Origin of the sequence: Nocardioides aurantiacus (assembly GCF_003752505.1) — a bacterium.
Taxonomy (GTDB): Bacteria; Actinomycetota; Actinomycetes; order Propionibacteriales; family Nocardioidaceae; genus Marmoricola; species Marmoricola aurantiacus.
Genome location: NZ_RKHO01000001.1, coordinates 1135773 through 1364043 on the forward strand (window position 1 = coordinate 1135773; position 228271 = coordinate 1364043).

Sequence of the window (228271 nt, forward strand, 5' to 3'; positions counted from 1 at the left end):
AACGGGTTCTTGACACCCGCGATGGCGGCCGAGGTCTGGGCGATGCTGGGCGCCAGGAGGTAGCCGGAGTAGGCCAGCGAGGGCAGCTGGCCCAGCCCGGACATCTGGCTCTTCGCCTGGCGGGTCGAGTCGATCACCGCGTCCAACCGTTCCACCGGGTCTGCCACGTGGGTGCCCATCGAGGCCATGAGCACGGCGACCTTGTTGCCGCCGCCCTCGTCCCCGTCGTCGCGGATGTTCACCGGCACGAAGGCCACCAGTGGCTTCTCAGGCAGCTCGCCGAGCTCCTCGAGGTAGGCGCGGAGCCCACCGCCGCAGACCGCCATCACGACGTCGTTCAGGGTCCCGCCCGACGCCTTCGCGACGGCCTTGAAGCGAGAGGTGGCGAACTGCTGGGTGGCGAAGCGACGGGTCCGGCTGGTGCGCTGGTTGAAGATCGAGTCGGGCGCGCTCCACCCGCCCTTGAGGTTCTTGTGCTCCTCCCCGCGGCTGGTCTCGAGCTTGATCACGGCCTTGGCCACGCCGGCCGCAGAACCCGCCGCACCGAGCGCACCCTTGGCCACCCCGGTCGCGGTGCCGCTCACGGCACGGACCAGCGACACGGCCTCCTTCGGCGGCTTGGAACGCTTCGGCGGGTCGAGGCTGAAGAAGAACTTCCCCTTGCTCCCCGGGTCCTCCGAGAGCGAGCGCCCCAGCATCTTCACCGCGCTGTAGCCGTCCACGAGGGCGTGGTGCACCTTCGTGTAGAGCGCGAACCGACCCCCCTCGAGACCCTCGATGACGTGCAGCTCCCACGGCGGCCGGGTGAAGTCCAGCTGGTGGCTGTGCAGCCGCGAGACCAGGATCCCGAGCTCGCGCTCGTCGCCCGGGCTGGCGAGCGCGGAGCGGCGTACGTGGAAGTCGAAGTCGAAGTTCTCGTCCTCGACCCACGCCTGTCGCGGGTGCCGCAGCAGGAACGGGTGCGTCAGCTTCTGGTTCCACGGCGGCAGGACCGGCTGGTGGCGCGCCTCGTCCAGGATGTCGCGCAGGTACGTCGGTCCCGCGTCGGCCGGTGGCGTGAACGGCATCAACGACGCGACGTGCATCATCGTCTCCGGTGTCTCGATCCACAGGAACATCGCGTCCTGCGGCGGGACCCTGCGCTTCTTGCTCATGAGGGGATCCTGCCTCACCCGTGCGGTGCGTCACACCAGATCGCATGGTGTGGACGGGGTCAGGTCGCGCGGGCCCAGGCGGCGTACAGCGGGTCGCGGCCCCACCGCCTCGCGGTGCGCAGGTCGGTCGTGACGCCCTCGAGGCCGGCGCGCTCCAGGTAGGCCCGGACGATCTCCACCCGGCCGGCCTCGTCGGTGGCCAGCCACCCGCGCACCGCCTTGGTCGGGAAGCACCGGTTGCTGAAGGTGAGCACCACCAGGCCACCGGGACGCAGCACCCGCGCCGCCTCGCGCAGCACCTCGACCGGGCGGACGAGGTAGTCGATCGAGACGCAGCAGACCACCGAGTCGTACGACGCGTCGGCGAACGGCAGCCGTGGGTCCACGTTGAGGTCCCGGACGACGACCTCGTCGGCCACCGGGTTGGCCTGGAGCTCCAGGGCGTTCATGCCCAGCGCGGTCAGGCCGCCGGTCGGCTGCCGGGACAGGTGCGAGACCCACGACGACATCAGGTCGAGCACGCGGCCGTCGGGCACGCCGAGCTCGTCGTACAGCTCGGCGACCGCGGCGATCGCGCCGTCGTCGATGTGGGTGACGAACCGTGGTGGTGCGTAGAAGTCGGCGTCGTCGCCGGGGTCCTGCCGGTCGAAGAAGCCGGGCGGCCAGGCGTCGTCGGACATGGCTGCAGTCTGTCTCGCACCTCGCAGCCAGGGTGGTCGGAGCCCACCGATGAGTTCGGTCCCCGCCGCCCGTCCGACCTGCTGGGACGACGAGAGGCGAGGTGCGGGATGAAGACGGTCGTGTGGGTGGTGTCGGCGCTGCTGGCGGTGGCCTTCGTGATGGTGGGGACGGGCAAGCTGGTGTCGTCGGGGGCGGACCTCGAGGCGGCGGCGGGCGGCATCCCCGTCGTGCTGTTCCGGATCGCCGGGGTGGCCGAGGTGCTCGGCGCGATCGGGCTGGTGCTGCCGGCCGCGACGCGGATCCGGCCGTGGCTGACGCCGCTGGCCGCCGCGGGCCTCACGCTCACGATGGTGTGCGCGGTCATCGCCGACCTGGTCGTGGGTGGGGGAGCGACGGCGCTGCTCCCGGCCGTGCTGGGCGTGCTCAGCGCGTTCGTCGCCTGGGCCCGTCGGGGGCCGTACGCCGTGGCGCCGCGCGCGTCGTCGGTCCCCGCCACCGCCTAGACCGGCCGGCCACCCGCGCGGCCACCCGCGTGGCCACCCGCACGGTCACCGGCACCGCCACCGGTCGTGCGGGATGCTCGTCGGTGTGGAGCGACGACTGGCCTGGGGTGCGGCGCTGTGGCTGCTGCGCCCGGCGTACGTCGCGCTGGAGCTGGTCGTCGCTGCCGCGACCACCGGCGACTACCGGCTGACCCGCGACACCGTGAGCGACCTCGGTGCGCTGACCTGCGACCCGCGGTTCTGCTCGCCGTGGCACGACCTGATGAACGCCACCTTCGTCGGCACCGGACTGCTGCTCGGGGCCGGGGCGGTGCTGCTCGCACCGCGGCTGGGACGCGTCGTGACGGTGCTGCTGGTCGTGGCCGGGACCAGCTCGGCCGCGGTCGGCCTGGCGCCGGTCGACCAGCACCCCGGGCTGCACTTCCTCGCCGCCGCACCGCTCTTCGTCGCGCAGCCGCTGGCGCTGTGCCTGCTGGGCGTCCGCCTGCGACGCGAGCACCCCCGGATCGCCGGGGCGGTCCTGGCCACGGGCGTGGTGACCGCGGTCGCCGCCCTCGGGTTCGTGCTGGGAGCGCCGGGTGCCGGGGTGCTGGAACGGGTCGCGCTGTGGCCGGTGATCTTCGCGCTCGCGGCGGTGGGGTCTCGAGGGGCGCGAGCGTCGACGGGTCCGGCTCGTCCGGGGCCGGCGGGTGTGCGTGGGACGATGGGGTCGTGAGCGTCACCCCATGAGCGACCCGTCCCGTCCTGTCGCACCCAAGCGGTCGCGACACCTCCTCGACCCTGCTGACCTGCACGCGCACCACCAGCGGTCGCAGGGGTCGATGGAGTCGTTGACGCGGGTGCAGACCTGGGTGATCTCGATCCTGGCCGTCTCCACGATCCTGCACCTGTCGGTGGGTGCGGTGTTCATCGCCTACTTCTCCGACGCCGACCGGCTCGACGCCCGCATCGGTGCCAACGTCATCGCCTCGCTGATCGGGGTCCTGGCCGTGGCCTGCGGGATGCTGATCCACCGCAGGTCGCCGATCTCCCCGTGGCTCGCGCTGGGCCTGCTGCCCGGGATCGTCGGGGCCGTGCTGACCTTCACGCGGGGGTAGTGCGCCGGGGCTCGCCGCTCAAAGGGGGTACGTGGCGACCATGACCTCCACCCCCACCTCCCCCGAGACCGCCGGCCTGCTCGTCCTCGGCAGCGGCCCCGCCGGTGTCCACGCCGCCACCGCCTACGTCCGCGCCGGTGGGTCCGGCCCCGTCGTGCTGCTCTCCGCCGACCGCGACGAGCCCTACCAGCGCCCGCCGCTGTCGAAGTCGGTGCTCGCCGGCGAGGACGCTCCCGAGCCGACCCCCGTGCTCGAGGACGACGAGGACCTCGCGGCGTTCGCGCAGGTCGACCTGCGGCTCGGGACCCGTGTCGCCTCCGTCGACACCGGCAGCCGCCGGGTCGGCACCGACGGCGGCGGCTCGCTGTCCTACGACCGGCTCGTGGTCGCGACCGGCGCCTCCCCGGTGGAGCTCGACGGGGTCGAGGCCGGTGCGCGGGTGTTCCCGCTGCGCACCCTGGAGCACGGCAAGCAGCTCGTCGAGGCGCTCGGCACGGCGTCCTCGGCCGTCGTCGTCGGGTCGGGCTTCATCGGCTGCGAGGCCGCGGCGTCGCTGGCCGGGCGCGGCGTACGCACCACGCTGGTGACGCCGGAGCCCGCGCCCCAGGCGGCGCGGCTCGGCGACTGGGCGGGGGAGCGGATCGCGGCGTGGCTGCGCGACGCCGGGGTGGAGCTGCGCACGGAGCGCGAGGTGACCGCGATCGGCGCGCCCGCGACGGTGCGGCTCGACGACGACTCCGAGGTGGCGGCCGACCTGGTGCTCGTGGCCGTCGGGGTCGCCCCGTCGACCGGGCTGCTGGGCTCGTCGCTGACGACCGAGGACGACCGCGTGCTCGTCGAGGCCTCGATGCAGACCTCCGACGAGCGGGTCTGGGCGGCGGGCGACGTCGCGAAGTCGCAGCACCCGGTCGCGGGTCGGGCGCTGTCGGTCGAGCACTGGTACGACGCGGAGGCGATGGGCCGGACCGCCGGCCGCAACGCCGCGGCGTACGGCACGGGCGCGGAGCGCGAGGAGTGGTCGGAGGTGCCCGGCTTCTGGAGCGACATCGGCGAGCACACCCTGAAGTACTCCGCCTGGGGCGACGGCTACGACCACGCCGAGACCGTCGACCACGGCGAGGGCGCGTTCACGGTCTGGTACGCCGACGCGGCCGGCCGACTGGTCGGCGTCCTCACCCACGAGCGCGACGAGGACTACGAGCGCGGCAGCGAGCTGATGGCCGAGGGCGCGACGCTCGCCCAGGCGACCGGCTCCGGGTCCACCGGCTCCGGCTCGTGAGCGACCTCGAGCGGTTCGTCGCAGCGCAGGACGAGGGCGGCACCTACGACCGGGCTCTGGCCGAGCTGCGTGCCGGCCACAAGACGAGCCACTGGATGTGGTTCGTGCTGCCGCAGGTGTCCGGGCTGGGGCACAGCGCCATGGCCCAGCGGTACGCCGTCGCCGACCTCGCCGAGGCCCGGGCCTACCTCGCCCACCCCGTCCTCGGCGCGCGGCTGCGGGAGTGCTGCGAGGCCCTCGTCGCCCTCCCGCCCGACGCCACGGCGACGGGGGTGCTCGGCGGCATCGACGCCGTCAAGCTGCGCTCCTCGATGACGCTGTTCGTGCGCGCCGACCCCGACGAGCCGCTGTTCGCCGAGGTCCTGACCCGCTACACCGACGGCCCCGACCCCGCCACCGACGCCCGGCTCGGCTGAGGGCTCGGGTGTGGACGGACCGAGAGCCCTGGCCGGGCGCTCGGGTGTCGGTCGGCGACGAGGGTGGCGCGCAGCGAGATGACCGACCCGCGACGCACACCCCGGCGCGACGTCGCGGACCGCGGGCACCCGGGGTTTGCGAGGATGGGGTCATGCGCACGAGCACCTGGGAGGGCCCGCGATGAGCGGGCGGATCACCCGCGGCTTCACGGGCAAGCGGCGGGGGCAGCAGGGCGACCGGCTGCCGCCGGGCCAGTACGACGTCGGCGACGGCTGGCCGACCCTGACCGCCGAGGCCACGCCGACCGTCCGGACCGAGCAGTTCGAGCTGGCCGTCGACGGCCTGGTCGAGCGACCGACGACGTGGTCGTGGGAGGAGCTGCTGGCGCTCCCGCGGTCGACGTACGCCGGCGACATCCACTGCGTCACCACCTGGTCGAAGTTCGACATGACCTGGCGCGGCGTGAGCCTCGACGTGCTGCTCGAGCAGGCCGCCCCGCGAGCCGAGGCGGCGTACGCGCTGGTGCACTCCAGCAGCGGCTACACCACCAACCTGCCGCTCGCCGACCTGCGCGACGGGAAGGCGTGGGTGGCGTGGGAGGCCGACGGGCAGCCGCTGACGCGCGAGCACGGGGGACCCGCGCGGCTGCTGGTGCCGCACCTGTACTTCTGGAAGTCGGCCAAGTGGGTCTCCCGCATCGAGCTGCTCGACCACGACCAGCAGGGGTTCTGGGAGCGCAACGGCTACCACGACCGCGGCGACCCGTGGGTCGAGCAGCGCTACCAGGGCGACTGAGACCGTGAGCGCGATCGACCCGATGGACGCCGTGGCGGCTCGTCCGACCGCCTGGACCGAGGCGCGGGTGGTCGAGGTCGACCGGCCCACCGCCGACACCGTGCGGCTGCGGCTCGAGCCCGACGAGCGGCAGCGGCACCGGCCCGGCCAGCACTACCTGGTGCGGTTGCGCGCGCCCGACGGCTACACCGCCCAGCGCTCCTACAGCCTCGCCTCGGACCCCGACGACGCGCTCCTGGAGCTGCTCGTGGAGAGGCTGCCCGACGGCGAGGTCTCGGAGTTCCTCGCCGAGGTGCTCGAGGTCGGCGACGTGCTGGAGGTGCGGGGGCCGCTCGGGCGCTGGTTCGCCTGGGACACCACCACGCCCGCGCTGTGCCTGGTCGGCGGCACCGGCGTCGTCCCGGCCGTCAGCATGCAGCGCGCCGCCGTCCGCCTCGGTCGGTCGGACCTGCTGCGCGTGGTCGCGGTCGGTCGCGCCCCCGGTCACCTGCCGTACGCCGAGGAGCTGGCCGCCGCCGGCGCCACCCTCGCCTGGACCCGGGCGAACGTCGACGGCCGCCGGGCCGCAGCGCCGACCCGCGCGGAGGTCACGCCGCTGCTCGAGGGCGTCGAGGTCGCGTTCGTGTGCGGGTCGGCGCGGTTCGCGTCGTACGCCGAGACGCTGCTGCAGGAGTGCGGCCTCGCCCCCGACGCGATCCGGGTCGAACGGTTCGGGCCGACGGGCTAGGGCCGTTCTGCCGCGGGTCCCGGCGTCGCGGCCCTACCGTCGGTGGTGCCGTACGACGACACGGGGGACCCGATGCTGCTCGACCACCTCACCCACCGCGCACGCCGCCGGCTCGCGGCCGCGGGCCTGGCGACCGCGCTCGTCCTCGGTGCCGGCTGCTCGGTCGGCAGCACGGGCAGCGACGTCGCCAAGGCCGTCGAGAACACCCTCGAGCTGCGTGGGTGGGACGTCGAGGAGGTCTCCTGCCCCGAGGGCCTGGACGCCGAGGACGACTCGACCACCTGCCAGGTCACCGTCGGTGGCAAGGACTACCCGCTCGAGGTGACCTCCCAGGGCTCGGGCGGCAGCCGCGGCAACGACATCGACTTCGACGCGGGCGACGTCCCGAAGCGGTAGACCGACTCGGGCAGGACGCGGGCAGCCCGGTCGTCGGGTGCGGGCTCGGCGTGACCACCCCTCCGGCCGAGACTGGGCGTGGGACGTGACGCCGGTCACGTGGTCGGGAGGCAGGTCGTGGACACCCAGCTCGGGACGACGATGCGCGCGAGCGTGCTGCGCGGGACCGGCGACCTCGTCGTCGAGGACCGACCGGTGCCGGAGCCCGGCCCCCACCAGGTGCTGGTGCGGGTGGCCTCGGTGGGGGTGTGCGGGTCGGACGTGCACTACTACGAGCACGGCCGGATCGGCAGCTACGTCGTCGAGCAGCCGCTGGTGCTGGGGCACGAGGCGTCGGGCGTCGTGGTCGCGGTGGGGTCCGCGGTCACGCGGCGCCACCTGGGGCAGCGGGTCTCGATCGAGCCGGGGGAGCCCGACCTGGCCTGCCCGCAGTGCCTCGCCGGCCGCTACAACCTGTGCGAGGCGATGAGCTTCCACGCCACCCCGCCGGTCGACGGCTCCTTCGCCGAGGTCGTCGCCGTGCACGAGCTGTTCGCCCACCCGGTGCCGGACAGCGTGAGCGACGACGCCGCCGCGCTCCTGGAGCCGCTCTCGGTCGCGGTCTGGGCCTGCCGCAAGGCCGGGGTCACGGCGGGCTCGCGGGTCCTGGTGACCGGAGCCGGCCCGGTCGGGCTGCTCGTCGTGCAGGTGGCGCGCGCCCAGGGCGCGGCCGACGTCGTGGTCACCGACGTCAACCCCGACCGCCTCGCCGTGGCCGGCGAGCTGGGAGCGACGGCCACGGTGAGGGCGCCCGCGGACGCGCTGCCCGACGGGTTCGCGCCCGACGTGCTGGTCGAGTGCTCCGGCCACGGCCCGGCCCTGCTCGCCGCGCTGCCCGCGCTCGCCCCGGCCGCCCGGGTCGTGCTCGTGGGCATGGGCGGGTCGGACGTGGCGCTGCCGCTGTCGCTGGTCCAGGAGCGGGAGCTCGTGCTCACCGGCGTCTTCCGGTACGCCGACACCTGGCCCACCGCCATCGCCCTCGCCGCCTCCGGACAGGTCGAGCTCGACCGGCTGGTGACAGGTCGCTACGGCCTCGACCAGGTGGCCGAGGCCCTCTCCGCGGCCCGCACCGACCCCGGCACCATCAAGCCGGTGGTGCGGCCGGGCCCCGCCTGAGGACCTGCGCGCCGCGACCCGCCGCGGTGGGGAAGACGTGCGGCTCGCGCCAGCCGCGCTCGACGAACGCCTCGGCGAGCGCGGCCCCCACCCGGTCGACCGACCCCACCGGGACCAGCGCGACCGCCGAGCCGCCGAACCCGCCGCCCGTCATCCGCGCCGCCACCGCTCCCGCGCCCCGCGCGGTGGTCACGGCCAGGTCGAGCTCGGGGCAGGAGATCTCGAGGTCGTCGCGTGCCCCGGCGTGCCCGGCGTCGAGCAGCGGACCGAGCGCGTCCCAGTCGCCCGCCCGCAGGGCGGCGGCCACCGCACCGACCCGCGCGACCTCCTCGGTCACGAAGCGGGCACGCCGGGCCAGCAGGTCGGGCAGCCCCGCGAGACGCTCCGCGAGGCCGGGCAGGGCGACCGCGTCCGCGAGCAGCCGTACGCCGAGCCGGCGGGCCGCCTCCTCGCACTCCGCCCGCCGCTCGCCGTAGCCGCCGACCCGCATGTCGTGGCTGACCCGGGTGTCCACCACCAGCAGCGCCAGCCCGGCGGCGTCGGGCCGGCAGGGGAGCGACTCCCGCGTCGGCCGCCCGCCCGCGAAGTCGACCAGCAGCGCCCGACCCGGGTCGGCCACCAGCGAGACCAGCTGGTCGAGCCGACCGGTCGGCGCCCCGACCATCCCCGACTCCGCCCGGTAGGCCGTCTCCGCCAGCTCCTCGCGCGACAGCCCGAGGCCGAGCACCGCGTCGAGGGCCAGCGCGACCGCGCTCGCGAGCGCCGCCGAGCTCGACAGCCCGGCACCGCTGGGCAGGTCGCTGTCGATGTCGACGTCGACCCCGCGCCGCACGTCGAGCGCCCACAGCACGCCCGCGGCGTACGCCGGCCAGCCGGGGACCGCGCCCGGCACGAGGTCGACCACCGAGCCGTGCCAGGTCCGCCGCCCGCTGCGCACCCGCAGTCGGTCGTCGTCGCGCAGGGTCACCGTGGCCGTCGTACGCCGCTCCAGGGCCAGGGACAGGCAGCGGCCGCCCAGGTAGTCGAGGTGCTCGCCGATCAGGTTGACCCGGCCGGGCGCGGCGGCGGTCGCACTGGCCCCGGCGGTCACGGGCCCACCCTAGGAGGCGGCGCCAGCCGTCGGCGGCGTCCCTTAGGGTGGCCCCACGCGTCTCGTGGACCCAGGAACCCGGTGTGACTCCGGGGCGGTTCCGCCACTGTGAGACCGACCCGACGAGTGCGGGCGGTCCAGCCAGACACTGGCCACGAGACATCCGACCACCGGGGCGAGAACCCCGATTAGGACCTCGAAGTGACCTCTCCGCGCATCGCGCTGCTCTCCACGTCCGACACCGACCTGCTCTCCGCGCGGGCCTCGGGCGCCGACTACGTCTACGCCAACCCCGCGCGGCCCGGCCACCAGTCGATGGCCGAGGTGATCGAGGGCGCCGACCTCGTCGTCGGGCGCATCCTGGGCTCGCCGACCGACCTCTGCTCGGGCTTCGCCCGGATCCGCGACACCGGCATGCCGATGCTGGTGCTGGGCGGCGAGGAGCAGCCCAGCGCGGAGCTGATGGAGCTCTCCACGGTCCCGATGGGCGTGGCGGCCGAGGCCCACCGCTACCTCGCCCAGGGCGGTCCGACCAACCTCGCCCAGCTCCACGCCTTCCTCTCCGACACCGTGCTGCTGACCGGCGAGGGCTTCGAGGCCCCCGCCGAGGTCGCGCCGTGGGGGTGGGCCGAGCGCGGTCCGTCGGTCGAGGCCGTCGAGACCACGGCCGGCGACCTGCCGCGGGTCGGGATCCTCTACTACCGGGCCCACGAGGTCTCGGGCAACACCGCCTTCGCCCACGCGCTGGCGGACGCGGTCGACGCGACCGGCCAGGCGGTCGGCGTCCCGATCTTCTCCTCCTCGCTGCGCACCGCCCCCGACGAGCTGTACGCCGCGCTCGGCACCCTCGACGCGCTCGTCGTGACCGTGCTCGCGGCCGGGGGCAGCAAGCCCGCGACCGCCAGCGCCGGTGGCGACGACGAGGCGTGGGACGTGGAGCGGATGGCCGCGCTCGACATCCCGATCCTGCAGGGCCTGTGCCTGACCAGCAGCCGCGCCGAGTGGGAGGCCAGCGACGACGGGGTCAGCCCGCTCGACTCGGCCACCCAGGTCGCGATCCCGGAGTTCGACGGCCGCATCATCACCGCGCCGTTCTCGTTCAAGGAGATCGACGAGGACGGGCTCCCCCGCTACGTCGCCGACCCCGAGCGTGCCGCCCGCGTGGCCGGCATCGCCGTGGCCCACGCCCGGCTGCGGCACGTGCCCGCGTCCGAGCGCAAGGTGGCGCTGATGCTCTCGGCGTACCCCACCAAGCACTCCCGCGTCGGCAACGCCGTCGGCCTCGACACCCCGGTCTCCACGATCCGGCTGCTGCGCCGGATGCGCGACGCGGGCTACGACCTGGGCGGCCCCGGCGCGATCCCGGGCCTGGACCTCGAGGACGACACCGAGGCCGGCGACGCGCTGATCCACGCCCTGATCGCGGCCGGCGGGCAGGACGAGGAGTGGCTGACCAACGCGCAGCTGACCGACGCCCACGTCCGCATCACGCCCGAGCAGTACGACGCCTGGACCGCCGACCTCGACGCCGGCCTGAAGTCCGACATGGTCGAGGCGTGGGGCCCCGCGCCCGGGCGGTTGTTCGTCAACGACGCCGGCGAGATCGTGCTGGCCACCGTCACCGCCGGCAACGTGGTGCTGCTGATCCAGCCGCCGCGCGGGTTCGGCGAGAACCCCGTCGCGATCTACCACGACCCCGACCTGGCGCCCTCGCACCACTACCTCGCGGCCTACCGCTGGCTGGCGGCGCGCCCGGAGGCGGGCGGGTTCGGCGCCGACGCGGTGGTCCACCTCGGCAAGCACGGCTCGATGGAGTGGCTGCCCGGCAAGAACGCCGCGCTCTCGGCCGCCTGCGCCACCGACGCCGCGATCGGCAACCTGCCGCTGATCTACCCCTTCCTCGTCAACGACCCGGGGGAGGGCGCGCAGGCCAAGCGCCGCGCCCACGCCACGATCGTCGACCACCTGATCCCGCCGATGGCACGCGCGGAGTCCTACGGCGACATCGCCCGGCTGGAGCAGCTGCTCGACGAGCACGCCAACATCGCCGCGATGGACCCGGCCAAGCTGCCGGCCGTCCGCGGCGAGATCTGGCAGCTGATGCACGCCGCCGAGATGCACCGCGACCTCGGTCTGGAGGAGCGGCCCGACGACGAGGAGTTCGACGACTTCATCCTCCACGTCGACGGCTGGCTGTGCGAGATCAAGGACGCCCAGATCCGCGACGGGCTGCACGTGCTCGGCCAGGCGCCCGAGGCCGGGGCCGAGGTCAACCTCGTGCTCGCGATGCTGCGCGCCTCGCAGGTCTTCGGCGGCGACTCCAAGGCGGTCCCGGGGCTGCGCTCCGCGCTCGGCCTCAAGGAGGGCGCCGAGGCGGTCACCGCCGTCGACGAGATCGAGGCCCAGGCGCGCGACCTGGTGCAGCGGCTCGCGGACGCCGACTGGTCGCCCGCGGCGGTCACCGGGCTCCACGACGACCCGCTGGTCCAGGACGTGCTGTCCTTCGCCGCCACGCAGGTGGTGCCGCGGCTGCGGCGCACGACCGACGAGCTGGACGCCGTGCTGCACGCCCTCGACGGCGGCTTCGTGCACGCCGGGCCCTCGGGCTCGCCGCTGCGCGGGCTGGTCAACGTGCTGCCGACCGGCCGCAACTTCTACACCGTCGACCCGCGCGCGGTGCCCTCCCGGCTGGCCTGGGGGACCGGGCAGGCGATGGCCGAGTCGCTGGTGCAGCGCTACCTCGACGACACCGGCGGCTACCCCGAGTCGGTGGGCCTCTCGGTGTGGGGCACCAGCGCGATGCGGACGTCGGGTGACGACGTCGCCGAGGTGCTGGCCCTGCTCGGCGTACGGCCGGAGTGGGACGAGGCCTCGCGGCGGGTCAACGAGCTGAAGGTCGTGCCGCTGGAGGAGCTGGGGCGTCCGCGCATCGACGTGACGGTGCGGATCTCCGGCTTCTTCCGCGACGCCTTCCCGCACGTGGTGGCGATGCTCGACGACGCCGTGCAGCTCGTGGCCGTCCTCGAGGAGCCGGCGGAGGCGAACTTTGTGGCCGCCCACGCCCGCGCCGACCTCGCCGAGCACGGCGACCAGCGCCGCGCGACGACGCGCATCTTCGGCTCCAAGCCGGGCTCCTACGGCGCCGGCATCCTGCAGGTCGTCGAGAACGGCAGCTGGCGCGACGACCAGGACCTCGCCGAGGTCTACACGGCCTGGGGCGGGTTCGCCTACGGCCGCGACCTCGACGGGGCGGCGGCGGCCGACGACATGCGCACCAACTACCGGCGCATCAAGGTGGCGGCGAAGAACATCGACACCCGTGAGCACGACATCGCCGACTCCGACGACTACTTCCAGTACCACGGCGGCATGGTCGCCACCGTCCGTGCGCTGACCGGCAGCTCGCCCGAGGCCTACGTCGGCGACTCGACCACGCCCGACGCGGTGCGCACCCGCACGCTGCAGGAGGAGACCAACCGCGTCTTCCGCTCCCGCGTGGTCAACCCGCGCTGGATCGCCGCGATGCAGCGCCACGGCTACAAGGGCGCCTTCGAGCTCGCCGCGACCGTGGACTACCTGTTCGGCTTCGACGCCACGACCGGCGTGGTCCACGACTGGATGTACGCCGCGCTGGCGCAGGAGTACGTCCTCGACGAGACCAACCAGGCGTTCATGAAGCAGTCCAACCCCTGGGCGCTGCGCGGCATCGTGGAGAAGCTCCACGAGGCCGTCGACCGCGGCCTGTGGGCCGAGCCCGACGCCGACCTGTTGGCGCAGATGCAGCAGGTCTACCTGGATCTCGAGGGCGACCTGGAGGACCGGGAGTCGTGAGTCCCACGACGCGCCCGGGCGCGTCCTCAGGCACACGACCCGGCGCCGGTGGGGTGCGCCGGGTCCGGCTGATCGGGGTCGGGCCGGGCGACCCCGACCAGGTGACGCTCGAGGCGGTGCGGGCGATGCGTGAGGTCGACTTCTTCGTCGTCTCCGACAAGTCCGGCGCCGGCGACGACGACCCCCTGGTGGCGGCCCGCGAGCGGCTGCTCGAGCGTCACCTGGACGGCCCGGCGCGCGTCGTACGCGTGGACGACCCGGTGCGCGAGCGGCGGCCCGACCGGACGGCGAGCGACCAGGAGTACGCCGAGGTCGTGGCCTCCTGGCACGAGGCCCGCGCCGCGGCGTTCGAGCAGGCGCTGCTGGACCACGACGGCGACGCGGGGTTCCTGGTGTGGGGCGACCCGGCGTTCTACGACTCGACCATCCGCGTGCTCGAGCAGGTGCGCGACCGGGGGCGGGTGCCGCTGGCGGTCGAGGTGGTCCCCGGCATCTCCAGCATCCAGCTGCTCGCGGCCCGCCACGCGATCGTGCTCCACGAGGTGGGACAGCCGATGCACGTGACGACCGGACGCCGGCTCGCCGAGGCCGTCGAGTCGGGCCAGGACAACGTCGTGGTGATGCTCAACCGCTCGATGGAGCTGGCCGGCCTGGACGACTGGTGGATCTGGTGGGGCGCCGACCTCGGCACGCCGCACGAGGAGCTGGTCGCGGGTCGGGTCGGTGACGTCCGCGACGAGATCGACGCCGCGCGGCAGCGGGCCAGGGCGGCGGCCGGCTGGGTGATGGACGTGTTCCTGCTGCGCAGGGTCTCGACGGGCTCGACCGACGACCGGGAGGTGGCGCCGTGAGCCGGCCCGACCGCGACGTGATGCTGTGCCGCGACTGCTGCTGCGGCACCGACAAGCACCCCCGCACCGACCACGACGGCCAGCGCGACGCGCTGCTGGCGATGGACGGCGTCGCCGGGGTGCGGGTGCGCGTCGTGGACTGCCTGGACCAGTGCGACCGCAGCAACGTCGTCCTGGTCCGCGACTTCACCGGCGGCCGGCGCCCGGTCGACACCTGGCTCGGCGGGGTGCTCGACCCGAGGGCGACCGAGCGGGTGGTCGACTGGGTCAGCGAGGGCGGCGAGCTGCCACGCGAGCTCGAGCCGCACCGCTTCGGGCAGAACCGCCGGGGGCGGTGAGCAGGTGACGCGCGCCGGTGCGCTGCTGGTCGCGGGCACGACGTCGGACGCCGGCAAGAGCGTCGTCACGACCGGGCTCTGCCGCGCGCTGGTGCGCCGCGGGCTGCGGGTCGCGCCGTTCAAGGCGCAGAACATGTCGAACAACTCGATGGTCACCCGCGACGGCGCCGAGATCGGCCGGGCGCAGTGGGTGCAGGCGCTGGCCGCGCGGGCCGAGCCCGAGGCGGCGATGAACCCCGTGCTGCTCAAGCCCGGCGGGGAGATGCGCAGCCACGTCGTGGTGATGGGCAAGCCGGCGGGGGAGGTGTCCTCGCGCGACTTCGTCGACGGGCGGCGCCACCTGGCGCGGGCGGCGTACGACGCCTTCGACGACCTCGCCGGGCGCGTCGACGTGGTCGTCGCCGAGGGGGCGGGCAGCCCGGCGGAGATCAACCTGCGGGCCAGCGACTACGTCAACCTGGGGCTGGCGCAGCACGCCGGGATGGCGGCGGTCGTGGTGGGCGACATCGACCGGGGTGGCGTGTTCGCGGCGATGCTCGGCACGGTCGCGCTGCTCGAGCCGGCGGACCAGCGGCTGGTGGCGGGGTTCGTGGTCAACAAGTTCCGCGGCGACCGCACCCTGCTCGAGCCCGGGCTGCGGCAGCTCGAGGAGCTGACCGGGCGGCCGGTGCACGGGGTGCTGCCGTGGGACCCCGACCTGTGGCTGGACTCCGAGGACGCGCTCGACCTGACCGGTCGTCGGACGGGGTCGCAGGGCGCGCTGAAGGTGGTCGTCGTACGCCTGCCGCGGATCAGCAACTTCACCGACGTCGACGCCCTCGGGCTCGAGCCCGACCTCGACGTCGTCTTCGCCAGCGACCCGCGCGACGTCGCGGACGCCGACCTCGTGGTGCTGCCCGGCACCCGGGCGACGATCAGCGACCTGGGCTGGCTGCGCTCCCGCGGGCTGGACCGCGCGGTGCTGGCCCACGCCGCGGCGGGAAAGCCGGTGCTCGGCATCTGCGGCGGTTTCCAGATGCTGGGCCGCACGGTCGCCGACCCGACCGGCGTCGAGGGTGCCGCGGGCGCCTCGGTGCAGGGGCTGGGCCTGCTCGACGTGCGCACCGACTTCGCGGCCGAGAAGGTGCTGCGCCTGCCGACGGGGGCGGCGCTGGGCGAGACGACCACGGGCTACGAGATCCACCACGGACGGATCACGCGGGGGGACGCCGAGGAGTTCCTGGGCGGGGCGCGCGCGGGGTCGGTGTTCGGCACGATGTGGCACGGCAGCCTCGAGGGCGACGCGTTCCGGCAGGCGTTCCTGGGCGAGGTCGCGCAGGCGCTGGGCGGCTCACGCGCCCCGTCGACGGTGAGCTTCCCGGCCAGCCGGGAGCGGCGGCTCGACCTGCTCGGCGACCTGGTCGAGGAGCACCTCGACGTGGACGCCCTGCTGGCGCTCGCGCTCGACGGCCCGCCGGCGGGGCTGCGACTCCTGGAGCCGGGGGCGTCGCGATGAGCGTGCTGCTGCTCGGCGGCACGGGGGAGGCCCGCGCGCTGGCCGCGGCGCTCGTCGACCGGGACGTGGCTGTGCTGTCGTCGCTGGCGGGGCGGGTCGCGCGACCGCGGCTGCCGGTGGGGGAGGTGCGGATCGGCGGTTTCGGGGGGACCGCCGGCCTGGTCGCCCACTTGCGCGCCACCGCACCGTCCGTCGTGGTGGACGCGACCCATCCCTTCGCTGCCACCATCTCCGCGCACGCGGCGCAGGCCTGCGCCGAGGTCGGGGTCGCGCTGCTGCGGCTGGCGCGGCCCGGCTGGGAGCCGGCGCCCGGCTGGCACCTGGTCGACTCCCACGAGGAGGCCGCCCGGGCGGCGGCGTCGCTGGGGTCGCGGCCGTTCCTGACCGTGGGGCGGCAGTCGTTGGAGTCCTTCACCGGCCCGCTGGCCTCCGCGGCGGCGCTGGTGCGGGTGGTCGACGAGCCGTCGGTGCCGCTCCCGGACTCCTGGACCCTGCTGCGCGACCGCGGCCCCTACCTCGTCGACGGCGAGCTGGCCCTGCTCCGCGCCCACGCCGCCGACGTGCTGGTGACGAAGGACTCGGGCGGGTCCCACACCCACCCCAAGCTCGATGCCGCGGCGCGGCTGGGCGTCCCCGTGGTCGTCGTACGCCGTCCGGAGGCGCCGGCCGGTGTCGCCACCGTCGCCACGGTGGACGAGGCTGTGGCGTGGGTGCTGTCGACGTCAGGGGTCCGCTCGTGAAGGTGCTGGTGACCGGTGGGGTGCGGTCGGGCAAGTCGCGCCACGCGGAGGAGCTGCTGGTGGGGCAGCCGTCGGTGACCTACGTCGCCCCCGGCCCGACCACCGACGAGGACCCCGACCCCGACTGGGCCGACCGCGTCGCCGCCCACCGCGAGCGCCGCCCGGCGAGCTGGACGACGCGGGAGTCCCGCGACCTCGGCGCTGCCCTGGCCGTCGAGGGCGCCGTGCTCGTCGACTGCCTCGGCACCTGGCTGACCGCGGTGATCGACGAGGCGCAGGCGTGGGAGCAGCCGTCGGCCGACGTCCACGCCCTGGTGTCGGCCCGCCTCACGGTCGCCGTCGCGGCACTGTCGGCGGCCGCCGGACCGGTGGTGCTGGTGACCAACGAGGTCGGCCTGGGCGTCGTGCCCTCCCACCGGTCCGGCCGCCTCTTCCGCGACCTCCTCGGCACCGTCAACCAGACCCTCGGCGCCGCCTGCGACGAGGTCCACCTCGTGGTGGCCGGTCGGGTGCTGGTGCTCTGAGGGGTCGGGGCGGGCGGCCCTGGGCGGGGTCCCCATGTAACGCGGTGTTACTGCACCCGTACACCCGTTCTGGGGCTTGTTCACATGCAACAACCCCGCGTTACATGGGGATCGGGGGCTGGTTGGATGACGGAGTGACGTACTCCCCGGACGAGCGCGAGGGCGTGCCGTGGGCGATGCAGGTCGTGGTGCGGGTCGAGAAGGACCCGGCGCCGGAGCACCTGGCGGTGCTGCGGTCGACGGCGTCGGCGGTCGCGCTGGCGCTGGCCGCGTTCACCGCCCCGGAGGCCGACGACGAGGTGCGGGCCCGGGCCGAGGAGTGGCGGTCGGGCCCCATCCGCAAGGTCGTACGCCGCGCCCGCGGCGCCGGCTGGACCCGCCAGCTCGCCGTCCCCGGGGTGCTGGTGCACGCGGGCGAGGTCGACGTGGCCGTCCACGTGCCCGGCCGTGTCGACGAGGTGGACCCCGAGATCGCCCGGCTCCAGGTGGGCGGGCTGACGCTCGAGGGGGCCGACGCCGGCGTCGAGGCCCCGGTCGACGTCGTGCTCAACCCCCGCGTCGCGATGACCACGGGCAAGGCCGCGGCCCAGGTCGGGCACGCGGCCCAGCTGGTGCTGCAGGCGCTGCCGCCGGAGACCGCCGCGGCGTGGCTGGCCGACGGCGCGCCGGTCACCGTGCGGACCGCGGCCGACGACGAGTGGGAGCGGCTGCTCGCGACCGCGCCGGTCGTGGTGGCCGACGGCGGGTTCACCGAGGTCGCCCCGGGCACCGTCACGGTGGTCGCCACCCACGGGTGGTGAGGCAGTCGTGACGACCCGCCCCCGCGTGCTCCTCGTGCACGGCCTCTGGGCGGGGCCGAGCACCTGGTGGCGGGTCGGGCCGGTGCTCGAGGAGCGCGGCTGGGAGGTCGAGCGGGTGACGCTCGCCGGTCACGGGGGTCGGCCGCTCGGGGCGGTCCGGTCGGTGGCGGACCTGGCCGACGACGTGGTCGAGCACCACGCGGCGGGCGCCCTGGTCGTCGGGCACTCGCTGGGGGCGGTGGTGGCGCTCGAGCTGGCCGCCCGTCCGTCGTACGCCGTGGGGGTGCTGCTCGAGGACCCGCCCGGCCCGGGCCGCACCCGGCGCAGCCGCGAGGACGCCGAGCAGCGCACCCGCGAGGACGCGGCCGCCCGGTCGGACCCGCACGCCGCGGTCTCCGAGCTGCTGCACGGCCATCCGACCTGGACGCGACGTGACGCCCGCACGGTGGTGGAGGGGCGGCTGCGCTCGGACCCGGAGCTGCAGCGGTTCTCGGCACGCCACCTCTCCTGGGACCTGCCGGCCCGCGTGGCCGCCTGCCCGGTGCCGGTCGGGCTGCTCGCGGCGGTGGGTCGCTACTCCGCGCTGGCCGAGCCCGACCGCGGCACGTTGACGAGGTCGCTGGCCCACGTCACCGAGGTGGAGTCCGGCCACCACGTCCACCTCGACGCACCCGAGCGCTGGGTGGCGGCGGTCGACGCCTTCGGGACCTCGCTCGGTCGCGGTGGGCCGCCGCGGTGACGACGTGGCCGTCGGGGGCGCGCAGGAGGCAGCGTCCGCACCCCCCGGGGCTCGTCGGTCAGCGGGTGCACGTCAGGAGATGTGGTCCTCAAGGGTGGCGACGCCCGGCCCGGTCAGCTCCGGCAGCACGACCGGCCGGCCGCTGACGGCCAGCGCCAGCGCCTCGCTGGTGCCGCGGACCTCGGCACCGTCGCCGTGGGCCCAGTCCTGGTCGGTGGCGACCAGCCGCAGCCCGGTCAGCCGGCCCTTCGGAACGAAGCCGGACGCGCGCCGCCCCGAGACCACGAAGTCGAGCACCGGACGCCACCCGGCCGGGTCGGGCCCGACGTCGCGACCGAGCGGCCGGGCGGCGTCGCGCAGGTGGATGGCGCTGTCGGCGAGCGGCCCGTGCGCCCCGACGACGGGCGCGCTGAGGGGGGTGGCGGCGCGCTCGCGCAGGTCGCGGACGAGGTCGGCGGCGGGGCGCCGCGCATCGCGACGGGTGGTGTCGTCGACCATCCGGTGCAGGTCGCCCCGGGCCCGTACGACCTCGCGCAGCAGCCGCCACGGGGAGTGACCGCCCTCCGGCGGCACCAGGTGGGCGAGCACCTCGCGCACCGTCCAACCGGCGCACAGGCTGGGCGTGCGCCACTCGTCGTCGGTGAGACCCTCGAACAGGTCTGCGGCCAGCAGCCGGTTGGCGGTGGCCAGGGCGAAGAGCTCGTCACGGGAGGTGTCCACGCGGCCCACGGTAGGCCCCCGCTCAGGTCGTACGCCGCGCCAGCAGCGTCGAGTCCTCGATGTCGACGCTCTCCCCGTCGCGCTCGACGGTGCGTGGACGCTGCTCGACCACGACGGCCTCGAAGCCCTCGGGCAGGCCCGGCAGCAGCTCGGCGGCCTCCCACATCGCGCGGCGGTGGCTCTCGGTCAGCTGGGTGTGGTGCGCGGACGGCGCGTGGCCGACGACGAGCAGGTGCCCACCGGGCGCCACGGCCTCGGCGAGGCGGCGGGTGACCTCGACCATGCCGTGGTCCGGCGGGTGCAGGAAGTGGGTGGTGACGAGGTCGAACTGCCGGCCCTCCGCGGCGAAGGCACGCGCGTCGACCTGCCACCAGTCGGTGCGGTCGGCGACGCCGGCCTGCTCGGCGTGGCGGGCGGCCCGGGCGAGGCCGTTGGCGGAGAAGTCGGCGCCGGTTACGTGCCAGCCCTGCTGGGCCAGCCAGACCACGTCGCCGCCCTCCCCGCAGCCGACGTCGAGCGCGGTGCCGGGCGTCAGCCGCCCGGCCTCGGTGACCAGCTGGGGGTTGGGCCGGCCGCTCCACATCGCGTCGTCGCCGACGTAGCGTTCCTCCCAGCCCGCGGGCTCGAAGAAGTCCGGCTCGGTGGGGTCCTGGTCGTGCTGCTGGTCGTGCTGGTGGTCGTGCTGGTGCTCGCTCATGGCACCAGGGTGGGCCCACCACCTCCGCGGTGACAAACCGCGTTGCCGTATCAGCAAACAACTCTCACGGCGCCCGCTCGGGCGTACGAACTGCGGGGTGGTCGATCGCCGCACCATGCCACCGGGTCTCACCCGGGCGTCGAGCCTCCGGCGACCTCGTAGTTCCAGACCTCGCTGTGGGTCGAGACCGGCGCCGGGGCGTCACCGCCGGCGCGCTCGACGGCTGAGCGGTGACCCTCGGAGAAGCCGGGGGAGCTGAGCCAGCCCTGGAACGACTCCTCGTCGCGCCACCGGGTGATGACGAGCCACTGCGCGCGCTCGTCGGTGGGGCGGAGCAGCTCGAAGCCCTCGAACCCCTCCGCGCCGTCGACGGCGCCGGCGCGTGCGGCGAAGCGGTGGGCGAGCTCGTCGCCCGAGCCGGCGGGGACGGTGATGGCGTTGATCTTGATGACGGTCACGGGACCAGGGTGCCAGGGGGCGGGTCGGCGGCACCCCGCCACTGCAGGCAGGGCCGTTCCCGGGCGACCGGCGCGGGTCTCGGAGAGGATGTGTCCATGGCCCGGGACCTGGACTACGCCCCCCTGACCGGACGACCGGGACTGCTGCCCCGGCTGCGCGCGGTGCGGGCGAGCAACATCTGGGTCTACAGCATGACCGTGGGCCTGGTCATCCTGCTGCTGCCGCTGACGGTCGTCGTCGGTCTGGTCCCGCTCTACGAGACCGACCCGGGGTTCCAGGTCATGATGTGGGCGGTCGCGGCGCTCGGGGCCTACGCGGTCGGGGCGGTGCTGTGGCAGGTGCGGGGCGAGTCGCTGCTCCCGGCGTTCGCGCAGACGAACCGGCTGGACCTCACCCAGGGAGTGTCGGCGCAGCACTACGCCGGCAGCCGCTTCGCCGACGGGTCGCTGATGGTGCTCCGCAGCGTCCGGATCCGGGAGGCCGGGTTCCTCGAGGTGGGGGACACCTTCTCCGCAGCCACGCCACGACGGTCCTCACCCACGTCGGGCGCCACGGGTGCGCCCGACGTCGAGGTGTTCCTGCGGGTGGGCCTGGCCGGGCGGGTCAGCCAGCGGTCCGAGGGCGTGGACCTGCTCGACGCTCCGCTGCACGAGCGGATCACGAGGTGGGCAGGGACCTACGCCGTGGAGTGCTCCGACCGGGAGGTGACGCTGCACGGCAGCCGGGGACTGGCCGCGCACGACCCCGCACGGGTGCGGGAGGGGTTCGAGCTGGCGCGGGTGCTGCGCGACCGTGCCGACGAGCTCCTGGTCGTCGGTCCGGGCGACGTACCGGCCGCTCCGACCCCCTCGGGCATCCCGGTGCCGGTCCGCGAGCGACGGACCGCATTGGCGGGCAGGCCCATGCGCCCGGCCGTCGTCGTCGTGGCGACGCTCGGGTTCCTGGTCGTGGTGCCGGTGCTCATCGCCGTCGCGATGTCGCTGGTGGAGCAGCTGTCGGGTGCCCCGTGGGTGGCCTCGATCGTGCTGGGTCTCGTCATCGCCGCCGCCGTCGCCGTGGCGGGAGCCCTCGTCCGGGGGGTGACCCGCCCCCGGCGCCCCCGCGACACGCGGTCGTCGGTCGACGCGCCGGAGCCGGCCCCGTGACCGGCCGCCGCGGCGTCGCCGACCTGGACTACGCACCCCTGACCCGGCGTCACGGGCTCGGGGCACGACTGCGGGCGGTGGCGGGCAACAACGTGCTCGTCATCGGCGGCACGGTCGCGGTGCTGATGACCCTCCTCCCCGGAGCCGTCGTGGTCGGGCTGGTGGCGACCGGGTCCGCCGGCGACGACGTGGCCTTCACCGTGTGCATGGCCGTGATCTCGCTCGGCGGTCTGCTCGTGGTCCTCGACGTGCTCGGGAAGGCCGAGGGCGGTGAGGCGCTCGACGCCTTCGCCGAGGCCAACGACCTGGTGGTGCTGCGCTCGAGGACCGCGCTGCACTACGCCAGCGCCTCGTTCGCCGACGGCTCGCACTCGGTCCACCGGGCGGTGCGCACGCGCGGCGACCTCTTCCTCGAGATCGGGGAGCGCTTCCCGGTCGGAGCGCCCCTGGACCCCGGGTCCGAACGCCGTCCGTCGGCCTACCTGCGGGCGCGGCTGGCCGGTCGCGTCCCGCCGCGCGTGTCGTGGACGGGCCTGGTGACCCCGGAGGTCGACGAGCGGCTGACCCGGTGGTCGGGCCCCTACGGCGTCGAGCTGGCCGGCGACGAGCTGACGGTCCTGGGGACCGAGCCGCTCGACGCCCGCGACGCCGGGCGCGTGGAGGAGGGGCTGGACCTCCTGGTGCAGTTGGCCGGACGCGTGGAGGCGTTCGCGGGCCTCGCTGCCGGGAGGCCCGCTGCCGAGCCGGGCCCGCTCGTGACCGCCTCGGGCATCACCATCCCGCCTCCGGAGCGGCCCGGGGAGGACCAGGGCCGCGTACGCCGGCCCCTGGTCGTCGTGGCGTGGACCCTGGCCCTCGTGCTGGGGCTCCCGGTCCTGCTCGCCGTGGTGATGTCCCGTGTGGGTGACTCGCTCCTCGGCAGGCCCGTGCTCGCGACGGCGGTGGTCGGGCTGCTGGTCGGCCTCATGGGCGGAGCGGCGTTCTGGCTGGTCCGCCACGCCGTCACCCCGCGGCGGCGCGGGCGCGACGCGCGCTGAGGGCCAGGTCGGGCCCCGGCGAGCGTCGTCAGCGCCGTCGGGCCAGGGCCCACGACGCTGCGAGGACCGCGGCGCTGAGGTCGACGCGGCGGGCGAGGGCGAGGGCCGGGGTGACGTCGTACGCCGTGGGGGGCCGGCCGCCGCCCATCACCGGGCGGTGCTCGACGCGGGTGCCGTAGGTGTTGGTGCCGCCCAGCCGCAGGCCCAGCGCGCCGGCGAACGACGCCTCGACCGGGCCCGCGTTGGGGCTGGGGTGGCCACCGGCGTCCCGGCGCCAGGCGCGCAGCGCGGCACGCGGGTCGGGTCCGAGGACGGCGGCGAGGACCGCGGTCAGGCGGGAGCCGGGCAGGTTGAGGACGTCGTCGAGGCGGGCGGAGGCCCAGCCGAAGTCGGCGTACCGCTCGCTGCGGTGGCCCACCATGGCGTCCAGGGTGTTGGCGGCGCGGTAGCCCACCAGCCCCGGGACCCCGGCGAGCGCACCGAGGACGAGGGGGGCGACGACGGCGTCGGAGGTGTTCTCGGCGACCGACTCCACGACCGCGCGGGCGACCTCGCCGGCGGTGAGGGTGCGGGTGTCGCGGCCGACGAGGTGGGTCAGCCGCTGCCGTGCCTCGGGCAGCCGGTCGGCCTCGAGGAAGGCGGCGACGGCGCGGCCCTCGCGGTCCAGCGAGGTGCCGCCGAGCACCGCCCAGGTCGCGAGAGCGGTGACAGCGGTGCGGGCGACGGGGTGCGTGCGCGTGGCCCGCACGGCGAGCAGGCCGAGGCCGGTGGCGCCCCCCACCAGCACCAGCGAGTACGCCGCTCCCCGCGGCCGCGAGGGCGCCCACAGCCGGGTCTCGAGCACGCCTGCGACCCGCCCGAACCCCGCCACGGGGTGCCACCGCGCGGGGTCGCCGAGCATCCGGTCGGCGGCGAAGCCGAGGGCCAGGCCCAGAGCACGGGAGGGCGCACGGGAGGGCGCGCGGGAGGGCGCACGGGAGGGCGGCCTCACGGCGCCACGAGCTCGGCGTACGTCGCTCCGGTCGCCACGGCGACGAGCAGGGTGGCCAGCGCCAGCTCGACGGCCGCGCCGAGCACGTCGCCGGTGACGCCCCCGAGGCGTCGGGTGGTGCGCCACACCAGCAGCAGCACGACCGCCACGGCGAGGGCCACCGCGAGCGCCGCGTGCTGCACGCCGACCTGCGACCCGTGCGCGACCGCGGCGACCGCCACCCCCGCGACCAGCCAGGACGCGAGCGCGGCGGGCGGCGACACCGACCGGGTGAACGCCGCACCGAGGCCGTCGGTGCGGGCGCCGGGCACCGGTGACGCGCAGGTGAGCACGAGGGCGCAGCGCGACACGCACACCAGCACGCCGACCAGCCACGGTCCGGCGGGCAGGCCGGCGAGCGAGGCGACCGAGGCGGCCTGCACCCCCAGCACGACCAGGACGGCCACACCACCTGCCGGGCCCGAGGTGCCGCTGTGCATCACCTCCAGCGACCGCTCCCGGTCGTAGGAGGCGGTGAGCCCGTCGGCGGTGTCGGAGAGCCCGTCGAGGTGGAAGCAGCGGGTGCCGAGCGCGAGCACGGCCACCGCCAGGAAGCCGAGGGCGAGCGCGGGGGTGCCCAGGCGCAGGCCGACCCACAGCAGCAGCGCCACGGCCGCACCGAGCGGCAGCACGGCGAGCGGGGCGAGCAGCACCGCGCGGCCCGCCGTACGCCGGTCCACGACCCGGGGCGGCGGCACCCGCAGCACGGTGAGCGTGCCCAGGGCGAGCCGCCAGGCGTCGCTCACGCGGTCACGGCGACGTCACAACGACGTGGCCAGCTCGCGACGACGCTGCCGGGCCAGGGCCCGCTCGTGGTCGATGCCGACGAACCCGGCCAGCGCCACGCCCAGCGCGGCCCACAGCGTGGCCAGGGTGAGGAGCGAGGCGCGGCGGAAGAACCACAGCGTGTCGGCCGGGAAGTCGCCCACCTCGTTGACCGTCGGCATCAGGGTGCCGGCGACCATCACGACGAGGAGGTACGCCGAGACGCCGGCCACCGTGCCGAGGTAGGCCCCCGACGACGCGGCGGTCCGCCGTCCGACCAGCACCGCGACGAACGCGGCGGCGAGGGAGATCGCGACGAAGGAGAAGTAGAGGGCGGTGCGGTCGCCGATGGTCTCGCCGCTGCCGACGGCGGGCGGGGTGGCGGGGTACTTCAGGAAGGGCACGAGGGCGAAGGCCACGAAGCCGACCAGGGCCACGAGACCCGTGGACTGGCGCGGGGTGAGCCGGCCGATGCGGCCCACCGCGAAGGCGGAGGCGAGGCCGACCAGGCCGCCCAGGGCGATGCCCACGGCGAGGTTGCCGGTCAGCAGCCCCAGCGTGGACTGGACGGTGCGGGAGACCACCGCGTCCTCGTCGCCGTGCGAGTGCTCGGCAGGCGTGCCGGGGGCGTGGTCGTGCGGCTCGGTGGCCGAGGCGCCCGCGGAGCTCTCCAGGCCGATGGCGGTCTCGACCTGCGGCTCGCCCACGACGTAGGCGACGGCGAAGGCGGCGAGACCGGCGATCAGTCCGGCGAGGAGCCCGCGGACGAGAAAGGTGCGTGCGGTCATGACGGGTCCGTTCGAGGGGACCGGAGACCGGGCGTGGAGCGATCGCCCGGAGACCGGGACGAGAAGAGGCGCGTGGTCCCGGAGGACCGGGCGATCAGTGGCAGGGGAAGGCCAGCAGGTGCCGGCCGTCGTGCACGAACTCGTGGACCAGCGTGCCGGAGGACAGCGAGAACGCACCCTGCTCGGCGCCGACGAAGAACAGGACCAGGGTCCCGAGCAGGCCGAAGAACAGGGCACAGGGGGCCAGCTCGGCGAGGGGGATCGAGGGGAGCTGGACCTCGACGGCGGGGGATGCGGCGGTGCTCGACATGAGTCCTCCAAGGGATGCGTGCGTCCCTGGTAGATGGGGTGGTGGACGGACTCGAGGGTCTGACTCCACCGCCGCCCGACGATCGTGATGACCGTCTGGAGGAGGTGTCACAGTAGCGCGACTGTGCCGGATTCCCACCGGCTTCCTCGTGCCCGCGCGCTCACCCTAGGGCATCAGGAGGCCCCGTGGGGGAGCGCGTCCAGCGCGGCGAGCAGCTGGGTCGTGTGCGCCTCCGGGCGGACGGCGATCCGCACCCACGCGGGTCCCAGCCCGGGGAAGGTGTCGGCCCGGCGTACGGCGACCCCGGCGGCGCGCAGCGCGGCGTGCACGCCCTCGCCGACCTCGGCCAGGACGAACGACGTCGCGGAGGGCACGTGGGCGATCCCGCGCTCGGCGAGGCCCTTCTCCAGGGCCGTGCGCCACCCCGCGACGGTGTGCGCGCGGCGCTCGGACTCCTCCGCCGCGGCGGGGCTCGCGCAGGCGGTCGTCGCGGCGGCGGCGGTGCTCGAGACCGACCACGGCGTCTGGGCCCGCCGCAGCTCCGCGACGACGTCGGGCGCTCCCAGCAGGTAGCCCGCCCGCACGCCGGGGATGGCCCAGTGCTTGGTCAGGCTGCGGAGCACGACGAGGCCGGCACGGGTCCTCGCCGTCAGCGACTCGCCCTCGCCCGGGACGGTGTCCATGAACGCCTCGTCGACGACGACGAGCCGGTGCGGCCGGAGCAGCTGCTCGACGACGGCGGCGGGGTGCAGCACCCCCGTCGGGTTGGTGGGGTTGCCGACGACCACGAGGTCGGCGTCCTCGGGCACGGCCGCCGGGTCGAGCGCGAACCCGCTCTCCCGGGTGCAGGTCACCGTGGTGACCGCGTGGCCGGCCTGCTCCAGCGCGGCGTGCGGCTCGGTGAACTGCGGGTGCACCACGACCGGGCGGCGCCACGGCCGCAGCCGGGCGACGAGGGTGAACGCCTCGGCCGCGCCGGCGGTGGCGAGCACCTCCTCGGGCGCGCGGCCGTGGCGCGCGGCGACCGCGGCCTCGGCGGCGGTCGGCGAGGGGTAGCGGTCGACCAGCTCGAGGCTCTCGTGGAGGGCGGCGTCCAGCCAGGGCGGCCGCGGGCCGGCGTACACGTTCACGGCGAGGTCCAGCAGCCCCGGCTCCGCCTCGACGTCGCCGTGGTGGCGCAGGGGGTCGGGCAGGAGATCTGGGTTCGGCGGCGGGACCGGGGTCGCGACCGGCTCGACCGAGGAGGTGTCCCGGGTCCCCGAGGAGGTCGCTCCGCGACCGTCCCGGAGGGCGGCGTGGGCGGCGTCGGCGAACCGCTGGGCGAGGTGGGGGTGGCCGGCCCAGTGGGTGTGGAGGTACGACGCGTGGACGCTGTCGCTGGCGAAGCCGGTCGCCTCGCCGTCGATCGCCCAGCCGGCGACCCAGGGGCCCTCGGAGCCGGCCGGCGGGTCGGTGCGGGTGCGGTGGAACTCGTGCCCGGTGACCTCCTCCCCGGCCCGGGTGAGCAGCGAGTCGGTGGTCGCCGTGGCGCGCGGGTAGCGCAACGTCAGCCGCGGCGTCATCGCGGCGGTGGCCGACAGCGCGCCCACCATGGGGGAGTCGTCGACGGTGTCGCAGAGGTAGAGCAGGCCGGCGCACTCCGCGACGGTCGGTACGCCGCGGGCGACCGCCGCGCGCAGGTCCTCGCGCAGCGACGCGTTGGCCGTGAGGGTCTCGGCGTGGACCTCGGGGAAGCCGCCGCCGAGGTAGAGCCCGCTGGTGCCCGCGGGCAGGAAGGCGTCGGTGAGCGGGTCGAAGGCGACGACGTCGCACCCGGCGGCGCGGAGCAGCTCCTCGGTCTCGGTGTAGCGGAAGGTGAAGGCGCGGCCGCCGGCCATCGCGACGACGGGACGCGCGTCCGAGACGGGGGCACAGACCTCGGCGGCCGGGTCCCACGGCGTCTCGTCGAGGTCGGGCGCGGAGGCGGCCAGCTCCATCAACGCCTGCAGGTCGACGCTCTCGGCGACGTGCTCGGCCAGGCGGTCGAGCGCGTGGGCGGCCTCGTCGCGCTCCGCGGCGGGCACCAGTCCGAGGTGGCGCGAGGGGGCCGAGAAGGCGTCGTCGCGGCCGATGGTGCCCAGCACGGGCACGCGGATCGAGCTGCGGACCTCGGCGACCTGGCGGGGCGACCCGGCCTTGTTGAGGATCACGCCGGCGACGGTGATCCGGGGGTCGAAGGTGGACATCCCGTGCACGACCGCGCCGATCGAGCGCGAGGAGCGGGAGATGTCGACGACCAGCACCACCGGCGTACGGGTGAGGTGGGCGACGTGGGCGGTGGAGGAGAACCCCTCGCCGCCCATGCGCCCGTCGAAGAGCCCCATCACGCCCTCGACCACGGCGACGTCGGCGCCGGCGGCGCCGTGCAGCAGCAGCGGGGCGACGCGCTCCTCGCCGACGAGGTGGGGGTCGAGGTTGCGGCCGGGCCGCCCACTGGCGAGGGCGTGGTAGCCCGGGTCGATGTAGTCGGGCCCGACCTTGTGGCCGCTGACCTCGTGGCCGGCACGCGACAGCGCCGCCATCAGCCCGGTCGCGACGGTCGTCTTGCCCTGGCCGGTGGCGGGGGCGGCCACGACGAACCGGGGGAGCCGGGTGCTCACGGCGTCACCACTCGATGCCCTTCTGGCCCTTCTGGCCGCGGTCCATCTGGTGCTTGACCTTGGTCATCTCCGTGACCAGGTCGGCGACCTCGACGAGGCGGGGGTGGGCGCGGCGGCCGGTGACGACGACGTACTGGCGGCCCGGGCGGTTCGCGAGCGTCTCCACGACGTCGTCGACGTCGACCCAGCCCCACTCCATCGGGTAGGTGAACTCGTCGAGCACGAGCAGGTCGTGGCTCTCCTCGGCCAGCCGGCGCTTGACCTCGGCCCAGCCCTCGGCGGCCTCGACGGCGTGGTCGGTCTCCGAGCCCTCCTTGCGCGACCACGACCAGCCGGCGCCCATCTTGTGCCACTCCACGGGCCCGCCCTCGCCGGTCTCCCGGTGCAGCTCGCCGAGCCGCTCCAGCACGGTCTGCTCGCCGATGCGCCACTTGGCGGACTTCACGAACTGGAAGACCCCGACGTTCCAGCCCTGGTTCCAGGCGCGGATGGCGAGGCCGAAGGCGGCGGTCGACTTCCCCTTGCCGTCGCCCGTGTGGACCATCAGCAGCGGCTGCTGGCGGCGCTCGCGCGTGGACAGCCCGTCGTCGGGCACGGTCAGCGGCTTGCCCTGCGGCATCAGGCGGCTCCTTCGGTGGAGGACAGCGGACGGACGGACTGCTGGACGAGCGAGGTGAGCCGGTCGGCGCTGACGTCGGCGACGGGCACGTGCTCGGCGCGCAGGTGCTCGGCGAGCACGCCCGCGAGCCCGAGGCGCATTGCGCCGCTCTCGCAGTCCACGACCAGCGCGTCGACGCCGTCGGCGGCGAGGTGGGCCGCGACCTGGCGCGACCGGGCGACGGCGTCGGCGCCGGAGGTGGCGCGGCCGTCGGTGACCACCACGAGCAGCGGCCGGCGGCGGGGGTCGCGCACCTTCTCCAGGCGCAGCACGCGGGCCGCCTCGAGCAGGCCCTCGGCGAGCGGGGTGCGGCCTCCGGCCGGCAGGTCCTGCAGCCGCGTCGCGGCGATGTCGACCGAGCGGGTCGGCGGCAGCGCGAGGTCGGCGCCGTGGCCGCGGAAGGTGACCAGGCCGACCTTGTCGCGGCGGCGGTAGGCGTCGAGCAGCAGCGAGAGGATCGCGGTCTTGACCTGCTCCATCCGGCGTCGGGCGGCCATCGAGCCCGACGCGTCCACGCAGAACAGCACCAGGTTGGACTCCTGGCCCTCCCGGGTGGCGACACGCAGGTCGTCGCCGCGGAACAGCAGCCGGCCCGACGTACGGCCGCGGAGGACCTGGTGCGGCGCGGCCGCCCGGACGGTCTCGGCGAGGTGGAGGGTGCCGTCCCCGCCGACGCTGCGCCGCGAGCCCGTACGCCGACCCGACTCGGTCACCGCCCGGCTACGCTTGCCCGCCTCGCCCGCACCCGTGCCCCGCACCGTGAACAGCCGGGTGCGGTAGGGCTCGCTCGCCGCATGGACGGTGCCGGGCGGCTGCGGGTCACCCGGTGCGTCGGGCGGGCCGGTCGTCGGGGGAGACGCCTCGGGGTCGGGCCCGTCCTGCTGCGGCGGGACGTCATCGGAACTGTGGTCTCCAGGCCCCGATGATGATGACGTCCCGGGCGGGGGAGCGTCGCCGGGGCCGTCCGTCCCGTCACCGGCGTCGCCGGCAGGGTCGCCGTCCGCGTCGCCGTCAGGGTCGTCGTCCGGGCCCGCGAGGGGGTCCTCGGAGGGGCCCTGCGGCTGCGGGTCCTCGGGCGGCTCCGGGTCGGGCTCGTCGTCGCCGAGGATGCGGTCGAGCAGGTCCTCGTCGAGGCCGGGGGCGTCGAAGGGGTTGCGGCGGCGCCGGTGGGGCAGCGCCAGCCGGGCCGCGGCGCGGATGTCCTGGGTCAGCACCCGGCGGCGGCCGTGCCACGCGGCGTGGGCGACGGCGGTGCGGGCGGTGACGATGTCGGCGCGCATGCCGTCGACCTCGAAGGCGGCGCACACCTCGGCGATCTTGAGCAGTGCCCCGTCGCCGAGCACGACCGCCGCGACCTGCTCCTGCGCGGCGCGGATGCGCTCGGTCAGCGCCCGCTCGTCCTCGTCGTACGCCGCGGCGAACGCGTCGGGGTCGGCGTCGAAGGCCAGCCGGCGGCGTACGACCTCGACGCGGAGCGCCGGGTCGCGCGGCGCCGCCACCTCGACGGTGAGCCCGAACCGGTCGAGCAGCTGCGGGCGCAGCTCGCCCTCCTCGGGGTTCATGGTCCCGACGAGCACGAAGCGCGCGGCGTGCTCGACCGAGACGCCGTCGCGCTCCACGGTCGAGCGGCCCATCGCGGCGGCGTCGAGCAGCAGGTCGACGAGGTGGTCGTGGAGCAGGTTGACCTCGTCGACGTAGAGGATGCCGCGGTGGGCGCGGGCGAGCAGGCCGGGCTCGTACTCCGCCCTGCCCTCCGACAGCGCCCGCTCGAGGTGCAGCGAGCCGAGCACGCGGTCCTCGGTGGCACCCACCGGGAGCTCGACGAGCCGCACCGGTCGGGACTCGACCGGGGCGTCGGCGGCGAACGGCCCGTCGGGCGAGAGCGGCGCGCGGTCGCGCGGGTCGGTCGAGAACCGGTCACCGGCGACGACGTCGATGGCGGGCAGCACCGAGGCGAGGGCACGCACGATCGTCGACTTGGCGGTGCCCTTCTCGCCGCGGACCAGCACCCCGCCCACGTCGGGCGAGATGGTGGTGAGGACGAGGGCGAGCGCCATGTCGTCGGACCCGACGACGGCGCTGAAGGGAAACTGCTGTGGCACGGAGGCTCCCGCTCGTGGCCAGGGGAAAAAGTGGCGCGAGGCCGGTCTTCGGACTTCCCGGTTCCACGTCGTAGGACGCGTCCCGGGTCACCGCAGCGGGCCTGTGCCGGAGTCTCACCGGCTTCCCAGATTCTCCCGTCGGGACGCGGTGGGGCTGGGTCGTGCTGCGTCCGTCGGGGCACCTCGTGCCTGTCGGGCGTCACGATAGCGTCTGCCCTCGTGACCTCCGGAGCCCGACCGCGCGTGACGGTCGTCGGCCTCGGCGCCGACGGCTGGGACGGCCTCCCCGAGCGGCTGCGCGAGGTGGTCCGGTCGGCGCCGGTCCTGTTGGGCGGGCAGCGCCACCTCGACCTGCTGCCGACCGTGGCCGGCCAGGTCCGCGAGCCCTGGCCCTCGCCGCTGCGCGACGGCCTCCCCGCCCTGCTGACCGCCCTGCTCGCCCGCCACGAGCATGCGGTCGCGCTGGCCTCGGGCGACCCGATGCTCTCCGGCATCGGCACCACCCTGGTCGGGTTGCTCGGCGCCGACGCGGTGCGCGTCGAGCCGGCCGTCTCCTCGGTCGCGCTGGCCCGCGCCCGGCTGGGCTGGTCGGTCGAGTCCTCGGAGACGGTGACGCTGGTCGGCCGCGACCCCGACCTGCTGCGGCGCGCGCTCGCGCCCGGCCGCCGGCTGCTGGTGCTCTCCTCCGACGAGCACACGCCGGCCACGGTGGCCGCGCTGCTGGTCGAGCAGGGGTACGCCGGGTCGCGGGTCGTCGTGCTGGGCGACCTCGGCGGCCCCGAGGAGTCGCGACGCGAGGCCACGGCCGGCGCCTGGTCGGGACCCTCGCCCCGGCTGCACGTGCTCGCGCTGGAGCTCGCCGGCCCGGTGGTCGGGTCGTGGACCGCCGGGCTGCCCGACGCGGCGTACGAGCACGACGGGCAGCTGACCAAGCGCGACCTCCGCGCCGCCGCGCTGGCCCGGCTCGCGCCGCAGCCCGGCCAGCTGCTCTGGGACGTCGGTGCCGGCGCCGGGTCGGTCGGCATCGAGTGGGCCCGGGCCCACCCGACCTGCCGCACCGTCGCCGTCGAGGCCCACCCCGAGCGGGCTGCCCGCGTGGCGCGCAACGCCGCCGCGCTCGGGGTCCCGGGCCTTGAGGTCGTCGAGGGCCGTGCCCCGGACGCGCTCGCCGACCTCGAGCCGCCCGACGCGGTCTTCGTCGGCGGGGGAGCGACCCGCCCTGGCGTCCTCGAGGCGTGCCTGGCCGCGCTGCGTCCCGGCGGCCGCCTCGTCGTGCACGGCGTGACGCTGGAGACCGAGACGCTGCTGGCAGGGGCGTACGCCGCCCACGGCGGCGAGCTGACCCGCCACTCGGTCGAGACGGCCGAGCCGATCGGCGGCTTCACCGGCTGGACCCCCGCCCGCGCCGTCGTGCAGTGGGCGCACGTGAAGCCGTCCGAGCCCGACCCCCAGGAGACCCCGTGACCGTCCACTTCGTCGGCGCCGGACCCGGTGCCGCCGACCTGATCACGCTGCGCGCCGCCACGATGCTGGCCGCCGCCGACGTGGTGCTCTACCCCGGCACCTACCTCGACACCGAGGTGCTCGGCCACGCCCGCGCGGACGCGCGGCTGGTCGACACCCAGGACCTCGACCTCGACCAGATCCTGGGTGAGCTCGTGGAGGCCCACCGGGCCGGTCGCGACGTGGTGCGGCTCGTCTCCGGCGACCCCTCGCTCTACTCCGCCGTGGCCGAGCAGGCCCGCCGGCTCGACGCCGCCGGGGTCGCGTGGGACGTCACCCCCGGCGTCCCGGCGTACGCCGCCGCTGCCGCCGCCGTGGGCCGCGAGCTCACCGTCCCGCTGGTCAGCCAGTCGGTCGTGCTGACCCGCGCCCAGGCCCGGTCCACGGCGATGCCCGAGAGCGAGGCGCTGGCCCGGTTCGCCGCGACCAGGGCCACCCTGGCGCTGCACCTCGCGATCACGCGGACCCGCGAGCTGATGGCCGAGCTGGAGGGCGAGTACGGCGCCGACTGCCCCGTCGTGGTCGTCCACCGCGCCAGCCAGCCCGAGGAGCAGGTGCTGCGCGGCACCGTCGCCGACATCGCCGACCAGGTCGAGGCGGCCGGGCTGCGCCAGGCGGCCGTCGTGCTGGTCGGCCGCGCGCTCGACCCGTCGGGCGGCGGCGAGTCGTTCCTCTACGACCCCGCCCGCGACCGGAGCAGCAAGCGCCCCTGACCGCTCAGGACGGCGTCGAGCGGGCCGTCCACACCGCGCCGGACGCGGACCGGCGGGTGCCGGTCGAGCCGATGACCAGCAGGCACTTCATGTCCACCGACGCGGCGTCGAGGTCGGCCAGCGTGGTCACGGTGAGCGACTCCTCGGCGCGACCGACGTCGCGGCCGACCACGACCACGGTGTCGGCCGACCGGTGCTCGAGCAGGATCTTCTGCGCCTCGACGACCTGGTCGGTGCGCGAGCGCGAGGCGGGGTTGTAGATCGCCAGCACCAGGTCGGCGTCGGCCACGGCCCGCAGCCGCTTCTCGATCAGCGACCAGGGCTTGAGCCGGTCCGAGAGGCTCATCACCGCGAAGTCGCCGCCGATCGGGGCGCCCGCCCGCGCGGCCACGGCCTGCACGGCGCTGACGCCGGGCAGGACCCGCACCGCCACCCCGTCGTACGCCGGGTCCTCGGCCGCCTCGTAGACCGCCGCCGCCATCCCGAACACGCCCGCGTCGCCGCCGGAGACCACCGCGACCCGCTCGCCGGCCAGCGCGAGGTCGAGCGCGAGCCGCGACCGGTCGAGCTCGACGGTGTTGCCCGACGCGTGCCGGGTCAGGCCGGCGCGCTGCGGCACCCGGTTGACGTAGGGCGCGTAGCCGACGACGTGGTCCACCCCCGCCAGCGCCTCGGTGACCTCGGGGGTGATCCAGCGGTCGGGTCCGGGGCCGAGCCCGACGACCAGCACCTCGCCGGTCGTGGGGCCGGCCGCCACGGGCGCCGCCACCGGCGTGCGCCGCCCCGCCGGGTCGTCCGACGCGCTGTCGCCGGCGACCACGATGAGGGAGAAGTAGGGCACCGTCGTCGGGTCGACGTCGGCCACCGGCAGCCACCGCTCGGCGGGCATCGAGGCGCGCTCGACGTAGACCGCGTGCTCGAGCCGGCCGGCCTGCGCCAGGGCGGAGCGGACGGCGGGGAAGGTGCGGCCGAGCTTCATGATGATGGCGCCGTCGGTGTCGGCCAGGCGGCGCGCGAGCTCGGCCTCGGGCAGCGTGCCGGGCAGGATCGTCAGCACGTCGGTCTGCCTGACCAGCGGCGCGGCGACCGAGGCGGTGGCGGCGGCGAAGGCCGGCACGCCCGGCACGACCTCGGTCGGGAAGCGGTCGGCGAGCCGGTCGTGCATGTACATGTAGGACCCGTAGAACAGCGGGTCGCCCTCGGCCAGCAGCACCACGGTGCGACCGGCCTCGAGGTGCGCGGCCAGGCGGGCGGCGGACTCCTCGTAGAAGGCGGCGATCGCGCCGGCGTACCCGCCCGGGTGGTCGGTGGCGCCGGTCGTCACCGGGTAGCGCAGCTCCTCCTCGACGACGTCGTCGGGGATCAGGTCGGCGGCGATGCGACGCGCGTTGGACTGCTTGCCGACGCCCGCGTGGTAGGCCACCACGTCGGCCTCGCCGATCAGCCGGGCGGCCTTGAGGGTGACCAGCTCGGGGTCGCCGGGGCCCAGGCCGACGCCGTAGAAGCGCCCGAGGGGCCGGCTGGTCGCCTGGGTGCTCACTCCGCCTCCTGGGCCAGCGCGTTGACGGCCGAGGCGGTCATGGCCGAGCCACCGCGTCGGCCGCGGACGGTCAGGAACGGCACGTCGATGCCGTGGTCGGCGGCCAGCGAGGCCAGCGCGTCCTTGGACTCCGCCGCCCCGATGAAACCGACCGGGCAGCCGACGATCGCGGCCGGCCGGGGCGCCCCGTCGATGAGCATCTCGAGCAGGTGGAACAGTGCGGTGGGGGCGTTGCCGATGGCCACGACCGCGCCCTCGAGGTGCGGCTCCCACAGCGAGACGGCCGCCGCGGAGCGGGTGGTGCCCCAGTCGCGGGCCAGGCTCGGCACGGCCGGGTCGCGCAGCAGGCAGATGACGTCGTTGTCCTTCGGCAGCCGGGCGCGGGTGACGCCGGAGGCGACCATGTGGGCGTCGGCGAGCACCGGCGCGCCGGCCTCGAGGGCGGCCCGGGCGGCGGGCACCAGGTCGGGGTGGAAGACGAGGTCGTGGACGAGGTCGGTCTGGCCGGTCCCGTGCACCATCCGCACCGCCACGGTCGGCGCCCCCTCGGGCAGGCCGTCCAGCGCGGTCTCGCGGCGGATGGTCGCGAAGGAGTCGACGTAGATGGCGGGGCCGGAGTCGACGTAGTCGTAGTGGCGCGGGGGGCGCTTCAGCACGCTCACGCGACCACCTCCCGGCCCGACTCCGCGGGCACGACGACGCCGTGCCACGGCGTCACGACGAGCTCTCGACCCGGCGCCACGAGCCGGTCGACGAGGTCGGCGTCGAGCACCCCGTCGGGCACGGCGACGTGGTCGCCACCGCTCTGCGGACCGTACGCCGCCCGCTCGCTCGCCGCGGGCACCCGCGGGTCGCGCGGGCCTGCCGGGTGCAGCGGGGCGTCGAGCTCCTCGACGTGCCACGGGGCGGTCGGCCCGGTGCCGCGGACGGCGAGGAAGCGCGCCGCCAGGTCGACCAGCAGCCGCGGTGCCTCGGTGAGCGTGACCACGGGCCCCCACGCGTCACCGACGCGCAGCTGGCCGGTGCGCTCGTCGAGCGCGACCAGGCCGAGGTCGGTGCCGCGGTCGACCAGGTCGCCGCGGCCGTCGTCGAGCACCTGCAGGAAACGGCCCGGGAGGTCGGCCAGGGCAGGGTCGGCGCGGAGCAGCTCGTCCAGCTCGTCGGCCACGGGCCGCAGGTCCGCCCGCCCGCCCGCCAGCCCGCTGAACGGCGAGACCATGACGTTGCGCCCCAGCTCGTGGCTGCGCGAGGGCAGCAGACCGGTCGCCTCGACCGCCGCCACGACCTCGTCGGGCAGGGCACCGGTGGTCGGGTCGGACCAGGGCAGGGCGCGCAGCTGCAGGTTGGCCCGGCCGGTGAGGTGCAGCCGGCCGTCGCCGTGGGTCCTCGCCACCGCGGCCAGCCCGGCCAGCGACGCGGCGGGGACGCGTCCACCGACCAGCCGGACCCGGACCAGGGCGCCGTCGTCGGCCGCCCACGGGCGCAGCACGCCGGGGCACAGATCGCGCCGGGAGCGGGTGGAGGTGGGGGTCACCGGGTGGTCCTCGGGGGTCAGGGGCCCGTGCGCGTGGCCCTGTCACGACCCCGCGGCTGTTGCCGCGGAGGCCAGCAGGTCTTCGGACTCGGGTTCCACCGGGGAGGAGCGCCTTCCCGGACCGGTTGGTCCAGTGGCTGTCGTGAGACCTGCTCCGCCCGTCACCCACACCGCTGCGCGTCAGTCCCGGACTCTCACCGGGTTCCCTCGACTGGCACGGGCACGCTACCAACCGTTCGTCCTTCCCGGCACCCGCCGTGGGGGTGGGGTGGACGCGAGTCCTCCGACCGCGGCTCCGCGCCGCCCGCGCAGCGCCGCCCACCACCCGGCCTACACTCCCCGGCCATGAGCCCGTCGACGTGGAACCGGCCGGTGCCGCTCATCGGCGACCGGACCTCGGCGGCCGAGCGGGCCGAGGACGTGGCGGCCTGGGCGTTCCCGGAGCCGGCCCGGCAGGCGTTGCACGACGTGGTCGCCGCGCGGCGCGACATCCGCCGCTACCGGCCCGACCCGGTCGAGCCCGAGGTGCTGCAGCGGGTGCTGGCCGCCGCGCACGCCGCGCCGTCGGTCGGGCACAGCCAGCCGTGGCGGTTCGTGGTGGTCTCGGAGCCGGCGACGCGCGAGCGGGCCGCTCGGATGGCCGACGAGCAGCGGCTGCGCCAGGCCGCCCAGCTCGAGCCCGATGCCGCGCGGCGGCTGCTCGACCTGCAGCTGGAGGGCATCCGCGAGGCGCCGCTGGGCGTGGTGGTGGCCTGCGACCGACGTACGCCGGCCGCCGGGGTGCTGGGCCGCGCCACCTTCCCCGACGCCGACCTGTGGTCGTGCGCCTGCGCGATCCAGAACCTGTGGCTCGCCGCGCGGGCCGAGGGCCTGGGCGTGGGCTGGGTGACGCTGTTCGACCCGGCCGACCTCGAGGGGCTGCTGGGCCTGCCCGACGGCGTCGTGACGCTGGGCTGGCTGTGCCTGGGCTGGCCCGACGAGCGCCCGCCCGCGCCGGGCCTGGAGCGGGCCGGCTGGTCGCGGCGGCAGCCCGTCGCCGACGTCGTGATGGCCGAGCGGTGGACCGAGGCCGACGCCGCCCCCGCACCGCCGCCCTCGCACCTGCGGGCCCCCGGCCGTGCCGAGGTCGTCGAGGTGCGCGACCACGCCGACGCGATGCTCACCCCGCCCGGCTCGCTGGGCCTGCTCGACCGTGCCGTCGACCGGCTCGAGGCCGCCGCCCGGCTGCGCCCCGACCCGCACCCGACGGGTGGTGCGCTTCTCGTGGTCGCCGGCCGGCACCCCGTCACCCGCCACGGCGTCAGTGCCTACGCCGACGCGGTCACCGACGACGTCGTGGCCGCCGCCCGCGCCGGCGAGTCGGCGGGGGCGGCCGCCGCCCGGGCCGCCCACCTCGCCTTCCGCAGCCACGACGCGGGCACCGCCACCGGCGACCTCGTCCACGACGACGCGCTCACCGCTCCCGCCACGGCCGCCCTGGTGACCGACGGGCGTGAGCTCGGCCGGGACCTGGCCCGCGACCACCTGCTCGTGGCGGTCGGCGAGGTCGGCGTCGGCAACACCACGGTGGCCGCCGCGCTGGCCGCGCTGCTCCTCGACCTGGCCCCCGACGACGTGGTCGGGCTGGGCTCGGGGGCCGACTCCGCGATGCTCGAGCGCAAGCGCGGGGTGGTGGCCCGGGCGCTGGCGCGGGCGCGGACGGCCGGGTCGATCGGCGCCCTCGAGGCGCTGGGCGCGGTCGGCGGGCCCGAGGTCGCGGTGCTGGCCGGGGTGGTGCTCGGGGCTGCGGAGGGCGGTGCGGTGACGGTGCTCGACGGGCTCGCCACCAGCGTCGCCGCGGTGGTCGCGACCCGGCTGGAGCCGGGGGTGGCGGCCTACCTGGTGGCCGGCCAGCGCAGCCGCGAGCGCGCCCACGCCCGCGTCCTGGAGCACCTCGGCCTCGAGCCGCTGCTCGACCTGCGGCTGCGCGCGGGCGAGGGCGTCGGAGCGGCGTTGGCGTCCGGCACGCTGCTGAGCGGGTTGGAGCTGCGCCGCGGCACCGGCCGCACCACGGCCCCGTCGGGCCCCGCACACAGCTGAGGCCGCGACCCCGCGTGGTGCGGGGTCGCGGCCTCGGGCCGTGTCAGACGGGGCTCGCGCCCCGGGGCGTCACTTGCCGGCGGTCGCGTTCTTGAACGCGGTGGCGGCCTTGAAGCCGGGGACCGTGGTCGCGGCGATCTTGATCGTCTCGCCCGACTGGGGGTTGCGACCCTCGCGCGCCGAACGGGCGCGGGGCTCGAAGGTGCCCAGCCCGGGGATCTGCAGCTTGTCGCCCCCGGCGACGGTCGAGGTCACGGTGTCGACCAGCGCGGCCAGGGCGCGGTCGGCGTCGGCCTTGCTCAGCTCGGCCTTGTCCGCGATGGCGGCGACCAGCTCGTCCTTCTTCACGTTTGTCTCCTAGCGATGTCCGGTGTGGGCGGCTCTGCCCGCACTCGACCCTAGGTGGTCCGGAGCGGCATCACCACGCCCGGTGGGGCTCCCAGCGTGTCGCGGCGGGGTTCAGCGGGGCTCCCGGGCCCGCGCCAGCACCCCGCCCGGCCCCAGCGCGAGCCGCGCGAAGCGCTCGCCGATCAGCGCGTGGGTGGCGTCGTCGGGGTGCAGGCCGTCCGGCAGCGGCAGCTCGCCGGCGTCGGCCTCGCCGTAGAGCTCCCGGCCGTCGAGGTAGGCCAGGTGGGGGTCCTCACCGGTGCGCTCGGCCACCACCCGCGCGAGGTCCTCGCGGACCCGCTCCAGGGTGAGCCGGGTGGGGTCGCTCGGGTCGCCGCTGGCGCGGAAGGCCACCCGGCCCTCCGCGAAGGCGGCGGCGTCGGGCACCAGCGGACCCGGCGTCTGCTCGTGCAGCGGGCACAGGATCGGCGAGACCAGCAGCAGCGGGGTGTCGGGGTGGCCGTCGCGGACCGTGTCCAGGAAGCCGTGCACGGCCGGGGCGAAGGCACGGCGCCGCACCAGGTCGGCGTTGACGACGTTGATCCCGAGCTTGAGGCTGAGGAGGTCGGCGGGGGCGTCGCGGACGGTGCGGGCGACGAAGGGGTCGAGCAGCGCCCCGCCGCCGAAGCCCAGGTTGACCAGCTCGACCCCGGCCGCGGCGGCGGCCAGCGCCGGCCAGGTGCCGGTGGGGGTCACGGCGTTCGAGCCGTGGCTCACCGAGCTGCCGTGGTGCAGCCAGGTGGGCCGTCCGTGCGTCGGCGCGGGGGTCACGGGGGCGTCGGCGCGCAGCGCCACCAGCTCGGTGGTCTCGTCGTGCGGCAGCCACAGCACGAGGTCCTTCTCGCCCGCCGGGAGGCGGTCGAAGCGCAGCATGGCGACCGGTCCCTCGAGCCGCTCGAAGCGGCCGGTGCCCATGTCGATGCGCAGCGTCCGGCCGCCGGTGGCGGACGCGGTGGCCACGACCCGGCCGTCGAGCACCAGCTCGTGCACGCCGTCGGGCCGGGGCGGCGCACCGACGTACACCCGCTTGGTGGGCAGCACGTCGAGCTCGAGGACGGTGGCGGCCGTGCGCAGCGCCAGCCGTACGCCGGAGGGCTGCGTCTCGGCCATCGCCAGCTGCTCGTCGGGGATCCGGGCCCGGGCTCCGGCGGGCAGCCGGTGGGGGAGCAGCCCGTGCTCGGTGCGCTCGAGGTCCAGGGCGCCGCGCACCAGGTCGGGGACGAGCGGCACGTCGTGGAGCGGGGTGGTCACGGGGTCTCCCGAGGGGTCGGAGGAGTGTCGTCGCTGGGGTGGCGGGGCCGGCTCAGCAGCGCGTCGAGCGCGTCGAGCAGCCAGTCCCAGGTCGCGGCGGGGGCCGGCCGGCTGTGGTCGAAGCCGCCGGCGAGCTCGAGGCTGACGAACCCGTGCAGCAGGCTGCCCAGCAGCCGCACCGCGTGGGTCTCGTCGGGCTCGCCGAGGTCGTAGTCGCGCAGCACCGACCTCATCAGCCGGGAGTGGCGGGGGCCGGCGCTCGCGGCGGCGGTGGCCGGGTCGAGCGGGGTGCGGGTCGCGGCGTACCGCCCGGGGTGGGTGCGGGCGTAGTCGCGGTAGACCGCGGCGAAGGCCCTCACGGCGTCGCGCCCGGCGCGCCCGGCGACGGCGTCGGCGGCCCGGTCGGTCATCTCGGCCAGCGCCAGCAGGGCGATGCCGGTGCGCAGGTCGGCGGCGCCGGCGAGGTGGGAGTAGAGGCTGGCCACGCGCACGTCGAAGCGCCGCGCCAGCTCCGAGGGCGTCACCGCCTCGATCCCGACCTCGTCGGCCAGCTCGGCGCCGGCACGCACCAGCCGCTCGCGGGTCAGGCCGGCGCGGGGCACGACGTCGTCCTCGGGATCACCCCGCCAGCATCGCGTGCCTAAAGACGTTAGGCAAATTGCTAGGTGGTTTCGTGCTCGACCGCGGCCGGCGGGCCGCCCGGTGAGCAGTGGTGCTCGGGCGGGCAGGCCGCGCAGTCCTCGCGCCGTGGCTGCCGGCGCGGCACGGCGACGAACGACAGCAGGCCGGCGACGACGAGCAGGGCCGCGGCGGCGCCCATCACGGTGCCGAACCCGTCGACGACGCGGGCGGGGTCGGTCAGACCGCTGCCCCCGAGCCCGCCGACGAGCGGCACGGCGGCCACGGCGACCAGGCCGGCCGTGCGGGCCGCGGCGTTGTTGACGCCGCTCGCCAGCCCGACCAGGTCGTCGGGTGCGGAGGCGAGCACGGTCGCGGTCAGTGGCGTCACCATCAGGGTCAGGCCGAGGCCGAAGACCGTGGCCGGGGCGAGCACGTCGAGGGCGTAGGACACCTCGGCGTCGATGCGGCCCAGCCAGACCACGCCGACGGCGGCCAGGAGCGGCCCCGCCGTCATCGGCAGCCGGGGGCCGAGGCGGTCCGAGAGCGAGCCGGCGCGCGAGGAGAGCAGCAGCATGCACAGCGTCACCGGCGAGAGCGCGAGGCCGGCGAGCAGCGGCGAGTAGCCCGCCCCCACCTGGACGGCGATGCCGACCGAGAAGAAGACCGCGCCCAGGGCGGCGTACGCCAGGAGGGTGACGGCGTTGGTGACCACGAAGACCCGCGACCCGAGCAGCGCGCCCGGCACCAGCGGCTCCCGCGCGCTGCGCTCGCGCAGCACGAAGCCGACCGCCGCGAGCGCGCCGAGGGCGAGGCCGAGCAGGACGCGTCCGTCGGTGAGGCCGTACGACGCCCAGGCGGTGAGCGCGTAGGAGACCAGGCCCAGCGCCGCGGCCAGCCACAGCGCGCCCGGCCAGTCGAGGTGCCCGGCGGTGCGGCTGGGCGGGACGTCGGGCACGTGGCGCCGGGTCACCACGACCACGATCAGCGCGAGCGGGAGGTTGACCAGGAACGCCCACCGCCAGTCGCCGACGGCGATCAGCCAGCCGCCGACGAAGGGCCCGATGGCGCCCGCGACGCCGGTCAGGCCCGACCACGAGCCGATCGCCCGCGCCCGGTCGCCGGGGGCGAAGCTGTGCTGCAGGATCGCCAGGCTGCCCGGGGTCAGCAGCGCCGCGCCGACGCCCTGGACGGCGCGGCCGGCGATCAGGGTGCCGACGTCGGGCGCCAGCCCGCACGCGCCGGAGGCGACTGCGAAGAGGGTGACGCCCAGCAGGAACACCCGCCGCTGGCCGAAGGTGTCGCCGAGCGCACCGCCCACCAGCACCAGCGCCGCCAGGGCGAGCGCGTAGGCGTTGACGACCCAGGTCAGCGACTGCGAGCCGGCGCCGAGCTCCTCGCCGATGCGGGGGAGCGCCAGGTTGACGACGGTGGCGTCGATGAACGTGAGCGCCGCGCCCAGGACGGTCGCGGCCAGCACCCAGCGGGCGCGGGGCTCACCGGACCGGAGCGCCCCGGTCGGCGGCGGTGTCGGTCCGGGCGTCGTCGAGCCGGGTCGGGTGCTCACGACTCCGCACGGTACGCCGCGGCGGGCGTCGGGCCGGCGGGGCGAGCGCGTGCGCGATCCCGCCGACCACCGCGGCCAGCAGGACGGCGGCGACCACGTCGCTGGGCCGGTGCCAGCGCAGCATCACGGTCGCGGCCCCGGCCACCGCGGCGGCGGCCGTGCCGGCGAGCAGCGCGGTGCCGTTGAGCAGCCGCGGCACGGCCAGCACCAGCCCGGCCGCGAGCCCCGCCACGGCCGCGGTGTGGCCGCTCGGCAGCGAGTTGCCGGCCGCCCCGGCAACCAGCTCGGGCCGGTCGAGCAGCAGCTTGAGCAGCCGCGCCAGCACCGGCGTCGCGCCGACCGTGGCGACGACCGCCAGCGCGCGCCGGGGGCCGTGGACGGCCAGGGCCAGCAGCCCGAGCGCCAGGCCGGCGAGCAGCACGGTCCCGGCCGAGACCAGCGCCAGCAGCTCCGCCGAGGTGCCGCGCCCCGGGAGGGTGTCGGCCGCCCAGACCATCAGCCGGTCGTCGAGGTACTGCCCCTCCGGCGTGAGCACCGCCGCGGCGTACACCCCGGCGAGCGCGAGCGCCGCCACCACCGCGAGCAGCACGCCCCTTCGCACGTCACGGCGCACGTCACGGCCGCGCCCGGTGGGTGCGGGGGAGCGGTCGTGCGTCACGGGGACCTCCTGGGCCGGTCGGGGTCGTCGATCATCCCCGGTCGACCTGAGACGACCCTGTGCGAGGCGGGGCTTGTCTGGCGAACACTCACGATATATCGTCGACATATCAAGAACGTGTCGGTGAGTCCGTGACCGAACCCGGACCCGACACCCCCGACGAAGGAGATCCCCCATGAGACACCCCCTCTTCAGCTCCGATGACGAGCCCGTACGCCGCCAGCGCGGCGGGAGCGGGCGAGGTCGCGGCTACCGCGGCCACGAGGGCTGGGCCGGCCCCTGGGGCGCCGCCCTCGGCGGTCCGCCGCCGTGGGTCGCGCAGATGTTCGGCCCCGACCTGACCGGGATGCACCGCCGCGGCGGTGGCCCCGGTGGCGGTCGCGGGCGGCCGCGCGCCCGTCGGGGCGACGTGCGCTCCGCGATCCTCGACGTGCTGGCCACCTCGCCCGAGGGCATGAACGGCTACCAGGTCATCCAGCAGATCGCCGAGCGCTCCCACCACCAGTGGAAGCCCAGCCCGGGGTCGGTCTACCCGACGATCTCGCAGCTGGAGGACGAGGGCCTCGTCGAGGACGCGCCCTCGGGCCGCAAGGCGCTGCAGCTGACCGCCGAGGGCCGGGCCTACGTCGTCGACCACCCCGAGGAGCTGGCGGCCGTGTGGGCGCCGTTCGTGCCGGAGGAGGACGACCACGAGGCCGTCAACTTCAAGCAGGTGATCGGCCAGACCGTCGGCGCGATCGTGCAGGTCGTCAGCACCGGCACGCCCGACCAGCGGGAGAAGGCGTTGCACATCCTCGCCGAGACGCGGCGCCAGATGTACGGCCTGCTCGCCGAGGGCCCGGACGACCTCGACGAGGACCTCGAGGGCGACCTCGACGCCCCCGACGAGCTCGACGAGCTCGACGAGCTCGACGAGACCCACGACGGCACGGACCCGCGGGAGCGGTGATGGCCGAGCTGCGCATCGGTGACGGCGAGCGCGAGTCCGCGGTGGCGGCCCTGGGGGAGCACTACGCCCAGGGCCGCCTCACCAAGGACGAGTACGACGAGCGCAGCGACGCCGCCTGGACCGCCCGCACCGCCGGCGACCTGCGACCGCTGTTCGCCGACCTGCCCGCCTCCGCGGCGGGACCGGTCGCGCCGCGCCCGGGGCCAGGTGGGGTGGCGACCCCGCCCCCTCGTCGCCAGGTGCCCTGGAAGGCGCTGCTGATCGCCCTGGCGGTGCTCGGCGTGCTCACCAACGGCAAGCTGGTCCTGGTGGCGCTGCTGCTGTGGTTCGTGCTCGCCCGGCACCGCGCGGTGCCGCACCCGCCGTGGGTCCACCGCGGCCCGGCTGCCCCGCCCCCGCCGCCGTGGGGCAGCGGAGGTGGTCACCGCCGCTGATCGCTGCCAGGGTGGGCGAGTCCCGACCGGGACGCGTCCTGCAAGGAGCACCCCGTGGCACAGACGGAAACCACCGACGCCCCCGCCGAGCGCGGGCTGGCGCGCTTCGCCCAACGACTGGCCGGCTGGACCGAGCGCTGGTTCCCCGACGCCTACGTCTTCGCCCTCATCGGCGTCGTCGTGGTCTCGCTGGCGGCGCTGCTCAACGGCACCAGCCCCAAGGGCGTCGCGGAGGCGTTCGGCGGCGGGTTCTGGGACCTGACGGCGTTCACGCTCCAGATGGCCATGGTGGTGCTGACCGGCTACGTCGTGGCGACCTCGCCGCCCGCCGCGAAGCTGATCGATCGCATCGCGCAGGTGCCGAGCACCGCTCGCGGCGCGGTCGCGTTCGTCGCGCTGATCTCGTGCCTGGTCTCGATGCTCAACTGGGGCCTGAGCCTGGTCTTCAGCGGGCTGCTGGCCCGGGCCATCGCCCGCCGACCCGACCTGCGGGCGGACTACCGCGCGCTGGGCGCCGCGGCGTACATGGGGCTCGGCGCCGTCTGGGCCCTCGGCCTGTCCTCCTCGGCCGCCCAGCTGCAGGCCACCGCCGCCTCGCTCCCGCCCGAGCTGCTCGAGATCACCGGTGTGCTCGACTTCGGCGACACCATCCTGACCTGGCAGTCGCTGACGATGGCGCTGATCCTGATCGTGCTGACCGTCGCCATCTCGTGGCTCTCGGCGCCCCAGGGGGCCTCGATCAAGACGGCCGAGGACATGGACATCGACCTCGACGACACGGTGGCGAAGCCGGGTCCGCGCACCCGGCCCGGCGAGTACCTCGAGCGCTCGCCCGTGCTGCCGATGCTGGTCGGCCTGCTGGCGCTGATCTGGCTGGTCTACCAGTTCCTGGACAACCCGTTCCTGACCGTCGTCAGCAACCTCAACACCTACCTGCTGGTCTTCGTGATCCTCGGCCTGGTGCTCCACGGCACGCCGCGCAACTTCCTCGACGCCGTCAGCAAGGCGGTGCCCACCACGGCGGGCGTGCTGGTGCAGTACCCCCTGTACGCCGCCATGGCCGCCGTCCTGACCCGCGCGACCGGCAACGGCGGCCTCACCGTCTCCGAGCACCTCGCCGACCTCTTCACCAACCTCGGCGGGGGCGGCGGCTTCGCGGTCGTGATCGCGATCTACACCGCCCTGCTCGGCCTGCTGGTGCCCTCGGGTGGCGGCAAGTGGCTCGTCGAGGCGCCGTACGTCATGCAGTCGGCCACCGACGTGGGCATGAACCTCGGCTGGACCGTCCAGATCTACAACGCGGCCGAGGCGCTGCCCAACCTGGTCAACCCGTTCTTCATGCTCCCGCTCCTCGCCGTGCTGGGGCTGCGGGCACGCGACCTGGTCGGGTTCACGTTCCTGCAGTTCCTCTTCCACCTGCCGGTGGTGCTGCTGCTGCTCTGGCTGCTCGGCATGACCTTCGAGTTCGAGCCACCCGTCATCCCCTAGGGCCGCCGCCCGGTCGGGCCTTCTCGCAGTGCGGGCACCCGACGTAACCCCCTGCGGGGCCCCTGCGTTGGCGGGGGCGTGGACCACGCACCCCTCGGCTACTCGCACCGCGGCGACCCCGGCCTGCGCGGGCTGCTCGCGCGCTGGTGGTTCGCCCGTCGCAGCGCCCGGGTCCGGGCCGCCCTCCGGCGGCTGCCGTGAGGCGGCTGCGGCGGGGGCAGCCGCCGGTGAGGCGGGCGCGACCGACGAGCGCGCGGCGGGCGCTGCTGACCGGGCTGCTCCGCGGAGTGATCGTGTGGGCGCTGTTCGCGGTCAGCTACGTCGTGCCCACGGTCCTCCTGGCGCCGTCGCTGGGAGTGCGCCTGCTCTGAGGTCCCTCGCGCAAAGAAATCCTTGCAAAGAAGTCTTTGCACACGTACGGTCGCGGCATGGACCAGCTCGACGAAGCCCTCGCCCGCACCCGCCGCGACGACCTCGTGGCCGCCGCCACCCGACCCGTGCGCAGCCCGGTGGCCACCCTCCGCCGCACCCGCGCGGCCCGTCCGCAGCGCACGCCGCGGGCCGACGAGCTGTGAGCGCGTCCCGGCCCGTACGCCGCGTCGACCGGCAGGCCCTCCAGGGACTCGCCCACCCGCTCCGCGTCCAGCTGTACGACGCGCTGGTCTCCGAGGGCGCGGCCACGGCCTCCGAGCTCGGCCGTCGGCTGGGGGAGTCGAGCGGGTCGACGAGCTACCACCTGCGCCAGCTGGAGCGGCACGGGTTCGTGGAGACCGACCCCGCCCGCGGCACCGGCCGCGAGCGCTGGTGGCGGGCCACCGAGGAGGACCTCCGCACCCGCGGTGCCGACTTCGAGGACGACCCCTCCGCCGCCGAGGCCTACCGCATCCTCGACACCGAGTGGGCCCGCTCGCGTCGGGGCCGCCACGAGTCGTGGCGGGCCTCCCGACGGGAGTGGCCGATGCCGTGGCGCGAAGCGGCTGGCGAGTCGACCAGCCACCTCCGCCTCGACGTCGAGGAGACCGCCGAGCTGATGGCCGAGGTGGTCGCACTGATGTCGTCCTGGGCCGAGCGCACCGACGGCCGCGACGGCGACCCGCGCTACCGCTCGGTGGAGGTCCAGGCCAACGTGTTCCCCAACGGGCGGCCGCCGGGGGTGTCGACGGACTAGATGAGCGGCAGCCGCTTCTGCGAGCGCGGCAGGTGCTCGTAGCCGCGGCGCACCGCGTGGGCCAGGTCCTCGGCCGGGTAGGGCCACTGGCCCGCCGCGAGCGCCTCGGACGCGGGTACGCCGCGCGAGGCGAGGTCGCGGATCGTCTCGGCCACCACGCCGATCGACGAGCGCTGCTCGAAGACGAAGTCGCGGTCCACCGGCGACCCGTGCCCCGGCACCACCACCGTGGCCGGGCCGACCAGCTCGAGCGCGAGGTCGAGGCTCAGTGGCCACTCCATCGGCCAGGAGTCCTCGCCCCACACCGGCGTCCCCGACTCCTCGACCAGGTCGCCGGCGACCAGCACGTCGGCGTCCTCGACCCGGGCGAGGAGGTCGCCGTCGGTGTGGCCGCGGCCGGGGTGGACCAGCTCGACGACCCGGTCGCCCAGGTCGATCGCGGTCACCGAGGAGAACGTGCGGTCGGGCGGCGAGACGACCGCGGCTGCGGCCTCCTCGGCCCGCGGCCCGTCGTACGCCGCCACCGAGCGCGGCAGGTGCCCCTCCCAGTCACCCGCCTCGTGGCCGGTCACCACCACACCCTCGCCGGCGGCGCGGGCGGCGGCGTTGCCGAGCACGTGGTCGAGGTGCGCGTGCGTGTTGACCACCTCCACGAGCGGCGCCCGCGTGGCGCGGCGCACGACCTCGAGGACCTCGGCGAAGGAGGCGTCCGAGGTGTGGGTGTCGACGAGCAGCAGGCCGCGCTGGCCCTCGACGGCGGTGACGTTGACGTCCCACCAGGGGTGGCGCACCACCCAGACACGGTCGGCCAGCTCGGTCAGGGTGGGCTCGCCGTGGGGGCGTGGCGTGGCGTCGGACACCCCGCGAGCGTATGACGCGGCGCGTAGACTTGGCACTCGGAAACCCGGAGTGCCAACCTGGCCGCGGAGCCACCCGACGGGTGGACCGGACACGTGGACGGAGGAGCTGTGCAGGAGGACCGTCGGCTCGCCGTGCTGCGCGCCATCGTCGAGGACTACGTCGCCACCCGTGAGCCCGTGGGCAGCAAGGCGCTGGTCGAGCGGCACGCGCTCGGTGTCTCCCCGGCCACCGTCCGCAACGACATGGCCGCGCTGGAGGAGGAGGGGCTGATCGCCCAGCCGCACACCAGCGCGGGCCGGATCCCCACCGACAAGGGCTACCGCTTCTTCGTCGACCGGCTGACCCAGGTCAAGCCGATGTCGGCGGCCGAGAAGCGCGCCATCGCACGCTTCCTCGAGGGTGCCCACGACCTCGACGACGTGATCTCGCGCTCGGTCCGGCTGCTGGCGCAGCTGACCCAGCAGGTCGCGATCGTGCAGTACCCCACGCTCGCCCGCTCCACGGTCCGTCACGTCGAGCTGGTCTCGCTGACCGAGACCCGCGTGCTGCTGGTGCTGATCCTCTCCACCGGTCGGGTCGAGCAGCGCGTGGTCGAGCTGCCCGAGGGCCTGGACGCCGCCGCCCTGGCCGAGCTGCGGGGCAAGATCCTGCGCGCGGCCGTGGGGGAGCGCATCACCGAGGCGGCCACCGCGCTGGGCCGCCTCACCGAGCAGGTCGAGCCCGGCGACCGCACCCCGGTCGCCGTGATCGGCGCCGCGCTGGTCGAGGCGATGAGCAACGAGCGCACCGACGAGCGGGTCGTGGTCGGCGGCACCGCCAACCTGGCCCGCTTCGGCGACGGCTTCGACCGCTCCATCAAGCCGATGCTCGAGGCGCTGGAGGAGCACGTCGTGCTGCTGCAGCTGTTGGGCGAGGCGACCTCCGCCGGCTCGGTGACGGTGCGGATCGGGGCCGAGGGGCCCTACCGCGAGCTCGCCACCACCTCGGTCGTGGCCACCGGCTACGGCCCCGGCGAGGAGGTCGTCGGCTCGCTCGGCGTGGTCGGCCCGACCCGCATGGACTACCCCGGCTCGATGGCGGCGGTGCGCGCGGTCGCGCGCTACGTCTCCACGATCCTCGACCAGGCCTGAGCCCGCCCGACCTCCTTCCCGCCCACCGACTGCTGCCCACCGGCCGCCCACCCCGACACGAAAGAGACTTCGTTGAGCCAGGACCCCTACGAGATCCTCGGCGTCTCCCGCGACGCCGAGGCCGACGAGATCAAGAAGGCCTACCGCCGTCTGGCCCGTCAGCTGCACCCCGACGTGAACCCCGACCCGGCGACCCAGGAGCGGTTCAAGGAGGTCTCCGCGGCCTACGAGGTGCTCGCGGACCCCGAGAAGCGCCGGATGTACGACCTCGGCGGCGACCCCTTCGGTCGCGGCGGTGCCGGGGCCGGCCAGGGCGCGGGCTTCTCCTTCACCGACATCATGGACGCCTTCTTCGGCGGCCAGGCCGGTGGCGCCGGGCAGGGTCGCGGCCCCCGGCCGCGGTCGCGGCGCGGCCAGGACGCCCTGGTGCGGCTCGAGGTCGACCTGGCCGAGGCGGCGTTCGGCGTCTCCCGCGAGCTCAAGGTCGACACGGCCGTGCTCTGCACCGTCTGCGAGGGCAGCGGCGCGGCCCAGGGCTCCACCCCGGTCACCTGCGAGACCTGCCACGGCCGTGGCGAGGTGCAGCAGGTGCAGCGCTCGTTCCTGGGCGAGGTCCGCACGCTGCGGGCCTGCCCGGCCTGCCGCGGCTTCGGCGAGATCATCCCCGAGCCGTGCCGCGAGTGCTCCGGCGACGGCCGGGTCCGGTCGCGTCGCACGCTCACCGTCAAGATCCCGCCGGGCGTCGACACCGGCACCCGCGTGCAGCTCGCCGGTGAGGGAGAGACCGGTCCCGGCGGCGGCCCCGCGGGCGACCTCTACGTCGAGATCCAGGTCGCGCCCCACGAGGTGTTCAGCCGTGACGGCACCGACCTGCGCTGCCACGTCACCGTCCCGATGACGGCCGCCGCGCTCGGCACCACGATCAAGATGCCGCTGCTCCAGGCCGACGTGGCCGAGGCCGACTCCGAGATGGACCTGTGGGTCGACGTCGAGGTCCGTCCCGGCACCCAGTCGGGCCAGGAGCAGGTGCTGCGCGGCCGCGGCATCCCGCACCTGCGCTCGCAGGTGCGCGGCGACCTCGTGATCACGATCGACGTCGAGACCCCCGCGCGCCTCGACGACCGCCAGACCGAGCTGCTCCAGGAGCTGGCCCGGCTGCGTCACGAGGAGTCGCCCGACGGCCGGATCCAGCAGCCCCACAAGGGCATGTTCGGCCGGCTGCGCGACGCCTTCCACCCCCGCTAGGCCGACCGCGTGAGCCTGCCCGTCTTCCTCGGACCGGTCACCGACGCCCGCGTCGGTGACCGGGTCCGGGTCGAGGGCGACGAGGCCCGTCACGCCGTCGTGGTGCGGCGCACGCGCACGGGCGAGCAGGTGGTCCTCACCGACGGCGAGGGCACCGCGGCCACCGGTGAGGTGGTCGAGGCCCAGAAGAACGCGTTCGTGGTCGCGGTGACCGAGGTCCGCCACGAGGACCGCGCCACCCCCCACGTCACCGTCGTCCAGGCCGTCCCCAAGGGCGACCGCGGCGAGCTGGCCGTCGAGGTCCTGACCGAGGTCGGGGTCGACCGCGTGGTCCCCTGGGCCGCCGCACGCTGCGTCGGGGTCTGGCGCGGGGAGCGGGCCGAGAAGTCGCTGGCCAAGTGGCGCGCCACCGCCCGCGAGGCGGGCAAGCAGTCGCGCCGCGCCTGGTTGCCGGAGGTACGCCGCCTCGCCACCACCGCCGACGTCGTCGCCCTGCTCAAGGAGGCCGACCTCGGGGTGGTGCTCCACGAGGCGGCCGACACGGCGTTCGCCGCGCTGCCGGTGGCGAGCGACGGCGTCGACGTGGCGTCGGTCGTCGTGGTCGTGGGCCCCGAGGGCGGCCTGACCGACGAGGAGGTCGCGGCGTTCGCCGCGGTCGCGGGCACCCACGTCGTCACCGTCGGCCGGTCGGTGCTCCGCACCTCGACGGCCGGCGTCGTCGCGGTCGCAGCGCTGCTGTCCCGGACGGGCCGCTGGGCCTAGTCGGGGCCTAGTCGGGGCCGGTCGGGGCCCGGTCGGGGTCCGGTCGGGTCTCGACGCCCGCCAGGAAGTCGACCACCACCGCGAGCGGCATCTCGCACGGCTTGAGCACCCACCCCTCGCCCAGGGCGTAGGCGTTGGTGCTGACCACCGCCGAACCGTCCAGCGCCTCGGCGTACACGCTGGCGCTGCGGCCGCCCGCACGGGTGGTGCGGGTGACCGACCAGCGACGGCCGTCGTACGACGCCTGCGACCAGCCCTCGGGCACCCGGGCCAGCAGTGCGGCCACGGCGTCGGGACCGCTCACCGGACCTGCAGCCGCTTGGTCTCGCGGCTCCCGCCGGCCAGCGAGACCACGAGGATGAAGTCGCCGACGGGGGAGGAGACGTCGAAGTCGTAGGCCGCGACCTCGCCGGGCCGCTCCGCCTCCGCCGTGCCCTCGCGCACCACCACCTCCTCGTCGTCCACCAGCCGCCACGCCAGCCGGCCGTCCTCGGAGCGCGCCCACCCCCGCACCGTGAACGCGCTGCTGACCACGGCACCGTCGGCGGGGCTGTCGACCAGCACCCGGGAGACCGCCCCGTCCTCGGCCACCACGGGGTCGCCGAGCGGGACGCCCCACAGCGCGTCGGCCGGGGCGCCGTCCAGCAGCACCTCGACGGGCAGCCGGCTACGGGTGGCGGTGTCGACCGTCCACACCAGGGCCTGCAGCGCGGTGGCCGCCTGCGCCCGGCCGACGTCGGCGTCGGTGTCGAGCCCGGCGAGGTCCACCGTCACGCGGTCGCTGCCCACGCGGGTGGCCACCCGCGCCTCCACCTCGGGCCACCCCGGGGCGAGGTCGTCGTCGACCACCTGCCGGCTGACCAGCTGCTGGACCGCCACCTGCACGTCGTCGCCGGTCGCGTCCTCGACGAGGTGGCGGTCGGCGAAGAGCAGGGTGCCGCCGCGCGCCACGGCGTACGTCGTCACCGCGAGGTCGCGTGGCTCCTCCTGGCCGCCCGTCGCACCGACGGACCGCGTCTCGTCGACGGCCCCGTCGGTGGGCGGCGCGGGCCGGTCGCGGTCCGCGGCCCAGGAGATGCCCCCGATGACCACGGTCGTCGCCGTGGCGGCGGCCAGCACGCGCGGCACCCACCAGGCGGGGCGCTGCTCGTCGGGCTGCTGCTCAGGGCGCGCGAGCCGGGGGAGCGCGGGCATGGGACCTCCTGCGGCCACGGTACGACGCTCCCGCTGTCCGCGAACGGCCCACGAGGGGTCGTGGCCACCGCGGGCGTCGGTCATAGTGGGGCCATGAGCGCGTCGAGCCCTGTCGAGGACTGCCTGTTCTGCCGCATCGTCGCCGGGGAGGTGCCCGCCGAGGTGGTCCACCGCGGCGACACGACGCTGGCCTTCCGCGACGTCAACCCGCAGGCGCCCACCCACGTGCTCGTCGTGCCGCAGGCCCACCACGCCGACGCGGCCGCGCTCGCCCAGGACGACCCCGCCACCCTGGCCCGGCTCGTCGACGCGGCCCGTGAGGTCGCTGCGGCCGAGGGCCTCGACGACGGCTACCGGCTGGTCTTCAACACCGGCGCCCAGGCCGGCCAGACCGTCTTCCACGTCCATCTGCACCTGCTCGGCGGTCGCGACCTGGGCTGGCCGCCCGGATGACGGTCTCCCGCGGCCGCGCCCAGGACGGACCGGTCCTGGGCTCGGGAGACCGTGGCACCCGCCACCCTCTCCCGAGTCCCACCCGACCTGCCGCCCCGCACGTCGCGGTCGTGGCCGCGCTGGCCGTGCTCGCCCTGCTGCTCGGCGGTTGCGGCTCCACCGGGTCCGGCGGGACGGACGCCCCGGCGCGAGCCGGGCGGTCGGCGGTCACGCCGTCGCCGACCGGGGAGCCGGAGGCCGGCCACTCCGGCCACACCGCCGCCGCTGACGACACCCCACCCCGCCCGCTGCGGGCGGGGGAGCGGCGTGCCGGGCTGCGGATGCCGGCCGCCTACACGCCCTCGGCGCCCTACGGCCGCGGCACGGACGACTACCGCTGCTTCCTGCTCGACCCCCGGCTGGCCTCGGACCAGGTGATCACCGGCTTCGACGTGCGTCCGGGCAACCCCGACGTCGTCCACCACGTGATCCTGTTCCGGGTGCCGGCCGAGCAGGTCGACGCGGCGCAGCGGGAGGACGCGACGACCGAGGGCGAGGGCTGGACCTGCTTCGGGGACACCGGCCTCGGCGGCGGACCCGGCGCCGGCCTCGACGACGCCCCGTGGCTCGGCGCCTGGGCTCCGGGCGGCCGGGAGCAGGTGCACCCCCGCGGGCTCGGCGTCGAGCTCGACCGCGGCTCGCGGATCGTGATGCAGGTCCACTACAACCTGGTCGGCGGCGCCGAGCCGGACCGCAGTGGCGTCGACCTCCGTCTCGCCCCGCGCACGCCGGCCACGACCCTGCTCCACACCCGGCTGCTCCCCGCGCCGGTCGAGCTGCCCTGCCGCCCCGGACGCGACGACGCGGCGCTGTGCGAGCGCGCCACCGCGGTCGCCGACGTCAAGGAGCGCTTCGGTGAGGGTCCCGGGTCGACCGCCGACCTGCTGCACCTGCTGTGCGGCGAGGTGCGACCGGGGCCCGTGCAGACCTGCGACCGGCCGGTGACCCAGCCCGAGACGGTGCGCGGCGTGGCCGGCCACATGCACCTGCTCGGCCGCCAGATCCGGATCGAGGTCAACCCCGGCACGCCCCGGGCGAGGACCCTGCTCGACGTGCCGGTCTGGAACTTCGACGACCAGGGCAGCCGCACCGTCCGTCCCACCCGGCTCGTGCCCGGCGACACCGTCCGCGTCACCTGCCGCCACACCCAGCGGCTGCGCGACCAGCTCCCGTCCTTCGAGGGCGTCACCGAGCGCTACGTCGTCTGGGGCGAGGGCAGCACCGACGAGATGTGCCTCGGCATCCTCCAGGTCACCCGCCCCTGACCGGTCCGGCCGGGAAGGAACCCGGGTGACCGCGTGTTCGGCCTCCCGTAGCATCGAGACGATCATCGCCACCACACCGAAGGGCGGCCCACCGTGGGCCAGCAATGACCGAACCCAGCAACGCCGGCACCACCGGACCCCTGGCCCCGACCGCACCTGACACGGCCCCTGACGCCGCACCGGCCGCCGCACCGGCCGCCGGCGAGGCCGCGACGCGGACGCCGACGACGGTGGTGGTGCCCACCAGCATCAACATGGTCTCCCTCCTCGGGCCGCGCGACGAGCACCTCGCGCAGATGGAGAAGGCCTTCGCCGCCGACGTCCACGTGCGCGGCAACCGGATCACGCTCACCGGCGTGCCCGCCGACGTGGCGCTGGCCCAGCGCGCCCTCGACGAGCTCGTGACCATCGTCCGCACCGGCCAGGGCCTCAGCGCCGAGACCGTGGAGCGCGTGATCGGGATGCTCAAGGCCGAGACGACCGAGCGTCCCGCCGACGTGCTGAGCCTGAACATCCTGTCCAACCGCGGCCGCACGATCCGTCCCAAGACGCTGAACCAGAAGCGCTACGTCGACTCCATCGACAAGCACACGATCGTCTTCGGCATCGGCCCCGCCGGCACGGGCAAGACCTACCTGGCCATGGCCAAGGCGGTCCAGGCGCTGCAGGCCAAGAAGGTCAACCGGATCATCCTCACCCGGCCCGCGGTCGAGGCCGGTGAGCGTCTGGGCTTCCTGCCGGGCACGCTGAGCGAGAAGATCGACCCCTACCTGCGGCCGCTGTACGACGCGCTGCACGACATGCTCGACCCCGAGCTGATCCCCAAGCTGCTGGCCGCCAACACCATCGAGGTCGCCCCGCTGGCCTACATGCGCGGCCGGTCGCTCAACGACGCGTTCATCATCCTCGACGAGGCGCAGAACACCTCGCCGGAGCAGATGAAGATGTTCCTGACCCGGCTCGGCTTCGGCTCCAAGATCGTGGTCACCGGCGACGTCACCCAGGTCGACCTGCCCTCCGGCACCAAGTCGGGCCTGCGCGTGGTCGAGGACATCCTCGACGACGTCGAGGACATCGCCTTCAACCGGCTCACCGCGCACGACGTGGTGCGGCACCGGCTGGTCGGCAAGATCGTGGCGGCCTACGACGACTTCGACGCCCGCCAGGAGGGCGACCACCCCGCGACGGCCCGACCGGCCGAGCGGCGTACGGGGGAGCGCGGGTGAGCATCGAGGTCCAGAACGAGTCGCAGGTCCAGCTCGACGAGCACCGGCTGCAACGGCTGGCCCGCTCCGTCCTCGACCGGATGCGCGTCCACCCGCTCGCCGAGCTCTCGGTGACCGCGGTCGACGAGGCCACCATCGCCGAGCTGAACGCGAAGTGGATGGAGAAGACCGGGCCCACCGACGTGCTGGCCTTCCCGATGGACGAGCTGCGCCCGGGCCTGGTCAACGCCGAGCCCGAGGAGGGCGTCCTCGGCGACCTCGTGCTGTGCCCGGCCGTCGCCGCCCAGCAGGCCGAGGCGGCCGGTCACACCACGCAGGACGAGCTCGACCTGCTCACCGTCCACGGCATCCTGCACCTCCTCGGCTACGACCACGGCGAGCCCGACGAGCACCGCGAGATGTTCGCGCTCCAGGCCCAGCTGCTCGGGGAGTTCCTCGGCCACGAGTCGGACGCGGCGCAGCACGCCGCCCGACAACCGGCGCCCACGCCCGACGACCGCGGCTGAGCGGCCCGATGGACGGTCACGGCCCGGCACTGATCCTCACGGTGGTCGCCCTCGTCGCCCTCGCGGCGGTGCTCGCCAGCACCGAGGCCGCGACGACGTCGTTCTCGCGCGCCCGGGCCCTCGAGCTGGCGCACGAGCAGCGTCCCGGCGCGGTCCACCTGCTGCGGGTCCTCGACGACCCCGCCCGCCACCTCAACGCCCTGCTCTTCCTGCGGCTGCTGAGCGAGACCGCCGCGGTGGTGCTCGCCACCGCGGTCGCGATGAGCCTGCTGGGCCGCAACGACTGGTCCACGGCGCTGGTCGCCACGGTCGTGATGTTCGTGGTCCTCTTCGTCGTCATCGGGGTCGGTCCGCGCACCATCGGCCGGCAGCGCGCCGAGGCGGTCTCCCTGGCCACCGCGGGCGCCGTGCTGGCGCTGTCGCGGGTGCTCGGCCCGCTGCCCCGCCTGCTCATCCTCGTCGGCAACGCCCTCACCCCGGGCAAGGGTTTCTCCGAGGGCCCGTTCGGCTCCGAGGCCGAGCTGCGCGAGATGGTCGACCTCGCGGAGGCGTCGAGCCTGATCGAGTCCGACGAGAGCCGGATGATCCACTCCGTCTTCGAGCTCGGCGACACCTCGGTGCGCGAGGTGATGGTGCCGCGCACCGACGTGGTCTACATCGAGCGGCAGAAGACGCTGCGCCAGGCGATGTCGCTGTTCCTGCGCAGCGGCTACTCCCGGGTGCCGGTCGTGGGGGAGAGCCTCGACGACATCATCGGCTTCGTCTACCTCAAGGACGTCAGCAAGCGGGTCTTCGACCGCAAGGCCGCCGAGAGCACCGAGGACGTCGAGCACCTGATGCGACCCGTGCTCCACGTCCCCGACTCCAAGCCCGCCGACGACCTGCTCCGCGAGATGCAGGCGCAGCGGCGCCACATCGCCGTGGTCGTCGACGAGTACGGCGGCACCGCCGGCATCGTGACCATCGAGGACGTGCTGGAGGAGATCGTCGGCGAGATCACCGACGAGTTCGACGCCGAGGAGACCGGCGTCGAGATCCTGCCCGACGGCGCCCGCCGGGTGCCGGCACGCTTCCCCGTCGACGACCTCGAGGACCTCGTCGGCGTGGCCGTGGAGGACGAGGACGTCGACTCCGTGGGCGGGCTGATGGCCAAGCACCTCGGCGTGGTCCCCATCCCCGGCTCCACGGTCGAGGTCGAGGGTCTGCAGCTGACCGCCGAGGAGGCCAAGGGCCGCCGCAAGAAGATCGGCACGGTGCTGGTGCGGCGCCTCGAGCCGGTCCCGGACCCCGAGGACGACGACGTCCCCGAGGAGCGCTGGTCCCGCTCCGAGCGCCGCGAGCGCGAGCGGGAGGACCGGGGCGACCGCGTCCGCTCCTCGCAGACCTAGACTCCGGCGCGTGGACGACACGGACGGCTGGCAGCCGCTGACCGACGACCTCGCCGACCAGCCCGGCGCGGAGGACCGCAAGCTCGCCGTGCTGGCCAAGGCGACCCGCGCCCGGGCCCGCGCCGCCGAGGGGGCCGCGCTGCGCGACCTCGACGGCCGCACCTACGCCGCCGCGACGGTCGACCTGCCCCACCTGCGGCTCAGCGCCCTGGGGGCCGCGGTCGCGATGGCGGTGGCCAGCGGGGCCGCCGGCCTCGAGGCGGCCGTGCTGCTGACCGGGTCCGACACCGTCGGCGACGACGAGCTCGCGGTGGTCGGCGACCTCGGCGGCGGCGGGGTCCTGGTGCTGCTCGGCGACCCGGCCGGACGGTTGCGGGCGCGGCGTACGACCTGACGCGGCGCGGGGTGGTGCGCCAGACCCCGGTCGCTGGCAGGGTGGGGGTGTCGACGTGCCATGATGGTTGCGATGAGCAACCACCCCAGGAGGTGTCCGGCATGACCGCCCTGCTGCCCCCGGCGTCACGGCGCCCGGCCAGCACCACCGGCCGCGCGGCCCACGCCGCCGCTGTCCGCCGCCTCCAGCAGTCGTACGCCGCCCTCCCGCCCGGATCGCCGGTCCGCCTGGCCAAGCGCACCTCCAACCTGTTCCGCCCGCGCGAGACCGTGGCCGGCTCGGGGCTCGACGTCTCCGGGCTGACCGGGGTGATCGAGGTCGACCCGGGCGCCCGCACCGCCGACGTCCAGGGGATGTGCACCTACGAGGACCTCGTCGACGTCACGCTGGCCCACGGCCTGGTCCCGCTGGTGGTGCCGCAGCTGCGCACCATCACCCTCGGTGGCGCCGTCACCGGTCTCGGCATCGAGTCCACGTCGTTACGCCACGGCCTGCCCCACGAGTCCGTGCTCGAGATGGACGTCTTCACCGGCGCCGGTGAGGTCGTCACGACGAGCCCGACCGAGCACGCCGACCTGTTCACCACCTTCCCCAACTCCTACGGCTCGCTCGGCTACGCCACCCGGCTGCGCATCGAGCTGATGCCGGTCACCTCCCACGTGGCGCTGCGCCACGTGCGGTTCGAGGAGACCGGCCCGCTCGAGCGGGCCATCGCCGAGATCACCGACACCGGCGCCCTCGACGGCGAGCCGGTCGACCTGCTCGACGGCACCTCCTTCGAGCCCGGCCACCACGTGCTCACCGTGGGCCGGTTCGTCGACAGCGACCAGCCGGGCTCGGACTACACCGGCGCCGGGGTCTACTGGCGCTCGGTGGCCGAGCGCACCACCGACCTGATGACGGTCCGCGACTACCTCTGGCGCTGGGACACCGACTGGTTCTGGTGCTCCCGCGCCTTCGGGGCCCAGCACCCGCTCGTGCGCCGGCTGTGGCCGCGCCGGCTGCGCCGCTCCGACACCTACCACCGGCTCGTGGGCCTCGACCAGCGCTTCGGCGTCGTCGACCGGCTCGACGAGCGCGCCGGCCGCCCGGCCCGCGAGCGCGTCGTGCAGGACGTCGAGGTGCCGGTCGAGCGGCTGGGGGAGTTCCTCGACTGGTTCGACGAGGCCGTCGGCATGCGCCCGGTCTGGCTGTGCCCGCTGCGACTGCGCGACTCCGTGCCCGGGACGAACCCGTGGCCGACGTACCCCCTGGAGCCGGGGCGCACCTACGTCAACGTCGGCTTCTGGGGGGCGGTCCCCGTCGGCCCCGAGGCCCCCGACGCGCCGCTCAACCGGGCGATCGAGGCGCGCGTCGCCGAGCTCGACGGCCACAAGTCCCTCTACTCCGAGTCCTTCTACGACCGCGAGACCTTCGACCGTCTCTACGACGGTCCCCACCTGGCTGCGGTGAAGCAGCGCTACGACCCCCACGACCGGCTCACGAGCCTCTACGACAAGGCGGTGCGACGACGATGACGACCCTCAAGGACCTCGGTGGCGCAGCCCTCGGGACCACGGCCCCGAAGCTGACCATCGCGCAGATGTTCGAGACCCTGCTGCTCCGCCCGGCGCCGATCCGGTTCACGGCGTACGACGGCAGCAGCTACGGCCCCGCCGACGCCCCCTTCGGGCTGGACCTCAAGACCGAGCGCGGCCTGGCCTACCTGGTCACCGCCCCCGGTGACCTCGGACTGGCCCGCGCCTACGTCTCCGGCGACCTCGACGTGCACGGCGTCCACCCGGGCGACCCCTACGCCGGCATGGTCACGCTGCTGCGCTCGATGCGCTTCCGTCGGCCCAGCCCCGGCCAGGCGGTGGCCCTGATGCGCTCGATCGGCCTCTCGCAGCTGCTGCCCCCGCCCCCGCCGCCGCAGGAGCACCTGCCGCGCTGGCGCCGGGTGATGGAGGGGCTGCGCCACTCCTCCGAGCGCGACTCCCAGGTGATCTCGCACCACTACGACGTCTCCAACCGGTTCTACGAGATGGTCCTCGGGCCCTCCATGACCTACACCTGCGCGCTGTTCGAGACCGAGGACAGCTCGCTCGAGGAGGCCCAGCGCGCGAAGTACGAGCTCGTCGCCCGCAAGCTCGCGCTGCAGCCGGGCCAGCGGCTGCTCGACGTCGGCTGCGGCTGGGGTGGCATGGTGCGCCACGCCGCCCGCGAGCACGGCGCCCGCGCGCTCGGCGTGACGCTCTCGCGCGAGCAGGCCGAGTGGGCGCAGGAGAAGATCCGCGAGGAGGGTCTGGAGCACCTCGCCGAGGTCCGCCACCTCGACTACCGCGCGGTCCAGGAGACCGGCTTCGACGCGGTCAGCTCGATCGGCCTGACCGAGCACATCGGTGTCGACCAGTACCCCGTCTACTTCGGCTTCCTGCGCGACAAGCTGGTCCCCGGCGGGCGGCTGCTCAACCACTGCATCACCCGCCCGACCAACAGGCCGACGGCGACCGGAGCGTTCATCGACCGCTACGTCTTCCCCGACGGCGAGCTGACCGGCTCGGGCCGCATCATCACCGAGGCCCAGGACGCCGGCCTGGAGGTGCAGCACGAGGAGAACCTCCGGGTCCACTACGCCCACACCCTCGCCGGCTGGTGCCGCAACCTCGAGGCGCACTGGGACGAGGCCGTCGCCGAGGTCGGCGAGGGCACGGCCCGCGTCTGGGGCCTCTACATGGCCGGCTCCCGGATGGGCTTCGAGCGCAACGAGATCCAGCTCCACCAGGTGCTGGCCACGCGCACCGACGAGGAGGGCCGCAGCGGGTTCCCGCTGCGCCCCGACTGGGTGTGAGACCGGCACCGGCGGATAGCCTCCGGGGATGACCTCTGCCCGTACGACGCACCGCGCCGTCGTGCGCTCGCGACGGCAGGTCTCCGAGCACCTGCTCCGGCTCGAGCTCACCACCGACGGGACGCTGGCCTCGACCGGCGTCGCCGACGAGTGGCTGGCCCTGACGGTGCCCGGGCAGTTCCAGACGCGCTACTACACGGTCCGCTCGCTCGAGGGTGACGACCTGGTGCTCGACGTGGTCGTCCACGACGAGGGCCTGGTGACCGGTTGGGCGCAGACCGACTGCGTCGGCGACGAGGTCGGCCTCGGGGCGCCCAAGGGCTCCTTCGAGCTGCCGCCCGACGCCGGCTGGGTGGTGCTGGCCGGTGACCTGACGGCGTTGCCCGCGATGGCCCGGATCGCCTCCTCGGTCGCCGGCTCGCTCCCGCTGACGGTGCACGCCGAGACGCCCGACGGGCCGCTGCCCGACTACCTCGGTGTCGAGGCCACCTGGCACCACGCCGAGCCGGGCAGCAGCGAGCTCGCCCGCACCGTCGCCGGCCTGGACTGGCCCGACGGCCCGGGCTACTTCTGGATGGCCGGGGAGTCCGCGCAGATGCGCGACATCCGGCGTCACGTGCGTCGGGACCTCGGGTGGGACTCCAAGCACCACGAGGTGATGGGCTACTGGAGCGGCAGCCGCGGTCGTCAGGCGCGGCGCGTCGACCCCGGTCCGCTCTACGCCCGCGGCCGCGCGGCTGGCAAGACCGACGAGCAGATCTGGGCCGAGTACGACGAGAGCAGGGACCGAGCATGACCACCCCACCCACCGCACCCCCCGAGGGCGCGGCACCGCACCGGTCGGGGTTCGCCTGCTTCGTCGGCCGCCCCAACGCCGGCAAGTCGACGCTGACCAACGCGATCGTCGGCACCAAGGTGGCGATCACCTCCTCCAAGCCGCAGACCACCCGCACCGTCGTGCGCGGCATCGTGCACCGGCCCGACGCGCAGCTCGTGCTCGTCGACACCCCCGGGCTGCACAAGCCCCGCACGCTGCTGGGCGAGCGGCTCAACGACCTGGTCGTCACCACGTGGGCCGAGGTCGACGTGGTGGCCGTCTGCTTCCCGGCCGACCAGAAGCCGGGTCCCGGCGACCGGTTCCTGGTCGACGAGCTGGCCAAGGTCCGGCGTACGACGAAGTTCGCGATCGCCACCAAGACCGACCTCGTCACGCCCGAGCAGCTCGGCCAGCACCTGCTGGCCATCGACCGCCTCGGTCGCGAGACCGGCACCGAGTGGGCCGAGATCGTGCCCGTCTCGGCCGTCAACGGCGACCAGGTGCAGCTGCTGGCCGACCTGCTGGTGCAGCGGCTGCCCGAGGGGCCGCAGCTCTACCCCGACGGCGACCTGACCGACGCACCCGAGGAGGCGATCGTCGCGGAGCTGATCCGCGAGGCCGCGCTCGAGGGCGTGCGCGACGAGCTGCCGCACTCGATCGCGGTCGTGGTCGAGGAGATGGGCCTGCGCGAGGGTCGCCCCGCGGACAAGCCGCTGCTGGAGATCCACGCCAACCTGTTCGTGGAGCGCTCCTCCCAGAAGGGCATCGTGATCGGCCACAAGGGCTCGCGCCTGAAGGAGGTGGGCACCGCCGCCCGCCACCAGATCACCGCGATGCTCGGCACCCCGGTCTACCTCGACCTGCACGTCAAGATCGCCAAGGACTGGCAGCGCGACCCCAAGCAGCTGCGCCGGCTCGGCTTCTAGAGGCGCCCCCCGGGGCGGGGTGGCGGCGTCGGTGGCGGCCGGTAGCGTCGCCGCGTGACCGCCACGACCGCTCCCACCTGGGAGGAGCTCTACGACGCGCGTGCCCGCGCGCGGTGGGTCGAGGAGCCGGCCAAGCGGGTCAGCGCGCCCGAGCGGACGCCCTTCGAGCGCGACCGGGCACGGGTCGTCCACGCCGCGTCGCTGCGCCGGCTCGCGGCCAAGACGCAGGTGCTCGGGCCCGGCACCGACGACTTCGTCCGCAACCGGCTGACCCACAGCCTCGAGGTGGCCCAGGTCGCGCGCGACCTCGCCCACCCGCTGGGGTGCCACCCCGACCTCGCCGAGACCGCGGCGCTGGCCCACGACCTCGGGCACCCGCCGTTCGGCCACAACGGCGAGACCGTGCTCGACGAGCTCGGCGCCGCGGCCGGCGGCTTCGAGGGCAACGCCCAGACGCTGCGCATCCTGACCCGGCTGGAGGCCAAGTCCTTCGCCGCCGACGGCCGCTCGGTGGGGCTCAACCTGACCCGCGCGACGCTCGACGCCTGCACCAAGTACCCCTGGACCCGCTCCGACGCCCCGACCGACCGCCCCGGCAAGTTCGGCGTCTACGACGACGACCGGGCCGTCTTCGGGTGGCTGCGCGAGGGGGTCGGCGGCGCCCGCCGCGCGGTCGAGGCGCAGGTGATGGACGTCGCCGACGACATCGCCTACTCCGTGCACGACCTCGAGGACGGCGTCGTGCTGGGCGGCATCGACCTGGCGCTGCTCGACGACCCGGGGGAGCGGGCCGCGGTCTTCGCCACGGTGCGCGAGCTCTACCTGCCCGACGTCGACGAGGCGGCGCTCGAGGAGGCCCTGGGGCGGGTGCGCTCGGTCGGCTCGTGGCCCGGCACGGCGTACGACGGGTGCCGGCGGGCGCTGGCGTCGCTGAAGAACCTCACCAGCGACCTCATCGGGGTCTTCTGCGGCGAGGTCCACCGCGCGACCGTCGAGCGGCACGGCCCCGGGCCGCTGGCGCGCCACCGCGCCGACCTGGTGGTGCCCGACGGGACGCTCGCCGAGGTCTCGGTGCTCAAGGGGGTCGCGGCCCACTACGTCATGCGCTCGGCGGCCCGGCTGGGCGTGATGGAGCGTCAGCGCGAGCTGGTCGGCGAGCTCCACGAGGCGCTCGCCCGCCGCGGCGAGGACGCGCTCGACCCGGCGCACGCGGCGGACTTCCGCGACGCGGCCGACGACCACGGCCGCACCCGGGTCCTGCTCGACCAGCTGGCCAGCCTCACCGACGCCTCGGCGGTCGCCTGGCACGCGCGGCTGTGCCGTTGACCCGGGGCACCCGCCCGCTCGCGCGCCGCGCGAGGATGGGGCCATGAGCGATCGTCTGGTCTGGCTGCCCTTCGACCCCGCCGAGCTGGGGGAGCTGCCCGAGGGGCTGCGCTACGAGCACGTCGACCCCGACAGCGACGAGGTGCCGGCGAGCGTCGAGGAGGTGACGTTCGTGGTGATGCACTACCGGTTCAGCAGGTCCGACGGCGAGCTGCTGGCCCGGATGCCGCGCCTGGAGGTCCTGCAGACCCAGACGGCCGGGGTCGAGCACGTCCGCCCCTACCTGCCCGAGGGCGTCACGATGTGCAACGGTCGGGGCATCCACGACACCTCGACCGCCGAGCTCGCCCTGACCCTGACGCTGGCCTCGCTGCGCGGGATCCCCGGGTTCGTCCGTGCGCAGGACCGCGGCGCCTGGGCGGCCGAGCGCCGGGAGTCGCTGGCCGACAAGACGGTGCTGATCGTGGGCTACGGCCAGATCGGTGCCGCCATCGAGGAGCGGGTCCGCGCCTTCGAGGCAGACGTGGTGCGGGTCGCCCGCAGCGCCCGGGACGGCGTCCACCCCATCGGCGACCTGCCCTCGCTGCTGCCGTCCGCGGACGTCGTGATCGTCGTGGTGCCCGGCACCGAGGAGACCGTCGGCCTCTTCGACGCGGCCATGCTGGCCCGGATGCGCGACGGCGCCCTGCTGGTCAACGTCGCCCGCGGCCCCGTCGTCGACACCGACGCGCTCCTCGCCGAGCTCACCAGCGGCCGCCTGCACGCCGGCCTCGACGTCACCGACCCCGAGCCGCTGCCCGAGGGACACCCCCTGTGGGACGCCCCCGGCCTGCTGCTCACCCCGCACGTCGGCGGCGCCAGCAGCGCCATGCAGCCCCGCGCCCGCCGGCTCGTCCGCGAGCAGCTCGAGCGGTACGCCGCCGGCGACGACCTCGCCAACGTGGTGACGGGCGACTACTAGGCGGTTTCTCCCCGGCGCGGTTCCGGAGGGGCCCCGGCTGTTCCAGCGCCCCCGGCGGAGCGCTGGTCGGAGAGCGAGGGTGCGCACGGGGACCGGGCCCGGTCGCGGGTGCTTCTCGGCGTACGTCGCCCCGCGGGCCGCTGCGCCGGAGAGCCTGTCGCTGCGCGGGGGTCGTGGTCCCGGCGCAGTGCCGGTCTCCCAGGCCACCTTGGGAGACCGTCGACCCGACCCGACCCACCCGAGACCCACGACAAGCAAGGACCGACCCGGCACAGCCGGGTCGGTCCTCGCGTCGAGCAGGTCGAGCAGGTGGTGCGTCAGCTCAGGGCAGGTCGCCCTTCGGGCCGGTGTCCTCGCCGGCGCGCAGGCGCTCGGGGTTGAGCTCACCGTCGGCCTTGCTCTCCGAGGCCGCACCCGTGGGGGTGGAGGTGGAGACCACGCCGGTGGGGCCCGAGGTGGAGGAGGACGAGGAGCTGACCTTGTCCTTGGCCGCACCCGAGGCGTCCTTGGCGGCGTCGGCGGCGGAGCTCGCGGTGTCGGCGACCTTCTCCTTCACCAGCGGGGCCTTCTCGCGGGCGAGGTCGGCGGCCTGGTGCGCCTTCTCCTGCACGCGGGGGTCGTTCTTGACCTTCTCGTAGGACTGACGGAGCTGCTCGTAGCGCTCGCGTCCGGCCTTGGCGCCGAGCACGTAGCCGACGCCTCCTGCGGCCAGGACTACCAACTTGCCGATCATGGGGTTCCCTCCTTCTGCTCCCGGTGGGGAGCGTCTGTGGCGGCCGACGCGTCGTCGCGCTGGCCCGCCTCGCGCCGGATCTTGCGCCCGATCGCGGCGTCCTTGTCACGCTGCTTGCGCAGCTTCTTGATGTTGCGGGTGTCGCGCGGGGGCAGCTGCAGGTCCTCCTCGGCGGGCAGACCGGCCTGCAGCTGACGCCCCCGCTCCAGCTCGGAGTCGAGCTCGGCGCCGAAGAGCAGCGCCAGGTTGGTGATCCACACGAACAGCAGCGCCACGATGACCGAGGCGGCTGCGCCGTAGGTCTTGCTGTAGTTGGCGAACGTCGCCAGGTAGAGACCGAAGGCGACCGAGGCGACGATCCAGATGCCGATGGCCGCCGCGGCGCCCACCGAGATCCACTTGAACTTCGGCTGCTGGATGTTGGGGGTGACGTAGTAGAGCAGGCCCACCAGCACCACGACCATGACCAGCACGAGGGGCCACTTCACGATCGCGAAGGTGGTCACGGCCGCGTCGCCGAGGCCCACCACGTTGCCGATCGACTGCAGGATCGGCCCGGAGACCACCAGCAGCACGAGGACCGTCGCGGCGAGGAGGACCGAGACGAAGGTCAGCAGCAGCATCACGGGGCGGAGCTTCCAGAACGGACGCCCCTCCTCGATCTCGTAGATCTTGTTCATCGCCCGGCTGAACGCGCCGACGTAGCCCGAGGCGGACCACAGCGCGGCGACCAGACCGACGACGAGGCCGACGCCGGCGGCGTCGGACTGGGCCACCGAGGTCAGGAACGGCTCGATCGTGCCGAGGATCTGCGAGGACACGAGCGGGCGCAGGATCTTGAGCACGTTGTCGACCGCCGCGGCCGGGTCCGCGAAGACGCCGATCGTCGAGATGAGCGCGATCGCGGCCGGGAAGACGGCCAGCACGGCGTAGTAGGTCAGCGCCGCCGCGAGGTCGGTGCACTGGTCCTCGGTGAACTCGTGCAGCGTCTTGCGCAGCACGAAGCCCCACGACTGCTTGTGCAGGTCGGTGGGCGACTCGGGCTTGTCCTCGTGGGAGGCCCCCTCGGGGGTCGCGGTCGAGACGTCGTCGCTGCTGCGGCGTACGTCGGCCCCGCTCAACGCCGGCTCCGCCAGGCGATGATCAGCAGCGCGAGCAGGACGCCGGCCGCGGCGCCTGCACCGGCACCGAGGAGCGCGGGCTCGGGGGAGCCGTCGTCGGTCGTGGCGCGGTTCTTCACGTCGGCGACCTTGTGCTTGGCCTGGGCCTTGACGTCGAGCTTCTGGGTCAGCTGGTCGACGGTGCCGGCCAGCTGCTCGCGCTGCCGCTCGATGTCGGCCTGGATCTCCTGGGGGGTCTGGCTCATGCGCGCTGTCCCTTCACGGTGGCGATGTCGTCCTTGAGGCCCTGCTGGGCCTTCTCGGGGGCGAGCGGGGTGGCCTGCTGGACCTTGCCCTTGCCGGTGAGGGCGAGGATCCCTGCGATGGCGAAGAGCACGACCGCGACGATCAGGGCGGCGAGCCAGCCGTCGAGCACGAGGCTGAGCGCGAGGACGGCAGTGGCGACGAGGGTGCCGAAGCCGAAGAAGGCGAGCAGCCCGGCGGCGCTGAACATGCCGATGCCGACGCCGACCTTCTTGCCCTTCTGGGCCAGCTCGGCCTGGGCGAGGCGCATCTCGGAGCGGATCAGCTCGGGCACCTGGGTGGTCAGCTGGTTGACCAGGGCGCCCAGCGTGGGGTCGGCTCCCTGGCGGGGGTCGTGGGTCTGGGTGGTGGGCACCGCTGTGGAGCCCGACTGGTCGGTCATGGGTGTCCCGTAGCCCGTTTGCCCCCCGCTCAAACCCCGGACGCCCCCGCCACGGCCGGGGCGGGGTGTCGGCCGGCCCCCGTAGACTCCGCGTCGTGGCAGGGCGGATCAAGGACGAGGACATCGCGGAGGTCCGCGAGAAGACCCGCATCGACGACGTCGTCGCCTCCTACGTCACGCTCCGCAACGCCGGCGGCGGTTCGATGAAGGGTCTGTGCCCCTTCCACGACGAGAAGTCCGCCTCGTTCCACGTCACCCCTTCCCGCGGCTTCTACCACTGCTTCGGCTGCGGTGCCGGTGGCGACGTCATCAACTTCGTGATGGAGATGGACGGCCTCTCCTTCAGCGAGACCGTCGAGCGGCTGGCCGAGAAGGTCGGCATCCAGCTCCGCTACGAGGAGGGTGGCCCGGCCCGCCCCAAGGGTGGCCCGCAGCGGCCCCGGCTGGTGGAGGCCCACAAGGTCACCGCCCAGTGGTACGCCGAGCAGCTCGCCACCCCCGCCGCGCTCCAGGCCCGCCAGTTCCTCGACTCCCGCGGGTTCGATGCCGAGGCGGCCGCCCACTTCGGGGTGGGCTTCTCCCCGCGCGGCGGCGAGGACCTCTACCGCCACCTGCACCAGCTGGGCTTCACCGACGACGAGGTGGTCACCGCCGGGCTGGTCGGCCGGGGGCGCGGCCTCTACGACCGGTTCCGCGGCCGGTTGATGTGGCCGATCCGCGACAGCAGCGGCGACGTGATCGGCTTCGGCGCCCGACGCATCTTCGACGACGACCGCATCGAGGCGAAGTACCTCAACACCCCCGAGACGCCGATCTACAAGAAGAGCCAGGTCCTCTACGGCATCGACCTGGCCCGCCGCGAGATCGCCCGCTCGAGCCAGGCCGTGATCGTCGAGGGCTACACCGACGTGATGGCCTGCCACCTCGCCGGGGTCAAGACGGCCGTGGCGACCTGCGGCACCGCGTTCGGCGACGACCACGCCCGCGTCGTACGCCGGCTGCTGCACGACCACGACGACTTCCGCGGCGAGGTGATCTTCACCTTCGACGGCGACGAGGCCGGTCAGAAGGCCGCGCTGCGCGCCTTCGAGGGTGACCAGGTCTTCGCCGGGCAGACCTACGTCGCCGTCGAGCCGACCGGCATGGACCCCTGCGACCTGCGGCTGAAGTCCGGTGACGCCGAGGTGCGCGAGCTGGTGGCCCGCCGGGTGCCGCTCTACCGCTTCGTGCTGGCCAACGTGGTGCAGCGCTACGACCTGGACCGCGCCGACGGCCGCATCGACGCGATGCGCGAGGCGGCCAAGCTGGTGACGGCGATCCGCGACCGCTCCAAGGTCGACGCCTTCGCCCGCGAGCTGGCCGGCATGCTCGGCATCGAGCCGGCAGACGTGCAGCGCGCCGTGCGCACCGCCGCCTCCCGCGGCTCGGCCCCCGCCGACGTCGCGCCGCGGCAGGCCCAGGCCGACCTGCCCGACCCCCGCGACCCGCGGCTCTACCTCGAGCGCGAGGTCCTCAAGCTCGTGGTGCAGCACCCCACGTCGGTCCGCAGCACCGCCGGCGACGTCGACGGCACCGACTTCACCCACGGCGCCTACCGCGCGCTCTGGGCGGCCGTGAGCGCCGTCGGGGGGCTCGCCGCCGCCGACGCCCAGTGGGCCGCCCGGCTGCGCGACGGCGTCGAGGACGAGCGGCTCAAGACGCTGGTCAGCCAGCTCGCCGTCGAGCCGTTGCGCGCCACCGAGCCCGACGCGGCCTACGTCGCCCAGCACGTCCACCGGCTGCGCGAGCTGACCGCCCAGCGGCGCATCGCCGAGCTCAAGTCCAAGCTGCAGCGCACCAACCCCGTCGAGCACGCCGCCGACTACAACCGGATGTTCGGTGAGCTGGTTGCCCTCGAGCAGCACCGCCGCGGCCTGCGCGAGAAAGCGCTGGAGAGCCAGTGAGCCCGACCTGGCACCTGCCGTGGTCCTCCCGCGACCCCGGGGCCGCCGCGCCGCCCGCCGAGGTGCTCGCCCGGGCCGGCCTGCCCCGGGGCGAGAAGGTGCTGGCCGCGGCCACGACCGCCGACGGCACCTGGCTGCTCGGCACCCGCGAGCGGCTCGTGCTGGTCGAGGAGCGCGGCATGACCTGGTTGGCCTGGGAGCGCGTCGAGGACGCCGCCTGGGACAGCGAGGCCGGTCGGCTGCGCCTGCGCGGGGTCGGCGACTACGGCCGTCGGCGTCCCGAGTGGTCCTGGGAGATGGAGGAGCCGCCGCTGCTCCTGCAGCTGCTGCGCGAGCGCGTGACGGCCAGCATCGTGCTCCAGCGCAAGGTCCCCGTGCGCGCCGGCCAGGGCGTCACCGTCATCGCCCGCCGCAGTCCGGTGGGGGGCCCGGTGGCCTGGATGCACGGCTACGACGCCGGCCTGGACCCCGACGACCCCGAGGTGCAGGCGGTCGCCGACCTGGCCCTCGCGCAGGCCCGGTCCGAGCTCGGCGAGGCCGCCGACGGCACCTCGCTGACCGACCGCGTCGAGCGGCCCGGCCCGATTTAGCGTGCGCGGTCGTGGGTTGCTAGGGTTTGCGGGCGCGATCCCCTGTAGCTCAATTGGCAGAGCATTCGACTGTTAATCGGAGGGTTGTTGGTTCGAGTCCAACCGGGGGAGCACAGCAGCGAAGGCCCTGATCCACTGCGGATCAGGGCCTTCGTCGTACGCCGGGGGAGCCGGCCAGACGACCGGGCTCAGTCGCCCCAGCCCATCGGGAAGACCTCGAAGGGCGCGGCCAGCGCCACCCCGAGCCGCTGTCCGGTGGGCCGGGCCATCCCCTCGAGGAACTCCCGGGCGTCCCAGTCGGCCCAGCCGAGCCCGTCGATGTAGGCGCCGTGGGCCTCCAGCGAGGCCACCCCGGCGTCGAAGGTGTCGGTGGTGTCGACGGCGTGGGTGGACTCCGGCGAGCCGAACGCCCACACCTCGCGGACGCCGCCCCAGGGCTCGAGGTCCCCGCCCTGGCCGGTCAGCTGCTCGCCGAAGACCCAGCGGTTGCCGGCGTCGCGCACCGCGTCGACGACCGCGCGGCCCACCGCGACGTGGTCGGCCTGGTTGAGGTTGCGGCCGCCCCAGGTCTCGCGGAAGTTGCCGGTGACGACGACGTCGGGCCGGTGCCGGCGGACCTGCTCGGCCAGCAGGCGGCGCAGCGGCACGCCGTACTCCAGGACCCCGTCGGGCTGGTGCAGGAAGTCCACGACGTCGACCCCGACGATGCGGCCCGACTCGACCTGCTCGGCCTCGCGGACGGCGCGGCAGTCGCCGGGCGCCAGCGCGTCGATGCCGGCCTCGCCGCTGGTCACCATGGTGTAGCCGACCCACTTGCCCTGCCCGGTCCAGCGGGCGACCGCGGCGGCCGCCCCGAACTCCATGTCGTCGGGGTGGGCCACGATGCACAGCGCCCGCTCCCAGGTCTCGTCGAGGGGCTCCAGGGGTGTGGGACGGTCCATGTCCCGACGCTAGTGGCTGGCTCCGGGTGCGCAAGGGCACAGTCGGTCTGGTAAACGCGGCCCCGGCGGGGCACTACGCTTGGCCGGTGAACGAGAGCATCGAAGCAGTGGACGGCCTGAGGTTCGACGAGCTGGGTCTGGACCCCCGGGTGGAGAAGGTCCTCAAGGACGTCGGTTACGAGAGCCCCTCGGCGATCCAGGCGCAGGCGATCCCCCCGCTCCTCGACGGCCAGCACGTCGTGGGCCTGGCCCAGACCGGCACCGGCAAGACCGCGGCCTTCGCGCTGCCGATCCTCTCGCGCATCGACGTGAGCGAGGCCTCCCCGCAGGTGCTGGTGCTCGCGCCCACCCGTGAGCTGGCGCTGCAGGTCTCCGAGGCGTTCGGCCGCTACGCCGCCCACATCAAGGGCCTGCACGTGCTCCCGGTCTACGGCGGCCAGGGCTACGGCGTCCAGCTGTCCGCGCTGCGTCGGGGCGTGCACGTCGTCGTCGGTACGCCGGGCCGCGTGATGGACCACCTCGAGAAGGGCACCCTCGACCTCAGCGGGCTGCGATTCGTCGTGCTCGACGAGGCCGACGAGATGCTCAACATGGGCTTCGCCGAGGACGTCGAGACGATCTTGGCCCGCACCCCCGAGGGCAAGCAGCTGGCGCTGTTCAGCGCGACGATGCCCTCGCAGATCCGCCGCATCATCAAGCGCTACGCGCCGGGCGCCACCGAGATCACGGTGAAGAGCTCCTCGGGCACCGCCACCAACGTGACGCAGCGCTACCTCAAGGTGCCGCACCCGCGGAAGATCGACGCCCTCACGCGCATCCTCGAGGTCGAGAACTTCGACGGCATGATCATCTTCGTCCGCACCAAGCACGCCACCGAGGAGCTCGCCGAGCGGCTCCGCGCCCGCGGGTTCGCCGCCCAGGCGATCAACGGCGACGTCGCCCAGGTGCAGCGCGAGCGCACCATCGACCAGCTGCGCAAGGGCAAGCTCGACATCCTCGTCGCCACCGACGTCGCGGCCCGTGGCCTGGACGTCGAGCGGATCAGCCACGTCGTCAACTACGACATCCCCACCGACACCGAGTCCTACGTCCACCGCATCGGACGCACGGGTCGCGCCGGGCGCAGCGGCGACGCGATCTCCTTCATCACCCCGCGCGAGAACTACCTGCTGCGCTCGATCGAGAAGGCCAACCGCACCACGCTGGTCCAGATGCAGCTCCCGACCGTGGAGGACGTCAACGCCTTCCGGGTCACCAAGTTCACCCAGGCGATCACGCAGGCGCTCGGCGACAGCCAGCTCGGCGTCTTCCGCGAGCTGGTGGAGTCCTACGCCTCCGAGCACGACGTCCCCGTCGCCGACGTGGCCGCCGCGATCGCGGTCCTCGCCCAGGACGGCGAGCCGCTGTTCGTCGAGGACGTCCCCGAGGTGACCCCCGAGCGCCGCGAGCGTCGCGAGAGCGGCAGCAACCTGGTGCCGTGGAAGATCCAGGTCGGCAAGCGCCACCGCGTCGAGCCGCGCATGATCGTCGGCGCGCTGGCCAACGAGGGCGGCCTGAAGCGCTCGGACTTCGGCCGCATCGACATCAAGCCGGCCTTCACCGTCGTCGAGCTCCCCGCCGACCTGTCGCAGGAGACGCTCGCCAAGCTCTCGGAGACTCGCATCTCCGGGGTGCTCATCGACCTCCAGCCCGACCGCGGCCCCCGGCGCCCCTCCGGCCCGCCCCGCAAGCACGACGGCGCGCCCCACAAGAAGCCGCGCCACAAGGGCTGAGCAGGCAGCGGTTTCCCAAGGTCGCCTGGGAAACCGTCACTGCGCCGGGGTTGCGATCCCGGCCATGCAGCAACAGCTCCGGCCAGGTGGTCGTGCGGGCGTACGACGATGGAGGATCCGAGTCACCAGGTGACTCGGATCCTCCGCTGTCACTCGTCCCCGGCTGCCGTACGCCGCCCGCACCGGCGAACCTCCCAGTGTCACCCCGTCGGCCGCTCGGCGACGGGCCGGGATAGACCGCCTCCCGCCAGGAGGACCGCTGGACGGTACGACGCTGGTCGCCGCACCCGGTGACTGCTCGAATGGCCGCAGCCCAGGTGGGAGTCCGGCCATGCACCACGTCCTACGACCCGCCGGCGTCGTCGCCGGCCTCGTCCTCGTCGCCCTGCTCTGCCTGCCCGCCCCGGCGATCGCCGTAGACGTGTCCAGCCCTCGGTGCGCGGAGGCGGAGAGCCTGACCACGGCGGGCGAGCCACGTGACGCGGCGAAGCTCATCGACGACATCCGGGCGCAGTACAAGGACCCGACACTGTGCGCGGACGAGGCCGCCGACGCTGACGAGGCCATCCGCACCCCTGCTGCTCCCACACCCCTGACCCCCGCATCGTGGTTGGACGCGACCGCCGAGCGCTGGACCGGGTTCGCCGACGGTGCCGGCAAGGACCTGGCCACCCTGGGTGGGGTGGCGGCCGCCGCGATCGCACTGGCGGTGCTGCTCGGTCGGCTGCTGCTGCTGGTGCCGTTCTCGAGCAGCCGGGTCGCCCGGAGCCTCGCCGAGCCCGGTGCACGTGCCCGCACCGGGGTCGACCTCGTCACGGCGTACGTCGTGCTGGCGCTGCTGGCTGCCGTGTCCGTGCCGGAGACGCTCACCGCGCCAACGACGTCGACGTCGGTGACGCTGCTGGTGGCGACCGCGCTCGCGCTGGCGGCAGCGGCGTTGCTGACCTGGGCACTGCTGCTGACCCGACGTCGGGTCCGGATCGAGATCACCGACAAGGGGGCCGAGGCCGAGGCCGGAGCCGCCGCGATCGTGGCCCACGTGCGCGCCATGGGCTCCGGCCCGCCGCGAGGGCTCGAGGTCCCGATCGGCAGCGATGTGCAGACCCTCAGCGGCGCCAACATCACCGCCGGGGTGAAGGGACCGTTCGGCACGCTCGTATCGGTGCTGCAGTCGTTCCTCGCGGTCACGCCCTGGCGGGTGCTGGTCGACCGCGAGAGCGATGACCAGGCCGTGGTGGTGATCAGCCGGCACGGACGCGTCGTGGACACGGCGGTGGTGCGTCACCGTCCCTGGGCCGTTCCGGGACAGGACGGCTCGCCGGCGGTCGACATCAACGTGATGGTCGCCGCCCGTGTGCTGATGACCTTGCTCGACGCAGAGGAGAGCCACGCGGGTCTGTCCGGCGCACGGGACTGGCGCAGCGTCGGCTGGCAGTACGACGGAGCGACGATGCCGCACAGCCCGGAGGAACGGCTCGTCATCTACGCGAAGGCCGGGGCCGCAGACCCCGCGAACGTGGCGGCGCTGCTGAGCTACCGGCTGGAGCGGTATCGCGACTCCGACGATCCGCGGGACCTGCGGCACCTCATCTGCTGGCTCACGCTCCAGGCCGACCGCATGTCCCACAGCAACGACGAGACCGCCCTGGTGGCCCGCATGCGTTTCGCGGCGTACGTGACCATGCTCAACCGCAACACCCTGCCCCACGAGACCGAGGACCCGGTCGACAGGAGGAGCGGCCTGACGACCCTGGCCGACTTGCACTCCTTGCTGACGTCGTCGGTGGAGGCCCTCGAGGACCCCGTGTTCAAGAACCGGCTCCAGTCGTCGGTCGACCTGCTCCAGCCCGCGGCCCGTCACCACCCGAAGCCCGGCGAACCACTGGATCTGCAGCCCGTGACGGCCTACTCGTTGGCTTGCTTCGCGGCGGAGGAGGGAGGAGTCGAGGGGTGGAGGCGCGCAGTTGGGTACCTCGAGTTCGCCGGTCCGTACGCCCTCGAGCACGCGCCGAGAGATCCCAGTCTCAAGGCGCTCCGCGGCAGTCAGGAGTACCGGAAGGCCTTCGGTCCAGCTCCTCGCGAGCTGCTCGAGGTCGAGCCCTTCGCGTCGGTCGCCGATCGGCTCCGTTTCTCCGCCCTCACGACAGCGCCACGCATCGCCGCCTGCGGGGCGCAGCAACTGTCGCTGTCGCTGGCGGTGTCGGGGTCGCAGGCGCGCGAGCTCGTCGGTGCGGCTGAGCTGGCGCTCGACGTGCCAGAGGCGCTCGGCGCCCACCGTGCCGAGCTCGTGACCGCCCTGGTCGCGCACGGGGTGAAGGACGTGAACGACCTCCGCTCGCGCACGCGCCGCGGGCGGGATCACACCACGCGCCGGGCCGTGGAGGCGGCGTACGCCGACCGGGGGGCCGCGCTGCCTCCCCGTGCTGACCTCCGCAGGTGGCTCTACGCCTATCCTGCGTCCTCGAGGGGCGGTAGCTCAGCTGGTTAGAGCAGAGGACTCATAATCCTTCGGCCGTGGGTTCAAGTCCCACCCGCCCTACGAGGCGTTGCTACGCGTCAGACCCGAGCCACCCGCGGCGCGACCTCGGTGCCGAGCAGCTCGATGCCGCGCAGCAGGTCGTCGTGGGCCAGGCGTGGGTTGGTCATCTGCATCGAGAGCCGGTCGACGCCGCCGAGCTGGTCGGCGACGCGGCTGATCTTGTCGGCGAGGGTGTCGGGGTCGCCCATGAAGAAGGCGCCGTCGGGGCCGGAGGTGGCGTCGAACTGGCCGCGGGTGGGGGCGCGGAAGCCGCGCTCGCGGGAGATGGTGCTGAACATCTGGTGCCAGCCGGGGTAGATCGTGTCGGCCGCCTGCTGCACCGACTCGGCGACGTAGCCGAAGACGTGCAGCCCGACCTGGAGCTTCTCGGGCGGGTGGCCCGCCTGGGCGCCGGCGCGGCGGTAGAGCTCGACGAGCGGGGCGAACTGACGCGGCTCGCCGCCGATGATCGCGATCATCAGCGGCAGGCCGAGCAGGCCCGCGCGGGCGAACGACTCCGGGGTTCCGCCGACACCGACCCAGATGGGCAGCGGGTCCTGGAGCGGGCGGGGGTAGACCGTCTGGCGGACCAGCGGCGGCCGGTGCCGACCCGACCAGGTCACCTCATGCTCGTCGCGCAGCCGCAGCAGCAGCTCGAGCTTCTCGGTGAACAGCGAGTCGTAGTCGGCGAGGTCGAGCCCGAACAGCGGGAACGCCTCGGTGAAGGACCCGCGCCCGACCACGAGGTCGATCCGGCCCTTGCTGATCAGGTCGAGGGTCGCGAACTGCTGGAAGACGCGCACCGGGTCGTCGGCGCTGAGCACCTTGACCGCGCTGCCGAGGCGGATGCGGGAGGTGCGGGCCGCGGCGGCGGCCAGGATGATCGGGGGCGCGGAGTCGTAGTACTCGCGGCGGTGGTGCTCGCCGATCCCGAAGGAGTACAGCCCCGACGTCTCGGCGAGGGTGATCTCCTCGAGCAGGTGCTCCATGCGCTCCGCGGGGCCGACCACGTGGCCGGTGGTCGGGTCGGTGACCTCTGCGACGAAGCTGTCGATGCCGATGTGCACGGGTGCCTCTCCAGCGGGTCGGGCGGTCCGCCCCGTCGGAGACGATTCAACCACCCGCTCGCCTAGGCTCCGGAGGCATGGACCTCCAGCTGCGCGACTCCCTCGTCCTCGTCACCGGTGGCAGCAAGGGCATCGGCCTCGCCGTCGCCCAGGTCGCGCTCGAGGAGGGCGCCCGCGTCGCCCTGGTCTCCCGCGGTCAGGACCACCTCGACGCCGCGGCGGCCACCCTGGCCGCCGGCGACCGCGTCACGACGTACGCCGCGGACCTGCAGGACGCGCAGCAGGCGGTCGACGTCGTCGGCCGGGTGGAGCAGCAGGCCGGCCCGATCGAGGTCCTCGTCAGCTCGGCCGGCGCCGCGCGTCGTACGCCGTTCGCGGAGCTCGACGCCGCGGCCTGGCACGCCGCCATGCAGGCGAAGTTCTTCAGCTACGTCCACGTCATCGACCCGGTGGTCAAGCTGATGGCCGAGCGCGGCCGGGGCAGCATCGTCAACGTGATCGGGTTCGGCGGCAAGCGCGCGGCGCCGACCCACCTGGCCGGGGGAGCCGCCAACGCGGCGCTGATGCTGGCCACCGCGGGGCTGGCCCAGGCCTACGGCCCGAGCGGGGTGCGGGTCAACGCCGTCAACCCGGCGGGCACCCTCACCGAGCGCCAGAGCGAGGGCATCAAGGCCACCGCCCGGTTGGAGGGCATCACCGAGGACGAGGCGCTGGCCCGCCAGGTCGGCAGCGCGCCCCTCGGCCGTCTCGCGGACCCCCGGGAGGTCGCCGAGACGGTCGTCTACCTCGCCTCGGCCCGGGCGAGCTACGTCAACGGCGCGATCGTGTCGATGGACGGCGGGGCGACACCGATCGTGGTGTGACGCTCCACCGCCGCGCGGGCGAGCGCCCGGGCGGTGTCCAGGGGCAGCCTGCCATCCCCGGCGAGGGAGCCGCGGGCGCGGGCGGCCAGCGCCCCGTCGTACACCAGGAGGAGCTCGGTCGCGAGCGCCTCCGCATCGGCCGCACCGGTCGCCGCCGCCTGCGCGTGCAGGCGCTCGTGGAGCAGCCGCGTGTCGGCGGCCACCACCTCGTGGGCGGGGTGCGCGGCGTCGACCACCTCGACCGAGGCGGCGAGGAAGGCGCAGCCGCGGGCGCTGCCGGGGGAGCGCTGGAACTCCTCGAGGGCGTCGAGCACCGACAGCGCGCGGGCGGTCGGGTCGTCGCCGCACCGCTCGAGGACGGTGTCCCAGGTGGTCCGCCAGCGCTCGAGGCGTCGGGTGAGGTACGCCGCGACCAGGTGGTCCTTGCTGGGGAAGTGGGCGTAGAGCGTGGCCGGCGCCACGCCCGCCCGGCGCAGCACCGCGTCGACCCCGGTGGCAGCGATGCCGTGCTCGTAGAACAGCTCCTCGGCGGCGTCGAGCAGCCGCTCGCGTGCCGGTGCCCGGGTCTCGGTGGTGGCCATGGGGGGTACTGTAACGATCACTATGATGAAACGAACGTTTCAGTCGGGGCCGACGAGCGTCGTCGCCGCCGGGACCGGGCTGGTCGCGATCACCTACGGCGTCGTCCGCTACGGCTTCGGGCTGCAGCTGCCCGTGCTCGCCCGGGAGTTCTCGCTCTCCTCCGGGGTGGCCGGGCTGGTGGCGGCGGGCAGCTTCGCGGCGTACTGCGTGGCCGCGCTCGCCGCCCAGCGGCTGATCGACCACCGCGGTGCCCGGGTCGTGCTCCGGCTCGCCGCGTTCCTGGCGGCCGCGGGTGCGACGACCGTGGCGCTCGCGTCGACCACCCCCGTGCTCGCCGCCGGGGTGCTCGTGGCCGGGAGCGCGGCCGGGGCGACCTCGCCGGCGATGGTGGTCGCGGTCGCCTCGTCCGTACGCCGCCCGCTCGCCGCCCGCGCGCAGGCGGTCGTCAACGCCGGGACCGGCGTCGGCGTGGCCGTGACCGGGGTCGCCGTGCTGGCCGCGCCGCAGGCCTGGCGCCCGGTGTGGGCGGCGGCCGCCGTGGGCGCGCTGCTCGCCGCCCTGGTCGTCGACCGGCGCACGGCGTGGCCCGGGCCGGTCCCGCCTCCGCCCGACCACGCCCGCGGCGCGAGCCTGCGGCGGGCGTGCGCCGCCGCGGTGGTGGCCGGGCTCGGCAGCGCCGCCTTCTGGACCTTCGGCCGCGACCTCGTCACCACCACGGGCGGCCTCCCGGGGCGCACCACGGCCGCGCTGTGGGTGCTGCTCGGCACCGCCGCCGTGCTCGGGGCGCTGAGCGGGGACGCGGTGCGCGTGCTCGGTCTGCGTCACGCCTGGACGCTGACGGCGGGCCTCAGCGCGCTCGGCACGGCGCTGCTGGCGCTCGCACCGGACCAGGTGGCCGTGGTCGCGCTGGCCGCGGCGCTGTTCGGCGGCGCCTACACCGCGCTCAGCGGCGTCCTCATCGCGTGGGCGGGCGCCGTGCGGCCCGGCACGGCCGGCCAGGCGACGGCGACGCTGTTCGTGGCGCTGACCGGCGGTCAGGCGCTGGGCGCCGCGGCGACCGGCCTGCTGGCCGACCGTGCCGGCGCCCTGGCGGCGTTCTGGGTGTGCGCCGTCGTGCTGCTGGCGGCGGCCGGGATCCGGCCGGTGGGTCAGGCCAGTCCGAGCCGGTCCAGCACCCAGGCGAGCGTGAACGCCCGGCGGGCCCAGGCCTGGTAGCGCCCCGACACCCCGCCGTGGCCGGCCGACATCTCGGTCTTGAGCAGCACGTCGGGCCGCCGGTCGGGCGCGGTCGAGCGCAGCCGGGCGACCCACTTGGCGGGCTCGACGTAGAGCACCCGGGTGTCGTTGAGCGAGGTCTCGGCCAGGATCGGCGGGTAGTCCTGCTCGGTCACGTTGTCGTAGGGCGCGTAGGAGGCGATGTAGTCGTAGACGTCCGCGTCGGCCTCGGGGTTGCCCCACTCGTCGTACTCCGTGACCGTGAGCGGCAGCGTGGCGTCGAGCATCGTGGTCAGGTTGTCCACGAACGGCACCCCGGCCACGATCCCGTCGAACAGCGCCGGTGCCTCGTTGGCCACCACGCCCATCAGCAGCCCGCCGGCGCTCCCGCCCTCGGCGACCAGCCGGCTGGCCCAGCCCTCGGCCCGCAGGTGCTCGCCGCAGGCGACGAAGTCGGTGAAGGTGTTGCGCTTGCGGAGCAACTTGCCGTCGTCATACCAGCGCCGGCCGAGCTCGCCGCCGCCACGGACGTGGGCGATCGCGAACGCCGCGCCCCGGTCGAGCAGGGAGAGCCGCGCCACCGAGAAGTAGGGGTCCATCGAGGCCTCGTAGGAGCCGTAGCCGTAGAGCAGGGTCGGCACCGGCCCGTGCGCCCGCGCGTCGCGACGCACGACCAGCGAGATCGGCACCTGCTCCCCGTCGGGGGCGGTGGCCCACAGCCGGTGCTCCTCGTAGGCGTCGGCGTCGAAGTCGCCCAGCACGGGCGTACGCCGCAGCAGCGTCAGCGACCGCGACGCGACGTCGAAGTCGTAGATCGACGCCGGCACCGCGAGCGAGGCGAAGCCCAGCCGCACCACCGGGGCGTCGAACTCGCGGTTGCCGCGCAGCCCCACGGTGTAGACCTCGCGGTCGAAGGGCACCAGGAAGTCCTCGGCGACGCCGCTGTCGTCGAGCGTCAGCACGCGCAGCCGGGACAGGCCGCCGCTGCGCTGGCTGATGACGAGGTGGCCGGCGAAGGCGTCGACGTCCTCGATGCGGGTGGCCGGGTCGTGCGCGACCAGCGGCTGCCACGCCTGCACCGGCGTCGGGTCGACGGGCGAGGTCGCGACGGCGAAGTCGGGCCCGTCGGCGTTGTGGGTGATCACGAACCGGTCCTCGCCGCCGATGACGGCGTGCTCGAGGCTGTAGTCGAGGTCGTCGCGGCGGGGCAGGAAGACCCGCAGCCCGAGCTCGGGGCGGGTGACGTCGAGGACGGCGTACTCCGCCGTCGTCTTGGAGTGCGACACGACCATGACGAACCGCTCCGAGCGGGTGCGTCCCACCCCGACGGCGAAGCGCTGGTCGGTCTCGTGGTGGACCAGCTCGTCGGCGTCCTGCGCGGTGCCGAGCACGTGGCGCCACACCTTGTCGGCGCGCCAAGAGTCGTCGACGGTGACGTAGTAGAGCGCGTTCCCGGCGGGGTCCCAGGTGACGCTGCCGGCGGTGCCGACCAGCCGGTCGGGCAGCTCCGTCCCGGTGCGCAGGTCCTTGACCCGCACCTCGTAGCGCTCGTCGCCGACGACGTCGGTGGCCCACGCCAGCAGGTGCTCGTCGGGGCTGACGGTGGAGGCGCCGAGGGAGAAGAACTCGTGCCCCTGGGCCAGGGCGTCGAGGTCGAGCAGCACCTGCTCGCCGGGCAGCGCGGGCCGGTCGGGCGCGGTGTCGGCCGGCACGGGCGGGGTCCAGTCGGCCTGGTCCGCGACGGGGACGCGGCAGGAGGCGCCGTACTCCCGGCCCTCGAAGGAGCGGCCGTAGTACCAGTGCGTGCCCCGGCGCACGGGCACCGAGAGGTCGGTCTCCTGGGTGCGGGAGCGGATCTCCTCGACCAGGCTGTCGCGGAGGCCCGCGAGGTGGGCGGTCGCCCGCTCGGTCCAGGCGTTCTCGGCCTCCAGCAGCCCCAGCACCTCGGGGTCGTCCTTGGCGCGCAGCCACTCGAGGTCGTCGTGGCGCTCGCGGCCGTGGATCACGCGGGTCGTGGGGCGGGCGGGGGCCAGCGGCGGCAGGGAGTCAGGCACCCGACGAGCCTAGACAGGCCTCACCCGGCCACGAGCTGCCGGATGACCGCCGCCGGGTTGCCCACGGCCAGCACGCCGGCCGGCAGGTCGCGCGTGACGACCGAGCCGGCGCCCACGACGGTGCCGGCCCCGATGGTGACGCCGGGGAGCACCGTCACGCCGTCCCCGAGCCAGACGTCCGGCCCGATCGTGACCGGCCGGGCGACCCGCCAGCCGTCGCGGCGCTGGCCGGCGTCGAGGGGGAGGGTGACCGTGAGCAGCCGCACGTCGTGGCCGATCCGCACGTCGTCGCCCACCGTCACCGGCGCGGCGTCCTCGACCACCAGCCCACCCGCGACGACCACCCGGTCGCCGAGCCGGAGCTGCTCGCCGAGCCCGACGCGCAGCGGGCCGCGGACCTCCACGTCGGTGCCGACCTGGCCGAGCAGGTCCTCCAGCAGCGAGCGGCGGGTGTCGCGGGCGCTGGCCGGGGTCGCGGCGTACGTCGCCGCCAGGTCGGCCGCGCGGTCCGCGCGGGTGGTGAGGTCGCGGTCCACGGCGTACGGCTCACCGGCGAGCATGCGGTCGTGCATCGTGCGCGGGGAGCCGAGGGTCTCTGCAGGCATGGGGACACGCTAGGCGTGGAACGATGGGTCCATGGACACCGTGCGGCCGATCGAGACCTGGCTCACCGACATGGACGGCGTGCTCGTCCACGAGGAGGACGCGATCGTCGGCGCGAGCGACTTCGTCGAGGCGCTCAAGGCGTCGGGCAAGAAGTTCCTCGTGCTGACCAACAACTCCATCTTCACCCCGCGCGACCTGCGGGCCCGGCTGCTCGGCAGCGGCATCGACGTGCCCGAGGAGTCGATCTGGACCTCGGCGCTGGCCACCGCCGACTTCCTGGCCGACCAGCGGCCCGAGGGCACGGCGTACGTCGTGGGGGAGGCGGGCATGACCAACGCGCTGCACGACATCGGCTACGTCATGACCGAGCGCAGCCCCGACTACGTCGTGCTGGGCGAGACCCGCACCTACTCCTTCGAGGCGATCACCAAGGCGATCCGGCTGATCGAGTCCGGCGCCCGCTTCATCGCCACCAACCCCGACCCGAGCGGTCCCAGCCCCCAGGGCACGCTGCCGGCGACCGGTTCGGTGGCCGCCCTGATCACCCGCGCGACCGGCCGCGAGCCCTACTACATCGGCAAGCCGAACCCGCTGATGATGCGCAGCGCGCTCAACCGGCTCGAGGCCCACTCCGAGACCACGGTGATGGTCGGCGACCGGATGGACACCGACATCATCAGCGGTCTCGAGGCGGGGATCCGCACCGTCCTGGTCACCACCGGCTCGACCCGACCCGACATGATCGACACCTTCCCCTACCGTCCGACCCGCGTCGTCGACTCCGTCGCCGACCTCGTCGAGCTCGCCTCCGCCCACGCCGGCGAGATGTAGCCCGCCCCCGAGCTGCCCGCGAGTTCGGCGAAGTGCGGGGTGGAGGGGGCCCAGGGGTCCTAGAGTCCGACGTCGTGACGACCCCCGCCGAACCCCGGTCCACCGGGTGACGGCCACCCTGCCCGCGCGAGCGCCGGCCCCGCCGGCACCCGCCACGAGCCAGGACGTCGGCGGGGGTGTCGGGCACGACGAGGTCGCCGTCGGGGAGGGTGCGATGCGGGCAGGGAGCGGACGGGTGGTCGCCACCCTCGTGGTCGGGACCGTGGCGTTCCTGCTCATGGGCCTCGTCGGTCGGGCCGCGACCTTCCCCGGGGCGACGCTGAGCCTGGTGTGGCCGGCCGCCGGCGGGGCGGTCCTGGTGCTCGCACTGGTGCCGCGGCGCTGGTGGCCCGCGGCGGGGGCGCTCCTGGCCGCCGCGACCTTCGGCGTCAACGTCCTCACCGGCGTCGACGCGCTGCGCTCGCTGGTCTTCGTGGTCCCCAACGTGGTGCAGGCGTTCGTCGGCGCCGTGCTGCTGCGCTGGTCGGCGCCGACGCTGCTCGTCGGCGGGGGCCGGCAGCCGATGGTGCACCTGCGCGACTTCCTCGCCCTGGCCGGTGCGTGCCTGCTGTCCTCGGTCGCCGCGGTGCTCGCCGGGACGGTCGGCCTGCTGGCGCTGGGGGTCCCTTGGGAGGCGCTCGACGCGCTGCTGTGGTGGGGCCGCAACAGCGCCGGCGCCCTGGTCGTGGTCACGCTGGCCGCCCTGCTCGTGCCGGCGTGGCTGGTCGGCCGGCCCGGGGTCCGCGTCGAGCGCGACGAGCCCCCGACCCGTCCGGTGGAGCTGCTGGCCCTGGTGCTGGTCTCCGCGGGCCTCTACCTCGCGGTGTTCGGCTGGTGGTCCGGCCTGCCGCTCGCGTTCCCGCTGCTGGTGCCGACCGTCTGGGCCGGGACGCGCTTCAGCCCGCGCGTGGTGGCCCTGCACTCGCTCGCGCTGAGCGTCGTGGTCGCGGCCTGCACGCTGGCCGACGTCGGGCCCTTCGCCCAGGCCGACACCCGGGCGGTGCAGGCGCTGGTCTCGCAGGTGTTCATCGGGCTGCTGTTCGGGCTCGGTGTGCTGCTGGCGCTCGGCGCGACGGAGCGGCGGGCGCTGCACCGCGGCCTGGCGGCGGCGCGTGACGCCGCGGCCAACCAGGCCGCGCTGCTGAGCACCGTCATCGACTCGATGCACGAGGGGCTGACGGTGGTCGACGAGCAGGGGACGGTGCTGCTGCAGAACCCCGCGGGCGAGGAGCTGCTGCACCACAGCGTGGGCCCGCGCGAGCGCCTGGCCGAGTCCCCGGCGCGGCTCCGGACCGCCGACGGCCAGCCACTGCCGCCGTCCGAACTGCCCTTCGTGCGGGCGCTGCGCGGCGAGGAGGTGCAGGCCGACGAGGTCCACCTCTCGGTGCCCGAGCGCGGCCCCGACCGGGTGCTCTCGGTGAGCGCCAGGCGGCTGCCGTTCGTGACCGACGACGGTCTGCCGCAGGCCGTGGTGATCTACCACGACGTCACCGCGCAGCGGGCCCAGCGGCACGCGCTGGAGTCCTTCGCCCGGGTGCTGGCCCACGACCTCAAGGGTCCGCTGAGCGTCGTCGAGGGCTGGACGGAGCTCCTCGTCCACCAGGCCGAGGAGGTGCCCAGCGTGCCGTCGGGGGACGTGCTCGCGACCCTCGACCGGGTCACCGGCGCGGCCGCCGGCATGCGCCGCCTGATCCGTGACCTCCTCGAGTCCTCGACCGCCCGCGACCAGCAGCTGCGTCTCGCCGACGTCGACCTGCACGCCCTCGCCGCGTCCGTGGTCGCCGTCCACCTCGACCGCGCCCGCGGGGCCGAGGCGTCGGTCGAGGTGGGGGAGCTGCCCCCGGTGCACGCCGACGAGGCGCTGGTGCGGCAGCTGCTGGACAACCTCGTGGGCAACGCCGTGAAGTACGTCGTCCCGGGCACGCGCGCCGAGGTCGAGGTCCGGGGCCGGCGCCTGGCCGACCTCGTCGAGGTGACCGTGGCCGACCGCGGCATCGGCATCCCCGCGGCCGATCGGGAGGCGGTGTTCACCACGTTCCACCGGGCGGGCGGGTCCAGCGGCTTCGAGGGACACGGGATCGGGCTCTCGGTGTGCCAGACCATCGTCGAGCGGCACGGCGGCACCATCGTGGCGCGCGACCGGGACGACGGCCCGGGCACCGCGTTCGTGCTGACGCTGCCGGCCGCACGCCGCGCGGGCTGAGCCTCGGGCGGGTCCTGCGCCGGTCGGGCCCTAGCGTCCCTCGGCGTGGGCCGCGTCGCGGATCTCGCCGACCAGCTCCTCGATGACGTCCTCGAGGGTGGCCACGCCCACGACCTCGCCCTGCGGGTCGACCACGCGGGCCATGTGGGCGCCGCGGGCCTGGATGGTCTGCAGCGCGCCCACCAGGGTGTCCTCGGTGCGGACGGTCGCGAAGGGGCGGATCCACTTGTCCTCGACGATCCGGGCCCGGCCCTGCGGGTCGGACTGGAGCACGTCCTTGATGTGCAGGTAGCCGACGAGCGCGCCGTCGTCGGCGGCCACCGGGAAGCGGGAGAAGCCCGTGCGGGCGCACACCACCTCCACGTCGGAGGCGCGGGCGCCGCGGCGTACGGTCTCCAGGTCCGCGAGGGGCAGCAGCACGTCGGCGACGGTGCGCGAGGTGAAGCCCAGGGCTCCGGAGAGGCGCTCGTACTCCCGCTCCTCCAGCAGCCCCTCGGCCCGCGACTCGTCGACCATCGCCTCCACCTGCTCGCGGGTGAAGGACGAGCTGACCTCGTCGCGCGGCTCGATGCGCAGCAGCCGGATCAGGCCGTTGGCGATGGCGTTGAACAGCCACACCACGGGCCGCAGCACGGTGATGACGAGCATCATCGGCGGGCCGAACAGCAGCGCGGCCCGCTCGGGCCCGGCGAGCGCGAGGTTCTTGGGCACCATCTCGCCGAGCACGACGTGGAGGTAGACCACCACGACCAGGGCGATCACGAAGGCGACCGGGTGCACCCACGACTCGGGGACGCCGACGGCGTGCGCGAGCGGCTCGAGGAGGTGCGCCAGCGCCGGCTCGGCGACCGCGCCGAGGCCCAGCGAGCACACGGTGATGCCGAGCTGGGCGCCCGCCATGACCAGCGAGACCTTCTCCATCGCCTGGAGGGTCGAGCGCGCCATCCGCGAGCCCTGCTTGGCCCGTGGCTCGATCTGGGTACGCCGCGCGGAGACGAGCGCGAACTCCGCGCCGACGAAGAACGCGTTGGCGAGCAGCAGCGCGACGCCGAGCAGCAGGGCGGCCTGGGTGCTCATCGGGCCACCTCCCCGTCGCTGCGGGAGGACCGGGTGGCCGGGGTGTCGACGGACGTCTGGTCGTCGTCGTCGGGCAGCAGCCGCCGGATCGAGATCCGGTCGACGCGCAGCCCGTCCATCCGCTCCACGCGCAGCACCACGTGCTCCTGCACCGGGGCCTCGTCGTCGTCCTCGGGCACCTCGACCGGCAGCGGCACCAGTGCCCGGTCGCCGCGCTCGGGGATGCGGCCCAGCTCGCGCACCAGGAGGCCCGCGATCGTGTCGTAGTCCTCGTCCTCGGGGAGCTCCAGGCCGGTGGCGGCGGCGACCTCGTCGGGCCGCAGCAGGCCGGAGACGATCCAGGACCCGTCGGGCCGCTGCCGCAGCCGGGAGCCGTAGCGGTCGTGCTCGTCGGCGATGTCGCCCACGATCTCCTCGACGACGTCCTCGAGCGTCACCACGCCCGCCGTCCCGCCGTACTCGTCGGAGACGATCGCCATCTGGAACCCCTCGCCGCGCAGCAGCGAGAGCAGCGGGTCGAGCCGCAGCGACTCGGGCACGACGGTGGCCTCCACCATCACCTCGCGGATCAGGGTGTCGCTGCGCTCCGAGCGCGGGACCGCCACGGCCTGCTTGACGTGGACCGAGCCGACCACGTTGTCCGAGGTGCCCTTGATGACGGGGAACTTCGAGAACCCCGTCGAGCTCGACAGGTCGATGATCTCGCTGACCGGGTCGGTGGCGTCGACGCAGGCCATCTGCACCCGCGGCGTCATGATCTCGCCGGCGGTGCGCGGGCCGAAGGCCACCGAGCGCTCCACCAGGTTGGCCGTCTCGCTGTCCAGGGTGCCCTCGGTGGCGCTGCGCTTGGTCAGCGACGCGAGCTCGTCGACGGAGCGCGCCGAGCGCAGCTCCTCCTGCGGCTCGGCACCCAGCGCGCGGACGATCGCGTTGGCCGAGCCGTTCAGCAGCCGGATCGGGCCACGCATCGCGGTGGTGAAGAACCGCATCGGGACCTGGGTGGCCTTGGCCGTGGCGAGCGGCAGGGCGATGGCGAGGTTCTTGGGCACCAGCTCGCCGAAGATCATCGTCAGGCCGGTGGCCAGCACGAGGCCCGCGGCCACCGCGATCGGCGTCACCGCCGACTCCGGGGTGCCGACCAGCTCCAGCGGTCCGCGGATCAGCTCCGAGATCGCCGGCTCGGCGAGGAAGCCGATCGCCAGGTTGGTCAGCGTGATGCCGACCTGGGCCCCTGAGAGCTGGGTCGAGAGCGACTTCAGCGCGACGCGGACACCCTCGGCGCCCTTGTCGCCCTCGGCGGCCGCCTTCTCCACGCTCGAGCGGTCGACGGTGACGAAGCTGAACTCGGCTGCCACGAAGACGCCGCAGGCCAGCACGAGGCCGGCCGAGACCGCCAGCAGGAGCCATTCCATGCCCCTATTGTGGGGGGTCCCGACCGCGCCGGTGACCGCGCCCGTGCGTGCGGGTCACCCGCCGGAACACGTCGGTACCCCCGGGCGTTGACCAGGTGTCGGGGAGAGGTGGTCGACCGTGCTGAGGTTCACCGGTGCTGCAGCCAGCGATCGCGGTCGGGTGCGCGACCACAACGAGGACTCGGGGTACGCCGGTCCCGGCCTGCTCGTCGTCGCCGACGGCGTCGGGGGAGCGGCCGCCGGAGAGGTCGCCTCGGCGACCGCCGTCTACGTGCTCTCGGCGCTCGCCCTCCAGGGGGCGTACGCCGACCCGCTGGCCGCGCTGCGCAGCGGCGTACGACTGGCGCAGGAGCAGGTGGCCCTCGGTGTCGCCCAGGACGAGCGCCGCGCCGGGATGGCCACGACCCTGACCGCCGTCCTCGGCGACGGTCGTCGGTTCGCGCTGGCCCACCTCGGCGACTCCCGGGCCTACGTCTGGCGGGGGAGCGCCCTGACCCGCGTGACCCGGGACCACACCTACGTCCAGGACCTGGTCGACGACGGTCGGCTGACCCCTGCCGAGGCCCGCGAGCACCCGTGGCGCCACGTGGTGGTGCGCAGCCTGGGCGGCGACCCCGCGGAGACCGGCGACCTGACCTGGCTCGACGTGCGCCGCGGCGACCGGGTGCTGCTGTGCAGCGACGGGCTCACCGACCTCGTCGACGAGGCGGCGATCGCCGCTGTGCTCGCCGCCCACCGCTCCGACGACGCCGCCGTGACCGCCCTGGTGGCGGCGGCCAACGCCGCCGGGGGCCGCGACAACGTCACCTGCGTGCTGGCCACCGTCGTGCCCGGCGTGCCGGCCAGTCCCGAGGGAGTGCTCGTCGGGGCCGGGCGCGACCCGCGCCTGGTGGTCGACGCCGCGGCGGTGCACGTGCGGCGCAGCGCCTGAGTTTCCGCGTTCTGCTGGTCACGGCCGTGCCCATGCGTCACAATGGGCGCACAAGTCCACATCTGCACCGCACGTCATGTGACCTGCCTGCTCGTTCGAGTCCGCTGGGGAAGGCGTACCTCGACGCCGAGCCTGAGGAGGTCCCCGTGAGTGCTGCAGCCAACCGTCCCACCACGCGTGGTGTGCTCTACGTGCACTCCACGCCCTCTGCGCTGTGCCCGCACGTCGAGTGGGCCGTCGGCGGTGTGCTGGGCATCGCCCCCCGCGTCGAGTGGACCCCCCAGCCGGCCCAGGCCGGCCACTACCGCACGGAGTACTCCTGGTCCGGCGACACCGGCACCGCCGCCGCCATCACCTCGGCGCTGCGCGGCTGGAACCACCTGCGCTTCGAGGTCACCGAGGAGGCGACGTCGTCGACCGAGGGCGCGCGCTACTCCGTCACCCCGACGCTCGGCGTCTTCCACGCCGTCACCGGCCTCCACGGCGACGTGATGATCCCCGAGGACCGGCTCAAGGCCGCCGTCGTGAAGGCGGCCCTGGGGGAGACCACGCTCGAGCTCGAGGTCGACAAGCTGCTCGGCAAGGCGTGGGACGCCGAGCTGGAGACCTTCCGGCACGCCGGCGAGGGCGTCGCGGTGCGCTGGCTGCACCACGTCGTCTGAGGCTGCACGCGGAACCTCAGCTCCCCGGCGTACGACGCTCCTGGTGCGCCAGGAAGTCGACGAGGTCGCCGACGTGGACCAGCTCGCGGGTGACCGCGTCGGGCACGCGCACGCCCAGCCGGCGCTCGCAGCCCTCCAGCACCTCGATCATCGACAGCGAGTCGACCCGCAGGTCGTCGACGAACCGGTGCTCGGGCCGCACGTCGCCCGCAGCCGTGCCGGTCACCAGCTCCACCAGCTCCGCCACCTGGCGCAACCGCGTGGGGTCGACCGCGGAGGTCCGCTCCGGGTGGGGCGCGGCCGTCCCGCCGGGCGGACGGCGTCGGCCGGGCCGGGGCGAGGGTCGGAGCGCCGGTCTCGCGGCGGGGCGGGTGAAGCGGGGCGGCACCCGCGGATCGTACCCGTCGAGACGGCTCGCAGTCGTACCCCGATCGGGCCCCTCGCAACCGAGAATCGCCCACCAGGACAGGGGATTCGCCCCTACCGTCCACCTGTCGGCCCCGTCGCGCGGCGACCGACCGGAACCCGACCGTGCGTGGTTGACTCTGCTCGGGAGGCCCGCCGAACCCCAGGAGTGTGCATGACCACGGAGCCCGACGCGGCTTTCGAGCTGCAGCGCGTGACCATCCACGGTCACGAGCGCGCCTTCGTGCGCGCCGGTTCGGGCCCGGCGCTGCTGCTGCTCCACGGGCTCGGCTGCGACCACACGACGTGGTTCCCGGCCATCCGCGACCTCGCGCGCCACTTCACCGTCATCGCACCCGACCTGCTGGGCCACGGCGTGAGCGCCAAGCCCCGGGCCGACTACTCCGTCGGCGGCTACGCCAACGGCATGCGCGACCTGCTGACCGTGCTCGGCGTCGACAAGGTCACCGTGGTCGGCCACAGCTTCGGCGGCGGGGTCGCGATGCAGTTCGCCTACCAGTTCCCCGAGCGCACCGAGCGGATGATCCTGGTCGCCCCCGGCGGCCTGGGCCCCGAGGTGACGCCGCTGATCCGGCTGATCACGCTCCCCGGCTTCCACCAGGCGATGGGCCTGGCCACCCTCCCGGGGGTGCGCCACGTCGGCAAGGCCGGCCTGCGGGCGCTCTCGCGCACCGGCCTGCACGGCACCCGCGACCTGGGCGAGGTCGCCGACATCTACGAGTCGTTCAAGGACCCCCGGGCCCGGGCCGCGATCGCCCACGTGGTGCGCGCCGTGGTCGACATGAAGGGCCAGATCGTCACCATGGTCGACCGTGCCTACCTGACGCAGGCGATGCCGATGCTGGTGGTCTGGGGCACCGACGACATGGTCATCCCGGCCACGCACGCGAACAACGCCGCGCGCACCGCGCCGGGCGCGGTCGTGGAGATCGTGCCCAACGCCGGGCACTTCCCGCACAAGGACCACCCGGAGCGGTTCGTTCGGGTCGTCCAGGAGTTCGTCCGGGCGACCCACCCCGCGTCCTACCACCGCGGGCGCTGGCGCACCCTGCTCCGCAACGGGCCGGCGCTGCCGTCCAACCGGGCCGAGGCCGGCGAGTCGCCGATGACCCCGGTCGCCCAGCTGCCCGGCGCCTGACCCTCCCGACTCGCGGGCGGCCAGGCGCCGGATCGCGGGACCTCAGGCGTCCCCGCCCTCCTGGGCGACGTCGGAGACGGCGGTCGGGTCGTCGATGCGGTACTTCTCGAACGCCTCGGTCACCAGCTCCGGCTTGACCTCGCCGCGCTGGGCCAGGGCCCGCAGGGTGGCCACGACGACGCTCTCGGCGTCGACCTGGAAGTAGCGACGGGCGGCCGGGCGGGTGTCGGCGAAGCCGAACCCGTCGGTGCCGAGCACGTGGTAGTCCTCGGGCACCCAGTGGGCGATCTGCATCGGCACCGCGCGCATGTAGTCGCTGACCGCGACGACGGGGCCGATGGCCCCCTCGAGCTTGGTGGTGACGTAGGCGTCGCGGGCCTTCTCGCCGGGGTGGTTCAGCGACCAGCGCTCGCAGTCGACCGCCTCGCGGGCCAGCTCGTTCCACGAGGTCACCGACCACACGTCGGCGGCCACGCCCCACTCTTCGGCGAGCAGCTGCTGGGCCTTGAGCACCCACGGGAAGCCGATGCCCGAGGCGAGCAGCTGGGCCCGCGGGGCCTCGCGGTCGCCCGAGACCTCGGGGGCGTCGTTGAACTTGTAGATGCCCTTGAGCAGACCCTCGAGGTCGAGGTCCTCGGGCTCCTTGGGCTGGCTCACCGGCTCGTTGTAGACGGTCATGTAGAAGATGACGTCCTCGCCGTGCGGGTGCTCCTCGCTGGAGGTGTACATCCGGCGCAGGCCGTCCTGCATGATGTGCGCGACCTCGTAGGAGGTGGCCGGGTCGTAGTGCACGACGGCCGGGTTGGTCGCCGCGAGCAGCGGCGAGTGGCCGTCGGCGTGCTGCAGGCCCTCACCGGTGAGCGTCGTACGGCCGGCCGTGGCGCCGATGAGGAAGCCGCGGGCCAGCTGGTCGGCCATCGCCCAGATCGAGTCGCCGGTGCGCTGGAACCCGAACATCGAGTAGAAGATGTAGAACGGGATCATCACCTCGCCGTGCGTGGAGTACGACGAGCCGGCGGCCGTGGCCGAGGCCATCGCGCCCGCCTCGGAGATGCCCTCGTGGAGCAGCTGGCCGTCGACGTCCTCGCGCCACTTCAGCAGCAGCTTGCGGTCGACCGACTCGTAGCGCTGGCCGAAGGGGTTGTAGACCTTCGCGCTCGGGAACATCGAGTCCATGCCGAAGGTGCGGTACTCGTCGGGGGCGATCGGCACGATGCGCTTGCCGATCTCCTTGTCCTTCATCCAGTCGCGCAGCAGGCGCACGACGGCCATCGTGGTCGCGACCTTCGACTTGCCCGACCCGGCCTTGAGCTCCTTGTAGCTCTCGTCCCCGGGGACCTTGAGCTCCTTGGCGCGGATCACCCGGCGGGGGATCGAGCCACCGAGCTGGCGGCGCCGCTCGAGCATGTACTGGATCTCGTCGGAGTCCTTGCCCGGGTGGAAGAACGGCGCGGTGCCGTCGGCCTCGTAGGCCGCGGTCAGCTCCTTGTCCGACATCGGCAGGTAGAGCCGGTCGCGGAACTTCTTGAGGTCGTCGAGCTTGAGCTTCTTCATCTGGTGGCTGGCGTTCTTGCCCTCCAGCCCCTCGATGGTCCAGCCCTTGACGGTGTGGGCCAGGATCACGGTCGGCTGGCCGGCGTGCTTGGCGGCGGCCTCGAAGGCGGCGTACACCTTGCGGTAGTCGTGACCACCGCGCGGCAGCTTCTCGATCTGCTTGTCGGTCATGTGCTCGACCATCTTCTTCAGGCGCGGGTCGCGGCCGAAGAAGTGCTCGCGGTTGTAGGCGCCGTCCTCGACCGAGTAGGTCTGGAACTGGCCGTCGGGGGTGCTGTTCATCGCGTTGACGAGCACGCCGTCGACGTCGCGGGCGAGCAGGTCGTCCCACTCGCGGCCCCAGATCACCTTGATGACGTTCCAGCCGGCGCCGCGGAAGTTGGACTCCAGCTCCTGGATGATCTTGCCGTTGCCGCGCACCGGACCGTCGAGCTGCTGCAGGTTGCAGTTGATGACCCAGGTCAGGTTGTCGAGCTCCTCGCGGGCGGCGACGGTGATCGCGCCCAGCGACTCGGGCTCGGCCATCTCGCCGTCGCCGAGGAAGGCCCAGACCGACTGCTGCGAGGTGTCCTTGATGCCGCGGTTCTGCAGGTAGCGGTTGAAGCGCGCCTGGTAGATCGAGTTGATGCCGGTGAGGCCCATCGAGACGGTGGGGAACTCCCAGAAGTCCGGCATCAGGCGCGGGTGGGGGTAGGACGGCAGGCCCTTGCCGATGCCGTGCTGCACCTCCTGGCGGAAGTGGAGCAGCTGCTGCTCGGTCAGCCGGCCCTCGAGGTAGGCGCGGGCGTAGACGCCCGGCGAGCCGTGGCCCTGGATGTAGACCTGGTCGCCGCCACCGGGGTGGTCGTGGCCGCGGAAGAAGTGGTTGAAGCCGACCTCGTAGAGCGAGGCGGAGGACTGGTAGGTCGCGATGTGGCCGCCGACCTCGAGGCCGGGGCGGTTGGCGTCGGAGACGGTGACGGCGGCGTTCCAGCGGATGAACGCGCGGATCCGGCGCTCGATGTCCTCGTCGCCGGGGAACCACGGCTCCCGCTCGGGCGGGATCGTGTTGATGTAGTCGGTGCTGCGCAGCGCCGGCACCCCCACGGAGCCCTCACGGGCCCGCTCCAGGAGCCGCAGCATCACGTAGCGCGCCCGGTCGCGACCGCGGTCGCCGAGCATCGCGTCGAACGAGTCCAGCCAGTCCTGGGTCTCGTCGGGATCGATGTCGGGGAGCTGCGTGGGCAGTCCCTCGTGGATGACGGAGGCGCGGGGTGCGGAGGCCTGCGGGGTGGGGGCCTGGGCCGGCACGACCGTCTGCTCGGCCTGCGAAGAGGTCTTCTCGGAGTCGCTCACAGCCCAATCGTGCCACCGTCGGCGGCACGGGAGAATTTACTGGCGAGTACGCCGTCCCGACCTCACTCCACCGACGGCGGGCCGTCCTTGGTGACGGCGTTCTCCACGGTGCGCTTGATGAGCGCCTCGAGGTCGAGACCGGTCGAGGTCTTGAGCATCGACAGCGTCTCGACGACGTTCTCGGTGACCTGCTTGGGGATCGCGCCTGCGCCGTCGGTGGAGACCACCGTCAGCTGGTCGATCGCGGCGATCGGGGCGGCGACCTCGCGCGCCACCTGGGGCAGCACCTCGATCAGCATCTGCAGCACCGCGGCGTCGTTGTAGTGCGCGAACGCCTCGGCGCGCTTGTCCATCGCCTCGGCCTCGGCCTGGCCGACGGCCAGCGTGGACGCGGCCTGCGCCTCGCCCTCGGCCCGGGTGGCCTCGGCCTCGGCGACACGGCGGGAGCGCTCGGCCTCGCCGCGCTTGAGGCCCTCGATGGCCTCGGCCTCGGCGAGCGCCGTACGCCGTGACTTCTCCGCCTCGCCGGACAGGCGGGCCTCCTCGGCCTTGGCCTGCGCGGCGGCGATGGAGGCGGCCTTGCGGGCCTCGGCACCGGCGATCTCGGCGGTGCGGTTGGCCTCGGCCTCCTGCTCCACCTTGTAGCGCGCGGCGTCGGCGGGCTTGCGCACCTGGGTCTCGAGCTGCCGCTCGGTCAGCGCGGCCTGACGCACCGCGACCTTCTCCTGCTCGAGCAGGATCGCCTGGTCGCGGTCGGCCTGCCGCAGCGGCCCGGCGGCCGCGGCCTGTGCCGAGGCCGCGTCGGTCTCGGCCTTGATCTCGGCCTGCTTCAACGCCAGCGTCCGCTGGGAGATCGCGATCTCCTCCTCGGCCTTGATGCGCGCCTGCTCGGCCGCCTGGCGGGCGTTGGCCTCGGCGATGGACGCGGCCTGGCCGATGCGCGCGGCCTCGGGGCGGCCGAGGTCGGCGAGGTAGCTGCCGTCGTCGGTGACGTCCTGGATCTGGAAGGTGTCGAGGATCAGGCCCTGGCCGGTGAGGGAGTTCTCCGACTCGTCGGCCACGCGCTGCGCGAAGGCGGCGCGGTCGCGGATGATCTGCTCGACCGTCAGCCCGCCGACGATCGAGCGCAGCGCGCCGGCCAGCACCTCCTGGGTGAACGCCTCGACGTCCTGCTGCTGGGAGAGGAACCGCTGCGCGGCCAGCCGGATCTGGTCGGCGTTGCCGCCGACCTTGACGATGGCCACGCCCTCGACGTTGAGCTTGATGCCCTGCCCGGAGACGGCGCCACGGATCTGCACCGAGATCCGCCGGCTCGACAGGTCGAGCGTGGCGAGCTTCTGCACGAACGGGATCACGAAGGTGCCGCCGCCGAGGATGACCTTCTGGCCGGACAGGTCGGTCGACAGCGCGCCGGTCTCGGGGTTGAGCACCGCCTTGCCCTTGCGCCCGGTGACGATGAAGGCCTGGTTGGGCCCGGCCACCTTGTAGCGGCTGGTGACGAGCAGCACGAGCAGGACCAGCAGGGCGACGAAGCCGAGCACGGGGATCAGGTAACCGGGCACGTGGGGCCTTTCCGAGGTGGGCGGTGGTGGGAGCTGGTCAGGGGGCCGTCAGGGGCCGAGCTCGCCCCACACGGGGGCGACGGTGACGGCGGTGGGGGAGAGGACGGCGGTGACGTGGACCGGCGTACCGGCCTCCAGGGGTGCCTCGGCCCGCGCGTTGAGGCGTACGACGTGCCCGCCGACCAGCACCCGGACGGTGCCGTAGCCCTCGGCCGGGACGGCGCTGACGACCTGCCCCTCGCGTCCGAGGACGTCGTCGGCCTCGGGCGTGCCGTCGCTGCCGCCGTCGCGGACCAGACGGGTGAGCCAGGCGGCGAACCAGCCGACGACCACGCCGGCCACGACGCCGACCGGGAGCGAGACGAGCACCGGTGCTCCGGCGGCCTCGGCCGCGGCGCCGCCGAAGCCGAGGGCGGCCAGGAAGCCTCCGGCGACCGCGGTCGAGAAGGCGTCGCCGGCGAGCGCGTCGAGGAGCCCGTCGAGCACGTCGCCGAGCAGCAGCGAGACGGCGAGCACGACCAGCCCGACGACGCCGACGACGAGGTACGCGGTCACCGTGGCCCCCCTGCCGGTGCGTGGTGCCCGGACGATCCGACCGGGCTGGACCCGGATCGTAGTCGCACACGGCATGTCACGACTCGGCTTCGGCGCGCCCGGGAGCGGGCGTGAGGCTTGCGTCCTGCGGGGAGGTCTAGTGGACTACACGCACATCACGCCCGGGAGGACCCGGCGCGTGCCACAGGGGGGACACGGATTTGGAGGCTGCAAGGTGAGCCCGAGCACAGGGGGCGACGTAGCGCTGGGCGACCGGTTGGGTCTGAAGCCCGGCACGGTCGTGCAGGAGCTCGGCTGGGACGAGGACGTCGACGACGACGTACGACGGGCGATCGAGGACGCCATCGACGCCGACATGGTGGACGGCGACCACGGTGACGTCGTGGACGCCGTCGTGCTGTGGTGGCGCGACGACGACGGCGACCTGGTCGACGCGCTCGTGGACTCCCTCACCGACCTCGTGGGCGGCGGCGCGATCTGGCTGCTGTCCCCCAAGGTGGGCCGTCCCGGGGCGGTGGATCCGGCGGATGTCGCCGAATCCGCTCCGATCGCGGGACTTTCCACCACCACGACCGTTGCTGTGGGTAGAGAGTGGACGGGCACCCGTTTGGTGGCGCCCAAGAGCCGCTGACGCACCTACAGGAGGCCCCGCTAGATGCCCTCGTTCGACAAGCTCGGCAAGCAGGCACTACGTCAGACCCGGATGCTCAAGGTGATGGCCACGAGCGGGGTGATCCGGCCCTACGGCCCCCGCAAGCTGCTCGGCATCGCCACCACGCTCCAGAAGCGCGGCATCGGCTTCGCGGGCGGCATGGGGGCGCTCGCCGTCCGCAGCGGTGACGAGATCGGTCTCGTCGACGAGCTCGGCGAGCTGACCTGGCGCGAGGTCGACGAGCGCGCCACCCGGCTGGCCCGGGGGCTGCACGGCGTCGGCGTCTCCGAGGGCGACAGCGTCGCGGTGCTGTGCCGCAACCACCGCTACTTCGTCGACGTCTCGACCGCGCTGTCCAAGCTCGGTGCCGACATCCTCTACCTCAACACCGCCTTCTCCGCCCCGCAGCTCGGCGAGGTGTGCGCGCGGGAGAAGCCGGTCGCGATCGTCTTCGACGACGAGTTCACCGAGCTGGTCGACAAGTCCGAGGTCGACCTCACCCGCGTGGTGGCCTGGCACGACGGCGAGCCCGACGGCTCCAGCACCCTGGTCGAGGACCTGATCGAGGGCGCCGGCACCGACGAGGTCGCCGTGCCCGGGCACACCACCCGCCCGGTGATCCTCACCTCCGGCACCACCGGCACCCCCAAGGGCGCGCCCCGCGACGAGGCCGGCATCGACGGAGCCGTGGCGCTGCTGTCGCGGATGCCCCTGAGGACCGGTGGTCGCACCTACATCGCCGCCCCGCTGTTCCACACCTGGGGCTGGGCCCACCTCAACCTCGCGATGCTGCTCGGCTCCACGCTGGTGCTGCGCCGCAAGTTCGACCCTGCCGAGGCGCTGCAGACGCTGCGCGAGCAGGAGTGCGACGCGATGGTCGTGATCCCGGTGATGATGCAGCGCATCCTCAAGCTGCCCGAGTCCGAGCGCAGCGGCGACTGGTCCTTCCTCAAGGTGGTCGCCGCCTCCGGCTCCGCGCTCCCGGGCGACCTGGCCACGGAGTGGATGGACGCCTTCGGGGAGAACCTCTACAACACCTACGGCTCGACCGAGGTCGCCTGGGCCACCATCGCCCAGCCCCAGGACATGCGTGACGCCCCGGGGACGGCCGGCAAGCCGCCGTACAACACCGTGGTGAAGATCTACGACGAGGACGGCAACCCCGTCGAGCAGGGTGACTCGGGCCGGATCTTCGTCGGCAACACGATGCTCTTCGGCGGCTACACCGGCGACACCGACGAGAAGAAGGACATGGTCGACGGCCTGATGTCGAGCGGCGACGTCGGTCGCTTCGACGACCAGGGCCGGCTCTTCGTGGAGGGTCGCGACGACGAGATGATCGTCTCGGGCGGCGAGAACGTCTTCCCGCAGGAGGTCGAGGACTGCCTCTCGCGCCACGAGGCGGTCTCCGACGTGGCGGCCATCGGCGTCGACGACGACGACTACGGCACGCGGTTGCGCGCCTTCGTGGTGACCAGCGGCGACGTCGACGAGGAGACCCTCAAGGGTCACGTCAAGGAGAACCTCGCCCGCTACAAGGTGCCCCGCGAGATCGTCTTCCTCGACGAGCTGCCCCGCAACGCCACCGGCAAGATCCTCAAGAAGGACCTCAAGGACTACGACGCCGAGGGCAACCCCGGCGCCGGGTCCGGGCAGGACTCCGGGCAGGACTCCGGGGAGGACTCCGGGCAGGACTCCGACGAGGCTCGCGGCGACGACGAGCAGGCCTCCTGAGGGCCCCCGAGCCCGACTGGCACGATGGCCGCATGACCCTGGCCATCGGTGAGCCCGCGCCCGACTTCACCCTGACCGACCAGCACGGCCAGGACGTCACGCTGTCCGAGCACGCCCGCGGCAAGGCGGCGCTGGTCGTGTTCTACCCGTTCGCGTTCAGCGGTGTCTGCACCGGCGAGCTCACCGGCCTGCGCGACCGGCTGGGTGACTTCGAGACGCCGGGCTCGACGCTGCTCGCGATCAGCTGCGACCCGCTGTACGCCCAGAGGGCGCTCGCGGACCGCGACGGGATCTTCTTCCCGCTGCTCAGCGACTTCTGGCCGCACGGCGAGGTGTCCTCGGCGTACGGCGTCCTCGACCAGCGCTCGGGCGGCCCGACCCGCTCGTCCTTCGTGGTCGACCGCGACGGTGTGGTGCGGTGGCACGTACACCACCCCCGCGGTCGCGCGCGTGATCTCGACGAGCACGCCCGGCAACTGGCCGCAGTGGTCTAGTGCTGTGGGACCAGATTCAACCAAGGGCTTGGATGGCGGACTTCCGTCGGGCAAGATTCCTCTTGTCGCGCCGCTGGTGACCCGAGACGCCAGCGGCGCGACTTCTTCGTTCCCGGACGCGTCACGCCTCCGAAGACCCGCTCCACTAGGGTGAGCCCGCGTGCCGGGGCTCCCGGCACCCCAGGGCGTATAGCTCAGCGGTAGAGCCCCTCGCTTACAACGAGGTGGTCGGGGGTTCGATCCCCTCTGCGCCCACCGCGACGTGTCGGTCGGCGGGAGGAGCGGACCTGGTGGACGGGGTGTTCTCCCAGGTGCTGCAGGTCGGCGGCCGCTCGAACTCCCTGGGTCGCACCGCCGAGGTCGTCGATGCCGTCGTCGCCGAGCCAGTACGGCTGCGCGAGCTGCTCGACTGTGTCCACGACCAGGACGCGTGGGTCCGGATGCGGGCGGTCGACGCCGTCGAGAAGGTCTGCCGCGTCGACCCGGGTCGGGTGGCGCCGTACGTCGAGGAGCTGCTGACGACCTGGACCACGAGCGACCAGGCGTCGGTGCAGTGGCACCTCGCCCAGGTGCTCCGGCAGGTCCGCCTGACCCCGGCACAGCAGGAGCGGGCGATCGCCTGGCTGGCCGCGCGGGTCGTCACCACCGACGCCGACTGGATCGTCGCCGTCGAGACGATGCGGACGTTGCTCGTCCTCGTCGACGCGGGCGTCGTTCCCGCCGACGTGGTGGCGGGTCTGGTCGAGGTGCAGCGCGGTCACCACTCCGCCTCGGTGCGCCGCAAGGCGGACCAGTTCCTCGAGCAGCTGCGCCGCACCGGGGGCTGAGGGCCTGCCGCTCGGTCCGAGCGTGCCTGGGACCCGGGCCGAGGGTCCGGGTGGTGGGCGGTCAGGCTCTTCGGGCGTTCGCCGTCAGGGGCGCGCGGGTGACAGGGACGACGGTCGAGTGGTGGCCGGTGGGCGAGGTCCACTCGTAGGTCGCACGGCTGCCGTCGCCGCGGCGCTCGTAGGTCCAGCCGCCGTGGGTCTTGGCGTGGTGGTGGCGCCGGCACAGCGGTGCGAGGTTGGGGGCGGTGGTCTGGGCGGGCGGGCCGCCGTGGGCCGGGTCGAGGTAGGGCTGGATGTGGTCGAGGTCGCAGCGTCGGGAGTCGGTGCGGCAGCCGGGGAACACGCAGTGGGCGTCACGCAGCAGCACCTGCTCGCGCAGCAGCGGTGGCGGGTCGTGGGCGTCGACGGTGCGGGTGTCGGCGAGGTCGACCACGGCCCGCACGCTGACCCGGCCGCCGGCGAGCCGGTGGCGGGCGAGCCAGTCGGCCAGCAGCCCGGTCGAGACCGCGCCGAGGCCTTCGACGGACGCGACGCCGGGCTGATCGGTGAGGTCTGCGGGGGTGAGGTGGACGACGAGGTCGAGCGACCCGGTGCCGCCGGGACTGAGTGCGGCGTCGGGTCGACCGGACATGAGGTCCAGAGCGTGCTGGGGGTCGGCCAGGACACCCACGGCGCGAGCGCGGCGTACGTCCAGAGGGTCGGTGTCACCCAGCTGCTCCAGGTCGGCCACGATCCGGGTCACGCTCTGGTCCAGCAGCTGCGCGTCGGGGGTGTCCAGGGTCATCACGACCTCGGTCGTCGCGGGCGCGGCGCCGTCACGGTGCAGCCACACGCCGCGCTTGGCCAGGGCGTCGTCCTCCTCGGCGACCGCGCGGTCGGGGTCGGCGTGCAGCCGCGCCTCGTGGGCCAGTCGGCGGGCGTCGACCAGCCCGATCCGGTCGGGGACGGCGCAGATCAGCCGGTCGGCGTGCAGGGCTGCGTCCAGGGACAGGTCGTGGGTCTCGCGGGAGATCAGCCGCGCCTGCCACACCCGCGGTCCGGTGAGCAGGGTGGCCTTGCCGAGCAGGGTCCACAGCCGCGGCAGCCGGAACGCGAGCTCGAGGGCGTCGGCGATCAGCTGCTGGGCGTGCAGCGCCGGCACCCCCAGCGCCGCGGCCAGCTCGACCGGCGCCTCCGGTGCCACCAGCGGCGCCCCCTCACCGGCCAGCGGTGTGATGGGGGCGGGGTCGCCGACGAGGCGGAGCTCGCCCCACCCGGCGTGGTCGACCACCCCGTCGGCATCCACCGGCGCCGGGTGCAGCAGCGCCCACTGCAGCGCCAGCCGGAGCTGTCGCAGCTGGGCCTCGTGCTCGTCGGCTCGCGCCTCCCAGGCCGCGTCGATCAGACGCGCCTTCTGGGATCGGGGTGCTGCGGTCATAGGTTCATCGTAGCCGGTCGGACCGACACTAGCGAACATGTGTTCGACGTGTGAAACCGAGGTGAGAGCCCTCTCATCGCGGGCTCACGGCCGCCTCACCGCCGGTGGCCAGAGTCGTCCTCGTCAGCCAGACACCACGACGAGAGGAACCACCATGAAGCTCATCCCCACCACCGTCCTGGCCCTCAGCGGCTTCACCGCCCTGGGCGTCCTGGGCCTGCAGACCGTGGACGCGACCGCCGGCGATCGCACCGAGGCGGCGGCGTACGGCAAGCGCGACAGCGAGGTCGTCGAGCTCGCCCTCGTGGACGACGACACCGACGACGACCGCGACCCCCAGACGCGCGACGGGCAGACGCGCGACGGCCAGACCCGGGACCCGCAGACGCGCGACGTCACCAAGGACACGGTCACCCGTGACCCGCAGACCCGCGACACCACCCGCGACACCACCCGCGACACCGTGACCCGCGACCCGCAGACCCGCGACGTCACCAAGGACACGATCACCCGTGACCCGCAGACCCGCGACACCACCCGCGACACCGTGACCCGCGACCCGCAGACCCGCGACGTCACCAAGGACACGGTCACCCGTGACCCGCAGACCCGCGACACCACCCGCGACACCGTGACCCGCGACCCGCAGACCCGCGACGACCAGACCCGCGACGACCAGACCCGTGACGACGACACGCGCGACGACGACACCCGCGACGACGACACGCGCGACGACGACACCCGCGACTGAGCCGCCGCAGGAGGAGGAGCAGCGATGACGCACGAGGACAGCTGGGACTTCGAGGCGGGGGACCAGGTCACCCCCGAGCTGGGCGTGGTCGAACGGCTCGGTGGTGGCGCCTCGTGCGAGGCCTACCTGTGCTTCGACGAGGTCACCCACGGCCCGGTCGTGGTGAAGGTGCTGCGGCCGGACCGCGTGGGCGAGGCCCGCGCGGCCCGGTCGCTCGAGCGGGAGGCCGAGGCGCTGCGGACGGTCAACCACCCGGTGGTGGTGCGGCTGCTCCGCGACGGACGCGACGACCCCCGCCCGCACCTCGTGCTCGAGGCGGCCGACGGGCCGCGGCTGTCCTCCCTGCTGCGACGGCACGGACCGCTGCAGCCGGAGCAGTACCTCCCGCTGGGCATCGACCTGGCGTCGGCGGCGGCGTACCTGCGCCACGTCGGGCACGTCCACCTCGACGTCAAGCCCGGCAACGTGGTCATGGGCGCGCCCGCGCGCCTGATCGACCTCTCCGCCGCCCGGCCCGTGGCCGAGGCGGCGGCGCTGCTCGACGTGGTCGGCACGGACGCCTACCTGGCTCCCGAGCAGTGCCTGCCGGGCCAGGTGGGTGTGCCGGGGCCGGCGAGCGACGTGTGGGGGATCGGGGCGACGCTGTTCGAGGCCGCGGCGGGCTACCGGCCCTTCGACGAGGGCGACCCTGCGGCGTCCGCGCCGGAGGCGGTGTGGCCGCAGCTCGAGCAGGTGCCGTACGACGTGCCGCGTGCCGTCCCTGCGACGGTGGCAGACGCGCTGCTCGCCTGCCTGGCGAGGCGACCCGAGGACCGGCCCACGCCGGCCGAGCTCTCCGACGCCCTGGCCCCGACGTACGCCGCCCTGCCGAAGGGACGCCTCGCGGGGTTCCGGGTCCGGTGATCAGCCGTCGAAGCGGTAGCCCATGCCGCGCACGGTGCTGATCGCGGCGGCGCCGAACTTGCGACGCAGGTAGCCGACGTAGACGTCGACGACGTTGGACCCGGGGTCGAAGTCGTAGCCCCACACGAACGACAGCAGCTGCTCGCGGGAGAGCACCTGCCCGGGGTTGAGCAGGAAGATCTCGGCCATCTTGAACTCGCGGGCCGAGAGGTCGACGACGCGACCGCCCACGGTCGCCTGCCGGGTGCGCAGGTCGAGGGCCACGCTGCCGACGGCGAGGCGGTCCTCGCGGCCGCCGGACTGGTCGTTGGCCTGACGCAGCCGGAGCCGCACCCGCGCGAGGAGCTCGGCGAAGCGGAACGGCTTGGCCATGTAGTCGTCGGCACCGCCCTCCAGCGCCGACACGGTGTCGGTGACGCTGTCGCGGGCGGTCAGCACGATGACCGGCAGCGCGCTGCCCTGGGCCCGCATCTGGCGCAGCACCTCGAAGCCGTCGATCCCCGGCAGGCCGATGTCGAGCACGACCAGGTCGAAGTCGCCGGTCAGGACGTAGTCGAGTCCGGTGTGGCCGTCGGAGGCCACGGTGGTGGAGAAGCCGTCGGCCGTGAGGCCCTTGGCCAGGAACGAGGAGATGCGGTGCTCGTCCTCGACGATCAGGACACGGGCCACGAGGTGGTTCCTTCCAGGGGGAGGTCGAGGACGAAGCGGGCGCCGCCGCCCGGGGCGTCCTCGACGCGGGCGGTGCCGTGGTGGGCCTCGGTGATGGCGCGCACGATCGACAGGCCGAGACCGAAGCCCTCGTCGCCCTCGGGCACCACGGCCCGGCCGAAGCGGTCGAAGATGCGCGTGCGGTCGGCGAGGTCGACGCCGGGGCCGGTGTCGGCGACGGCCAGGAGCAGCCGGTCGCCGACGACCTCGCCGGACAGCGTCACGGCGTCGCCCGGGCCGGTGTGCTTGACCGCGTTGTCGCACAGCTGGAGCAGCGCCTGGGTGAGCCGCTGCTCGTCGGCGGGCGCCTCGGTGGTCGCGGGCGGCAGCGGGCCGAGACGCCAGTCGCGCCCGGCGAGGCCCGTGGCCTTGCGGTGCACCTGCTCGAGCAGCGCCGCCACGGGGGTGGGACGCAGCCGGGCGAAGTCGGGGCGGTCGGACTTGGCGAGCAGGATCAGCTCGTCGACCAGCCGCGACATCCGGTCGAGCTCGTCGAGCAGCAGCTCGGAGGTCTGCGCGACGTCGTCGGCGTCGTGCGGGTCGACGACCTCGAGGTGACCGCGCAGCACCGTGAGCGGGGTGCGCAGCTCGTGGCCGGCGTCGTCGAGGAACTGGCGCTGCGAGCCGAACCCGTGCTCGAGCCGCGCCAGCATGTCGTTGAAGGTGCTGGTGAGCCGGGCGATGTCGTCGTCGCCGACCACGGGCAGCCGCCGGGAGAGGTCCGTGGCGCCGATCTCCTCCGCCGACGCGTGCAGCGAGCGGAGCGGTCGGAGCAGCCGGCCGGCCTGCAACCAGGCGGCGACGGCGATGAGGACCAGTAGCAGCACCGAGACGGCGGCGTAGGTGCGCATCGTGCTGCGGAGCTCGTCCTCCTCGTCGCTGAGGAAGTTCACGATCACCAGGGCGTCGGGGTCCTCCCCGGCGTCGCGTCCCGAGGCGGTGCTGACCGGCTGCACGGTCACGGAGTAGTCGCCGATGCCGTCCTGCTCGAGGTCGGCGGTGCCGCCGCGGGGGAGCAGGTCCGCGACCGCGGGGGCCAGCGCCGGGTCGGCGACCAGGCGGGCGCCGTACGCGTGGCGGGTGCGCTCCTGGGGCCGGCCCGCCCACCAGCCGACGAGCAGCTCGTCGTCGTCGGGCACGTTGCGCACCAGGTAGGTGCTGAGCAGGGCCTGGGAGGAGGTGAACGCGCGGCCGGTCACCGGGTCGACGCCCTGCTGCTGGAGCCGGACGAGCTCCGCGATCTCCTGGGCGGTGTTCTCGGTCACGATCCGCTGGACCCGCTGCGACTCCAGCGTGTGGACGAGCAGGCCCGCGGCGCCCAGGGCGAAGGCGCTCACCACGGCCACCGACAGCGCGATCCGGGTGCGGACCGACGTACGCCGCAGCAGGGTGCGCAGGCTGCGGCGGGGAGGGGGCTCAGTCGTCGTCCCCGTCGTCGTCGTCACCGTCGTCCTCGTCGTCCCCGTCGTCGTCTGCTCCACCTGCTCCGTCGTCGTCATCATCCACGGGCGCCGGAGCGGGGGTGACCACCCGGACGTCGTCGCGCCGCTCGGCGCGCTCGCGACGGCGCTCCTGCGCGAGCCGCTCGCGCCGCGCCTGGCGCTGCTCGGCGCGCTGGCGCCGCTCCGCCCGGGCGGCCTGGTCGCGCACGTCGTCCCCGGACTCGGTCGTCGGCCCGCCCGGCGGCTCCGTCGCGGAGTCGTCGACGACGATGTCCTGGCGCGGCGCGGGCGGGTCGACCGAGGAGCCGATCCCGCCGGCGGCGTACGCCCCCAGCGGGAGCAGCACCACCAGCACGGCGGCGAGGAGGACCTGGACCGGGCGGCTCATGCGGGGAGCCTGCCGGGCGCAGGTGGCAGCCGCGTGAGAGTCCGATGAGAGAGCTCTCACGAAACCCGCGACCCGCCCGTCAGGACGGACGGGGCGCACTGTCACCCCGTCTGACTAGGGTGGCGGCAATCGTCTCTCGTGAGGGGGGTCACACCCGTGATCGTGCCGTTTTCCGTCTCCGACTTCCTCGACCGTGCGCTGGCGGTCTACGCCGACCGCACCGGCGTCGTCGACGAGCCCGACCAGCCCGCCGAGAGCCTCGGCGAGATCAGCTATGCCCGGATGGGCGAGCTCGCCCGTGCGCAGGCCGCCCGGCTCGACCAGCTCGGCATCGGCGTCGGCGAGCGGGTGGCCTACGTCTCGCACAACAGCGCCCGGCTGCTCACCTCGTTCTTCGGCGTGGCCGGCTACGGCCGGGTGCTGGTGCCGATCAACTTCCGGCTCTCGCCCGACGAGGTCTCCTACATCGTGGAGCACTCCGGCGCGCGGGTGCTCTACGTCGACCCCGAGCTGGTCGACTCGCTGGCCGGGGTGGAGTGCGAGCACACCTTCGTGATCGGCGACGACGAGGCGATGTACGCCGAGGGCGTCGACCCCGAGCCGTGGGAGCACGACGAGGACGCCACCGCGACCATCAACTACACCTCGGGCACGACCGCACGGCCCAAGGGCGTGCAGATCACGCACCGCAACATCTGGACCAACGCCGTCACCTTCGGCCTGCACGCCGGGGTCAGCGACCGCGACGTCTACCTCCACACGCTGCCGATGTTCCACGCCAACGGCTGGGGCTGGCCGTTCGTGGCCACCGGTGCCGGGGCCCGTCACGTCGTGATCCGCAAGATCGACGGTGCCGAGATCCTGCGCCGGGTGGAGCGCCACGGCGTCACCGTGATGTGCGCGGCCCCCGCGGTGGTCGCCGCCGTGCTCGACGCGGCCGAGTCGTGGGAGGGCGAGATCCCCGGGCGCGACACGGTGCGCATCATCGTCGCGGGCGCCCCGCCGCCCACCCGCACCGTGGCGCGGGTCGAGGAGGAGCTGGGCTGGGAGTTCATCCAGATCTACGGCCTCACCGAGACCTCGCCGCTGCTGACGGTCAACCGCACCCGCGAGGAGTGGGACGACCTGTCGGCCGAGGAGCGCGCGGCCAGGCTGGTGCGCGCCGGCCAGCCCGCGCTGGGGTGCACGCTCGCGACCTCGGAGTCGGGCGAGGTGCTGGCCCGCTCCAACGTGGTGCTCGAGGGCTACTGGGAGCAGCCGGAGGAGAGCGCCGCCGCGCTGGCCGACGGCTGGTTCCACACCGGTGACGGCGGCGTCATCGGCGACGACGGCTACCTCACCATCCAGGACCGCAAGAAGGACGTCATCATCACCGGCGGCGAGAACGTCTCCTCGATCGAGGTCGAGGACGCGCTGTTCTCCCACCCCGACGTCGCCGAGGTCGCGGTGATCGGCGTGCCCGACGAGAAGTGGGGCGAGACGATCAAGGCCCTCGTGGTGCGCACCGAGGGCTCCGAGGTCACCGAGCAGGAGCTCATCGACCACGTCAAGAAGCGCGTCGCGCGCTACAAGGCGCCGTCGTCGATCGAGTTCCGCGACGTCCTCGCCCGCACCGCCACCGGCAAGCTCCAGAAGTTCAAGCTGCGCCAGCCCTACTGGGAGGGCCGGGAGCGACAGGTGAACTAGACGCCCGTGGCCACCTACCCACGCATCGAGGTCTCCGTCGACGTCGTGGCCCTCACCGCGGTCGAGCAGGTCCCGCACGTGCTGCTCGTACGCCGCGGCCGGCCGCCCTTCGAGGGTCGCTGGGCGCTGCCCGGGGGCTTCCTCGAGGTCGACGAGGACCTCGCACCCGCGGCCGCCCGCGAGCTGCACGTCGAGACCGGCATCGCGCTGCACCCCGACGAGCTCCGCCAGGTCGGGACCTACGGCGACCCGCACCGCGACCCCCGTCGCCGCATCGTCAGCATCGCCCACCTCGCCGAGGTCGCGACCTTCGTCCACCCCGAGCCCGGCGACGGTGCCGTGCACGCCGCGTGGGTGCCGGTCGCCGAGATGCTGGGCGACGAGGCCGAGCCGATGGCCTTCGACCACGCCGAGATCCTGCGCGACGGCGTGCTCACCAGCCGCTGGTCCCACCTCGCCCGCGAGACGGCCTCGCCCGAGACCGCCGAGGACGCGTGGCGGGCTCCCGAGTCCTGGGGCGAGCGCGGGTAGCCTCCGGCGCATGCCGACCCTGGGTGAGCTCACCGCGCTGCTGGACCGTTGGTACCCGCCGCACCACGCCGACTCCTGGGACGCGGTCGGCCTGGTCTGCGGTGACCCCGCCGAGGACGTACGACGCATCCTGCTGGCCGTCGACCCCGTGCTGGCCGTGGCCGACGAGGCGGTCGCGGTCGGCGCCCAGCTCGTGGTCACCCACCACCCGCTGCTCCTGAAGGGCGTCCACGGCGTCGCGGCCACCGACCCCAAGGGTGCCGTCGTCCACCGCCTGGTGCGGGCCGGGTGCGGGCTGCTCGCCGCGCACACCAACGCCGACAGCCCGGCCCTGGGCGTCTCGGAGTCCCTGGCCCTGGCGCTCGGGCTGGTCGACGTACGCCCGCTCGAGGCCGATGCCGCACCGCCGCTGGACAAGCTCGTGGTCTTCGCGCCTGTCGCCGACGCCGAGCGGCTGCGCTCGGCGCTGGCGGCGGCGGGCGCGGGACGGATCGGCGACTACGAGGCGGCCAGCTTCACCTCGGTGGGCGAGGGTCGGTTCCGGCCGGCCGGCGGCGCCTCGCCGACCATCGGCGCGGTGGGGCGCGACGAGGTGGTCGAGGAGGTGCGGATCGAGGTGGTGCTGCCCCGCTCGGCCCGGGAGCCGGTGGTGGCCGCGATGCTGGCCGCCCACCCCTACGAGGAGCCGGCGTACGACGTGGTCGCGATGGCGCCGCTGGACGAGCCCGACCGGGGCTCCGGACGGGTGGGCCGGCTGCCCGGGCCGGTGTCCCTGCGCGAGTTCGCCGCGCTGGTCGCGCAGGTGCTCCCGGAGACCGCCCACGGGGTCCGGGTGGCCGGTGACCCCGACCAGCGGGTGGAGCACGTCGGGCTGTGCGGCGGCGCGGGGGACTTCCTGCTCGACCGGGCGCGGGCCGAGGGCGTCGACGTCTACCTGACCTCCGACCTGCGCCACCACCCCACCTCGGAGCTGCGCGAGCACGCGGCCCACGGCACCGGCGCGCCCGCCCTGGTCGACGTCGCCCACTGGGCGGCCGAGAGCACGTGGCTGCCGGTGCTCCGGCGGCGGCTGCTCGACGCGCTGGGCGATACGGTGGAGGTCCACCTCAGCTCGGTCCGCACCGACCCGTGGACGTTCCGGGCCTGAGGCCCACGACCCCGTAGGAGACCCACCGGTGAAGGCCGACCCGTCCGTCCAGCTCCACCTCCTCGACGTGCAGGAGCTCGACTCCCGGGCCGACACGTTGCGGCACCGCCTCGGCTCCATCCCCGAGGCCCGGCAGCTCCAGGAGCTGGCCGTGCGCCGCAAGGAGGTCGACGACGCGGCCCGCGACCTGCGCATCGAGGTCGCCGACCTGACCGCGGAGCAGAAGCGCGCCGACGCCGACGTCGAGCAGGTCAAGGCCCGCCGCACGCGCGACCAGGGCATGGTCGACGGCGGCGGCATCAGCGACCCCAAGGCCCTGGAGCGGATGCTGGGCGAGCTGCAGTCGCTGGAGCGCCGGATCACCTCGCTCGAGGACACCGAGATCGAGGTCATGGAGCGGTTGGAGACGGCCGAGAACGCCCTTGCCGAGCGCGAGGCCGAGCTGGCCGAGATCGACGCCCGCGCCGCCGAGCTGCGGGAGACGATGGAGTCCTCGGCGGGCTCGCTGCAGCACGACCTCGAGCAGGTCGAGGCCGAGCGGTACGCCGTGGCGCTGGACGTCCCCGACGACCTGCGTGCCCTCTACGAGAAGCTGCGCGCCAACAAGGGCGGCACGGGCGCGGCCGCGCTGCGGCGCCGCGAGTGCGGGGGCTGCCGGCTCACCCTCAACGCCTCCGACCTCGCGATCATCGCGCGCAAGCCGGCGGACGAGGTCGTGCGGTGCGAGGAGTGCGACCGGATCCTGGTGCGGACCGAGGAGTCCGGCCTGTGAGCAGTGGGTCCACCCCGGCCCCGAGTCGTGGCTGGGGTCCGCCCGCGGAGCCGACGACCCTGGTGCTGGTCCGTCACGGCGTCACCGACCACACCCTCGGCAAGCGGTTCTCCGGCGGCCTGGCCAGCGCGAACCCACCGCTCAACGAGGAGGGTCGCGCCCAGGCGCTGGCCACCGGGGAGTGGCTGGCCCCCCTGGCCCACGACTTCGACGTGGTCGTCAGCTCGCCGGTGCGGCGTACGCGTGAGACGGCCGAGATCGTCGCCGAGCAGCTGCGCCTGGAGATCGAGGTCGAGCACGGCATCGCCGAGATGGAGTTCGGCTCCTGGGACGGGCTCTCCTTCGCCGAGGTCCAGGAACGCTTCCCCGACGACCTGAGCGCCTGGCTCGGCGACCTCGACGCGGCGCCCCACGGCGGGGAGTCGATGCGCACGGTGCAGCAGCGGGTCCTCGAGGGCCGCGACCGGATCCTGGAGAAGTACGCCGGCCGCACGGTCGTCGCGGTCAGCCACGTCACGCCGATCAAGGTGATCGTCGCCGAGGCCATGGGTGCCTCGCTGGAGGGCGTCTACCGCATGGAGCTCGGCCCCGCCTCGGTCACCGTCGTGTCCTACGCCACCACCCCCGACGGCGAGGTCCGTCCCTACCTCCGGCTCTTCAACGGGCGGCCCACGCACGTCTTCGGCTGAGGTCGGTCGGGGCTGCCGAGGCCCTTCAGACCTCCCGCACCACCACGTCGAGCCGGGTGCCGGTGGCCGCGGGCGGGTCGAGCTCGACGTGCCAGCCCAGGTCGCGGAGCGCCTCAGCGAGGCGGGCGGGGGTGGTGGGGGACGCGCCGGCGGTCAGCAGGGCGGCGACGAGGCGGCCCTTGGTGGCCTTGTTGAAGTGGCTGACGACGCTGCGGCGTCCGTCCTGCTCGTGCAGGACCCGGACGGTGGCGACGCGCGGCGCGAGGTCGGGGGTGGGGCGCCAGAACGCGGCGTACGTGCTGGAGCGCAGGTCGACGACGAGACCGCGGCCGGCGGCCTGGAGGACCGCGTCGCCCAGGACCGGACGCCAGAGCGAGGCCACGGGACCCAGCGAGGGCAGCCGGACGCCGCCCGCGAGCCGGTAGGACGGCAACCGGTCGCCGGGGCGGACGAGCCCGAACAGCGACGAGGTGACCGCCACCTGGCGGGTGGCGCGGCGGCGGGCGGCGGCGTCGAGGCCGGCGAGGTCGAGGTGGTCGTAGAGGACGCCGGTGTAGAGCGCGTCGGCGCGGGTGGTGGGGGCGGCGCGGAGATCGGCGTTGCGGCGTACGTCGTCGAGCTGGGTGGGCCCCAGGCCGAGGACCTCGCCGGCCCGCACGGGGTCGTCGGCACACAGGCCGACCAGGGCGTCGAGGACGCGTTCGCGGGTCGGGGTCAGGCCGGGGAAGGAGAGCGCGTCGAGGTCGAGGGGCCTGCCGCGCCGCGGCACCGACTTGCCCTCCGAGGGCGGGAGCAGGATCAGCACCGCGCCAGGGTAGGGGGCGCCTCGTGGCAGCGCGTACGGTGCCCGAGCAAGGTCGTGGACGTCGTCGAGGAGGGGAGCGCCCCATGGGCACTCGGGTGCTGCGGGTCGAACGGGTCGACGGGGTCGAGGACGAGGAGCTGCGACGCGGTCTGGAGGCGATCCGGGTCGAGCAGGAGCTCCCGGACGGGTTCTCCGCGGACGTGCAGCGCGCCGCCGAGGCGGCGGCGAGGGCCCCGCGGCTGCCGGACCTCGACCGCACCGACCTCGAGCTGGTCACCATCGACCCGCCGGGTGCGCGCGACCTCGACCAGGCGATGCACCTCGAGCGCGACGGCGACGGCTACGTCGTGCACTACGCCATCGCCGACGTGATGGCCTTCCTCACCCCCGGCGACCCTGTCGACCTGGAGGCACGCCGCCGCGGCGAGTCGCTCTACGGCGCCGACACCAAGGTGCCGCTGCACCCGCCCGTGCTCAGCGAGGGGGCCGCGTCGCTGCTGCCCGACCAGGTGACGCCGGCGTTCGTGTGGACCCTCGCGCTCGACGCCGCCGGTGCGGTCACCTCCGCCGAGGTCGTGCGCGCGCGGGTGCGCTCGCGCGCCCAGCTCGACTACGCCGCCGTGCAGCAGCAGCTCGAGGGGGCCGACCCCGGGAGCACCCCCGGCCTGCTCCGCACGGTGGGGGAGCTGCGCCTGGCCCAGGAGGCGGCGCGCGGCGGCATCTCGCTGCCGATGCCCTCGCAGGAGCTCGAGCGACGCGAGGACGGCTGGCACCTGGAGTTCCGCCAGATGCTGCCGGTGGAGAGCTGGAACGCGCAGGTCTCGCTGATGACCGGGTTCGCGGCCGCCGAGATGATGATCGGGGCCCGGGTCGGGGTGCTGCGGACGCTGCCCCCGGCGCCGGAGGAGGCCGTGCGCCGGCTGCGTCGTACGGCGCGGGCGCTGGGCGTCGACTGGCCCGCCGACCTGCCCCACCCCGACCTGATCCGCACCCTCGACCCCGCCCGTCCCGACCACGCGGCGCTCGTGGTGGCCGCCACCTCGCTGCTCCGCGGTGCGGGGTACGCCGTGATGGACGGCGCTCTGCCGGAGCAGACCGAGCACGCGGCGCTGGCCTCGCCGTACGCCCACGTGACCGCTCCGCTGCGACGGCTCGTCGACCGCTTCGGCCTCGAGGTGTGCGCTGCACTGACCGCCGGGACGGCCGTGCCCGACTGGGTGCGCGAGGCGCTGCCGCAGCTGCCGGAGCTGATGGCCGACTCGGGGCGTCGCGCGGGCGCCTACGAGCGGTCGGTGCTCGACCTGGTGGAGGCGCTGGCGCTGGAGGGCCGGGTCGGGGCGGAGTTCGCCGGCGTCGTGCTGGAGGCCGAGAAGGACGGCCGCAAGGGCACGGTGATGCTGCGCGACCCCGCCGTCGAGGCCCCGCTGCGCGCCGCCGAGGGCAGCACGCTGCCGGTGGGCGAGGAGGTCACTGCGACGCTGACCGAGGCCGACCCCGTGACGCGGCGGGTGCGCTTCAGCTGCTGAGCGCGCCCCGGTGTGCCGGGAGCGTGATGGTGAAGCTGCTGCCGGCGCCCAGCGCCGAGCGCACCGCGACCTCGCCGCCGTGACGGTGCACGATGCGCTGCACGATGGCCAGGCCCAGGCCGGTGCCGGGCTGGGCCACCGCCTCGGGGTTGGTGGAGCGGAAGAACTCCGAGAACAGCTGCTCCTGGTCGGCCTCGGAGATGCCGATGCCCTCGTCGTGGACGGCGAGCACGACCTGGTCGTCCCGCTCGCCTGGAGCCAGGACGACCCGGATGCCGCGGCCGTCGGGGGTGTACTTCACGGCGTTGCTGACGACGTTGAGCACCACCTTGTCGAGCTCGTCGGCCTCGCCCCGGGCGTGGACCGGCTCGCTCGGGAGGTCGAGGTCGATGCGCAGCTGCTTGGCCTGCGCGGAGAGCGCGGTCATCGCGAGCGCGTCGTGCACCAGCTCGACCAGGTCGACGGGCGTCGGGGCGAGCGGCTTGGCGGTCTCGCCGACCTTGCGGAGCAGCAGCAGGTCCTCGATGACGCGACTCATCCGGCGCGAGGCACGCGAGATGGCGTCGAGGGAGAGCCGGGCCTCGGGCGCGATCGGCAGCGTCTCGGACTCGAGCATCTCCAGGTGACCCCACACCGTGGTCAGCGGGCTCTTCAGCTCGTGGGAGACGGTGGCGATCAGCTGGCTCTTGTAGGTGTCGAGCGCCTGCAGCTCGGTGACCAGCTCGTGCTCGTGCTCGAAGGTGCGGGCGTTGAGCGCGGCCCGGCCGAGGTCGTGGCCGATGTCGAGCAGGGCCGAGGTCTCGACGTCGCTCCAGGGGCGGGTCGGGTCGCTGCGCATCAGCACGATGCTGCCCAGGCACTCGGGTCCGGCGCCGAGCGGCACGAAGACCAGCGAGGCCATGCCCATGCCGCGGAGCAGCTCCACGACGTGGTCGAAGTGCTGCCTCGACATGGGTCCCGGGACGGCGTACGTCTCGCCGACCGTCATCACCTCCTGCTGGTGCCAGCAGAAGTGCGCCGCCTGCTCGGCGAACTCGACGATCGCCTCGGGCAGCGAGTCGCGCAGCTCCTCGGGCAGGAACTCCGCGCCGGAGCGGCCCTCGGCGGTGACGGTCTTGATCCACACCTGCTGGGCCGAGAAGCCGTCGAGCAGGGTACGGCGGCTCTCGTCGAGCAGCCCGTCCAGGCTCAGCTGCGCGCTGGTGGTGCGCACGATCTCCTTGACCGTGTCGGCCATGGCGACCTGCTCCAGGAACGACTCGCGCTCCACGGCCGAGAGCACCGCCCGGCTGGCCAGCCCGGCGAAGCGCTCCAGGACGCGGCGACGCTCGGCGTCCGGGCGGCGGCCGTCGATCGGCTCGTCGATGGCGAGGGTGCCGCGGAGCTCGCCCTGCGCGTCGTACAGGGGGGCGACCAGCATGTCGAGCGGGTGCCACGCGTCGGGGTCGTCGCTGACCTCGACGTCGGGCACGACCCAGCCGCCGGTCAGGTGGTCGCTGCGCTCGTGGGGGACGAACTGCAGCCGGCCCCAGTCGTCGGCGAGCAGCAGCTCGTCGAGCATCGCCTTGGCCGGGATCCGGGTGCCGATCTCCTCCGGCATGCCGGTGTCGATGACCAGCTCGAGGTCGTCACCGCGCCGGATCCGGATCGCGGCGACGGCGAACCCGGCGACCGCGACGACGCCGTCGGCGATCAGCTGCAGGTTCTCCAGCAGGGTGTCGGGGACCCGCAGATCGATCGACCGTGCCCCGAGGTGCGTTCGTGCGTCCGTGCCAGCCATCGGTTCCCCCTCCCTGCACCAGGGTAGGCGGCGGTGGACATCTTGTTGAACATTTGCCCATAAACATTATCAAAACGGTCTGGGCGTCCCGGGTTCCGCAGCGGGGGTCCGTCGTGGCCTATCCTGTCGAGGCGGACGGGCTGGCCGGGCGACCGCGTCGTGCCGGGAGACCGGACACGTCGAGGAAGGTCCGGGCTCCACAGGACGAGGTGGTGGGTAACGCCCACCCGGGGCAACCCGCGGGACAGTGCCACAGAGAGCAGACCGCCACCGCCGGCTCGCCGGCGGGGGCAAGGGTGAAACGGTGGTGCAAGAGACCACCAGCGCGGCGGGTGACCGTCGCGGCTCGGTAAACCCCACCTGGAGCAAGACCGAACAGCGAGTGCTCGAGGGCGGTCCGCCCGAGCTCGCGGGTAGGTCGCTGGAGGCGGTCGGCAACGGCCGCCCGAGATGGATGGTCGCCAACCGTGGGCGTCGCGAGGCCCCACGGCGAACAGAACCCGGCCTACGAGCCAGCCCGTCCGCACCCCGGGTCCTGCGCCGACCTAGCCGACCTGGATCTCCAGCGGGTCACCGCGGCGCAGCGTCTCCACGGCCTCCTGGGCCCAGGCGCGGTCGAACTCCAGCCCGGGGATGGTGTTCAGGGCCAGGTGCAGCGTGGTCACGGCCGTCTCGAGGTCCTCGCCGGCGGTGTGCGCGACCACGTCGTCGACGGTGGTCTTCACCCGGGTGCCGATGTGGTCGAGGAACGACTTCATGCCGTCCTCGCTGGGGTCGAACTGGGTCATGTCGCCTCCTGGTGCTCTGGACGGAGAGGCTAGCCAGCCCGGGTGCGGGTGGTCCCGACGGACGCGACCACCGGTCGGGTGTGGGCTGCCTCACGTCGGCGTGAGGGTGAGGGCGCTCGGCCCGTCTGACGGGGGAAGCGCCGCGGGACACGGCCCGGGCGCCCGGACGACAGGAGCCCGTCGTGACCCGACGCCACCCCACCCGACCTCTCGCCACGCCCCGCCTCTCCCGACGACTCGCGGCCGAGGCGTTCGGCACCTTCGTCCTCGTCCTCGGGGGCTGCGGCGCGGCCGTGCTCGCCGGCGACGCGATCGGCAACGCGGGCATCGCGGCAGCGTTCGGGCTCAGCGTGCTCACGGCCGCCTTCGCGGTGGGCCACGTCTCCGGTGGCCACTTCAACCCGGCCGTGTCGCTCGGTGCCGCGGTCGCGGGCAGGCTGCCGTGGCGCAGCGTCCCGGCGTACGTCGTGACGCAGGTGGTGGCCGCGATCGCCGCCGCCGGCGTCCTGCTCGTCGTCGCCACCGGGCGGCCCGGCTTCGACCTGGCCGAGGGGTTCGCCACCAACGGGTTCGGCGACGCCTCCCCGGCGGGCTACGCCTGGTGGGCCGCCGCGCTGGCCGAGGTGGTCCTGACCGCGCTGTTCGTCTGGACGATCCTCGGTGTCACCGACGCCCGGGCACCGCAGGCCTTCACGCCCCTGGCGATCGGCCTCAGCCTCACCCTGATCCACCTGGTGTCGATCCCCGTCGACAACACCTCGGTCAACCCGGCGCGGTCGATCGGGCCGGCGCTGGTGGCCGGGGGCACGGCGGGGGAGCAGCTGTGGCTGTTCGTGCTGGCGCCGATGGTCGGGGCCGTGCTGGCCGGGCTGACCTACGCCCCGGTCTTCGGGCGGCAGCCGAGCGAGGAGCCGACGGCCGCGGCCGCCACCACCTGACGTGCCGGACCCCGGCCCACCCGTGTCGAGCACGGGTCGGGCCGGGGTCCGGAGCGGGTGCTACTTCTTCTTCTTCTTGTCCTTGGTCTTCTTCGACGTCGTGGACTTCTTGCTGCTCTTGCTTCCCTTCGCGCCCTTCGCGGTCTTCGCGTCCTTGCTCGAGGCGGCGTCCGCCTTCTTCTTCGACGAGCGTGCGATCCGGCGCGGGTCGATGGCCGAGGCGACCGAGCCGGCGGTGTCGGCGGCCTTGGCGGCGGCCTTGCGGGCCCGGGTGGTCTCCTTCTCCAGCAGCGAGAGGGTCTTGGTGATCTGACCGGTCAGCTCCTTGGTGACCCGCTCGGCGGTCTCCCGGGCGATGTGCTCGATGGCCGCGGGGGTGAGCTCGAAACGGCCCGAGGGGTCCGCGGAGTCCGAGGTGGCAGGGGCGGCAGGCGCCTGGCCCACCGCGGACTTCTTGGCCAGCGCCTTCTGGGCGTCGACCTGGCGGCCCCCGGCGGTCGTCGAGCTCGCGGCCGAGGAGGTGCCGGCGGACTTCGTGGCCGGGGCCTTCTTCGCGGCGGACTTCGTGGCCGTGGTCTTGGCCGTGGTCTTGGCCGGGGCCTTCTTCGCGGTCGACTTCGTGGCGGGCGAGGAGGTGGACGTCTTCTTGGCGGGGGCCTTCTTCGCGGCCGTCGACGACTTCGTGGCCGTGGACTTCTTCGCGGCGGGTGTCTTCTTGGCGGCGGTCTTGGTGGTCGTGCTCTTCTTCGCCGGGGTCGACTTCGCAGGGGTCGACTTCGCCGGGGTCGACTTCGCTGGGGTGGAGCCGCCGGACGTCGTGCGACCGCTGGCGTGCCCGGACTCCGACTCGCGGGACGTCGCCGGAGCGCTCGCCGCCTTCGCCGCGTCGGCGGTGCTGGGCGCCGCGGTGCCGGACGTCGCGGTGCCGCCGGAGGTGGACGAGCTCTCGGGGGTGCTGCTGCTGTCGCTGGCGTCGGTCACGGTGAGGGTCCTCCCGTAGGGCGCGGCTCGGACGCCACGCGCTGTCGCTTCAGCATGCCCCATGCGCGGCGGCAGCGCAGGGGTCCTGACCTGCGACCACGCACGACGGTGGTGCGGGCGAGGCGACGCAGCTGTGGGTCAGCCCCGCGGACGACGGCTCGTGGTGGGACTCGGGAGAGGGTGGCAGGTGCCACGGTCTCCCGAGTCCTCCGGGGGAGCCCGGTTCCTCGAGCGACGGTCGCGTGCGACCGTTCCGACCACGAGGCGCCCGTCGGAGGCCACCTGTCCCGCCCGGGGGTCAGACCAGCCGGGTGACCTGGACGTCGACGAACATCCGCGAGGTGCCGGAGCCGGAGAAGATGCCGGACAGCGGCTTGACGTCGCCGTAGTCGCGGCCGGCTGCGGTCACCACGTGGCGGTCGCCGGGCTCGGCGGCGTTGGTCGGGTCGAAGCCGCGCCAGCCGTCGTCCCACCACTCGACCCAGGCGTGCGACTCGCCCTTGGCGGTCACGCCGACCTCGGGGTCGACCTTGGGGTGGAGGTAGCCCGAGACGTAGCGGGCGGGGATGCCGACCGCGCGCAGCGCGCCGATGGCGATGTGGGCCATGTCCTGGCAGACGCCGGTGCGGCGCTCCCACGAGGAGGCGGCGACGGCGTCGACGGTGGTGGAGCCGGAGACGTACTTGACCTCGTCGTGGACGAGCATGCAGAGGTCGCGGGCGGCCTCGCTCGGGCTGGCCGTGCGGCGTACGACGTCCTGGGCGGTCGCCACCAGGTCGGCCGAGGGGGCGACCCGGTCGGGCAGCGTGAGGTAGTCGGTGTGGGCGTCGACCAGTCGCGGCTCGCGCAGCTGCTCCCACGACAGCACCGGGTCGCCCGCGGGAGTCCGGTCGGTCTGCACGGTGGCGGCGGCCGTGACGGTCAGCGACGTGTGGGGGTCGAGGACCTCGAAGGCGGTCACCTGGGAGCCCCAGTAGTCGCGGTAGGTGTAGGTCCACGGCGTCGGCGAGACCTCGACGCGCGAGTGCACGACGATCTGGCCGGGCAGGGTCACCGGGGTCAGGCGGGCCTCGTTGAAGGAGGTGTTGGCCTTGCCGTCGTACTCGAAGCCGGTGGTGTGGACGATGCGCAGCTGCAGGCTCATCGGTCTCCCTCTCCGCAGGTGGGGGCGTACGTCGGGACGGGGGTGCTGCTCATGCCCGCACCCCGTGCCACTCGGTCGCCTCCGCGCCGGCGAAGTAGCGCCGGGTGATCGCGTCGGTCGCCAGCGCGCAGGTGCGCTGGAGGCGCTCCATCTCGCTGGGCAGCTCGGCGACGAAGTCGGACAGCGAGCGGTACTCCAGCTCGGCGCGGGTGCGTCCGAGCAGCCGCTGCGCCTCGTTCTGCACGCCCACGCGGGTGCCGGCGGACTCCAGGCTCTCCAGCGCCCGCTCGGCCTGGGTGAGGCCGAAGACCACCGAGCGGGGGAACAGCCGGTCGAGCAGCAGGAACTCCGCTGCCCCGCGCTCGGTCTCCAGGCCCTTGTAGGTGCGCAGGAACGCCTCGTAGGCACCGCAGGCACGCAGCGAGGTGCCCCACGCCGAGCCCGAGGTGAGCGCCGCCGTGGCGACGAGCCGCGAGGTCATGTCGGCGCGCTCGATCGAGCGGCCCAGGACGAGGAACTGGTAGCCCTCGTCGCGGGTCATCGTGGCCTCACCGATGCCGTTGATCTGGGCGGCGCGGTCGCGGACCCAGCGGAAGGCGACGGGCGGGCGCATCGAGCGGAAGTGGCCCGACGGGATGGCGCGGTAGGTGGTGTTCATCGCCTCCCACATCGAGGTCGACAGCGTCTCGCGCGCCCGTCGGGCGCTCTCGCGGGCCGCGGCCAGGGTGGCGGCGATCGAGGCGCTCGAGGAGGTGTCGTAGGCCAGGACGCGCAGCACCTCGGCGGTGTCGATCGCGGTGGCGGTGTCCTCGGGGTCGACCTCCACCCCCATGATCGAGAGCAGGCTGCGGCAGGTGGTCTCCTCGTCGACGCCCGGGTCCTCGAGGATCAGCTGGGTCTGCACGTCGAGGATGCGGGCGGTGTCCTCGGCCCGCTCGACGTAGCGGCCGATCCAGAACAGTGACTCCGCGATCCGGCTCAGCACGGCTGCTCCTCGATGGTCTCGACCTGTTGCTGCTGCTGGTCCTGCTGGCTGGAGAACGACTCCAGGGCCGGGCCGACGTCCTGCGGGGTGGCGTGGGGGAGCGTCCGCTCGGGCTCGACCCGGATCACCGGGCGGCTCTTGCCGGCCAGCACCCAGGTGTCCTTGGAGCCGCCGCCGCGCGAGGAGTTCACGATCAGCTCGCCCTCGCCGAGGGCGACGCGGGTCAGGCCGCCCGGGAGCACCCACACCCGGTGGCCGTCGTTGACGGCGAAGGGGCGCAGGTCGACGTGGCGGGGACGCATCACGCCGTTGACGTACGTCGGGACGGTGCTCAGCTGGATCACGGGCTGCGCGATCCACGACCGGGGGTCGGCCAGCACCTTCTCCCGCAGCTCGTCGAGCTCGGCGCGGGTGGCGTGGGGGCCGATCACGATGCCCTTGCCGCCCGAGCCGTCGACGGGCTTGAGGACCAGCTCGTCGAGGCGGTCCATGACCTCCTCGCGGTGGTCGGCGTCGCCGAGCCGCCAGGTGTCGACGTTGTTGAGGACCGGCTCCTCGCCGAGGTAGTAGCGCACGAGGTCGGGCAGGTAGGTGTAGACGAGCTTGTCGTCGGCGACGCCGTTGCCGACGGCGTTGGCGATGGTGACGTTGCCGGCCCGGGCGGCGTTGAGCAGCCCCGAGCAGCCGAGCAGCGAGGTGCTGCGGAAGTGCACCGGGTCGAGGAACTCGTCGTCGACGCGGCGGTAGATCACGTGGACCGGCTCCAGGCCCTGGGTGGTGCGCATCATCACGCGGCCGCGGCGGCACTCCAGGTCGCGGCCCTCGACCAGCTCCACGCCCATGGTGCGGGCCAGCAGGGCGTGCTCGAAGTAGGCGCCGTTGAAGACGCCGGGCGTGAGGACCACGACGTTGGGGTCGGTGACACCGGCCGGGGCGGCGGCGCGCAGCGCGGTGAGCAGCTTCTGCGGGTAGCCCGCCACGGGGCGGATCCGGTGCTCGGCGAAGACCTCGGGCAGCGCGGCCGCGATGGCGCGGCGGTTGGTCATCACGTACGAGACGCCGGAGGGCACCCGGACGTTGTCCTCGAGGACGCGGAACTCGCCGTCGTCGTCGCGGATCAGGTCGATGCCGCTGACGTGGACGCGCACGCCGTTGGGCGGCTCGATCCCGGCGGCGGCACGGTGGAAGTGGGAGGAGGTGGTGATGACGCGGCGGGGGATCACCCCGTCGTTGAGCACCTCGCCCGCGTCGTAGACGTCGGCGAGGAACTTCTCGAGCGTGGCCACGCGCTGCTGGACGCCGGCCTCGACCTTGGCCCACTGGTCCATCTCGATCACGCGCGGCAGCACGTCGAGCGGGAAGGCGCGTTCCTCACCGCCGATGTCGAAGGTGACGCCCTGGTCGAGGTAGCTCGACTGCAGCGCCTCCACCCGGGTCTGCAGCTCGGCGGGTCCCATCTCCTGCAGGGACGGCTGGAGCTGGCGGTAGGGGGTGCGCAGGTCGGAGGCGTCGTACATCTCGTCGTACGCCGCCCCCATCCCGCTGGCGTAGTCCTCGAACATCCCGGTCACGGGGGCGACCCTAGCGGCGACGTGTGTCGGCCGTGTGGCGCGTCCGTGCTCGCAGGCTCACGGCTCGGTGAGGATCTCCGCGCCCGTCTCGGTGACCAGCAGGGTGTGCTCGAACTGGGCCGAGGGGCGCCGGTCGCGGGTGACCACGGTCCAGCCGTCGTCCCACATCTCCCACTCGTGGGTGCCCAGGTTGAGCATCGGCTCGATCGTGAAGGTCATGCCGGGGCGGATCAGGTCGTCGTAGTAGGAGTCGTCGAAGTGGGGGACCACCAGTCCACTGTGGAAGTGGGTGCCGATGCCGTGGCCGGTGAACTCGCGGACCACGCCGTAGCCGTGGCGCCTGGCGTAGGACTCGATGACCCGGCCGACGACGTTGATCTGACGACCCGGTCGCACGGCCCTGATCGCCCGGGCGAGCGCCTCGCGGGTGTGCTCGACCAACGTGCGCACCTCCGCGCTCACCCCCGGGGTGAGGAAGGTGGCGTTGGTGTCGCCGTGGACGCCGTCGAGGTAGGCCGTGACGTCGATGTTGACGATGTCGCCGTCCTGCACCTCGTAGCTGTCGGGGATGCCGTGGCAGATGACCTCGTTGACGCTCGAGCACAGCGACTTGGGGAAGCCCTTGTAGCCGAGCGTGGAGGGGTAGGCGCCGTGGTCGCAGAGGAACTCGTGACCGATGCGGTCGAGCTCGTCGGTGGTGACACCGGGGGCCACGTGGGACCCGACGAGCTCGCGTGCCTGCGCGGCCAGGCGGGAGGCTGCCCGCATCCGCTCAATGGTCTCGGCGTCCTTCACCTCGTTGCCGGTGAACGGTCGCGGCTCGGGCCGGTCGACGTACTCCGGGCGGGCGATGGAGTCCGGGACGGGCCGGCGCGGCGAGACCCGTCCGGGGGCTATGGCAGTCACGGCGACGAGTGTAGTTTCGCTGCGCATGAGCCAGTTCTGGTACTGCCTGAAGCACCACGCCGTCGAGGGGCCGGACGGCTGCAAGGCCAAGGACCGCCTCGGTCCCTACGACTCCGAGGCCGAGGCCTCGCGGGCGCTGGACAAGGTCGAGGAGCGCAACGAGGCCTGGGAGGGCTCCGACGAGGACACCGCCGAGGGCGACGCCCGCGCCTGAGGCCCGGTGAGCTCCCGCGCCCGGCTCAGCCGGTGAAGGTGCCGGCCACCGCGCCGGGTGCGGTGCGACCGTCCACGTGCTGGCTGTCGCCGGTGCCGTAGGTCCACCGGAAGCCGTGCGCCCGCCAGATCTTCACCACGGGGTGCGACGCCGAGCGCCAGGCGACCCGGGGGTGGCTGCGCGTGGACCACCACGTGTTCGGCACCCAGCCGGTCGCGGAGCGGTAGGGGTTCTCCCAGGTGTTGAGGTCGATGGCACGACCACGGGCGTGGGGCGACATCACGCCCGGCTTGTTGACCACCCAGCGGCAGTTGAAGGCCGAGGTGTTGTCGGCGCGCATCGAGGCGTGGTCGTCGGCGCCGCGCACGCGGGAGCTCCAGCCGAACCGGTCGACGCGGTACATCCGACGGACGGGCAGCTTCTGGGCGTACATGTCCTTCAGGGCCGCTGCGGCGCGACCGGTGACCGCGGTGGCGAGCACCATCTCGCCGCGGTAGCGGTAGCCGTCGAAGCCCCAGTAGTTGATGCGCAGCAGCCGCAGTCCCGACCGGCCGACCGGGCAGCCGCGGTGCCAGCTGCGACCGACCATGTTGTTCCAGACCGCGTCGGGCAGGCGGGTGATCACGGCGTTCGCCCCCGCACCGCTCGCGCGGGACTGGGCGGCGAGCGGCGCGGGCCGGGGTGCCGCGCTCGGGAGTGCCACGGGCGTGCCGGCGGGGCGGTTGTCGACGGCGTGGACCGACGAGGCCGCCGAGCGCCACCAGGACCCGGCGCTGCCCGAGGCGCGGAACGAGGCGTCGGACCGCGGGGTGATGCTCGCCGACCACCGCCCCGTGGAGCTGGTGCGCAGCGTGCGGTAGGCCGCCCAGCTGCCGTCGGCCCCCCGGCGCTCCAGCACGACGGTCCTCCCGGCGATCGCGGAGCCGTCGGAGGCCAGCCAGCGCCCGGCCAGCGTGAGCGACCGCTCGTCGACGACCGACCCCGGACCGTCGAGCGTCAGCGTGGTCGACAGGACCCGGCCCGTCGCGGTGGCGGTGGTGGAGGTGGAGCCGGCGTACGTCGCGTCGCCCCTCCAGACCACGCGCCACGTGGTGTCGCCGGCCGGCAGCGTGAGGGGCACGGACGCGGTGCCGTCGCTCCCGGTGGTGGCCGTGGCGACCGTCGACCAGGTCGACGTCAGGCGCTGGAGAGCGAGGGCGCGACCGGGGACCCCGGCCTGGGAACCGTCGCGCAGCGTGACCGCGAACCGGGCGGTCAGGCCGGCCTTGCCGGTCGGTGCGGCCAGGCTCGCGGTGGTCGCCGTCGGGGCGGCCGCCAGCGCGGGGGAGACGCCGAGGCCGAGCGCGCCGACGAGCACGCCGACGAGGAGGAGCAGGGCACGGGTGGGACGGGGGTGGTGCACGGCAGCCTCCGAGCGCGGCGGGTGGAGCGGGGTGGTGCGCGTGTGACGCGTGAGCACACGGTAGATCAGGAACTGCCGCTGCGTAGGGTATCGCCGTGGTCAGGCAGCAGCCGCCCCCGTGGGGCTTCGTCGGTATGGGGGCGATGGCCTGCCTGTTGTTCCTCGACCTCGGCACCGCCAACGTCGCGCCGTGGTGGGTCACGGTGCTCTTCGTGCTGCTGTGGCTGGTGCTGTTCGCGGTCGCGCTGCGGTGGTTCGAGCCGCACCCGCGTCGGGTGCTGTGGTTGCCGGCGATCGGGTTCGCGCTGTGGCTGCCGACCATCGTGCTCGGCACCCGCCAGCTCGGCTGGGGCGGCTAGGTCCGGGCTCCCCGCCTCAGGAGGGCGAGACCCGCAGCACCCTGTCGTTGCTGCCGTTGGCCGTGGTGACCAGCAGGTCCCCGCCCGGGAGGGGCGTCACCGAGCGCAGCCGGCCGTAGCTCCTCAGGACCGACGGGGTCGTGGTGCGGACGAGCCTGCCGCTGCTGTCGAAGGTCATGAAGATCATCCGCTGGCCCTTGAGCGCGGCGACGGCGAGGGTGCCGTCGTAGGACCCCCAGCGCGACCCCGAGACCCATGCGGCGCCGGAGGTGGCCACGGTCGGCGAACCGGAACGCCATCGGGCGGCTCGCTGGGCACCGGGGAGCCGGTGGTCGGTCATGGGCTTGCTCTCGTCGTAACCCGGGGTCGGCTGCCAGCCGTGGTCGCCCCGCTCCACCAGGCGGTTGACCTCGTCGTCCCGGGTCGTGCCGTGCTCGACCGACCACAGCGAGTCGTCGCGCCGCTGGGCGAGGCCCTGCACGTTGCGGTGGCCGTAGGAGTAGACGTAGCGCGCCGTGCGGGAGCTGCTGGTGATGAACGGGTTGTCGCGCCACGGCTTGCCCGTCAGGCGGTCCAGCCGCAGGACCTTGCCACCCAGGCTGGTGCGGTCGCGGGGGTTCTTGCCGATCGCGGCGTCACCGGTGCCGACGAGGAGGGTCCCGCCGCGGGTGACCAGCAGGCGGCAGCCGCCGTGACGACCCGAGGTGGCCGGGATGCCGGTGAGGAGCGCGCCGGAGGAGGTCGCTGCGAGGCCGTCGGCCGACAGCGTCCAGGCCATCACCCGCACGTCGTGGCCGCCGCCGCTGCGGAAGCCGCCCTGGCAGGTGTAGAACCGGCGGTTGGAGCTGAACGCGGGGTCGACCTCGAGGCCCATCAGACCGGTCTCGCCGGCGGCCCACACCGTGCTGGAGGCGTAGCTCACGGGCCGCGCCCTGCCGCCCTCGACCAGGAGCAGCCGCTTGGTGGCCCGCTCGGTGACCAGCACCGGGCCGTCGGGCAGGGGGTGGGCGTCCCACGGCAGCGCCAGGCCCGACGCGACCGTGGTCACCGTCAGGGTCGGAGCGGCAGCCGTGGCCGGCGCGGTCGCGCCCAGTCGTGGCGGCAGCAGGGAGGCGGTGAGGGCGGCAGCCACCAGCAGGGCCACGAGGAGCGGTCGGCGCATGCGACGACGGTAGTGCGCGGCACCGACAGCCGCGACGGGCTCAGGCCATGAATCCCAGGGACGCGGGCGTGACGCCGGGGAAGACGGTCGGCAGCGAGCGGTCGGGGAACCGGCGGGCGAGCACCTCGCCGAGGACCTGGCGGTAGTCGGTGGTGACCTTGAGGTCGCCCTCGGCGAGCTCGGCGGCACCGAGCCCGGGCCAGCGGCCGTAGTACGTCCCGCCCCTCACCCCGGCGCCGGCGACGAGCATCATGTTGCCCCAGCCGTGGTCGAAGCCCTGGCTGCCGTTCTCCTGCACCCGGCGGCCGAACTCCGAGATCGTCACGACGGTGACGCGGCTGCGCAGCGGGCCGAGGTCGGTCAGGAACGCGGCGAGCGACCGGGCCAGGCCGTCGATGCTCGACTGCATGCTGCCCCAGGCGGTGGTGCCGTAGCCGGTGTGGTAGTCCCAGGCCCCGGCGTCGATGGCGATCACGTCGGTGCCCAGGTCGGCTCGGATCAGCTTGGCGGCGCTCTTCAGCGGCTTGGCGAAGGGGTCGGCGTTCCAGGCCGTGGGGTAGGCGGTGGTGCTGTCCGCCGTGCCGGCGATGGTGGACCCAGCCGTCCTGGACACGGTCACGGCGTCGGCCGCGCTGCGGGCGAGGGGACCGGTCGCGCCGGACCACGCCGCAGCGAGGCTGTCGTAGCGGCGGGCGGGGGCGCTGGCGTCGAGCCCCGGCAGGGCGAGGCGGGCGAGGTCGCTGGTCGCCATCACCGAGCGCTCGCCGGACAGCGCCGTGGTCGGGTAGCTCAGCCCGAGCTGGACGGCGTCCAGGATCCCGCCGGTGGCCGAGCTGGGCCCCATGCCGATCATCCGGTTGACCCAGCCCGATCGTGCCGCCGAGCCCGGTGCGGCGTCCTCGATCTCCTCGATGGCCGAGAAGTGCGAGCGGTTGGGGGCGGGCAGCCCGACGGCCTGGATCGCCGCGAGCTCGCCCGTGGCCCAGAACGGCTGCAGGGGCGCCATCTTGGGGTGGAGGCCGAACATCGCGTCGGCGCAGACGACCTGGTCCTTGGGCACGGCCGTGGTGGGCCGCACCTTGTAGTAGCCCGGGTCGCCGTGGGGGACCACGACGCCCAGGCCGTCGATGCCGCCGCGCAGGGACAGCACGACGAGGACGTTGCCGCCCTTCGTCCCCGCGTAGCTGGTCTGCATCACGGACTCGCCGAACAGCTGCGTGACGGCCATGGCCCCGCCGAGGCCGAGGGCCCCCTGCAGGACGCGGCGGCGGGAGGCGCCGGCGCGGGCGAGCTCGGTGCAGCAGTCGTCGCCGACGGCGGCGTGGTGCGGGGAGTGGGTCATCGGGATGTCCTCGTGCTCGGTCGTGGGGGTGGGGACGCCACTCAGGGCGCCATGTGGTCCGGGGTGTCGAGCAGCGCCGACGCCAGGACCGGCGCCATCCACCGGGCGACGGGGTGGTCCTTGGTGACCGCGGCCGTGGCCGAGACGTTCACCGCGCGTCGGGCGGCCTCGTGCAGGCGCGCGTCGGCGGGCTTGCCGTGCCAGCGCCGGCACAGGTGGTCGACGTAGTCGGTGAAGGTCGTGGACGCCTTGGGCAGCCACGCGTCGTACGCCATGTAGGTGGCCCCCTTGGGCCACCAGCCGCCGGCCTGGCTGCGGTGCATGTCGTAGGAGTTGAAGACCCGCGACGTGGATGACCAGGCCGTGCTGCGCAGGGGCGCACCGTCGGGTCGGGGCCAGGCGAAGAGGCCTGCTCCGCCGTGGTGCCAGTTGGCGTGCTGCGACCACGCGCCCTCGACCGAGGGGGCGGCGGTCACGTCGACCTGGAGCACCCGCGCGGTGGCGACCATGTCGTCGACGGGCGGCCGCACCTTGGCCCCGGTCGAGGCCGCGAACTCCGGGTGGGCCGAGAGCGCCGTCAGCATCGCGGCGACGGAGGTGTCGTGGGAGAGGTAGGCCTGGGCGAGGGTCTCGACGAGACCGGCCGAGGGGGTGTCGGAGACGAGGTACGTCGCCAGCTTGGTGGCGAGGTTGCGGGCCGTCGCGGGGTGGCGGGCCAGGTGGCGCAGGTAGGCCTCGGTCACCGCGCGCCCGTCGCTGGCGGAGTTGGTGTGGGTGAACCCCAGCACGCTGACCGGACCCGTCGTGTGGGCGGCGGTCTTGTAGTAGTCCTCGAAGCTCTCGCCCCAGTCGACGGTGTAGCCCGAGAGGATCTTCGCGGAGTCCTTGACCATCGCCTCGGTGTAACCGGCCTCGCGTCCCACGGTGTGGATCTCGAGCAGCTCGCGGCCCTGGTTCTCGTTGGGCTTGTCGCGGACGTTCTTCCAGTTGTCGAGGTAGAGCCGCATCGCGGGGTGCAGCGCGGTGGCGAGCAGCAGGTCCTCGAAGCGGCCCAGCGCGTGCGTGCGCAGCGTGGCGTCGTAGTCGACGCGGTGGATCCACGCCCGGTCGTGGTTGGCCGGGATGTGCAGCGCGTTGCCCCAGAAGTCGACCATCTTCTCCAGCACGGTCCGCTCGGAGTAGACGCGGCGCAGCATCGACCAGTTGCCCAGCTCGTGGGCGTAGACCCAGCCGCCCTTGACCTGGTCGACCTGCTTGCGCCACCGCTCGGCCGGCGTGTCCTCCAGCAGCGAGGCGAACCAGCCGTCGACGACCGCGACCTTGGGGTGCTCCACGATCCGCGACGGCTCGAGCTGGGCGGCCAGCCACTGCTCGGGGGTGCCCACGGAGCGCAGCTGGGCCAGGGCCCGCTGGGAGAAGCCGGTGCCGAGGCGGTTGAGGAACAGGCGCTCCCGGGCGCTGGCGCTGGCGGTCGCGCTCATCGCCGGCGTCTGCACCAGCGGCACCGGGGCCCCGGGCTCGACGGTGGGCGTCGGGGCGCTGGGCGAGGGGCTCGCGGGGGTGGTGGGCGAGGGGGAGGGGGAGGGGGAGGGGACCGTGCTCGGTGCGGGCGAGGGCTTCGGCGTCGGCGTCGGAGTCGGCTTGGGCGTCGGCTTGGGTGTCGGCTTCGGTGTGGACTTGACGACGACCGGCTTCTTGACGACCTTGCGACGACGCTTGCGGCGTCGCTTGCGGGTGGAGATGAGCGCCATGGCCGATTCCTCGAGTTCCTGCGGGACCGACGACGGCGGGAGCCGTCGTGGTCGCCAGTCTCACCCGGGAAACGGATCTAAGTCTCGAAAACCTCGAAACGCCCTAAATCGGACACGTGTACGGAGGGATCCGTCCTGGCCGTTCGCTCAGAAGGTGTGCTCGGCCGCCGGGAAGGCGCCGCTGCGGACCTCGTCGGCGTAGCTGCGAGCCGCCTCGGAGAGCACGCCGCGGAGGTCGGCGTACTGCTTGACGAAGCGAGCCATCCGGCCGCCCCGCAGGCCGAAGGCGTCCTGCCAGACCAGCACCTGGCCGTCGCAGCCGGCGCCGGCACCGATGCCGATGGTGGGGATGGACAGCTCGGCCGTCACCTGGGCCGCGACGTCGCCGGGCACCATCTCCATCACCACCGCGAACGCGCCGGCGGCCTCCACGGCCCGGGCGTCGGCGAGGACCCGGTCGGCGGTCTCGCCGCGACCTTGGACGCGGTAGCCGCCGAGCGCGTGCTCGCTCTGCGGGGTGAAGCCGATGTGGGCCATCACCGGGACGCCGCCCCGGGCCAGCAGCTCGATCTGCGGAGCCATCTCGACGCCGCCCTCGAGCTTGACGGCGTGGGCGCCGCCCTCCTTCATGAACCGCACCGCGGTGTCGTAGGCCTGCTCCGCCGAGCGCTGGTAGGAGCCGAAGGGGAGATCGCCCACCACCAGCGAGCGCCGCGTCGAGCGCGAGACGGCCCGGGTCAGCGGGAGCAGCTCGTCGACGGTGATCGGGAGCGAGGTCTCGTTGCCGAGCACGTTGTTGGAGGCGCTGTCGCCCACGAGCAGGACCTCGATGCCGGCCTCGTCGAAGACCTCCGCGGTGTACATGTCGTACGCCGTCAGCATCGCGAACCGCTCTCCGCGCTGCTTGAGCTCCCGCAGGTGCTGGGTGCGGACCCGGCGCACGGGCGCGGACCCGCCCGGGGAGGCGGTCGAGGAGCCGGCTGCGGCCCCGGTGCCGTACGGCGGTGCGGTCTCGTCGCTCATGACGATCACGCTAGCCCCCGGGCGACCCCGACGGTCCAGGCCCGGGGAGGTGTTCTGCGACACTGCCGACGTGGACTTCGACTCCGCCTACGCCCACGGCTTCGCCCGCCTCGCCGCCTGCACCGTCCCGGTCGCGCTCGCCGACCCGGCCCGCAACGCCGCCACGGTCGTGGCGCAGGCGCGCGCGTGCCACGACGAGGGCGTGGCCGTGGCGCTGTTCCCCGAGCTGTGCCTGACCGGCTACTCCCACGACGACCTCGTGATGCAGGACCCGCTGCTCGACGCGGTCCACGCGGCGCTCGCCGAGGTGGTGGCCGCGAGCCGCGAGCTGCGCCCGCTGCTGGTGGTCGGCGCGCCGCTGCTCGACGGCAACCGCCTCTACAACTGCGCCGTGGTGGTCCACCGGGGTGAGGTGCTGGGCGTGGTGCCGAAGTCCTACCTCCCGACCTACCGCGAGTTCTACGAGGCGCGCCACTACGCCGCGGGCGCCGACGTCGCGCAGCGCACGATCGTCCTCAACGGCACCGAGGTGCCGTTCGGCACCGACCTGCTGTTCCGCGCCACCGACGTGCCGGGCCTGACCGTCTTCGTCGAGGTCTGCGAGGACCTGTGGGTGCCGGTGCCCCCCAGCGCCCGCGCCGCGCTGGCCGGCGCGACGGTGCTGCTCAACCTCTCGGGGTCCCCGATCACCGTCGCCCGGGCCGAGGACCGGCACCTGCTGGCCCGGTCGGCCAGCGCGCGCTGCCTCGCGGCGTACGCCTATGCCGCGGCCGGCGAGGGGGAGTCGACCACCGACCTGTCGTGGGACGGGCAGACCATGGTCTACGAGTGCGGCGACCTGCTGGGGGAGACCGAGCGGTTCCCCGCCGGCCCGCGCCGCACCGTGGTCGACGTCGACCTCGACCGGCTCCGCCAGGACCGGCTGCGGCAGGGCACCTTCGAGGACAACCGTCGCGGTCTCGGGATCGATCGGGCCGACTGGACCGAGGTCGAGTTCGCCGTCGACCCGCCGGCGGGCGACCTGGGGCTGCTCCGCAAGGTCGACCGGTTCCCGTTCGTCCCCGACGACCCGGCCCGGCTGGCGCAGGACTGCTACGAGGCCTACAACATCCAGGTCTCCGGACTGGAGCAGCGGCTGCGCGCCATCGGGCAGCCGCAGGTCGTCATCGGCGTCTCGGGCGGCCTGGACTCCACCCACGCGCTGATCGTGGCGGCCAAGGCGATGGACCGGCTGGGGCGTCCCCGCAGCGACGTGCTCGCCTTCACCCTCCCCGGCTTCGCCACCGGCGACACCACCAAGGACTTCGCGACCCGGCTGTCCCGGGCCCTCGGGGTGAGCTTCGAGGAGATCGACATCCGGCCGGCGGCCGCCCAGATGCTGGCCGACCTGGGCCACCCCTACGCCGAGGGCGAGGAGGTCTACGACGTCACCTTCGAGAACGTCCAGGCCGGGCTGCGCACCGACTACCTGTTCCGGGCCGCCAACCAGCGGCGCGGGATCGTGCTCGGCACCGGCGACCTCTCGGAGCTGGCGCTGGGCTGGTGCACCTACGGCGTGGGCGACCAGATGTCGCACTACACCGTCAACGCGGGCGTGCCCAAGACGCTGGTGCAGCACCTGATCCGGTGGGTCGCGTCCAGCGAGCAGCTCGGCGAGGCCGGCAGCGAGGTCGACGAGCTGCTGCGGGCGATCGTGGAGCAGGAGATCACCCCTGAGCTGGTGCCGACCCGCGACGGAGAGCAGCCGCAGAGCACCGAGTCCAGCGTCGGGCCCTACGCGCTGCAGGACTTCACCCTCTTCCACGTGCTGCGCCACGGCGCGCGGCCCAGCAAGATCGCCTTCCTGGCCCGCCACGCCTGGCAGGACGCGACGCGGGGCGACTGGCCGCCCAACTTCCCCGACGAGCGCCGCGTCGCCTACGACCTGCCCGAGATCAAGCGCTGGCTCGAGGTGTTCGTGCGCCGCTTCTTCTCCAGCCAGTTCAAGCGCTCGGCGCTGCCCAACGGCCCCAAGGTCGTCGGCGGCGGCACCATGTCGCCGCGCGGCGACTGGCGGATGCCCAGCGACGCCGCCGGCACCGTCTGGCTGGCCGAGCTCGACCGCGTGCCCGACGCGTGAGCGGGTCGCAGCCGACGGCGCGACGGCCGCGGGTCCTCGTCGTCGAGCACGAGGCCGGGGCGCCGGCCGCGCTGCTGGGGGAGTGGCTGGTCGAGGCCGGCGCCGAGCTCGACGTGCGCCGGCCGTACGCCGGTGACGCGCTGCCCGTCGACCTGGCCGGTCACGACGCGCTGCTCGTGCTGGGCGGCTCGATGGGCGCCCACGACGACGCCGACCACGCCTGGCTGGCGCCGACCAAGCAGCTGGTCCGCGAGGCGGCGGGACGGGCCGTGCCGGGGGTCGGCGTGTGCCTGGGCCACCAGCTCGCCGCCGCCGCGCTGGGCGGGCGCTCGGCCCCCAACCCCGCCGGGCAGCAGCTCGGCCTGCTCGACGTCGGCTGGACCGCCGCGGCCGCCGACGACCCGCTGCTCTCCGCGGTGGCGCACGGCCCGGCCCGGGGGCTGCACTTCAACGACGACGTCGTGGTGGGGCAGCCCGACGGCGTCGTGGTGCTGGCCACCGCGCCCGGCGGCGAGCTGCAGGCGGCCCGTCTCGCCCCGACGGTGTGGGGCGTGCAGCTGCACCCCGAGGTCGACGCCGCGATCGTGGCCACCTGGGCCGCCGAGGACCCCGACCGCCACGCCGAGGGCGACGTGGCCCGGCTGCTGGCCGAGCTCGACGCGGCCCGCGGCGAGCTCGACCGCACCTGGCGCCCGCTGGCGGTGCGGCTGGTGCAGCTGGCGCGCGCCGCGGCCCCGTCGGACCGTCCCGCGGACGGGGAGCACTAGGCTCGCCCCATGGGCAAGCAGGAAGACTTCGTGCTCCGGGCACTCGAGGAGCGCGACGTCCGCTTCGTGCGGCTGTGGTTCACCGACGTGCTGGGCTACCTCAAGTCGGTGTCGGTCGCGCCCGCGGAGCTCGAGGGCGCGTTCGACGAGGGCATCGGCTTCGACGGCTCGGCCATCGAGGGCTTCACCCGGGTGACCGAGGCCGACATGCTGGCCCACCCCGACCCGACGACGTTCCAGCTGCTGCCCTGGCGCGGCGAGGGGCCCTCGACCGCCCGGATGTTCTGCGACATCGGGATGCCCGACGGCTCCCCGTCGTACGCCGACCCGCGGTTCGTGCTCAAGCGCACCCTCCAGCAGGCGGCCGACAAGGGCTTCACCTTCTACACCCACCCCGAGATCGAGTTCTACCTCTTCTCCGGCCGTCCCGGCCTGGGCGAGGAGCCGGTGCCGGTCGACCGCAGCGGCTACTTCGACCACACCGCGCAGTCGCGGGGCGCCGACTTCCGCCGCGAGGCGATCTCGATGCTGGAGTCGATGGGCATCTCGGTGGAGTTCAGCCACCACGAGGGCGGCCCGGGCCAGCAGGAGATCGACCTGCGGTACGCCGACGCGCTGTCCACCGCCGACAACATCATGACCTTCCGCACCGTGGTGCGGGAGGTGGCGCTGAGCCAGGGGATCTGGGCCAGCTTCATGCCCAAGCCGTTCACCACCCACCCCGGCTCGGGGATGCACACCCACGTGTCGCTCTTCGAGGGCGACACCAACGCGTTCTTCGAGGCCGGCGCGGAGTACCAGCTGTCGCGGACCGCGCGGCACTTCATCGCGGGCCTGCTCAAGCACGCCAGCGAGATCACCGTGCTGACCAACCAGTGGGTCAACTCCTACAAGCGGCTCATCGGCGGCAGCGAGGCCCCGTCGTACATCTCGTGGGGGCACAACAACCGCTCCGCGATGGTGCGGGTGCCGATGTACAAGCCCAACAAGGCGCAGTCGACCCGCATCGAGCTGCGCAGCATCGACGCGGCCTGCAACCCCTACCTCGCCTTCGCGGTCATCCTCGCGGCCGGCATGAAGGGCATCGAGGAGGAGTACGAGCTCCCGCGCGAGGCCGAGGACAACGTCTGGTCGCTCAACGACCGCGAGCGCAAGGCGCTCGGGCTCGAGCAGCTGCCCAAGAACCTCCACGACGCCATCAAGATCGCCGAGGACTCCGAGCTCCTCGCCGAGACGCTCGGCGAGCACGTCTACGAGTTCTTCCTCCGCAACAAGCGTGCGGAGTGGGAGGAGTACCGCGGCCAGGTCTCCGCCTTCGAGCGCGACCGGATGCTGCCGGTCATCTGACCACGTCGGGAACCCGCCGACGCCCGGGTCGACCTGAGTACGAGTACGCATGCGGCGGACCGGTGCACGCCGCGAGGGTGGGGGCATGACCTCGCGAGAGACCCACGTCACCGGCCACGCCGTCAGCAGCCTCGACCTGCCGGACGGCGCCGAGGCCGACCTGCGCCTGGCGGGCGAGGCGGTGACCGTGACGGTGCGCGGCGAGCTCGACCTGCACACCGCGTCCTGCCTGCGCCAGACGCTCCAGGCCGCGGTCGCCGAGGAGGCCGACCTGGTGCTGGTGCACCTCGACGAGGTCACCTTCATGGACTCCACCGCCCTGGGCGTGCTCGTGGGCGCCTGGAAGGCCCAGACCGCGCACGGTCGCCGGCTCGAGGTGGTCTGCAGCCGTCCCGAGCCGCTGAAGCTGCTGCGGCTGACCGGGCTCGACGGTGTCCTGGTGGTCCACCCGGGCGCCCCCGCGGTGCGGTCGTGAGCGTGACGCGCCACCGCTGGTTGGTGCCGAGCGCCGGCGGCAGTGCGGTCGTCTGCGGCGCGGTGCTGCTCGGCGTCTCGTCCTGGGCGGGTGGCCGGTCCGAGCAGGTGGGCGGGATGGAGGCGACGGGCTACGGGTACGCCGCGCTCTTCGCAGGGCTGGCCGGCCTGCCGACGCTGCTGCTGGGCGGCCTGGCCCTGCTCCTCCTGCGCCGCCCGCGCGCGGCCGGCAACCTGTCGTTGCTGGCCGGGCTGCTGGTGCTGTTCGGCGGCGGCGCCGGCATGGGCACGCTGCACGTCGTGCTCGGGTGGGCCACCGTCGCGGTCGGCGTCGCGGTGATGACGCTGGGCGTGGCCGCCACGACGTTCGCGGCCACCCCGGGGGCTCGCGGGACGCGGTAGGTTCGGCAGGTGCCCAGCCGAGCCCAGCCCTCCGCGGGCGACCTCGCCCGCCTCGGCTTCCGTGACACCTCGGCGGCGGTCCCGCTGCTGGCCTCGCTGGGCGGCGCCGCCGGTCCGCTGCTGCCCCTGATCGGCCGCAGCGCCGACCCCGACCAGGCGCTGGCCGCGCTGGTCGACCTCGCCGACGCGGTCGACGACCGCGACCGGCTGCTGCGTGAGGTGTCCGACGACGAGGGCACCTCGATGCGGCTGCTCAGCGTGCTCGGGGCTAGCCAGGCGCTCGCCGACCACCTGCGCCGCCACCCCGAGCACTGGTCCGACCTGTGCGACCCGAGCCTGGGCTCGACCCGGCCGACGGCCGCGAGCATGCGCGGGTCGCTCCTCGAGGCGGTCGGCGCCGACCCCGGCGACATCGAGCCGGTCGCCACGCTGTCGTACGCCGACGCGCTGGACGCCCTCCGCGTGGAGTACCGCCGGCTGCTGCTCAGCCTCGCCGCCCGCGACCTCGCCCACCACGTCGGCGTCGACGACGTCGCGGCCGAGCTGAGCGACCTCGCCGCCGGCACGCTCGAGGCGGGCCTGGCCGTGGCCCGCGCCAAGGTCGGCGAGGCCGCCTCCGGGGCGCGGCTCGCCGTGGTCGCCATGGGCAAGTGCGGGGGCCACGAGCTCAACTACGTCTCCGACGTCGACGTCGTCTTCGTGGCCGAGGCCGCCGACGGCGTGGCCGAGACCGTCGCGCTGCGCACCGCCACCCAGCTGGCCTCGACCCTGATGCAGGTCTGCGGCGACCACACCCGCGAGGGCACGATCTGGCCGGTCGACGCCAACCTGCGCCCCGAGGGCAAGTCGGGTCCGCTGGTGCGCACCCTGGCCAGCCACGAGGGCTACTACGGCCGCTGGGCCAAGACCTGGGAGTTCCAGGCGCTGCTCAAGGCCCGGCCGGTGGCCGGCGACGCGGCGCTCGGGGCGGCGTACGTCGAGATGATCACACCGCTCGTGTGGACGGCCGCGGAGCGCGACGGCTTCGTCGAGGAGGTCCAGGCGATGCGGCGCCGGGTCGTCGCCCACATCCCGGCCGACCAGAGCGAGCGTCAGCTCAAGCTCGGCTCGGGCGGGCTGCGCGACGTCGAGTTCGCGGTGCAGCTGCTGCAGCTGGTCCACGGCCGGACCGACGAGGAGGTCCGGCCCCCGACGACGCTCTCCGCGCTGGCCCGGCTCACCGAGCGGGGGTACGTCGGCCGCGAGGACGGCGCCGAGCTCCACGAGGCCTACGCGTTCCTGCGCACCCTCGAGCACCGGATCCAGCTCTACCAGCTGCGGCGCACCCACGTGGTGCCCGCCGACGAGGACGCGCGCCGTCGGCTCGGCCGCTCGCTGGGCTTCACCAGGGACCCCGTCCGGGAGCTCGACAAGCTCTGGAACTTCCACCGCCGCGAGGTGCGCCGGCTGCACGAGAAGCTGTTCTACCGGCCGCTGCTCGCCGCCGTGGCGCGGATGAGCAGCGACGAGGCCCGGCTCAGCCCCGAGGCCGCGACCGAGCGGCTGGCGGCCCTGGGCTACCTCGACCCGAAGGCGGCGCTGCGCCACCTCGAGGCGCTGACCTCCGGCGTACGCCGCAGCGCAGCGATCCAGCGCACGCTGCTGCCGGCGATGCTGCAGTGGTTCGCCGACGCCCCGGACCCGGACGCCGGCCTGTTCGGGTTCCGGCGGATCTCCGAGGCGCTGGGCTCGACGCCGTGGTACCTCCGGCTGCTGCGCGACGAGGGCGAGGCGGCGCAGCGGATGGCGCAGGTGCTCGCGACCAGTCGCTACGCCACCGGGCTGCTGCAGCGCGAGCCGCAGGCGGTGGCGCTGCTCGGCGAGGACGAGCGGCTGGAGCCGCTGGGTCGGGCCGCGGTCCAGGCCGAGATGGCCGCGGCCGGACGCCGCCGCGCGGACCCGCGCGAGGCGGTGCTGGCGATCCGGGCGATCCGTCGTCGCGAGCTGCTGCGCATCAGCGTGGCCGACCTGTGCGTGCCGTTCGGGGTGGAGCAGGTCGGCTACGCCCTGACCGACGTCACCAGCGCGACCCTGGAGGCCTCGCTCGCCGCGGTGGTGCGCGGGGTCGAGGCGGCCCGGGGCGTGCCGATGCCGACGCGGCTGGCGATCGTGGCGATGGGTCGCTACGGCGGCTTCGAGCTGGGCTACGGCAGCGACGCCGACGTGATGTTCGTGCACGACCCGCTGCCCGGGGCCGACCCCGCGCAGGCGGCCTCGATGGCGCAGGCGGCGGTCAACGACCTGCGGCGGCTGCTGGGGGAGCAGGGCAAGGACCCGACGCTGGACGTCGACGCCGACCTGCGGCCCGAGGGTCGGCAAGGCCCGCTGGTGCGCACCCTGGAGTCCTACGCCGCCTACTACGCCAAGTGGTCGGCGGTGTGGGAGGCCCAGGCGCTGCTGCGGGCCGCCCCCGTGGTCGGCGACGCCGACGTGCAGGAGCGGTTCGCCGCGCTGGTCGACCCGCTGCGCTTCCCCGCCGACGGGCTCAGCCAGGACGACGTCGTGGAGATCCGCCGCATCAAGGCGCGCGTCGACGCCGAGCGGCTGCCGCGCGGTGCGGACCCCGCGACCCACTTCAAGCTCGGCCGCGGCGGGCTCTCCGACGTCGAGTGGACCGTGCAGCTGCTGCAGATGCAGCACGCCGGTCGGGTCCCCGAGCTGCGGACCACCAAGACGCTCGAGGCGCTGCGCGTCGCCGTCGAGCAGGAGCTCCTCGACGCGGCCGACGCGGAGGGCCTGGTGGAGGCCTGGCGGTTCGCGAGCCGCGCCCGCAACGCGACCGTCCAGGTGCGGGGCAAGCCCGCCGACCAGCTGCCGCGCGACGCCCGCGAGCGAGCCGCCGTGGCCGCGATCCTGCAGTACGATCCGGGAGAGTCCGACGCGATGGTCAACGACTACCTGCGGTCCGCCCGCCGGGCGCGCGGCATCGTCGACCGGGTGTTCTGGGGCTAGGCCCCGGGAGGGTTCCCCTGGCCGGCAGATGAAGTTATCATCTTCATATGTCGTCGATGAAGCTTTCTGCTTCAGGTCTGGGTGCGTGGTCGCACGCTCCGGTCGCCGTGGTCATCGGCGACGTGGTCGCGTCCCGAGTGGCCGCCGACCGGGCCGACCTCCACGAGCGGCTCGCCGCCGCGGTCGCGGGGTCCAACCTCGCCACCGGTCCCCTGACACCCTGGCGGATCACGGTCGGTGACGAGTTCCAGGGCGCGTTCGCCGGCGTCGGGGAGGCGCTGCACGCCGTGCTGCTGCTGCGCACGGCGCTGGCCGGCGAGCCGGCCGGGGCGTCGGACGGGACACCGGACGGCCCCGAGCCCGAGCCGGTCGACGTGCGCTTCGGGGTGGGCTGGGGCCCGGTCGCGACGCTGGCCGACGAGCCCCGCGTCGAGGACGGGCCCGGCTGGTGGGCGGCCCGGGAGGCGGTCGAGGAGGTCAAGCGGGCGGCGCGTCGCGCCGGGTTCCGGCACCGCCGGACGGCGTACCGGCGGAGCGAGGGGGTGCCCGGTCCCGACCCCGACCTGGTCAACGCCGCCCTGCTCTGTCAGGACGAGGTGGTGGGATCAGCCTCGCCCCGGTCGCTGCGGCTGCTGGGGGGACTGCTGCAGGGCCGGCCCCAGGCCGACCTCGCCGCGGCCGAGGGCGTCTCCGCCTCGGCGGTCTCCCAGCGCGTGCGGCACGACGGGCTGGCCGTCGTGGTGGCGGCCGACGCGCTGCTGAGGAGGGTCACGTGAGCTGGATCGCGCTGCTGCTGGTGGGGCTGGGCGTCACCGACCTGGTGCGCTCGTGCCGACCCCTGGGCGGGCTGGAGGGCTGCGTCGGCGGCTCGTCGGCGGTGCTGCTCGGGCTGCTGGCCGGGCTCACCTCGGCCACCGACGTGGTCGCCCTGCTGGCCCTCGCGGTGGCGAGCGTGGCCTGGGGGCTCACGGTGCACCGACACCTCCGGGGCGGGAGCGCCGTGCCCCCGCTCGGGGTCGCCGTCGCCGCGGTGGTGGTGGCGCTGCTGCTCTCCGGCACGGCGGGCGAGGGCGGGGGTGCGGTCGGGTCGTGGGTGGACGGGTCGGGCTTCCCCGGCGTACGACACCTCAGCGTGGAGCGTGTGCTGCTGCTCGTCGGGGTGCTCCTGGCCCAGCTCAGCACCGGCAACGTGGTGGTCCGGCTGGTGCTCGCCGTCACCGGCACGGTCGAGCCGTCCGTCCACGACACCGTCGACGACCCCGAGCAGCAGCTCAAGGGCGGTCGGCTGCTCGGGCCCATGGAGCGGCTCTTCATCGTCGGGCTGGGGCTCGCCGGTGAGCTGACCGCGGCCAGCATCGTGATCGCGGCCAAGGGTCTGCTCCGCTGGCCCGAGCTGCAGTCGCGGGTGGACCAGGTCCGGATCCACCGACTCACGGAGTACTTCCTGGTCGGCAGCTTCGTCAGCTGGCTGTTCGCCCTGTCCTGCCTGGCGCTGGCGCGGCCCTAGGCAGGCCTATCCGTCGAGGCCGCTGAGGTCACCGGGCACGTCCACGGCGTGGGTCCGCAGCACCTCGAGGGGGACCAGCGCCAGCACGGCGGCGTTGGTGGAGGCCAGGACGACCGGCGCCGCGGCGCCGTCGGCGTGCGCGACGTACCAGTTGCGCGCGGTCACGCACCACCGGTCCCCGGGCACGAGGCCGGGGAAGGCGTACTGCGGGACCGGGGTCGAGAGGTCGTTGCCGATCGCGCGCTGGTGGGCGAGGAACTCCACCGTCATCACCGCGCAGACGGTGTGGCTGCCGCGGTCCTCGGGCCCGGTGCTGCAGCAGCCGTCGCGGTAGAAGCCGGTCATCGGCTCGGTGCCGCAGGGCTCGAGCGGCCCGCCGACGACGTTGAGCTCCTCGGGGACGGGAGCGGGGTCGTCGGTGGTCATGGGGACAGCATGCGCGTCCGGCGCAGGGGTGGGGCACGCCGCGCCGGGGGACCGCCGATCAGGAGGCGCCGGGCTCCTCGCCGCTCTCGATGTTGAACATCCACGCCACGCCCCACGGGTCGGTGACCTGGCCGAAGGAGGCGCCCCACATCTGCTTCTCCAGCGGCACGTCGACGGTGCCCCGGCCGGAGAAGGCGTCCCACCAGCCCTTGAGCGTCGCCTCGTCGGCGGCGTCGCCGCTCAGCGCCACCCCGAAGTCGTTGCCGTGGCGCACCTCCTCGCCGGGAGGGCCGTCGGAGGCCATCACGCGCAAGCCGTCGTCGGTGACGAGCAGGGCGTGCATCACGCCCTCGGGCGGCGGCGTCGGCCCGGTCATGCCCATGTCGCCGAAGGTCATCACGTCGAGCCTCCCGCCGAGCACGGACCGGTAGAACTCCATCGCCTCACGGGCGTCGCCGTCGAAGATCAGGTAGGTGGTGAGCTGCAGGGTCATCGGTGCTCCTCGGGTGCGGGGGTGGCGGCCGGTTGCCGTCGTGCTTCTGACCGGGGTGGGTGGCCGGAATCATCGCTCGGGGAGGCCGAGGGACACGAGCACGAAACAACCGCGTGATCTGGCCCGCCTAGGTTCGGACCGACCCGAGCCGTCTCGGGCCCTACTCACCCAGGAGTTCCCCATGACCGCCAACCAGGTCCGGCTGCAGGCCATCAAGGGCGTCGAGTCCACGGTGCCCCCGGCGTACAGCTTCGACCCGGGCGAGGAGCCCGGCCAGATCTTCGGCGAGAACGTCTTCAGCCTCAACGTGATGCAGAAGCGGCTGCCCAAGAACGTCTACAAGTCGGTGGTCTCGACGATCGAGAAGTCGACGCCGCTGGACCCCGACGTGGCCGACGCCGTCGCCTCGGCGATGAAGGACTGGGCGATGGAGAAGGGCGCGACGCACTACGCGCACGTCTTCTACCCGCTGACCGGCCTGACCGCGGAGAAGCACGACAGCTTCCTGGACCCGGTGGGCGACGGCACGGCGTTCGCGTCGTTCTCCGGCAAGACGCTGGTGCAGGGCGAGCCCGACGCGTCGTCGTTCCCCAACGGCGGGCTGCGCAACACCTTCGAGGCGCGCGGCTACACCGGTTGGGACGTGATGAGCCCGGCGTACGTGCTGGAGAACCCCAACGGCAACACCCTGTGCATCCCCACCATCTTCATCTCGATGACCGGTGAGGCGCTCGACCACAAGACGCCGGTGCTGCGCTCGCAGCAGGCGATGTCCGCGCAGGCCAAGCGCGTGCTGCGGCTCTTCGGGCACGACGACCCGGACAACGTGGTGGCCTACTGCGGCCCCGAGCAGGAGTACTTCCTGGTCGACAGCCACTTCTTCACCGCCCGGCCCGACCTGCTCAACGCCGGCCGCACGCTCTTCGGGGCCAAGCCGCCCAAGGGCCAGGAGTTCGACGACCACTACTTCGGCGCCATCCCCGAGCGCGTGCTCGGCTTCATGATGGACACCGAGCGGGAGCTGTTCAAGCTCGGCATCCCGGCCAAGACGCGGCACAACGAGGTCGCGCCGGGGCAGTTCGAGGTGGCCCCGATGTTCGAGCGCGCCAACGAGGCGAGCGACCACCAGCAGCTGCTGATGACGACCTTCAAGTCGGTTGCGCGCAAGCACGGCATGGAGTGCCTGTTCCACGAGAAGCCGTTCGACGGCGTCAACGGCTCGGGCAAGCACGTCAACTTCTCGCTCGGCAACGCCGAGCTCGGCAGCCTGCTCGTGCCCGGCGACAACCCCCACGACAACGCGCAGTTCCTCGTCTTCTGCGCCGCGGTGGTGCGTGCGGTCCACCAGTACGGCGGGCTGCTGCGCAGCTCGGTCGCCTCCGCCGGCAACGACCACCGCCTCGGCGCCAACGAGGCCCCGCCGGCGATCATCTCGATCTTCCTCGGCGACCAGCTCGCCGACGTGTTCGACCAGATCGCCAAGGGCGGTGCGACCCACTCCAAGGAGAAGGGCACGCTGACCATCGGCGTGGACACGTTGCCCAACCTCAGCAAGGACCCGGGCGACCGCAACCGCACCAGCCCGTTCGCCTTCACGGGCAACCGGTTCGAGTTCCGCGCGCCCGGCTCCAACCAGACGGTGGCCGGTCCCATGGTCGTGCTCAACACGATCATGGCCGAGGCGCTCGACCACGCGGCGACCTACCTCGAGGACGCGGTGGCGGCCGGCACCGACTTCAACGAGGCCGTGCAGTCGCTGCTGACCGAGATCGTCACCGACCACGGCAAGGTCATCTTCAACGGCAACGGCTACTCCGACGAGTGGCCGGTCGAGGCCGAGCAGCGGGGCCTGAAGAACCTCCGCACCACGGTCGACGCGCTGCCCGAGCTGATCACGCCCGAGGCGCTGGAGCTGTTCGCGAAGTACGACGTGTTCAGCGACCGCGAGATGCACAGCCGCTACGAGATCGGCCTGGAGCAGTACGTCCTGTCGATCTCCGTCGAGGCCAACCTGACCCTCGAGATGGGCACCACGATCGTGCTGCCCGCGGCGGTGCGCTACCAGACCGAGCTCGCCACCAACGTCTCCGCGCTCAAGGCCGCCGGGGTGGAGGCCGACCTCGCCGACCTCGAGGCGGTCTCGGTGCCGCTGGCCGCGCTGCGTGCCGGTCTGAAGGAGCTCGCCGCTGCGGTCGCCCACGAGCACCCCGAGGACGCGATGGAGGCGGCGACGTTCTGCCGCGACACCGTGATCCCGGCGATGGCCGCGGTCCGCGAGGCCGCCGACACCCTCGAGGGCGTCGTCGCGGACGACCTGTGGTCGCTGCCGACCTACCAGGAGATGCTCTACCTGCTCTGATGCCGAGGCCACCGGGCTCGGGCTCGGGGTCAGGCGAGGTCGAGCTGGGCCATCACCAGGTCGGTGCGCTCGGCGGGTTCGAGCCGGACCCGCCAGGCGCGGCCCTCCGACTGGCCGCAGGGGCGCGGGGTGACGGTCTGGTCGGTGGCGCAGGCCGCCGAGAGTAACCGCCCTCCTTCGACCACGACGGTGCGGGGGACCTGTCCGCCGGGATAGCTCAGGTCGAGCGAGGTGAGCCGGGCCAGGGCGCGACCCGAGGGCCGGTCACTGCGGGTCACGGCCCCGGACAGCACGTAGCTGACCTGCACCTCCGTGGCAGCACCGAACTCGTACGCCGACGGGGCGGCGGTCACCGCGGTGGGGCCGGGCCAGGGGCCCGTGTCGGTCGCGACGCGCACCTGCCGCGCGGCCACCGGCCCACCCCCGGGCCCCGGGGGGAGGCCGAGCTCGACGCGGGTGATCGGCCGCGAGGTCGAGATCCAGTGGTCGACCCGGATGTCGCCCGAGGGCAGCACCTGGCTGCGGACGTACTCGCTGTCGGGCGCGACCGCAGCCGGGACCTGCAGCGGCGTGGTGGCACTGGCCGGGGTGGGCTGATCGGGCCAACGGGAGACCACGACCCACATCAGGACCACCGCGAGCGCCGCCACGGACACGGAGATCAGCACCAGCGCCGGTGGGAGCACGGGCTCACGGCGCCGGTCCGGGTCCGCGACCGGGAGCGCCCCCCAGACCGGGGTGTCCGGCGGCGCGGCCTCCTTCTCCGCGCGCTCCCCTCCCGCGAGCGGGAGCGACGGACCACCTGGGGGGTCCGTGGGGGCGGGGGCGTCCACCGGGACCAGCACCCCCGCCGGGTCGGGCTCGTAGACGTAGCCGTCCTCGTCCTCGAAGGTCCCGTCGGCGTGGTGGTAGAGCCACCAGCTCTCGGCGTGGTCCGCGAGGTCGACGGGGTGCAGCACCCACCCCGGGACGGTGGGCGTGCCGCTGTCGTCGGGACGGCCGTCCTCGGGGTCCTCGGTCATCTGCCTCACCTGTTCCTGGGCTGCGGGAGGGACACCGGCTCCGCGACGACCACCGCGAGCCGTTGGTAGCCACCACGGGCGGGGACGTACGGCGGGGCGCAGGTCACCATCACGAGTCGCCGGTCGCCGGTCGGGCGGTAGAGCCAGCCCCGACGCAGGGCCGAGGACCGTTCGAGCAGCCGGACCGAGGTCGTGGTGAAGGACTGGCGCAGGCCCGCCGAGGTGACCTCGAACCGGTCCCCGGTCCGGGCCTCCAGCAGCTCGGCGAACGGCCCGAGGCCCTGCGTGCGCGAGTCGACGTGGGCGGCGAGCAGCGTCGAGCCGAACGGGTCGCCGAGCGCCGAGCCCCCGCGCCACCACCCGGCCCGCTCCACGTCCGCGGGCACGTCGAGGACGCCGTCGGTGCGGGAGGAGACGGCCTGCACCGCGACGACGGGTCCGCCGGGCAGGCGGACCGCGGTGGGCGGCTCGCGACGTACGGCGCCCGCGCGGCGCGCCGTACGCGCCTCGACCACGACGGTGTCCTCACCCCCGCCGGACGTCCGCCCCGCGGGTGCGTCGGCGGCCGGCGGAGGCTCTGCGGGGGAGGGCCACCACAGCGTCGAGGTGCCGAGCACGACCACCACGACCACCACCGCGAGGACGACCCGCAGCAGGGTGCTGCGACCTGCTGCCACGTCATGGCCGCCCTGTCGCGCGCGGTCCCCAGGGGGACAGCGCCGCGATCGGCTCGCGCGACCCTCGCGGCACGAGCCCGACGGAGCCGGTGTCGATCGACCGCGGCGCGACCGACCCGTCGGAGCTCAGCTGCAGGGTGTGCGTGACGACGTCCATGGACCGGGTGCGCGGGTTCCCGACGGCGTACACCATCGTCGCGGTGCGGGGGGCGAGGTCGACGGACAGGGGGCCCAGGATGGGGTCGCCCCTCCGGCCGGTCGGAAGGAGCTCGACGCGGTGCTGCCCGGCCGGGACGTCCGCGTCGGCGTACTCCCCGTTGGCGATGTTGCTGAACACGACCTCGCCGTCGAAGGCGACGTCGGCCGGCGAGACGGTGGCGGTGTGCGCGAGGAGCAGTCGTGCCTTGTCGGGACCGATCGGGGCGTCGGGGGTGGCGTAGGTGCTGACCACCAGGGCGCCGTCGACCGCGGCGGGTCGGTGCAGCACGACGTCGTGACCGGACCCTGCGGCCACCTCGACGCGAGCGGCGAGCGTCCGTCCGCCCGGGACCCCGGTGAAGGAGAGCCGGTGCGTGCCGGCTGCCAGGGTCAGCGGCCCGATGACTTCACCGACCCCGGCCTGCGGCTGCACGAGGCGGCCGTCGACCTGCACCCCCACCTCGGCACCCGGCACGGCCTGCACGACCGTGACCTGCCCCCCGCCCGCGGCGCTGGCTCCGCCGCCGAGGCCCGTCGTCGCGCCGATCGCGACCACGGCCGCTGCGAGCAGCGCCGTCGACACGTTCCTCTTCGTCATCCGAGCCCCCCAAGACCTGGCGCACGGTGCGCCTCAGCGCCGTGACCACGTCCAGAGCAGCACGATGCTCGTCGGCAGGTCAAAGGCCGTCGTCCGGTTTCGAGGGGGATGGCCCGTAAAGTCATGGCAATACCAAGCGGTAGGCCGCGTGTGCAACTCCGTGTCCGGGATGCGGAGCCGTGGGATGTGTGCCCTCAGCGGTCCGACGCCGACGCCGGGTCTCCGGTGAGCACGCGGACGGCCAGGTCGGTGGTCGCCTGGACGTTGAAGAAGCCCGCGACCCGGGTGACCCGGTCGATGTCCAGCGGCAGCAGGCCGGGCGTGCCCGGTCGGTCCGGGGTGAGGCCGAGGTCGAGGTCGGCGTGGCCCGACATCAGGTCGACGTTGAAGTCGTAGCGCTCCCGGGCGCCGGGTGCGGTGAGCCGGCGTACGACGGTGGCGCCGAGGCGGCGACCGCCGGAGTCGAGCGCCTGGCCGTCGAGCGCCGCCGCGATCGAGCGGCCCTCGTCGTGCTCGACGTCGGCCCAGACCGCCCGCATGTCGCCGGCGACGTCGAGCAGCGCGACCGCCGCCTTCTCGCCGATGCCCGGGACGCCGGGGAGGTTGTCGCTGGCGTCACCGCGCAAGGCGGCGTAGGCCAGGTAGTTCTCCGCGGCCACGCCGTACATCAGGCGCAGCCGGTGGGGATCGAGCAGCGGCGAGGCGGAGATGCCGCCGTCGATGAGCCGCAGCACACGGGTGTGGGGGCTGATGTGCGCGAACGCGTCGCGGTCGGAGGTCACGATGACGCAGTCCCAGCCGTGGCGGACGGCCCATCCGGCAGCCGAGGCGCCGACGTCGTCGGCCTCCAGCCCCGGGGGCGTCAGGGTGGCCAGGCCGAGGGCGTCCAGCAGGCCTCCGGCGCGCTCGAGCTGCTCGACCAGCTCGGGGTGCTTCTCCGCACGGCCGGCCTTGTAGAGCGGGTAGCGGTCACGTCGCTGCGAGGAGGTGCGGTCGTCCAGCCCGAAGAGCACGGCGTCCGGCGCGAACCGGTCGATGCACTCCAGGATCTGGCGCAGCATGCCGTGCAGCGCCCAGACGGGCCGTCCGGAGCGGTCCATGATCCGGGTGTGCGCCCGGGCGTGGTGGTTGCGGTGCAGCAGCGACGGGGCGTCCACGACCAGGAGCAGCCTGCGGGGGTGCGCGGCGTCGGGTGGGGTCATCGAGATCGCGGCCCATGCTACGTCTGCACGGCGCTGCCCCAGCCGCGCCGTCGGTCGAGCCCGTGCCGTCGGTCGAGCCCGTCGAGACCACGGCGCTCACCGGAAGTCCCGCGAGGACGCCCGCGCCTGCAGCACCGCTCCGGCACCCGGGACGACGACGTCGATGCCCTCCACCCGGTCGGCCACGAGGTTCATCACGCCCTCGTTGCGCTCGAGGCGGCCGCGGACGACGACGGCGACGCGGTTGCGGGCGGCCTGTCGGTGGACCTTCATCACGCCGATCGAGCAGACGACGTTGAGCATGCCGGTCTCGTCCTCGAGGTTGAGGAAGGTGACGCCCATGGCCGTGCCGGGGCGCTGCCGGTGGGTGACCAGGCCGCCCACGTGGACGCGACGGCCCGACTCGGTGGTGGCGAGCTCGGCGATCGAGCGGACCCCGGCGCGGCGGAGGTCCTCGCGCAGGTGCTCGACGGGGTGCCGCTCGGGCGAGACGCCGGTGGCCCAGAGGTCGGCCAACGTGATCGCCGGCTCGCTGAGGCCGGGCAAGGTGGGCGCCTCGGGAGCGGGCGTCGTGCCGGGCAGGTGATCGGCACGCTCGGCGAAGCCTGCGTGCCAGAGCGCCTCCCGACGACCGAGCCCCCAGGCGTCGAAAGCACCGGCGGTGGCCAGGGCCTCGAGCTGGGCCGAGGTCAGGTCGGCCCGGCGTGACAGGTCGGGGACACCGGTGAAGGGTGCCTCCTCGCGCGCCGCCACGATGCGCCGCGCCACCTCCGCCCCGACGCCCCGCACCGAGTCCAGCCCCAACCGCACGGCGAGCCCGCCGTCACGCCGGTGCGCGGGCACCGGGTCGGGGGTGCCCGGCACCCACTCGACGCGCTCGAACCTCGGGCGGCAGCACGCCTCCGTCCCGGTGGGGGCGGTCGGGCCGTCGACGACCGGTTCGAGGTCGGCCTGGGCGGCGGAGCGGGTGACGTCGGGGCGGCGTACGTCGACACCGTGCCTGCGGGCGTCGCCCACCAGCGACTGCGGGGAGTAGAAGCCCATGGGCTGGTTGCGCAGCAGCCCGGCCAGGAACGCCGCGGGGTAGTGCAGCTTGAACCAGGACGAGGCGTAGACGAGCAGCGCGAAGGACAGCGCGTGCGACTCCGCGAAGCCGAAGTTGGCGAAGGACAGGATCTTGACATAGATCGAGTCGGCGAGGTCGCCGGTGATGCCGCGCCGCTGCATGCCGGAGTAGAGCGTGTGCTTGACCGACTCGATGCGCTCCACCCCGCGCTTGGACCCCATCGCGCGGCGCAGCAGGTCGGCGTCGTCGCGGCTGCAGTCGCCCAGCGCGACCGCCATAGCCATCAGCTGCTCCTGGAACAGCGGCACGCCCTTGGTCCGCTCGAGCACCGGCACCAGCTCGGGGTGGTCGTAGGTGATCGGCTCCTGGCCGGTGGCCCGACGCACGTAGGGGTGCACCGCACCACCCTGGATGGGCCCGGGCCGGATCAGGGCGATCTCGATGGCGAGGTCGTAGAACTCGCGGGGACGCAGCCGGGGCAAGGTGCCGATCTGGGCCCGGCTCTCCACCTGGAAGACGCCGATCGAGTCGGCGCGGCACAGCATGTCGTAGACCGCCGGCTCCTCCTTGGGCATCGTGGCGAGCGTCCACTTCTCGCCGAGGTGCTCCTCGGCCAGCCGCATGGTGTGGTCGAGGGCGCCCAGCATGCCCAGGCCGAGCAGGTCGAACTTGACCAGGCCCATCGACTCGCAGGCGTCCTTGTCCCACTGCAGCACCGTGCGCCTGTCCATCCGCGCCCGCTCGATGGGGCAGACCTCGCCGATGGGCCGCTCGGTGAGCACCATCCCGCCGGAGTGGATGCCGAGGTGGCGCGGTGCCCCCATCAGCTCCTCGGCCAGCGCGACCACGGGCGCGGGGACGTCGTGGGCCGCTGGGTCGCCCATGTCTCCCGCGACGACGGACTTCCAGCCGTCGATCTGCTTGGACCACGCGTCCTGCTGGCCCTGGGAGAAGCCGAGGGCCTTGGCGGCGTCGCGCACCGCCATCCGAGGCTGGTAGGCGATGACGTTGGCGACCTGGGCCGCGTTGTGCCGGCCGTAGGTCTCGTAGACCCACTGGATGACCTCCTCGCGGCGGTCGGAGTCGAAGTCGACGTCGATGTCGGGCTCCTCGTCGCGGTGCGCGGAGATGAAGCGCTCGAAGGGCAGCCGGTAGAAGACGGCGTCGACCGCAGTGATGCCGAGGGCGTAGCAGACCGCCGAGCTCGCCGCCGAGCCGCGGCCCTGGCACAGGATGCCGCGCTCGCGGGCGAAGGCGACGATGTCGTGGACGATGACGAAGTAGCCGGCGAAGTCCTTCTCGGCGACGACCCGCAGCTCGTGCTCGAGCCGCTCGCGCGCCTCGCGCTCGTGGGGCACGCCGGCGTAGCGCTCGGCGAAGCCGCGCTCCGCGAGCACCCGCAGCCAGGAGTCGGCGGTGTGGCCCTCGGGGATCTGGCGCTTGGGCAGCGCGGGGGAGGCCTTGCGCAGGTCGAAGGCCAGCTCCTCGGCCAGCGACACGCTGCGGCCGACGGCGCCGGGGTGGGCCGCCAGGGCTGCGGCCGTCTCCGCGCCACTGCGGAGGTGGGCCGATCCGGAGAGGTCGAGCCAGCCGTCGAGCTCGGCCAGGCTGCGGCGGGCGCGCACCGCGGCCATGGCCGCGGCCACGCGGCGCCGCTCGGGGGTGGCGTGGTGGGTGTTGCCCGCGGCGACGACGTCGAGGCCGTGGTCGGCGGCGAGCCGGGCGAGCGCCGCGTTGGTCGCCCCGGCGCCCGGACGCGGCGACAGCTCGACCAGCACGTGCTCGAGACCGAAGAGCGAGGTCAGCCGGTCGAGCGCCTCGGCGGCGGCCCGCTCGCCCCCGGTGGCGAGCGCCTGCTGGACGGCGCCCTTGCGGCAGCCGGTCAGCACCGCCCAGTGGCCGCGGCCGCGCTCGCCCAGCGCCTCGAGGTCGTAGTCGGGACGGCCCTTCTCGTCCCCGCGCAGGTGGGCGTCGGTCATCGCCGCGGCCAACCGGTGGTAGCCCTCGACCCCACGAGCGAGCACGAGCAGGTGGCTGCCCTCGGGGTCGGGCACGCCGTTCTGCGGGCCGGAAAGACCGAGGGAGAGCTCGGCGCCGAACACCGTCGGCAGGTCGTAGGCCGCAGCGGCCTCGGCCAGCATGGGGGCGCCGTAGAAGCCGTCGTGGTCGGTGATCGCCAGGGCGCTCAGGCCCAGTCGCACGGCCTCTTCGACCAGCTCGGCGGGGGAGCTGGCGCCGTCGAGGAAGCTGAAGTGGCTGTGGCAGTGCAGCTCGGCGTACGGCGTGACCGCAGCCGGGCGGTCGATCGACCGGGCCGCGGTGGAGGGGTGCTTGCGCCGCGACACGGGCGCGTCGTCGGCCCCCGGCAGGCCACTGAGGCGGCGCTCGAGCTCGGCCCACTTCATCGCGGGGTTGTTCCAGCCCATCAGCGCACCCCGGTCGTCGGGTCGTGGTCAGTCATACGCCGCCTCCAGCGACCAGCCCTCGGGGGCGCGGAGCAGCAGCCAGGCGCGGCCGTCGGCACCGACGACCTGGAAGCGGGCCGACAGACCGGCGCCGCCGGACCACCAGCCCTCGTCGGTGGGCCAGGGGCCGGCCCACGCCTTGACCGGCTGCCACGGGACCTCGCCGCCCTCGACGCGGAACCGCGCGGGCTCGCCGGTGACGACGCCGCGCTCGGTCACCCGCACGTCCTGGTCGCGGTCGTCGAGGACCTCGGCGTCGCGCGGGACGGCGAAGACCCGCACGGGCGCCGGACCCGGGACCCGTCCGGGCCACGGCCGGTCGAGGGGGCGCAGGTCGACGGCGCGCTCGCCCCACGGCACCAGCGCCTGCCGCGCGGCCGGGCTGCGACCGCCCTGCAGGACGGGCCGGACCACGGCGTCGAAGCCGATCATCCCCTGGACCCGCGCCACGCCCCGCTCGACGAGGTCGTCCGACGCGCTGCCCCACAGCGCCTCGCCGTGGGCGGCCGCGGACTCCACGACCTCGGGCACGAAGCGGATGCGCTCGATGGGCGCGCGCACGGTGCCGACGTCCTTGCGGGAGCGCAGCGAGCCGCCGACGTCGGCCGACTGCAGCTGCCAGTGCACCCGGTCGACCAGGTCGCGGGCCCCGAAGTGACGTGGGTGCATCCAGACGCGCGTGGAGCAGACGACGCCCTCGGACTCGGCCTCGACCCGGACGCCGGTGGCGACGAGCTGGCGGCGGGCCAGCTGGTCGACGAACCGCTCGGCGGTGGTGCGCACGCTGAAGGTGACCGCCTCGACGGACTCCAGCGGCGGCTCGAAGGGCACCTCGGCGTCCAGCTCGGGAGGCGGTTGGCGGGCCGCGAACAGCGTCTGGTCCTCGCCCCGCGCGCGGCGGCGTACGGCGGCACCGTAGGCACCCAGCCGGTGGCCGACCGCCTCGGCCGGCAGGTCGGCCAGGTCGCCCAGCGAGCGCATCCCGAGGCGCTCCAGGAGGCTGACCAGCTCGCGCCCCTGCGGACCCTCGTCGGCCAGCACGGCGACGGGGAGACCGCGCAGGAACGCCGGGGAACCGCCGGGGGGCACGACCGTCCACGACTGGGCGTCGGCGCTGCGGGCCGCCTGCTCGGCGGTGAAGAGGTCGTCGGCGACGCCGAGACGCACGTCGCGGACGCCGATGCCGACGAGGGCCTCGGCGACCGTCGCGCCGGCGTAGGTCTCGTTGCCGTACCACCGGTCGGGCGCCCGGACGGCGAGCAGCCCCGGGCGCAGCGCGGCCACGCCGGGTCGCAGGTCCTCCACCGTCGCCAGGACCGGCTCGAAGGCCCGGGCGTCGCGGTCGGGGTTGGCCGGGAGCAGCACCAGCTCGGGGCACCGGGCCTGGGCGTCGCGGCGGCGCTGGCCCCGGCGCACGCCCTCGGCGCGGGCGGGGCCGTTGCACACCTCGACGAGGTTGGCGTGGAGCACGGCGGCGGGGGAGCGCACCGACGCCCCGGCCTCCTCGAGCGCGGCGACCACCGACCAGTCGGGGCACCACACCACCATCACCCGCATCAGGGCCTCATCCGATCGCCCGGCGGACGTCGCGCAGCGCCACCGGGTCGAGCCGCTCGACGCGGTCGACGTGGGGCCAGCTCAGGTCGACGCGGCGCGGCGGGCGCGAGCCCCGGTGCACGAGCACGCCGGCACGTCGCTCCTCCAGCTGTCCGGGACCGGCCCCGGGACCGGCCCAGGCGGAGTCGACCGTGCTGAGCCTGGCCTCGACGCGTGGCCACCGACCGTGGACCACGAGCACGGCCGCGCGGTTGCGCAGGCGCGAGTCGAGCACGGCCGCGGTGCGCTCGCTGACGGTGGCCGGCGGGCGCAGGACCACCACGCGCAGCACGTCGACCAGGGCTGCCGTCACCTCCACCCAGTGCTCGCCCAGGTCCGGCACCAGCACGGTGCGCGAGAGCTCGATCCCGAGCCCGGCCGCGGCCTCGGCCCCGAAGTCGGGGCAGCCGGCGAATCCGACCCACGCGCCCTCCTGGGAGGCGCCGGCCGCCAGGGCGAGGGCCAACGAGGCCGAGTCGACGGCGTAGGTCGCCCCGGAGTGCATCGGCAGCACGTCCGCCAGTCCGGGAAGGGTGGGCACGGGCTCGGCCGACGGCCTACGCTCCATGGCAGCCACCCGCTCGCGCAGCTGCTCCACGACCGACCGGCCCGGGTCGAGCTCGGCGGTGCGGGCGGAGGGCATGGGTCTAGGATCGAACACATGTTCGAACTCGTCAAGCCGTTCGAACACCACGTGTGGATGGACAGGAAGTGCTCGTGCGTCGTCGCGGTCTCGTCGTGGGTGGGCTCCTCACGCTCGCCCTGGGGATGCAGCCCGGGATGTCGCCCGAGGCCCCGGCAACGGCGGCCGAGCAGGCCGCCGAGCCCGCCCCGACGCCCGTGTGGCGGGTGCTGCGCGCCGAGAGCTTCACCAAGACGCTGACGGTGAACAGCGCGCCGTGGGTGAGGGACCCGCAGACCGCGACGAGCCGGTGGGCGGTCGACCAGTTCGACGACAACGGCAGGGTCTGGCACGCGATCAGCGACCCGGCGATGACCCGGCAGCTGCGGACCATGAACGTCTACCGCAAGCGGGTCGCCTTCGGCACCGACGGCTGGCTGACCGCCGAGGTCGCCGCCGTCGACAAGAACCGCAACGGGATCCCCGACTCCCAGCCCGGCCTGGCGACCACCGTGCTGCCCGACGGCCAGCGCGCCGCGCGGATCAGCGAGCCGTCCTGGGACGCGGGCGTCGTGATCCGACCCACCCGCGCGCTGCCGGCGGCGTACCGCGTGGAGATGACGCTGCGCGGCATCGACTTCGGCGGCAAGCGCCACGGCTCGCTGCAGTACGCCGGGAAGACCAACGGCTACCGCACCGGGACCTGCAAGACGGCGTTCCCGTGGACGTTCTCCGGCGCCATCCCGGGCCGGCCGCGCTGCCGCTACCCGAGCGTGACCAAGGAGAACGGGTTCTACTTCCTGACGATCCTGGACCACGCCAACGGCGCGCCGCACGGCAACGCCGGCATCCACTACCGCCGCAAGGTGGTGCTCGACTCCTACAACAGCCAGGCGTCGTGGTCGGCGTCCAACGCGATCTGCAACCCCGCGACCGGGAAGCTCGAGAGCACCCTGGCCGGCACCTACAACGCCGTCAACGCGGCGTTCGTGCGCGGCGACGCGTTCCGGCGCGAGAACAACAACGTGGGCAACCAGTACTTCTTCCGCACGCCCTGCGGCGACTTCGACGGCGCCGGCCGCTGGGGCCCCGACGGCCGCTACCGCGACCTCGCCTCCAGCGTCGAGCTGCGCCCCGAGCTGCTGCCGACGAAGCGCTACCGGTTCGCCGTCGAGCGCGACGCGAGCGGCTACACGATCGAGCTGACCGGGCCGTTCCGCCACGTCGGCCAGGCGACGTACCGGCTGCACCACGACTTCGTCGAGGACGGCCGCCCGATCTGGCACTACAACCAGACGCCGGGGGAGTACGACGGCCGCTTCGACCGCTCGCTCACCCACACCGGACCCGCCGGGAAGTACGTCACCCGCCACACCTGGCCGGCCGGCTCGGCGTACCCCGACTCGTTCGTGATCGGCGACCCCCACCTCAACTTCTACGAGGGCTCGGCCGTCGTGGACGACGTCCGGCTGCTCGTCCCCACCGGCTGACCGACCCCGTCACGTCCGGGCGCCGGTGGAGTTCGGGGTTTCGCCTCCAACCGGTGGTCGGCTACCTACGCTGGCGGCCGTGACAACAGTGGACTCAGGTCCGGTCCCGCGAACGCGCGCCGAGCCGAGCCCTGCACCGAGCCCCCCACCGGTCCCTGCGCCGACCTCGAGCCTCCTCACCGGGACCACCGACGCGAACGGTGTGACGACCGCCCTGAGCAGGTCCCGCAGAGCGCGTGGGCTGGGAAGCATCCAGACCAAGCTGCTGCTGATGCTGCTGCTCGCCAGCATCGTCTCGACCGCCGTCGTCGGGTTCTTCGGCTACCGGTCCGGGACCGACGCACTGGAGGACGCGACGTACGCCCGGCTCCAGGAGGTCGGGAACGACCGCCGCAACGAGGTCCAGGACTTCATCGACCGGGAGAAGTCCGCGGTCCTGCTCGACAGCCGCGGCGCCGCCGTGCAGGCATCGAAGGCGTTCAACGCCGCTTTCGAGGACCTCGGCACGTCGCGGACCACGGCCCGACAGCGGGGCGCACTCGAGACGTTCTACACCGACACCTTCGTGCCCGAGCTGGAGAGGACACGGGGTCAGGAGTACGAGGCCGCGGCGTTCGTGCCGTCGACGGCGGCCCGCACCTACCTCCAGGCCAACTACACCCGGTTCTCGGGCGACGCCGACACCTCGGTCCGGCGCGACGACGCCGGCGACGGGAGCGCCTGGACCGAGGCGAACAGGACGTACAACCCCTACTTCCGCTCGGTCGTCACCGAGCTGGGTCTCGACGACGTCGTCATGCTCGACAACGACGGGAACGTCGTCTACACCACGCGGAAACGGGCTGACCTGGGCAGCAACGTCGCCCGCGACGAGTACCGCGGCGGCGGGCTCCAGCAGGTGTACGACGCCGCCATCGAGTCCAACTCGAGCGGCTTCGTCAGTGTCGGCGACTTCGAGCACTACCTGCCCGCCTACGGCGCACCCACCATGTTCATCGCCTCCCCGATCGGCACGGCCGACGACCTCACCGGCGTGCTCGTCTACGAGCTGTCGGTCGAGAAGCTCAACACCGTGCTGACCGGCAACAAGACGCCCGGTGTGTACGAGGGTCTGGGCAGGAGCGGCGAGGCCTACCTCGTCGGCGAGGACGGCACCTTGCGCACCGACTCGCGCGAGCTGTTCGAGAACCCCGAGGGGTTCGCGTCCAAGGCGGTGGCGACCGGCACCCGCCCCGACGTCGCTGAGCGGATCGTGGAGACGCGCCAGACGATGCTGGCGCTGAAGGACAAGTCGGCGCCGGCACGTGAGGCGAGCCTGGGACGCTCGGGCACCATGCGCGCGCCCGACTACCTCGGCCACGACGTCCTGGCGTCGTACCAGCCGGCCAAGATCGAGGGCCTCGACTGGACGCTGGTGACCAAGATCTCGGCCCGCGAGGCCCTCGGGCCGGTGAGCGACTTCGCCCGCAACCTGCTCTTCGCGACGGCGGCGGTCATCCTCCTCATCTGCGCCGCATCAGTCCTGATGGCCCGGGTCTTCACCGTCCCGCTGAACCGGCTGCTCGAAGGGGTGCGCGCCGTGGCCGGCGGGCGGCTCGGCGCCCAGGTCGACGCCGGACGTCGTCACGACGAGTTCGGCGACCTGGGGGTGGCGTTCAACGACATGAGCTCCAGCCTGCGCACGAAGCAGGAGCTGATCGAGGCGCAGCGGGCCGAGAACGACCGCATCCTCTCGGGGCTGATGCCACCCCCGGTCGTGCAGCGGTACCGGGGCGGGGAGACCGACATCTCCGCGGAGCACGACGACGTGTCCGTGGTGTACGCCGAGGTGGAGGGCTTCGACCAGTTCACCGGTCGTCACTCCGCTTCCGAGTCCCTGACGCTGCTGAACGCGCTGTCGCGTGGTTTCGACGACGCCGCGCGCGCCGCCGGGATCGAGAAGGTCCGCAGCGTCGGGACGGGGTACGTCGCCTCCTCCGGCCTGGTCGTGCAGCGTGTCGACCACGCCCGTCGCGTCGTCGACTTCGCCCTCGGGGTCGCCGACATGGTGCAGCGGTTCAACAGCCAGCACGGCTCCAGGCTGGTGGTGCGAGCGGGCATCAACTCCGGAGCCGTCCGCAGCGGGCTGGTGGGACGGAGCGACGTCGTCTACAACCTGTGGGGCGACGCGGTGGACCTGGCGTACCGGGTCCGGACCGTGGCCGGACAACCCGGCATCTACGTCACCGACGAGGTGAAGCAGCGCCTCACCGGCGGCTACGAGTTCACCCGCACCGGGACCCTGACCGAGAGCGACAGCGCCGTCCCCGTGTGGCGGCTGCGCGGCGGCGGCGACCCGTGACCACCACCGACCGACCCTGGTTCGCCTGGGCCATGGTGGTCATCGTCGGCCTCCCCGTCCTGGTCCTGGTCCTGTCCGAGGTCCACCTGCGACTGCAGCGTCGGGGCAGCCCGCTCGCGGGCCCCCTCAACCGGTTGCGGTTGTGGCTGGTCCCCCTCGCCGCGCTGCTGATCCTGCTCACCCAGGCCGCCGACCTCAGCCGCGACAGCAACAGCGTCCGGCTCGTCGCGACGCTGGTCGGCATCCTGGCCGTCGGGATCACGCTCGGCGGGCTCAACGCGGTGCTGTTCGGCAACGCCACCGAGGGCACGTGGCGCGACCGCCTGCCCAGCATCTTCGTCGACCTGGCGCGGCTCGTCCTCGTCGCGAGCGGTGCCGCCATCGTCGCCTCACTCGTCTGGGACCTCGACGTCAGCGGCCTCTTCGCCGCCCTGGGCGTCGGCTCCATCGTCATCGGCCTCGCCCTGCAGAACGCCGTCGGCAGCGTCGTGTCCGGCTTGCTGCTGCTCTTCGAGCAACCCTTCAAGATCGGCGACACCCTCGACGTGGACGGCACCTCCGGCAAGGTGGTCGAGATGAACTGGCGCTCGACCCACCTCGACACCGGCACCGGCATCCAGGTCATCCCCAACGCCACCATCGCCGAGGCGTCGTTCGCGAACTACAGCCGCCCCACCCCCGCCCACGACCACGTGGTCTCCACGTCCTTCGCACCTGCCGACAGCCCCCACGACGTGATGCGCACGCTGATGGAGGTGGCCGAGGGGATCCCGTTCCTCCGGGCAGCCGGACGACCTTCGGTGCGCATGGGACCGGGCGGCACCTACGAGACCACGCTGCCCCTGGTCACGGCCGGTCAGTCGGCGCAGGCCGAGTCCCTGTTCCTGACGTGGCTCTGGTACGCCGCGCGCCGCAACGCGGTCTCCCTGGACGGCGAAGCCTTCGTCCGGCACCCCAAGGAGACGGTCGGCCAGGCGCTTCGATCGGTGCGGTCGACGCTGGGTCTCACCGACGACGAGATCGACGGCCTCGCGGACGTGTGTGCGGTCGAGACGTACGGCCAGGGCGAGACGATGCTCCGTGCAGGCCTGGTGCCGGACCGGTTCGCGTTCGTCGTCGGCGGCCACGTCCGACTGGTGGCCCGGACCAGCGACGGCGCCCAGCTCGACGTGGTCGACCTCGAACGCGGCGACGTCCTCGGCGCCCAGGCCCTCCTCCGCCAGCAGGTCCCCATGTCCAGCGTCGCCGCCACCAACGTCGAGGTGCTGCAGATCCCGCTGTCGGTCATCGACGAGCTCGTCGGGCAGAAGCCGCGGGTCGCGCGGACTCTCAACGCGATCGTCGAGACCCGCGACACCCAGATGCAGCAGGCTTTCGAGTCGCTCAACGGCTCCGAGGAGCTCGCGGCACCGGTGCACCCCGCGCTGACCCCTCGCCTCAGGGTGCGTGCCTGAGCCCTCCTCCTGGGCTCCGGGCGCACCACACCCCCGACCGACAGCAGCGGAGTCGTCCGGGGGGTGTCGTGCGGGGCCGCACGAGGCGACCGACGGCAAGGGTGACGACGGGCCCGACCGGCGTACCGGTCGACGTCCGGCTGATGGTCCCCACCGGCTGAGGAGCCGGTCCGCTCCGTCGGCGAGCCTTGACATCGGCTGCGTCCGGTCCGAGCGTGGCGGGATGTCGGAGTCCGAGCGCATCGCGTGCGTGGTGGTGGGTGGCGGGCCGGCCGGGATGGTCCTCGCGCTGCTGCTCGCCCGGGCCGGGGTCGAGGTGACCGTGCTGGAGAAGCACGCCGACTTCCTGCGCGACTTCCGCGGCGACACCGTGCACCCCACGACGCTCGGCCTGCTCGACGACCTGGGGCTGTTCGAGGAGTTCGACGCCCTGCCCCAGTCGCACCTGACGCACGTCGCCTTCCCGTCGCCGGACGGGGACGACGTGGTGTTCGCCGACTTCGGTCGGCTCCGGCTGCGGCACCCCTACATCGCGATGGTCCCGCAGTGGGACCTGCTCGACCTGCTCGCCACCGCGGGGCGTCGCGAGGCGGCCTACACGCTGCGGACCGAGCACGAGGTCACAGGGGTGGTCCGCGACGGCGGCCGGGTGGTCGGGGTCGACTACCGGACGCCGCACGGTGAGGGCCGGCTGCTGGCGGACCTCGTCGTCGCCTGCGACGGGCGCTGGTCGGTGGTCCGCCGAGAGCTCCGGCTCCCCGCCCGTGCGTTCCCGGTCGACTTCGACGCGTGGTGGTTCCGCGTGCCGACGAGCAGTCCGGTGGGGGAGTCCCTGCTGCCGCGGTTGACCCGGGGTCGGCTGATGGTCGCCATCCCACGCCGGGGCTACCTGCAGGTGGCCTACCTGGGGTGGAAGGGGACGGATGCCGAGCTGCGGGCGCGCGGTGTCGAGGCGCTGCGTGCCGAGGTGGCCGCGGTCGTCCCGGAGGTGGCCGGAGACGTCGGGGGCATCGCGTCGATGGACGAGGTCAAGCACCTCGACGTGCGGCTCGACCGGCTGAGGCGGTGGCACGTCCCGGGAGCCCTGTGCATCGGTGACGCCGCCCACGCCATGTCCCCGATGGGGGGAGTGGGGATCAACCTGGCGGTGCAGGACGCCGTCGCCGCTGCCCGCATCCTCGCCGGGCCCCTGCGTCGCGGTGAGCTGCACGACGGGCGCGGTGAGGACGTCCTCGCCCGCGTACGCCGCCGCCGCGCGATGCCCACCGCCGTGGTCCAGGGGGTGCAACGCCTGCTCCACCGCGGTGTCATCACCCCTGTCCTCGAGGGCCGCGTCGCCGCGCCGCCGCCGCGCCTGCTCGGTCTGCTGCGACGCGTCCCGGCGCTCACGGCGGTGCCGGCCGCAGTCGTCGGCATCGGGCCGCGCCCCGAACGCGCTCCGAGCTGGGCGCGGCGTACGTCGACCCGTCGGTGACTTGCCGGCGATGAGTCTCCCGACCGGAAGCGGTCGGAGCAGTGACACCCACGATCCGTCGACTCCGGGAGCACCCGATGTCCTTCCAGGCCTACCTCGACAACGCGGAGAAGAAGACCGGCAGGACCCCGCAGGAGCTCGTCGACCTCGCTCACGCGCGCGGCTTCGGCGCCGACACCAAGGCCGGCGACATCCTGGCCTGGCTCAAAGACGACTTCGACCTCGGTCGGGGGTACGGCATGGCGCTGGTCCACGTCATCAAGAACGGCCCCGGCATCAGCGACAAGCACGTCGGCAGCTCCGGCGTGCACCGGGACGAGTCGGCGGTGCTGCGGTTGGACGGGATCGCTGCACGCTAGTCCTGGTCGGCCGCGCGGCGCGGCAATCGCGGCGCTGTGCACCTTCGTCACAGTGGGCGGGGTGTCGCGGGTATGACCCACCTGTCGGTCCTGGACGCACAACACCCCCGACCGACTGCAGCGGAGTCGTCCGGGGGTGTCGTGCGGGGCCGCACGAGGCGACCGACGGCAAGGGTGACGACGGGCCCGACCGGCGTACCGGTCGAGCCCGTCGAGGGGTGGATCAGATGTCGTAGTAGAGCTCGAACTCGTGCGGGTGCGGACGCAGCTGCACGGGGAGGATCTCCTGCTGACGCTTGAAGTCGATCCAGGTCTCGATCAGGTCGGGGGTGAACACGTTGCCCTCGGTGAGGAACTCGTGGTCGCGCTCGAGGTTGTCGAGCACCGCGTTGAGCGAGGTCGGGACCTGGTCGATCTCGGCCATCTCGTCCGGCGGCAGCTCGTAGATGTCCTTGTCGATCGGGTCGGCGGGCTCGATCTTGTTCTTGATGCCGTCGAGGCCGGCCAGCAGCAGCGCCGAGAAGGCGAGGTAGGGGTTGGCCGACGGGTCGGGGCAGCGGAACTCGATGCGCTTGGCCTTGGGGTTGGCACCGGTGATCGGGATGCGCACGCAGGCCGAGCGGTTGCGCTGGCTGTAGACCAGCGAGATCGGGGCCTCGAAGCCGGGCACCAGTCGGTGGTAGGAGTTCACCGTCGGGTTGGTGAACGCCAGCAGCGACGGGGCGTGCTTGAGGATGCCGCCGATGTAGTAGCGCGCCATGTCGGAGAGGCCGGCGTACCCGGTCTCGTCGTAGAACAGCGGCTCGCCGTTGTTCCAGATCGACTGGTGGACGTGCATGCCGGAGCCGTTGTCGCCGAAGATCGGCTTGGGCATGAAGGTCGCGGTCTTGCCGTTGCGCCAGGCGACGTTCTTCACGAGGTACTTGAACTTCATGACGTCGTCGGCGGCCTTGAGCAGCTCGTCGAACTTGTAGTTGATCTCGGCCTGGCCGGCGGTGCCGACCTCGTGGTGGGCGCGCTCGACGGTGAGGCCGGACTTCTCCAGCTCGATGACCATCTCGTCGCGCAGCTCACCGAAGTGGTCGTACGGCGCGACGGGGAAGTAGCCGCCCTTGTACTTCACCTTGTAGCCGCGGTTGTTGTCCTCGGAGCCCGAGTTCCAGGCGCCGGCCTCGGAGTCGATCTCGTAGAAGCCGGTGTTGGCCTTGGTCTCGAAGCGGACGCTGTCGAAGACGTAGAACTCGGCCTCGGGAGCGAAGTAGGCGGTGTCGCCGACGCCGGTGCTCTGCAGGAACGCCATCGCCTTGCGCGCGATGTTGCGCGGGTCGCGGGAGTAGGCCTCACCGGTGATCGGGTCGTGGATGAAGAAGTTCACGACCAGGGTCTTGGCGGTGCGGAAGGGGTCGATGTAGGCCGTGGTGGGGTCCGGGAACAGCGACATGTCGGACTCGTGGATCGCCTGGAAGCCACGGATCGAGGACCCGTCGAAGCTCAGGCCGTCGTCGAACACCGACTGGTCGAACGACGAGACCGGCACGGTGAAGTGCTGCATCACACCGGGAAGGTCGCAGAAACGGACGTCGACCATCTCGACGCCCTCGTCCTTGACGTACTTCAGCAGCTCTTCGCTGTTGTTGAACATTCGTCCTCCTTGGCCGCCGTGCGACCGCCGGGAAATGGTGAGCGTGACGTCAGCGAGCTGACGCGACCACGCGAAACTACGTACGGGCCGTTGCACGACCGTATCCACATTGTTTCGGGCACGTAACACGACGGTCACCCAGCGGTCGTCCACCACCCCCTCCTGGCTAGGCTCGGCGCGTGCCTGAGTACGCCTCCTGGGGACGGCGCATCCTCGCCCTCGCCATCGACTGGATCGCCTCGATCCTCGCCGTCGTGGGGCTCGTGGGCTTCGCCCGCTACCTCGACGACCCGTCGTCGGGCTGGTGGGTCCTCGGTGTGTTCGCGGTGCAGGTGACGCTGCTGACCGCGTTGGTCGGCGGTTCGTTCGGACAGATCTGCACCGGCGTGCGCGTGCTGCGCGAGGACGGTCGGCTGCTGCCCTTCATCCCCACCCTGCTCCGCACCGTCCTGATCTGCCTGGTGGTGCCGCCGATCATCTTCCAGTCGGCCACCGGTCGGGGGCTGCACGACCTGTGGACCCGGTCCGCGGCGTACGACGCCCGCAGCGCCCGCCGAGCCGCCTGACCCGCCTCCTCAGGCGGGTGGCAGCACACCCCGCCGCACCGTGAGGTGCTCGGGCCAGGTGACGACGAGCTCGCCGCCCGGGGGAGTGACCCGCCACCGCTCGACCAGCTCGCCCAGCCGCCGCTGCACCCGCTCCACCTCGCGCGGAGTGGCGTACGCCGATGCCCGGTCGGGGTCGAGCCGTCCCTCGTGGTCGACGCACGCCGCCAGCGATTCCGAGCGCGAGGCGTCGGCCGCACCGGCGCGCGAGAGCCGCCGCGAGCGACGTTGGTCGCGGACGGGGTTGCGCTCGGCCGGGGGCGGGGTGAAGAAGCCACCCAGGTCGCCACCGGCCGCGACCTGGCCGAAGATGCCGAGACGGAGCCCCAGCGCCTCCTCGATCGCGAGGTGGACGAGGTCGTGCGGCACGTCGCCCACCGGGGCGCCGACGCCCACTCGGGGCGGCACGTCGGGGCCGGTGTCGTGGCGCCCGGAGCGACGTACGCCCACGCGGTAGCGGCGACCCTCGACCCGCTCGAAGACGACCTCCACGCGGGCGAGGCTACGGAGCGACCATCGGGTCGCGCCAGTGGTTCAGCGACCGCGCAGGTTGCCGCGCTGGCCCTTCATCGAGGTCGGGATCGGGCCCTTGGGCATCGGCACGGCCGAGCGGTGGGCGTCGATGGCCTTGATGCGCGCGAGCACGTCGGTCAGCTGCGCGGGCTTGACCTCCTTGCCGAGCTTCTGGACCGTCTTGGTCAGCTTGGGCAGCGGCACCTGGCCGGGCTCACGGCCCACGACCAGCTCGTGGATCGGCACCTCGCGCGCGACCCGCTCGTGGCGACGACGCTCCGAGGCGAGCAGGCCCTTGAGGCGGGTCGGGTTGCCCTCGCCGATCAGCACGATGCCGGGACGGCCCACGACGCGCGTGACGATGTCCTGCTGCTTGTTGACCGCCACGGCGGGGTCGGTCTTCCAGCCGCGGCGCAGCTGCTGCAGCGCGGCGGCGGCGGCGCCGGGACGCCCCTCGATCTGCTTGTACGCCGCGGTGGCGGCGCGGCGGCCGAAGACCACCAGCACCGCGAACAGGCCGACGAGCACGCCGATCAGGATCGGGAACCAGAGCGTGCGGAAGATCAGCAGCATCAGCGCGAAGCCGGCGAGGCCCGCGAGCAGGAAGGTGCCCAGCAGAATCAGTCCGATCTTCGGATCGGACTTCTTGGTCATGGTGTAGCTCTGCCGGATCTGTGCGATCCGACCGGGCTTGGAGGGGTCCTTGACCTTCTTCGCCTTGGGCTGCTTCTCGAGCTTCGTCGCCATGGGTGATGCCTTCGGGTGGTTCGGGTGGGCCGTCACCCAGTCTCTCAGACGGGACCGGGGAGGGTCAGGACGCGGTCTCGCGCGCCTCGATCGCCTGCTTGTAGAGACGCCCGGCGCGGTAGGAGGACCGCACGAGCGGACCGCTCAGCACGCCGGCAAAGCCTATCTCCTCGGCCTCGGTCGTCATCTCGACGAACTCCTCGGGCTTGACCCACCGCTCCACGGGGTGGTGGCGCGGCGAGGGGCGGAGGTACTGCGTGATGGTGATCAGCTCGCAGCCCGCGCCGTGGAGGTCGACCAGCGCCTGGTGGATCTCCTCGCGGGTCTCGCCCATGCCGAGGATCAGGTTGGACTTGGTCACCAGGCCGAACTCGCGGGCCTGGGTGATCACGTCGAGCGACCGCTCGTAGGTGAACGCCGGGCGGATCCGCTTGAAGATCCGCGGCACCGTCTCGACGTTGTGGGCGAGCACCTCGGGGCGGCTCTCGAAGACCTCGCGCAGCAGGTCGGGCTTGCCGTTGAAGTCGGGGATGAGGTTCTCCACGCCGGTGCCGGGGTTCAGCTCGTGGATCTGCTTCACCGTCTCGGCGTACAGCCAGGCGCCGCCGTCGGGCAGGTCGTCACGGGCGACGCCGGTGATGGTGGCGTAGCGCAGGCCCATCGTCTGGACGGACTCGGCGACGCGGCGGGGCTCGTCGCGGTCGAGCGGCTGCGGCTTGCCGGTGTCGATCTGGCAGAAGTCGCAGCGGCGGGTGCACTGGTCGCCGCCGATGAGGAAGGTCGCCTCGCGGTCCTCCCAGCACTCGTAGATGTTGGGACAGCCGGCTTCCTGGCACACGGTGTGCAGGCCCTCGGACTTCACGAGCTTCTGCAGCTCGGTGTACTGCGGGCCCATCTTGGCGCGCGTCTTGATCCACTCGGGCTTGCGCTCGATGGGGGTCTCGGCGTTGCGGGCCTCGAGTCGGAGGAGCTTGCGGCCTTCACTTGCTACCTGGGTCACCGCTCAAGCGTACGTCGGTGACGCAGGTCTCCCCGAGCCGGCGGTCGTGCGTGCCGCTCACATGTCGCGACGCGAGAACCACGCCAGCGAGACGACGCAGGCGAGCGCCAGCAGCGCGCCCAGGAACAGCACCGCCTCGGTGTGGGTCAGCACCTGCAGCTGCGAGCAGCGACCCAGCAGCGAGCAGGTGGCCGAGGGGTCGTCGTAGGTGTGGTCGGTGCGCAGCCAGCCGACCGCGTTGGTGCCGACGGCCCAGCGGCCGGCGCCGTCGACGGGCAGCAGGCTGACCGCGACCTCGCCGCCCACGGCGTACACGAACAGCAGTGCGAGGGTGGCCACGGTGTGCCGGAAGACCATGGTGAGGGCGAAGGCGCCGAGGCCCGCGGCGGCGCTCAGCGCGACCCCGCGGCCGACCTGGAGCGCGACGTCGCTCAGCTCCCCGCCGCTCACCTCGACGCCCCGTGCGCGGGCGACGAGCAGCAGCACGGCCCAGAACGCAGCCAGCGCCACGAGCGCGGTCGCGGCGCAGCCGAGCACCACCGCGCCCGCCTTGGCCAGCCAGACCCGGCGCCGACGGCCCTCGAAGAGCAGCTGGGTGGCCATCGAGCCCGAGCCCCAGTCGCCGCCGGCGAAGGTGCTGCCGGCGACGATGAGCAAGCCGGCGACCAGCAGCCCGACCTGCACGCCGCGTCCTTCGCGCACGACGGCGGGGTCCATCGCCTCGCGGGGGTAGAAGCTGTCCGCGGCGGGCAGCAGCGCCGAGGTGCAGTCGGCCGGCTCCGCCTCCGGGCCGAGGTAGTCGGTGGGCGCCTCGCGGCAGGCCCGGACCTCGGCGCGGACCTGCGGGTCGCGGCCCGCCAGGTCGACCTGCGCCTGCGCGTCGACGCGCTCGTCCTGGGTCAGCGGCCGCGTCTGGTAGGCCGTGAGGCCGGCCACCAGGGCCGCCGCCAGGACGGTGCCGAGCACCAGCAGCGCGATGCTGCGGCGGGTGCGGAACCGGCTCAGCTCGACCAGCAGCAGGCGCGTCACGAGGCTGCCCCCTGGTCGGGCCGCGCGTCACGACGACCGGTCAGGCCCAGGAAGAACGACTCCAGCGTCGGCCGCACCTCGGTCAGCTCGCTGACGAACAGCCCGCGCTCGGCCAGCAGCCGGGTCAGCCGGGCCGGGTCGCCGTGGCCCTCGACCAGCAGGGCCGCGCCGTCGCGGGTGACGGTGTGGCCCGCGGTCTCGAGGAAGTGCTGCGCGCCCCGCGGGTCGGCGACGACGAGGCGGGTGCGCGAGACCGCGTCGCCCAGCAGGTCCTGCACCGGCCCGGAGGCGAGCAGCCGGCCGCGGCCCACGATCGAGACGGAGTGGCAGACCTGCTGCACCTCGGCCAGGATGTGTGAGCTCAGCAGCACCGTGACGCCGGAGTCGCCGAGGGTGCGCACCAGGTCGCGGATCGAGCTGATGCCCGCCGGGTCGAGGCCGTTGGTGGGCTCGTCGAGGATCAGCAGGTCGGGGTCCTTGAGCAGCGCCGAGGCGATGGCCAGGCGCTGGCGCATGCCGCCGGAGTAGGCGGCGTACGACGTGCGGTCGCGGCGTTCGAGCCCGACCTGGTCCAGTGCCGCCTCGACCGCGCCGCGCGGGGCGCCGACGGTGCGGGCAAGCAGGCCGAGGTTCTTGCGGCCCGAGAGCGTGGGCACGAAGTGGGGCGCCTCGACGACCGCGCCGACCCGGCCCAGCACGTCCGGCAGTCCCGCCGGCACGTCGGTGCCGAAGAGCCGCATCTGCCCGCTCGTGGGCCGGGCCAGGCCCAACAGCAGCCGCAGCGTCGTGGTCTTGCCCGAGCCGTTGGGGCCGAGGAAGCCGTGGACACCGCCTGCGGGGACGGCCAGGTCGAGCCCGTCGAGCGCGGCGTGGCGACGGAGGCCGGAGCGGTAGACCTTGCGCAGGTCGCTCGTCTCGATCACGAGCTCGCTCATGCGACGTGCACCCCTCGTCGGCCGCCCGGTCCTGGACCGGTCCAGCATGGCGCAGCGGTCGGTCAGCCCCGCGGATTGAGCACGGGGACACGCAGGTCCGCGTGCGTGCTCGCCACGGCAGGCCGGCGGCCCGGCTCGGGCCGGGGGTCGTAGTCGGGCGTCGCGGCGTACGGCTCCCAGGCGAGCAGCTCGCTCAGCCGTGCCCGCACCAGCGGGAGCACCTCGGTGACGGTGACCCGCCGGCCGAGCTCCTGGCTGAGCGTGGTGACGCCGGCGTCGTCGATGCCGCAGGGCACGAACCGGTCGTACCACGCCAGGTCGACGTCGCAGTTGAGCGAGAAGCCGTGCATGGTGACGCCGCGGGCCACGCGGATGCCGAGCGCCGCGATCTTGCGCTCGGGCCGGCCGGGGCCAGCGTCGGTGCCCGGCGTCGCCCGGAGCCACACGCCGCTCCGGCCCGGCACGCGGGCGGTGGTGACGCCCAGGTCGGCGCAGACCAGGATCAGCGCCTCCTCGACGCGGCGCACGTAGTCGACGACCAGGACGTGGTCGGGCAGCCGCACGATCGGGTAGCCGACCAGCTGGCCGGGGCCGTGGAAGGTGATCTTGCCGCCGCGGTCGACGTCGACGACCTGCACGGGCTCGCCGGTGGCGGTGGAGAGGTCGGTGGGCCGCTCGTGGGGCTCGGTGCGCTTGCCGGCGGTGTAGACGGCCGGGTGCTCGAGCAGCAGCGTCGTGCCGGGGGCACCGGCGACGACCTCGGCGTGCACGGCTCGCTGCCGCTCCCACGCCTCGAGGTAGTCCACGGGCGCGGCGGTCAGGTCCTGGAACAGCAGCTCGGCCACCCGGCCACGGTATCTCGCCCCGCGGCGGGATCCGCCTGTGGACGACCGCCCACGGGGGCGCCGGAGCGGGCAGCCTGGGCCCATGGCGGTGTGGCGGGCGGTGGGTCTCGGGCTGTGCGTGGCGCTGGTCGCGCTGGCGGTGTGGACGGGGCGGGAGCCGCCCTCACCGGCCCCGACGGCGCCGACGGTCCGGGCGGCGGCGGTCTCGCCGTCCCCGCGGTCGGAGGCGGGGCCACGCGCGGTGCTGCGGGCGTGGGACCGGCGGCGGGCGGCGGCGTGGGCTGCGGGGGACGCCGAGGCGCTGCGGCGGCTCTACGTGCCCGGGTCGCGGGCCGGGCGGTCCGACGTACGCCTGCTGGGGGAGTACGCCGCCCGCGGCGTCCGGGTGCGCCGGCTCACCACCCAGGTCTTCGCCGTCGACGTCGTCGGAGCAGCGCCCCGTCGGTGGCGGCTGCGCGTGGTCGACCGGGTCGCCGGTGGCGAGCTCGTCGCGAGGGGGCGGGTGCGGGCGCTGCGCAGCGGCCCGGTGGTCACCCGTCGGGTCGAGCTCGTGCGCCGCGACGACGGCTGGCGGGTGGGCCGGTCGACCGCCGTGGACTAGCGGCGGGTCAGCGACTGGGGGAGAGGCCCTCGGCCAGGACCGCGCGGACGTCCGGGTCGTGCCAGGTGTAGCCGCTCGACCTCAACGCCTCGGGCACGGCGTTGACCGAGTCGAGCACCAGGCCGCCCAGCTCGCCGCCTGCCTTGCGGAGCACCACGGCGGGGGCGGGCACGACGGCCGGGCGGTGCAGCAGCGAGCCCAGCGCCTCGGTGAACTCGGCGTTGGTCGGGGTGACCTCGGAGCAGAGATTCACCGGGCCCTCGACCTCGTGCTCGGCGGTGTGGATCACGGCGTCGACCCAGTCGCGGGCGCTCATCACCGGCATGTGCTGGGTGCCGTCACCGAGCTTCCCGCCCAGGCCGGCGGCGAAGAGCAGCCGCAGCCCCTTGAGCGGCATCGAGCGGCGGTCGAAGACGGGGGAGGTGCGGAGCACCACGACGCGGGCGCCGGCCTGCGACGCGGGCGCGGCGGCGGCCTCCCAGGCGCGCGAGACGCGGGTGAGCAGGGCGTCGCCGCGGGACCCGGCCTGCTCGGTCAGCGGCTCGGCGCCGTGGTCGCCGTAGAAGCTGATGCCGTTGCCGGCCAGGAACACCGGCTTGCTCGACGAGGCGGCGACGGCGTCGGCCAGCACCGAGGTGGTGGTGATCCGGCTGTTCATCAGCTCCCGCGCCCAGCGGCTCGAGTGGGGGTTGCCGACCAGCGGGGAGCCGGCCAGGTTGACCACCACGTCGTGGTCCTCGACCACCTCGACGCCCAGCGGGGCGGCGTACGGGTCCCAGCGGAGCTCCTGGCTGCCCGGGGCGCGGCGTACGAGGGAGGTGACGTCGTGGCCGGTGGCGACCAGCTGCTCACGCAGCTGGGTGCCGAGGAAGCCGGAGGAGCCCGCGATCAGGAAGCGCATGGGCCCAGCGTCCCACCGAGGTGGTCGGCACGCCCGACCGGACCGCACCACTTGCCCTGCACAGACCCCGACGCAATAGGCTCGGGCGCGTGAGTGATTTCGATGTCGTCGTCCTCGGTGCGGGCCCCGGTGGCTACGTGGCCGCCATCCGCGCCTCGCAGCTCGGCCTCAAGGTCGGCGTGATCGAGAAGCAGTACTGGGGCGGGGTGTGCCTCAACGTCGGCTGCATCCCCTCCAAGGCGCTGCTCCGCAACGCCGAGCTCTCCCACATCCTGACCCACGAGAAGGACGTCTTCGGCATCACCGGCGACGTCTCGATGGACTACAAGCCGACGCACGCGCGCTCGCGCGAGGTCTCGGAGTCCATCGTCAAGGGCGTGCACTTCCTCATGAAGAAGAACAAGATCGAGGAGATCCACGGCTGGGGGACGTTCACCGACGCCAAGACGATCGAGGTCGAGCTGGACGACGGGTCGAAGCGCACCGTCACCGCCGACAACGTCATCATCGCGACCGGCGCCACCACCCGCCTGGTCCCCGGCACCTCGCTCAGCGAGAACGTCGTGACCTACGAGGAGCAGATCCTCGACGACCAGCTCCCCGGCTCGGTCGTGATCGCGGGCTCCGGCGCCATCGGTGTCGAGTTCGCCTACGTGATGAAGAACTTCGGCGTCGACGTCACCATCGTGGAGTTCCTCGACCGGATGGTGCCCACCGAGGACGCCGAGATCTCCAAGGAGCTGGCCAAGCACTACAAGAAGCTCGGCGTGAAGGTCCTGCTCAAGACCAAGGTCGAGAAGATCGAGGACACCGGCTCCGGGGTCAAGGTCACCGTCTCCAAGGACGGCAAGGAGGAGGTCATCGAGACCGACAAGGTCCTCCAGGCGATCGGCTTCGCGCCCCGTCTCGACGGCTACGGGCTCGACCAGACCGGCGTGAAGACCACCGAGCGCGGCGCGATCGAGGTCGACGCCCGCGGCCGCACCAACGTCGACGGCGTCTGGGCGATCGGCGACGTCACCGGCAAGCTGATGCTCGCCCACACCGCCGAGGCGATGGGCATCGTCACCGCCGAGACGATCGCGGACCACGAGACCATCGAGATCGACTTCGACATGATCCCGCGGGCGACGTACTGCCAGCCGCAGATCGCCTCCTTCGGCTACTCCGAGGCGCAGGCCAAGGAGAAGGGCTACGACGTCAAGGTCGCCAAGTTCCCGTTCTCGGCCAACGGCAAGGCCAAGGGCCTCGGCGACGCGGTCGGCTTCGTCAAGATCGTCGCCGACGCCGCCCACCACGAGATCATCGGCGCCCACCTCATCGGCCCCGACGTCACCGAGCTGCTGCCGGCGCTGACGCTGGCCCAGAAGTGGGACCTCACCGCCGACGAGGTCGCCCGCAACGTCTTCGCCCACCCGACCCTCTCCGAGGCCGTCAAGGAGGCCGTCGAGGGGATCGCCGGGCACATGATCCACATGTAGGTGGTCCGTCTCGTGGGCCGGTGCGACCGGTTTCCCAGGTGATGAACCCGAGCTGCCTCCTCACACACGTTGCGTCGTGTGCGAGGAGGCAGTTCGCTGTGTGGGGTACGCCGGGCGCCACCTCGCCTCCACAGGCGTGCTCGCGGGGACGGCTGTCCACAGATCGGCACCGGTGGGTGGTCGCCCGCGTGCTGTCGACAGACCGTCGCCCCATGGACGACCCCTTGCGTGTGATCGCGGAGACCGACGGAGTGTTCCTGCGCCGCGAGGCGCTGGAGTGCGGCTACGACGACAAGACCATCGCCCGGCGGGTGCGCGCCGGCACCTGGCACCGCGTCCGGCACGGCGCCTACTGCTTCGGTGACACCTGGGCGGCTGGTTCGCCCGAGGAGCGCCACCTGCTGCTGGCCCGTGCCGTGCTGCGGACGACACCGGGGCCGGTGGTGCTCAGCCACACGACGGCGCTGCTGGCCCACGGCGTGGCGACCTGGGGCGCCGACCTCTCGCGGGTGCACGTGACGCGGCTCGACGCCGGGGCCGCTCGGCGCGAGAAGGACGTGGTCCACCACGTGGCCTCGTGCAGCGCCAGCGAGGTGGTCCTCGCGGACGAGCTGCCGGTGTTCGGGGTCGCGCGCTCGGTCGTCGAGACCGCGACCGTGACCGGTCTCGAGTCGGCCCTGGTCTCGGCCGACTCCGCCCTGCACCTGGCGATGACCGACCCGGACGAGCTGCGTCGCACGTTCGCGAGCATGACCCACCGACCGGGTGCCCAGAAGATCCACGTCGTGCTGCACCACATGGACGGCCGCTCCGAGTCGCCGGGCGAGACGCGCGCGGCGTACCTCTTCTGGCGCCACGGCGTTCCCCGCCCGGACCGTCAGCACGCGGTGCGGGACGCGACCGGCCGGGAGGTGGCGCGGGTCGACTTCGCGTGGCACGAGCACCGTGTCTTCGGCGAGTTCGACGGCCGGGTCAAGTACGGCCGCTACCTCCGGGCGTGGGAGCTGCCCGGAGACGCGGTGTTCCGGGAGAAGCAGCGCGAGGACCTGGTGCGGGAGCTGACCGGCTACCGCTTCATCCGCCTGGTCTGGGCCGACCTGCAGGACCCTGCGCGGACAGCGGCGCGGGTGCGCGCCGTCCTGAACCGCCTGGCCGCCTGAGCGCCGTACGCCGGAGCAGGCGGTCTCCTCGCACGCAGAACCGCCTCTGTGCACACGACGTGATGTGTGCACAGAGGCAGTTCGGGTTCATCACCTGGGAATCCGGACGGACCCGGGCGTGGCGAGCAGGGTCAGACGTCGAACTTGGCACCCTCGAGGCGACCCTTGACGTCCTGCAGGAAGCGGCCCGCGTCGGCGCCGTCGACCAGCTGGTGGTCGTAGGTCAGCGCGAGGTAGACCATGTGGCGCACCGCGATCGTCTCGCCCAGGTTCGGGTCGTCGATGACGACCGCACGCTTGACGACGGTGCCGGGCCCGAGGATCGCGACCTGCGGCTTGTTGATGATCGGGGTGTCCCACAGCGCGCCCACGCTGCCGAGGTTGGTGATCGTGAAGGTGCCGCCCGACAGGTCGTCGGGGCCGATCTTGTTGGTGCGGGTGCGCTGCGCGACGTCGGCGATCTTCTTCGCCAGACCGGCGATGGAGAGGTCGCCGGCGTCCTTGACCACGGGGGTCAGCAGGCCCTTCTCGGTGTCCACCGCGAAGGCGATGTTCTCGCTGTCGTGGTAGGTCACCTCGCCGGCCTCGAGGTCGAAGGTCGCGTTGAGCGCGGGGTGGGACTTGAGCGCGTCGACCGCCGCCTTGGCGAAGAACGGCAGGTAGGACAGCTTGACGCCCTCGCGGGCGAGGAAGTCGGCCTTCTCCTTGTCACGCAGCCGCGCGATGTTGGTGACGTCGACCTCGACGACCTGGGTCAGCTGTGCGGAGGTCTGGAGCGACTCGCGCATCCGGGTGGCGATCACCTTGCGCAGCCGCGAGACCTTCTCGGTCTTGCCGCGCAGCGGGCTGGGGGTCGACTCCGAGGCGGCCGGGGCCGACTCGGCGGCCGGCTCCTCCGCCGGGGCCGAGCTGGCCTGCTTGGCCGACTCCGCCGCCGCGAGGACGTCCTGCTTGCGGATCCGACCACCCACGCCGGTGCCGGTGATGGAGGCGAGGTCGACGCCGTGCTCCGCGGCCATCTTGCGCACCAGCGGGGTGACGTAGGTGCCGCCCTCGGAGGAGGACTGTCCCCCCGACGACGAGCCGCCCGACGACGAGCCGCCCGACGGCTGCTCCTGCTTGTCCTGCTTGGTGGGCGCCGGCGCCTGCTCGGCGGCGGGCTCGGCCTTGACCGGGTCCTCGCGCTTCTCCGGCTCGGGCTCGGCGGCGGGCTCCTCCGGCTCCGGCTCCTTCTCGGCCGCGGGCTCGGGCTTCTTCTCCGGCTCGGGCTCCGGCTCGTCGTCGGAGGCGGACGACGCGGCGCCGTCGCCGACCACGCAGAGCTCGGCGCCGACCTCGACGGTCTCGTCCTCCTCGACGCTGATCGACTGGAGCGTGCCCGCCACGGGGGAGGGGATCTCGGTGTCGACCTTGTCGGTGGAGACCTCGAGCAGCGGCTCGTCGACCGCGACCTCGTCGCCGACCGACTTCAGCCAGCGGGTGACGGTGCCCTCGGTGACCGACTCGCCCAGCGCGGGGAGCGTGACGGGGGTGCCGCCACCACCGCTCGACTTCTTCTTCGCCGGCTCGTCGTCGGAGGCGGCCTGCTCGGCCGCGGGCTCCTCGGTGGCCGGGGCGCTCTCCTTCTCGGACTCGGGGGTCTCGTCGCCGTCGGGGAGCTCGCCGGTCTCCGCGGCGTGCTCCTCCTCCTGCTCCGCCTTCTTCTCCGACTCGGCCTCGTCCTTCGGCTGGGCCTCGGGCTCGGCGGCACCGGACTCGTCCCCGCCGCCCTCGCCCTCGTCGCCGACGACGCACAGCTCGGCGCCGACCTCGACGGTCTCGTCCTCCTCGGCCTTGATCTCCAGCAGCGTGCCGGCGACGGGGGAGGGGATCTCGGTGTCGACCTTGTCGGTCGAGACCTCGAGCAACGGCTCGTCGACCTCGACGGCGTCACCGACCGACTTCAGCCAGCGGGTGATCGTGCCTTCGGTGACGGACTCGCCCAGTGCGGGGAGGTTCACGGGAGTCGACATCGGGTTCCTTTGCTCGTGGTGCGAAACGGGGTGCGGGACGGGCGGGGTGGTTCAGGGCTATCAGGTCAGGAGTGGGCGTGCAACGGCTTGCCCGCGAGGGCCAGGTGGGCCTCGCCGAGCGCCTCGTCCTGGGTCGGGTGGGCGTGCAGGAAGGGAGCGACGTCCTCGGGGTGGGCGTCCCAGCCGACGATCAGCTGCGCCTCCCCGATCAGCTCGCCGACGCGGGAGCCGACGAGGTGGACGCCGAGGACGGGGCCGTCCGTGCGGCGCACGAGCTTCACGAAGCCCTGGGTCCTGAGGATCTGGCTCTTGCCGTTGCCGGCGAGGTCGTAGGTCAGCGTCTCGACCTCGTCACCGTGGCGCTCGCGCGCCTGCGCCTCGGTGAGACCGACGGAGGCGACCTCGGGCTCGGAGTAGGTCACCCGCGGGATGGTCGACTCCTCGACCGGTCGCGGGTCGAGCCCGGCGATCTGCTCGGCGACCAGGACACCCTGGGCGAAGCCGCGGTGGGCGAGCTGCAGGCCGGGGACGATGTCGCCGACGGCGTACACCCCCTCGACGGAGGTGCGGCAACGCTCGTCGGTGACGACGAAGCCACGCTCGAGGGTGACGCCCTGCTCGGCGTACCCCAGGCCGTCGGTGACCGGGCCGCGGCCCACCGCGACCAGCAGCAGGTCGGCCTCGTGGGTCGCGCCGCCCTCGACGGTGACGAGCACGCCGGCGTCGGTCGCCTCGACCGACTCGACGCGGGTGCCGAGGTGGAAGCGGATGCCGCGCTTGCGGAAGGCCCGCTCGAGCGCCTTGGAGGACTGCTCGTCCTCGCTCGGCACGAGGTGGGGGAGCGCCTCGAGGACGGTGACCTCGGCGCCGAAGGAGCGCCACACACTGGCGAACTCCACGCCGATCACGCCGCCGCCGAGCACGACCACGGAGCGAGGCACCTCGGTCAGCCCGAGCGCCTGCTCGGAGGTCAGCACGCGGGTGCCGTCGGCCTCCACGCCGGGCAGGGTGCGGGAGAAGGAGCCGGAGGCGAGCACCACGCTCCTCCCGGAGTACGACGCTCCGTCGACCTCGACCGTGCGCGGACCGGTGAGCCGCCCGGTGCCCTGGACGACCGTGATGCCGCGGCTGGACACCAGGCCGGTGAGACCCTGGTGCAGCCGGGACACGACGCCGTCCTTGTAGGCGTTGACGCCGGCCATGTCGATGCTCTCGAGCGTGGCGCGGACGCCGAACTGCTCGGAGCCACGGGCGGAGTCGGCGACCTCGGCCGCGTGGAGCAGCGCCTTGGTGGGGATGCAGCCGACGTGCAGGCAGGTGCCGCCGACCTTGTCCTTCTCGACCAGGGCGACGCTCAGGCCGAGCTGGGCCGCGCGCAGCGCGCACGCGTAGCCGCCCGAACCAGCGCCGAGCACGACGACGTCGAACTCACCCGAGCCGTCTGGCACGTCCAACCTCCCCTGTCGCATGTCCGCGTCCATCCAACCACCTCGCCCCGACGACGTGGAGGAGCCCTGGTGACCCGTCGGTAGCCCCCGGCCCCCAGTCGCGCCGTCTGCCCGCGCGGTCACCGGCGATGCCGCACACTGTGCGGCATGGGGTTGCGCGACCGCTTCCGACGTGGCCGGCGCCGGGTCTCCGGTGACGGCCCGGTGGTGCGTGCCTCCGACTCCGCCGACGAGCAGCACCTGCGCGAGTTCATCGCGGCCCGCCGCGGCGTGGAGGGCTTCGTCGAGCCCCGCACCACGGTCACGGACGTGACCCTCCTCCTCGTGGCCCACGACGGGGAGTGGACCCGTCGGCGCGTGCCGAGCGTGCGCTGGGCGCACGACTTCTGCAACCGCCACGGCGTCCCGTCGTACGACGCGGGGCTGGTCGGCATCCCGCAGCGGATGCGCGAGTGGAACCACCGCCAGTCCCAGGCCCGCAAGGACCTGCTGCGCCGCGACGTGCAGGACGACGACGCCGGTCGCTGAGCCCGCTCAGTCGGTCGACGGCTCCGCGGGCACCAGCCCGGCGGCGTACTCCACGAGCGTGGTGACGGCGTAGCCGGTCGCTCCCGTCGGCACGTGCCCCGAGGCACCGCCGCCGTTCCAGGCCGGGCCCGCGATGTCGAGGTGCGCCCAGGCGACCTCGCCGGTGAACCGCTCGAGGAACGCCGCGGCGTACAGCGTGCCGCCCCAGCGCACCCAGTTGGCCTGCAGCACGTCGGCGATCTCGGTGTCGACGACGGCCTTGCGCGACTCCTCGGGGATCGGGAGCCGCCACAGCTTCTCGCCGCTGCGACCGGCCGCCTCGGCGAGGGCCGCGGTGGTGGCGTCGTCGCCCATCAGGCCCGCCACCTTCTCGCCCAGCGCGACCACGCACCCGCCGGTCAGGGTGGCGACGTCGAGCAGCACGTCGGGGGACTGCTCCACCGCCAGCGCCAGCGCGTCGGCCATCACCAGCCGCCCCTCGGCGTCGGTGTTGGTGACCTCGACGGTCTGCCCGTCGCGCATCGTCAGCACGTCGCCGGGGCGCATCGCGCCGCCGCCGGGCATGTTCTCGGCCATCGGGGCGTACGCCGTGACGGCGACCGGCAGCCCGAGCGCGCCGATCGCCAGCGTGGCGGCGATGACGGCCGCGGCCCCGCCCATGTCGTTCTTCATCGTCGCCATGCCGGCGCCGGACTTGATGGTGAGGCCGCCGGAGTCGTAGGTGATGCCCTTGCCGACCAGGGCCACGTGGTGGGTCGCGCCGGGCGGCGCCCAGGTGAGCCGCACCAGCCGCGGTGGCCGGTGCGATCCCTGGCCGACGCCGAGGATGCCGCCGCAGCCCAGCTCGGCGAGCTCGTCGGGCCCGAGCACCTCGACCTCGACCTTGGGCCCCTTGCCCTTGCGGGCGCCGATGAGGTCGACGACCCGCTGCGCGAACGACTCGGGGTAGAGGTCGTTGGGCGGGGTGTTGACCCAGTCGCGGGCGTGGTCGACGTGCTCGGCGACGGTGCGGGCCCGCTCCAGTGCGGCGAGGACGTCCTCGTCGCGGGCGAGCGGGCTGAGCAGCAGCACCTCGGAGACCGAGGACGGCTCCCCGCCGGACTTGTAGGTGGTGAAGGAGTAGAGCCCGGAGGTGAAGCCCTCGGCCGCGGCGGCCACGAGCGAGGCGTCGTCGGCGGGCAGCGCGAGCGCCACGGAGGCGGCGTTGCCCAGCGAGCGGGCGGCGGTCCCCGCGGCTCGGCGTACGACGTGGGCGTCGACGGCGTCCGCAGCCCCCAGGCCCACCAGCAGCAGCTGCCCGGCGCGGACGCCGTCGGGGCTCGGCACCCGCAGCGTCTCGCCCACGTCGCCGCGGAAGGCCATCGAGCTGAGCAGCGGCTTGAAGCGGCGGCCGTACGCCGCGGCGACGTCCTCGCCGCCCGGGGCGACCGCGACGTCGCCACCCGGGGAGCGCACCGCCCCGATGACGACCACGTCGGTCCGGGTCTTGGCGGGACTTCCCTTGCGCAGCGTGTACGTCGTCACCCTGGGCATCGTAGGGGCAGCCGGTGCGGCTCCCGCGCTGCGGTAACTTGCCGACCATGCCCGCCCCGCAGTCCGTCCCCTCCTCGCTCCAGCACTCTCCCCTGCACGAGCGTCACGTCGCGCTCGGCGCCAAGCTGGCCGAGTTCGGCGGGTGGGAGATGCCGTTGGAGTACACCGGGGTGCTCAAGGAGCACGCCGCCGTCCGCGAGGCCGTCGGCGTCTTCGACGTCAGCCACCTCGGCAAGATCGACGTGCGGGGCCCCGGGGCCCTGGAGCTGCTCGACCGCTGCCTCACCAACGACCTGCGCCGCATCGGGCCCGGCCAGGCGCAGTACACCCTGGTGTGCGACGACGCGACGGGCGGCGTGGTCGACGACCTCATCGCCTACGTCCACGACGACGACCACGTGCTGCTGGTGCCCAACGCCGCCAACACCGCCGAGATCCTGCGCCGGTTGCAGGCGGCCGCCCCGGCCGGTGTCGAGGTGACCGACCAGCACACCACCCACGCGGTGCTGGCCGTGCAGGGTCCGCTCTCGGACCAGGTGCTCGAGGCGGTGGGCCTGCCGACCGGCCACGACTACATGTCCTTCCGCGTCGCCCGGTTCGACGGGGAGGCGGGCGCCGAGGTCGTGGTCTGCCGCACCGGCTACACCGGCGAGCGCGGCTACGAGCTCGTCGCGCCGGCCGAGGTCGCCCCCGCGCTCTGGGATGCCCTGCTCGCCGGGGGAGCCCCGGTCGGGCTGGTGCCCTGCGGGCTCGGCGCGCGCGACACGCTGCGCACCGAGATGGGCTACCCGCTCCACGGCCAGGACATCTCCCTCGACGTCACCCCGGTGCAGGCCCGGCTCGGCTGGGCCGTGGGCTGGGACAAGCCCGAGTTCTGGGGCCGCGAGGTGCTCACCGAGCAGCGCGCCGCCGGACCCCGGGTCGTGCTCCGCGGCCTCGTGGCCACCGGCCGCGGCATCGCCCGCCCCGGCATGAGCGTCAAGATCACCCGCGACCTGCCCGTCGGCCACGTCACCTCAGGCACCTTCAGCCCGACGCTGCGCAAGGGCGTTGCCCTGGCCCTGGTCAACGCCCAGGTGCAGGTCGGTGCGGAGGTCCTCGTCGACGTCCGCGGCCGGGGCGAGGTCTTCGTCGTCACCAAGCCGCCGTTCGTCGAGGCCGGCGTACGCAGCTCCTAGACGCACCCCGCGACCCCCCACCCCCGAGAGGCACGACATGAGCGAGACCCACGAGAACGCCTTCGCCTCCACCGCGAGCGCCGACACCGTCCCGTGGTGGTGGCAGCTCCTCGACGCCGACGGGCGCGTGGTGACCGGCGAGCGGCGCGAGTTCCCCACGCGCAGCGACGCCGAGAGCTGGGTGGGCGAGGCCTACCCCGACCTCGCCGAGGACGGGGTCGCCTCGGTGACCCTCTTCGAGGGCGACCGCGAGGTCTACGGCCCGATGTCCCTGGCCGCGGAGTGAGGCAGCCGTAGGGCGGCCGGCTACTTCGGCCGACCGCCGATGCGCACCTTCGGCTTGGGGGAGCGCAACGGCCGGACCTGCAGCGCCCGCAGCACGGCGTAGAACACGGTGCCGCGCTGGCTCTCCTCGGGGAAGCGCTCGCGCAGCGCGCGCTTGAGGCGGAAGACCAGCCACACGGTGTCGATGAGGACCACGAGGATCGTGGTCGTCCACAGCGCCCCGCCGAAGCGGACGAGGGCGGCGTTGCCCGAGGCCTGGAGCACGAAGGTCAGCAGCAGCAGGGGGAGCAGGAACTCCGCGATCGAGACGCGGGCGTCGACGAAGTCACGGATGAAGCGCTTGACCGGGCCCTTGTCGCGGCTCATCAGGTAGCGCTCGTCGCCGTTCTTCATGCCCTCGCGCATCCGGCGGCTCTCCGCGGCGCGCTTGTCCCGGGCCTGGCGCCGGGCCTCCTTGCTGTCCGTCACCGCGCGGGCCCGCGCCTTGGCGGCCGCCTCGGCCTCGCGCCGCGTCGGCGTGGGGCGCCCCTTGCCGCTGCCGGTGGTGGTGCCGGCGGGGGAGGCGGTGGGCTGGGTGGCGGGCTCGTCGGCCTTGCTGCGGCGGAACACGGGGCGATCCCCTCGGACGGTGGCGGTGGGCGGTCAGCGTACCCGTCGGCCTGCGTCCCTCGGCCGTGGCTCTGCGCGGGACCCTCGTCCTCGGTGGTGGAGGCCGGTACCGTTGCTCCATGAGCCTCATGAAGCGGATCAGCACGGTCTTCCGGGCCAAGGCCAACAGTGCCCTGGACAAGGCGGAGGACCCGCGCGAGACCCTCGACTACAGCTACCAGCGCCAGCTCGAGATGCTCACGAAGGTACGCCGCGGCGTGGCCGACGTGGCCACCAGCCGCAAGCGCGTCGAGCTGCAGATGAACCAGCTGCAGAACCAGAGCGACAAGCTGACCGCCCAGGCCCAGAAGGCTCTCGACATGGGTCGCGAGGACCTGGCCCGCGAGGCGCTGACCCGCAAGTCCGCCCTCACCGGGCAGCTGAGCGACCTGCAGGCGCAGCACGCCCAGCTCCAGGGCGAGGAGGAGAAGCTGACCCTCGCCTCGCAGCGGCTCCAGGCCAAGGTCGAGTCCTTCCGGACCCGCAAGGAGACCATCAAGGCGACCTACACCGCCGCCGAGGCGCAGACCCGGATTGGCGAGGCCTTCTCCGGCATCTCCGAGGAGATGGGCGACGTCGGCATGGCCATCCAGCGGGCCGAGGACAAGACCCTGCAGATGCAGGCCCGCGCCGGTGCCGTCGACGAGCTGATCGCGTCCGGTGCCCTCGACGACGCCAGCTCGATCAACCGCGGCGACGACATCTCGCGCGAGCTCGAGGCCATGAGCAGCCAGTCCGACGTCGAGTCCGAGCTCGCCGCGCTCAAGGGCAGGAGCAGCAACGCCCCGACGCCCCAGCTCGACGCCCCCGACGCCGCGCCGGCGCCCGGTGCCCAGGGCCAGGCGGCTCCCCGTGCCGAGGGGGAGCAGCGGTGATCGTCCGCATCCTCACCGAGGGCCAGCTCGAGGTCGCCGACGACCGGGTCGAGGCGCTCAACGCGCTCGACGCCGCCGTCGAGCAGGCCGTGGAGGCCGGCGACCACGACGCCTTCGCCGACGCCCTCGCGGCGCTCCTCGAGGGCGTGCGCTCGTCGGGGAGCCCGCTGCCGGCCGACGTGCTGCACGACTCCGACCTGATCCTCCCGCCCGCGGACGCGACGCTGGAGGAGGTCCGCGAGATGCTGGGTGACGAGGGCCTCATCCCGGGGTGAGCGGGAACGACGCATGACCGTCCACGCGTTCACCTGACATGGCCCGCACCCGCTTCGTCAACGACTCCGGACTGACCGTCCGGATGACCGCCGTCATGTTCATCCTCGGCGCGCTGTTCGTCGCCCTGGTCGTCGGCCTGATGTACGCCGTCGGCGGTGGTCTGGCCATCGTGATCGGCCTCGCCGGCATCGGCATCGCCTTCTTCCAGTGGTGGCGCTCGGACACCGTCGCCCTGCGGGCGATGGGGGCCCGGATCCTCACCCCCGAGCAGGCGCCCGAGCTGCACGGCATGATCGACCGGTTGTGCGCCATGGCCGACATGCCCAAGCCCCGCGTCGCGATCGCCGACACCCACATCCCCAACGCCTTCGCGACCGGCCGCTCCCCGGAGCGCTCCGCGGTCTGCGTCACGACCGGCATCCTGCAGCTGCTCACCGTCGAGGAGCTCGAGGGCGTCCTGGCCCACGAGCTCTCCCACGTCGCCCACCGCGACGTGCTGGTCATGACGGTGGCCTCCTCGGCCGGCATCGTGGCCGGCATGGTGACCCAGGGCGCCCAGTTCGGCGGGTTCGGCCTGGCGCGCTCGCGCGGCAACAACGACAACGGCGGTGGCGCCGCCGCCCTGGTGCTCGCGCTCGTCGTCTCCCTGGTCGTCTACGCCGTCAGCTTCGTCGCCCTGCGGCTGCTCTCGCGCTACCGCGAGCTGTGCGCCGACCGGTCGGGCGCCTACCTGACCCAGAAGCCCAACGCGCTGGCCTCGGCGCTGACCAAGATCAGCGGCCAGATGAACGCGGTGCCCGAGCGCGACCTGCGTGCCGCCCAGTCGATGAACGCCTTCTTCATCACCCCGGCCGTGCGCGGTGTCTCGATGAGCACCCTCACCGCGACCCACCCGCCGCTGGAGCAACGCCTCGACCAGCTCGCGAAGATCGCCACGACCCTCGGCAAGACCTACTGACCGTGGGCTTCTGGGACGCGATCCGGGGCCGCACCACGCCCCGGGCGGCCACGCTGGACGCGCTGTTCGCGGTGCCGTCCGCGGCGCTCACCCTCGAGGCCGGGCTCGGCCTGCGACCGACCGGTGCCGGCTCGGTGTGCTTCCGGGCCGCCGAGGGTGCGGCCTCGGTGCGCAGCCAGGCCGAGGCGGCCGAGCTCGTCGGCCACGACGGCGGGCCGCCGACCGAGTCGAGCGTCGACGACTACGGCTACACCTGGCTCACCGTGCGCACCGACCCGCCCGACCCCGCGACGCTGGTCACCGACCTGCACGCGGTCAACTCCGCCCTCGAGGCGCAGGGGTTCTCCTCGAGCCTGCTGTGCTCGGTGATCGCGTTCGTCGACGAGCAGGGGACCCGGGCCTACCTGGTCTACCTCTACAAGCAGGGCACGTTCTACCCGTTCGTGCCCTCGGGGCCGTCGACGCGCGACACCCTGCGCGAGCGCCAGCTGCGCGACGAGGTGGGCTCCGACGTCCCGATCGAGCCCGACACGGGCCGGTGGATGCCGATCTGGGGTCTGCCCGTCTAGCGCGGAATGCAGTGCGCACGGCGCGATTGCGTCTAGTATGCCCGATATGGGAGTCGCGGAGCGGATGCGTGACGCCGAGATCGCGGCGCTCGACCTGCTCGACGGCGCCCCGCCGGAGCTGCTGGACCACCTCGTCCGCGCCGCGGCGCTGATGACCGGCGCCAAGGCCGCGCGGATCAACGTCATCAGCTCCGAGGCCCAGCACGCGATCGCCGACTCCACCGGCGCGGTCGGGCGCGACGACCTCGAGGCCTCGCTGTGCGCCCGGGTGCTGCGCCGCCCCCAGCGGCAGCAGCTGGTGCCCGACGCGATGCTCGACCCCCGCTTCTCCGACAGCGTCTTCGTCAGCTCGGGCGCCATCACGACGTACGCCGCCGCCCAGCTCGTCACCCGCAACGGCGTGTCCATCGGCACCCTGTGCATCTTCGACCCCGACCCGGTCGAGATCACCCAGGACATGATGGACAGCCTCGAGCAGCTCAGCGAGGCGGCCGTCAAGGCGATGGAGATGCGGCAGGAGCACGCCACCATGACCCGGCTGCTGGAGTCGCTGGCCGGTGGCAGCCGCGAGCTGCGGCGGTCCAACGAGCACCTAGCCGCCTTCGCCGGCCAGGTCAGCCACGACGTGCAGGGCCCGCTGGCCGCGGTGCAGATGTCGTTGCAGCTGCTCGAGGAGGAGCTCGGCCCCGACGGCACCCCCGACGGCGCCCCGGACGGCGCCCCCGTCGCCGACCCCGTCGCCGTCGCCATGCTGATGCGCACGGCCATGTCGGGTGCGCAGCGGATGCGCGCCACCGTGGCCGGGCTGATGGACTTCGCCGTCCTCGGTGGTCGGCTCGAGGTCGCGCGGCTCGACACCGGCGCCCTCGTGACGGACGTGCTGCAGGACCTCTCGGCCCGCCGCGGTCGCACGGAGGTCGTCGTCGAGGACCTGCCAGCCGTCCACGGCGACGGCGTGCAGGTCCGCGCGGTGCTCCAGAACCTGCTGGCCAACGCCATGAAGTACGCCGTGGCCGAGCACCCCGTCATCCGCGTCAGCGGGCGCACCGTGGCCGGCGTGACGCGTCTCAGCGTCGCCGACAACGGCCCCGGGGTGCCCGAGGCCCAGCGGCACCAGGTCTTCGACCTGATGGTGCGGGGGGACGGTGTCAGCCAGACCGGCGTCGACGGCCTGGGCATCGGCCTGGCGACGTGCCGGAGGATCGTGGAGTCCCACGGCGGTCGGATCGGTGTGGACGACGCTCCCGGCGGTGGCGCGGACTTCTGGTTCGAGCTGCCCGACCAACCCGACCAATCCGACCAATCTGACCAAGCGGACACACCGGGCACACCGGGCACGGTGGCCTGACCGGACTTCGTGGTCCGGCTGCGCCGTGGCGGGCCGTGGGTCACACTGCTTCCTGACCAGGTCAGGGGGCCGCATGCACGACGCCGGCAAGGCACCCTCGCGCGCGGCGGTGGACCGGGTGCGTGACGCCCAGGTCGACGCCTACCGCGTCGCGGGCCTGCCGCGGGCGGAGCTCACCGACCTCGCCCGCCTGGCGGCCCAGCTCGCCGGCGTCCCGGCGGCCGCGGTCAACCTGATGCGCGCCGGCGACCAGACCACCGTCGCGGCGTACGGCACCGGGACCGAGGTGTGCGACCGCGAGGACGCGATGTGCGCCGCGATCCTGTACGACGGCCACCCGGTGCGCGTGGCGGACGCGTCGGCAGACCCCCGCTGGGCCGACAACCCCTACGTCACGGGGGAGCGCAACTCCTTCCGCTTCTACTGCGCCCACCAGCTCGTCACGCCCGACGGCGTGGTCTTCGGGACGCTCTGCGTCTTCGACCACGTGCCCCGCGACATCACCGACGAGGTCGACGACCTGCTGGGCGACCTCGCCCACCGGGTGGTCGACCTGCTCGAGCTGCGGGTGCGCACCCGCCAGCTCGAGGACGCGGTGCGGGACCTCACCGAGACCCGCGGTCAGCTCGAGCGCTCCAACGAGCGCCTCAGCCTGTTCGCCGCCCAGGTCGCCCACGACCTCAAGGGCCCGCTGGCCTCGCTGTCCTTCGCGCTCGGCGTGCTCGACGACCACGACGGGTCGGTCGCCCCCGAGGACGCGTGGCTGGTCGCGCGCGCCCGCGGGAGCGTCAACCGGATGGACGGGCTGATCGGCGACATCCTGCGCTTCGCCACCGTCCAGGGCGGGGTGCTGGTCGACGAGGTCGACCTCGCCGACCTGGTGCGCGAGGTGTGCGTCGACCTCGCGCTGCAGCTGCAGCGGGTCGAGGTGGTGATGGGGGACCTGCCCGTGGTCAGCGGTGACCGCACCCAGCTGCGCCTGGTGGTGCAGAACCTCGTCGCCAACGCCGCGCGCTTCACCCGCGACCGCGGCGACGCGCTGGTCCGGGTCTCGGCCGGTCACGGCGAGGACGCCGGTCGTGCCGGTCGCCGCGGCTGGTGGCTCGAGGTCGGGGACAACGGCCCCGGCGTGCCCGACGAGGACCGCGAGCGGGTCTTCGAGCTGATGGTGCAGGGCACGTCGTCCGACGGCCTGGGCATCGGCCTGGCCACGGCCCGCCGGCTCGTGGAGGCCCACGGCGGGACGGTCCGCATCGGCGACTCCCCCGAGGGCGGGGCGCTGCTGCGCATCGAGGTGCCCGCGGGCTGAGGACCCGTGCGGTCCCCGGGCTAGGGTCCGAGCATGCGCGTGGTCATCGCTCCCGACAAGTTCGCCGGCACGTTGAGCGCGGTCGAGGCGGCCGCCGCGATCGCGGCGGGCTGGTCGCGACGTGCTCCCGGCGACGAGCTGGTGCAGGTCCCGATGTCCGACGGGGGGCCCGGGTTCGTCGACGTGCTGCACGCCGCGCTCGGGGGCGAGCTGCAGGCCGTGACCGTCGACGACCCGTACGGCGCGCCCGTCCCCGCCGCGGTGCTGCGCGTGGGCGACACCGCCTACCTCGAGTGCGCGCAGGCCGTCGGGCTGCACCTGACCGAGCCCGACCGGCGGCGACCCGAGGACGGCACCACCGTCGGCCTGGGCCAGCTGCTCGCCGCCGCGGTCGAGGGCGGTGCCCGCCGGGTCGTGGTCGGCCTGGGTGGCTCGGCCACCAACGACGCCGGCGCCGGCCTCCTGGCCGCCCTGGGTGCCACCGCCGGGACGGGCTCGCTGACGCAGGGCGCCACGGGGCTCGCCGAGGTCGCCGACGTCGACGTGAGCGCCGCCCTGGCCGCGGTGGAGGGTATCGAGCTGGTCGTGGCCAGCGACGTCGACAACCCGCTGCTCGGCATCACCGGCGCCACCAAGATCTTCGGGCCCCAGAAGGGGCTCCCCGACGAGCGCCTCGTCGTCGTCGACGGCTGGCTCCAGCGCTTCGCCGAGCAGACCGACCGCAAGCTGGCCGCCCGCAAGGGCACCGGCGCCGCCGGCGGGCTCGGCTTCGCGCTCCAGCTCCTCGGCGCCGAGCAGACCAGCGGTGTGGTGGTGGTCGCCGAGGCCGTCGGGCTGGCCGACCTGGTGCGCGGGTCCGGCCTGGTGCTCACCGGCGAGGGGGCCTTCGACTTCCAGTCGCGCTCGGGCAAGGTGCCCTACGGCGTGGCCGAGGTCGCGGCGACGGCGACGGTGCCGTGCGTGGCGCTGGCCGGCCAGGTGCTGGTGGGGTCCCGCGAGATGCGCGCGCTCGGCGTGGAGTCGGCGTACTCCCTCGTCGACCTGGTGGGGGAGGAGCGCGCCTTCGCCGCGCCCGCGGACGCCCTGGCCGAGCTGGCCGAGCGCACCGCCCGCACCTGGTCGCGCTGATGGCTCGGAATATCCGGTCGTGTGCGACGATTGAGACGTCGTATCGCGCACCCGATCAGCACTGGAGAGCCACATGACCGAGCAGGTCGACACCGCTAGCGAGATCCGCACCGACGGCATCAACGTCACCGACACCGCGTCGAGCAAGGTCAAGAGCCTCCTGGAGCAGGAGGGTCGCGACGACCTCCAGCTGCGCATCGCCGTCCAGCCCGGTGGCTGCTCGGGGCTGCGCTACCAGCTCTTCTTCGACGAGCGCACCCTCGACGGCGACGTCGTCACCGACTTCGACGGCGTGTCCGTGGTGGTGGACCGCATGAGCGTCCCCTACCTCAACGGCGCCACCATCGACTTCATGGACTCGATCGAGAAGCAGGGCTTCACCATCGACAACCCCAACGCCACCGGCTCCTGCGCCTGCGGCGACAGCTTCCACTGAGCCACGGCCCCTCGGGGCCACGGATTTCCAAGGCCGGTCCCCACCGGCGCCCCGCGCCCTGTCGGACGCGACGAGAGGCGGCCCTCCTTCGGGAGGTCCGCCTCTCGTGCTGTCCGGACACGGGGCCCGGTCGCTGCTAGTCGAGGTGCAGGTGCAGCCGCGAGGCCAGGTGGGCGGCCGCCCGGCTCACCGTGACCCGGGCCTTGCGGACCTCGCGCGGGAAGGCGTCGTAGGCGAGCGAGGGCGCCGGTCGGCCGACGGCCCCGTCCTCGATGCGCTGGTGCGCGAGGTGGAAGCGCTCCCCGCAGGCGGCGCAGTCGGAGGTCATCGTGGGCGCGGGGTCCTGGTCGGCGTACGCGAGGCGCTCGTAGGTCATGCCGGCGACGCTAGGGGCTACTCGGGGGTACTCCGAGCGGTACCGCTGGGTAGTGTTCAGGACGCGTCGCGCGGGACCTCCCAGCGTCCCCGGGGCGTCCGAGAGCCGACCTCCCTGCCCGTTGAGCCCGCCCCGAAGGACGCCCATGTCGCTGCTGATCGCCGGATCCATCGCCACCGACCACCTGATGAGCTTCGGCGGCAAGTTCGCCGACTCGCTCGTCGTCGACCAGCTCGACAAGCTGTCGGTGTCCTTCCTGGTCGACGACCTCGAGATCCGGCGCGGCGGCTGCGCCGGCAACATCTGCTTCGGCCTGGGCCAGCTCGGGCTGCGCCCCGTCCTCGTGGGCTCCGCGGGGGAGGACTTCGCGGGCTACCGCTCCTGGCTGGAGCGCCACGGGGTCGACTGCGAGTCGGTCCGGATCTCCGAGGACAAGCACACCGCGCGCTTCGTCTGCACCACCGACACCACGATGGCGCAGTTCGCCAGCTTCTACCCCGGCGCGATGAGCGAGGCCCGGCTGATCGAGCTCGGCCCGATCGCCGCCCGGGTGGGGGAGCCCACGCTGGTGCTCGTCGGCCCCGACGACCCCGAGGGCATGGTGCGCCACACCCAGGAGTGCCGCCAGCGGGGCTACGCCTTCGTGGCCGACCCCAGCCAGCAGCTGGCCTTCGGGGAGGGCGAGATGATCCGCGAGCTCGTCGACGGGGCGGCGTACCTGTTCTGCAACGAGTACGAGTCGCACATGATCGGCCAGAAGACCGGCTGGACCCCCGAGGAGATCCTGTCGAGGGTCGGCACCCAGGTCGTCACCCTGGGCAAGGACGGCGTCCGCGTGGAGTCCACCACCGCCGAGACCATCACCGTCACCGCCGTCCCGGGCGTCACCGCGGTCGAGCCCACCGGCGTCGGCGACGCCTTCCGCTCGGGCTTCCTCGCAGCGCTGGAGTGGGGCCTGGGCCACGAGCGGGCCGCCCAGGTCGGCTGCGTGCTCGCGGCGTACGTCGTGGAGCGGGTCGGCACGCAGGAGTACTCCTTCACCCACCAGCAGTTCGTCGACCGCGTCGCCACGGCGTACGGCGACGAGGCGGCCGCCGACGTGCGCCCGCACCTGCTGGGCTGAGGGCGGCCGCGCCCTCGGGTGCCGTTCACAGCAAGAACCCACGCCACGACCCGGACGTCTCTCAGGAGGGGCGGGTAGTAGGCTCAAGGAGTCCGTAGTTGGCTCCGTCGACCACCGTGTCCGCCGGTCACCACACGAAAGGGCTCGTCCGTGAGTCTGCAGTTCCCCACCCGCCTGCGCCGGTCCTTGGCGACGGGTCTGCTGGTCGCCGTCGCACTCGTGCTGAGCGGTTGCTCGGCCGAGACCGACACCCAGCTCAAGCGGCTCGCGATGCCCGAGGCGGCCACCGCCGAGGCACCGGCCGTGCACACCCTGTGGATCTGGGCCTGGGTCGCCGCCATGATCACCGGCGTCCTGGTCTGGGGCCTGATCCTCTACGCCTCGTTCCGCTACCGCCGACGCAGCGAGTCCGAGATCCCCGTGCAGACGCGCTACAACCTGCCGATCGAGGTCATGTACACGATCGCGCCGGTCATCATGGTGCTGGTCTTCTTCGTCTTCACCCTCCGCGCGCAGGCCGACGTCCTGAAGGACGACGACAACGCCGACAACGTGGTGACCGTGGTCGGTCAGCAGTGGTCCTGGTCGTTCAACTACAACCTGGGCTACGACGAGGAGACCGAGAAGTACGAGCCCCGTGACGGCGAGGACGTCGTCTACGACGTCGGCACCGCGGCCGAGCCGCCGACGCTGTGGCTCGTCAAGGACCAGTCGGTGCAGTTCAACCTGACCTCGCCCGACGTCATCCACTCCTTCTGGGTGCCGGCGTTCCTGTTCAAGATGGACGTCATCCCCGGTCGCCACAACAGCTTCAGCGTCACCCCGACCCGCGAGGGCACCTTCGAGGGCCGGTGCGCCGAGCTGTGCGGCGTACGACACACGCGGATGCTCTTCAACGTCAAGGTCGTCGACCAGCAGGAGTACGACGATCACCTGGCCTCGCTCGCCGAGCGCGGCAACACCGGCCCCGCCCTCGGCGGCGCCGAGGTCAACACCGTCACCGGCCTCGAGCCCGAGAGCAACGGAGGAGAAGAGTGACCGCCGTCTCCGACGCGCCCACCACCACCCGCCGCGTCACCACCCCCCGCAAGCCCAGCCTGGGCCAGCAGGTCGTCCGGATCCTCACGACGACCGACCACAAGCTCATCGGCAAGCTCTACCTGACAACCAGCTTCGCGTGGTTCCTGGTCGGCGGCCTGCTCGCGCTCGTCATCCGCTCCGAGCTCGCCTTCCCGGGCTCGCAGGTGGTCAGCGACGAGGTCTACAACCAGCTGTTCACCATGCACGGCACGATCATGCTGCTGCTGTTCGCGACGCCGCTGTTCTTCGGCTTCGCCAACGTGCTGGTGCCGCTGCAGATCGGTGCGCCCGACGTGGCGTTCCCGCGCCTGAACATGCTCGCCTACTGGTTCTACCTCTTCGGCGGCATCATCACCGCCTCGGGCTTCTTCACCCGTGAGGGGGCCGCGGACTTCGGCTGGACGGCGTACACCCCGCTCAGTGACGGCGTCCGCTCGCCCGGCATCGGCGGCGACCTGTGGGTGATGGGCCTGTGGCTGGCCGGTCTCGGCACCATCCTCGGTGCGGTCAACTTCACCGTGACGATCATCTGCATGCGCGCGCCCGGCATGACGATGTTCCGGATGCCGATCTTCGTCTGGAACTCGCTGGTCACCAGCCTGCTGGTCCTGATCGCGTTCCCGATCTTCGCCGCCGCGCTGCTCGCGCTGGCCGCCGACCGGACGCTGGGAGCCCAGGTGTTCGCGCCGGAGCACGGCGGCGCGATCCTGTGGCAGCACCTGTTCTGGTTCTTCGGCCACCCCGAGGTCTACATCCTGGCGCTGCCGTTCTTCGGCATCATCACCGAGATCCTCCCGGTCTTCAGCCGCAAGCCGATCTTCGGCTACGTCGGCCTCGTGGCGGCCACCCTGGCCATCGCCGTGCTGTCCGTCGCGGTGTGGGCCCACCACATGTTCGTCACCGGCGCGGTCGACCTGGCCTTCTTCTCCGGCATGACGTTCCTGATCGCGGTGCCCACGGGCGTGAAGTTCTTCAACTGGATCGGCACGATGTGGGGCGGGTCCATCAGTTTCGACACGCCCATGCTGTGGTCGGTCGGCTTCCTGACGACCTTCCTCTTCGGCGGTCTCACCGGCGTGATCCTGGCCTCGCCGCCCCTGGACTTCCACGTCTCGGACTCCTACTTCGTGGTGGCGCACTTCCACTACGTCGTCTTCGGCACCGTGGTGTTCGCGATGTTCGCGGGCTTCTACTTCTGGTGGCCCAAGATGACCGGCCGGATGCTCGACGAGACCCTCGGCAAGGTCCACTTCTGGCTGCTGTTCCTGGGCTTCCACACCACCTTCCTCGTCCAGCACTGGCTCGGCGTCGAGGGCATGCCCCGGCGGTACGCCGACTACGCGGCCGGTGACGGGTTCACCACGCTCAACCAGATCTCCACCATCGGGGCCTTCCTGCTCGCGTTCTCGACGCTGCCGTTCCTGTGGAACGTCTACGTCAGCTCGCGCTCGCCCAAGGTGTCGGTCGACGACCCGTGGGGCTGGGGCCGCTCGCTCGAGTGGGCCACCTCGTGCCCGCCGCCGCGCCACAACTTCGTCACGCTGCCCCGGATCCGCTCGGAGTCCCCGGCCTTCGACCTCCACCACCCGGAGATCGCCGCGCTCGAGTACGCCGACAACGACCTCAGCGGTGCCGCAGACGCTCCCGACATGGAGGGTCGCTTCGGCAACCTCGCCGACAACGACAAGGGGGAGCGTCGATGAAGGCCGAGACCTGGATGTTCGTCTTCTGCAGCGTCTTCTTCGTCCTGGTGACGCCGTTGTACTACCTGTCCAGCGGCGACCTGACCGGCACCACCGCGCTGGTGATGACGTTCCTGCTGACCACGCTGATCGCGTTCTACCTCGGCTTCCACGCCCGCAAGATGGAGCCGCGTCCCGAGGACCGCAAGGACGGCGAGATCGCGGAGGGTGCCGGCGAGCTCGGGTTCTTCCCGCCCTACAGCTGGTGGCCGCTGTGGTGCGCCCTGTGCCTCTCGGCCATGGTGCTCGGTGTCGCGATCGGCTGGTGGCTCTTCCTGATCGGTGCCGCTCTGGGCGCGATCGCGCTGTGCGGCCTGATCTTCGAGTACTACCGCGGTGAGTACGCCCACTGAGCAGCGTGGCGAGATGATCCGAGTGTGACACGGGTCACGTCGTGAGCGAGACCCGCGCGTCTCGTAATGCAGCAGTTGTTAGCCTGAAGAGGCTTCTGCCGCGACGTTCTCTGGAGTCATGCCATGTCCTCCCGGACACCTCGATCCCGTTCTGCCCTGGCCGGGCTGCTCGCTTCGGCCCTGGCCCTGTCCGGCTGCTCGCTCACCGCGAACGGCGACTCCGACGAGGCCGGCTCCCGCACGGCGGGCAGCGGCGAGGCACCCTCGGTCCAGGAGGAGCAGGACTCCGCGGCTGTCGTCGTCAGCAACATCCGTCGAGGCGCCCAGGACGTCGACCTCACGCGGAAGCTGCGGCTGACCGTGCAGGACGGCACCTTCGAGGACGTCACGGTCACCACCCGACGCGGTGAGCCCGTGGAGGGCCGGATCTCAGCCGACAAGACGCGCTGGGTCTCCCAGCAGCAGCTGACCTCGGGCACCCGCTACCGCGTGGCCAGCACGGCCGTGGACGCCGACGGCCTGCAGAAGTCCTTCGACTCACGCTTCCGGGCCCGCACGCTCAGCCTCGACGAGCAGACCTACCCCAGCTTCGTCGGCGACGGTCAGACCGTCGGTGTCGGGATGCCGGTCATCGTGCGCTTCGACGTGCCGGTGAGCGACAAGGCCAGCATCGAGAAGCACCTCGAGGTGACCAGCAAGCCGGCGCAGGTCGGCTCGTTCCACTGGATCAGCGACAACGAGGTGCACTGGCGTCCCCGCGCCTACTGGAAGCCCGGCACCCAGGTCGAGGTGACGGCCGACGTCGGCGGCGTACCCGCGGGCAACGGCATCTACGGCCAGGTCGACCGCACCATGAACATGACCATCGGCAGCGCCATGGTCTCCAAGGTCGACATGAACACCCACCAGATGAAGGTGTTCCGCAACGGCGAGCTGCTCCGCACCATCCCGATCACCACGGGGGAGCAGCCCAAGTTCACGACGCGGTCGGGCACCAAGGTCATCGTGGAGAAGTTCCGTCAGAAGCGGATGAACTCCGAGACCGTCGGCATCGACCCCGACAGCGCCGACGGCTACGACATCGACGACGTCGAGTACGCCATGCGTGTCACCTACTCCGGCGAGTTCATCCACGCCGCCCCGTGGTCGGTCGGCAGCCAGGGCAGCGCCAACGTCAGCCACGGCTGCACCGGCCTGAGCACGGCCGACGCCGGCTGGCTCTACGACAACTCCAAGGTCGGCGACGTCGTCGAGTACACCGGCACCGGCCGTGGCACCGACCTGACCAACGGCTTCGGCGACTGGAACGCCTCGTTCGCCGACTACAAGGCCGGCTCCGCCCTGAGCTGACCTCCTGGTACCCCGAGCACCTCTCGACGCCCCCAGCACGGCTCAGCGCCGTCCTGGGGGCGTCGTACGTCCCGACCGGGCAGTTGTGCTGGCCGAAGTGACGCCGAGCGGGCAGTTCTGCAGGCTGTCAGGACGCCGAGCGGGCACTTGTGCACGGTGCCAGGACGCCGAGCGGGCACTTGCGCACGGTCGACGCCGCCGGCCCGAGCATCCGGCGTACGGCGACAGCGCTGGTCGCCCAGCCCGGTGTGCGGAGTGTGACGTCAGCGTCGCGACAAGGTCCGCAAGGAGACGCTCCTGTCGCAGTCGACTGCGTCCAGTCTCCACAACTGCCCGGTCGGCGGTTCCACGTCCAGCACCACTGCCCGGTCGGCGGTTCTACATCCAGCACAACTGCCCGGTCGGCGCTACTACATCCAGCACAACTGCCCGGTCGGCGCTACTACATCCAGCACTACTGCCCGGTCGGCAGGTCTGGGCGTGGCCTGGCCGCCGGGGACGACGAAGGGCCCCGGGGACGTGCCCCGGGGCCCTTCGTGTCGTGCTGGTGTCAGCGGCTGCTGAGCTGGTTGTCGCTCACCGAGTCGGCACGGCCGTCGAACTGGTGTCCGTCGGCGGCGTGGCCGCTCATGGCGACCTCGTGCGCGTGCTCGAGCTCGGCGTGGTGGTGTGCCTCGTCGAGCTCCTCGCGGGTGGGCTTCTGCACGTTGTCGCCGTACCAGAGCTGCGAGAGACGGCCGCGCAGCTTGTCCTTGCGCGCGGTGGGGGAGGAGACCCCGTTGTCGTCGGTCGTCAGCTGCGGGACGAAGATCTCGTCACGGTCGCGGGCGGTCAGCGTGTAGGCACGCTCCAGGGGCAGCGGCAGGTGACGCTCGCTGTAGCCGCCCTGGGCGTCCCGCATGATGATGCCGCTCTCGTAGCCGTGCAGCAGCTTCTCGTTGTCGTGACGCTGGAGCGAGATGCACCAGCGGCGCGTGATGATGAACGCGATCACCGGGCCGATGAACACGGCGGCCCTGATGAAGTAGGTGATCTGGTTGATGCTGAGGTTCATCTTGATGGCGATGATGTCGTTGCCGCCGGCGGCCCAGAGCAGACCGATGAAGGTCATCAGCGCGACCATCGTGGCCGTGCGCGTCGGGGCGTTGCGGGGGCGCTGCAGCAGGTGGTGGTCCCGCTTGTCCTGGGTGATCCAGGACTCGATGAACGGCAGCATCAGCAGGATCGTGAACATCACGCCGGGGAGCACGATGATCGGCAGCAGCACGTTCCACGACAGCGTGAGGCCGAAGAAGTGCGACTCGATGCCGGGCATGATGCGCAGCGCGCCGTCGGGCCAGCCCATGTACCAGTCGGGCTGGGAGCCGGCCGTCACCTCCGCCGGGTTGTAGGGGCCGTAGGCCCAGACCGGGTTGATGGTGATGATGCCGCCCATGAGGGTCAGCACGCCGAAGACGATGAAGAAGAACCCGCCGGCCTTGGCGGCGTACACGGGGAGCATCGGGAAACCGACGACGTTGCCCTCGGTGCGGCCGGGGCCGGGCCACTGCGTGTGCTTGTGGTAGACGAGCAGCAGCATGTGGGCCGCGATCAGCGCCAGCAGCACGCCCGGGATCAGCAGCACGTGGACGGTGTAGAGCCGCGGGATGATCGAGTCACCGGGGAACTCGCCGCCGAAGAGGAAGAACGAGGCGTAGGTGCCGATGACGGGGATCGACTTCATGAACCCGTCGGCGGCCCGGATGCCGGTGCCCGAGAGTAGGTCGTCCGGGAGGGAGTAGCCGGTGAAGCCCTCGAGCGTGCCGAGGATGAGCAGCAGGCAGCCGATCACCCAGTTGAGCTCGCGGGGCTTGCGGAAGGCGCCGGTGAAGTAGACGCGCATCATGTGCACGAACATCGAGGCGATGAAGATCATCGCGGCCCAGTGGTGGACCTGACGCATCAGCAGGCCGCCACGGATGTCGAAGGAGATGTGCAGGGCCGACATGTAGGCCTCGGACATCTCGAGCCCGCGCAGCGGCGAGTAGGACCCGTCGTAGACGACCTCGGCCATGCTGGGGCGGTACCACAGGGTCAGGAAGACGCCCGTGAGCAGCAGCACGACGAAGGACCACAGGGCGATCTCGCCGAGCATGAAGGACCAGTGGTCGGGGAAGACCTTGCGGAGGTTCTTCTTGGCCAGCCCGGCGAGGCCGAGCCGGTCGTCGGCCCAGGTGGCGGCGGCGCCGACCTTGGAGGGCTTCTCGGGCTTGGCGGCAGTCTTGCCGTTCGTGCGAGCGACGGTGTCAGCGCTCATCTCGGTCACTCATCTCCAGGCTCATCGTTGTTGCGCTCCCAGAATGACGGGCCCACGGCCTCGGTGAAGTCACGGGTGGCGACTAGGTAGCCCTCGTCGTCCACGGCCAAGGGTAGCTGCGGCAGGTGACGCGCCGCGGGGCCGAAGATGACCTTGCCGTTGTCGGCGAGGTCGAACGTGGACTGGTGGCAGGGGCACAGCAGGTGGTGCGTCTGCTGCTCCCACAGGGAGATCGGGCACCCGACGTGGGTGCAGATCTTGGAGTAGCACAGGATGCCGTCGACGCCCCAGTTCTCCCGACCGGGCCAGGGCTTGATGTCGTCGGGCTGCATGCGGACGATCACGACGGCGGCCTTGGCCTTCTCCTGCTGGAGCTCGATGCCTTCGTAGAGGGGCTCGCCCTCGGCATCGTCCTCGAAGAAGATCGCGGGCTCGCCGTTGACGAGCTGACCCACCTCCATGTCCTGGGGGCGGATCGGGGTCCCGCTGACGTCCTGGACGACGCGCATGCCGCGCTTCCAGACCGTCGTGTAGAGCTTGTCACCGGGCAGCGGACCGAGGTCGCGGAGCATGATGACGGCCGGGGCGCCGAGCAGCAGCACGGAGCCCAGGAGGCTGTTGCGGATCAGCGGACGCCGGGCGATGCCCGACTCCTCGGTGCCCTGGCGCAGCGCCGCGAGCGTCTCGACCTTGTCCTCCTCCGAGGACGAGGCCGCGTGGCGGTACTCGACGATCTCGGTGTCGGCCATGAGCTTGCGGGCCCACTGGATCGTGCCGACACCGATGAGGGTCAGTGCGAGGCCCAGGAACAGGCCCATGGTGAGGTTGGAGGCACCGAAGCCGAGCAGCTCGGAGGGGTTGTCGCCGATCTCGAAGACGAAGTACGAGACGCAGAACAGCACCGTGCAGACGGCCGAGAGGCCGAACAGCAGGGCGACCTGGCGCTCGGCGCGCTTCTCGAGGTGCTCGTCGACGTCGGTGGGCCGCGGCTCGTGGGCCGGCAGACCCGGGTCGTCGAACAGGTCGTTCTCGACCCGCTCGAGCTCGCCCTTGGCCGTCATGCCGTGCCGCCCTTCTTCTTGGTCGAACGCGTGGAGTGTGCGGCGATCCACACCGCGAAGCCGACCAGGACGCCCATGCCGACCAGCCAGGCCACGAGGCCCTCGGTGACCGGGCCCAGGGAGCCGAGCTGGAAGCCGCCGTACTTGGGCGCCTCCTCACGCTCGTTGAGGTAGGCGATGATGTGGCGCTTGTCCTCGGGGGTGAGGACCTCGTCGGAGAACACCGGCATCTGCTGCGGGCCGGTCAGCATGGCCTCGTAGATGTGCTTGTTGGAGACGCCGTCCAGCGACGGGGCGAAGCGGCCGCGGGGGAGCGCGCCGCCGGCGCCGGCGAAGTTGTGGCAGGCGGTGCAGTTGGTGCGGAAGAACTCGCCGCCCTCGACCACGCCCTCCTCGTCGACGTCCTCGGTGCTGGTCTCGGCCTCGGAGGGCACGGACGGGCCGGGGCCGAGCGTCGCGACGTACGCCGCCAGCGCCTCGGTCTCCTCCTCGGAGTAGACGGGGGGCTTGCGCAGCGCCTGGGTGCCGGGCTGGGCCATCGGCATGCGGCCGGTGCCGACCTGGAAGTCGACCGAGGCGGCGCCGACGCCGACCAGGCTGGGGCCGTACTGGTTGCCCTGCTCGGTGGGGACGCCCTCACCGTTCTTGCCGTGGCAGGACGAGCAGCCGACCAGGAACAGCGCGCGGCCCTTGGCCACGAGGTCCTCGTCGGCGGTCTTCTGCTCCGCCGAGGCGGGGGAGAGGAAGGCGAACACCCCGCCGGTGAGGATGAGCGCCAGCAGCACCACCACGGGGCCGGCGAGGCGGCTGCGGCGGTGTGCCGAGAGGCGGCCGGTGATCCGGCTGCCGAGCTTCTGCGTGAGTCGCACCAGGGAACCCTTCGGGAAAGTCAGGACTGCGGGGGACTACTTGATCAGGTAGACGGTCGCGAACAGACCGACCCAGACCACGTCGACGAAGTGCCAGTAGTACGACACGACGATGGCCGTGACCGCCTGCTCGTGGGTGAACTTGCGGGCGAGGTAGGTGCGCCCGAGCACGAACAGGAACGCGACGAGGCCACCGATGACGTGGATGCCGTGGAAGCCGGTCGCGAGGTAGAACACCGTGCCGTACGCCGAGGACGGGATCGTCAGGCCCTCGTGGACCAGCTCGGCGTACTCGAAGGCCTGGCCGCCGATGAAGACGGCGCCCATGCAGTAGGTGAGGATGAACCACTCCCGCAGGCCCCACTGCTTGAACTGCCACAGCTTGCCGGTGCGACCGACGATGCCGTCCTCGGCCTTGAAGACGCCGAGCTGGCAGGTCACCGAGGAGGCCACGAGGATGATCGTGTTGACCGTGGAGAACGGCACGTTGAGCAGCTCGGTCTCCTGGGCCCACAGCTCGGGGCTCACGGAGCGGATCGTGAAGTAGGCGGCGAAGAGAGCCGCGAAGAACATGAGCTCGCTCGAGAGCCACACGATCGTGCCCACGCTGACCATGCTGGGTCGGTCGTGGTGCCCGTGGAGTCGGGATGCCGGGATAGCCGTTGCTGTCGCCACCCGATCATTATTGCCCCACCCTGTGAATCGGCCATCCCTGACCCCGGTGTTTTGCTGAGAAGCACCACCTAACCTGGAGGTGTGCCGCCCTTCTCCCCGTCCGCCGTCTTCACCGAGTGGGGCCTCTCGCCCGTGCTGTTCGTGCTCGTCGTGTGGGCCGCGGGGCTCTACCTGTACGCCGTGTGGCGGCTGCGCGACCGCGGTGATCGGTGGCCCGTGGGGCGCACGCTCGCCTTCGTCGGGGGTGGCCTGGGGACGTTCTTCTTCGCCACCAGCTCGGGCCTCGCGGCGTACGACACGACGCTGCTGAGCGTGCACATGGTCCAGCACATGCTGCTCTCGATGGTCGTGCCGGTGATGTGCGCCCTGGGCGCCCCGGTGACGCTGGCGCTGCGCACGCTGCCCGCCCGGCCCCGCCGCGTGCTGCTCGCGGTGCTGCACTCCCGGGTCGCGAAGGTGCTCACCTTCGCGCCCCTGACCCTGGCCGTCTACGTGATCAGTCCGTGGGCGCTCTACTTCACCGGCTGGTACGACGCCACCTTGCGCTCGGACCTGCTGCACGAGCTGATGCACGTGCACCTGGTGGCCGTGGGTGCGTTGTTCTTCACACCGATCCTGGGCGTCGACCCCGTCCCCGGTCGCGTCAGCCACCCGTTCCGCCTGCTGATGCTGATGCTGACGCTGCCCTTCCACGCCTTCCTCGGCGTCACCGTGATGGGCCAGACCACCCTCATCGGCGGCGACTGGTACCCCTCGCTCAAGGCGCAGCTGCCGTGGCTCCCCGACCCGATGGCCGACCAGCACCTGGCCGGCGGGATCCTGTGGGGGTCGGGCGACCTGATCGCGCTCATGATGTTCGTCACGCTGTTCGTGCAGTGGGTCCGGGCCTCGCAGCAGGAGGCCCGCCGCGAGGACCGACGGCTCGACCGGCTCGCCCGGGCCGAGGAGCGGACGCGCGACCGGGACGGCGCGCAGGAGCGGGAGCAGGCGACCACCGTCCCGGGTGCCCCCAGGCGGTAGCATCCGCGACGTGACCTCCGCCTCCTCCAGCGCCGGCAAGACCCTGAGGGTGCTCGTCTACAGCGACGACGTCGACACGCGGGAGCAGGTGATCCTGGCGCTCGGCCGTCGGCCGCACCCGGACCTGCCCGAGGTGGAGTACGTCGAGGTGGCGACCGAGCCCGTGGTGATCCAGCAGATGGACGCCGGCGGCGTCGACCTGGCCATCCTGGACGGCGAGGCCGCCCCGGCCGGGGGCATGGGCATCGCCAAGCAGCTCAAGGACGAGATCTACCGATGCCCGCCGGTGCTGGTGCTCACCGGGCGGGTCCAGGACAACTGGCTCGCGACCTGGTCGCGTGCCGACGCCGCGGTGTCCCACCCGCTGGACCCGATCGAGCTGGCCGAGGCCGTCATCCGGCTGCTGCGCTCGCGGGTCCCGGCCACGACGTGAGCCCGGTCCCGACCGGCGGGACCGCACCCAGCTGGCCGTCGGTGCTCGGCGGCCTCGTCGCCGGGCGCGACCTGGACGCGGGGGAGACCGCCTGGGCGATGGGCGAGGTCCTCGCCGGTGCTGCCACCCCCGCGCAGGTCGCCGGCTTCGCGGTGGCGTTGCGCGCCAAGGGCGAGACCGTGGCCGAGATGGAGGGCCTGGTCGCCGCGATGTACGACGCCGCGACCCCGCTCTCGGTGCCCGGTCGCCTGCTCGACGTGGTCGGGACGGGCGGTGACCGCTCGTTCTCGGTGAACATCTCCACCATGGCCGCGATCGTGGCGGCCGGCGCGGGCGCGACCGTGGTCAAGCACGGCAACCGCTCGGCCTCCTCCAAGGCCGGCAGCGCCGACGTGCTCGAGCGGCTCGGCATCCGTCTCGACCTCCCGGCGGCCGACGTCGCCCGGGTCGCGGAGGAGGCCGGCATCACGTTCTGCTTCGCCGCGGCCTTCCACCCCGCCCTGCGTCACGCCGCCACCGCGCGCAGCGAGCTCGGCATCGGCACCACCTTCAACTTCCTCGGCCCGATCGCCAACCCGGCCAAGCCGGCCGCCCAGGCGATCGGGTGCGCCGACGTGCGGATGGCGCCGGTCATGGCCGGGGTCTTCGCCCGGCGGGGCGTCGACGCGTGGGTCTTCCGCGGCGACGACGGCCTCGACGAGCTGACCACCACGACGACCTCACGCGTGTGGCTCGTCCGCGACGGCGAGGTGACCGAGCAGGTCCTCGACCCCGAGTCGCTGGGCCTGGCCCGCGGGACCGCCGAGGGGTTGCGCGGTGCCGACGCGGCGTACAACGCCGAGGTGGTGCTGCGGACCCTCGACGGCGAGCAGGGACCGGTGCGCGACGCCGTGCTGCTCAACGCCGGTGCCGCGCTGGCGGTGCACGCGCGAGGCGACGGCAGCCTCGAGGAGCAGGTCGCCGCCGGCCTCGCCCGCGCCACCGAGGCCGTCGACTCCGGTGCCGCCCGGGCTGCTCTGGACCGCTGGGTGGCCGCGACCCGCTGAGGGCCGCGGCTCACCCCGCCGGGCTCAGCTGACCTTGATGCTCAGCTTGGCCGACCGCGAGCTCGTCAGCTGGGCGTTGCCGCCGTAGCCGACCGAGAGGTAGTGCGTCCCCCGGCTCAGCCGCGGCACCGTGATGGTGACCTTGCCGCGGGCGGAGGAGGCGATCGAGACGTACTTGATGCGCCGGGTGCCGTCGTACACCGAGACGGTGCCGCTGATCGCGGCCCCGGTGGGTGCGGTCACGGTGACGTAGGCGCGCGGGTACGTCGTACGACGGATGGTGCGGTCGGCGAGGGTGAACGTCGACCTGGACGCCGCCTTGGCGACCCGCATCCCCGTCGACGTGCTGGTGCCGTCGAGGTACCCGACGCGCTTGGCGGTGACGCGGACGCTGATCAGACGACCGGCGTCGGCGCCTCCGAGGAGGTAGGACGTCGACGTGGCGCCGGTGACGGCGACGCCGTCGCGCAGCCACTGGTAGGTGAAGGACGGCGACCGCGTCCAGGTGCCGGGGTTGGCGGTCAGGCGGTAGCCCACCTTGGCGATGCCGGAGACCTTGGCCGCGCCGGTGGCGACGAGCCGCTCGTTGCCGGTGGCGGTGAGGGCGTTGCTGGTCACCGTCGTGGGGGAGTAGCCGGCCCTGGTGCCGGTGGCCCGCAGCTGGACCGTCTTGCCGGCGTCGGCCGTGCGGACCACGAAGCTGGGCGTCGTGGCCCCGCTGACCGCCACGCCGCCGACCAGCCACTGGTAGGCGGTGGTGACACCGGTCTCCTGCCAGGTGGCTGATCCCGAGACGGTGGTCCCCACCGTGGCGGTGCCCTGCAGCACCAGCTCGCGGAGCAGCGAGGGACCCGTCCCGAGACCGCCCTTGACGATGTTGCTGTCCGCGGTGCCGGCGGGGTAGCCCGCCCTGGTCCCGGTGACCCGGACCTTGATCGACTGGTTCAGGTCGGTCTGGGTCAGCTCGTAGACGCGGGTGGTGGCGCCGGGGATCGCGGTGGTGCCGCGGTACCACTGGTAGGAGGTCACCACGTCGGGCAGGTTCCAGCTGGGCAAGGTCGACGTGAGGGCCGTGCCGACCTGGCCCGCCCCGGTGATCTGCGGGGCGACGGTGGCCGGCCGGTCGATCACCGTGAACCCCCGCCAGGCCGAGCTGCCGAGGTCGGCTCCGGCCGGGTCCACGGCGACGACTCGCCACTCCCAGCTGCCCGCGGCGACGGCCGTGAGGGGCGCCCAGGCCTGGGCCGCGGTGGTGCGGGTCTCGATGGTGCTGGTCGAGCCCGTCGCGCGACGCTCGAACCGGTAGGTGCTGGCGCGCTTGACCGCGCCCCACGCGAAGAGGGCTCCGTTGGGGTCCTGTCGGGTGCCGTCCGCCGGGGACTGCAGGCCCGGGCCCGTCCCCACGACGACGAACGGGGCCAGTCGGCTCCACGCACCCACGCGGCCCTTCGCGTCGACCCGCTGGACGCGCCAGCGGTAGCTCGAGGCCGCCGCGGGGAGCGGGTTGACCGGTGCGTGGCTGGTCTGCTTGGTGTTCAGCGCGAGGACCCGGTTGCCCTGGCTGGGGACGGTGTCGTCGTTGCGGTAGACCTCGAGGTTGTAGGACGCGGCGAACGGCAGGGGCTCCCAGGTCAGCACCTGGCTCTCGTCCAGCGTGCCCCCGTCGCCGGGGCTCACCTGCTCCGGCACCGGGGAGCGCTTGTCGAAGCGGCCGGTGCGGCTCCAGGAGAGGTTGTTCTGGGAGCCGTCGACGGCCTGGACGCGCCAGTAGACGGTGCCCTCGGGGTAGGTCGTCGACGGGGAGGTGAACGTGGTCTGGTCGACGAGCACGTTGTCGAGGAGCGTGGTGGAGAGGAACTGGGCGCTGGTCGAGGTCTGCACGCGGTAGTAGGACGCCTCGGTGCGTGACACGTTGGGCAGGTCGGAGGATCCCGACGTGCTCGGCGCCGGCGCCTTCAGGTAGTCGGACCAGTCGAGGGTGATGTCGTCGGAGAGCACTGCCTCGTCGTCCGGGGAGACGAGGGCGACGGCGTTGCTCAGCAGGTTGAACTGGTGCCGTGCCGCCTTCAGGGGGGCGCAGCCCGTCGCCGCGCTGCAGGGCACCACCTGCCAGTAGTACGCCGAGCCAGCGTTGCTGTCGGCGAAGGCGGCCGTCGGTGCCCACACCGTGCTGTAGACGATCCGCGGGTAGGTGAGGTCGACGAGGTTCGTCATCTCGGCGTCGCGCGAGACGTACAGCTTGTAGTACGCAGCACCGGGGACGCTGTCCCAGGCCAGCACGGGGGACTGCCGCAGGTTCTGGCAGGAGGCCGGAGCGGTCTTGGTGCACGAGGTCGCCGCGTCGGCCAGCTCGGTGCCCACGAGGGCTGCGCGCTGACCTCCGACCTCGTCCAGCTCGGTGATCCGGAAGGCCCCGATGCGGCCTTCACCGAGGAACACCGTGGACCGGTAGGCCTCGACCTGGAACTCGTAGCGCCCGGGTGCGAGGTAGCCGTCGCCGACGTCCTCGGTCGCGGGGTTCGTCGTGGTGATGGTGGTGCCGTTCCACGCTGTCGCGCCGGCCTTGCGCAGCCGGACGACGTACTTCGTCGCCTCCGTGACGGGATCCCAGGTCAGCGTGGGGAACCGTGTCGTGGAGGTCTCTGCCGAGGTCGGGTGCGGGGACGTGGCAGTCGGTGCCGGGGGCTCGAGCACCTCGAAGGTCGGCTGCGCGCTCACGAGCAGCGAGGTGCCGAGCCGACCGTCCTCGGAGACGGTCTGCACCGTCCAGCGGTAGGAGCCGGGCTTGAGGGTGCTGCGGGGAGTGAAGGAGGTCGCGGACGTCGTGGTGGGAGAGACGGTGCTGCCACCGTCGATCGGGGTGATGGTCACCCGGTAGCCCGCCGCGTCCCGGGCCGCTGACCAACGCAGGGTCGGCACCGTCACCTCGGCGCCACCGACAGGTGAGGTGGGCGTGACCGCCGCCGGGTCGTAGGTGAACTCGCCGATCTCGGCGTTGATGCCCTGGGTGATGGGCACCGGAGTCCCGGTCGGCGTCCGGTCGAAGGCCAGGACGCGCCAGTAGAACTGGCCGCCGGCGCTGGGCATGCAGGCGCGCTCGCGAGCGCTCGCAGGTGTGAAGGTGGTCTGGGTCGTGGTGCACCGGGTCGTCAGCTTGTTGTCGTCGGGGAACGACCTCTGCGTGCTGATCTGCACCTGGTAGTAGCCGGCGAGCTCGACGGGTTCCCACTCGAGGAAGAGCGGGTCGCCCAGGGTGCTGCCGTCCACCGGGTGCACGAGCTCCGGCTGGTCGGGCCAGTTGCGGCGGAACTGCCACACGGCCTGGTCCGAGCCCCACGAGGGGGCGTTGCCCGCCAGGTCGACGGGCCGCACCCGCCAGTAGTACTCGTCGTTGTCGAGCGTCGAAGGAGGTGAGTAGCGCGTGCCGGTGATGCGGGTGACGGTGCGGGTGACGGCGGCGGTGTCGTTCTGGAAGTTCTCGTCGGTGCTGAGCTGGAGGTCGTACGTCGCGGCACCCGGGACGGGGTCCCAGTCGAGCGCGACCTCGGTGATGGGCGACAGGCCGCCGGGGTCGTGGGGCGGGGACGCCAGGGACACGGCCGGCAGCGGGAGCACGCGGTAGGACCACGGGTTGCCGGGAGCCTCGGAGGACCAGGGCGTGACGGTGCCGGGGGCCATCTGGGCCCGCACCCGCCAGTAGTAGGTGCCGGGTGCCTGCTGGGTGGTGTCGGTCAGCGAGGTGCTCCTGACCGAACGGGTCGCGTAGAGCGCGGGGTCGGTGAACTGGGGGTCGGTGCCGACCTGGACGTCGTACCCCGTCGCGCCGGGCACGGCCGACCACGTGAACGTGGCCGGGTCGACGGGGGGCTGCAGGTCGGTGCCGTCGCTCGGGCCGACCGGGACGGGACGGTCGAGGGCGCCGCGTCGGAAGCTCGCCTGCACCCAGTCGCTGGTGCTCGTCGTGGAGAAGCGCGCGCGGACCTGCCAGAAGATGTCGGTGTCACCCGGCAGCTGCGTGGTCGGCACGTAGGCCGCGTTGGTCGTCGAGGTGTTGACGAGCGGGCTCGACAGGTCGGAGGACGTGCTCACCTGCACGTCGTAGCTGCTCGCGCCCTCGACGCGGGTCCACGACAGGACGGGGATCTGCTGGACCGTGGTCCCGGCGGGCGACAGCCCGTACGGCGCTGCGACCGCGGCGCTGGCCGACGTCGGGGCGAGCCCCCACCCGCTGGCAGCCAGGATGCCCACCAGGAGCACGGTGAGCAGGCGGCGTGGACCGCGGATGGACGACGAACGCATGTGACCCCCAAGTGATCTCGATCCTGATCACGGTAGGGGTCGGTTTAACGGCGTAAGTCCGTTTTGAGACTTTCGGCTCGGGTGGACCAGCCCAGCGTGGACGTCAGTCCAGGCCGAGGGAGAACGCGGACTCGAGGTCGTGGCGCGAGTAGGTGCGGAACGCGATGTGGGTCTCGGTCTCCTGGACGCCGGGCACCTTGTTGAGCTGGTCGGCCACGACCCGGGCGACGTCGTCGTGGCCGGCCACGCGGACCATGGCGATCAGGTCGATCTGGCCGGTGACGCTGTAGACCTCGCTGATGCCGTCGAGCGCGGCGATGGCCTCGGCCACCTCGGGGATGCGCGCGACGTCGGCCTTCACGAACACGATGGCGGTGATCATGGGGTCAACGTACCGCCGGGGCGGGGCGGCAGGGGGTCAGCGCGTCGGCTGGTGCACCGTCGCCAGCTGACGACGCTCGTCGAACGGGACCAGCTCGGACCGCGAGGTGGCGACCGCGTCGTGCAGCTCGAGGTGGCGACCCGCACCGTGGAGCGGGCAGGTCCACTCGCCCTCGACGTGGACCAGGCGGACCCCCGGCTGCTCGAGCCAGCGCAGGATCAGCTCGGACTCCTCGGCCGTCGCCGCCGGCGTCGGGCCGGGGCCGCCGAGGACCGTGTCGGCCGACTCGCGCAGCCCGCGCACCCAGTCGCCCGCGTGGGCGTCGAGCGGGATGATGCCGGCTGCGGCCAGCCGTCCGTGGCGCACGACGTGGACGGCCCAGCGGCGGTCGTCCTCGCGCCGCGCCGCGACCAGCTCGCTGCAGCCGGCGAGGGACCCCAGCCGTTGCGTGCGCGACGCGGCGCGCACGAACGCGGAGAGCCGGTCGCGGTGCACGCCCGCCTCCTCGAAGCGCTCGCCCTCGGCCAGCGTCGCCATCCGCTGGGTCAGGGTCTCGACCACCCGGTCGGCGTCCTGCCGCAGCGCGTCGCGCAGCCGGGCCACCTCGTGGGCGTAGGTGTCCACGTCGACGCTGCCGTCGCAGGGGGACAGGCAGCGCTGCATCTCGGCCAGCACGCACGGGGTGCGCGTCGGCGTCAGGGGCAGCCGGTCGGTGCACTGCCGCACCGGGAAGCTCTCGTGGAGCGCGGCCAGGCAGCGCTCGGCGGTCCGGCGCGAGGAGAAGGGGCCGAGGTAGTCGGCGCCGTCGTCGGCGACCTTGCGGACCAGGGACAGCCGGGGCCACGGCTCCACGGTGAGCTTGAGCCAGGTGACCTTGTCGGGGCGACGGCTGCGACGGTTGTAGCGCGGCCGGTGGGCGGCGATCAGGCGGAGCTCGCGGACCCCCGCCTCGAGCGGCGTGGCGCACTCGACGTGGTCGACCGAGCCGGCCAGGTTGACCATCTCGCCCATCCGCGCCCGGGACTCCGAGGCGGTGAAGTAGGACCGCACCCGGGTGCGGAGGTCGCGGGAGGTGCCGACGTAGAGGACCTCGTCGCGGTCGTCGCGGAACAGGTAGACACCGGGGGCGTGCGGCAGGTGCTCGGCCAGGTGACGCTTGCGGCGCACCGTGGGGCTGACGCGGGAGCTGAACGTGCTCAGCTCCTCCAGCGTGTGCACGCCCAGCCCCCCGAGGCGCTCCATCAGGCCGTGCAGGACGTCGACGGTGGCCCGGGCGTCGGACAGGGCCCGGTGGTCGGGCGTGGTGGCGGACCCGAAGGCCACCGCGAGCGAGCTGAGCTTGCAGTTGGGGGCGTCGTCACGGGTGATCACCCGGCGTGCGAGGCGCGCGGTGTCCAGCACCTCGAAGCGTGGCCACGGACGCCCCTGCTGGGCCGCGAAGTGCTGGAGGAAGCCCACGTCGAAGGGCGCGTTGTGCGCGACGAGGACGCAGCCGTGCGCGAACTCCAGGAACGACGGCAGCGCCGACTCGATGGACGGCGCGGTGGCCACCATCGAGTTGGTGATGCCGGTGAGGACCGCGATGAACGGAGGGATGGCGGCGTGCGGGTTGACCAGGGTCTGGAACTCGCCGAGCACCTCGCCCCCGCGGACCTTGACCGCGCCGATCTCGGTGATCATCGACCCCTGCTTGGCGGACCCGCCGGTGGTCTCGAGGTCGACGACGCAGAAGGTGGTCTCGCGCAGGGGACGACCGAGCTCGTCGAAGCTCATCTGGCTGTCCCACCTGCTCATGGGAGGGACGCTAGGCGGGGGCACCGACAAGGCCGTGGAGGGCCGGCCCGGCGTGGCGTCGCGACGGACGGTCGGAGCGTGCCGACGGGACGGGCGGAGGTGTGCCGGCCCGGGTTGTCGGTGGCGGGTGCTGGAGTGCTCGTGACCGGCCTTCCCCCGCTCTGCAAGGAGACCCCGATGAGCGTCCACATCGACTGCGACACCTGCCTGGTGCGTGGCCTGGCCTGCCACGACTGCGTGGTGACGGTGCTCCTGGGCCCGCCTCCCGAGCTCGGCTTCGACGCCGAGGAGGCCCACGCGCTCGAGGTCCTGGCGGGATCCGGGCTCGTGCCGCCGCTGCGGATGGTGACGCCCGTGAGCGGCCCCGAGATCGAGTCCGCGTGAACAACGCCACACCGTCCGTCCACGGTCTCGACTTGGAGTGCCAGCGGGCCTGACCTAGTGTCGAGCGCTGTTGGCCGTCGTCAGCGGGCACCGACCGGGTGCCCACGCCGGCCGCGCCGAGTCCGGACTCGTCTCCTGGGGGGAGAGGGGTGGCCGGAGCCGGGGACCCATGTTCCTGGGGTGAATCCAGGCGCCGACAGCACCGATCGTGCCGTCACGCACCTGGTAGGGCGTTCTTTGGGCCCGAACCCGTCAGCTCACCTGGTAGGCGTTGAGACAAAGAGGAGACCGGCCGCTCGTGAACGACGGTTGGAAGTACCCCCATGCCCGCGCAACAGTAGGAGCGGCCCTCGCCCTGGGCCTCACCGGCCTCGGCGTCGTCCAGGCCGCTCCCGCCACCGCGGCCCCCGACGACAGGCTCAAGTCCCGCATCGACGCCGCGCAGGCCGCGGTCGACGACGTGGCCCCGGCGGCAGCCGCCGCCGATCGACGTCACGACCGGGCACAGACCCGGGTGACGACCAGCACCAAGCGCGTCAAGACCCTCACCAAGCGCATCGTGCGCGCGAAGACCCTCGCGGAGACCGTGCGCGAGCAGGTGGCGACCGACGTGCTCGCCGAGCACCAGGTCTCCGGCGGCAGCACCGCCCCGAGCGCGACCTCGCTCCCGGCCGACTCCGAGGTGCTGCTCAGCAACGTGAGCGTCGTGTCCGAGGACACCGACGGTCGCATCGAGCAGGTGGCGCGGTCCCAGGCCACCGCCCAGCAGCTCACCCAGCGTCGCGCGCAGGTCCGCCAGGCCCTCGTGGACCAGCGGGCCACCGCCAAGAAGCTCGCCGCCCGGGAGGCCACGGCCGCCGGTGCGGTCGACCGGGCCCAGGGCAAGGTCGACGCCCTCGAGGCCGAGCTCGCCGAGCGCCGGGAGGAGCGCGAGGCCGAGCAGGCAGCGGCTGCTCCGGCGGCTCCGGCGGCGCCCGACGGGTCCGCGAGCTCCGCGGTCTCCTACGCCATGGCGCAGGTCGGCAAGGCCTACGTCTGGGGTGCCTCCGGTCCCAGCTCCTTCGACTGCTCGGGGCTCACCATGGCCGCGTGGGCGACGCAGGGCGTCTCGCTGCCGCACAACTCGGGAGCCCAGTACGCTGCGGGCACGCCCGTCTCCGAGAGTGAGCTGCAGCCCGGTGACCTCGTCTTCTACTACAGCCCGATCAGCCACGTCGGCCTCTACGTCGGCAACGGCCAGGTCGTCAACGCGCTGAACCCCGGTTCCGGTGTCCAGGTCTCGGGTCTGCACGACATGCCCTACTCCGGCGCGGTCCGCCCTGGCTGACCGACGCCACGCCGACGCCGCCCGTCCCCCTCGTGGGGCGGGCGGCGTCGTGCGCTCCGGCGGCGTGCGGAACCCACCGCGCCGGTGGCGCACCCTGGTCGCCGCGGTGCTGGTCGCCGTCCTCGGAGCCCTCTCGCTGAGCGCCTGCGAGCAGGAGGTGGACCTGGAGCCGCCTCGCGCCCAGCAGGGTGCCTCGCTGAGCGCCGACCAGGCGCAGCGCGCCCTGGACGGACTCGTCGCCGCCCTCGACGGCGACCGACGGGGTGCCGCCACGGCCCTCGCGGCCCCGTCGGGCGCCGAGGTCGTGGGTGCCGCCTGGGACAACGCCCAGGCGCTGCGCCTGCAGGACCTCGCGATGCGCTACGTCGACACCGCGGCCCCGCCCACCGCCGTGGAGCGGCAGCGCTGGGGGAGGACCGCCGTCCCGGTCACGGTGCGGCTGACCTTCGCCTACGGCGGGTTCGACACCGACCCGGCGGAGGTCGAGACCCGGGTCGCCCTGGTGCCCGGGGACGGGTCCGTGAGGGTCGCCGGGTTCGGCGGGGCCGGCCGGACGCCGCTGTGGCTGGTGGAGCCGCTGCGCGTCGTACGCACGGCGGAGACGTTGACCGTGGTCGCGGGGCCGCTCGGCCGCTACCCGCGGCTGACCGAGCGTGCGGTCACCCAGGTGCGTCGGGTGCTGCCGCGGTGGCGCGGGCCGTTGGTCGTCGAGGTCCCCCGGACCCGCGCCGAGCTCGACGCCACGCTCGACGCCCCGGCGGACCGCTACGACGAGATCGCCGGCGTGACCACCTCCGTCGACGGGTCCACGACGCGGGGCGCGCCGGTGCGGGTCTACCTCAACCCCGAGGTCTTCGCCGACCTCTCCGCCGCCGGGGCCCAGGTCGTGGCCAGCCACGAGGCGGTGCACGTCGCGACCGGCTCCAGCTTCACCTCGGTACCCACCTGGCTGCTGGAGGGCTTCGCCGACTACGTCGCGCTCGACGACGCCGGCGTCCCGGTCGACCGCGCTGCCGCCCAGGCGCTGCGTCAGATCCGGCGCGACGGGCCGCCCGACCGGTTGCCCACGCCCGCCGACCTCGACCCGACGGCGACCGGGCTCGGTGCGACCTACGAGCTGGCCTGGCTGGCGTGCCGCTTCCTGGGTCAGGAGTACGGCACCGACCGGCTGGTCCGGCTCTACGGCTCCGTGGCCGACGGCACCCCGGCGGCGGCCGCGTTCCGCGACGTCCTCGGCACCACGCAGGGTGCCTTCGTGGGGGCCTGGCGCGCGGACCTGCGACGGTTGGCCCGCGTGGCAGGCTGAGGCGGTGACGTCGGCCCGTCGTACCGCTGCGGTCCTGCTGCTCGTCTCGGTCGTCGCCTTCGCGGTGCTGGCCGTGCTGCTGGTGCCGTGGGACTGGGTCCCCGGTGGCCGGGTGCTGCCCGTGCGGGCCGACGAGGTGTTCACGGCCCGGGAGATCGAGCGCGCCACGGCGTACTCCTCAGCGCAGCGGCACCTGGGCTGGGGGTCGCTCGCCGTGTCCGTGCTGGTCGGCCTGCTGCTCGGGCTGACGCCGCTGGGAGCCCGTGTGGTGCGCCGACTGCGGGGATGGTGGTGGTGGCGTGCCCTGCTGGCGACCCTGCTCGTGCTCGTCGTGGGCGTGCTCGCGACCGCGCCGTTGACGGTGCTGGTGCGTCGCAACGCGCTGGAGGCGGGGCTGAGCACCCAGCCGTGGTCGGGCTGGCTCCGGGACCAGGTGGTCTCGCTCGGGCTCTCCTGGGTGTACGCCGGCCTCGTGGTGCTGCTCGTCGTCGGGGTCGCCCGCCGGGCGCCGCGGCGGTGGCCGCTGGTCGTCGGGGCGGTGGCGGCGCTGCTCGTCGTGGTCGGCTCGTGGGTCTACCCCGTGGTCGTGGAGCCGTTGTTCAACCGGTTCACCTCGCTGCCCGACGGGCCACTGCGTTCCAGCGTGCTGGCGCTGGCGCGCGAGGAGGGGGTGCCCGTCTCCGACGTGCTCGTGGCGGACGCGTCCCGGCGTACGACCACGCTGAACGCCTACGTCTCGGGGCTGGGCAGCACCCGCCGGGTCGTGCTCTACGACAACCTCGTCGATGACGTGCCGCGACGCGAGACGCTGGTGATCGTGGCGCACGAGCTGGGCCACGCGAAGAACCACGACGTGGCGGTGGGGACCACCCTCTCGGCCCTGGGTGTCGCTGCCGGGGTGGGCCTGCTGGGTCTCGTCGTGGGGCCGGCGCTGCTGCGCCGGTCGGGGGCGGGCTCCGTCGGCGTCCCCGAGGTGGTGCCGCTGGTGCTGGCCCTGGTCACGGTCGGCACGCTGCTGGCGAGCCCGGTCGAGAACACCCTGAGTCGCGCCGTCGAGGCCAGGGCCGACCGGGAGTCGTTGGCCGCCACGGGGGACCGGGCGGCCTTCGAGCGGATCCACGAGCGGCTGGCGGTGCGGGCGCTGGCCGACCCGGAGCCGCCGGCGTGGAGCAGGTTCTGGTTCGGCTCGCACCCCACGGCACTGCAGCGGATCGGCCTGGCCCGGGGCCTGGAGCGGGCGCGGTGATCGGGAGGGCCGGAACGCGAGCACGCGCCCGACCCGGTCAGCGAGTGACCGGATCGGGCGCGCGTGACGGCGGCTCACCACCCCCCGGCAGTGCGGGTGCGTTGCTCGGGCGCACCCGCTGAGAAGCCGCCGTCGGGCCCACGCGCGTGGTCGCGTGGGACGTCAGGTGTCCTCAGGTGTCGGGATCGTCCGATGCCTGACCCGGGCGGGTCAGGCAGGGGGTCAGCACTGAGCGGTGGTGGCGGCCTCAGCCTGGACGCTGTCGCAGGTGTCCTGGAAGACCTCGGTGACGACGTCGCCGAGGAGGAAGACGATGGCGACCACGATGGCGGCGATGGCGGCGACGAGCAGGCCGTACTCGACCGCGGAGGCGCCCTCCTCGTCACGGCGGGTCTGGAGCATCTGCAGGGCGACGTAGAGCTTGATCATGACGATCTCTTTTCCTGAGCGATGGGAGTGGTTCCGTGGCCGGGAGGGCCAGTGGGATAACTCTCCCAAATCGGACAGAACGGGACATCGTGCTCCCGGTCCCTTCGGGGTGACCAATACGGGTCATTTCGGAAGTAGTCCGGACGGACTACCCGGACCTGCGCCGGGGTGGCCGTTCGGTCAGCGGGGCGGGGTGGCGTCCGCGATGAGCCCCATCCGCATGGCGGTGACCAGGGCCTGGGCCCGGTTGGCGGCCCCGAGCTTGTCGTAGATGCGGCCGATGTGGCTCTTGGCCGTCGACTCGCTGAGGTAGAGCTTGGCGGCGATCTGGCTGACGCCCAGCCCCTCGGCGAGGAGGTCGAGCACCTGGCGCTCGCGGTCGGTCAGGCGCGGGGCACCCGAGCGCATCCGCCGCATCATCGCCTCGGCGAGGCCGGTGCAGGTGAAGGTGAGCGGGGCCACCGAGGCCTGCTTGGCGGCGGAGACGACGGTGGAGGTGGGGGCGTCCTTGCCGACGAAGGCCGACGCCCCGGCGTCCATGGCCGCGAACAGCTGCTCGTCGCCGGCGTACATCGTCAGCACCACGAGCCCGATCTGCTTGTCGTCCTTGCGCAGCGTGCGCACCACGTCGAGACCGGAGCCGTCGGGGAGGCGCACGTCGGTGACGACGACGTCGGGCTGCAGGCGCGCGACCTGGGCGAGGCCGTCGGCGACCGAGCCGGCCTGGCCCACCACCTCGAACCGCTCGTCCTGGGCGAAGGCGCCGGCCAGACCCTGACGGATCAGCTCGTGGTCGTCGATCAGCAGCACGGTGGTCATCGCTCACGCGGGCACGGGAGCCCGGCCTCCGGACGCGACGCTACCGCGCCGGGGCCCCGACCCGGACCTGGACACGGGTGCCGGGCCGCTCGGGGGTCGGTGCCTCGATGCCGAGCTCGGCCCCGATGGCCACCGAGCGCTCCCGCATGATCTTCAGGCCCTGGGAGTCCGCCCGCGGCCGGTGCCCGCGCGTGCCGTCGTCGCGCACCTCGAGCTCGGCGAAGGGCGCCCGGACGGTGCACCGGAGCCAGAGGTTGGCGGCGCCGGAGTGCTTGCGCGCGTTGTTCATCGCCTCCTGGGCGATGCGCATCAGCTCGAACTCCTGGTCGCGGGGCAGCCGGGGGCCCTCCTCGTCGAGGGTGACGTGCACGGTCATCGTCGAGGTCGTGCCGACCTGGTTGGCGTACGCCGAGAGGCTCTCGCCCAGCCCGGAGCTGGCCGCCAGCTCGTGACGCAGGTCGAAGATCGAGTGCCGCAGCTCGGCCACCACGCGGGTCACCTCCTCGCGCAGCTCCACGATCCGGCCCAGCTGGTCGGGGTCGCGGGTGCCCGAGGCGAGGTTGTCGACGAGGTAGCCGAGCCCGGCGACGTCCTGGGCCACCCCGTCGTGGACCTCGCGGGCGATGCGCTGACGTTCCTGGGCGGTGGCGCTGTCGCGCACCCGACCGAACAGGAGCGCGGCCTGCAGCTGCACGGCGAGCCGGGAGAGCCGGGTGCGCAGCTCCAGGGCGTTGGCGGACTCCACGGGCCGCAGCGCCTCCACCACGAGGACCGCGATGGTCTCGTCGTTGGCCACCAGCGGCAGCGCGAGGCGTCGCTCCCGCAGCATCATCGCCTCGTACTCCCAGCAGCGCGCCGAGAGCTCCTCGGCCCACATCATCGCGCCGGGCTCGGTGCCGGCGGTGTAGCGCAGCGGCACCATCGCGCCGGTGGGGGAGCGGGTGAAGACGCCGGCCGCCCGCAGCGGGACGGTCTCGTCGGCCTCCTCCATCACCTGCTCGGCGATGCCCACCGCGTCCAGGCCGCCGCTGAGCTTGCCGGCCAGCGCCTCGAGACGGCGGATCAGCCCGACGGCGCTGCGGTAGGAGGAGTCGGTGTCGGTCGTCGCCTGGGCCGTGCGCAGGGTGCTGCCCAGCAGGCCGAGCCCGATGCCGGTGACGAGCCACAGCAGCGCGTTGGTCGCGAACTCGGTGTCCCAGTCGCGGACCAGCCCGAGCCGGACGAGGACCATGACGGCGAGCTCGAGGACCACCACCCGGGCCAGGCCCAGCCGGCCGCTGTCGAGCGCGGCGACCAGGACGGGGACGACGAGGTAGGGCGTGACCGTGGCGTGGTCGGGGTAGACGAGCGCGGCCGTGACCGCGACCACGGTGGCCTCGAGCAGGGCGACCACGGTCTGGGACCAGCCCGTGCGCGCTCCGGCGAGGAGGGCGAGCAGCGCCGTGACCGCCACCACGGCGACGCCGAGCAGGTCGTCGGCACCGGCGAGCACCGTCAGGGGGATCAGCGCTGCCAGGGTGAAGACGCGAGCGGCGAGCGCCACGCGGCCGATGTCGGTCACGGGCAGATCCTGCCCGACAGCTGCTCCACGGGTCAGATCCTGCCCGAGAACTGTCCCATCATGGAGATGCCCGCCGGCCCGAGGACCGCGATGAACAGGCAGGGCAGGATGCAGAAGATCAGCGGCACCAGGATCTTGACCGGCACCTTCTGGGCCGCGGCCTCGGCCCACTGCCGGCGCTTGACCCGCATCTCCGAGGACTGCACGCGCAGCACCTGGCCGACCGGGATGCCGAAGGCGTCGGCCTGCACCATCGCGCCGACGAAGGTGCGCACGTCGGGCAGGTCGGTGCGCTCGCCGACCGAGCGCAGCGCCTCGGCACGACCCCGCCCGATCTGCATCTCCTGCAGCATCCGCGCGAACTCGTCGGACAGCGGACCCTCGGTGTTCTTGGCGACCTGGGCCACGGCGGCGTCGAAGCCGAGGCCCGACTCCACCGAGATGGTGAGCAGGTCGATGGCGTCGGCCAGCGCCTTCTGCATCAGCTCGTTGCGGTCGTGCGCCCGCTGGTAGAGGTAGAGGTCCGGCGCGCTGTAGCCGACCAGGGCGAAGACGACCACCAGTCCCAGGGTCACCGGGAAGGACACGCCCATGAGGACCAGCAGCAGCAGCGAGGCGACGAGGAAGACGAGGAACCCGACCACCTTGCCGGCGATCACCCGGTCGACGGTCCAGCCGGGCGGGTTGCCGGCCTTCTCGAGCTTCTCGCGCACCCGCAGGTGGGCGTCGGCCGGGCTCATCCGGCGCCCCAGGCCCTGGGTGCGGGCCAGCAGCGGCACCAGCACCCGCTCGGCGAAGGAGGCCTCGCTCTCGGCGCGCATGTCCTCGGGGAGCGAGGTCATCGCCTCGAGCACCTGCAGCGACCGACCGACGCCGGTGGCCTCCTTGGTCAGGCCGCCGACCGCCCCGAGCACCAGGAACAGGCTGAGGAAGATCAGGCCGATGCCGCCGACCAGCACGAGGGTCGTCACACGTCCACCTTCGCGACCTTCAGCATCCAGGTGAAGCCGACCACGAGCAGGACGGCCATCACCCCGAGCAGGAAGTAGCCGATCGTGGTGGTGAAGAAGACGCTCACGTAGTCGGGGTTGCTCACCGAGAGGTAGAGCAGGAACACGGGCGGCAGCGCGCCGAGGATGTACGCCGAGAGGCGGCCCTCCGCGCTGAGGGCGAGCACCTGCCGGCGGAGGTACTCCCGCTCACGCAGCGTGGCCGCGACCTGCAGGAGCAGCTCGGCGAGGTTGCCGCCGACCTGGCGCTGGATCTTGATCGCCATGACGACCCACTCGAAGTCCTTGCTCTCCATGCGCTCGGCGACGCCGCCCAACGACTCCTCCAGCGGTACGCCGAGGCGGCTCTCCACGATCACCCGGCGGAACTCCCCGGCGATCGGGTCGGAGCCCTCCTTGACGATGGTGTCCACCGACTGGGCCAGCGAGAGACCGGCCGACAGGGAGCCCGACATCAGCTGGAGGGTGTCGGCGAGGCCGGAGGCGAAGGCCTTGAGCCGCCGCGACTTCCGCAGCCCGAGGTAGACCCACCCGCCGGCGGCGCCGAGCGCCAGGAACACGAGGGCGAGCAGGATGTTGCCTCGGCTCAGCAGCATGCCCAGCACGGCGGCGAGCACGGTCACGCCCGCGTGCACGAGCAGCCACTCGGCCGGCTTGAGCGACATCCCCGCCTTGTCGAGGCGGGCCGCGATCCTGGCCTCGAGGCCCTGGTTGCCGGCCAGCGCCTTCTCGGCGACCTGGCGGGCCTGGGCGCCGAGCCCCTGGTCGGCGGGGGCCTGGTCGCGGCTCTGCGGCGCGCCGTACACGCCGTAGGCCTCGAGCTGCTTGCGCAGCTTCTCGTCCTTCGACGCGCCGGGACGCACCACGAACAGCGCCACGACCATGCCGAGGAGCCCGAGCCCGATGGCGCCCACACCGACGGCGACGGCGGCCGGGGGGAGGTCGATGCGCGGGCCGGCGGCGGCGACCGGACCGGTGGCCGCGGGGGCCTGGACGGGCTCGGCCGCGGGCTCGGCCGACCCCACCGTCAGGAACGCGCTCGCGGTCACGGCCCGCCCGTCGACGGGGAGGGTGACCGTGACGTCGGCCTGCGGCTCGGTGCCCTGCGGGAGGGTGACGTCGACGGCGAGCTGGCGACGCAGCGCGTCGGCCTCGCCGGCGAAGGTGGCGCTCAGCGAGGCCGGGTCGGCGTCCATGACCTGGCCGCCGCCGGCCCGGGCGATCAGCTGCAGCGGCTGGCTGGCGGCGTCGCCCTGGTCGAGCGAGACGACGTCGACGGAGACGTCCTCCTGCTCGAGGGTCCTGAGGACCTCCGAGAGCGGCGTGTCGGTCGTGTCCTTGCCGTCGGAGAGGACCAGCAGGCTGCGGGCGCCCTGGCCGCCGCTGGCCTCGACCGCGCCCAGCACGCCGTCGTAGAGCGCGGTGTCGCGGGTCAGGGTGAGGCCGGCGACGGCGCGACGCAGGGCGGCCCGGTCGCGGGAGGGCTCCACGAGGACCTGCACGTCGTCGTCGAAGGAGACCAGCCCGACGGCGACGTCGGGCGGGGCGGTGTCCAGGAAGAGGGCGGCGGCACGCTTCGCGGCGGCGATGCGCTCGCCCCGCATGCTGTTGCTGGTGTCGATGGCCAGGACCGTCGTACGCCGCACGTCGGCGTTGCCGGTCGCCGCCGCGGTCGTCGACCGGGCCGCCTTCCCGGCGACCTCGACGTCGACGCCGCCGACGTCGACGGTGCCGCTGGCGGGCACCGAGACGAGCAGCCTGACCCCGCCGTCGCGGACCTCGGCGTGGTCGATGCTCGCCCCCGCGGGCCCGGACGGGTCCGCGGCCGAGGCGGGAGCGACGACCGCCAGCGCCAGCAGGGAGCCGAGCGCCGCAGCAGCGAGGCCGGGGCGCAGGCGCCTCACCGGAACCCACCGCCGGTGGAGAAGACCCGGGGGTCGACGGTGACGTTGTTGTGGGCCATCTTCTCGAGGAACTTCGGGCGCAGGCCGGTGCTGCGCAGCGTGCCGAGCGACTTGCCCTCGGAGTCGAAGCCCGCGGAGTTGTCGAACAGGAAGACGTCCTGGAGCGTGATCACGTCGCCCTCCATCCGCTCGACCTCGGTGACGTGGGTGATCCGGCGGGTGCCGTCCTTGAGGCGGGCCTGGTGCACGACGAGGTCGACCGCCGACGCGATCTGCTCGCGGATGGCGCGCACCGGCAGGTCCATGCCCGCCATCAGCACGAGGGTCTCGAGGCGGGAGCAGGTGTCGCGGGGACCGTTGGAGTGGACGGTGCAGATGGAGCCGTCGTGGCCGGTGTTCATCGCCTGGAGCATGTCGAGCGCGGAGGCGTCGCGGACCTCGCCGACGACGATGCGGTCGGGCCGCATCCGCAGCGAGTTGCGGACGAGGTCGCGGATGGTGACCGCGCCCTTGCCCTCGATGTTGGACGGGCGCGACTCGAGCCGCACGACGTGGTCCTGCTTGAGCTGCAGCTCCGCGGCGTCCTCGATGGTGACGATGCGCTCGTCGGAGGGGATGAAGGAGGACAGCACGTTGAGGGTGGTGGTCTTGCCCGCGCCGGTGCCGCCCGAGACCACGACGTTGAGCCGCCCCCGGACGCAGGCGTCGAGGAAGTCGGCCGTGCTCTCGGTGAGCGAGCCGAAGCGGATCAGGTCGTTGACCGTGAGCGGGTCGGTGGCGAACTTGCGGATCGTCAGCGAGCTGCCGTCGATGGCCAGGGGCGGCACCACGGCGTTGACGCGGCTGCCGTCCTGGAGCCGTGCGTCGACCATGGGGGAGGCCTCGTCGACGCGACGTCCGATGCGGGAGACGATCTTGTCGATCGTGCGGCGCAGGTGGGCCTCGTCCTTGAACGTGCCGTCGGTCTTGGTGAGCTTGCCCTTGCGCTCCACCCAGATGTCGTAGGGCCCGTTGACCATGACCTCCGCGACGTCCTCGTCGCGCAGGTAGGCCTCGATGGGGCCGTGCCCGAGGATGTCGTCGGAGATGTCCAGCGTGATCCGGTCGCGGTCGGCGCGCGTCAGCGGCCGGTTGGTGGCGGCCAGCACGTCGGCGAGCACCACGTTGACCTTGGCGGCGAGGTCGGCGGCCGTCATGTCGCTGTCGTAGAGCTGCGGTCCGAGCTCCTGCAGCAGCTCGGAGTGGACGTGCTCCTTGAGGTCCTGGAAGCGGTTCTCGGCACCGTTGCGGGCCCCGTTGGCCTCGGCCATCGCGGTGAGGCGGGACGGGGTGGGGGCCGCGGGAGCGGTGACGGCGCTGCCCTCGGAGGCCGCCCGGTCGGCGTCGGCGTGCCGCGTCGGAGCGGCCGGCGGGGGTGCCGCGGCGGTCGGCCCGGCGGCGGTGTCGGCCGTGGCTCCACCGGCCCGGCCGAGGGCGGCGATGCGGTCGCTGAGGCTGCTCACGAGGTCTCCTTGCGACGGCGGCCGAACAGGCCGCGACGTCCCTGGGCCCCCGGTGCGGAGGCGAGGGCGAGCTGCCCGGCCACGGTCGGCACGAAGCCCGTGATGGCCCGGGAGACGGGGTGGTCGGGCTTGGCGTGCACGATCGGGTCGCCGTGGTTGGTGGCGCTGGCCACCGCCGTGGCGCTGGGCAGGGTCAGCGCGACCGGCATGCCGAGGATGCCCTCGACGTCGGAGGCGGTCAGGCCGACCTCGTCGTCGGCGCGGTTGAGCACGAGGTGGCGGCGCTCGACGAGGTGCAGCAGGTCGAGCGTCTCCAGCGCCACCTTGGCGTTCTTGACGGTCGGCACGTCGAGGGTGGCCACGATGATGCACTCGTCGGTCTCGTCGAAGGCGCCGAGCACCTGGTCGTCGAACCCGGGGGGCGTGTCGATGAGCACGTGGTCGAAGCGGTGCCGCAGGGTGCTGATGATCCGGCGCACGAGCGCGGGGGTGATGCGGTCGCGGCCCTCGGGCTGGGTGGGCGCGGCGAGCAGCTGCAGGCCGCTCGGGTGGGAGGTCAGCAGGCCCTCGAGCAGCGCCCAGTCGAGCCGGTCCTCGAACCCCGCCGCGTCGGCGATGGTGTGCTGCGGGATGACCTGCACCGTGATGGCGACGTCGCCGAAGGCGAGGTCGAGGTCGACGACGCAGACCCGCGAGCCCAGCTGCGTGAGCGCGAGCGCGAGGTTGACGGTCATCGTGGTCTTGCCGACGCCGCCCTTGGGGGAGAAGACGGTGAGGACGCGGCCCTCGTGCTCGGCGCCCTGGCCGCCGTGGATGGCCTGCCAGGTCTGCTTGGCGCGCGTGAGGGCGGCCCCGAGCGCCTCGGGGTCGTCGGCGGCGACGACGGCGCCGATGCCGGCCTGCAGCGCCTGGGCGTAGAGCTCGGGCTGCAGGTCGTGGCGGACCAGGACCACGCTCGTGGCGGGGTGCGTACGGCGCACGCGCTCGGCGACCAGGGCGGCCTCGCCCATCGCGATGCTGGGGCCGAGCACGACGGCCGGGTCGGCGCGCCGCGCCAGGCAGGCGTCGACCTCGTCGGCGCGGGTCAGGACCTGCGCACCGCTGCCCAGCGCGGTCGCCATGACGCCGGCGACGGCGGTGTCGAGCTCCAGCAGGAGGGTCATCGGGTGTCCTCGGGGGGAACGGGCACGGACGGGGGCACGGTCAGCGGAACAGGTTGTCGAGGTCGACGCCCTGCGAGGGAGCGACCTCGGAGTCGTCGTTGAGCAGGCCGAGGGCCAGGGTGCCGTTCTGGGTGGCGTACATGACCCGCTCGGCCTCGCGCTGGGTCACCGCGAGGGTCAGCAGCGTCTTGGGGAGCACCTCGGGCGCGGCGGCCGCGGCGTCCTCGCCCTCCGCCTCGACGGGGGCGGCGACGGGCTCGGTCGAGGTGTCGCCCAGCCCGAGCACCTGCACGTTGGGCAGCAGCAGTCGGCTGAAGGGCCCCTTGGCGTCGTTGCCGGCCATGAAGACCGCGACCCGGTTGCCGGGCTGCAGGAAGCCCGCGACGCGGGACGGGTCGTCGAGGTTGACCGAGATCGCGATCTTGCCCTCGGGGATGCCCAGGGTGGTCGCGGTGCCCTCCGCCGCGACGCCGAACTTGGTCTCGACGATCTGCTCGCCGGGGAGGATCTCGACCGTGGCGGCCATCTCCTGGACGCTCTCGAGCGTGGTGAGCGCGCCGGGCAGCACGTCCTGCGAGGACACCTGGCCGGTCGCGATCTTGCCGGCCGCCTGGGCGGCCTCGACCGTCTCGCCCACGGCGATCGGCTTGGTCGCCCGCAGCACGTTCACGGCCGCGTAGCGCTCGTCGGCGCGGCTGTCGGCGCCCTTGACGTAGAGGAAGACCAGCAACGTGCCGAGGGCGGCGACGAAGGCCGCCACCAGCAGCAGCACTTTCCTGCGATCCATGACTTCGACCTGCCTCGTGGTGCCGGGGAGGAGCAGGCCTCACCGGCCCTGCTCGTACGCCGGGCGCGGGGGTCGCGCCGACACGAGACAGCGTGCCCGAGTTGAGTCCGTTTTGTCCGTGAAATACGGACTCCGCAGATGGAAGCCGCTGGACGACTAGACCAGTGGGTCGCGAGCCCCGCCGTCAGCGCCGGTAGAGGGCGTCGATGTCGTCGCCGTGCTCGCGCGTGACGACCGCCCGACGCAGCTTCAGGCTCGGCGTGAGCTGCCCGCCCTCCTCGGTCCAGGTGTCGGGCAGCACCCGGAACGCGCGGATCGACTCGGCGCGCGAGACCGCCTCGTTGGCGGTGTCCACGCCGCGCTGCAGGTCGGCGAGCAGGTCGGCGTCGTCGAGCAGGTCGGCGACGCGCGAGGTCTTGTCGTGCTGCTCGGCCCAGCCGGGGAGGGTCTCCTCGTCGAGGGTGACGAGCGCACCGATGAAGGGTCGGCCGTCGCCCACCACGAGGCACTGGTCGACCAGCGGGTGGGCCCGGACGAGGTCCTCCAGCACGGTGGGGGAGACGTTCTTGCCGCCCGCGGTCACCAGGATCTCCTTCTTGCGACCGGTGATGCGGACGAAGCCCTCGTCGTCGATCTCGCCGATGTCGCCGGTGTGGAACCAGCCGTGCTCGTCCACGACCGGCTCCGGGGCGCCCTCGGAGCCCTCGGAGCCCTGGGAGCCGGGGTCCTCGCTCTGCCAGTAGCCGGCGAACACCTGGCCGCCGCGGAAGAGCAGCTCGCCGTCGTCGGCGACCCGCACGCTCGCTCCGGGGAGGGGCCGACCGACGGTGCCGATCTTCTGCGCGTCGGGGGTGTTGACCGTGAGCGCGGCGGTGGTCTCGGTCAGCCCGTAGCCCTCGAGCACCGTCACGCCGATGCCCCGGTAGAAGTGGCCGAGCCGCTCGCCCAGGGGTGCCCCGCCGCTCACGGCGTAGGCGCACCGGCCGCCCAGCGCCTCGCGCAGCCGGCCGTAGACGAGCCGGTCGAAGAGCCGGTGACGCAGCCGGAGCGCCAGCGGCACGCGACCGCCGTCCTGCGCGCGCGACCAGGCGATGGCGGTCTCGGCGGCGCGGTCGAAGATGCCGCCGCGACCGTCCGCGACGGCCCGCTGCGAGGCGGTGTTGAAGACCTTCTCGAAGACCCGGGGGACCGCCAGCACGAAGCTGGGTCGGAAGGCCCCGAGGTCGTCGACGAGGTGCTTGATGTCGGCGGAGTGGCCCAGGCGGACCCCGGCGCGGACGCAGCCGACCTGGATCACCCGGGCGAACACGTGCGCCAGCGGCAGGAACAGCAGCGTCGAGGCGGCCCGGTCGGCCGTGCCGGCCTCGTCGTCGCCCTCGCCCGGGGCCGGGTCGAAGAGGGCGTCGAGCTCGCTGACGGCCACGGTCAGCTCGTGCAGGAAGTTGCCGTGGGTCAGGCGGCAGCCCTTGGGGCGTCCGGTGGTGCCGGAGGTGTAGATCAGCGTGGCCAGGTCGTCCGGCCCCGCCGTCGTACGCCGCGCCTCGAGGTCGTCGTCGGGGACGTCCTCGCCCAGCGTGCGCAGCACGCCGACCGCGTCGCCGTCGATGGACCAGAGGTGGTGCAGCCGCGGCAGGTCGCCCCGCAGCCGGGACACCCGCGACCGGTGCTCGGGGGACTCCACCACCGCGGCGACCGCGCCGGAGTCACGCAGGATCCAGCCCACCTGCTCGTCGCTCGAGGTCTCGTAGACCGGCACGGTGACGGCGCCGGCGAACCAGATCGCGTAGTCCAGGAGCGTCCACTCGTAGCGGGTGCGGGACAGGAGCACGACCCGGTCGCCCGCCGTGACCCCGGCCGCGACCAGGCCCTTGGCCACCCCGCGGACCTGGGCCAGGAACTCCGCGGCCGTCACGTCCTGCCAGGCGTCGTCGACCGGGCGCGAGAACGCGACCGCGTCGGGACGCTCCTCACCGTTGCGGACGACGTCGTCGGTCAGGTTGCCGACCGGGACCTGGACCTCCAGGGCCGTGGAGTACTCACGCAACGCCGGACCTCTTCCTCGATGACTGCTCGACCACGCCGGACGCACGTTACTCGGGGGCGGCGACCGCCCGACGCCAGCGTGCGGGGGCCCCGGGCAGGTCGGCTAGCCTGACGAGCCCGCACCCCCCGAACCACCCAGGACGGACCATGGCCGAGCAGACCACCTCCAGCATCGTCGTCGCGGCCCCGCCCGAGGACGTCATGGCCGTCATCGCGGACTTCCCGCACTACCCCGAGTGGGCCCAGGGCATGAAGCGCGCCGAGGTGGTCGAGCGGGGTGCGGACGGCCGCGCCGAGCAGGTCTTCTTCGAGCTCGACGTCACCCCGATCAAGGACTCCTACACCCTCGCCTACGACTGGCGCGGCGACGAGCAGGTGACCTGGAGGCTCGTCGAGGGCAAGGTCCTCAAGGCGATGCAGGGCGCCTACGAGCTCCGCCCGGTCCCCGGTGGCACCGAGGTGACCTACCGGCTGGCCGTCGAGCTCAGCATCCCGCTCATCGGCATGCTCCGGCGCCGGGCCGAGAAGGTCATCATCGACACCGCGCTGAAGGGCCTGAAGAAGCGCGTCGAGTCCCTGGGCTGACCGCCGGTGGACGTGCGGACCATCCTGTTCACGGGCAAGGGCGGCGTCGGCAAGACCACCTCGGCGGCCGGGACGGCCGTGCTGGCGGCCCGCGCCGGTCACCGCACCCTGGTGGTATCCACCGACGCGGCTCACTCGCTGGGTGACGCCTTCGGCGTGCCCGCCGGCGCCGAGCCGGTCGAGGTCGACCCCGGCCTGTGGGTGCAGCAGGTCGACGCGCAGCGCCGCTTCGAGCGCTCCTGGGCCGAGATCCAGGGCTACCTGCTCTCCGTGCTGGACAGCGCGGGGGTCGACCCGATCACGGCCGAGGAGCTCACCGTGCTGCCCGGCGCGGAGGAGGTCCTGGCGCTCCTGGAGCTCCGCAACCAGGTGGTCAGCGGCCGGTGGGACGTGGTCGTGGTCGACTGCGCGCCCACCGCCGAGACGCTGCGGCTGCTGGCGCTCCCCGAGGCGCTGAGCTGGTACATGACCCGCGTCTTCGGGGTGCAGCGGCGGATGGTGCGGGCGCTGCGGCCCGTCCTCACCCGGGCCGCCGGGGTGCCGATGCCCGAGGACTCGGTCTTCGAGGCCGTCGAGCGGCTGCACCGCGACCTCGAGCAGGTGCAGCAGCTGCTCTCGGGCCCGGGCGCCACGGTGCGGCTGGTGCTGACCCCGGAGACGGTCGTGGTGGCCGAGGCCCGTCGCTCGCTGACCACGCTGTCGCTCTACGGCTACCGCGTCGACGGGGTGCTGGCCAACCGTGTCTTCCCCGACGGCGGCGGCGACAGCTGGCGCGAGGGGTGGGTGGCCTCGCAGCAGCAGGTGCTCGCCGAGGTGCGGCAGTCCTTCGCCGGGCTGCCGGTGTGGCCCTCGGCGTACTCCGCGGGGGAGCCGGTCGGCGTCGAGGCGCTCGCGGAGTTCGCCCGGGCGGCGTACGACGGCCAGGACCCGCTCGCCGAGCCCACCGGTGACGGCCCGATGACCATCAGCCGCACCAGCAGCGGGGCCGAGCTGCGGATCGCGCTGCCGTTCGCGCAGCGCGACGACGTCGACCTGGCGCGGCACGGCGACGAGCTGGTCGTCACGGTGGGGTCCTACCGCCGCCTGCTCGCGCTGCCGGCGGCGCTGCGGCGGCACCGTGTCGCCGCCGCGCGCGTGGAGGACGGGGTCCTGCGAGTACGGTTCCGCTTCGAGCAGGAGGAGCAGGTGTGAGCGACGCTGACGAGCCCCCCACCGGCCCCGGCGACGGCCCGGGCGGGCCCTCCGGGGACCCCGCGGGCGAGCCCGTGGGCAGCGTGGGCGAGGAGGCGGCCAAGCTGTTCGGCGCCCTCTCGGACTGGGCGCGCGACCAGGGCGCGGACCACCTCGGCGGCCTCGGTGGGGTGGCCGGGATGGGCCAGGGCATCGGCGCGGCCGCCCGCAGCGCCGAGGAGCACCTCGCGACCGGCGGCGCGGACTGTCGCTGGTGCCCGGTGTGCCAGCTGATCTCGGTGGTGCGGCAGACCAGCCCGGAGGTGCGCAGCCACCTCACGGCCGCTGCCGGCTCGCTGGTGCAGGCCGCCGCGGCGCTGCTCGCGACACCGCCGCACGGCCAGGGCCAGCAGGTGGAGAAGATCGACCTCGACGACGAGTCGGTGTGGGACGAGCAGGAGTGGGACGGGGAGCGATGACGCTGACGGTGGGGGTCGACATCGGCGGGACCAAGATCGCCGCCGGCGTCGTCGGCGAGGGTGGTCAGGTGCTGGCGCGGTCGCGGACGCGGTCGCCGGCGACCGACCCGCCCGAGATCGTGCGGACGATCGGCGAGCTGGTGCGCGGCCTGGTGGCCGGGCTGCCCGAGGGCTCCGAGGTCGAGGCGGTCGGTGCCTCGGCTGCCGGCTTCGTGGACAAGCAACGCTCGACCCTGGTCTTCGCGCCCAACCTGGCCTGGCGCGACGAGCCGCTGCGCGACCACCTCGAGCGCGAGCTCGACCTGCCGGTCGTGATCGAGAACGACGCGAACGCCGCGGCCTGGGGCGAGTTCCGCTTCGGCGCGGGCGAGGACGTCGACAACCTGCTGATGCTCACGATCGGCACCGGCGTGGGCGGCGGTGTCGTCCTCGACGGCGAGCTCGGCCGGGGCGGCTTCGGCATGGGCGGCGAGGTCGGCCACATCACGATGGTCCCCGACGGGGTCCCGTGCGGCTGCGGCAACCTCGGCTGCCTGGAGTCCTACGGCTCGGGCTCGGCGCTGGTCCGCACGACCCGGGAGCACGCGGCCACCGACCCCGGCGCGGCCGCGCTGCTGGAGCAGGCGGGCGGCGACGTCGAGAAGATCACCGGCCCCATGGTCACCGCCGCCGCGGCGGCCGGGGACGCCTTCGCCACCGCCCGCGTGGTCGAGCTGGGCGAGTGGATCGGGCGCGGGGTCGCGACCCTGACCGCCGTGCTCGACCCCAACGTGGTCGTCATCGGGGGCGGCGTCAGCGAGGCCGGCGACCTGCTGCTCGACCCGATCCGCGACAGCTTCGCCCGCCACGTCACCGGGCGGGGGCACCGGCCGCTCGCCGAGGTGCGGGGTGCCCTCCTGGGCAACGCCGGCGGCATCGTCGGGGTCGCCGACCTCGCCCGCCGCCGCTGATGGCGACCCCTGCCGGCGGCGTCCCCTCCATCGGGGTCGACATCGGCGGCACCAAGGTGCTCGCCGCCGTCGTTGACGAGGCCGGGAGGGTCGTCGACACCGCGACCACCGCGACCCCGGGCAAGGGGTCGGGCATCGACGACGCCACCGCCGAGGAGGTCGAGGACGCCCTCGTCTCGGTGATCGGTGCGCTCACGCGGGAGCACGGTCGCTGCACCGTCGGCGTCGCCGCCGCGGGCTTCGTCGACGCCGTGGGGGAGCGGGTCCGGTTCGCGCCCCACCTGCCCTGGCGCGACGAGCCGCTGGCCCAGCGCCTCACCGACCGGCTCGGTCACCGGGTCGTCGGCGAGGTCCACGTCGACAACGACGCCAACGCGGCGCTGTGGGCCGAGGTGCGGTTCGGGGTGGCGGGCGACGCCGAGCACGTCGTGATGATCACGCTCGGCACCGGCATCGGGGGCGCGCTGCTCCTCGGTGGCGCGCTGCACCGGGGCCGCAACGGCATGGCCGGCGAGCTCGGTCACATGCAGGTGGTCCCGGACGGCCGGCTCTGCGAGTGCGGCGGCCGGGGCTGCTGGGAGCAGTACTGCTCCGGTCGGGCGCTGGGCCGTGCCGCCGCCGCGGCCGGCTCGGAGCTGTCGGGCCCGCTGCTCACCGAGGCGGCCCAGTCCGGGGACCCGGCGGCCGTCGCGGCGTACGACGAGGTGGGGCGGTGGCTGGGCGTCGGAGCCGCCAACGTCGCCGCCGCGGTGGACCCGGAGCTGGTGGTCGTCGGGGGCGGCGTGTCCGCGGCGGGCGAGCTGCTGCTGGCCCCGGCCCGCCGGGCGCTCGCCGGGAGCCTCGTCGGGGCCGGGCACCGTGACCTGCCCGAGCTGGTCGGGGCCCGGCTGGGTCCGCTCGCCGGGGTCGTCGGCGTGGCCGACCTCGCCCGCGACATGCTCTGAGGCCGCGGGCCGGCGGGTCGGCGCTCAGGCGTCCGCGGCCTGGCGGCGGTAGCCCGGCACGAGCTCCATCGCGAGCTGCTCGAGGAACAGCCCGACGTCGGTGACGATGCCGCGGGCCTGGGAGGAGCCGCGGTCGGCCAGCTTGGTCACCGTGGCGGGGTTGATGTCGACGCACACCAGCGGCACCGAGGCGGGCAGCAGGTTGCCGGTGGCCACCGAGTGCAGCATGGTCGCGACCATCAGGCAGAAGCCGGCGCCGTCGAGCTGGGCCCGCATCGCGCGCTGGCCGTCGATGACGTCGGTGTGCACGTCGGGCAGCGGGCCGTCGTCGCGGACCGAGCCGACGAGCACGAACTCCTTGCCGTGGGTGACCAGCGCGTGCATCACCCCGCTGGTGAGCACGCCCTGCTCGACCGCGGCCCGGATCGAGCCGGCCTTGCGGATCGTGTTGATGGCGCGGATGTGGTGCTCGTGGCCGTGCTCGACGCCCTGCCCGCGCGCCAGGTCGATGCCCAGCGAGGTGCCGTAGAGCGCGGACTCGATGTCGTGGGTGGCCAGGGCGTTGCCGGCGAACAGCACGTCGACGTACCCCGCCTCCACGAGCGCGACCATGGCCGGCGCCGCGCCGGTGTGGACGACGCCGGGGCCACCGACCCACAGCACCTTCTGGCCGGCCTGCTTGGCCTCGCGCATGCCGTCCGCGACCTGGCGCACCAGCACCGCCTGGGGCTTCTCGCTCGAGACGTCGGACTCCATGAACCCGAACGACCCGCCGCTGCGCTCGGAGACCGGCACCGTGACTCGGACCCCGGCGGCCCCGCAGACCACCCGCATCCCCGCGCGTACGTCGGCCATGGGGACCGTGCGGACGGCGACCTCGCCCGCACCGGCACCGCCGGCGACCTCGGGGCCGCCGTCCAAGACGAGCCCGCAGTCCATCTCGGGGTTCTCCACCGTCCACCAGCGCCCGCCGACCCGCACCTGGGTCTCGAGGTTGGTGCTGGAGTAGAAGCCGTCGGGGAAGACGCCGTCCTGCGCGGCGGGGACGACCTCGGCCTCGCCGGGCTCGACCTGGTTGACGCCGTGGGTCTGCAGCCGCATCAGGATCCGCTGCAGCGTCTCCTCGTCGGCCGCGGACACCTCGAGGCGGGCGTACGACGGGTCGGCGGTGCCGTGACCGATGTCGAACTGGTGCACCACGTAGTCGCCGCCGTACTCCCCGACGTCGTTGAGCACCCGCGACAACGAGCCCTCGTCGATCAGGTGGCCGGTGATCTCGACGCTCTCCTGGTGGGACCGCTGCGACACGGGCGTGCTCCTCGCTGTGGGGGACCGAGCCCGGTCGTGGCCGGGCCCGGTGGGTGCGGTGGTGGCGGGCGCCGCGCCCTAGAGCACCGCGCCGTCGTCGTGGCCGTCGCGCGGACCGGACCGCATCGAGGCGACCAGGAAGACGAAACCGCCGACGAACCAGGCCATGAATAGCACGCTCAGCCACTGCGGGAACGAGACCCCGGCGACGATCGCGACGAGGGTCAGCAGAGGCACCCCGAACAGCCCCAGCCACGCCAGCAGCCGCGGCGGGGTCGCGAGCGCGACCCGGGGCGGCGGGGGCGGCACGAAGTGGTCCTCGGGGTCGTCGCGGGCCTCGCCGTCCTCGGGGCGGCTGCCCGCGTCGGCCAGCGCGCCGGAGGGGCCGTCGTCGAGGTCGATCCGCTCGGGTCCCCGGCGGGGCGCCGGTCGCGGTGCGGGCGGGGTCTCGGCCGGCCCCGGGTCGTCGAAGGAGGGGTGGTCGCCGTAGTTGTCGACGATGGCCTGCCACGCCGCGGCCTCGCGGCCCGCGGCGTCCTGGTCGTCGACCGCACCGGGCCCGGGGTGCGGGGAGGGGGCCGGGGAGTCGTGCTCGGGGGCCCGCTCGGAAGCACGGTCGGAGGGACGGTCGGGGCCCTGGGGCACGTCGGTCGCCGGGTCGGTCTCGGCCGACCGCTCGTCATCGGCGTCGGAGGGGGTCACGACCGCACCTCCGGGACGCCGGTGGGCTCGCTCACGTGTCTACCTCCGCAGGGTCCGGGACGACCCCGGGGTGTGGTCCCCATCGTGTCACGCGACCCCGCGGTGGACCAGTGACCGGACGTCGGTCGAGGGTTCGGCCGCGGGGGCACCCATGCCCTAGTGTTCGAACGTCAGGCAGGGAGGTCGGCTGAAGTTGTTCTACTGGTTCTTGCGGTACATCGCCCTCGGGCCGGTGCTGCGCGTGGTGTTCCGGCCGCGGGTCATGGGCGGGGAGCACGTCCCCGAGGACGGCCCGGCGATCCTGGCGAGCAACCACGTGTCGTACGCCGACTGGCTCTTCATGCCGCTGACGATCTCGCGCAAGGTCACCTTCGTGGCCAAGGCGGAGTACTTCAACTCCCCGGGCGTGAAGGGCTGGCTGCAGAAGAAGTTCTTCTCCGGCGCCGGCCAGGTGCCCATCGACCGCTCGGGCGCCAACGCCGCCGAGGGAGCGCTGCGGACCGCCAAGCGGGTCCTGGCCTCCGGCGAGCTGTTCGGCATCTATCCCGAGGGCACCCGCTCGCACGACGGCCGCCTCTACCGCGGCAAGACCGGCGTCGCCCGGCTGGCGCTCGAGACCGGTGTCCCGGTGATCCCGGTCGCCGTCGTGGGCACCGACGTCGTCGCCCCTCCGGGCAAGAAGTTCGGGCAGTTCACCCGCCCGCACGTGCGCTACGGCCGGCCGCTGGACTTCAGCCGCTACGAGGGCATGGAGAACGACCGCTACATCCTGCGGTCGATCACCGACGAGATCATGTACGAGATCATGCGGCTCTCCGGCCAGGAGTACGTCGACGCCTACGCCGCCGTCGCCAAGGAGACCGCGCGCGCCGAGCGGGCCTCCAAGCGCGAGGCCGCCGAGGCGGCCGAGGCCGCCCGCGACGCCGGGGGCACCGGGCAGGACGGCACCGACGGCTCGGAGATGACCCCGCTGCCCGGCGGCCGGACGGAGCCCGACGCGAGGGCCTCCTGAGGGTGGTCGGCACGCCGGGCGTCGCCCGCGAGGGCGATCCCGGGCCGACGGCCCGGGCCGACGAGCACGGGCCGGTGCAGGCCACGCTGCTGCGCGCCCTCGGGGTGCTGCGGTTCGTGGTGCTCGCCAACGCGCTCGTGCTCTACGCCCTGCGCGCCGGCGACTACGCCCACCCCCGGCTCGGCTGGGTGGTGGTGGCGGTGCTCGCGGCGTGGACCGTGGTCGCGGTCTGGGCCTACGGCAGGCGCGGCTGGCGGCGGGCGCCGCTGCTGGTCGCCGACCTCGTCGTCGGGCTCGGGGCGATCGCGTTGACGCCGTACGTCAAGGGCGAGGGGTTCACCGCGACCCTGCCCGGCTTCTGGGTGATGGGCGTCGTGCTCGCCTGGGCCGTGGTCTGGCGCGCCCCCGGCGGCCTGGTGGCCGCCGTCGCGGTGAGCGTGACCGACGTCAGCATCCGCGACGACTTCACCCAGGCCAACTACGGCAACATCTTCCTGCTGGTGCTGGGCGGCGCGGTGGTCGGCTTCCTGTCGATCCTGCTGCAGCAGACCGCCTCGCAGCGTGACGCGGCCGAGCGGGCCGCCGCGGCGGCGGGGGAGCGGCAGCGCCTGGCCCGGGTGGTCCACGACGGCGTGCTGCAGGTGCTCGCGCTGGTGCAGCGCCGCGGTCCCGAGCTGGGACCCGGGGGTGCCGAGCTGGGCCGGCTGGCCGGCGAGCAGGAGGTGCGGCTGCGCGGGCTGGTGCAGACGGGCTCGCGCGAGCTGGTGGGGCCCCTGGGCGAGCGCGACCTGGCGCGGCTGCTGGCCGAGCTGCAGGACGCCCACGTGCAGGTCGTCGTGCCGGGGACGCCCGCGGTGCTGCCGGCCGAGACCGCGGGCGAGGTGGTCTGCGCCGTCGAGTCGTGCCTGAGCAACGTCCGCCACCACGTCGGCCGCGGGGCCCCGGCCTGGGTGCTGCTCGAGGAGCTGCCGCAGGCCTGGGTCGTCACCGTGCGCGACGAGGGGCCCGGGATCCCCGAGGGTCGGCTCGAGGAGTCCGCCGCACAGGGTCGGCTCGGTGTGCGCCAGTCGGTCGTGGGACGGTTGCGCGACCTCGGCGGCGAGGCGACCGTGCGGTCGGCCCCCGGCGAGGGCACCGAGTGGGAGCTCACCGTCCCCCGCCACCCCGGCAGGAGCGACCCCTCGTGACCATCCACACCGCGCACCCCTTCGCCGACCCCGACCCCGATCCCGTACGCCGGCTGCGTGGCCGCCTCGGCGGGGCCGTGACGCTGTGGACGGCCGGTGACCTGGACGGCACCCACGCGGGGCTGACCGTGTCCTCGGTGATGGTCGGCCGCGGCGAGCCCGGCCACGTGCTCGGCCTGGTCGACCCCGACTCCGACTTCCGCGACGTGGTCGGGGCGACCGGGCGGGCCGTCGTGCACCTGCTGCAGTGGCGCCACCGCGACCTGGCCGAGGCGTTCGCCGGCCTGCTGCCCTCGCCGGGCGGCCCCTTCCGCGCCGCCGGCTGGGAGCCGGGCAGCCACGGTCCGGTGCTGCTGCCGGCCACCAGCCACGCGCTGGTGGAGGTGGTCGACGTCCGCGAGGTCGGGTGGTCCGACCTGATCGACGCCCGCGTCGTCGACGTCGTCCTGCACGAGGACCTCGACCCGCTGGAGCACCGGCGGGGACGCTACGCCCGGCCCGCGGGCCGCTAGGGTCACGCGCGTGGGCCAGGGGGAGAGCGGGCAGCCGGACGTGACCGACGCGCTGCGGGTGATGGTCGTCGACGACCACCCGATGTGGCGCGAGGGGGTCGCGCGCGACCTCACCGAGGGCGGGATGCGCGTCGTGGCGACCGCCGCCGACGGCCGCGAGGCGCTGGCCCGCTTCCCGGCGGCCCGGCCCCAGGTGCTGGTCCTCGACCTGCAGATCCCCGAGCCCCGGGGCGTCGAGGTGACCGCCCGCGTCGTGGCCCTCGACCCCGCGGTGCGGGTGCTGATCCTCTCCGCGAGCGGCGAGCAGCAGGACGTCCTCGACGCCGTGAAGGCGGGCGCGACCGGCTACCTCGTCAAGTCCGCCTCGCGCGCCGAGCTCCTCGACGCCGTACGACGCGTCGCGCTGGGCGACACCGTGTTCACCCCCGGGCTGGCCGGGCTGGTGCTCGGGGAGTACCGCCGGCTCTCCGACACCCCGGCGGCGGCCGGCGACGACGACACCCCGAGGCTGACCGACCGCGAGACCGAGGTGCTCCGCCTCGTGGCCAAGGGACTGTCCTACAAGCAGATCGCCGAGCGGCTGGTGCTGTCGCACCGCACCGTCCAGAACCACGTGCAGAACACGCTGCGCAAGCTCCAGCTGCACAACCGGGTCCAGCTGGTCCGCTACGCGATCGAGCAGGGACTGGACGACGAGTCCCCGGGACGAGCACCCGGGTCGTGACCGACCCGATCGGCGAACCGTCCCACGGGAAGCATGGGCGGACCGGTAGCGTTGTGCAGCACAGCCGAAGGGAGCCCCACATGGGTCAGGGCACGTTGTTGTTCCGCGCGTCGCTGGGTGCGGTGCTGCGCGCCGAGCGGATGCGCCAGTCCATGACCCTGCGCGACCTGTCGGCCCGGGCGCGGGTCAGCCTCGGCTACATCTCCGAGATCGAGCGCGGGCAGAAGGAGGCCTCCTCCGAGCTGCTCGCGGCGCTGTGCGAGGCCCTCGACCTGCCGCTGTCGAGCGTGCTGCGCGACGTCAGCGACCACGTCGAGACCCAGGAGCTGGCCCTGCTGCCGGTGCCCGGCCTCGTGGAACGCGACCGGGGCGCCGGCGGCGTCGTGGCCTCGGCCGCCTGAGCGGGGCTCAGGCCACCCCCACCGCCTCCTCCAGGGCGGCCAGCTCGTCGTCGAGGTGGGTCAGCAGCCGT

219 protein-coding genes, 3 tRNA genes, 1 other RNA gene and 4 riboswitches (2 of these 227 only partly in view) are annotated in these 228271 nt (G+C 73.7%); of the genes, 126 read left to right on the forward strand and 97 right to left on the reverse strand.

What is annotated here, in order from left to right:
- Positions 1–1154, reverse strand: the 5' portion of a protein-coding gene (locus EDD33_RS05420; RefSeq protein ID WP_211332432.1) for a WS/DGAT/MGAT family O-acyltransferase. The gene continues 502 nt to the left of window position 1, outside the view; the window shows 1154 of its 1656 coding nt (coding positions 1–1154); the start codon lies at positions 1152–1154; its stop codon lies beyond the left edge, outside the window.
- Between the two features lie 59 nt (positions 1155–1213).
- Positions 1214–1834, reverse strand: coding sequence for a class I SAM-dependent methyltransferase (locus tag EDD33_RS05425; protein ID WP_123389435.1), 621 nt, complete (start codon positions 1832–1834; stop codon positions 1214–1216).
- Between the two features lie 108 nt (positions 1835–1942).
- Between EDD33_RS05425 and EDD33_RS05430 the strand changes: the two genes are divergently transcribed.
- From EDD33_RS05430 to EDD33_RS05470, 9 genes are all read left to right on the forward strand, one after another.
- Positions 1943–2338, forward strand: a complete 396-nt coding sequence (locus EDD33_RS05430) for a DoxX family protein (protein WP_123389436.1) — start codon at positions 1943–1945, stop codon at positions 2336–2338.
- 85 nt (positions 2339–2423) lie between these two features.
- Positions 2424–3053, forward strand: a complete 630-nt coding sequence (locus tag EDD33_RS05435; protein ID WP_170169705.1) for a DUF998 domain-containing protein — start codon at positions 2424–2426, stop codon at positions 3051–3053.
- A gap of 10 nt (positions 3054–3063) precedes the next feature.
- Positions 3064–3435 (forward strand): hypothetical protein, encoded by a 372-nt coding sequence (locus EDD33_RS05440; RefSeq protein WP_123389438.1) that lies wholly within the window; start codon positions 3064–3066, stop codon positions 3433–3435.
- Between the two features lie 40 nt (positions 3436–3475).
- The gene (locus tag EDD33_RS05445) at positions 3476–4714 is read left to right on the forward strand and encodes an NAD(P)/FAD-dependent oxidoreductase (RefSeq protein WP_123389439.1); all 1239 of its coding nucleotides are present in this window, start codon (positions 3476–3478) and stop codon (positions 4712–4714) included.
- On the forward strand, positions 4711–5130 hold the full coding sequence (locus tag EDD33_RS05450) for a DUF1810 domain-containing protein (protein ID WP_123389440.1): 420 nt from the start codon (positions 4711–4713) through the stop codon (positions 5128–5130). Before EDD33_RS05445 ends, EDD33_RS05450 begins: the two co-directional genes overlap by 4 nt.
- A gap of 181 nt (positions 5131–5311) precedes the next feature.
- Complete coding sequence (locus EDD33_RS05455; protein WP_123389441.1) at positions 5312–5926, forward strand: sulfite oxidase-like oxidoreductase; 615 nt, start codon at positions 5312–5314, stop codon at positions 5924–5926.
- Positions 5927–5930: 4 nt separating this feature from the next.
- Positions 5931–6653, forward strand: coding sequence for an FAD-binding oxidoreductase (locus EDD33_RS05460; protein WP_246003375.1), 723 nt, complete (start codon positions 5931–5933; stop codon positions 6651–6653).
- A gap of 45 nt (positions 6654–6698) precedes the next feature.
- On the forward strand, positions 6699–7049 hold the full coding sequence (locus tag EDD33_RS05465; protein WP_123389442.1) for a DUF4333 domain-containing protein: 351 nt from the start codon (positions 6699–6701) through the stop codon (positions 7047–7049).
- A 117-nt stretch (positions 7050–7166) separates the two neighbouring features.
- Entirely contained in the window at positions 7167–8204 is a 1038-nt protein-coding gene (locus tag EDD33_RS05470) for an NAD(P)-dependent alcohol dehydrogenase (RefSeq protein ID WP_246003376.1), read from the forward strand.
- Here EDD33_RS05470 and EDD33_RS05475 read toward each other — a convergent pair.
- On the reverse strand, positions 8173–9294 hold the full coding sequence (locus tag EDD33_RS05475; protein WP_123389443.1) for a galactokinase: 1122 nt from the start codon (positions 9292–9294) through the stop codon (positions 8173–8175). The genes EDD33_RS05470 and EDD33_RS05475 overlap by 32 nt on opposite strands.
- A gap of 28 nt (positions 9295–9322) precedes the next feature.
- Positions 9323–9465: riboswitch (cobalamin riboswitch) on the forward strand.
- A 30-nt stretch (positions 9466–9495) separates the two neighbouring features.
- Between EDD33_RS05475 and EDD33_RS05480 the strand changes: the two genes are divergently transcribed.
- The 8 genes from EDD33_RS05480 (at position 9496) to EDD33_RS05515 (ending at position 18612) form a co-directional block, all read left to right on the forward strand.
- Positions 9496–13125 (forward strand): cobaltochelatase subunit CobN, encoded by a 3630-nt coding sequence (locus tag EDD33_RS05480; RefSeq protein ID WP_123389444.1) that lies wholly within the window; start codon positions 9496–9498, stop codon positions 13123–13125.
- On the forward strand, positions 13122–13976 hold the full coding sequence (gene cobF / locus EDD33_RS05485; protein ID WP_246003377.1) for a precorrin-6A synthase (deacetylating): 855 nt from the start codon (positions 13122–13124) through the stop codon (positions 13974–13976). The genes EDD33_RS05480 and cobF overlap by 4 nt, the downstream gene beginning before the upstream one ends.
- Complete coding sequence (locus EDD33_RS05490; RefSeq protein WP_123389446.1) at positions 13973–14314, forward strand: hypothetical protein; 342 nt, start codon at positions 13973–13975, stop codon at positions 14312–14314. Before cobF ends, EDD33_RS05490 begins: the two co-directional genes overlap by 4 nt.
- A 4-nt stretch (positions 14315–14318) precedes the next feature.
- On the forward strand, positions 14319–15809 hold the full coding sequence (locus EDD33_RS05495) for a cobyric acid synthase (protein WP_211332433.1): 1491 nt from the start codon (positions 14319–14321) through the stop codon (positions 15807–15809).
- Positions 15806–16549, forward strand: coding sequence for a cobalt-precorrin-6A reductase (locus EDD33_RS05500; RefSeq protein WP_123389447.1), 744 nt, complete (start codon positions 15806–15808; stop codon positions 16547–16549). Before EDD33_RS05495 ends, EDD33_RS05500 begins: the two co-directional genes overlap by 4 nt.
- Positions 16546–17073, forward strand: a complete 528-nt coding sequence (locus EDD33_RS05505) for a bifunctional adenosylcobinamide kinase/adenosylcobinamide-phosphate guanylyltransferase (protein ID WP_123389448.1) — start codon at positions 16546–16548, stop codon at positions 17071–17073. The genes EDD33_RS05500 and EDD33_RS05505 overlap by 4 nt, the downstream gene beginning before the upstream one ends.
- Positions 17074–17207: 134 nt before the next feature.
- On the forward strand, positions 17208–17873 hold the full coding sequence (locus EDD33_RS05510) for a peptidyl-tRNA hydrolase (RefSeq protein ID WP_170169706.1): 666 nt from the start codon (positions 17208–17210) through the stop codon (positions 17871–17873).
- Between the two features lie 7 nt (positions 17874–17880).
- The gene (locus EDD33_RS05515) at positions 17881–18612 is read left to right on the forward strand and encodes an alpha/beta fold hydrolase (protein WP_123389450.1); all 732 of its coding nucleotides are present in this window, start codon (positions 17881–17883) and stop codon (positions 18610–18612) included.
- Between the two features lie 72 nt (positions 18613–18684).
- Here the strand turns inward: EDD33_RS05515 and EDD33_RS05520 are convergent, their stop codons facing one another.
- From EDD33_RS05520 to EDD33_RS05530, 3 genes are all read right to left on the reverse strand, one after another.
- Positions 18685–19332 carry a maleylpyruvate isomerase family mycothiol-dependent enzyme gene (locus EDD33_RS05520; RefSeq protein ID WP_123393062.1) on the reverse strand — a complete coding sequence of 216 codons (648 nt, stop codon included), beginning with the start codon at positions 19330–19332 and terminating at the stop codon, positions 18685–18687.
- A gap of 22 nt (positions 19333–19354) precedes the next feature.
- Entirely contained in the window at positions 19355–20029 is a 675-nt protein-coding gene (locus tag EDD33_RS05525; protein WP_123389451.1) for a class I SAM-dependent methyltransferase, read from the reverse strand.
- Positions 20030–20157: 128 nt separating this feature from the next.
- Positions 20158–20487: an antibiotic biosynthesis monooxygenase family protein gene (locus EDD33_RS05530; protein ID WP_123389452.1), complete on the reverse strand. Its 330-nt coding sequence runs from the start codon at positions 20485–20487 to the stop codon at positions 20158–20160.
- Positions 20488–20583: 96 nt separating this feature from the next.
- Here EDD33_RS05530 and EDD33_RS05535 point away from each other — a divergent pair, with 96 nt between their 5' ends.
- Both EDD33_RS05535 and EDD33_RS05540 read left to right on the forward strand, forming a co-directional pair.
- Positions 20584–21633, forward strand: a complete 1050-nt coding sequence (locus EDD33_RS05535) for a hypothetical protein (RefSeq protein WP_123389453.1) — start codon at positions 20584–20586, stop codon at positions 21631–21633.
- The gene (locus EDD33_RS05540) at positions 21630–22670 is read left to right on the forward strand and encodes a hypothetical protein (RefSeq protein WP_123389454.1); all 1041 of its coding nucleotides are present in this window, start codon (positions 21630–21632) and stop codon (positions 22668–22670) included. The genes EDD33_RS05535 and EDD33_RS05540 overlap by 4 nt, the downstream gene beginning before the upstream one ends.
- Before the next feature lie 28 nt (positions 22671–22698).
- Here EDD33_RS05540 and EDD33_RS05545 read toward each other — a convergent pair whose 3' ends face one another.
- From EDD33_RS05545 to EDD33_RS05575, 7 genes are all read right to left on the reverse strand, one after another.
- Entirely contained in the window at positions 22699–23661 is a 963-nt protein-coding gene (locus EDD33_RS05545; RefSeq protein ID WP_123389455.1) for a cobalamin biosynthesis protein, read from the reverse strand.
- A complete protein-coding gene (locus EDD33_RS05550) occupies positions 23658–24446 on the reverse strand; it encodes an adenosylcobinamide-GDP ribazoletransferase (protein ID WP_123389456.1) in 789 nt (262 codons plus the stop codon). The genes EDD33_RS05545 and EDD33_RS05550 overlap by 4 nt, the downstream gene beginning before the upstream one ends.
- 15 nt (positions 24447–24461) lie before the next feature.
- Entirely contained in the window at positions 24462–25253 is a 792-nt protein-coding gene (locus EDD33_RS05555) for a CbtA family protein (protein ID WP_123389457.1), read from the reverse strand.
- 94 nt (positions 25254–25347) lie between these two features.
- Positions 25348–25563, reverse strand: coding sequence for a CbtB domain-containing protein (locus tag EDD33_RS05560; RefSeq protein ID WP_123389458.1), 216 nt, complete (start codon positions 25561–25563; stop codon positions 25348–25350).
- Positions 25564–25736: 173 nt separating this feature from the next.
- Positions 25737–28202: a bifunctional hydrogenobyrinic acid a,c-diamide synthase/histidinol phosphate aminotransferase CobBC gene (gene cobBC, locus EDD33_RS05565; protein ID WP_211332434.1), complete on the reverse strand. Its 2466-nt coding sequence runs from the start codon at positions 28200–28202 to the stop codon at positions 25737–25739.
- A 4-nt stretch (positions 28203–28206) separates the two neighbouring features.
- The gene (gene cobO, locus EDD33_RS05570) at positions 28207–28821 is read right to left on the reverse strand and encodes a cob(I)yrinic acid a,c-diamide adenosyltransferase (protein WP_123389459.1); all 615 of its coding nucleotides are present in this window, start codon (positions 28819–28821) and stop codon (positions 28207–28209) included.
- Positions 28821–30962: a VWA domain-containing protein gene (locus tag EDD33_RS05575; RefSeq protein ID WP_246003378.1), complete on the reverse strand. Its 2142-nt coding sequence runs from the start codon at positions 30960–30962 to the stop codon at positions 28821–28823. The genes cobO and EDD33_RS05575 overlap by 1 nt, the downstream gene beginning before the upstream one ends.
- A gap of 22 nt (positions 30963–30984) precedes the next feature.
- Positions 30985–31126: riboswitch (cobalamin riboswitch) on the reverse strand.
- A 55-nt stretch (positions 31127–31181) separates the two neighbouring features.
- Here EDD33_RS05575 and cbiE point away from each other — a divergent pair.
- On the forward strand, positions 31182–32426 hold the full coding sequence (gene cbiE / locus EDD33_RS05580; RefSeq protein WP_246003379.1) for a precorrin-6y C5,15-methyltransferase (decarboxylating) subunit CbiE: 1245 nt from the start codon (positions 31182–31184) through the stop codon (positions 32424–32426).
- On the forward strand, positions 32423–33178 hold the full coding sequence (gene cobM / locus EDD33_RS05585; protein WP_123389460.1) for a precorrin-4 C(11)-methyltransferase: 756 nt from the start codon (positions 32423–32425) through the stop codon (positions 33176–33178). The genes cbiE and cobM overlap by 4 nt, the downstream gene beginning before the upstream one ends.
- A 4-nt stretch (positions 33179–33182) precedes the next feature.
- Here the strand turns inward: cobM and EDD33_RS05590 are convergent, their stop codons facing one another.
- From EDD33_RS05590 to EDD33_RS05600, 3 genes are read right to left on the reverse strand one after another with little or no spacing between them, the layout of a single operon-like run.
- Positions 33183–34718, reverse strand: a complete 1536-nt coding sequence (locus EDD33_RS05590) for a precorrin-2 C(20)-methyltransferase (RefSeq protein ID WP_123389461.1) — start codon at positions 34716–34718, stop codon at positions 33183–33185.
- Positions 34715–35374, reverse strand: a complete 660-nt coding sequence (locus EDD33_RS05595; RefSeq protein ID WP_211332655.1) for a precorrin-8X methylmutase — start codon at positions 35372–35374, stop codon at positions 34715–34717. Before EDD33_RS05595 ends, EDD33_RS05590 begins: the two co-directional genes overlap by 4 nt.
- Before the next feature lie 2 nt (positions 35375–35376).
- Positions 35377–36252, reverse strand: coding sequence for a nitrite reductase (locus EDD33_RS05600; protein WP_123389463.1), 876 nt, complete (start codon positions 36250–36252; stop codon positions 35377–35379).
- A gap of 56 nt (positions 36253–36308) precedes the next feature.
- Positions 36309–36483, reverse strand: a riboswitch (cobalamin riboswitch).
- Positions 36484–36597: 114 nt separating this feature from the next.
- Here EDD33_RS05600 and bluB point away from each other — a divergent pair.
- Positions 36598–38331, forward strand: a complete 1734-nt coding sequence (gene bluB / locus EDD33_RS05605; protein WP_123389464.1) for a 5,6-dimethylbenzimidazole synthase — start codon at positions 36598–36600, stop codon at positions 38329–38331.
- A 69-nt stretch (positions 38332–38400) separates the two neighbouring features.
- Here bluB and EDD33_RS05610 read toward each other — a convergent pair whose 3' ends face one another.
- The 5 genes from EDD33_RS05610 to EDD33_RS05630 form a co-directional block, all read right to left on the reverse strand.
- Positions 38401–38679, reverse strand: coding sequence for an HU family DNA-binding protein (locus tag EDD33_RS05610; RefSeq protein WP_056537882.1), 279 nt, complete (start codon positions 38677–38679; stop codon positions 38401–38403).
- Positions 38680–38790: 111 nt separating this feature from the next.
- Entirely contained in the window at positions 38791–39969 is a 1179-nt protein-coding gene (locus EDD33_RS05615; RefSeq protein ID WP_123389465.1) for a GDSL-type esterase/lipase family protein, read from the reverse strand.
- Positions 39966–40571 (reverse strand): TetR/AcrR family transcriptional regulator, encoded by a 606-nt coding sequence (locus EDD33_RS05620; protein ID WP_123389466.1) that lies wholly within the window; start codon positions 40569–40571, stop codon positions 39966–39968. The genes EDD33_RS05615 and EDD33_RS05620 overlap by 4 nt, the downstream gene beginning before the upstream one ends.
- A gap of 59 nt (positions 40572–40630) precedes the next feature.
- Positions 40631–42154: an MFS transporter gene (locus EDD33_RS05625; RefSeq protein ID WP_123389467.1), complete on the reverse strand. Its 1524-nt coding sequence runs from the start codon at positions 42152–42154 to the stop codon at positions 40631–40633.
- Complete coding sequence (locus EDD33_RS05630) at positions 42084–42812, reverse strand: phosphatase PAP2 family protein (RefSeq protein WP_170169707.1); 729 nt, start codon at positions 42810–42812, stop codon at positions 42084–42086. The genes EDD33_RS05625 and EDD33_RS05630 overlap by 71 nt, the downstream gene beginning before the upstream one ends.
- Before the next feature lie 175 nt (positions 42813–42987).
- On the opposite strand from EDD33_RS05630, the gene EDD33_RS05635 reads away from it, so the two are divergent.
- The 7 genes from EDD33_RS05635 (at position 42988) to EDD33_RS20260 (ending at position 46851) form a co-directional block, all read left to right on the forward strand.
- The gene (locus tag EDD33_RS05635; protein ID WP_123389469.1) at positions 42988–43761 is read left to right on the forward strand and encodes a PadR family transcriptional regulator; all 774 of its coding nucleotides are present in this window, start codon (positions 42988–42990) and stop codon (positions 43759–43761) included.
- Complete coding sequence (locus EDD33_RS05640; RefSeq protein WP_123389470.1) at positions 43761–44195, forward strand: DUF1707 SHOCT-like domain-containing protein; 435 nt, start codon at positions 43761–43763, stop codon at positions 44193–44195. Before EDD33_RS05635 ends, EDD33_RS05640 begins: the two co-directional genes overlap by 1 nt.
- A 54-nt stretch (positions 44196–44249) precedes the next feature.
- Positions 44250–45683 carry a short-chain fatty acid transporter gene (locus EDD33_RS05645; protein WP_123389471.1) on the forward strand — a complete coding sequence of 478 codons (1434 nt, stop codon included), beginning with the start codon at positions 44250–44252 and terminating at the stop codon, positions 45681–45683.
- Positions 45684–45761: 78 nt separating this feature from the next.
- Positions 45762–45884 carry a hypothetical protein gene (locus EDD33_RS20660; protein WP_281274122.1) on the forward strand — a complete coding sequence of 41 codons (123 nt, stop codon included), beginning with the start codon at positions 45762–45764 and terminating at the stop codon, positions 45882–45884.
- A gap of 26 nt (positions 45885–45910) precedes the next feature.
- Positions 45911–46054 (forward strand): hypothetical protein, encoded by a 144-nt coding sequence (locus EDD33_RS19890; RefSeq protein ID WP_170169708.1) that lies wholly within the window; start codon positions 45911–45913, stop codon positions 46052–46054.
- A gap of 57 nt (positions 46055–46111) precedes the next feature.
- A complete protein-coding gene (locus tag EDD33_RS19895) occupies positions 46112–46258 on the forward strand; it encodes a hypothetical protein (RefSeq protein WP_170169709.1) in 147 nt (48 codons plus the stop codon).
- The gene (locus EDD33_RS20260) at positions 46255–46851 is read left to right on the forward strand and encodes an ArsR/SmtB family transcription factor (protein WP_211332435.1); all 597 of its coding nucleotides are present in this window, start codon (positions 46255–46257) and stop codon (positions 46849–46851) included. Before EDD33_RS19895 ends, EDD33_RS20260 begins: the two co-directional genes overlap by 4 nt.
- Here the strand turns inward: EDD33_RS20260 and EDD33_RS05655 are convergent.
- On the reverse strand, positions 46848–47711 hold the full coding sequence (locus EDD33_RS05655; RefSeq protein WP_170169710.1) for an MBL fold metallo-hydrolase: 864 nt from the start codon (positions 47709–47711) through the stop codon (positions 46848–46850). The genes EDD33_RS20260 and EDD33_RS05655 overlap by 4 nt on opposite strands.
- 108 nt (positions 47712–47819) lie before the next feature.
- On the opposite strand from EDD33_RS05655, the gene hrcA reads away from it, so the two are divergent.
- The 3 genes from hrcA (at position 47820) to EDD33_RS05670 (ending at position 50849) form a co-directional block, all read left to right on the forward strand.
- A complete protein-coding gene (gene hrcA / locus EDD33_RS05660) occupies positions 47820–48842 on the forward strand; it encodes a heat-inducible transcriptional repressor HrcA (RefSeq protein ID WP_123389472.1) in 1023 nt (340 codons plus the stop codon).
- 72 nt (positions 48843–48914) lie between these two features.
- Positions 48915–50087, forward strand: coding sequence for a molecular chaperone DnaJ (dnaJ, locus tag EDD33_RS05665; protein WP_123389473.1), 1173 nt, complete (start codon positions 48915–48917; stop codon positions 50085–50087).
- A 9-nt stretch (positions 50088–50096) separates the two neighbouring features.
- On the forward strand, positions 50097–50849 hold the full coding sequence (locus EDD33_RS05670) for a 16S rRNA (uracil(1498)-N(3))-methyltransferase (protein ID WP_123389474.1): 753 nt from the start codon (positions 50097–50099) through the stop codon (positions 50847–50849).
- Between the two features lie 7 nt (positions 50850–50856).
- Here the strand turns inward: EDD33_RS05670 and EDD33_RS05675 are convergent, their stop codons facing one another.
- Entirely contained in the window at positions 50857–51153 is a 297-nt protein-coding gene (locus EDD33_RS05675; protein WP_123389475.1) for a peptide methionine sulfoxide reductase, read from the reverse strand.
- Complete coding sequence (locus EDD33_RS05680; protein ID WP_123389476.1) at positions 51150–52043, reverse strand: Gmad2 immunoglobulin-like domain-containing protein; 894 nt, start codon at positions 52041–52043, stop codon at positions 51150–51152. Before EDD33_RS05680 ends, EDD33_RS05675 begins: the two co-directional genes overlap by 4 nt.
- Positions 52044–52136: 93 nt before the next feature.
- Between EDD33_RS05680 and EDD33_RS05685 the strand changes: the two genes are divergently transcribed.
- From EDD33_RS05685 to EDD33_RS05740, 12 genes are all read left to right on the forward strand, one after another.
- Complete coding sequence (locus EDD33_RS05685) at positions 52137–52496, forward strand: histidine triad nucleotide-binding protein (protein WP_123389477.1); 360 nt, start codon at positions 52137–52139, stop codon at positions 52494–52496.
- A gap of 110 nt (positions 52497–52606) precedes the next feature.
- Positions 52607–53800 carry a hypothetical protein gene (locus tag EDD33_RS05690; RefSeq protein WP_211332436.1) on the forward strand — a complete coding sequence of 398 codons (1194 nt, stop codon included), beginning with the start codon at positions 52607–52609 and terminating at the stop codon, positions 53798–53800.
- A gap of 254 nt (positions 53801–54054) precedes the next feature.
- On the forward strand, positions 54055–55026 hold the full coding sequence (locus EDD33_RS05695; RefSeq protein WP_246003644.1) for a PhoH family protein: 972 nt from the start codon (positions 54055–54057) through the stop codon (positions 55024–55026).
- Positions 55023–55532 (forward strand): rRNA maturation RNase YbeY, encoded by a 510-nt coding sequence (gene ybeY, locus EDD33_RS05700; protein ID WP_123389479.1) that lies wholly within the window; start codon positions 55023–55025, stop codon positions 55530–55532. The genes EDD33_RS05695 and ybeY overlap by 4 nt, the downstream gene beginning before the upstream one ends.
- Before the next feature lie 8 nt (positions 55533–55540).
- Entirely contained in the window at positions 55541–56920 is a 1380-nt protein-coding gene (locus EDD33_RS05705; protein WP_123389480.1) for a hemolysin family protein, read from the forward strand.
- A gap of 10 nt (positions 56921–56930) precedes the next feature.
- The gene (locus EDD33_RS05710) at positions 56931–57314 is read left to right on the forward strand and encodes a cytidine deaminase (RefSeq protein ID WP_246003380.1); all 384 of its coding nucleotides are present in this window, start codon (positions 56931–56933) and stop codon (positions 57312–57314) included.
- A gap of 101 nt (positions 57315–57415) precedes the next feature.
- Complete coding sequence (locus tag EDD33_RS05715; RefSeq protein ID WP_123389481.1) at positions 57416–58831, forward strand: FAD-binding oxidoreductase; 1416 nt, start codon at positions 57416–57418, stop codon at positions 58829–58831.
- On the forward strand, positions 58828–60144 hold the full coding sequence (locus tag EDD33_RS05720; RefSeq protein WP_123389482.1) for an SAM-dependent methyltransferase: 1317 nt from the start codon (positions 58828–58830) through the stop codon (positions 60142–60144). The genes EDD33_RS05715 and EDD33_RS05720 overlap by 4 nt, the downstream gene beginning before the upstream one ends.
- Positions 60145–60172: 28 nt before the next feature.
- Positions 60173–60940, forward strand: a complete 768-nt coding sequence (locus EDD33_RS05725; protein WP_123389483.1) for a siderophore-interacting protein — start codon at positions 60173–60175, stop codon at positions 60938–60940.
- On the forward strand, positions 60937–61887 hold the full coding sequence (era, locus tag EDD33_RS05730) for a GTPase Era (protein ID WP_123389484.1): 951 nt from the start codon (positions 60937–60939) through the stop codon (positions 61885–61887). Before EDD33_RS05725 ends, era begins: the two co-directional genes overlap by 4 nt.
- A 54-nt stretch (positions 61888–61941) precedes the next feature.
- On the forward strand, positions 61942–63213 hold the full coding sequence (locus EDD33_RS05735) for a deoxyguanosinetriphosphate triphosphohydrolase (protein WP_123389485.1): 1272 nt from the start codon (positions 61942–61944) through the stop codon (positions 63211–63213).
- Between the two features lie 43 nt (positions 63214–63256).
- The gene (locus EDD33_RS05740; RefSeq protein ID WP_123389486.1) at positions 63257–64174 is read left to right on the forward strand and encodes a 2-hydroxyacid dehydrogenase; all 918 of its coding nucleotides are present in this window, start codon (positions 63257–63259) and stop codon (positions 64172–64174) included.
- A gap of 322 nt (positions 64175–64496) precedes the next feature.
- Here the strand turns inward: EDD33_RS05740 and EDD33_RS05745 are convergent, their stop codons facing one another.
- From EDD33_RS05745 to EDD33_RS05760, 4 genes are read right to left on the reverse strand one after another with little or no spacing between them, the layout of a single operon-like run.
- Positions 64497–64907 (reverse strand): hypothetical protein, encoded by a 411-nt coding sequence (locus tag EDD33_RS05745; RefSeq protein ID WP_123389487.1) that lies wholly within the window; start codon positions 64905–64907, stop codon positions 64497–64499.
- A complete protein-coding gene (locus EDD33_RS05750) occupies positions 64904–66028 on the reverse strand; it encodes a YihY/virulence factor BrkB family protein (protein WP_123389488.1) in 1125 nt (374 codons plus the stop codon). Before EDD33_RS05750 ends, EDD33_RS05745 begins: the two co-directional genes overlap by 4 nt.
- Positions 66025–66273 carry a DUF3618 domain-containing protein gene (locus EDD33_RS05755; RefSeq protein WP_123389489.1) on the reverse strand — a complete coding sequence of 83 codons (249 nt, stop codon included), beginning with the start codon at positions 66271–66273 and terminating at the stop codon, positions 66025–66027. The genes EDD33_RS05750 and EDD33_RS05755 overlap by 4 nt, the downstream gene beginning before the upstream one ends.
- A complete protein-coding gene (locus tag EDD33_RS05760) occupies positions 66270–66713 on the reverse strand; it encodes a phage holin family protein (RefSeq protein WP_123389490.1) in 444 nt (147 codons plus the stop codon). Before EDD33_RS05760 ends, EDD33_RS05755 begins: the two co-directional genes overlap by 4 nt.
- A 95-nt stretch (positions 66714–66808) precedes the next feature.
- On the opposite strand from EDD33_RS05760, the gene dnaG reads away from it, so the two are divergent.
- The 3 genes from dnaG (at position 66809) to EDD33_RS05775 (ending at position 69357) form a co-directional block, all read left to right on the forward strand.
- Positions 66809–68656, forward strand: coding sequence for a DNA primase (dnaG, locus tag EDD33_RS05765; protein WP_123389491.1), 1848 nt, complete (start codon positions 66809–66811; stop codon positions 68654–68656).
- Positions 68653–69246 carry a hypothetical protein gene (locus tag EDD33_RS05770; protein ID WP_123389492.1) on the forward strand — a complete coding sequence of 198 codons (594 nt, stop codon included), beginning with the start codon at positions 68653–68655 and terminating at the stop codon, positions 69244–69246. Before dnaG ends, EDD33_RS05770 begins: the two co-directional genes overlap by 4 nt.
- 38 nt (positions 69247–69284) lie before the next feature.
- A tRNA-Asn gene (locus tag EDD33_RS05775) sits at positions 69285–69357 on the forward strand.
- 77 nt (positions 69358–69434) lie between these two features.
- Here the strand turns inward: EDD33_RS05775 and EDD33_RS05780 are convergent.
- Positions 69435–70187 carry a PIG-L deacetylase family protein gene (locus EDD33_RS05780; protein ID WP_123389493.1) on the reverse strand — a complete coding sequence of 251 codons (753 nt, stop codon included), beginning with the start codon at positions 70185–70187 and terminating at the stop codon, positions 69435–69437.
- A gap of 86 nt (positions 70188–70273) precedes the next feature.
- On the opposite strand from EDD33_RS05780, the gene EDD33_RS05785 reads away from it, so the two are divergent.
- From EDD33_RS05785 to EDD33_RS05795, 3 genes are all read left to right on the forward strand, one after another.
- Positions 70274–71959: a DEAD/DEAH box helicase gene (locus tag EDD33_RS05785; protein ID WP_123389494.1), complete on the forward strand. Its 1686-nt coding sequence runs from the start codon at positions 70274–70276 to the stop codon at positions 71957–71959.
- A 331-nt stretch (positions 71960–72290) separates the two neighbouring features.
- On the forward strand, positions 72291–74447 hold the full coding sequence (locus tag EDD33_RS05790; RefSeq protein WP_123389495.1) for a hypothetical protein: 2157 nt from the start codon (positions 72291–72293) through the stop codon (positions 74445–74447).
- Positions 74425–74498, forward strand: a tRNA-Ile gene (locus EDD33_RS05795). Before EDD33_RS05790 ends, EDD33_RS05795 begins: the two co-directional genes overlap by 23 nt.
- 17 nt (positions 74499–74515) lie before the next feature.
- On the opposite strand, the gene EDD33_RS05800 is transcribed toward EDD33_RS05795, so the two are convergent.
- Positions 74516–75544 (reverse strand): Atu2307/SP_0267 family LLM class monooxygenase, encoded by a 1029-nt coding sequence (locus EDD33_RS05800; protein WP_123389496.1) that lies wholly within the window; start codon positions 75542–75544, stop codon positions 74516–74518.
- Between the two features lie 77 nt (positions 75545–75621).
- On the opposite strand from EDD33_RS05800, the gene EDD33_RS05805 reads away from it, so the two are divergent.
- Complete coding sequence (locus EDD33_RS05805) at positions 75622–76407, forward strand: SDR family oxidoreductase (protein ID WP_123389497.1); 786 nt, start codon at positions 75622–75624, stop codon at positions 76405–76407.
- Here the strand turns inward: EDD33_RS05805 and EDD33_RS05810 are convergent.
- Entirely contained in the window at positions 76350–76988 is a 639-nt protein-coding gene (locus EDD33_RS05810) for a TetR/AcrR family transcriptional regulator (RefSeq protein WP_123389498.1), read from the reverse strand. The genes EDD33_RS05805 and EDD33_RS05810 overlap by 58 nt on opposite strands.
- Positions 76989–77010: 22 nt before the next feature.
- Here EDD33_RS05810 and EDD33_RS05815 point away from each other — a divergent pair, with 22 nt between their 5' ends.
- Positions 77011–78204 (forward strand): MFS transporter, encoded by a 1194-nt coding sequence (locus tag EDD33_RS05815; protein WP_211332437.1) that lies wholly within the window; start codon positions 77011–77013, stop codon positions 78202–78204.
- Here the strand turns inward: EDD33_RS05815 and EDD33_RS05820 are convergent.
- Both EDD33_RS05820 and EDD33_RS05825 read right to left on the reverse strand, forming a co-directional pair.
- Entirely contained in the window at positions 78138–80258 is a 2121-nt protein-coding gene (locus tag EDD33_RS05820) for a S9 family peptidase (RefSeq protein WP_246003381.1), read from the reverse strand. The two genes, EDD33_RS05815 and EDD33_RS05820, sit on opposite strands and share 67 nt — an antisense overlap.
- Positions 80259–80278: 20 nt before the next feature.
- A complete protein-coding gene (locus EDD33_RS05825) occupies positions 80279–80863 on the reverse strand; it encodes a maltose acetyltransferase domain-containing protein (RefSeq protein WP_246003382.1) in 585 nt (194 codons plus the stop codon).
- A 31-nt stretch (positions 80864–80894) separates the two neighbouring features.
- Here EDD33_RS05825 and EDD33_RS05830 point away from each other — a divergent pair, with 31 nt between their 5' ends.
- A complete protein-coding gene (locus EDD33_RS05830; RefSeq protein ID WP_123389500.1) occupies positions 80895–81695 on the forward strand; it encodes an HAD-IIA family hydrolase in 801 nt (266 codons plus the stop codon).
- Between the two features lie 106 nt (positions 81696–81801).
- Positions 81802–83937 (forward strand): ATP-binding protein, encoded by a 2136-nt coding sequence (locus tag EDD33_RS05835; RefSeq protein WP_123389501.1) that lies wholly within the window; start codon positions 81802–81804, stop codon positions 83935–83937.
- 30 nt (positions 83938–83967) lie between these two features.
- On the opposite strand, the gene EDD33_RS05840 is transcribed toward EDD33_RS05835, so the two are convergent.
- Both EDD33_RS05840 and EDD33_RS05845 read right to left on the reverse strand, forming a co-directional pair.
- Positions 83968–85014 carry a hemolysin family protein gene (locus EDD33_RS05840; RefSeq protein ID WP_123389502.1) on the reverse strand — a complete coding sequence of 349 codons (1047 nt, stop codon included), beginning with the start codon at positions 85012–85014 and terminating at the stop codon, positions 83968–83970.
- Positions 85011–86426 (reverse strand): hemolysin family protein, encoded by a 1416-nt coding sequence (locus EDD33_RS05845; protein ID WP_123389503.1) that lies wholly within the window; start codon positions 86424–86426, stop codon positions 85011–85013. The genes EDD33_RS05840 and EDD33_RS05845 overlap by 4 nt, the downstream gene beginning before the upstream one ends.
- Before the next feature lie 118 nt (positions 86427–86544).
- On the opposite strand from EDD33_RS05845, the gene EDD33_RS05850 reads away from it, so the two are divergent.
- Complete coding sequence (locus tag EDD33_RS05850; RefSeq protein WP_123389504.1) at positions 86545–87357, forward strand: PP2C family protein-serine/threonine phosphatase; 813 nt, start codon at positions 86545–86547, stop codon at positions 87355–87357.
- A 146-nt stretch (positions 87358–87503) separates the two neighbouring features.
- Positions 87504–88019 (forward strand): DUF3145 domain-containing protein, encoded by a 516-nt coding sequence (locus tag EDD33_RS05855; protein WP_246003383.1) that lies wholly within the window; start codon positions 87504–87506, stop codon positions 88017–88019.
- A 16-nt stretch (positions 88020–88035) separates the two neighbouring features.
- Here the strand turns inward: EDD33_RS05855 and EDD33_RS20265 are convergent, their stop codons facing one another.
- Positions 88036–88407 (reverse strand): acyl carrier protein, encoded by a 372-nt coding sequence (locus EDD33_RS20265; RefSeq protein WP_211332438.1) that lies wholly within the window; start codon positions 88405–88407, stop codon positions 88036–88038.
- Positions 88408–88599: 192 nt separating this feature from the next.
- Here EDD33_RS20265 and EDD33_RS05865 point away from each other — a divergent pair, with 192 nt between their 5' ends.
- Positions 88600–89583 (forward strand): alpha/beta fold hydrolase, encoded by a 984-nt coding sequence (locus EDD33_RS05865; protein WP_123389505.1) that lies wholly within the window; start codon positions 88600–88602, stop codon positions 89581–89583.
- A 42-nt stretch (positions 89584–89625) separates the two neighbouring features.
- On the opposite strand, the gene aceE is transcribed toward EDD33_RS05865, so the two are convergent.
- The 3 genes from aceE to EDD33_RS05880 form a co-directional block, all read right to left on the reverse strand.
- Positions 89626–92427, reverse strand: coding sequence for a pyruvate dehydrogenase (acetyl-transferring), homodimeric type (aceE, locus tag EDD33_RS05870; RefSeq protein ID WP_123393077.1), 2802 nt, complete (start codon positions 92425–92427; stop codon positions 89626–89628).
- Between the two features lie 107 nt (positions 92428–92534).
- Entirely contained in the window at positions 92535–94034 is a 1500-nt protein-coding gene (locus tag EDD33_RS05875) for a flotillin family protein (protein WP_123389506.1), read from the reverse strand.
- A gap of 48 nt (positions 94035–94082) precedes the next feature.
- Positions 94083–94589 carry an NfeD family protein gene (locus tag EDD33_RS05880; RefSeq protein WP_123389507.1) on the reverse strand — a complete coding sequence of 169 codons (507 nt, stop codon included), beginning with the start codon at positions 94587–94589 and terminating at the stop codon, positions 94083–94085.
- 214 nt (positions 94590–94803) lie between these two features.
- On the opposite strand from EDD33_RS05880, the gene EDD33_RS05885 reads away from it, so the two are divergent.
- The 5 genes from EDD33_RS05885 to EDD33_RS05905 all read left to right on the forward strand — a co-directional run bounded on the left by EDD33_RS05885 (position 94804) and on the right by EDD33_RS05905 (position 98296).
- Positions 94804–95220 carry a DUF3052 domain-containing protein gene (locus EDD33_RS05885; RefSeq protein WP_246003384.1) on the forward strand — a complete coding sequence of 139 codons (417 nt, stop codon included), beginning with the start codon at positions 94804–94806 and terminating at the stop codon, positions 95218–95220.
- A 24-nt stretch (positions 95221–95244) separates the two neighbouring features.
- Positions 95245–96975 carry an AMP-binding protein gene (locus tag EDD33_RS05890; protein WP_123389508.1) on the forward strand — a complete coding sequence of 577 codons (1731 nt, stop codon included), beginning with the start codon at positions 95245–95247 and terminating at the stop codon, positions 96973–96975.
- 32 nt (positions 96976–97007) lie between these two features.
- Positions 97008–97469 (forward strand): peroxiredoxin, encoded by a 462-nt coding sequence (locus EDD33_RS05895; RefSeq protein ID WP_123389509.1) that lies wholly within the window; start codon positions 97008–97010, stop codon positions 97467–97469.
- A gap of 183 nt (positions 97470–97652) precedes the next feature.
- A tRNA-Val gene (locus tag EDD33_RS05900) sits at positions 97653–97724 on the forward strand.
- Positions 97725–97759: 35 nt separating this feature from the next.
- Complete coding sequence (locus tag EDD33_RS05905; protein WP_123389510.1) at positions 97760–98296, forward strand: hypothetical protein; 537 nt, start codon at positions 97760–97762, stop codon at positions 98294–98296.
- A gap of 61 nt (positions 98297–98357) precedes the next feature.
- Here EDD33_RS05905 and EDD33_RS05910 read toward each other — a convergent pair whose 3' ends face one another.
- Complete coding sequence (locus tag EDD33_RS05910; protein WP_123389511.1) at positions 98358–99713, reverse strand: HNH endonuclease signature motif containing protein; 1356 nt, start codon at positions 99711–99713, stop codon at positions 98358–98360.
- Positions 99714–99867: 154 nt separating this feature from the next.
- Here EDD33_RS05910 and EDD33_RS05915 point away from each other — a divergent pair, with 154 nt between their 5' ends.
- On the forward strand, positions 99868–100464 hold the full coding sequence (locus EDD33_RS05915; RefSeq protein ID WP_123389512.1) for a hypothetical protein: 597 nt from the start codon (positions 99868–99870) through the stop codon (positions 100462–100464).
- A gap of 24 nt (positions 100465–100488) precedes the next feature.
- Complete coding sequence (locus EDD33_RS05920; RefSeq protein WP_123389513.1) at positions 100489–101367, forward strand: serine/threonine-protein kinase; 879 nt, start codon at positions 100489–100491, stop codon at positions 101365–101367.
- Here EDD33_RS05920 and EDD33_RS05925 read toward each other — a convergent pair whose 3' ends face one another.
- Genes EDD33_RS05925 through EDD33_RS05935 form a run of 3 tightly spaced genes read right to left on the reverse strand, consistent with a single transcriptional unit; the run spans position 101368 to position 103905 of the window.
- A complete protein-coding gene (locus tag EDD33_RS05925; RefSeq protein WP_123389514.1) occupies positions 101368–102036 on the reverse strand; it encodes a response regulator transcription factor in 669 nt (222 codons plus the stop codon). It abuts the gene before it with no gap.
- Positions 102021–103520, reverse strand: coding sequence for a sensor histidine kinase (locus tag EDD33_RS05930; protein ID WP_170169712.1), 1500 nt, complete (start codon positions 103518–103520; stop codon positions 102021–102023). The genes EDD33_RS05925 and EDD33_RS05930 overlap by 16 nt, the downstream gene beginning before the upstream one ends.
- Entirely contained in the window at positions 103492–103905 is a 414-nt protein-coding gene (locus EDD33_RS05935) for a hypothetical protein (protein WP_123389516.1), read from the reverse strand. The genes EDD33_RS05930 and EDD33_RS05935 overlap by 29 nt, the downstream gene beginning before the upstream one ends.
- Before the next feature lie 156 nt (positions 103906–104061).
- Here EDD33_RS05935 and EDD33_RS05940 point away from each other — a divergent pair, with 156 nt between their 5' ends.
- The 5 genes from EDD33_RS05940 to EDD33_RS05960 all read left to right on the forward strand — a co-directional run bounded on the left by EDD33_RS05940 (position 104062) and on the right by EDD33_RS05960 (position 108730).
- Positions 104062–105591, forward strand: coding sequence for an AMP-binding protein (locus tag EDD33_RS05940; RefSeq protein ID WP_123389517.1), 1530 nt, complete (start codon positions 104062–104064; stop codon positions 105589–105591).
- 6 nt (positions 105592–105597) lie between these two features.
- Positions 105598–106122 (forward strand): NUDIX domain-containing protein, encoded by a 525-nt coding sequence (locus EDD33_RS05945; protein WP_123389518.1) that lies wholly within the window; start codon positions 105598–105600, stop codon positions 106120–106122.
- Positions 106123–106132: 10 nt separating this feature from the next.
- Positions 106133–107269 carry a Nif3-like dinuclear metal center hexameric protein gene (locus tag EDD33_RS05950; RefSeq protein WP_123389519.1) on the forward strand — a complete coding sequence of 379 codons (1137 nt, stop codon included), beginning with the start codon at positions 106133–106135 and terminating at the stop codon, positions 107267–107269.
- Between the two features lie 28 nt (positions 107270–107297).
- On the forward strand, positions 107298–108041 hold the full coding sequence (locus EDD33_RS05955) for a zinc ribbon domain-containing protein (RefSeq protein WP_246003385.1): 744 nt from the start codon (positions 107298–107300) through the stop codon (positions 108039–108041).
- 62 nt (positions 108042–108103) lie between these two features.
- The gene (locus EDD33_RS05960; RefSeq protein WP_170169655.1) at positions 108104–108730 is read left to right on the forward strand and encodes a histidine phosphatase family protein; all 627 of its coding nucleotides are present in this window, start codon (positions 108104–108106) and stop codon (positions 108728–108730) included.
- 25 nt (positions 108731–108755) lie between these two features.
- Here EDD33_RS05960 and yaaA read toward each other — a convergent pair whose 3' ends face one another.
- On the reverse strand, positions 108756–109535 hold the full coding sequence (gene yaaA, locus EDD33_RS05965; RefSeq protein WP_123389520.1) for a peroxide stress protein YaaA: 780 nt from the start codon (positions 109533–109535) through the stop codon (positions 108756–108758).
- Between the two features lie 83 nt (positions 109536–109618).
- Between yaaA and EDD33_RS05970 the strand changes: the two genes are divergently transcribed.
- A complete protein-coding gene (locus EDD33_RS05970) occupies positions 109619–111061 on the forward strand; it encodes an RNB domain-containing ribonuclease (protein WP_123389521.1) in 1443 nt (480 codons plus the stop codon).
- Here the strand turns inward: EDD33_RS05970 and EDD33_RS05975 are convergent.
- Positions 111051–112841, reverse strand: coding sequence for a GAF domain-containing sensor histidine kinase (locus EDD33_RS05975; RefSeq protein ID WP_123389522.1), 1791 nt, complete (start codon positions 112839–112841; stop codon positions 111051–111053). The genes EDD33_RS05970 and EDD33_RS05975 overlap by 11 nt on opposite strands.
- Positions 112842–112977: 136 nt before the next feature.
- On the opposite strand from EDD33_RS05975, the gene rnpB reads away from it, so the two are divergent.
- Positions 112978–113365: RNase P RNA component class A (gene rnpB / locus EDD33_RS05980), an RNA gene on the forward strand.
- Between the two features lie 21 nt (positions 113366–113386).
- Here the strand turns inward: rnpB and EDD33_RS05985 are convergent.
- Positions 113387–113629 (reverse strand): hypothetical protein, encoded by a 243-nt coding sequence (locus EDD33_RS05985; RefSeq protein ID WP_123389523.1) that lies wholly within the window; start codon positions 113627–113629, stop codon positions 113387–113389.
- Positions 113630–113811: 182 nt separating this feature from the next.
- Between EDD33_RS05985 and aqpZ the strand changes: the two genes are divergently transcribed.
- Positions 113812–114567, forward strand: coding sequence for an aquaporin Z (gene aqpZ, locus EDD33_RS05990; protein ID WP_123389524.1), 756 nt, complete (start codon positions 113812–113814; stop codon positions 114565–114567).
- Between the two features lie 60 nt (positions 114568–114627).
- On the opposite strand, the gene EDD33_RS05995 is transcribed toward aqpZ, so the two are convergent.
- Positions 114628–115011: a hypothetical protein gene (locus EDD33_RS05995; protein WP_123389525.1), complete on the reverse strand. Its 384-nt coding sequence runs from the start codon at positions 115009–115011 to the stop codon at positions 114628–114630.
- Between the two features lie 10 nt (positions 115012–115021).
- On the opposite strand from EDD33_RS05995, the gene EDD33_RS06000 reads away from it, so the two are divergent.
- Positions 115022–115567: a hypothetical protein gene (locus tag EDD33_RS06000; protein WP_148076946.1), complete on the forward strand. Its 546-nt coding sequence runs from the start codon at positions 115022–115024 to the stop codon at positions 115565–115567.
- 279 nt (positions 115568–115846) lie between these two features.
- Here EDD33_RS06000 and EDD33_RS06005 read toward each other — a convergent pair whose 3' ends face one another.
- The 4 genes from EDD33_RS06005 to map form a co-directional block, all read right to left on the reverse strand.
- A complete protein-coding gene (locus EDD33_RS06005) occupies positions 115847–116692 on the reverse strand; it encodes a transglutaminase family protein (protein ID WP_123389527.1) in 846 nt (281 codons plus the stop codon).
- A gap of 49 nt (positions 116693–116741) precedes the next feature.
- Positions 116742–117677, reverse strand: a complete 936-nt coding sequence (locus EDD33_RS06010) for an alpha-E domain-containing protein (RefSeq protein ID WP_123389528.1) — start codon at positions 117675–117677, stop codon at positions 116742–116744.
- The gene (locus EDD33_RS06015) at positions 117671–119239 is read right to left on the reverse strand and encodes a circularly permuted type 2 ATP-grasp protein (protein WP_123393085.1); all 1569 of its coding nucleotides are present in this window, start codon (positions 119237–119239) and stop codon (positions 117671–117673) included. Before EDD33_RS06015 ends, EDD33_RS06010 begins: the two co-directional genes overlap by 7 nt.
- A gap of 66 nt (positions 119240–119305) precedes the next feature.
- Positions 119306–120154 (reverse strand): type I methionyl aminopeptidase, encoded by an 849-nt coding sequence (gene map, locus EDD33_RS06020; RefSeq protein WP_425463838.1) that lies wholly within the window; start codon positions 120152–120154, stop codon positions 119306–119308.
- A 25-nt stretch (positions 120155–120179) separates the two neighbouring features.
- Here map and EDD33_RS06025 point away from each other — a divergent pair, with 25 nt between their 5' ends.
- Positions 120180–120368, forward strand: coding sequence for a hypothetical protein (locus EDD33_RS06025; RefSeq protein WP_123389530.1), 189 nt, complete (start codon positions 120180–120182; stop codon positions 120366–120368).
- 25 nt (positions 120369–120393) lie between these two features.
- On the opposite strand, the gene EDD33_RS06030 is transcribed toward EDD33_RS06025, so the two are convergent.
- Entirely contained in the window at positions 120394–121770 is a 1377-nt protein-coding gene (locus EDD33_RS06030) for a M15 family metallopeptidase (protein ID WP_148076947.1), read from the reverse strand.
- 95 nt (positions 121771–121865) lie between these two features.
- On the opposite strand from EDD33_RS06030, the gene EDD33_RS06035 reads away from it, so the two are divergent.
- The gene (locus tag EDD33_RS06035) at positions 121866–122129 is read left to right on the forward strand and encodes a hypothetical protein (protein ID WP_148076948.1); all 264 of its coding nucleotides are present in this window, start codon (positions 121866–121868) and stop codon (positions 122127–122129) included.
- 16 nt (positions 122130–122145) lie between these two features.
- Here EDD33_RS06035 and EDD33_RS06040 read toward each other — a convergent pair whose 3' ends face one another.
- The 4 genes from EDD33_RS06040 to panB form a co-directional block, all read right to left on the reverse strand.
- The gene (locus EDD33_RS06040; RefSeq protein WP_123389533.1) at positions 122146–123291 is read right to left on the reverse strand and encodes a PQQ-dependent sugar dehydrogenase; all 1146 of its coding nucleotides are present in this window, start codon (positions 123289–123291) and stop codon (positions 122146–122148) included.
- Between the two features lie 40 nt (positions 123292–123331).
- Positions 123332–124633: a DUF1501 domain-containing protein gene (locus EDD33_RS06045; protein WP_123389534.1), complete on the reverse strand. Its 1302-nt coding sequence runs from the start codon at positions 124631–124633 to the stop codon at positions 123332–123334.
- 41 nt (positions 124634–124674) lie between these two features.
- Positions 124675–126384 (reverse strand): DUF1800 domain-containing protein, encoded by a 1710-nt coding sequence (locus EDD33_RS06050; RefSeq protein ID WP_123389535.1) that lies wholly within the window; start codon positions 126382–126384, stop codon positions 124675–124677.
- Positions 126385–126531: 147 nt separating this feature from the next.
- A complete protein-coding gene (gene panB, locus EDD33_RS06055; protein WP_123389536.1) occupies positions 126532–127407 on the reverse strand; it encodes a 3-methyl-2-oxobutanoate hydroxymethyltransferase in 876 nt (291 codons plus the stop codon).
- 70 nt (positions 127408–127477) lie between these two features.
- Between panB and EDD33_RS06060 the strand changes: the two genes are divergently transcribed.
- The 8 genes from EDD33_RS06060 to EDD33_RS06095 all read left to right on the forward strand — a co-directional run bounded on the left by EDD33_RS06060 (position 127478) and on the right by EDD33_RS06095 (position 137014).
- Complete coding sequence (locus EDD33_RS06060; protein WP_123393087.1) at positions 127478–129526, forward strand: NAD(+) synthase; 2049 nt, start codon at positions 127478–127480, stop codon at positions 129524–129526.
- Positions 129523–130293, forward strand: coding sequence for a type 1 glutamine amidotransferase (locus EDD33_RS06065; protein WP_170169713.1), 771 nt, complete (start codon positions 129523–129525; stop codon positions 130291–130293). The genes EDD33_RS06060 and EDD33_RS06065 overlap by 4 nt, the downstream gene beginning before the upstream one ends.
- 9 nt (positions 130294–130302) lie before the next feature.
- A complete protein-coding gene (locus EDD33_RS06070; protein ID WP_056538128.1) occupies positions 130303–131640 on the forward strand; it encodes a glutamine synthetase family protein in 1338 nt (445 codons plus the stop codon).
- An 85-nt stretch (positions 131641–131725) separates the two neighbouring features.
- Positions 131726–132115: an STAS domain-containing protein gene (locus EDD33_RS06075; RefSeq protein WP_170169714.1), complete on the forward strand. Its 390-nt coding sequence runs from the start codon at positions 131726–131728 to the stop codon at positions 132113–132115.
- On the forward strand, positions 132112–132516 hold the full coding sequence (locus EDD33_RS06080; protein ID WP_148076949.1) for a hypothetical protein: 405 nt from the start codon (positions 132112–132114) through the stop codon (positions 132514–132516). The genes EDD33_RS06075 and EDD33_RS06080 overlap by 4 nt, the downstream gene beginning before the upstream one ends.
- 9 nt (positions 132517–132525) lie before the next feature.
- Entirely contained in the window at positions 132526–135507 is a 2982-nt protein-coding gene (locus EDD33_RS06085) for a bifunctional [glutamine synthetase] adenylyltransferase/[glutamine synthetase]-adenylyl-L-tyrosine phosphorylase (protein ID WP_123389540.1), read from the forward strand.
- A 47-nt stretch (positions 135508–135554) separates the two neighbouring features.
- A complete protein-coding gene (locus EDD33_RS06090; protein WP_246003386.1) occupies positions 135555–136283 on the forward strand; it encodes a SatD family protein in 729 nt (242 codons plus the stop codon).
- Positions 136280–137014: a hypothetical protein gene (locus tag EDD33_RS06095; RefSeq protein ID WP_123389541.1), complete on the forward strand. Its 735-nt coding sequence runs from the start codon at positions 136280–136282 to the stop codon at positions 137012–137014. Before EDD33_RS06090 ends, EDD33_RS06095 begins: the two co-directional genes overlap by 4 nt.
- A 6-nt stretch (positions 137015–137020) precedes the next feature.
- Here EDD33_RS06095 and EDD33_RS06100 read toward each other — a convergent pair whose 3' ends face one another.
- On the reverse strand, positions 137021–137440 hold the full coding sequence (locus tag EDD33_RS06100; RefSeq protein ID WP_123389542.1) for a DUF2237 family protein: 420 nt from the start codon (positions 137438–137440) through the stop codon (positions 137021–137023).
- Positions 137441–137498: 58 nt separating this feature from the next.
- Positions 137499–137933 carry a VOC family protein gene (locus EDD33_RS06105; RefSeq protein WP_123389543.1) on the reverse strand — a complete coding sequence of 145 codons (435 nt, stop codon included), beginning with the start codon at positions 137931–137933 and terminating at the stop codon, positions 137499–137501.
- A 181-nt stretch (positions 137934–138114) separates the two neighbouring features.
- On the opposite strand from EDD33_RS06105, the gene EDD33_RS06110 reads away from it, so the two are divergent.
- Positions 138115–140292, forward strand: a complete 2178-nt coding sequence (locus EDD33_RS06110; protein WP_123389544.1) for a glutamine synthetase III family protein — start codon at positions 138115–138117, stop codon at positions 140290–140292.
- A gap of 29 nt (positions 140293–140321) precedes the next feature.
- Here EDD33_RS06110 and EDD33_RS06115 read toward each other — a convergent pair whose 3' ends face one another.
- The 7 genes from EDD33_RS06115 to EDD33_RS06145 all read right to left on the reverse strand — a co-directional run bounded on the left by EDD33_RS06115 (position 140322) and on the right by EDD33_RS06145 (position 149759).
- Positions 140322–141314, reverse strand: coding sequence for a hypothetical protein (locus EDD33_RS06115; RefSeq protein WP_123389545.1), 993 nt, complete (start codon positions 141312–141314; stop codon positions 140322–140324).
- A gap of 5 nt (positions 141315–141319) precedes the next feature.
- Positions 141320–141991, reverse strand: coding sequence for a class F sortase (locus EDD33_RS06120; RefSeq protein ID WP_123389546.1), 672 nt, complete (start codon positions 141989–141991; stop codon positions 141320–141322).
- A 1-nt stretch (position 141992) separates the two neighbouring features.
- A complete protein-coding gene (locus tag EDD33_RS06125; protein WP_123389547.1) occupies positions 141993–142787 on the reverse strand; it encodes a DUF4397 domain-containing protein in 795 nt (264 codons plus the stop codon).
- Positions 142788–142981: 194 nt separating this feature from the next.
- Positions 142982–143989, reverse strand: coding sequence for a 5'-3' exonuclease H3TH domain-containing protein (locus EDD33_RS06130; RefSeq protein WP_123389548.1), 1008 nt, complete (start codon positions 143987–143989; stop codon positions 142982–142984).
- 96 nt (positions 143990–144085) lie between these two features.
- Positions 144086–147481 (reverse strand): error-prone DNA polymerase, encoded by a 3396-nt coding sequence (locus EDD33_RS06135; RefSeq protein WP_123389549.1) that lies wholly within the window; start codon positions 147479–147481, stop codon positions 144086–144088.
- 27 nt (positions 147482–147508) lie between these two features.
- The gene (locus tag EDD33_RS06140; protein WP_123389550.1) at positions 147509–149077 is read right to left on the reverse strand and encodes a DNA polymerase Y family protein; all 1569 of its coding nucleotides are present in this window, start codon (positions 149075–149077) and stop codon (positions 147509–147511) included.
- A gap of 7 nt (positions 149078–149084) precedes the next feature.
- The gene (locus tag EDD33_RS06145; protein ID WP_123389551.1) at positions 149085–149759 is read right to left on the reverse strand and encodes a hypothetical protein; all 675 of its coding nucleotides are present in this window, start codon (positions 149757–149759) and stop codon (positions 149085–149087) included.
- 74 nt (positions 149760–149833) lie between these two features.
- Between EDD33_RS06145 and EDD33_RS06150 the strand changes: the two genes are divergently transcribed.
- The 5 genes from EDD33_RS06150 to EDD33_RS06170 all read left to right on the forward strand — a co-directional run bounded on the left by EDD33_RS06150 (position 149834) and on the right by EDD33_RS06170 (position 156856).
- A complete protein-coding gene (locus EDD33_RS06150; protein ID WP_148076950.1) occupies positions 149834–151228 on the forward strand; it encodes a hypothetical protein in 1395 nt (464 codons plus the stop codon).
- A 202-nt stretch (positions 151229–151430) separates the two neighbouring features.
- A complete protein-coding gene (locus EDD33_RS06155) occupies positions 151431–153569 on the forward strand; it encodes an adenylate/guanylate cyclase domain-containing protein (RefSeq protein WP_123389553.1) in 2139 nt (712 codons plus the stop codon).
- Positions 153566–155023, forward strand: coding sequence for a mechanosensitive ion channel domain-containing protein (locus EDD33_RS06160; RefSeq protein ID WP_148076951.1), 1458 nt, complete (start codon positions 153566–153568; stop codon positions 155021–155023). The genes EDD33_RS06155 and EDD33_RS06160 overlap by 4 nt, the downstream gene beginning before the upstream one ends.
- Positions 155024–155246: 223 nt before the next feature.
- The gene (locus tag EDD33_RS06165) at positions 155247–156497 is read left to right on the forward strand and encodes an FAD-dependent oxidoreductase (protein WP_123389555.1); all 1251 of its coding nucleotides are present in this window, start codon (positions 155247–155249) and stop codon (positions 156495–156497) included.
- Between the two features lie 77 nt (positions 156498–156574).
- Entirely contained in the window at positions 156575–156856 is a 282-nt protein-coding gene (locus EDD33_RS06170) for a DUF4287 domain-containing protein (RefSeq protein ID WP_123389556.1), read from the forward strand.
- Positions 156857–157079: 223 nt separating this feature from the next.
- Here EDD33_RS06170 and glnA read toward each other — a convergent pair whose 3' ends face one another.
- On the reverse strand, positions 157080–158498 hold the full coding sequence (gene glnA / locus EDD33_RS06175) for a type I glutamate--ammonia ligase (protein ID WP_123389557.1): 1419 nt from the start codon (positions 158496–158498) through the stop codon (positions 157080–157082).
- A 179-nt stretch (positions 158499–158677) separates the two neighbouring features.
- Between glnA and EDD33_RS06180 the strand changes: the two genes are divergently transcribed.
- A complete protein-coding gene (locus tag EDD33_RS06180; protein WP_123389558.1) occupies positions 158678–159064 on the forward strand; it encodes an RDD family protein in 387 nt (128 codons plus the stop codon).
- A 9-nt stretch (positions 159065–159073) separates the two neighbouring features.
- Here EDD33_RS06180 and EDD33_RS06185 read toward each other — a convergent pair whose 3' ends face one another.
- The 6 genes from EDD33_RS06185 to lipB all read right to left on the reverse strand — a co-directional run bounded on the left by EDD33_RS06185 (position 159074) and on the right by lipB (position 164172).
- Entirely contained in the window at positions 159074–159595 is a 522-nt protein-coding gene (locus EDD33_RS06185; RefSeq protein WP_123389559.1) for a hypothetical protein, read from the reverse strand.
- Between the two features lie 42 nt (positions 159596–159637).
- Complete coding sequence (locus tag EDD33_RS06190) at positions 159638–160363, reverse strand: DUF4191 domain-containing protein (RefSeq protein ID WP_123389560.1); 726 nt, start codon at positions 160361–160363, stop codon at positions 159638–159640.
- 64 nt (positions 160364–160427) lie between these two features.
- On the reverse strand, positions 160428–161363 hold the full coding sequence (gene lipA, locus EDD33_RS06195; RefSeq protein WP_123389561.1) for a lipoyl synthase: 936 nt from the start codon (positions 161361–161363) through the stop codon (positions 160428–160430).
- A 57-nt stretch (positions 161364–161420) separates the two neighbouring features.
- Positions 161421–162392, reverse strand: coding sequence for a hypothetical protein (locus EDD33_RS06200; RefSeq protein ID WP_123389562.1), 972 nt, complete (start codon positions 162390–162392; stop codon positions 161421–161423).
- Positions 162389–163327, reverse strand: coding sequence for an ABC transporter ATP-binding protein (locus tag EDD33_RS06205; RefSeq protein ID WP_123389563.1), 939 nt, complete (start codon positions 163325–163327; stop codon positions 162389–162391). The genes EDD33_RS06200 and EDD33_RS06205 overlap by 4 nt, the downstream gene beginning before the upstream one ends.
- 62 nt (positions 163328–163389) lie before the next feature.
- The gene (gene lipB, locus EDD33_RS06210; protein WP_246003387.1) at positions 163390–164172 is read right to left on the reverse strand and encodes a lipoyl(octanoyl) transferase LipB; all 783 of its coding nucleotides are present in this window, start codon (positions 164170–164172) and stop codon (positions 163390–163392) included.
- An 82-nt stretch (positions 164173–164254) separates the two neighbouring features.
- Here lipB and EDD33_RS06215 point away from each other — a divergent pair, with 82 nt between their 5' ends.
- Positions 164255–164773 carry a hypothetical protein gene (locus EDD33_RS06215; protein ID WP_148076952.1) on the forward strand — a complete coding sequence of 173 codons (519 nt, stop codon included), beginning with the start codon at positions 164255–164257 and terminating at the stop codon, positions 164771–164773.
- Between the two features lie 7 nt (positions 164774–164780).
- Here EDD33_RS06215 and EDD33_RS06220 read toward each other — a convergent pair whose 3' ends face one another.
- Positions 164781–165674: a TIGR01777 family oxidoreductase gene (locus EDD33_RS06220; protein ID WP_123389566.1), complete on the reverse strand. Its 894-nt coding sequence runs from the start codon at positions 165672–165674 to the stop codon at positions 164781–164783.
- 89 nt (positions 165675–165763) lie between these two features.
- Here EDD33_RS06220 and lpdA (EDD33_RS06225) point away from each other — a divergent pair, with 89 nt between their 5' ends.
- Positions 165764–167155: a dihydrolipoyl dehydrogenase gene (gene lpdA, locus EDD33_RS06225; RefSeq protein WP_123389567.1), complete on the forward strand. Its 1392-nt coding sequence runs from the start codon at positions 165764–165766 to the stop codon at positions 167153–167155.
- A gap of 212 nt (positions 167156–167367) precedes the next feature.
- Complete coding sequence (locus tag EDD33_RS06230; protein ID WP_170169715.1) at positions 167368–168315, forward strand: type IV toxin-antitoxin system AbiEi family antitoxin domain-containing protein; 948 nt, start codon at positions 167368–167370, stop codon at positions 168313–168315.
- Positions 168316–168446: 131 nt separating this feature from the next.
- Here EDD33_RS06230 and sucB read toward each other — a convergent pair whose 3' ends face one another.
- Positions 168447–170327 carry a 2-oxoglutarate dehydrogenase, E2 component, dihydrolipoamide succinyltransferase gene (sucB, locus tag EDD33_RS06235; protein ID WP_123389569.1) on the reverse strand — a complete coding sequence of 627 codons (1881 nt, stop codon included), beginning with the start codon at positions 170325–170327 and terminating at the stop codon, positions 168447–168449.
- Positions 170328–170392: 65 nt separating this feature from the next.
- Entirely contained in the window at positions 170393–171775 is a 1383-nt protein-coding gene (gene lpdA / locus EDD33_RS06240) for a dihydrolipoyl dehydrogenase (protein WP_123389570.1), read from the reverse strand.
- Positions 171776–171922: 147 nt separating this feature from the next.
- Between lpdA (EDD33_RS06240) and EDD33_RS06245 the strand changes: the two genes are divergently transcribed.
- Positions 171923–172303, forward strand: a complete 381-nt coding sequence (locus tag EDD33_RS06245; RefSeq protein ID WP_123389571.1) for a hypothetical protein — start codon at positions 171923–171925, stop codon at positions 172301–172303.
- A 6-nt stretch (positions 172304–172309) separates the two neighbouring features.
- Here EDD33_RS06245 and EDD33_RS06250 read toward each other — a convergent pair whose 3' ends face one another.
- Complete coding sequence (locus tag EDD33_RS06250) at positions 172310–173836, reverse strand: leucyl aminopeptidase (protein ID WP_211332440.1); 1527 nt, start codon at positions 173834–173836, stop codon at positions 172310–172312.
- A 47-nt stretch (positions 173837–173883) separates the two neighbouring features.
- Between EDD33_RS06250 and gcvT the strand changes: the two genes are divergently transcribed.
- Both gcvT and EDD33_RS06260 read left to right on the forward strand, forming a co-directional pair.
- A complete protein-coding gene (gcvT, locus tag EDD33_RS06255; protein WP_123389573.1) occupies positions 173884–175014 on the forward strand; it encodes a glycine cleavage system aminomethyltransferase GcvT in 1131 nt (376 codons plus the stop codon).
- Between the two features lie 37 nt (positions 175015–175051).
- Entirely contained in the window at positions 175052–175300 is a 249-nt protein-coding gene (locus EDD33_RS06260; protein ID WP_056538255.1) for a hypothetical protein, read from the forward strand.
- Positions 175301–175320: 20 nt separating this feature from the next.
- On the opposite strand, the gene EDD33_RS06265 is transcribed toward EDD33_RS06260, so the two are convergent.
- A complete protein-coding gene (locus EDD33_RS06265; protein ID WP_123389574.1) occupies positions 175321–175908 on the reverse strand; it encodes a DUF3043 domain-containing protein in 588 nt (195 codons plus the stop codon).
- Positions 175909–176027: 119 nt separating this feature from the next.
- On the opposite strand from EDD33_RS06265, the gene EDD33_RS06270 reads away from it, so the two are divergent.
- From EDD33_RS06270 to erpA, 8 genes are all read left to right on the forward strand, one after another.
- Entirely contained in the window at positions 176028–176822 is a 795-nt protein-coding gene (locus tag EDD33_RS06270; RefSeq protein ID WP_123389575.1) for a PspA/IM30 family protein, read from the forward strand.
- The gene (pspAA, locus tag EDD33_RS06275) at positions 176819–177097 is read left to right on the forward strand and encodes a PspA-associated protein PspAA (RefSeq protein WP_123389576.1); all 279 of its coding nucleotides are present in this window, start codon (positions 176819–176821) and stop codon (positions 177095–177097) included. The genes EDD33_RS06270 and pspAA overlap by 4 nt, the downstream gene beginning before the upstream one ends.
- A gap of 38 nt (positions 177098–177135) precedes the next feature.
- Entirely contained in the window at positions 177136–178056 is a 921-nt protein-coding gene (gene htpX / locus EDD33_RS06280; protein WP_123389577.1) for a zinc metalloprotease HtpX, read from the forward strand.
- A 2-nt stretch (positions 178057–178058) separates the two neighbouring features.
- On the forward strand, positions 178059–178625 hold the full coding sequence (gene pspAB / locus EDD33_RS06285; RefSeq protein WP_123389578.1) for a PspA-associated protein PspAB: 567 nt from the start codon (positions 178059–178061) through the stop codon (positions 178623–178625).
- A gap of 46 nt (positions 178626–178671) precedes the next feature.
- A complete protein-coding gene (locus EDD33_RS06290; RefSeq protein ID WP_148076954.1) occupies positions 178672–179973 on the forward strand; it encodes a sensor histidine kinase in 1302 nt (433 codons plus the stop codon).
- 73 nt (positions 179974–180046) lie between these two features.
- Positions 180047–181282 (forward strand): sensor histidine kinase, encoded by a 1236-nt coding sequence (locus tag EDD33_RS06295; protein ID WP_123389580.1) that lies wholly within the window; start codon positions 180047–180049, stop codon positions 181280–181282.
- Positions 181283–181315: 33 nt separating this feature from the next.
- Positions 181316–182410 carry a glycerate kinase family protein gene (locus EDD33_RS06300; RefSeq protein ID WP_123389581.1) on the forward strand — a complete coding sequence of 365 codons (1095 nt, stop codon included), beginning with the start codon at positions 181316–181318 and terminating at the stop codon, positions 182408–182410.
- Between the two features lie 73 nt (positions 182411–182483).
- Positions 182484–182846 carry an iron-sulfur cluster insertion protein ErpA gene (gene erpA, locus EDD33_RS06305; RefSeq protein ID WP_056538283.1) on the forward strand — a complete coding sequence of 121 codons (363 nt, stop codon included), beginning with the start codon at positions 182484–182486 and terminating at the stop codon, positions 182844–182846.
- Positions 182847–182982: 136 nt separating this feature from the next.
- Here erpA and EDD33_RS06310 read toward each other — a convergent pair whose 3' ends face one another.
- Positions 182983–183222 (reverse strand): hypothetical protein, encoded by a 240-nt coding sequence (locus tag EDD33_RS06310; protein ID WP_123389582.1) that lies wholly within the window; start codon positions 183220–183222, stop codon positions 182983–182985.
- Between the two features lie 145 nt (positions 183223–183367).
- Here EDD33_RS06310 and EDD33_RS06315 point away from each other — a divergent pair, with 145 nt between their 5' ends.
- The 5 genes from EDD33_RS06315 (at position 183368) to EDD33_RS06335 (ending at position 188870) form a co-directional block, all read left to right on the forward strand.
- Positions 183368–184345 (forward strand): carbohydrate kinase family protein, encoded by a 978-nt coding sequence (locus EDD33_RS06315; RefSeq protein WP_123389583.1) that lies wholly within the window; start codon positions 183368–183370, stop codon positions 184343–184345.
- 150 nt (positions 184346–184495) lie between these two features.
- On the forward strand, positions 184496–185383 hold the full coding sequence (ctaC, locus tag EDD33_RS06320; protein WP_123389584.1) for an aa3-type cytochrome oxidase subunit II: 888 nt from the start codon (positions 184496–184498) through the stop codon (positions 185381–185383).
- Positions 185380–187128: an aa3-type cytochrome oxidase subunit I gene (gene ctaD, locus EDD33_RS06325; protein WP_123389585.1), complete on the forward strand. Its 1749-nt coding sequence runs from the start codon at positions 185380–185382 to the stop codon at positions 187126–187128. Before ctaC ends, ctaD begins: the two co-directional genes overlap by 4 nt.
- A complete protein-coding gene (locus tag EDD33_RS06330) occupies positions 187125–187520 on the forward strand; it encodes a cytochrome c oxidase subunit 4 (protein ID WP_056538293.1) in 396 nt (131 codons plus the stop codon). The genes ctaD and EDD33_RS06330 overlap by 4 nt, the downstream gene beginning before the upstream one ends.
- A 123-nt stretch (positions 187521–187643) precedes the next feature.
- Entirely contained in the window at positions 187644–188870 is a 1227-nt protein-coding gene (locus EDD33_RS06335; RefSeq protein WP_123389586.1) for a L,D-transpeptidase, read from the forward strand.
- Positions 188871–189420: 550 nt separating this feature from the next.
- Here the strand turns inward: EDD33_RS06335 and qcrB are convergent.
- From qcrB to ctaE, 4 genes are read right to left on the reverse strand one after another with little or no spacing between them, the layout of a single operon-like run.
- Positions 189421–191166: a cytochrome bc1 complex cytochrome b subunit gene (gene qcrB / locus EDD33_RS06340; protein ID WP_123393091.1), complete on the reverse strand. Its 1746-nt coding sequence runs from the start codon at positions 191164–191166 to the stop codon at positions 189421–189423.
- A 5-nt stretch (positions 191167–191171) separates the two neighbouring features.
- A complete protein-coding gene (qcrA, locus tag EDD33_RS06345; protein WP_123389587.1) occupies positions 191172–192227 on the reverse strand; it encodes a cytochrome bc1 complex Rieske iron-sulfur subunit in 1056 nt (351 codons plus the stop codon).
- Entirely contained in the window at positions 192224–193096 is an 873-nt protein-coding gene (qcrC, locus tag EDD33_RS06350; protein ID WP_246003388.1) for a cytochrome bc1 complex diheme cytochrome c subunit, read from the reverse strand. Before qcrC ends, qcrA begins: the two co-directional genes overlap by 4 nt.
- Before the next feature lie 36 nt (positions 193097–193132).
- The gene (gene ctaE / locus EDD33_RS06355; protein ID WP_123389588.1) at positions 193133–193771 is read right to left on the reverse strand and encodes an aa3-type cytochrome oxidase subunit III; all 639 of its coding nucleotides are present in this window, start codon (positions 193769–193771) and stop codon (positions 193133–193135) included.
- An 81-nt stretch (positions 193772–193852) separates the two neighbouring features.
- On the opposite strand from ctaE, the gene EDD33_RS06360 reads away from it, so the two are divergent.
- From EDD33_RS06360 to trpD, 3 genes are read left to right on the forward strand one after another with little or no spacing between them, the layout of a single operon-like run.
- On the forward strand, positions 193853–194791 hold the full coding sequence (locus EDD33_RS06360) for a cytochrome c oxidase assembly protein (protein ID WP_123389589.1): 939 nt from the start codon (positions 193853–193855) through the stop codon (positions 194789–194791).
- A gap of 10 nt (positions 194792–194801) precedes the next feature.
- Positions 194802–195224 carry an Rv3143 family two-component system response regulator gene (locus tag EDD33_RS20490; RefSeq protein ID WP_246003390.1) on the forward strand — a complete coding sequence of 141 codons (423 nt, stop codon included), beginning with the start codon at positions 194802–194804 and terminating at the stop codon, positions 195222–195224.
- On the forward strand, positions 195221–196270 hold the full coding sequence (gene trpD / locus EDD33_RS06365; RefSeq protein WP_246003391.1) for an anthranilate phosphoribosyltransferase: 1050 nt from the start codon (positions 195221–195223) through the stop codon (positions 196268–196270). The genes EDD33_RS20490 and trpD overlap by 4 nt, the downstream gene beginning before the upstream one ends.
- A gap of 24 nt (positions 196271–196294) precedes the next feature.
- Here the strand turns inward: trpD and EDD33_RS06370 are convergent, their stop codons facing one another.
- From EDD33_RS06370 to EDD33_RS06380, 3 genes are all read right to left on the reverse strand, one after another.
- Positions 196295–200569 (reverse strand): Ig-like domain repeat protein, encoded by a 4275-nt coding sequence (locus tag EDD33_RS06370; RefSeq protein WP_123389591.1) that lies wholly within the window; start codon positions 200567–200569, stop codon positions 196295–196297.
- A 103-nt stretch (positions 200570–200672) separates the two neighbouring features.
- Positions 200673–200951 carry an Lrp/AsnC family transcriptional regulator gene (locus EDD33_RS06375; protein ID WP_123389592.1) on the reverse strand — a complete coding sequence of 93 codons (279 nt, stop codon included), beginning with the start codon at positions 200949–200951 and terminating at the stop codon, positions 200673–200675.
- Between the two features lie 36 nt (positions 200952–200987).
- Positions 200988–202745 carry a DEDD exonuclease domain-containing protein gene (locus EDD33_RS06380; protein ID WP_123389593.1) on the reverse strand — a complete coding sequence of 586 codons (1758 nt, stop codon included), beginning with the start codon at positions 202743–202745 and terminating at the stop codon, positions 200988–200990.
- A 177-nt stretch (positions 202746–202922) separates the two neighbouring features.
- Between EDD33_RS06380 and EDD33_RS06385 the strand changes: the two genes are divergently transcribed.
- The 4 genes from EDD33_RS06385 (at position 202923) to EDD33_RS06400 (ending at position 207008) form a co-directional block, all read left to right on the forward strand.
- Positions 202923–203129 (forward strand): hypothetical protein, encoded by a 207-nt coding sequence (locus EDD33_RS06385; protein WP_123389594.1) that lies wholly within the window; start codon positions 202923–202925, stop codon positions 203127–203129.
- A gap of 104 nt (positions 203130–203233) precedes the next feature.
- Positions 203234–203415, forward strand: a riboswitch (cyclic di-AMP (ydaO/yuaA leader).
- Positions 203416–203427: 12 nt separating this feature from the next.
- Positions 203428–204456 (forward strand): C40 family peptidase, encoded by a 1029-nt coding sequence (locus EDD33_RS06390; protein WP_123389595.1) that lies wholly within the window; start codon positions 203428–203430, stop codon positions 204454–204456.
- A 64-nt stretch (positions 204457–204520) separates the two neighbouring features.
- Complete coding sequence (locus EDD33_RS06395; protein WP_148076955.1) at positions 204521–205762, forward strand: hypothetical protein; 1242 nt, start codon at positions 204521–204523, stop codon at positions 205760–205762.
- A gap of 4 nt (positions 205763–205766) precedes the next feature.
- A complete protein-coding gene (locus EDD33_RS06400; protein ID WP_123389597.1) occupies positions 205767–207008 on the forward strand; it encodes a M48 family metalloprotease in 1242 nt (413 codons plus the stop codon).
- Between the two features lie 222 nt (positions 207009–207230).
- Here the strand turns inward: EDD33_RS06400 and EDD33_RS06405 are convergent, their stop codons facing one another.
- The 9 genes from EDD33_RS06405 to EDD33_RS06445 form a co-directional block, all read right to left on the reverse strand.
- Positions 207231–207437, reverse strand: coding sequence for a Flp family type IVb pilin (locus tag EDD33_RS06405; RefSeq protein WP_123389598.1), 207 nt, complete (start codon positions 207435–207437; stop codon positions 207231–207233).
- Positions 207438–207617: 180 nt separating this feature from the next.
- Positions 207618–208256: a response regulator transcription factor gene (locus EDD33_RS06410; RefSeq protein ID WP_123389599.1), complete on the reverse strand. Its 639-nt coding sequence runs from the start codon at positions 208254–208256 to the stop codon at positions 207618–207620.
- Between the two features lie 40 nt (positions 208257–208296).
- Positions 208297–209817 (reverse strand): sensor histidine kinase, encoded by a 1521-nt coding sequence (locus EDD33_RS06415; protein WP_123389600.1) that lies wholly within the window; start codon positions 209815–209817, stop codon positions 208297–208299.
- Positions 209818–209849: 32 nt separating this feature from the next.
- Positions 209850–210788 carry a type II secretion system F family protein gene (locus EDD33_RS06420; protein WP_123389601.1) on the reverse strand — a complete coding sequence of 313 codons (939 nt, stop codon included), beginning with the start codon at positions 210786–210788 and terminating at the stop codon, positions 209850–209852.
- Complete coding sequence (locus EDD33_RS06425; RefSeq protein ID WP_123389602.1) at positions 210785–212731, reverse strand: type II secretion system F family protein; 1947 nt, start codon at positions 212729–212731, stop codon at positions 210785–210787. The genes EDD33_RS06420 and EDD33_RS06425 overlap by 4 nt, the downstream gene beginning before the upstream one ends.
- Positions 212728–214233, reverse strand: a complete 1506-nt coding sequence (locus EDD33_RS06430) for a TadA family conjugal transfer-associated ATPase (protein ID WP_246003392.1) — start codon at positions 214231–214233, stop codon at positions 212728–212730. Before EDD33_RS06430 ends, EDD33_RS06425 begins: the two co-directional genes overlap by 4 nt.
- Entirely contained in the window at positions 214230–215396 is a 1167-nt protein-coding gene (locus tag EDD33_RS06435; protein ID WP_123389603.1) for a CpaE/TadZ family protein, read from the reverse strand. The genes EDD33_RS06430 and EDD33_RS06435 overlap by 4 nt, the downstream gene beginning before the upstream one ends.
- A 40-nt stretch (positions 215397–215436) precedes the next feature.
- Positions 215437–216183 carry a Flp pilus assembly protein CpaB gene (cpaB, locus tag EDD33_RS06440; protein WP_123389604.1) on the reverse strand — a complete coding sequence of 249 codons (747 nt, stop codon included), beginning with the start codon at positions 216181–216183 and terminating at the stop codon, positions 215437–215439.
- Between the two features lie 184 nt (positions 216184–216367).
- Positions 216368–218227, reverse strand: a complete 1860-nt coding sequence (locus tag EDD33_RS06445) for an AMP-dependent synthetase/ligase (RefSeq protein ID WP_123389605.1) — start codon at positions 218225–218227, stop codon at positions 216368–216370.
- Between the two features lie 146 nt (positions 218228–218373).
- On the opposite strand from EDD33_RS06445, the gene EDD33_RS06450 reads away from it, so the two are divergent.
- The 5 genes from EDD33_RS06450 to EDD33_RS06470 are packed head-to-tail and all read left to right on the forward strand — an operon-like array spanning position 218374 to position 222354.
- The gene (locus EDD33_RS06450; RefSeq protein ID WP_123389606.1) at positions 218374–218811 is read left to right on the forward strand and encodes an SRPBCC family protein; all 438 of its coding nucleotides are present in this window, start codon (positions 218374–218376) and stop codon (positions 218809–218811) included.
- Between the two features lie 6 nt (positions 218812–218817).
- Positions 218818–220002, forward strand: a complete 1185-nt coding sequence (locus EDD33_RS06455; protein WP_246003393.1) for an ArsA family ATPase — start codon at positions 218818–218820, stop codon at positions 220000–220002.
- Positions 219999–220460 carry a hypothetical protein gene (locus EDD33_RS06460; RefSeq protein ID WP_123389607.1) on the forward strand — a complete coding sequence of 154 codons (462 nt, stop codon included), beginning with the start codon at positions 219999–220001 and terminating at the stop codon, positions 220458–220460. The genes EDD33_RS06455 and EDD33_RS06460 overlap by 4 nt, the downstream gene beginning before the upstream one ends.
- On the forward strand, positions 220457–221410 hold the full coding sequence (locus tag EDD33_RS06465; protein WP_123389608.1) for an ROK family glucokinase: 954 nt from the start codon (positions 220457–220459) through the stop codon (positions 221408–221410). Before EDD33_RS06460 ends, EDD33_RS06465 begins: the two co-directional genes overlap by 4 nt.
- On the forward strand, positions 221410–222354 hold the full coding sequence (locus EDD33_RS06470) for an ROK family protein (RefSeq protein WP_123389609.1): 945 nt from the start codon (positions 221410–221412) through the stop codon (positions 222352–222354). The genes EDD33_RS06465 and EDD33_RS06470 overlap by 1 nt, the downstream gene beginning before the upstream one ends.
- Positions 222355–222378: 24 nt before the next feature.
- Here EDD33_RS06470 and EDD33_RS06475 read toward each other — a convergent pair whose 3' ends face one another.
- Together EDD33_RS06475 and EDD33_RS06480 are read right to left on the reverse strand one after the other, a co-directional pair.
- The gene (locus tag EDD33_RS06475; RefSeq protein ID WP_123389610.1) at positions 222379–223662 is read right to left on the reverse strand and encodes an ornithine cyclodeaminase, nickel-pincer nucleotide-dependent; all 1284 of its coding nucleotides are present in this window, start codon (positions 223660–223662) and stop codon (positions 222379–222381) included.
- A gap of 78 nt (positions 223663–223740) precedes the next feature.
- Positions 223741–224364, reverse strand: coding sequence for a hypothetical protein (locus EDD33_RS06480; RefSeq protein WP_123389611.1), 624 nt, complete (start codon positions 224362–224364; stop codon positions 223741–223743).
- 208 nt (positions 224365–224572) lie between these two features.
- Between EDD33_RS06480 and EDD33_RS06485 the strand changes: the two genes are divergently transcribed.
- From EDD33_RS06485 to EDD33_RS06505, 5 genes are all read left to right on the forward strand, one after another.
- A complete protein-coding gene (locus EDD33_RS06485) occupies positions 224573–225376 on the forward strand; it encodes a lysophospholipid acyltransferase family protein (protein WP_425463839.1) in 804 nt (267 codons plus the stop codon).
- 2 nt (positions 225377–225378) lie between these two features.
- The gene (gene macS, locus EDD33_RS06490) at positions 225379–226563 is read left to right on the forward strand and encodes a MacS family sensor histidine kinase (RefSeq protein ID WP_246003395.1); all 1185 of its coding nucleotides are present in this window, start codon (positions 225379–225381) and stop codon (positions 226561–226563) included.
- Positions 226560–227075: a flavin reductase family protein gene (locus EDD33_RS06495; protein ID WP_123389612.1), complete on the forward strand. Its 516-nt coding sequence runs from the start codon at positions 226560–226562 to the stop codon at positions 227073–227075. Before macS ends, EDD33_RS06495 begins: the two co-directional genes overlap by 4 nt.
- Positions 227076–227136: 61 nt before the next feature.
- Positions 227137–227799: a response regulator gene (locus EDD33_RS06500; protein WP_123393103.1), complete on the forward strand. Its 663-nt coding sequence runs from the start codon at positions 227137–227139 to the stop codon at positions 227797–227799.
- Positions 227800–227879: 80 nt separating this feature from the next.
- Positions 227880–228200, forward strand: a complete 321-nt coding sequence (locus EDD33_RS06505) for a helix-turn-helix domain-containing protein (protein WP_123389613.1) — start codon at positions 227880–227882, stop codon at positions 228198–228200.
- A 7-nt stretch (positions 228201–228207) separates the two neighbouring features.
- Here the strand turns inward: EDD33_RS06505 and EDD33_RS06510 are convergent, their stop codons facing one another.
- Positions 228208–228271 carry the 3' portion of a WS/DGAT/MGAT family O-acyltransferase gene (locus EDD33_RS06510; RefSeq protein ID WP_123389614.1) on the reverse strand. 1343 nt of this gene lie beyond the right edge of the window, so 64 of the gene's 1407 nt are visible here — the last part of the coding sequence; its start codon lies off the right edge, out of view — the gene reads right to left on this strand; it ends in the stop codon at positions 228208–228210.

Excerpts from the sequence above, each read along its gene's own strand:
- EDD33_RS05425 (WP_123389435.1), bottom strand. The coding sequence starts at position 1,834 with ATGTCCGACGACGCCTGGCCGCCCGGCTTCTTCGACCGGCAGGACCCC.
- EDD33_RS05430 (WP_123389436.1), top strand. The coding sequence starts at position 1,943 with ATGAAGACGGTCGTGTGGGTGGTGTCGGCGCTGCTGGCGGTGGCCTTC.
- EDD33_RS05440 (WP_123389438.1), top strand. The coding sequence starts at position 3,064 with ATGAGCGACCCGTCCCGTCCTGTCGCACCCAAGCGGTCGCGACACCTC.
- EDD33_RS05445 (WP_123389439.1), top strand. The coding sequence starts at position 3,476 with ATGACCTCCACCCCCACCTCCCCCGAGACCGCCGGCCTGCTCGTCCTC.
- EDD33_RS05455 (WP_123389441.1), top strand. The coding sequence starts at position 5,312 with ATGAGCGGGCGGATCACCCGCGGCTTCACGGGCAAGCGGCGGGGGCAG.
- EDD33_RS05500 (WP_123389447.1), top strand. The coding sequence starts at position 15,806 with ATGAGCGTGCTGCTGCTCGGCGGCACGGGGGAGGCCCGCGCGCTGGCC.
- EDD33_RS05525 (WP_123389451.1), bottom strand. The coding sequence starts at position 20,029 with ATGAGCGAGCACCAGCACGACCACCAGCACGACCAGCAGCACGACCAG.
- EDD33_RS05535 (WP_123389453.1), top strand. The coding sequence starts at position 20,584 with ATGGCCCGGGACCTGGACTACGCCCCCCTGACCGGACGACCGGGACTG.
- EDD33_RS05555 (WP_123389457.1), bottom strand. The coding sequence starts at position 25,253 with ATGACCGCACGCACCTTTCTCGTCCGCGGGCTCCTCGCCGGACTGATC.
- EDD33_RS05560 (WP_123389458.1), bottom strand. The coding sequence starts at position 25,563 with ATGTCGAGCACCGCCGCATCCCCCGCCGTCGAGGTCCAGCTCCCCTCG.
- cobO (WP_123389459.1), bottom strand. The coding sequence starts at position 28,821 with ATGCCGCAGGGCAAGCCGCTGACCGTGCCCGACGACGGGCTGTCCACG.
- bluB (WP_123389464.1), top strand. The coding sequence starts at position 36,598 with ATGAGCCCGTCGACGTGGAACCGGCCGGTGCCGCTCATCGGCGACCGG.
- EDD33_RS05635 (WP_123389469.1), top strand. The coding sequence starts at position 42,988 with ATGAGACACCCCCTCTTCAGCTCCGATGACGAGCCCGTACGCCGCCAG.
- EDD33_RS05640 (WP_123389470.1), top strand. The coding sequence starts at position 43,761 with ATGGCCGAGCTGCGCATCGGTGACGGCGAGCGCGAGTCCGCGGTGGCG.
- EDD33_RS19895 (WP_170169709.1), top strand. The coding sequence starts at position 46,112 with ATGGACCAGCTCGACGAAGCCCTCGCCCGCACCCGCCGCGACGACCTC.
- EDD33_RS05680 (WP_123389476.1), bottom strand. The coding sequence starts at position 52,043 with ATGCCCGCGCTCCCCCGGCTCGCGCGCCCTGAGCAGCAGCCCGACGAG.
- EDD33_RS05685 (WP_123389477.1), top strand. The coding sequence starts at position 52,137 with ATGAGCGCGTCGAGCCCTGTCGAGGACTGCCTGTTCTGCCGCATCGTC.
- EDD33_RS05695 (WP_246003644.1), top strand. The coding sequence starts at position 54,055 with ATGGTCTCCCTCCTCGGGCCGCGCGACGAGCACCTCGCGCAGATGGAG.
- EDD33_RS05705 (WP_123389480.1), top strand. The coding sequence starts at position 55,541 with ATGGACGGTCACGGCCCGGCACTGATCCTCACGGTGGTCGCCCTCGTC.
- EDD33_RS05715 (WP_123389481.1), top strand. The coding sequence starts at position 57,416 with ATGACCGCCCTGCTGCCCCCGGCGTCACGGCGCCCGGCCAGCACCACC.
- EDD33_RS05720 (WP_123389482.1), top strand. The coding sequence starts at position 58,828 with ATGACGACCCTCAAGGACCTCGGTGGCGCAGCCCTCGGGACCACGGCC.
- EDD33_RS05725 (WP_123389483.1), top strand. The coding sequence starts at position 60,173 with ATGACCTCTGCCCGTACGACGCACCGCGCCGTCGTGCGCTCGCGACGG.
- era (WP_123389484.1), top strand. The coding sequence starts at position 60,937 with ATGACCACCCCACCCACCGCACCCCCCGAGGGCGCGGCACCGCACCGG.
- EDD33_RS05740 (WP_123389486.1), top strand. The coding sequence starts at position 63,257 with ATGAGCGATCGTCTGGTCTGGCTGCCCTTCGACCCCGCCGAGCTGGGG.
- EDD33_RS05745 (WP_123389487.1), bottom strand. The coding sequence starts at position 64,907 with ATGATCGGCAAGTTGGTAGTCCTGGCCGCAGGAGGCGTCGGCTACGTG.
- EDD33_RS05755 (WP_123389489.1), bottom strand. The coding sequence starts at position 66,273 with ATGAGCCAGACCCCCCAGGAGATCCAGGCCGACATCGAGCGGCAGCGC.
- EDD33_RS05760 (WP_123389490.1), bottom strand. The coding sequence starts at position 66,713 with ATGACCGACCAGTCGGGCTCCACAGCGGTGCCCACCACCCAGACCCAC.
- EDD33_RS05780 (WP_123389493.1), bottom strand. The coding sequence starts at position 70,187 with ATGGACCGTCCCACACCCCTGGAGCCCCTCGACGAGACCTGGGAGCGG.
- EDD33_RS05790 (WP_123389495.1), top strand. The coding sequence starts at position 72,291 with ATGCACCACGTCCTACGACCCGCCGGCGTCGTCGCCGGCCTCGTCCTC.
- EDD33_RS05805 (WP_123389497.1), top strand. The coding sequence starts at position 75,622 with ATGGACCTCCAGCTGCGCGACTCCCTCGTCCTCGTCACCGGTGGCAGC.
- EDD33_RS05810 (WP_123389498.1), bottom strand. The coding sequence starts at position 76,988 with ATGGCCACCACCGAGACCCGGGCACCGGCACGCGAGCGGCTGCTCGAC.
- EDD33_RS05815 (WP_211332437.1), top strand. The coding sequence starts at position 77,011 with ATGATGAAACGAACGTTTCAGTCGGGGCCGACGAGCGTCGTCGCCGCC.
- EDD33_RS05825 (WP_246003382.1), bottom strand. The coding sequence starts at position 80,863 with ATGCCTGCAGAGACCCTCGGCTCCCCGCGCACGATGCACGACCGCATG.
- EDD33_RS05830 (WP_123389500.1), top strand. The coding sequence starts at position 80,895 with ATGGACACCGTGCGGCCGATCGAGACCTGGCTCACCGACATGGACGGC.
- EDD33_RS05840 (WP_123389502.1), bottom strand. The coding sequence starts at position 85,014 with ATGAGCACCCAGGCCGCCCTGCTGCTCGGCGTCGCGCTGCTGCTCGCC.
- EDD33_RS05845 (WP_123389503.1), bottom strand. The coding sequence starts at position 86,426 with ATGGAATGGCTCCTGCTGGCGGTCTCGGCCGGCCTCGTGCTGGCCTGC.
- EDD33_RS05865 (WP_123389505.1), top strand. The coding sequence starts at position 88,600 with ATGACCACGGAGCCCGACGCGGCTTTCGAGCTGCAGCGCGTGACCATC.
- EDD33_RS05890 (WP_123389508.1), top strand. The coding sequence starts at position 95,245 with ATGCCCTCGTTCGACAAGCTCGGCAAGCAGGCACTACGTCAGACCCGG.
- EDD33_RS05895 (WP_123389509.1), top strand. The coding sequence starts at position 97,008 with ATGACCCTGGCCATCGGTGAGCCCGCGCCCGACTTCACCCTGACCGAC.
- EDD33_RS05910 (WP_123389511.1), bottom strand. The coding sequence starts at position 99,713 with ATGACCGCAGCACCCCGATCCCAGAAGGCGCGTCTGATCGACGCGGCC.
- EDD33_RS05915 (WP_123389512.1), top strand. The coding sequence starts at position 99,868 with ATGAAGCTCATCCCCACCACCGTCCTGGCCCTCAGCGGCTTCACCGCC.
- EDD33_RS05920 (WP_123389513.1), top strand. The coding sequence starts at position 100,489 with ATGACGCACGAGGACAGCTGGGACTTCGAGGCGGGGGACCAGGTCACC.
- EDD33_RS05935 (WP_123389516.1), bottom strand. The coding sequence starts at position 103,905 with ATGAGCCGCCCGGTCCAGGTCCTCCTCGCCGCCGTGCTGGTGGTGCTG.
- EDD33_RS05950 (WP_123389519.1), top strand. The coding sequence starts at position 106,133 with ATGCCGACCCTGGGTGAGCTCACCGCGCTGCTGGACCGTTGGTACCCG.
- EDD33_RS05970 (WP_123389521.1), top strand. The coding sequence starts at position 109,619 with ATGGGCACTCGGGTGCTGCGGGTCGAACGGGTCGACGGGGTCGAGGAC.
- EDD33_RS05975 (WP_123389522.1), bottom strand. The coding sequence starts at position 112,841 with ATGGCTGGCACGGACGCACGAACGCACCTCGGGGCACGGTCGATCGAT.
- EDD33_RS05985 (WP_123389523.1), bottom strand. The coding sequence starts at position 113,629 with ATGACCCAGTTCGACCCCAGCGAGGACGGCATGAAGTCGTTCCTCGAC.
- EDD33_RS06005 (WP_123389527.1), bottom strand. The coding sequence starts at position 116,692 with ATGAGCCTGCAGCTGCGCATCGTCCACACCACCGGCTTCGAGTACGAC.
- EDD33_RS06015 (WP_123393085.1), bottom strand. The coding sequence starts at position 119,239 with ATGTTCGAGGACTACGCCAGCGGGATGGGGGCGGCGTACGACGAGATG.
- EDD33_RS06025 (WP_123389530.1), top strand. The coding sequence starts at position 120,180 with ATGAGCCAGTTCTGGTACTGCCTGAAGCACCACGCCGTCGAGGGGCCG.
- EDD33_RS06040 (WP_123389533.1), bottom strand. The coding sequence starts at position 123,291 with ATGCGCCGACCGCTCCTCGTGGCCCTGCTGGTGGCTGCCGCCCTCACC.
- EDD33_RS06045 (WP_123389534.1), bottom strand. The coding sequence starts at position 124,633 with ATGACCCACTCCCCGCACCACGCCGCCGTCGGCGACGACTGCTGCACC.
- EDD33_RS06050 (WP_123389535.1), bottom strand. The coding sequence starts at position 126,384 with ATGGCGCTCATCTCCACCCGCAAGCGACGCCGCAAGCGTCGTCGCAAG.
- panB (WP_123389536.1), bottom strand. The coding sequence starts at position 127,407 with ATGAGCGACGAGACCGCACCGCCGTACGGCACCGGGGCCGCAGCCGGC.
- EDD33_RS06070 (WP_056538128.1), top strand. The coding sequence starts at position 130,303 with ATGGGCAAGCAGGAAGACTTCGTGCTCCGGGCACTCGAGGAGCGCGAC.
- EDD33_RS06075 (WP_170169714.1), top strand. The coding sequence starts at position 131,726 with ATGACCTCGCGAGAGACCCACGTCACCGGCCACGCCGTCAGCAGCCTC.
- EDD33_RS06090 (WP_246003386.1), top strand. The coding sequence starts at position 135,555 with ATGTCGTCGATGAAGCTTTCTGCTTCAGGTCTGGGTGCGTGGTCGCAC.
- EDD33_RS06100 (WP_123389542.1), bottom strand. The coding sequence starts at position 137,440 with ATGACCACCGACGACCCCGCTCCCGTCCCCGAGGAGCTCAACGTCGTC.
- EDD33_RS06105 (WP_123389543.1), bottom strand. The coding sequence starts at position 137,933 with ATGACCCTGCAGCTCACCACCTACCTGATCTTCGACGGCGACGCCCGT.
- EDD33_RS06110 (WP_123389544.1), top strand. The coding sequence starts at position 138,115 with ATGACCGCCAACCAGGTCCGGCTGCAGGCCATCAAGGGCGTCGAGTCC.
- EDD33_RS06115 (WP_123389545.1), bottom strand. The coding sequence starts at position 141,314 with ATGACCGAGGACCCCGAGGACGGCCGTCCCGACGACAGCGGCACGCCC.
- EDD33_RS06125 (WP_123389547.1), bottom strand. The coding sequence starts at position 142,787 with ATGACGAAGAGGAACGTGTCGACGGCGCTGCTCGCAGCGGCCGTGGTC.
- EDD33_RS06130 (WP_123389548.1), bottom strand. The coding sequence starts at position 143,989 with ATGACCCCACCCGACGCCGCGCACCCCCGCAGGCTGCTCCTGGTCGTG.
- EDD33_RS06135 (WP_123389549.1), bottom strand. The coding sequence starts at position 147,481 with ATGGGCTGGAACAACCCCGCGATGAAGTGGGCCGAGCTCGAGCGCCGC.
- EDD33_RS06140 (WP_123389550.1), bottom strand. The coding sequence starts at position 149,077 with ATGCGGGTGATGGTGGTGTGGTGCCCCGACTGGTCGGTGGTCGCCGCG.
- EDD33_RS06145 (WP_123389551.1), bottom strand. The coding sequence starts at position 149,759 with ATGCCCTCCGCCCGCACCGCCGAGCTCGACCCGGGCCGGTCGGTCGTG.
- EDD33_RS06165 (WP_123389555.1), top strand. The coding sequence starts at position 155,247 with ATGTCGGAGTCCGAGCGCATCGCGTGCGTGGTGGTGGGTGGCGGGCCG.
- EDD33_RS06170 (WP_123389556.1), top strand. The coding sequence starts at position 156,575 with ATGTCCTTCCAGGCCTACCTCGACAACGCGGAGAAGAAGACCGGCAGG.
- glnA (WP_123389557.1), bottom strand. The coding sequence starts at position 158,498 with ATGTTCAACAACAGCGAAGAGCTGCTGAAGTACGTCAAGGACGAGGGC.
- EDD33_RS06190 (WP_123389560.1), bottom strand. The coding sequence starts at position 160,363 with ATGGCGACGAAGCTCGAGAAGCAGCCCAAGGCGAAGAAGGTCAAGGAC.
- EDD33_RS06205 (WP_123389563.1), bottom strand. The coding sequence starts at position 163,327 with ATGAGCGAGCTCGTGATCGAGACGAGCGACCTGCGCAAGGTCTACCGC.
- EDD33_RS06215 (WP_148076952.1), top strand. The coding sequence starts at position 164,255 with ATGGCGGTGTGGCGGGCGGTGGGTCTCGGGCTGTGCGTGGCGCTGGTC.
- EDD33_RS06220 (WP_123389566.1), bottom strand. The coding sequence starts at position 165,674 with ATGCGCTTCCTGATCGCGGGCTCCTCCGGCTTCCTCGGCACCCAGCTG.
- EDD33_RS06230 (WP_170169715.1), top strand. The coding sequence starts at position 167,368 with ATGGACGACCCCTTGCGTGTGATCGCGGAGACCGACGGAGTGTTCCTG.
- sucB (WP_123389569.1), bottom strand. The coding sequence starts at position 170,327 with ATGTCGACTCCCGTGAACCTCCCCGCACTGGGCGAGTCCGTCACCGAA.
- EDD33_RS06245 (WP_123389571.1), top strand. The coding sequence starts at position 171,923 with ATGGGGTTGCGCGACCGCTTCCGACGTGGCCGGCGCCGGGTCTCCGGT.
- EDD33_RS06250 (WP_211332440.1), bottom strand. The coding sequence starts at position 173,836 with ATGCCCAGGGTGACGACGTACACGCTGCGCAAGGGAAGTCCCGCCAAG.
- gcvT (WP_123389573.1), top strand. The coding sequence starts at position 173,884 with ATGCCCGCCCCGCAGTCCGTCCCCTCCTCGCTCCAGCACTCTCCCCTG.
- EDD33_RS06260 (WP_056538255.1), top strand. The coding sequence starts at position 175,052 with ATGAGCGAGACCCACGAGAACGCCTTCGCCTCCACCGCGAGCGCCGAC.
- EDD33_RS06270 (WP_123389575.1), top strand. The coding sequence starts at position 176,028 with ATGAGCCTCATGAAGCGGATCAGCACGGTCTTCCGGGCCAAGGCCAAC.
- htpX (WP_123389577.1), top strand. The coding sequence starts at position 177,136 with ATGGCCCGCACCCGCTTCGTCAACGACTCCGGACTGACCGTCCGGATG.
- EDD33_RS06290 (WP_148076954.1), top strand. The coding sequence starts at position 178,672 with ATGGGAGTCGCGGAGCGGATGCGTGACGCCGAGATCGCGGCGCTCGAC.
- EDD33_RS06295 (WP_123389580.1), top strand. The coding sequence starts at position 180,047 with ATGCACGACGCCGGCAAGGCACCCTCGCGCGCGGCGGTGGACCGGGTG.
- EDD33_RS06300 (WP_123389581.1), top strand. The coding sequence starts at position 181,316 with ATGCGCGTGGTCATCGCTCCCGACAAGTTCGCCGGCACGTTGAGCGCG.
- erpA (WP_056538283.1), top strand. The coding sequence starts at position 182,484 with ATGACCGAGCAGGTCGACACCGCTAGCGAGATCCGCACCGACGGCATC.
- EDD33_RS06310 (WP_123389582.1), bottom strand. The coding sequence starts at position 183,222 with ATGACCTACGAGCGCCTCGCGTACGCCGACCAGGACCCCGCGCCCACG.
- EDD33_RS06315 (WP_123389583.1), top strand. The coding sequence starts at position 183,368 with ATGTCGCTGCTGATCGCCGGATCCATCGCCACCGACCACCTGATGAGC.
- EDD33_RS06330 (WP_056538293.1), top strand. The coding sequence starts at position 187,125 with ATGAAGGCCGAGACCTGGATGTTCGTCTTCTGCAGCGTCTTCTTCGTC.
- EDD33_RS06335 (WP_123389586.1), top strand. The coding sequence starts at position 187,644 with ATGTCCTCCCGGACACCTCGATCCCGTTCTGCCCTGGCCGGGCTGCTC.
- qcrB (WP_123393091.1), bottom strand. The coding sequence starts at position 191,166 with ATGAGCGCTGACACCGTCGCTCGCACGAACGGCAAGACTGCCGCCAAG.
- qcrA (WP_123389587.1), bottom strand. The coding sequence starts at position 192,227 with ATGACGGCCAAGGGCGAGCTCGAGCGGGTCGAGAACGACCTGTTCGAC.
- EDD33_RS06370 (WP_123389591.1), bottom strand. The coding sequence starts at position 200,569 with ATGCGTTCGTCGTCCATCCGCGGTCCACGCCGCCTGCTCACCGTGCTC.
- EDD33_RS06375 (WP_123389592.1), bottom strand. The coding sequence starts at position 200,951 with ATGATCACCGCCATCGTGTTCGTGAAGGCCGACGTCGCGCGCATCCCC.
- EDD33_RS06380 (WP_123389593.1), bottom strand. The coding sequence starts at position 202,745 with ATGAGCAGGTGGGACAGCCAGATGAGCTTCGACGAGCTCGGTCGTCCC.
- EDD33_RS06385 (WP_123389594.1), top strand. The coding sequence starts at position 202,923 with ATGAGCGTCCACATCGACTGCGACACCTGCCTGGTGCGTGGCCTGGCC.
- EDD33_RS06405 (WP_123389598.1), bottom strand. The coding sequence starts at position 207,437 with ATGATCAAGCTCTACGTCGCCCTGCAGATGCTCCAGACCCGCCGTGAC.
- EDD33_RS06410 (WP_123389599.1), bottom strand. The coding sequence starts at position 208,256 with ATGACCACCGTGCTGCTGATCGACGACCACGAGCTGATCCGTCAGGGT.
- EDD33_RS06435 (WP_123389603.1), bottom strand. The coding sequence starts at position 215,396 with ATGACCCTCCTGCTGGAGCTCGACACCGCCGTCGCCGGCGTCATGGCG.
- cpaB (WP_123389604.1), bottom strand. The coding sequence starts at position 216,183 with ATGGATCGCAGGAAAGTGCTGCTGCTGGTGGCGGCCTTCGTCGCCGCC.
- EDD33_RS06450 (WP_123389606.1), top strand. The coding sequence starts at position 218,374 with ATGGCCGAGCAGACCACCTCCAGCATCGTCGTCGCGGCCCCGCCCGAG.
- EDD33_RS06465 (WP_123389608.1), top strand. The coding sequence starts at position 220,457 with ATGACGCTGACGGTGGGGGTCGACATCGGCGGGACCAAGATCGCCGCC.
- EDD33_RS06470 (WP_123389609.1), top strand. The coding sequence starts at position 221,410 with ATGGCGACCCCTGCCGGCGGCGTCCCCTCCATCGGGGTCGACATCGGC.
- EDD33_RS06500 (WP_123393103.1), top strand. The coding sequence starts at position 227,137 with ATGGTCGTCGACGACCACCCGATGTGGCGCGAGGGGGTCGCGCGCGAC.
- EDD33_RS06505 (WP_123389613.1), top strand. The coding sequence starts at position 227,880 with ATGGGTCAGGGCACGTTGTTGTTCCGCGCGTCGCTGGGTGCGGTGCTG.